The organism is Ferruginibacter sp., assembly GCF_049840995.1.
GTDB lineage: Bacteria > Bacteroidota > Bacteroidia > Chitinophagales > Chitinophagaceae > Ferruginibacter.
In genome coordinates, this window is record NZ_JASGIP010000004.1 from 114406 (window position 1) to 345091 (window position 230686).

Below are 230686 nucleotides of genomic sequence, written 5' to 3' on the forward strand. Positions count from 1 at the left end.
CATGTTTTGGGGATAAAGCAGTGCAGTTCAGGTAGTACAGCATTAAAGGTAACAACTTTAACTTAATATTATGTAATTTTCAAACGCTTTTTTTATACAACCAGCGTCCGGTAAGATTTATGCAGAAAAAAGAATATATGTCGGCCTTTTCTATGAGGCCGGGCGGAAAAATGCAGGTGTAAAAAGAGAGGATCAGAGGGAATGCAGCAGCAATTCATTAAAGTTCTGCAGCGATGATATTTTAAGGTCGGCAGCATGCCATTTCAGCTCCTTGCTGCTCTTGTAATCCGGTACCACCACGCATTTCATGCCGGCAGCCTTTACAGCTATCATACCAAAAAAAGAATCTTCAAAACCGATACATTCATTGGCCGGCGCCTTTAATGCAGCAGCACAATCAAGGTATACCTGCGGGTGCGGTTTGCCGTAGGGCATTTGTGCGGCAGAACAGATACTGCCCAGGTGATCTCTTATTCCCAGGCGGTCCACCACCACTTCAATCAGCTCCATGGGCGATGAAGATGCCAGCCCGGTCTTAAAATTCCTTTCTTTAAAAAAATTAAAAATATGTTCCAGCCCAGGCATGGGCCTTCCTTTTTGCAACACCAGTTCTATCACTTTATCAATGATCTCTTTTTCAACAGCCGGGGCATCCTGCAAGGGAATTTTAAAATAAGCAAACCAGCGCTCCACAAATTCTTTGGTACGCATACCGGTAGTGGTGGCATACTGCTCGGGCGTTAAATGAATATTATAACGATGAAAAATGATGGTGGCAGCTTCATTCCACAAAGGTTCAGAATCTATCAGCAGGCCATCCATATCGAATATTACCGTATTAAGTTTCATGCCGCAAATATATTAACTTCAATATCATGTAATTTAACGGTATAATTTTATCATTCCGCAGCAGATCAATAAATTGCAGCATTGGCATAAATTAACTTCTATGATGAAAAGCTGGTGGGCCAGGTTCAAGGAATCAAAATTTGTAAAAGGGCTGGTATACGCCATTGTGGGATTCATCTCCTATCCCGGTTTAAATATCGTTAACCGCCTCGAAATTAAAGGAATGGAAAAACTGGGCCACCTGCCCAAAAAAAACGTACTGTTTGTAAGCAATCATCAAACTTATTTTGCGGATGTGATCACTTTTTTACACATTTTCTGCGCCGTAAGCTGGCGTAAAAAACATAAACTGGGTGTTCCTTATTATTTGCTCTGGCCTTTTACAAGGGTAAAATATGTGGCTGCTGAAGAAACGATGAAAAGCAACTGGATCAGCAAATTGTTCAGCCTTGCAGGGGCTATAACGGTAAAGCGTACCTGGAGAGCCGACGGGCAGGAAGTGAGGCGTGGGCTCGACACTTCGGATACACGAAAAATTGAAAGGGCATTGCAAAGCAACTGGGTCATCACTTTTCCGCAGGGCACCACCAAACCCTTTGCGCCGGGCCGGAAAGGAACCGCCTTTATCATCAAGCAACATAAGCCTATTGTGATACCCGTGGTAATCAGCGGCTACTGGAGGGCATTCAATAAAAAGGGATTGAAATTTAAAAAGAAGGGCACATTGTTATCCGTAACTTTTAAAGATCCCCTGCAGATCGATTATGAAGACAGTACCGAAAATATCTTAGCCACCGTTATGGACGCCATTGAGCAAAGCAAACAATTTATGCTGAAGGGGCGCCATCACCTGATGAACAAAACCGACAAATAAGGCATGCGTATTTTCTTCTCCACTTTATTGCTTTTAATTTTTTGCAATGCTGTAAAAGCGCAGGTATTGGTAAGAGGAAAAGTGCTGGATGAAAGATCGGGTACGCCTGTGGGTAATGCCAGTGTGTATATCAACAATACTTCTATCGGAACAGTCACCAATGCTTCGGGCGAATTCAGTTTGAACCTGAAAAACACCTATACTGCCGAACTCATCATCTCTTCTGTAGGATACCAATTGTATACGCTGCACATCGATAAAGACTCCGTGAATTTTTATTATACCGTTCAACTGGCTTTAAAAGAAAATACACTCAAAGATGTATTGATAATGAATGATGCCACCCGGCAGCAATGGATGAAAATATTCATCGAAAATTTCCTGGGTATTACCGAAGAAGCGGATAATTGCGTGATTGAAAATGCCGGTGCGGTTTATTTTGCAATGGGCGAGAATAAGAATTCGATGTATGCCTATGCAGATACCCCGCTGGTGATCATCAATAAACAACTGGGGTATAAGATATCATTCGACCTGGTGGAATTCAGCTTTGATAAAATAAAGAACAGCACTTATTTTTTAGGCTACAGCCGTTATGAATCCATCAGCGATAAAAAAGCAGTGATAAAAAGAAGAAAGCAGAATTATTTTGGCAGCACCATGCATTTTTACCGTACACTTACTACCGGCGATGTTAAAAAAGCGGGTTATACTATTTCCGGTATCAAGAAAATACCGGCTGTAAAAGACAGTACGAAGAGTAATAAAAAAAACAGCGGTCCTGTTAACCTGGTTTATCCAATCACCGTAAAAGATATGTTGCAAAAAGATACTGTAACAGGTGCCTATTATATTACCGGGCAAAAAGTGGTGATGATAAAATACGATGAAGAGCCGCACGCCAAATTTTACCTGTCCCGCAAAATACTGGTAAGAGGGCTGGACCGTTTTGGCTTTACCGCATACATTACTTTGCTGGATGATAAAGTGGAAGTGGATGATAACGGCATCATACATTCGCCGCTTGGTATTGTGTACGATGGCTTTTGGGTATACGAAAAACTGGCCAACCAGTTGCCCTTCGATTACCAGCCGGAATAATTATGCTTTGGTAAAAAGCGCCTTCAGTTCATCCGCATCTTCTGCTTTCATTTTACCACCCAGTACCAGGCGCAGCTGCCTTCTTCTTAAAGCGCCGTCGAATAATTTTTTTTCTTCTTCCGATTCCGGGATCAAGGTATTTACCCGCCTTGGGCGGCCGGTAGGATCCAGTGAAACAAATGTATAATAAGCCTCGTTGCTTTTGTATTTGTATTGCTGAATGGCATCTTCGCCCCATACCTTCATGTGTACTTCCATACTGCTGGTGAATGCACGGGTTACCTTGGCTTCAATATGCACCACATTACCGATCTTGATAGGGCTTTCAAAAGAAATATTATCCACCGATGCAGTTACCACGGGTGCACCGCAATGCTTCATAGCTGCCAGGGCTGCTGCAATATCCATCCAGTACATCAAACGACCGCCCATCAGGTTGCCAAAATTATTGGTGTCGTTGGGTAATACCAGTTCGGTCATTATCACCAGCGATTCGCTTGCTTTCTTTTCCATTCAAAAATTTTTGCAAATATAGTGAGTGGTGAGTGGTCAGTAGTGAGTAATACCCTAAAATTTTAAAACATCTCGTTACTCACCACTCACTACTTACCACTCACCTTTTATTTGGTAGTTCGTCGCCATTTTTCGAATTTCGAATAACGAACTATAATTTATGAACGAACCTACCGGAGTAATTTCTTTTGATAATACCGAATTTGCATTTGCTTATAAGAGCGACAAACAGTTAAAAAAAGCGCATTTCCTTTTTCTTCCATGGGCAAGCCCTGGCTGGTGAACATGGGTTTAAAAGTTACACCCTATGCCATAAAATGGCATGTACCGTTTACAAAATCCATCATTCGCAATACCATCTTTCAGCAATTTGTTGGAGGCGAAACTTTAGAAGAAACCACCAAAGTGGCCGATAAGCTGGAAGAATACAAAGTGCAGGTGATACTGGATTATGGGGTGGAAGGCATTGAGGGCGAAGACAATTTTGATCATGCAAAAGAGGAGTTTAAAAAAGTGATCGCTTATGCTGCCACGCAGGCCAATATACCTTTTATGAGTATTAAGGTTACGGGCTTTGCACGCTTTTCATTATTGGAAAAAATAGACAGCGCCATGAATAGTGCAACAGGTACACTGATGAAACGTTACCTGAATGCCATAGAATCGCTGGATGCAACGGAGAAAGAAGAATGGCACCGGGTGCGCCTGCGCATGGTGCAGCTATGCGAAGAAGCTGCTGCAAAAAATGTGGGTGTACTGGTGGATGCAGAAGAGACCTGGATACAGGACCCTGTGGATGCGCTCACCATTTTAATGATGGATACTTTCAACAAAAACAAGGTGGTGGTGTTCAATACCCTGCAGCTGTACCGGCACGATAGACTGCAGTTCTTAAAAGATTCGTACGAAGCCGCTGTGGAACGCAATTTTATTTTGGGCGCCAAACTGGTACGGGGCGCTTATATGGATAAGGAACGCAACAGGGCCGCCACCATGAATTATCCTTCGCCCATACAACCCAATAAGGAAGCCAGCGACCGGGATTATAACCTGGCACTGGAATTCAGTATTGATCATATCGATCATATTTCGGTGATAGTGGCATCGCACAACGAATACAGCAACCTGTACGCCACCCAATTGCTCGATAAAAAGGGGTTGCCCCACAGCCATCCGCACATGCACTTTTCGCAGCTGTACGGTATGAGCGATAATATTACTTTTAACCTGGCAAAATCGGGCTGTTCGGTTAGTAAATATCTGCCTTTCGGGCCTATAAAAGACGTGGTGCCTTACCTGATGCGCCGTGCCCAGGAAAACAGTTCGGTAGCCGGGCAAACGGGCCGGGAACTGGCTTTAATTAAAAAAGAAATGGCCAGGAGGGGCATCTGAACCGGTTTTCATTCAAAAGGGACCCATTTTAATTAGATTTTAATTTGAATTTAATGGGTTAACTTTGCGGCGAAAACTAACTGATAAAACTTGCGTTCGACATTTACTGCGTGCTTGTGCTTTTTTGTGACGATTGTCTGTGCCCAGGCCAAAAAATTACCAGCTGTAAAAATAGACCGTCCGGTAACGATCGACGGTGACCTTAACGATGATTCGTGGAAGAATGTGCCTGCCGTGGGCGACTTTATCACTTACTCCCCTCATTTTGGTAAACCCTCCGTTCACAGAACTGCTGTTAAAATAGCCTACGATAATGATGCCGTATATGTGGGCGCTTATATGTACGACGATCCTGCCAATATACGCCGCCAGTTTACGGCTAGGGATATATCCGACCGGCAGGATGTGGATGTTTTTACCGTGGGGCTGGATACTTATCTCGATCGCCAGAATGCTTTTTTATTCAAGGTTACCGCTGCGGGTGTGCAGGCCGATGCCAAGGGTTCGCAGAACAGCAGCCCGGTATATGATGCCAGCTGGAATGCCGTGTGGGAAAGTAAAGTAAGTATCAAGAATGATGGATGGGTGGCGGAAATAAAGATCCCTTTCAGCGCCATACGGCTTTCTAAAAATCCTTTGCAGGACTGGGGCCTGAACTTTGGCCGCTTTACAAGAAAGGATAACGAGAACAGTTTGTGGAGCCCCGAAGATCCCAACAAAAGCGGCGACATCAATCAATGGGGTACCTGGGAAGGGTTGAAGAATATCAAACCGCCTTTACGTTTATCTTTTCAACCGTATATATCCGGCGGTTTCAGAAACTCGCCCACTACCAATGGCGATGTTACCGAAGTGTTGAAAAGCGGTGGTATGGATGTGAAGTATGGCATCAATGAAAGCTTTACGCTGGACATGACGCTGATACCCGATTTTGCGCAGGTGCAAAGTGATAACCTGTTGCTGAACCTTACCCCTTTTGAAGTAAAGTTTGATGATTACCGGCCTTTTTTTACCGAAGGAACAGAGTTGTTCAATAAAGCTGGTTTGTTTTACTCCCGCCGTATTGGTGCGGCACCGGGTGGCTCATCAGCAGTGCTGAAAAAATATGGCGCCGATCCTAATTACGTGATCGATAAGAACCCCGGTATCACAAGATTGTACAACGCCACTAAAATTTCGGGCCGTACCAAAGACAACCTGGGTGTGGGTATATTCAATGCTGTATCGGCGCCCATGTATGCGAGGATCACCAATGTTAATACCGGTAAAGATTCCAGTATTTTAACTGAACCGCTTACCAACTACAGCGTGGTGGTGTTTGACCAGGCTTTAAAGCACCGTTCTTTTATCAGCTTTACCAATACCAATGTGTTGCGCAAAGGCAACAGCCGCAATGCCGATGTGGGCAGCGTGGATCTTTCTTTATTCGATAAAAAGAATACGTACAATTTCGGGCTTACCGGCAGGTTCAGTACCATCTGGGGCAATAATCTTTCGAAGAATGGTTTTAATACCGCTGCCAGTTTTGGTAAAGTAAGCGGCTTGCTGCGTTACCGCGGTTTGGTGAATATTGAAAGTGATACCTACGATCCCAATGATCTTGGATTTATTGTAAATAATAACTCGGTGGATTATACCGGGAGTATCAGTTACAACCTGCTGAAGCCTTACAAGCGTTTTATCAACCGGGTGTACAGCGCAGGGTTTACCAATTCGTTTTTATACAAGCCATTCAATTGGAGCAGCCTTTCGGTAAATGCCAAAGCTTTCTTTTTATTAAAGAATTTTTGGGATATCAGTTTTAATTTCCAGAGCAGCCCGTTGTGGAACAAAGATTATTTTATTAATTCGGGTACGTATAACAGTTACTTCCTGCGCAGAACGCCGTATTATTATTTTGATATCAACGGCAGCAGCGACAGCAGAAAGAAATTGTATTTCAGCTATAATATCGGCGGCGCCGAATCGCCTTTACCCAACGATCCGTATTGGAATACCGAAGTTGGTTTGCGTTACCGCTTCAACGAAAAATTTCAGCTGAGCGGTGATATGACCATTGAGCAGGATAAAGGCAACTGGGGCTGGTCGTATATGAACAACAGCAATGGATCGCCCATTATTGCAAGGCGCAATGTAAAACGCAATACCGGTATTGTGAGCGCCCAGTATAATTTTACCAAGCGTATGAACTGGACCGTTAGAATGCGACATTACTGGTCTATCATCAACAATACCAATTTTTACAATTTAAAAACAGATGGTTATTGGGATGAGATCGCTTTTATATCCGGTAAGAATATCAACTACAATACTTTTAATATTGACATGTTCTATACCTGGGATTTTTTACTGGGCAGCCGCATTACCATTGCATGGAAGAATGCATTGGGCAATAATGTGGTGATAGATCCTTACAGCAATACTTCTTATCTTAAAAATTTCGGCAGGTCGGTCAACAATCCGCACAGCAACGAGGTTACAGTGAAAGTGGTATACTTTCTTGATTACCTGAAACTGAAAAAGAAAAGCCATGCTACCGGTTAATAAATCATCACCTGTTTTGAAATAATTGACAAACGTCCTAACTTGTTCTAAAATATATATACTATGGAACAGGAATTGTCAAAAGATCTGCTGGAATATGATGACCAGGGAAATGCAAAATTACCTACGGGACTAAACGTACTCACCATTCTTACATTTATCGGTTGTTCACTTTTGGGACTGGCTGCATTGGCTGCTCCGTTTTTGTACGATCTTGGTTTAAAGATGATGGACAAAGCGCAAAAATCCGGCAAGGAATTTTCCGCCAAAGAGCTGGAAGAAATGGCTAAGAGGAGGGAAGAGATAGAGTTTGGTATGCAACACATGGTGCCTGCCATGATCATCGGCATTGTAGGTATTGCGCTTTGCTTTTTGGGCGCTTTATGGATGCGCAAATTTAAAAAAGATGGTTACCTGCTGTATGTTATAGGAGAGCTGATGCCGATAGCCGCCACCATGGCGATCATTGGTACAAAACAATACCAGAGTGTATCGGGCATTATAGCTGGCATTGCGCTGCCGGTGCTTTTTGTGATACTGTATACCACGCAACGAAAATATCTTACACGATAACAAAAAGGCGGATCAAACGATCCGCCTTTTTTATTTTTTAGAACTGCTGGAACCCGGCCCATCCTGGAATGCCCTTACGGTGGAACCGTTCAACAGTTTAATGAAGTATAAATGTTTGTTCTCGAAATAATCAGGCGTGGTATTCGTCTTCTTCAGCATTACCGGCCTGAAATTATAATCGCAGAATACTTTGTCTGTTTTATCATTGATATGCGCCATAAAATCATTCGGATAGCGGGTAAGCAGTTTAGTGAACATATACGTTATCTCGAACCCTTTAAAAGCCATATCGCTGGGTTTTATTTTAAATTTTTTCAGGTAGGCGCTGGTTAACAGTTTGCTGTAATTGTCGGCCTTGATATTAAAATAAGGCGTTGTAAAATACACCGGGAAATCCTGGAACTCATCTTTCTTCTGGAACGCTGCAAACCCATCCCAGTTAGGCATACCGATCAACGTCATGGGATATTTTTTTTGCAGGTTGAAGCAGGCAGATGTAAGGCCGGTGGCAAATGCTTCATCCAGGCTGCCGCCCAGTATCACGGAGTGGCGGTTGCTGTCCAGTTTATTTTTAAAGATATCCGATATCACCAAACTGTCGGCATTAATGGTTTGAATGTTCAGCAGGGCTTTGCCATCCTGTTCATTCAGCGCTTTAAAATAAGCGGCTATCTTGTCTTCCTGCGTACCTTTTTTACGGCAAAGGAAAATAAGATCGGTGCCATGGTTCTGCAGCAGGTAGCTGTAAATGGCTTCGCAATGCGCTTTAAGTGTAGAGTTGATGATAACCGTGAACGGGTTGCCGGTAACACCACCATCATTGGGATAAGTGGCAGATATGAACGGTACATTCTTCGCCAATGCAAAATCGGCCAGTTGTTTATAATCTGCGTCTTTTACTGCGCCGATGATAAGATCGACACCATCCAGTGCTTTTGAACTGATCAGGGAAGGTATTGTTTTCGTGTACGCCCTGGAGTCATATATATAGGCTTCAATATTTTCGTTGCCCATCCTCATCGAATCCAGTGCAATTTCTGCACCCTGTACAAATTCTGCCGCAGGCACTATGAATTTAGGCAAAGCCTGTTTGTATTTAAAAGTGGTACCGCTGAACACAGAGTCCAGGTAAAGCGGTGCAAATATGGCTACTTTATAAGTAGGCATTTGCTTTGCCGAATCTGTTTGTGCCTGCACGTTCAATGTTACCACCAGTGCAACCGCCCATAAAAAACCAGTAATTAACCTTTTATTCATAATAGTTCGATGTGCTGCTTATTCCCATTCAATAGTTGCCGGTGGTTTACTGCTGATGTCGTAAACCACACGGTTGATACCTTTTACGGTATTGATAATTTCATTGGATATATCGGCCAGGAATTCGTATGGCAAATGCGCCCAATCCGCTGTCATACCATCTACAGATGTTACCGCCCTTAAAGCTACTGTAAATTCGTATGTTCTTTCGTCGCCCATCACCCCCACGCTTTTTACCGGCAATAAGATGGTACCGGCCTGCCAAACAGTTGTATAGAGGTTGTATTTTTTTAAACCATTTATATAAACCGCATCTGCTTCTTGCAATAACCGTACCTTTTCTTCTGTAATTTCTCCTAAAATTCTTATCGCAAGTCCCGGGCCGGGAAAAGGATGACGGTTGATCATATCTGCCGGTATACCCAGTTCGGTACCCACTTTTCTTACCTCGTCTTTAAACAGGGAGCGCAATGGTTCCACCAGTTCCAGCTTCATGGTATCGGGCAGGCCGCCTACATTGTGATGGCTTTTGATGGTTGCCGACGGGCCATGTACCGAAAGCGATTCGATCACATCCGGGTAAATGGTGCCCTGCCCCAGCAATTCCACGCCTTCAATTTTATGGGCCTCTTCATCAAATATCTCTATAAAACTTTTGCCGATGATCTTTCTTTTTTCTTCGGGCTCTACCTTACCGGCCAGTTTGGTATAGAACAGTTGTTTGGCATCCACACCTTTTACATTCAGGCCAATGGTTTTGTAGGTTTCCAGCACCTGGCCAAATTCGTCTTTGCGCAATACGCCGTTATCTACAAAAATGCCGTACAGGTTATCGCCAATGGCTTTATGTATCAATGTGGCCGCAACAGTACTGTCTACCCCGCCGCTCAATGCCATGATCACTTTACGGTTGCCGATCTGTTTTTTAAGCGCAGCCACTGTATCGGTAATAAAATGTTCAGGCGTCCAGTCGCCGGTGCAACCACATATATTGAACAGGAAATTCTTTAAGATCTTTTTACCTTCTACAGAATGATATACTTCCGGGTGGAACTGGATACCGTACAAAGGATTTTTGGTAGTGCCATTGCTTTTGAATGCTGCTACAGGAATACTTTCTGTAGTACCCAGTAATTCAAAACCTTCGGGCAATACTTTAATGGTATCGCTGTGGCTCATCCATACCTGCGATGTGGCAGGCACTTCTTTTAAAAACACATCTTCCTTTTCTTTTTTAAAGATGGCGCGGCCGTATTCCCTCTTTTCGCTCTTATCCACCCTGCCGCCAAAAAGTTTGGCGGTAAGCTGTGCGCCGTAACAAATGCCGAGTACCGGCAGCTTTTCAGTCATGGCTTTTACATCCACCATCAATGCCTTTTCTTCATTTACCGAAAAGGGCGAACCGCCCAGGATAATGCCTTTTAATCCCGGTTCGTATTCGATGGTTTTATTATAAGGAACTATTTCGCAGTATACGTTGGCTTCCCGCACTGCACGGGCTATCAGCTGGGTATATTGCGATCCAAAATCCAGTATCAGTATCTTTTCTGTCATATTGCTGCGAAGGTAAATTAAATAGTTGCATGGGCAAACCGTTTAGATTTTTATATTTGTTACAAATTATTCAGCCATGAAAAAGCTCGCCTTACTCCTTGTTATTTCCGTTGCCTTTCTATCCTGCCACTACCGTACGGTAACCGGCAGCGGCAATATCATTACTGAAAAAAGAACGGCAGGCAGCTTTAGTGGTTTAACGGCCTCCAACGACATTAATGTAGAGGTAAAAGGCGGCGCTGAAACCCTGGTGGAAGTACAGGCGGATGATAATATCATGCAATACGTGGAAACGCATGTTTCGGGTGGTACCCTGCATGTGGGGCTTAAGGAAAATGTAAACCTGAGCAATGCCAGTATTAAAGTTACCGTTACCGTGCCCGGTTTAAAAAGACTGGAAGCCAATTCTTCGGCCAGCATAAAGCTAACCGATGTGCTGAAAAACGATGGGATGATAAAAATGGACGCCTCCAGCTCGGGCGATATTGAAGGAGAAGTGGATGCCCCGTCTGTAAGCGTGGATGTGAACAGCGGCAGCAGGGTAAAACTCAGTGGCAAAACCCGCGACCTTAAAGTGGATGCCAGCAGTGGCAGTAGTGCTGATGTGCACGACCTGCTTTGCGAAAGTGCAGATGTGGATGCCAGCAGCGGCGCTTCGGCTTCGGTGCAGGCCAGTGTAAGCTTAAAGGCCGATGCCAGCAGCGGTGGCACTATCAGGTATACCGGCCAGGCCAGCGTAAAATCCAACACCAACAGCGGGGGATCGGTGGAAAGAAAGGATTGAGTTGCTTACTGCGTGAGTGGTGAGTAGTCAGTGGTCAGTAGTGAGTTGGGGGGTGAGGCATTCCGCAAAAAATCAAAAGCTGTTAATTATATTCTAAAGCCTGTTTTCTATTCCAAAACAATTATAACTTACAGGTAATACTCAGCCCTGCAATGACTGCCCGCCCTGGTTTCAAAATTTTTATTTGTTTATTTTTTGTTGCTGCCGTTCTTACTTCGTGTAAGCGTACGGGTTCGCATTCGTATAATATGACGGTGCAACGGGCTTTTTATTACTGGAAAGCCGATGAGGATGGCTTTAAAGTAAGCGAAATAAAAGCGGTGGATACTTTACAGGTAAAAAAACTGTACGTAAAATTCTTTGAAGTGGAACAGCACCGTTTATTTGGTGCCAGGCCCATTTCCAAAACGAATATTCATTTTAATTTTTATTATGGAGCGCATGATGATTCGGTGCTGTCGCGGCTGGAGATAGTACCGGTGGTATTTGTAAAAACGGAGGTACTGGTACAGGCCACCAACGAGGGGCTGGATTCGCTGGCCGACAATATTTTATTTTTAGTACAGAAGAAATTTAAAGAACATACGGTTGCCGACAGAACGTATAATGAAGTACAGATAGATTGCGACTGGACCGCTGGTACAAAGGACAAATATTTTTACTTGCTGAAAGCGCTGAGGAAGCAAACCAAAAAAACACTTTCCTGTACTTTAAGATTGTATCCTTATAAGTATCCTAACCTGATGGGGGTGCCGCCGGTTGATAAGGCGATGCTGATGTGTTATAACCTGAATAATCCTTTGGCGCATGATGATAAGAATTCTATCCTTGATCCGGATGAGTTAAAAAAATACCTTACCAAAAATGTATATCCCCTGCACCTGGATATTGCGCTGCCTGTTAACTCCTGGATGCTTTGTTTTCAAAACGACCGGTTTGCCGGCATACTGCACGATGTGGGCGATATCAGGAACTTTGCCATAAAGGAAAATCCTTTGTGGTACCGGGTGGCTACTGATACGGTGATCAATAATATTTATTTACGTTCGGGCGACCGGATAAAATATGAGGAAGTAACGCCGGATCAATTGGAGAAAACACTGGGGCTGTTAAAGGACCGCATTCGTTTTACAGGAACCACTACTGTAAGCTTTTTTCATTTAGATGAACAAATACTAAAAAAATATAACAATGAAACGCTGGATGGTTTGTATCGTGCTGCTGAATAGTTTTTGCAGCAGGGCAATTGCCTGCGGGCCTTATTATCCTTATGGCGACGCTGTCCGTTTTTCTATAATGGATCCCAAAGCATTTGCCTGCGGCGGATTTTACGGCATGAATTATACCGCCAGTATTTTTTATGATAGCGATAGTACTTACCCGAATGAAGAAGCTGCAAGGGCCATGAATGTACAGCTGTGGAGAGCGTATTGTAAAAATAAAGTGGATATCGGGAGTATTTACAGCGCTGTATATGACATCGATGAATTTGAACTGGAAAAGACCACTTCGGATAATGCAATGCTGAAATATCTTTTATCTGTGAATGATACCGCTGCCATCAACTACCTGAAATTTGCCAAGCACAGCAGTGAATTAAATACCTGGCAGGATGACCCCTGGGAAAGAAGTACGGATGCCAAAAATTATTTAAACCTTTCTTTTATTCAGCAGGCGATGAAGGCAATGGCAGCCACGCCCGATAAAATGATCCGTAAGCGCTACGCCTTTATAATTATGCGGCTGGCTTTTTACAGCGGCGATGAAAAAGTGATCAACTGGTTGTACGACCGGTATTTTGTGAGCCCTGGAAATGCAAAGGATATCATTGATTACTGGGCGCTGTATTTTAAAGCTATGACAGAAACGGACCGTGCAAAGCAGAATTATTTTTTTGCATTGGTATTTTCCAATGCACCTGATAAGCGGCTGGGCATTCTGCAGCATTATAATCTTGATATACCCATTACCAGCACGCTGGGTTATGCCAGGAACAATAAAGAAAAAGCGGCGATCTCTTTAATGGATAATCTTAAAAATGCCGGCAGGGGTTTAAAAGGATTGATGAATATATACCAGCTGCAACCCAACAGTGAGGCCTTTAGTTTTTTATTGCTTAGGGAGATCAATAAACTGGAAGACTGGATCTACACGCCTTACTACACTTATTTTGTTCCTTCGGTGGATGGGCAGCATGTTTATGGCGAACATAACTGGTATGATGATATGCCTGATCCTTCAAAATTTGCATTGCGGCATATTGATAAGGACAGGGCCTATGCAAAGGAGGTGCTGCAGTTTGTACATACCATTAACCTTAATAAAGTACAAAACCCTGTATTGGTTAAAACGGTAAAAGCATACCTGGCATTTATGACCGGCGACAAGGACCTGTGCCTGGCCACCATTAAAACCATTGCAGCTAAAGAGCCAACTGCCCAAATGATAAAAGCGCTGTGTATGGCAAGTATGCCCGGCAGCGGCACTGCTTTTACAGCTGATACCAAAAAACTTTTAATGGAGCAGGCGGCGCTTAACAATAACCGTTTTGTTTTTGCTTTTGGCCGCGAACTGGAATATAAAGGATATGCAACAGAAGCAGCCTTGTTGTTTACCCAACTGAATGTGACTGGAGATTATTGGGATGAAAGATCGGTGTACTGGCGCACCCGGAAAAACCACCAGACCAGGGCACGGGATTTTTATGATAATTATTTTGATTACCTGGATGCTGTTTATACCACTTCTCAAATGGAAGGAGTTATCAATGCAGTACAAAAGCATCGGGCAGAAGATAAAGACCATTTTGAGCAATGGTTATACGCTAAGATTGCCGGCGATATTAATGTGTTGTACGACCTGCTCGGCACAAAATATGTGCGGCTGAACAACCTGCAGCATGCCTATGTTGCTTTTAAAAATGTGAATGATACGCTCTGGAGTTCTTCAAAATATATTTACAGGGATTATATGGATGCCAATGCCTTTTACACCAATTTTTATGCTGAACATAAAACCACCAAGGCAGATACGGTACGTTATACCAAAACTACGCTGGTGGCAACACTGCTTGCTCATTTACAAAAAGCTGCTGATGCAAAAGACCCGGACAGGGACCTGCATTATTTTTTAGCCGCCAATTGTTATTTTAATATGACGGGATTTGGCAATTCCTGGATGATGCGCCGGTATGCATGGTCGAGCTATATTGGGAGGGAGCAATTGCCGGATGATGCTGAATACCACCAGGCCAACCTTGCCAAGCAGTATTATTTAAAAGCGATGGCGGTTGCCAAAACACCCCAATTTGCGGCGCTTTGCCTGCGCATGGCGGGGCGTTGCGAAAAGTACCGGCAAATAGATATAGAGGATGGGCCCAGCCCGGAGACCAATAAATATTATATACAATTGAAGAAAAAATATCCCGGCGATTTTGAAGACCTGATCAGCAACTGTTATTCGTTTGAAAAGTATTTTGCAGCCCGGTAAACAGGTTTTTTATACCAGCTCCTGCACCTGTGGATGATTACCGGTGGCTTGCTTTATTTTACGTTAATTTATTGATAATCATTATTTTGTATCTTTGCCTGCCATTTCTCTCACCAGCAGGGCGGAATAATTTTTCCACCGCCAAAAAAACTTTCCACATTCCTTTTGCTATATCAATTTTACGCATTACCTTTGCACTCCAAATTAAAAAAAGGAAATTTTAAAGTTCTTTACATATGTCACAGAGAATCAGAATCAAATTACAGTCTTACGACCACAATTTAGTTGATAAATCAGCCGAAAAGATTGTAAAAACTGTTCGCAGTACAGGTGCAGTGGTAACAGGTCCTATTCCTTTACCTACTCATAAGAAAATATTTACTGTATTGCGTGCGCCTCACGTTAACAAGAAGGCCCGTGAACAGTTCCAACTGTGTACACACAAGCGTTTATTAGACATTTACACCAGCAGCAGCCGTACGGTAGATGCTTTAAGTAAGTTAGACTTACCAAGTGGTGTTGATGTTGAGATCAAAGCATAATGGACTCCCGAAAATGTTCGGGAAGCATTGGCTAAGTTCTTAAAAAGAAAAAAAGTATGAACATCCATCTCCTTAAATAAATGGAGCGCTGGATAAAAACAAGATACAATGAAAAGTATTATTGGAAAGAAAATTGGTATGACCAGTATCTTCGATACAACAGGTAAGCAAACTGCTGTAACTATTATCGAAGCTGGTCCCTGCGTTGTAACGCAAAAGAAAACCGTGGAAACAGACGGTTATAATGCTCTCCAGATAGCATTCGGCGATAAGAAAGAAAAGCACTCCTCTAAATCAGAAACCGGGCACTTCGCCAAAGCACAGACTGCTCCTAAAAAATTCGTTCAGGAAATACGCGATAGCGAAATTGACAAAGCTGTTGGTGAAACCATCACTGTCGACATCTTTACCGAAGGTGAAAAAATTGAAGTAGTGGGTACTACAAAAGGTAAAGGTTTCCAGGGTGTGGTAAAACGCCATGGCTTTAGTGGTGTGGGTGAACAATCTCACGGTCAGCACGATCGCCAGAGAGCACCGGGTTCTATCGGTAACTCATCTGATGCCAGCCGTGTATTCAAAGGTATGCGCATGGCCGGTCGTTTGGGCCAGGACAGGGTTACAATGAAAGGATTGAAAGTTGTAAAAATATTCGCTGAGAAAAATTACATACTGGTAAGTGGTTCCGTTCCGGGCCATAACGGTTCAATCGTTTTAATTCAAAAATAAAAACTTGATTTGAAGATTTGAAAATGTGATGATTGAATCAGCAAATTTCCAAATCAACTCATCAGCAAATTAAATAAGATGCAAGTAGACGTTTTAAGTATAGAAGGAAAAAAGACCGGCAGAACGGTTGAGTTACCAGAAGAGATTTTTGGTATCGAACCTAACGACCACGTTATTTACCTGGCAGTAAAACAATACCAGGGCGCACAACGCCAGGGTACGCACAAGGTAAAGACCCGTATGGAAGTGCATGGTTCTTCTAAGAAACTGCACAAACAAAAAGGTACCGGTGGCGCTCGTAAGGGTAACCTGCGTAACCCTTTGTACAAAGGTGGTGGTACCATCTTTGGCCCAAAACCGCACAAGTATGATATTAAGCTGAACCAGAAAGTGAAGACCCTGGCTAAGATGAGCGCTTTGGCTTATAAAGCAAAAGAAAATGCTATTGTAGTGGTGGAAGATGTACAGATGGAAACACCTAAGACAAAACAATTTACCACTATGCTGAAGAACATTGGTGTTGCCGGTAAAAAGTCTTTGTTCGTGATTCCTGAAAACAACGACAACCTGTATTTAAGCCTGCGCAATGTTGCCAATGTAAATGGTTCATTGATCAGGGACGTGAACACTTACGATATTGTAAATGCCAACGTACTGGTGCTGACTGAAAATGCAGCGAAAGTATTTACAGCAGAAGAAGCATAAATAATGTGATAATTAGCTGATGTGATAATTAGCTAATTGAAAGGAAGAAAATTTAAAATTGTTTTTAATTAGCACATTAGCTAATCATCAAATTATCAAATTAAAAAGACATGAAACCGTCTGACGTTTTAATAAAGCCGATCTTATCTGAAAAGGCCAATAAGCAAACAGAAAAACAAAACCGTTATTCTTTTGTGGTGGATAAGAAAGCGAACAAACTGGAGATCAAGAAAGCTGTAGAACAGTTTTATGGTGTACAGGTGAGCGATGTGAACACGATCGTTGTTCCTTCAAAAGCAAAAGCAAAGTATACAAAAGCCGGATTTATCGTAGGCCGCAAGCCTTCTAAAAAGAAAGCGATCGTTACTGTTGCAGAAGGTGAAACAATTGACCTGTACGGCAGCGGCATTTAAGCCCCACCCTTAAATGAAAAGGCAAAACATTAATTAAAGAATGGTATTCAATTACCGCAAAAATTGAAAATAAAAACTGATTAAAAATGGCACTTAGGAAATACAAACCAACAACAGCCGGTACAAGATGGAGGATCGGTAATGCATACGAAGAGGTAACTACGAACGTACCGGAAAAATCTTTGGTTGAAAAACAAAAGAGCACAGCAGGACGTAACGCACAGGGTAGAAGGAGCATGCGCTACATGGGCAGTGGAAACAAGACCATGTACCGTGTAATTGATTTTAAGAGAGATAAGAAGAATATCCCTGCAGTGGTTAAAACCATCGAGTACGATCCAAACCGTACTGCATTCATCGCTTTGCTGAACTATGCTGATGGTGAAAAACGTTATATCATTGCGCCACAGGGTTTACAGGTAGGCCAGACCGTTATAAGCGGTGATGAGGTTGCTCCTGAACTGGGTAATGCTTTGATCTTTAAAAACATGCCTTTAGGTACTAACGTACACAATATAGAAATGCAGCCTGGCCAGGGTGGTATCCTGGTAAGAAGCGCTGGTACCTCTGCACAGCTGAGCAACAAGGAAGATAAATATGCGATCTTAAAAATGCCAAGCGGCGAATTAAGAAAAGTATTGATCAACTGCTACGCTACTGTAGGTGTTGTTAGTAACAGCGATCACAGTCTGGAAAGCATGGGTAAAGCCGGCCGTAACAGGTGGAAAGGTATCCGTCCACGTACAAGGGCGGTAGCGATGAACCCAGTAGATCACCCGATGGGTGGTGGTGAAGGTAGGGCTTCAGGTGGTCACCCACGCAGCCGTAAAGGTAAATATGCTAAAGGTGAGATCACACGTACACGTGGTAAAGGATCTGATAAGATGATCATCCAGAGAAGGAACGGTAAAAAATTAAGTAAGTAAAACAATTTGAAGATTTGTTGATGAGCCGATTTGAAAATTATGGCCTTCATCATCAAATTACCAAATCATCAAATTATCAAATTAATAAAACATGGCTCGTTCATTAAGTAAAGGTCCTTACGTAGAAGCAAAGCTGGAAGCTAAAGTTGCTGCTATGATCGACGGAAAAGCAAAGAAAGGTGTTATCAAAACCTGGAGCAGGAGAAGCACTATCACCCCGGATTTTGTTGGACAGACTTTCGCGGTGCATAATGGTAACAAATTCATTCCTGTTTATGTAACTGAATTTATGGTAGGTCATAAATTAGGTGAATTTGCACCAACAAGGAATTTCAGAGGTCACTCAAGTAAGAAAATAGCTTAATAAAAAAGTTACGAGTTACGAGTTACGGGTTTAATAAACTCGGAACCCGGAACCCGGAACCCGAAATAATAAAAAAAATGGAAGCAGTAGCAAAATTGAACAATTACCCCACATCGCCCCGCAAAATGCGTTTGCTGGCCGACCTGATCCGTGGTATGGAAGTGGAAAAAGCATTAGCAGTTTTGGAACATAATCCAAAGCATCCCGCAGTTCCTTTACGCAAACTGGTGGTATCTGCCATCAGCAACTGGAAAGCCAAGAACGAAGGTGGTGATGAGAACGGCCTGGTAGTAAAAACTATCATGGTGGATGGTGCAAGAGTTATCAAACGTATGCGTCCTGCTCCACAAGGTCGTGGTTACAGGGTTCGCAAACGCAGCAACCATGTAACAGTAATTGTAGATACTAAAGCAACTAAAAATTAATAAAAGATTTAACTAAGTAATATGGGTCAAAAAACAAATCCAATAGGTGCCAGGTTAGGAATCATTCGTGGTTGGGACAGTAACTGGTACGCTAATAAATCGGATTACTCAAAAAAACTGATTGAAGATCATAAGATCAGGAACTACCTGAACGCCCGTATCAACAAGGGTGGTATTGCTAAGATCGTTATTGAGCGTACGCTGAATAAACTGATCATCACTATCCACACTTCAAAGCCAGGTATCATTATTGGTAAAGGCGGTGGAGAAGTGGACAGGATCAAAGAAGAGTTGAAGAAATTAGTCAGCAAAGATGATGTACAGATCAACATCCTGGAGATCCGTCGTCCTGAGCTGGATGCAAATATTGTTGCTGATACTATTGCCCGTCAATTGGAAAATCGTATCAACTACAAAAGGGCGATCAAAATGTCTATTGCATCTGCTTTAAGAATGGGTGCAGAAGGTATCAAGGTAAAAGTAGGTGGCCGTTTAGGTGGTGCTGAAATTGCCCGTAGCGAAGAGATCAAACAAGGCCGTACACCATTGCATACCCTGCGTATGGATATCGATTACGCTAATGTATTTGCTTTGACTGTATATGGTAAGATCGGTGTGAAAGTATGGATCTGTAAAGGTGAAGTATTAGGCAAAAGAGATCTGAACCCTAACGTAGTTGCAGGTGGTGGTAAAGAAGGTGGTGCCGGCGAAAGACAAGGTGGATTTGAAGGAAGAGGCGACCGCAGGGGTGGTGATGACCGCAGGGGCGGTGGTGGAGACAGGAGAGGCGGTGGCAACCGTGGTGGCGGTGGAAGAAGATAAAAATGGATTTGAGATTGCAGATTTGCGATCTCAGATTTAAAAAAATAAACAATTAAAGAATTAGAGACCTGGTTGCAGTATAGAAAAATCTAAAATCTGCAATCGGAAATCAAAAATCGAAATAAGATGTTATCACCGAAAAGAACAAAATTCAGGAAGACACAAAGGGGAATGATGAAGGGCGAAACCAAGCGTGGAGCTACCTTAGCCTTTGGAACTTTTGGTTTAAAAGCACTGGACAGTGTTTGGTTAACAAACCGCCAGATCGAAAGTGCCCGTCAGGCATTGACCCGTCACATGAAGAGGGAAGGTAATGTTTGGATCAGGGTATTTCCTGACAAGGTGGTTACTGCTAAGCCAGCTGAGGTGAGGATGGGTAAAGGTAAAGGTAACCCTGAAGGATGGGCTGCTGTAGTACAACCAGGCCGTATCATTTTTGAATGCGATGGTGTACCAGAGCAGGTGGCAAAAGAAGCATTTGCTTTAGCTGCACAAAAATTACCGATCCTGACCAAATTTGTAGTGCGTCACGATTTCCAGGCATAAAAAACAATTAGCCAATTAGCAGATGTGCTGATGTGCTGATGAAAAAATAAGTAGGTAGGTGTTTAAGAAAATTAGCACATTATCGAATTAGCAAATTATCAAATTAATAATACCATGGCGAAGAAAGTTGATTTTGTAAAAAGCCTTAGCGGATTAAGCGAAGCTGATCTGAAAGCAAAGATCCAGGAAGATGAGCTGCGTTTGAAGAAGCTGACATTTGCGCATGCAATTTCTCCACTGGAGAATCCACAGAGCATCCGTTCTTTAAGAAGGGATGTTGCCAGGCTGAAAACCGCATTAAGAAAAACACAATTAGGTTTTTAATTAAACCATAAAAAGTAATACAATGGCTGAAAGAAATTTAAGAAAGACAAAATTAGGAGTGGTATCCAGTAATAAAATGGATAAGACCATTACTGTTAATGTTGAAAGGAAAGTAAAGCATCCGCTTTATGGAAAGTTTGTAAAGAAAAGTACAAAGTTCCACGCTCATGATGAAAAGAATGAGTGCAGCATTGGCGATACCGTGAAAATTATGGAAACCAGGCCGATGAGCAAAACAAAACGCTGGAGGCTGGTGGAAGTGGTTGAGAAAGTAAAATAATTTAAGCCTTTAGCTTTTAGCTTTTAGCTATTAGCCAGGCATACAAATAAGTTAATCAGCTAAAGGCTAAAAGCCAATAGCTTAAAGCTAAAATAAAATGATACAGCAAGAAAGCAGATTAAACGTAGCAGATAACAGCGGTGCAAAAGAAGTATTGTGCATCCGTGTGCTGGGAAACAGCGGTCAGGACTATGCCAAAATTGGCGATAAGATTGTAGTGACAGTTAAGGACGCTATGCCTGCCGGTGGTATTAAAAAAGGAACAGTTAGTAAAGCTGTTATCGTAAGAACAACGAATAAACTGCGTCGTAAAGATGGTTCTTATATCCGTTTTGATGACAATGCAGTGGTATTGCTGAATGCTTCTGACGAGCCAAGGGGTACACGTATCTTTGGCCCAGTGGCCCGTGAATTGCGTGATAAAGGTTACATGAAGATCATTTCATTGGCACCGGAAGTATTGTAAGAAGCGAGCCGTTAGCTATTAGCTTTTAGCTTTTAGCGAGGGCATTTAAATAGAAAAGTTAATCAGCTGAAGGCTAACAGCCAAAAGCTAAAAGCTAAATAAAAATGAGCACAAGATTTAAACCAAAGTACAACATTAAAAAAGGCGATTCGGTTATCGTTATTTCTGGTGAAGGAAAAGCACAGAAGAATGATAAGGGCGTGTATGATTACAAGCCACGCAAAGTGTTGGAAGTTATTTTAGAGAAAGGCCGTGTGTTGGTGGAAGGTGTTAACATCGTTACCAAACATACCAAACCAACTTCTCAGAATACAAAAGGTGGTATCGTAAAGAAAGAAGCGCCTATTGCTATCAGCAATGTAATGCTTTGGGATGCGAAAGCAGGTGCACCGGCTAAAGTAAAACGCACCCGCGAAAACGGAAAATTAGTTAGAATTTCTAAAAAATCAGGGGAGGTAATCAAATAATGAGCACAACAACCAACCATCCGAGATTAGCAGACAAGTACAGCAAAGAAGTTGTACCTGCTTTAATGAAAAAATTCAGTTATAAAACTGTTATGCAGGCTCCAAAGCTCACCAAGATCTGTTTGAATCGTGGTGTGAACGGCGCTGTAACTGATAAGAAACTGATCGATATTGCTGTTGACGAGTTAACCAACATTACTGGTCAGAAAGCGGTACCGACGATGTCTAAAAAGGATATCTCTAACTTTAAGCTGCGTAAGAACATGCCAATTGGTGCAAGGGTTACGCTGCGTGGAGTTAAGATGTACGAATTCCTGGACAGGCTGGTTTCTGTATCACTGCCACGTGTACGTGATTTTAAAGGTATCAATGATAAATCATTTGATGGCCGCGGTAACTATACTTTAGGTGTTACTGAACAGATCATCTTCCCGGAGATCGATATCGATAAGGTAAATAAGATCACTGGCCTGGATATCACTTTTGTAACTACTGCCCAGACAAATGAAGAAGCGTATGAACTGTTGAAAGAATTGGGTATGCCTTTTAAAAACATTAAAAAATAAAACCGATTTGAAAATTTTGAAATTTGGAAATGTGACGATAACGTTATCTCCAAATCTTCAAATCATCAAATCTCCAAATCAATAATATGGCAAAAAAATCAATTGAAGCCAGGCAGAGAAAACGTGAAGCATTGGTTGCAAAGCATGCTGAAAAAAGAGCAGCTTTAAAAGCAGCAGGCGATTATTCAGCTTTGGACCTGTTACCAAAAAATGCATCTCCTGTAAGGTTAAGGAACCGTTGCCAGTTAACCGGCAGACCAAGGGGATATATGAGGCATTTTGGTATCTCCAGGAACCAGTTCCGTGATATGGCATTGCAGGGTAAGATCCCGGGTGTAACAAAAGCAAGCTGGTAATAAATACAGTTGATAGTTAAAAGTTGATAGTTGAAAGTATACATATTAACGGACAACAATCAACAGAAACCGAACAACGATACTGGATATCGCATTGAAAAAATTTATTTAATCAATTAACTAAAATAACAATGGTTACTGATCCTATAGCAGATTATTTAACAAGGATACGCAACGCTCAAATGGCAAATCACCGTATTGTGGAGATCCCTGCAAGCAATTTGAAAAAACGTATCACTGAAATCTTATACGATAAAGGTTATATCTTAAAATACAAATTTGAAGAAGATAAGAAACAAGGCATCATCAAGATCGCTTTGAAGTACGATCCTTCTACCAAATTACCTGTGATCCAGAGCCTGGAAAGGGTGAGCCGCCCCGGTTTGCGTACGTATGCAAAACCAGCAGAATTCAAACGTGTGAAGAATGGTTTGGGTGTGGCGATCGTTTCTACTTCTAAAGGTGTAATGACCGATAAAGAAGCTAAAGCGCAGAATGTAGGCGGAGAGATCCTTTGCAACATCTACTAAGCCCTATCCCCTAAAGGGGGAAAAGGAGCAAATAAAAATTAATACTAACTTCTGATACATTAAGCCGAACCTATAGCAGGCTGACCGGTCAGAAACAAAAAATAAAAATTATGTCTCGTATAGGTAAAAAACCGGTAACTATCCCTTCAGGTGTAACGATCACAGTTAGCAACGATAATATCGTAACTGTAAAAGGTCCGAAAGGCGAATTGAAACAAGCTGTTGACAGGGATATCAAAATTGAAGTAAAAGACGGTAATGTGGATATTACCCGTCCTACTGAGCAGATCCGTCACCGTGCAATGCATGGTTTGTATCGTGCTTTGATCAACAATATGGTTACCGGCGTAACTGAAGGTTACAAAAAACAACTGGAACTGGTGGGTGTGGGTTATAAAGCTTCTAACCAGGGCAACCTGCTGGACCTTGCTTTAGGTTATTCTCACAACATCGTGTTTGAAATTCCTAAAGAATTAAAAGTGACCACTTCCCAGGAAAAAGGTCAGAACCCGATGATTCACTTTGAAAGCCTGGATAAACAATTGATCGGACAGGTTTGTGCAAAGATCAGGAGCTTACGTAAACCAGAACCATATAAAGGTAAGGGTGTGAAATTTGCAGGTGAAGTGTTGAGGAGAAAAGCTGGTAAATCTGCAGGTAAATAAAATAGTTAATTAGTTAATTAGTATAAATAGTAAAACCAATAAACTAATAAACAAGTAAACCAATTAACAAAACAGTTCCGGCAGTATCGGAGCAACTAAAATAAAAGATCATGAACTCAAAAAGTAGCGCAAGAATTAAAATCAAATACCGCATCCGTAAAAAGGTGAGTGGTATTGCTGCAAAACCAAGGTTAAGCGTTTTCAGGAGCAATACTGATATCTATGCACAATTAATTGATGATGCCAGTGGTGTAACATTAGCTGCTGCTTCTTCCAAGCAAAAAGATATCGCTGCTCAAAAAGCGCCTAAAACTGAAAAAAGCAAACTGGTTGGTGCTGCTATTGCATCTAAAGCAAAAGAACTGGGTATCAGCACTGTGATCTTTGATCGTGGTGGTTATATCTATCATGGACGTGTGAAGGCGGTTGCTGAAGGTGCAAGGGAAGGCGGACTGCAATTTTAAGATTGCAGATTGCAGATTTTAGATTTATCTGCACAAACAAAACAAATCTGAAATCGTAAATCTAAAATCGTAAATCGATATAAATGTCAAACGTAATTTTAAACAAAGTAAAAGCCGGCGACCTGGAGTTAAAAGATAAAGTGGTTGCAATCAACCGTGTTGTTAAAACAACCAAAGGCGGACGTGCTTTTAGTTTTTCTGCTTTAGTAGTGGTAGGTAACGAAGCCGGTGTTGTAGGACATGGCTTAGGTAAAGCAAAAGAAGTGCAGGAAGCTATTACAAAAGGTATTGAAGATGCAAAGAAGAACCTGATCAAAGTTCCTTTGAGCCATGGTACTATTCCACACGATCAGCTGACCAAAGAAGGCGCTGCTAAAGTGTATATCAAACCAGCTGCCCATGGTACTGGTGTGATCGCAGGAGGTAGTATGAGGGCGGTACTGGAAGCTGCAGGTATCACCGACGTGTTGGCTAAGAACCTGGGTTCTGCCAATCCACACAACGTGGTTAAAGCAACTTTTAAAGCACTGGCTACTTTGCGTGAACCTGTTGCTGTTGCAAAAACACGTAACGTTTCTTTAAAGAAAGTATTTAACGGATAAATTTTAGTCAATAGTCATTAAGTCATTTTGCTGATCTTGATGACGATGACTTAATGACCAATGACAAATGACTTTATTATGAAAAAGATAAAAGTAACACAAATTAAGAGTGTAATTGACAGACCGGAGCGCCAGAAAAGAACAATGGTAGCGTTGGGCTTAAAAAAGATGAATGCTTCTGTAGAAGTGGAAGCTACTCCACAGATATTGGGTATGGTTACTAAAGTAAGCCACCTTGTAAAAGTTGAAGAGTTAGCGTAAAAATGAATAATTGATAATGAGATAATGAATAATTATTTCATTTCAGTAACTGTCTGACGCATCCACTGAGAACATTATCAATTATTAATTATACAATTATTAATTACTAAAGCGAGGGGTGATTCCCCGTAAGTACAAAATCAAGATAAAATGAAACTACACACACTGAGGCCTGCAAAAGGCGCAACGCACAAAGAAAAAAGGATTGGCCGTGGTGAAGCAAGCGGTAAAGGTGGTACTTCTACCAAAGGTAATAAAGGTGGACAGAGCCGTGCCGGTTATAAGAGCAAAATGGCTCATGAAGGTGGCCAGATGCCTATTCAGCGCCGTATCCCTAAACGCGGTTTTAAAAACAACAACCGTGTTGAATTTAAAGTGTTCAATATCGGCCAGATCGATCATCTTTCTGAAAAATACGGTATCACAGAGTTTAACTTACAGAATTTATATATCAACGGATTGATCAGCCAGTTTGACAGCGTTAAGGTTCTAGGAAACGGGGAACTTAAAGGCAAATTCAGTTTCAAAGTAAATGCGGTGAGCGAAAAGGCAAAATCTGCTATTGAAGCTGCCGGAGGTTCTGTTGAGATAGTAAAATAATTTCACGATATTTGCAGACCCCGCCCGCGGGGTCATTTTTAATTTAGCGCAAAACATTTAAACCGTTTTAAATCTGTGAAGAAGTTCATAAAAACACTTAAAAATATCTGGAGTATTGAGGAGTTGCGTAGTAAGATCACTTTTACGTTATTGCTCATTCTCATTTATATCATCGGTACACATATCGTGTTGCCTGGTATCGATCCTAATACACTGGTTGAACTGCAGAAAGGTAACTCCAAATCATCTGGCGGCTTACTTGGCCTGCTGGATACTTTTGTAGGTGGTTCTTTTAACAGGGCTTCTATTTTTGCATTGGGTATCATGCCTTATATCTCTGCATCTATCTTTATGCAGCTGATGACCATCCTGGTACCGCAGATCGCCAAGATTCAGAAAGAAGGCGAAAGCGGCAGGAAGAAGATCAACCAGTGGACCCGTTACCTAACCGTGGGTGTTACTGCTTTCCAGGCCATCGCTTATATCAGCTTCTTAACTTCTACTTATAACCAGGCATTGATCCCTGCTTATACCGGTTACTTCTGGGCTTCTACTGTTATCATCTTAACTGTAGGTACTTTGTTTGTAATGTGGCTGGGCGAAAAGATCACTGATAAAGGTTTGGGTAACGGTACTTCTATCATCATTATGATCGGTATCCTGAACCGTTTACCACAGGCTATTGCACAGGAATGGGCAGCAAGAACTGTTAGAGGTGCAGGTGGTCTGTTGATCATGATGATCGAGATCGTGTTCCTGATCGCTGTTATCATGGGCCTGATCATGCTGATACAAGGTACAAGAAGGGTTCCTGTTAACTACGCTAAACAAATTGTTGGCAACCGCCAGTTTGGTGGTGCCAGGAACTTTTTACCACTGAAAGTAAATGCTTCCGGTGTTATGCCGATCATCTTTGCACAGGCTATCTTGTTCCTGATCGCTTTTATCACTGGTTTGGGTAAAACAGGACAGAACAACTTCCTGAACGATCATACCAATGTATGGTACATGCTGATCTACTCTGTTGCAGTAATTGCATTTACCTTCTTATACACAGCTTTGATCTTTAACCCGAAGCAAATGGCAGATGAATTAAAGCGTAACAACGGCTTTATTCCCGGCGTAAAACCTGGCCAGCCTACTGCAGATTATATTGGTACTATCATGGACAGGATCACTTTACCGGGCGCTGTATTACTGGCACTGGTGGGTATCTTACCGGGTCTTTGCCAGTTAGGTTTTAAAGATATGCAGCAGAGCTTCTCTACCTTCTTCGGTGGTACTTCATTACTGATCATGGTAGGTGTAATCTTAGATACCTTACAGCAGATAGAAACACAATTGCTGATGCGCCAGTACGATGGTTTGATGAACAGTGGAAGGATACAGGGAAGGCAGGCAGCTACAACCATGTAATTGATACATCCCCTGTTTGGGGACTTAAAAAATACGCAGGCCCCGACAACTAAATTGTCGGGGTTTTGTTCTAATTAACAACATTTGATCAAACTATAATTATCCTTAAAGACCGGGTTATGGTACATTATAAATCTAAGGCGGAAATTGAATTGATGCGGGAGAGCAGCCTGCTGGTAAGCAAAACACTGGCAGAAGTGGCTAAGATCATACGGCCGGGTATCTCGACCTTTGAGCTGGACCAGTTTGCTGATACTTTTATAAAGGATAACGGCGCTGTTCCTTCTTTTAAAGGATACCAGGATTTTCCTTATGCCTGCTGCATGTCGGTGAATGATGCAGTGGTACACGGTTTTCCTACAAAGGATGCTTTAAAGGAGGGTGATATTGTTTCGGTGGATGTAGGGGTATTTAAAAATGGATTTCATGGTGACAGCGCATATACGTTCGCGGTAGGTGAGGTGAGTGCTGAGGTAAAACAACTGCTGCGTGTAACCAAGGAATCGCTTTATAAAGGCATAGAGAAGGCTGTGCATGGCAATCGTGTAGGTGATATTGCTTATGCCATTCAGCATTATACACAAAAAGAACATGGCTATGGCGTGGTGCGGGAGCTGGTGGGGCATGGCCTTGGCCGCAAACTGCACGAAGAGCCACAGGTGCCTAATTATGGCAAACGTGGTACGGGTGAAAAATTAAAAGAAGGCATGGTGATCGCTATTGAGCCGATGATCAACATGGGTACTAAAAATATTTACCACGATAAAGACGGCTGGACCATCAGAACCGAAGATGGCAAACCCGCAGCGCACTACGAACACAATGTTGCTATTCAAAGAGGTAAGGCGGATATTCTTTCTTCTTTTGCAGAAATTGAAGCGGCGGAGAGAGCGAATGCTAATCTTTCCTCCGACTATTGAGGCGTGAGTGGTCAGTGGTGAATAGTGAGTGGGGACCGTACTTACCAAAGAATAATTGTATAGTTCAAGACCTCAATATTTATTGATCACTGACTACTCACTACTGACCACTGACTGCTCACAAGATCCTGTACTTCATTTCCACCCTTGCATCTTTCCATATATTATCGGGGCTGATATAGGTATCCTGGTATTGCATGATGACGCCGCTTTTTGCAAGGATGTCTCTTACTAATTCGCTGCAGATATAATTCTTATTCCGTTCTCTTTTACTGATATGAAATAATATACGGACCATGATGCGTACGATCTCGTAATTATCATAGGGTCTTGTCAATTCATCCAGGCCAAAGCTGATACCCCTGTTCAGGTGTTCCTTATCTAAATTAATATTTAACTGTGCGATGGCGATCTGTCCCTTGTAAGGCCGCTTTTTGCCTTTATAATCGTGCAGGTATTTGGATAAAGGAATTAACCGTATGCCCACATTGGGTTCTGCTTCCAGCACCAGCACCCTGCCCAGTTCCTCATCTTTATAAATCACGGCTACATGGCTCCAGGTGCTTTTGGTAAGCTTTTGTATCACCCCCGAAAAAGCATAACTGCCACTGCTGAAAAAGATATTACCGGTTTTTAACTGGTCCCTTATTTTATCATAAGGGATAACCGGCATTTTTTTAAGCTCCTTTTTGGTAATTGATCCTGCCATTGATGAACTGTTTGGGTTTAGTTGTAATTTTAATCGTTAAGATACAAAATAGATCAATGAATCAAAAAAGCCTGGTAGTTATCGGCGGTGGAGCAGCCGGATTTTTTTGTGCAGTAAATGCGGCAAGGATGAACCCGGCTTTGCAGGTGACCCTTGTCGAAAAAACGGGTAAGTTATTGAGCAAGGTAAAAGTAAGCGGCGGTGGCCGTTGCAATGTTACCCATGCCTGTTTCAGCATTGCGGATATGGTAAAGAAATATCCCCGTGGCGCTTCTTTTTTAAAAAAGGCATTTCATCATTTTTTTACTACGGATACCATTGAATGGTTCAGGCAAAGAGGCGTCGCATTAAAAACGGAAGCGGATGGAAGGATGTTCCCCGTTACAGATTCATCACAAACCATTATTGACAGCCTGCTGAAGGAAGCCAACAAATACCAGGTGAATATCTTAATGAATGCCGAAGTAAAAACTATTAACCATAACAACGGCAAGTTTGTACTGGAGCTGCAGGGAGAAAGAAAACTGGAAGCAAATTATATTTGCTGTGCCGGTGGCGGCTACCCGAAAACGATACAGTTTGACTGGCTTACCAAACCTGGGCATAGTATTGAAGAGCCAGTACCTTCTTTATTCACCTTCAACATGCCGGGCAACGCTATTACAGCTTTAATGGGTGTAGTTGCGGAAAATGTCTCAGTAAAGATCAACGGAACTAAACTGCAGGAGCAGGGGCCATTACTAATTACACATTGGGGTATGAGCGGGCCTGCGATATTAAAATTGTCTGCCTGGGGTGCAAGGGAATTGCAGCAAAAGAATTATGCGTTCACTATTACTGTCAACTGGTTATCATCTTTCAACGAAAATACGCTGCGGGAAAAATTACAACAATTACGTTTTGAAATTGCCACACAAAAGATCGTCAACCGCAATCCCTTTCAGTTACCTGCAAGATTGTGGGAATATTTACTGGAGCAATCGGGGGTTGTAAAAGATATCCGCTGGGCCGACCTGCCGGGGAAAGAACAGAATAAGCTGATCAAGAATTTATGTGCGCAGGAATTCGCTGTAAAGGGCAAGACCACTTTTAAAGAAGAGTTTGTAACGGCAGGCGGCATTTTGCTGAGCGAGATCGATCATAATACGATGCAGAGTAAAAAGGTGCCGGGTTTGTTCTTTGCCGGCGAAGTGATGGATGTGGATGGTATTACCGGTGGCTTTAATTTTCAGAATGCGTGGACAACAGGATGGATCGCTGCTAAAACGATCAGTACGTTAGAATAAAAATCAGACTAAATTTTAAATAGCATATATGTTTTTACAGAAACGGATCTTACTGGTAAGCTGCTTTTTATTAGGGCTTATACAATTACAGGCACAGCAAAAGCATGTTTTTTCTTTTGACAAAACGCAGTTTATGCTGGATGGAAAACCATTCCGCATCATCAGCGGCGAAATGCACCCGGCACGTATACCGAAGGAATACTGGCGCCACCGCATACAAATGGCCAAGGCCATGGGTTGTAATACCATTGCGGCTTATTTTTTCTGGAATTACCACGAAATAAAAGAAGGCGTTTTTGATTTTAAAACAGGCAACCGCAATATTGCTGAATTTATAAAGATATGCCAGGAAGAAGGCATGTGGGTAATGGCCAGGCCGGGCCCTTATGTTTGTGCAGAATGGGACTGGGGTGGATTACCTACCTATCTTTTAAAGATACCGGATATTAAAATACGGTGTATGGATGACCGTTATATGGCTGCCCTGAAGCGCTATGTAACGGCGATCAGTAAAGAATTAAAACCACTGTTGTGCAATAATGGCGGCCCCATAATTCTTACACAGGTAGAGAATGAGTACGGCAGTTATGCCAATGATAAAGTGTACCTGAAAACTTTAAAGAAACTATGGGAACAAAATGGCATTACCGGCCCTTTTTATACCGCCGACGGGCCAACCGATTTTATGCTGGATGCGGGGAATGTAGAAGGAGCGGCTATAGGACTGGATTCGGGCAGCAATGATGAGAATTTTGATGCGGCCACGAAACACAATCCCAATGTACCTGCATTCAGTTCCGAAACTTATCCCGGCTGGCTTACACACTGGAAGGAAAACTGGCAGCGACCTGATACCAATGGATTAAAAAAAGAAATTGAATACCTGTTGAAGAATAACCGATCATTCAACCTGTACGTAATTCATGGAGGTACCAATTTTGGATTTACGGCGGGGGCCAATGCATTCAGTCCAACACAATTTCAGCCGGATATTACCAGCTACGATTATGATGCGCCTATTAATGAACAGGGCAATGCCACACCTAAATATTATATGCTGCGTAATTTGATCAGCAAATATGTAAGCTATAAAATTCCTGATGTACCTGCACCTATAAAAACAATTACAATTGCACCCATACAATTATCCGCTATCAGTGCTGTGTGGAAGGAATTGCCGCAGCCCATTGCTTCGCCACAACCCAAGCCGATGGAGTATTATAACCAGAACCAGGGCTTAATATTATACCGTACCAAACTGATCGGTCATAAAAGCGGCACGCTTACCATTACCGAACCACATGATTTTGCGATGGTATTCATTGATGGAAAATTAATTGATACCATTCACAGGGATGGTGGCAGGTGGAGTATCAAGATACCCCGTTCGGACAGTAAAGATCCGCAACTGGATATTTTAGTGGAAGGCATGGGGCACATTAATTTCGCCCAATACATGATCGACCGGAAGGGTATCACAGATCGTGTAACCCTTAACGGTATGACGCTGATGGACTGGCAAACTTATTTATTACCGATGGATGAAAAAACGGTGGCTGCAATAAAACCTAAATACCCCGAAGGTTTGCAGAACGGTGTTTTTTATAAGGGAAATTTTAACTTAACGGAAACCGGTGATACGTATTTTGACATGAGTAAATACAGCAGGGGCATAGTATACGTGAATGGCCACAACCTGGGCCGTTACTGGAACGTAGGTCCACAGCAACGTTTGTATTGCCCTGCAGGCTGGTTAAAGAAAGGGGCCAATGATATTGTAGTGTTCGACCTGCTGCAGAATACAGCGGCGAGTGTAGAGGGAAAGAAAGAACTGGAATAGATAAAAGAGTGGGTAAGTTTTAAAACTTGCCCACTCTTTATAAATGCTTTAAGAAAAATAAGTACCGCCGTTGATATCAATATTGGCGCCGGTGATAAAACTGCTATCATCGCTGGCAAGGTAGCAAACCAGGTCTGCAACTTCCGTAGCTTTTCCTTCTCTCTTTAGCGGAGTGGCATTGGCTACATTAGCCCTTACTTCGGGTTTGGTAAAATTATCATGAAAGGCTGTAGCGATCATACCCGGATCCACGGCGTTTACACGAATGCCCTTGGGGCCTAATTCTTTTGCCATAGCACGGGTAAATGTTGCGACAGCGCCCTTGCCTGTTGCATAGGCGGATGCACCAAAGCCACCGCCATCGCGGCCTGCCTGTGATGAAAAATTAACGATGGCTGAACCAACCGGCATTAATGGCGCCACATGTTTCGTCATCAAGAACGCAGATTTTACATTCAGGCGCATCACGTAATCCCAAAAATCTTCTTCCATATCTGCCAGTAATTTTCTTGCCACCAGGCCGCCGGCTACATTCACTAAAATATGTATCTCGTTGCCAAAAGCTTTTTGTGCTGCGGCCACAATATTTGCTGCATCCGCATTCAGTGTAACATCACCTCTTACAGTAATGGCATTACCACCGGTTTTCTTTACCAGTTCCAGCGTTTCATTGGCCATTTCTTCGTTGCTCAGGTAATTGATCACCACGTTGGCGCCTTCACTTGCCAGCTTCAGCGATACCGCCCTGCCAATATCCCTTGCTCCACCGGTTACGATCGCTGTCTTTCCTTTTAATTTCATAACATTAGTTTTATGTGTTGTAAATATTTTATTGCAATGTTTTTAATGGCACTGCATCCATATCAGTAAAGGCCATATTCTCACCGGCCATTGCCCAGATGAAAGAATAACTTGCCGTGGCCACACCACTGTGAATGCTCCAGCTGGGTGATAATATCGCCTGCTCGTTGTTTAAAAAGATATGCCTTGTTTCATCCGCTTCGCCCATAAAATGAATGATGCGCTGCTCTTCGGGCAGATCGAAATAAAAATAAGATTCCATCCTCCTGTCGTGCAGGTGCGGTGGCATGGTATTCCAGATGCTGCCTTTTTTAAAGCTGGTTACACCTAACAGCAACTGGCAACTTTTTATACCATCATTGTGAATGTATTTATTGATGGTGCGTTCGTTGTTGTTATCTAAACTTCCCATTGCAGCAGGCATTGCTTCTGATGGTTTCATTGATCTTGTGGGATAAGACTGATGCGCAGGGCAGGAGAAGAAAATAAATTTTGCTGGGCTTGCTGCACCGTTGCTGCTGAAAACAATATCCTGTTTACCCATACCAATGTATAAGCAATCCATTTTTTCCAGTGCAAATTTTTCTCCGTCCACGGTTATGCTTCCGTAGCCTGCAATATTCAGTATACCCATTTCTCTTCTGCTGAGAAAATATTCTGCTTTCAACTGGTCATATGTTTCCAGTTTTAAAGCCTTGTTTACTGGATAAGCGGCCCCTACTACCATGCGGTCGTAATGCGTATACACACATTCCACTTTATCCGGCGATAATAAATTTTCTACTAAGAATTTTTCGCGGATATCTTTTGTTTTGTAATGGCTGAAATCTTCAGGATGAACCTGGTGATAAATTTTCATGATTATTTGATGGTATTGTTTTTACTGGTTACAAATTTGTTGGTGATGATCTTGCCGGATTTTGTGATGGAATTATTGTTGATGCTGTGCACAGCACGTACCGCATCTTCGTATTGCACCAATGTACCGGCTGTGTTGCTGGCCATAAAACGATTGTATTCAATAGTTGATAGCTGTGTGCCGTACAAACTGATCAACGGCGCTTCGCTGCTGCAATTGCCAACGACATTGTTTTTAAATAATAACAGCGGCCCCATCGTACTTTCATCATTACCGCTTCTTATCATTCCGAGTAATTGCCCTTTGTTACCGGAGAAGGTATTGTTAGTGATCTTTAATTGTTCTACTGAATAATAACCTTTCTTATCTGTTTCGTTATTAAAGTTGAACAGGGTGCCGGTATTGCTGTTAAAAGCATTGTTCTTTATAATGATACTGTCGAAAACTGTCGATTTTGCTGCGTTGAATAAAGTACCATTTAAATTGGTGAATGTGTTGCCGGTTATCACCAGGTTACTGTGATTGCTGCTGCCGGTAAGATCGGCAGTGATGAAATTGCTTCCATGAAATCCTCCCAGGTCAAATTTTGTATCTGTGATCGTGAGCCTGCTGCCGGCTTTTACCTGTAAAAGATTGAACCCTGCGCCTGATGGAGTGGAAATTTTTACTGATTTTTTTGCGGATGTAATAGTGATATTCCCTGCAACGATAATGGGCTGATCGACCTGGTAATTGCTGCCTGTTAAATGTATCCGTGTTGGGTTAGCGGCCGGGTTGCTTAGTGCTTCGGTCAATGACTTGCCATCTGCACAATTTATTTCCACCGCTTCCAGCATGATGTGCATAGTGGGTTCTTCAAACCATTTGGCACCGGAATTTTTTTTATTGTTCGCTTCAATATTTTTTATTGCTTTTTCATCTGAGAGGCCTGGCGCTGATGAAAGATGCCCGGCCAGTTTTACTTTGGCAAGCGCTGTTAACGAATCTGGTATCCTGTCGGCAACTTCTATACGGGCTTCCGGAATTTTAAAATTACCTGCATTGGAAACAGTTAATGCCATCCTGGTAAAACCAGGGGCGAGGCTTTGTGTAACAGGGTTGCCGGTAACATTTTCGCTGAAGGAGATCTTACTGATATCATCGTATTTATTATAGATCACTTTATCCCTGTCGTTATAAAAAATATTCTTTGCAAAGATCACGTGGCTGGGCACTACGGTTCTTTCTGTATCGCTTCCTTCGCACAAACTGAAAGGCGTGCAATTATAAAAACTGTTGTTCATCACTACTGCTTCCGTTACAGCCACATAGCGGAATGCCGGTGAATTGGGTACGCCGTTCATCAACGAAAGCGGGGAGCGGAAACCAACGCCACGGCATTTATAAAAAAGATTGTTCACCACCCATTGCCCACGATTGATGATACGTACACCACCGGTGCCGGGTTTGTCATTGCCTAAAAAAAGATTATTCTCCACTACATTGTAATGCCCATGGCGCAGCACCACACCACCCTGGCATTCTTTAAATACATTATTGCGCACTACGTTGCTGCATGATTTTACAGAAATGATCTCTGTTTCTCCATCGCAGTGTTCAAAATAATTATCTACCACCTGTGTATTGGAATTGAACTCGCAGTGTTGTGAAACGCCGATGCGGATCATTTCCCCTGAATTAGATGCCAGCGGCAAACGAAAACCAAAATAGTTATGATCAATAGAATGAAAATTTTCGCGGCTCCTGTCATCATCCAGGATAATTGCCATTAATACACCCATATTTTTTTTATTCTGAAAAGTGCAATGATCCACCCGGTTGTTCTTGCCATAAAACTCCACCCAGTAATTTTCATCCAGTCTTTTTGGGTTATTAAAATCATTGATCACCGTATTGGTAACGCGGCAATTATTGGCCAGTTGTTTTTTATCGATCCTGAAATCGATCACGGCATCACCAGCATATCCTTCTGTAAAATAAAGCCCCTCCACCACAATATAGCTGCCACCCAATTTCAACTGCGAGTGGCCACTGATCTGTACTTTACCGGCCTGCTCTGCTTTAAAAGTGATAGGATCATCTTTTGTGCCATTGCAATTCAGCTCAATACTCACATCTTTCCATATACCATTTTTAAGTACGATGATATCACCGGCCTTTGCTGCTGCATTGGCCTTTTTAAGTTCATCGATATTTTTTACGGTAATGGTTTCGCCCATTGTTATTACAGTAAATAACAGGCAACAACCCAGTGCAAACAAGCGTATCATATTTTTTATTTTGTTCTGCCGTTCTTTGCGGCGTTTCTTAATGAAGATTCCCTGATGTGTAATTTAGGTTTCAGCACTTCATCTACATTGCTCATGTCCTCGTTGTTGTGCATGCTTTCTATAAAAAGTTTGGCAGCAACTTTTCCCAGTTCAAATGCAGGTTGGTCCACGCTGCTTATCTGCGGACTTACCAGCTTTGTTACCGGTTCATTATTAAATCCAACCAGGCCGATATCTGTCGGCATTTTTAATCCTTTTTCTTTAATGGCCAGCATAGCGCCAATGGCCATACGATCGCTGATGGTAAAAATGGCATCAGGCCGCTTTTTCATATTCAGTAATTCTTTGGTGGCGATATAAGCGTAATCCTGGTTAAAATCACAATGGATGATAAGATCTGGATCAACTTTAATTTTATATTTTTTCAGTGCGGCTAAATAGCCATCCATTCTTTCATTACTGATACCTAAATTTTTTGGACCGGCTAAAATGGCAATGCGCCTGTAACCCTGTTCCAGCAAGTGTTCTGTAGCTTGTAATCCTCCATCTTTATTGTCCAGCCGTACACTCGGCATTTTTACATTTTCAATCAGGCGGTCAAACATCACCATCGGCATGCCTTTGTCCACTATCTTTTTAAAGTGATCGAACACTTTTGTTTCACTGCTTACAGAAATAATAAAACCATCCACCAGACTATCCATCAACCGCCGGGTGTTTACGATCTCCCTGCCGAATGATTCATTGCTTTGACAAACCATTACAGTGTAACCTGCTTCCAGCGCCACTTCATCAATGCCTTTTACCATGGTGGCCAATACATAATCAAGGTTGGGTACCAATACACCAATAGTATGCGTTTGTTTTTGCTGCAAGCTGAGTGCAAATTTGTTGGGCTGGTAATTGAGTTCTTCCGATAGTTTTTTAACGGCATTCTTTGTTTCATTGCTTACATCGGTGGCATCACGCAGCGCCCTTGAAACGGTGGAAGTGGATATCTTCAACATCCTTGCAATGTCTTTGATAGTTGCAGGTTTGTTCATACAGGCAATCTTTTTGTAAATCTAATACAAAGAAATTTACGGGATTACCGGTAGCGTTACCGGTAGCGTTCCCGTAAAAAATATTTGTGTGCTGTATAATGATTTGATCATTTCGTTAATGATTGTCTAAAGAATTTTGATAAAATATAGATATTTTAAAAATGCTCTTCCGGGAACTGCATCGCAAAATGAAACTAATATTACATCGCTAAAGCTGCTGTACGAAGATTTAAAGGAGATTAAAATTGTGTTGCTGCAATGGAATATCTCCTGTATAAAAGGAACTTTATCCTAAAAAACTGATGCGACAAATGCTACGATTGCTGAAAATAATGTGTTCAATTTGTTTACCCCTGTTTGCTGCAGCACAGCATCCCGTTACTTTTTTTACCAGGTCAGAAGCCGCCGAACTTAAGAGCGGTATCAATAAATATCCACTGCTTACAGATTCTTACCAGGAGATACGGTCGCAGGTAGATGCATGGATCGGTAAGGACGTAGATGTACCTCAACCGAAAGATCCGGCAGGTGGTTATACACACGAGCGGCATAAAGCCAATTATACATTGATGTTCAACAGCGGTATATTGTATAATATTACCGGTGATGCAAAATACGCCACCCTGGTAAAAAATATTTTACTGAAGTACGCTGTTTTAAATCCTACTTTAAAAAAGCACCCGCAGGCTACCAGCAGTTCGCCGGGCCATATCTTCTGGCAGGCATTGAACGATGCTAACTGGCTCGTGTACACGGGCATGGCTTACGACCTGGTGTATAATTCCTTTTCGGCGTCAGAAAGAAAGACCATTGAAGACGGCGCTTTTAAATCCGAAGTGGATTATTTTACCAAAGACCTGAAGAACTGGTTCAACCTGATACACAATCATGGTGTGTGGGCCTGTGCCGGTGTGGGTATTGTAGGTATTGCCACGAACAATAAAGATTATGTGGACATGGCGCTGTATGGTTCGGAAAAAAATGGCAAGAGCGGTTTTATGGCACAGATGGATGGCCTGTTCTCGCCGGATGGTTATTATACCGAAGGGCCATATTATGTGCGCTACGCCATTCTGCCTTATTATCTTTTTGCCAATGCATTACAGCATGCAAGGCCTGAATTAAAAATATTCCAGCACCGCAACAGTATCTTACAAAAAGCCCTGCTGGCAGGTTTGCAGCAAACAAATATTGACGGTACTTTCTTTCCGCTGAATGATGCGTTGAAAGAAAAGGATTTTACCAGCAACGAACTGGTTACTGCTATCGATATTGCCTGGAGTGTGTACGGCGCTGATAAAGGCTTGCTGACCGTTGCAAAAAAACAGGACAAAGTTTTATTAAGTAAAGGTGGAGCTGCCATTGCAGCCGCGATAGCAGGAACCAAAGATATACCTGCCTATTATCCTTACAAAACGGTGGAATATGTGGATGGTAATAAGGGCGACGAAGGTGGTGTAAGCTTTTTACGCAATGGAAAAGGAAAGGATCTTTCCACGCTGGTGTTTAAATATACTGCACATGGGTTATCGCATGGGCATTTTGATAAACTCAACCTGAATTTGTTTGATAAGGGCAACGAGATACTCACCGATTATGGCTCTGCACGTTTCATCAGTGTGGAACAAAAATATGGGGGTCGTTACCTACCGGAAAACACAGCTTATGCTTCGCAGACCATTGCACATAATACACTGGTGGTGGATGAAGCCAGCCAGTTCAATGCAGATGAAAAATTGGGGGAGCAATTTCATGCCGATAAATTATTCAGTGATGTAAGTAATGACAAGGTGCAGGTGGTTGCGGCTAAAGAAGACAATGCGTATAAGAATATTCATTTACAGCGCACCGAATATTTTTTACAAATACCCGGTGGCAGAAAAATAGTGCTGGATGTATTTAATGTAAATGCTGCAGGCGAACACCAGTATGATCTGCCTTTTCAATACAGCGGCAACCTGATCAGCACGAATTTTAAATACAATTATAACGGCAGCCAGCAGCAGGCATTGGGCAAGAATAATGGCTACCAGTATTTATGGAAAGAAGCAGAAGCCAGTGTTAAAGACAGCATGGCGCAGTTCACTTTTTTAAATCACCGTACTTTTTATTCTATCTCTTCTTTAATAAAGGGTGAAGCAAAAATATTCTTTACCCGTACCGGCGCCGGGGATGCAGATTTTAACCTGCGCAGGGAACCGGCTTATATCATTCGTACCAATGCGGCCAATACGGCTTTTGTGAACGTGATAGAGATACATGGAAGTTTTGATCCTAAAGCAGAGTTCTCTGCCGATTCTTATTCAGCAGTGCAAAAAATTGAGTTGTTACAGAATGACAATGACATTACTGTTGCTGCTGTAACAATCGGAGGTAAACAATTGCTGGTGGCGCAATGCAACAAGGATTTTTCTAAACAAAGTAAACATAGTTATACAACATTTAACTGGACAGGACCTTATGCCGTTTGGTATGATGGCAAAACGCTGCAATAAAAAAATTGAAAATCAAATTAATGAAAATGGAAACTACAGTAACCCAAAAAGTATTTATTGAGAACGCCGATATAGAGTGGCAGGAAATGGCAAAGGGCGTAAGAAGAAAGATCATGGCTTATGATGAAAGGCTGATGGTGGTAAAGGTGGAATTTGAAAGCGGTGGCATCGGTACGCTGCACCAGCATTACCATACACAGATCACGCATATTGAAAGCGGTGTTTTTGAAGTGGAGATCGGCGGAGAGAAAAAAATATTGAAAGCCGGCGATGCTTTTTACATTCCACCTAATGTAATGCACGGTGCTGTTTGTATTGAAGCGGGTGTACTGATAGATGTATTCAGCCCGATGAGAGAAGATTTTATAGCAGCAAAAGAAATATAATTAATAATGAAAAGCCTGTTCCATATCTGCATCATAGCATTATTGGCCTGTAGTAAAAAATCTGTACCGGTGGATGTTGCACCAGCAACATCCAGTACCAGGCTGGTGAATGTGAAAACGTCGACAGAATTAAAAACTGCTTTGGCCAATGCACAGGCAGGAGATGAGATCGTGATGGCCGATGGTACTTACAGTGGCAAGTTTGTAATTGCACCGGGCGTGCATGGTACTGCTGCAAAATCCATTATTCTAAGGGGCAGCAGGAATGCAATTCTTGATGCAGGTGATATCAATACCGGTTATGTATTATACCTGCAATCGGATTTCTGGAACTTGAAAGGTTTTACGATCACCAATGGTTTAAAAGGTTTGATGATCGATGGCGCTCATCATTGTGTAATAGATGGCATTAAGGTATTTAATATTGGCGAAGAAGGTATACACCTGCGTAAATACAGTTCGCATAACACTATTCAAAATGCGGATATCAGTAATACAGGTTTAAAGACCCCTGATTATGGCGAAGGTATCTATATCGGCTCTGCAAAAAATAACTGGGCCACTTATACCAATGGCAATCCTGATCTCTGCGATTCCAATCTCATTTATAAAAATACGATCGGTCCCAATGTAGCGGCAGAATGTATTGACGTAAAAGAAGGCACAACCGGTGGTATCATCCGCGAAAATAGTTTTAACGCTACAGGTATTACCGGCGCCAACAGTGGTGACAGCTGGATAGATGTAAAAGGTAATTATACTTTGATAGAAAGTAATCATGGCACCAACCCCGGTGGCAGCATTTTTAAAGATGGGTACCAGGTGCATTGCGCAGTGTCTGGTTGGGGCAATTACAACGAATTTAAAAATAACAACTGCGTGGTGAATGCTACAGGATATGGTTTTAATGTGCAGCTGAGCGGTAGCAACGGCACCACTACAGGTAATAAAGTGTACAGCAATAATACAGTAACGGGAGCAGCAGCCGGTGTGGCCAATATCCCGTTAAGTAATTAATCAATGGTTCAGGCTTGCATATGAAAATTAAAGGACTAAGATGGTGGATCATAGGGCTGATCGGTGTATCAACGGTCATTAATTATATTGACCGGAGTGCCATCAATATCATGTGGCCTTATATATACAAAGAGTTTGGTATTGCCGATGCTAATAATAAAGAAGCACTGGCTTATATCACCACTTTCTTCATGTTCGCTTATGCCGTTGGCCAGACTGTAACCGGTAAGATGATGGATGCGATCGGCACACGCCTGGGTATGAGTATTTCGATTGCCTGCTGGAGTGTTTCCATTGCATTGCATGCTGTTGCAAGATCATTGACATCATTCAGTATATTCCGTGCACTCTTAGGCGTTAGTGAAGCGGGTAACTGGCCGGGCGCTACCAAGAGCAACGCAGAATGGTTCCCGGCAAGGGAAAGAGCTATTGCACAAGGCATATTTGGCGCCGGCGCTTCGCTGGGAGGTGTGGTGGCGGCCCCTATCATTGCAGGCTTGTACCTGTCGTTTGGATGGCGCGGCACTTTTGTAGGTATCGGTGTGCTGGGTTTTTTATGGATCATTCCCTGGCTGTGGGTGAATAAAGCAACACCGGATAAACATGCCTGGATCACCAAAGAAGAACAGGACCATATACTGGATGCAGCAGATGAAAAAGTGGTGGCTATGGATACAAGGGTATACAGCTGGACAGAATTATTACAATTTAAAAATACATGGGGCATCATTACATCCCGGTTCTTTATCGATCCTGTGTGGTGGATGTTCCTTACGTGGTTGCCTACTTTTTTAAAGGAACAATTTCAATTTGATATTAAACAGGTAGGAGCATTTGCATGGCTGCCCTATTTGTTTGCAGCGATAGGAGGATTACTGGGAGGTTTTTATTCCTCTACATTGATCAAATACGGCATGCCTGCGGTAAAGGCAAGAAAGAGAGCGATCACTATCGGTTGTGTGCTGATGTTACTGAGTTTGTGCGCCACCGTTTTTTACCTGGATCATTTGAAGGAACAGGTAGACCTGGCGCTGGTATTGATCGGTACCACATTATTCGGTTTCCAGTTTCTCATAAATAATTTACAAACATTGCCATCTGATTATTTCAATGGTAAGAATGTAGGAACAGTCTCAGGCATGGGAGGAACAGCGGCGGTTGCAGGAACTATAATCATCACATTATTGGTTCCTGTGATCACCAAAACGGGTTACAGTTCATTTTTTATACTGGGGGCAGTGATGGTACCGGCATCGTGGTTGTGCATCAGCTTTATTGCATCTAAAAAGAAAATATAAACGATCAATTGCTTTAAAATTTTTACTCTAAACGTTGTTATATGAAAAGAATTCTATTCTTCAGCCTGTTATTGATAACCGTTGCAGGTTATAGCCAGACAACTTATTACTGGGTGGGTGGCACTGCTTCCACCAGCTTTACTTCCAATGCTAACTGGAATACGTTACAGAATGGCACCGGCACTACCCGTGCTGCTGTAGCTACGAATGATATATTGATCATTGATGGTGCTAATATCGGCGGCACAGTACCTACCACCGGTACCGTAAATGCCACGGCTACTTCTACCAGCTTTGGGCAATTGAAGATACAGAACGGTGCCGTGGTGAATATCGGCCGTTCTGCTGCGGGTAGTGCGGCGCTCACTGTAAATGGCGATGCCACTACAGGAGACGATCTTGTTGTGGGTGCAGGCTGTACACTTACTTTAGGTTCGGCCATCTATAATTATGATGTATCCGTGGTGGTGGCATCAGGCGCTACTGCGCTTATCAGTGGTACCGTTTATTTAAGCCCCTTGTCAACGTCGGTGCATACACGCAGTTATATAACAGCTGCGGCTGCCAATAGCGTGGTATTTGCTTCCGGCGCTGTATGTCATATAACGGATTCCACCGCCACATCGGGTTTCAATGCTTCGGTACAAGATGGTGTGCTATTTAAATCTGGCGCATCATTGTATTATTATACCGGCCGCAGTCCAATAGGCAGTAACTCTACCACGCAGTTCACCAATTTTGAACCGGGCAGTAATTTATATTTCATGCGCACCAATAACAGCTACCTGGATGCAACCGCTTATGCCAGCTCTTCCTGGAATAACCGTAAAGCCCTGGGTAATGTGTATATACAAAATGGCGCTACGTTTACAGCAGATGGCCCTTCGGACAGAATTGATAATTTAACAATTGATAATGGCTGTACATTCATCACACACACCAGCGGCGTTACACCTGTATTAGGTAACCTGGTAGTGAATGGTACATTGAACGGACCTGCGGGCAGTACCAATGCCATCGTGATGGGCGGCAATACAGCACAAACTATTTCCGGCACCGGCACTATCGATCTGCCTTTATTGACAGTGGCCAATTACAGCGATGTAACGCTTGCAAGAACCGTGAACGTTGTAGGCAGCGGTACCGATGTTTTGGGTAAAATTAATTTTGGTACCACCAATCAACTCACCGGGCCGGGTACTTTTACTTCTAAAGTAAATATAACCGCCGCAAGTGTAACAGGTAATACCGTAGCAGGTTCTTACAGGATAACTGTTACCAGTGGAACATTGACAGGCAATACCGGTTTAAAAGTTACGGGCAACGGCCTGGCTGCCAATACCAATGTAACCGGGTTTTCGGTAGCCAATGCAGTAGTGTTATTATCAAAACCTGCCACCGCTACTGTAACGGGTGCTACTTTTACTTTCAGCAGTGATACTGCCACGCTGGTAACAGCACATGTTAATGGAATGGATACTTTAACAGGTAGTGTAATCGTTACCGGTAGTAAAAGCTTCCAGGCGGGAACGAATTATATCATCAACGGCGCCACCAGCAAACCATTTGGTATCAGCACCGGTTCCACCAATACATTGATCGATGCAGGTTTTGTTGAGATCAATGCAGCAGTTACTGTTAACCGCGGCATGAATATTTACAATCACCTGCTGGTGAATGGAAAAGTTACTTTACGTCCATTAGATACTGTTCATATAAAACCAGGCGCTGCCATTACAGGTGCATTTGGCGCCACTAAATATATTGCGGCTGATTACAATGCCGGTACCGGTGTGCAGAGCATTATACAATACGATGCGATGGCTGCATCCACCACCTTGCCTATTGGCACTGTTAATTATTATTTACCGGTTACTTTAAATCCTGCTGCAGCATCTGATTTTGCCGTGGCTGCTTTTGAAGGCATCACTTCCAATGGTACTATTACCGGCACAGCTTTAACTGCAACACAAAAGCAACAGGTGGTGAATGCAGTATGGAATATCAACCGTATTAATGGCAGCGGCAATGCAACTGTACAACTCGGCTGGAATGCTGCTTTGGAAGGTTCTACTTTTACCACGCTGGCGAATACGGATATCGGCTTAATAAAAAATAACGGTACTTCCTGGGATGCGCCCATTGGCACCGGTGATAATACTGCCAATACTGTAACGGCGAGTGTAAGCAGCTTTGGATCATTCAGTGCGGGTGCAGTGCCACAGGTAAATCCTTTTATATTCAATGCGCTGCCTGTTAAAACTTACGGCAATGCAGATTTTAATGGCGGCGCCACCAGTTTAAACACTACACAACCAATTGTGTACAGCAGCAGTAATCCTGCAGTGGCCACCATTGTTTCGGGTAATATTCATATTACCGGGGCAGGCACAGCAGATATCACTGCATCGCAGGCGAGCGATGGTTTTTACCCGGCAGCCAGTGTTACCAGGACACTTACAGTGAATAAAGCTGCTTTGACCATCAAGGCCAATGACCTGGTAAAATTTGAAGGGCAGGTAAACCCAACACTAACGGTAACGTATACCGGATTTGTGCTGAGCGAAACAAATGCGGTACTGCTTACGCAACCAACGGTTACCACTACTGCTACCACTGCATCTGTGCCGGGCACTTATCCCATCACTGTTACAGGCGCTACTGCAGCTAATTATACCATTACACAAACCAATGGTGTATTGACTGTGCAGGCTAAACAAAACCAGACCATCACTTTTGCAGCGCCAGCCACCAAAACCTATGGCAACGCAGATTTTGCACACAACGCTAGCAGTACCAACAGCACCATACCTGTTACACTGGTAAGCAGCAATACTGCGGTGGCTACCATTGTGGGTAATAATATTCATATTGTGGGCGCTGGTACCAGCACTATCACTGCATCGCAGGCAGGTAATGTGGGTTATTTCCCTGCGGCGGACGTTGTAAGAACACTTACGGTGAATAAAGCTGCACTGGCCATTAAAGTGCGTGATACCACCCGTAATTTCGGCACGGCCAATCCTGCATTCACTATTACGTATACCGGTTTTGTACTGGGCGAAACAGCGGCTAATCTTACCACACCTGCTACTGTAAGCACAATTGCAACGATCAGTTCAGCACCGGGGTATTACAACCTTTCATTGCAGGGAGCTACTTCTTCCAACTATGCTATTACCAATACTGATGGCAAACTCACTGTTTTACCTGCTTCGGGTACAGCAACACCGTATATCAATTTATACATGAGCAATAAAACAGCGGTAACGGTACGGTTGTATTCTCCAGAACCTGCATTGGCGGATATCATCCTGTACAATATGTCTGGCCAGCCGCTGCGCAAGAAAAATGTATTCCTGCCGGTGGGCTTCAGTAACACGGATATTGATGTGACCTTATTACCTGCAGGTGTGTATGCAGTTCGTGTGATCGGTAAAGGCATTACTGTTGCCATTGATCTTGGAAAAGCAATTACTATTTTAAAATAATCAAGCCATGAAGAAATACCTGTGTTTTACTGCGGCCATTGTGTTGTGCTATACAATAGCAAAAGCGCAGCAGCCTTTCACTTATTCGGTTGATATGAAGGCCCTGGAAAAAAATAAAGGAAAGATCAATGCAAAGGATGCATCCATAATACCAGCCTATAAGCAATTGATAAAAGATGCAGACAAGGCGTTGGATTTTGGTCCTGTAAGTGTGATGGAAAAAAAGAATGATCCACCCAGTGGAGACAAACATGATTACATGAGCCTGGCGCCTTATTACTGGCCTGATCCTGCAAAGCCGAACGGTTTGCCTTATATCCGCAAAGATGGCAAGACGAATCCTGAAGTGAAGGACTATAAGGATAAAGAGTATATGCCCAAACTATGTGAAGTAGTGAACACGTTAGGACTTGCTTATTATTATTCAGGCGAAAATAAATATGCAGCGCATGCAGCAAAATTAATGCGGGTATGGTTTTTAGATAAAGCGACCCGGATGAATCCCAACCTGAATTATTCACAAGCCATGAAGGGCAGCAATGATGGCAGGGGAGCAGGTTTGATCGATTCCAGGCATTTTATAAAAGTGGTGGATGCCATTGGTTTGATACAGGGGTCATCTTCCTGGAGCAAAGAAGATAACAGCGGTATGCAACAATGGTTCAGCGATTTTTTGAACTGGATGCAAACCAGTAAGAATGGGATGGATGAAATGAATGCCAAGAATAATCATGGCGACTGGTACGATGCACAACGCTTATCACTCGCTTTATTTACAGGCAATACTGCACTGGCGGATAAGATCATTGTGAATGCAGAAGGAAGACTGGACAAACAAATGGATGAATCGGGCATGTTCCCCCTGGAAATGGAACGCACCACTTCGCTGCATTATACCGGATTTGCCATTGAAGCTTTTTTCAATATTGCGCAGATGGCGGAGACAAGGAATATTGATTTCTGGAATTATGTTTCTCCATCGGGCAAATCGCTGAAAAGAGCATTTGATGTGTATTACCCTTATATCTCTAAAGAAAAAGCATGGACAGGCCCGCAGATAAAAGATTTTGATTTTGAAGAAGGGTATCCATTGATGATCGCGGCAGCTAAAAAATTCAATTGCAAAACATGTACTGCTGCTGTAAAAAATATTGCTGCGGATAAAGCAGGCCGGTTGCGTATAAAATTATTAACGGATATTAATTTTTAAATTCTATAAACGACTGTTATGAAAAAAATGTATTGCTTGCTGATTGTGCCCCTGCTGTTGCTGGCGGGCCAGGGCATGGCGCAAAATAAAGTGATCACCGGTAAGGTGACCAATAAGGACACCGGTAAGCCAATGGAGGGAGTGAACGTTTTGGCCGATAAACAAAAGACCGGCGCCATTACCAAGGCAGATGGCACTTATTCCATTACGGTAAATAAAAAAGCAACGGTGTTGATATTCTCTTATGTTGGTTTTGCAACACAGAATGTGCTGGTGGGAGAAAGAACGGCTGTTGATGTAATATTGGTTCCTTCCATTACCACAACGGATGAAGTGGTGGTGATCGGTTATGGTACGCAGAAAAAATCGAGCGTGACCGGCGCCGTATCAAAATATAAAAATGAAAAAATGGATGAATCGCCGGTATCACGTTTGGACCAGGCGTTGCAGGGAAAGATCGCCGGTGTTCAGGTACAGAACACTTCATCAGAAGCGGGCAGTGATCCCAGGGTACAGGTGCGTGGTGTGAGCTCAATAAATGCAGGGCAATCGCCATTAGTGGTAGTGGATGGGCATCCTGTTCCTGATGGATTGGCATTTGTAAATATGTCGGATGTAGAATCGGTGGAAGTATTGAAAGATGCGGCTTCTGCTGCCATATATGGCTCAAGAGGCGGCAGCGGTGTGATACTTATTACCACCAAGAGCGGTAAATCGGAAAAAACAAAATACAATTTTAAAACTTCCTGGGGTACAAAGAACCCGTACAAAGTGTACGATATTATGACCACCACTGAATACACCAACCTGTTGTATTATGAAGCTGCATTACGCTTTGCAGACACAGGATGGAGAAATTATGCCACCACTGCACAGATCAATGCAAAGGGTAATCTTGCTTCGAGCGCAGAAAAAGCGGCTTACTTATTAGAGAACGGCTTGAATGGCGGTTATGCAACCGACTGGCAGGACGCTGCTTTGAGAACAGCGCAATTGAAAAATGTGGAACTGAATGTTTCGGGCGGTAATGCGGCTACTAAATATTATCTCTCCGGTTCTTATCAAAACGACCAGGGTATGATCAAACACAGTGAGTATGAGCGATTCAATGTTCGAAGTAAAGTGAATATCACGTTGAGTAAAAAAATGAAACTCAACCTGAATATCAACCCATCTTATTTTACAAGAGAAAGGCCTTCCACCAACTTTACGGATTTTACAAGGGTGTCATCTTACCTGCCTTTAACATTGAATGCAGCACAGATCGCTTTTGTTACACAAAACCCTGCGAACGCCGGATTAGTAGTGGGAGATTTTGCACAACCAAGGGTATTCAATGATCTGCCGTACAGCGGACTGATGCCGGATGGTACAGTTTTCACCAACCCCGCAGGTACAGCCATCTCTATCAGCAGCAGCGCCAACAACTCGCCGTATTCAATTTTACAAACAGAAAAAATAACCACTAAGGATTACAGGATAATGACATCGGCAGATCTTACTTATACGATCCTGCCGGGATTGAACTTTAAAACTTTATTGAGCGCTTACCTGGATTATACCAAGGGCCTTGATTTCTCCAAAAGTAATTCCAGTGCAGCCGGTGCACCCAGCAAAGGCATTTATACAGACAGAAATTATTTTGACCTGCTGAATGAAAATACATTCACCTACAATAAACAGATCAAAGATCATTCAATAGAAGTACTAGCAGGTTTTACTGCACAAAAAACAAGGATCGATAACCAGCAGATAACTGCCACGAATTTTATCAGTGATAATATCACTACGTTGAACACGGCTTTAAGTATATCGCAGGATCCTTCGCTTACTTATAATACAATCACCAAGGTGGGCTTATTGTCTTATCTCGGCCGTATCAATTACAGTTTTGAGAGCAAATATTTATTGTCTGCAAGTTTCAGGGCGGATGGCAGTTCTAAATTTGCACCCGGCAAAAAATGGGGCTATTTCCCTTCTGTATCTGTAGGCTGGATAGCCAGTAAAGAAAAATTCTTACAGGATGTAAGATGGATCGATAACCTGAAACTAAGAGGAAGTTATGGTGCAGTGGGTAACAATAATATTGCAGATTACTACTGGCTTGATCAGCTGTTTTTAGCTAATTACCCAACAGGCACCGGTACCGGCACCTCCACACTGGGTGTTGCGCCATCAACAACTATTCTTTCTAATCCCAATATCGGCTGGGAAAGAACTTTTTCATACAATGGCGGTATCGATCTTACCATGTTTAAAAATGCTGTTACCATTGGCCTGGATGTATATCAATCCAAAACCGATCGTTTATTATTACTGCAGGCAGCAATGGGAATAACGGGTGTTCCACAGGTGATCAATAATATCGGAAGGTTGCAGAACAATGGTATCGAGCTGGAAATTTCCACCAATAACTACCGTTCTAAAAATTTCAGGTGGTCAACATCTGCCAACATCTCTCATGTAAAAAATAAATTACTGCAATTGGGTAACGAAACACAATTACTCAATACCGGTGAAAGGCTGGATGGTTACCTGAACCAGGTAGGCGGACCATTGATACAATATTATGGTTTAAAAACAGACGGCATCTGGTTATCACAAGCGGATGTGAATGCAGCGATCGCTAAAGGACAAACCAGTTCGCTTTCAGGATATTTTACACCCGGCGCTTTGAAATTTAAAGACATCAATGGCGACAATGTAATTGACCTGAATGACAGAACGGTGATCGGTAATCCTTATCCTGATTTTACCTGGGGCATTACCAACAACTTTAATTTTTATGGACTGGACCTGAGCTTCACCTTCCAGGGTGTGCAGGGTGGACAGATGATGAATGGCGATGGATTTTATAATGAGGCAAGAAAATACAACAGGGCCTTTAATAACAACCGCTGGATAAGTCCTGCCAATCCCGGCGATGGCAAGACACCTTATTTCACCAACGGTTATACCAATGCATGGACGCAAAGTGATTACCTGATCACCAGCGCTTCTTACTGGGCATTGCGTGAAGTGATAGTTGGTTATACTGTTCCAACAAAAGGTATTAAACGCATGAAGCTGACTTCGGCACGTTTTTATGCTTCTTTACAAAACCTGTACTATCATTTCCCTAAGGGTTATGTGGGCCTGAATCCTGAAGCAAGGAGCACAGCCGGCACTTACTCGTCACCGTTACTGGATGGTTACCAGCGTGGTGCCTTCCCCATTAACCGTTCTGTATTAATAGGGCTTGACCTGAATTTCTAATTTTAAAAAGTTATTTTATGAAATATATCATCGTCTTATTATCACTTACAGTATTTGTTTCCTGTAAAAAGGTAATTGACCTGTATCCTGAGTCCAACCTCAACAGCGGCACTTATTATACCACTGCTGCTGAAGTGCAGACAGGTTTGAACGGTTGCTACAATGCTTTGCAAAAACCCATGCTGTACGAATGGCAGGTAACGGAGCTGCGCAGCGACAATACAGATATGGGCGTTCCTTCGAGTAACAATACCACCAACCGCGACCTGAGCGACCTGGATGAATTCATTCCCTCCACCGGGCATGCAGCCGTATACAGTTACTGGATCAATACTTATTTTGTGATCCGTAACTGTAATATCATTCTGCAAAACCTGGGCGTGGCTTATAATCCAGCCAATGGCTCTTTTACTTTAAGCCCTATCAATATCAACATTTCTGATTCGCTGAGAAAACAATATGCAGGCGAAGCAATGGTGTTAAGGGCCAACAGTTATTTTAACCTGGCCCGTTTATTCGGCGGTGTGTTCCTGATCCATACACCTGTTACAGCAGATGAAGCAAAAACGATTAACCGCTCCCCGGTAGATGATATTTATAAACTGATCAAAGCAGATCTTACTACCGCTTCAGGATATTTAAGCGCTTTAAAATACGCACAGGTACCGGCTGCCAGTGCAGGCAAAGTGAATGCGTGGACCGCAAAAGGATTACTTGCAAAAGTGTTCCTTACACTGGGCGATAAAGCAAGTGCTATTCCATTGTTGCAGGATGTGATCACCAACAGCGGCTACTCATTACAGTCCAGTTATGCCAATGTTTTTTCCATCAGTAACGAAATGAACAGCGAGATCATGTTTGCGGTGCGTTACAAAGCAGGTAACCTTGGCCTGGGTTCCGCCTTTGGTAACTACTTTGCGCCATTGGGCAGTGGTTCTGCAGTTATAAATGGTTCCGGCCTGGGATACAATTACCCTACCAACGATATTGACACTGCACTAACAGTGGCGGATGCACGCAAAAATGTAAGTATGGGATCTTATAGTACTTCCAAACTGCTGTATGTAAAAAAATTCCTTACACCTGTTGCTACTGCCAACGATGGAGAGAGTGACTGGCCTGTATTGCGCTATGCAGATATTATCTTAATGATGGCCGAAGCGCAGGGTTATACACCTGCCAGCATCGCGTTGATCAACCAGGTAAGGGTGCGTACCGGCCTGGGCGACTTACCGGCTTCTGTAAATTCGGTTGCCAGTTTTGAAAAAGCATTAGCGGATGAAAGAAAACTGGAATTTACTTTCGAGAACCAGCGCTGGTTCGACCTGGTGCGTTTTAATAAAACGATGACCACCATTACGGCCGAGCAAACCATGAAGGATCATTTTACAAAAGAGTTTGCCAATCATTACTCACAATACAGTCCTGTTGTTCCGTTGGCAACACTGCTTACGTACATCACCACCAATAAATTGCTGTTGCCTATTCCGCAGCACGAAATTGATACCAATTCGCAATTGACGATTGCGCAAAACCCCGGGTATTAATGAATAATTGAATAATGAATAATTAATAATTTGATGATGAAAAAACTATTTGTTGTTGTATTGATGATGATGTCGGTAAATGTATTTGCACAGGATGCAGATACTACTGCAAAACCGGTGGAATATCCTGCGGGATATGAAGCACAATTAAATGTAGTGTACACAAAAGTTAAAGACTGGGAAGGAAAGATGGACCTCTATATTGCTCCTAAGGCCGCAAAGCCTACAGCAATTGTGATCAATATACATGGTGGCGGATGGAACCATGGTACCAAGGAATCACAAACCGGCTTCAGTACTTTTTTTAAAATGGGTTATGCGGTTGCTAATATGGAGTATCGTTTAACACCACAGGCCACCGCACCTGCTGCAGTGGAAGATACCCGCTGCGCCCTCATCTATATCATCAAAAATGCCAAGGCGCTGAATATTGATGTAAATAAGATCGTGATCATGGGAGGCAGTGCCGGCGGGCATTTGGCGCTGATGGGCGGTTTGCTCGGCAATGATCATCGATTTGATGGCAATTGCCCCGGAGTGGAAAATATAAAGGTGGCAGCCATCATTGATAAATATGGTATCACCGATGTATGGGACTGGGGTTATGGAAAAAATATCACCAGCAAATCGGCCACCAACTGGCTGGGCGCTTATGCAAAAGACGAAAAATTTGCACAATCTGTTTCACCAATTTATTATGTGAATAAGAATAGCCCACCAACATTTATCGTGCATGGCGATGCTGACCCCACTGTGCCTTACCAGCAATCGGTGGCGCTGCATAAAAAGTTTTTGGATGCGGGTGTTAAAACACAGTTCATGACGGTGGAAGGTGGGCTGCATGGAAAATTTCCGAAAGAAAAGAATTCGGATGTGAATAAAGCGATCGCCAACTTTTTGAAAGAGCTGGGCCTTGGTGGCAACTGATCTTTCACCATAAGCAAAAACGCAAAAAAACAAATATCCCACTTGCAAAGGTGGGATATTTTGTTAAGGATATTGCAACACTGCATTACTGCTATAACAGTGTATAGAGTTTCACTGTGGTTTGCCCGGTTTTATTAAACGTTCCAGCAACGAAATGCCTGCGGAGCGTATGTTTCCGGCGTTCTTGTTAACAATGCCTGCTACGGAAAGTTCAACAAGATTGCCTACTACTTTTTTGAATTTATTTTGTTTTCCTCCCGGAATTATTTTTTTAGATAAATAACCAGCTGCCGCACCAATCGAAGCATCGATCAGATCATCTGTAAAATGCAGGCTGTCGTTGTGCCTGTTCAATAATCTTTTTACCAGGTTAGCAGGTTTAATGCTTTCATACATATCATTCACCTGTTCTCTCAGTTCTTCCTGCTGCAGATCGGCCTTTGTTTTTAAATGTGCAATGGCGGCGGTTAACTGGCTGCTGTTGGTAATGGGCATAAGTTTAATTGAGCATTTTTTTTATCAGCTTATCATGAAAAGGCCTTTTGATCCACTGCCTTCTGAAAATGAACAGGAATAAGATCACCAGGCAGTAAAAACCGCTCACGATAAAAAAACCATAATACATCTTTCCCATTGCATCCCCGATCCATAAAGCAATACTTACACTCAACAGTAATACCACTAAATTCAGTACTGCCACCAGTATTATCCGTGAAACCGCAGAAGCAGTGATATCAGATATTTTACTAACAGCCTGCAGTTTGGAAAGCTCGATCCTTGTTTCCAGGTAATCCTCTGTTTTTTCGAACAACGCTTTAAGGGAAGTGGGGTTATTTTCCATTACTACTGATTTTATTGGTCAATGACCTGGAGGTCATTTGTTCCTGATATCTCTATAATAAAATAATGCCAATTATTATTAATAGTGCAGAGAGGCGTTTAAGGCCTGTAGCTGTGTAAAGATTTCCACAGTGCCTTAAACACCCTGCAGGATAAGAAAAACCTGGTTTTTAAAAATTAAGTTAAAAGATGGCACTATTTATGAGTTAGAATAACAAAACCGGGACATGAAAAAATTATCTTTTGTATTTGATGTGATCGTGATCAGCGCACTTTATTCCAACATTTTTCCAGAAAGATCCATTTACCAGGCCGGTTTTTGGGGTATGGTATTGCTGATAATGACCGTAGCGGCCATTACAGCAACCATTCGTAGAAGGCGGTATAAAAAGAGCCGCCCGGATATTATTTAAAATATCTTCTCAATGTCCATGCAATGGTTTCGTGCTCCCGCAGCAAACCTGTTAAGAAATCTGCCGTGCCTTTATCCTTGAATTTATCTTCGGATTCATCAATTCCTTTACGCAGCGCTTTTATCACCGTTTCGTGATCGGTGAGTAATTCTTTTATCATATCCTGCTGCAGGGGATACTTGCCCGGTACTTCTTTAAGGCTGGCCAGTTGTATAAATTCCTTTAATGTACCAATGGTGGGAGCACCCAGTTTATTGATGCGTTCCGCGATCTCATCAATGGCTTCTTCCAGTTGCGTATACTGTGATTCAAACAGCTTGTGCAATTCCATAAAACTTTCGCCCTTTACATTCCAGTGAAATTTCCTGGTTTTGGTGTACAATACCATTGCATCTGCCAGCACTGCAGAAAGCAGGTCGGTGAGGCCTTTTAAATTTTTGTCGTTAATACCAATGTCTGGTTTCATAATGTTTTGTTTTTGGGAGTTAAAAATACAGTGGTTACGGTATATCCCCAAAGCCATAATTTTTTTGCATAGCTTTATTTACCAAACCTTTGTATTAAAAAACAATTAGCATACCATAAATTGTGGCTTGAATTTTTCTTATAAAGGAGTAAATATTCCGCTGACCTTTAGTGAACCGGGTAGGATTTTCTACAAACTAATAATCTTGAGATGATAAAAACGTTGAAGCAACTGGCATTTGACTTCCGGCTTAAAGTGGGCTATTCCACTGCTTTTATTCTATTGATCATATCCTATATTCTTACCTTATATGCCAATAAGCAATTGATCATACAAACCAACTGGGTAAGCCATACCAATAAAACTATCAATGAACTGGAAATGCTTATCTCGGGAATAAAGGATGCGGAAACAGGATTGAGGGGTTATATCAACACCAACGATACCATTTTTTTAGAGCCTTATAAGAACAGCCGGCCATTGGTGGATTCGGTATTCAATGTATTACAGCAGGATACAAAGGATAACACTACACAGCAGGATCACCTGCTCACGCTTAAATCACTCATCCGCGAACGCTATGATAAACTGCAGTTCGCTATTGATTATTATCCCCAAACACACTATGTTATCAATGATACACTGATGCAGTCTTTTTACCTGGGCCGCTCCAAGATGGACCGTATAAGAACTGCTGTAAGAGAAATGCAGCAGCTGGAAAGGAATATACTCGACTCCCGTACCAAGGGCCTTGATATAAGATACCGGGCGCTTAACATTATTATTGTAACATCGCTGATACTGGCCTTGATATTTGCCGTGGTGGGTTTTTATACTTACCGCAGGGAATTGAAAGCAAGGATAGAATCGGATAAAAGAGTGAACGATTACCAGGAAGAACTACAGCAACGTATTGTGGAACTGGATAAGGCCAACCAGGAACTGGTGTTGATGAAGCGCAGTGAAAAATTTGCTGCCACCGGCCGTATTGCCCGTACCATTGCACACGAGGTGCGCAACCCGCTTACGAATATAGACCTGGCAGTATCGCAGATAAAAACGGAAATGCCCGGCCTGGATGACAGCGACCTGATGCTTTTTAGTATGGTGGACCGAAACAGCAAACGCATCAACCAGCTTATCAGCGAACTGCTGAATGCCACCCGCTTTGCGGAACTGGTGTATGTGGAAGTTTCCATCAACGAAGTGTTGGATCAATCATTATTGCTGGCAAAAGATCGTATTGAACTAAAACATATCGGCGTTGAAAAAAATTACAGCAATGGCTTACGTAAGGTTACTGTGGACCCCGAAAAAATAAAGATCGCTTTTTTAAATCTTATCGTGAACGCCATTGAAGCAATGGAACCCGATAAAGGTATATTAAAGATCAGCACAAGAGAAGAAGGCAACTGCTGCGTGGTGGAAGTGACCGACAATGGTTCGGGTATGACGGAGGAACAATTGAATAATTTGTTTGAACCTTATTTTACCACCAAGACAAATGGTAATGGATTGGGGCTTACCAATACGCAAAACATTATCCTGAATCACCGCGGCACTATTACTGTAAAAAGCAAACCCGGTGTAGGCACTACTTTCATCATTCGCTTCGATCTTACTGCCGCAGTATAAGCATATAAAATTATTGCACCGGCATCACCGGTGCAATATAGATGGTTTACAACTGAATAATTTTATTCAGCCCTCCTGATGATCTTCAGCAATACCGCTATAATAGCAATTACCAATAAGATATGTATGACACCACCGGCATGGTATCCTAAAAAACCAATTGCCCAGGCAATAACCAAAATAACGGCGATAAGATATAATAACCCTCCCATAATAAATTTTTAATTGTTAGTGAATACTAACTAATAACTAAAAATGCTGCCAGATTTTTATGATGGCCGCCTTTAATTAAAAATAAATTTTTGTGATGCTGAAAAAGTGCTGTGTCAAACAACCAGTTCATCTACGGTCTGGTAGATGGTATCTCTTGAAAAAGGTTTTGCAATAAACACATCTGCGCCTACAGATAAGGCTTTTTTGCGATCGGCAGGCGTATCGTATGCAGTGATCATGATCACTTTGGAACCAGGATGGCTTTCTTTAAGGCGGCTGATAAAATCCACACCCATACCATCAGGCAGGTGATTATCCAGGAAAATAATTTCCGGCTGTTCTCCTTTTAAAACTTCCACTGCATCACTAATAGAATTAACATACCGGGAAGGTATGTTTTTAATACGGAGGATACTGCTCAGTAAATAGCAAATATCTATCTCGTCGTCTATTATTAGTGCCTTCAATGTGTCGTGGTATTGATTTGGGGTGGTGCTCACAAACCTACAATAATTTTAGTTTAATTATTTTTTATGCTGCAATTTATCTGCCATTTATTCAATCATTTCCAACAGCATTATTCTGATGTCGCAACAATGATTTTTTACCGCCACTTTCCCCAACCCGGGGAATTTTATCCCCATTTTACGGCATTTTGGGCTTTTTAAGCCCATTGCACGCCTTTTTTGCAAACTGGCAGGTTTTTTTCATATAATTTGTTACAGCACAAGCTATAAGTTATTTAAAATTATAAGTTTCAGTTTCGGTTTTGGAATAATAGGTTTACAATGCAGGACAGCCCGAATTTGTAAACCTGTTTTTTAAAATCTTTATAAACGACTATTAGTATCTTTATTATAAAACGAACATTGCATGAAAAAAAGAATCCTGATAATTGACGATGATACAGACATGTGTGCATTATTAAGCAGGTTCCTTAGTAAGAATGGTTACCAGGTTGATACGGCACATTCTGCCAGTAAAGGCATTGAAAAATTCATGAACGACTCTTTTGATATCGTGTTGTGCGATTACAGGCTGGGCGATAAGAGGGATGGAAAGGATATTTTGATCGAGATCAAGCAGCATAAGCCCGACGCTATTGTATTGATCATTACCGGCTACAGCGATATTAAAACTGCAGTGGATGTAATAAAAGCAGGGGCTTATGATTATATAACCAAACCACTGATACCCGATGAAGTGCTTTCGGTATTAAGCAAAGCATTGGAAAACAATGGTGTTGCTCCCTCGGTGGCGGCTGCACCTGCGGCGCCTGCCAAAGAAACTAAAAGTTCCCGCGGCGGGTCGGACATGACCTCAGAATTTTTAGAAGGACAGGATCCTGCCTCTAAGCAATTGTACCGGCAGATAGACCTGGTGGCACCCACCAACTTCAGCATTATATTATATGGAGAGAGCGGTACCGGTAAAGAAGTGATCGCTAAAACCATTCATGAAAGAAGCAACAGGAAAGGCAAACCTTTTATTGCAATGGATTGTGGTACCTTATCGAAAGAACTGGCAGGTAGTGAATTATTCGGGCACATGAAGGGATCGTTTACCGGCGCACTGGCCGATAAGGAGGGACATTTTGAACTGGCCAATGGCGGTACTTTGTTTTTAGATGAAGTAGCGAATTTATCTGCAGAGATACAGGCTTCTTTATTAAGGGTGATACAGGAAAGGAAATTCAAAAGGGTAGGAGGCAATAAAGAAATAGATGTGGATGTAAGGGTGATCGTGGCATCGAATGAAAATTTACAGGATGCATACCGCAAAGGAAAATTCAGGGAAGATCTGTACTACCGCTTCAATGAATTCTCGATCAACCTGCCGCCGCTGCGCAACAGGAAGCATGATATACCATTGTTTGCCGATTTCTTTTTAAATAAAACAAAGGCCGAGCTGAACAGGGATAATATTGAAGGCTTTGATGAGGATGTAATGGATGTGTTTGTAAAATACAACTGGCCGGGCAACCTGCGTGAGTTCAGGAACGTGATCCGTCGCTGTGCATTGCTCACCACCGGTAAAAATATTTCTGCTGCAGCATTGCCACAGGAAATAAGCAATACCGCGACGGGCGAAAATAATACAGCACATGAGCCTGCGGGCCGCACCAATAATTTTCCTGATCTAAAAGATGCTTCATCCAGGGCGGAATATGAGACCATCATGCATGTATTGCGTGAAGTGAATTTCAATAAAACAAAAGCGGCCGAAGTATTGAACATCGACCGCAAAACCCTTTACAATAAGATCAAGAGTTACGAAGACTCGCAATCATAAGCACTTAATGATGCTGTTTAACTTCTTCATCGGTTACAGGTTTTGAAAACGCTGAACCGATGTTTTTTATAAGGTTGGATATAGGCCCCTCCATCTTATTCGTCATATCATCCAGTGCTGTATCATGCAGCCAATCGCCCATGTGCAATGATGGCGGCAGGTAAGTAAGGATAGTATTCCTTTGACTGGTGAAAAATGATTTCACATCTTTGATAGTTGCGTTTGCCGGCAACACTTCTTTGGTTGCACGCACAACTTCTCTTGCTACCGCGTTGATGTTTTCTTTTGTATCGTGCGGCGAATTACCCGAGCAATCTGCAATAGTATTCACCACTTCATTACTGTGGTCTTCAAATATCTCATCTGCCCAGTTTGTAGAATTATATCCACGTAAAACCTGCTCTGCACCTTCATCAGTTTGTACATACCTGTAAAACCCTGTTAACACACCTGTTAATGTGCATTGTGCTGCTTTATCAGGAATATCATGGTGCATATTAGGATCTACCTTATGTAAAGGCGGATAACCTAAGTTCTGTTGTATTTTTTCTAAAAGATTAATTGACATGATGTTTAATTTTTAGGTTAATAAAATCATACACTGATAATAGTTACAAAACCATGCCAGTTGATAATATATAATTAACATTCACATTTTCTTTTTGGCATGTATTTAGAAACTCAGTAATTGAGAGGACATTTTTTTACCTTAAAAATTTAAACTATGATGACAACATTGAGCGGCGTTCTGGAAAAATTACGCCTTAGGAAACAAGACAATGAATTTCAGATCACCGGGGATGGTTTTGCAAGTCCTGCAGGTAAAATATATAAGCCTGAAGAATTGCAGATAGTTAAAACATATCGTTTTGAAGGTGATTCTGATCCATCGGATAATACCGTTCTTTATCTTATAGAAGCCAACGACGGGCTGATGGGATACAGCATTGATGCTTATGGTGCGTATAGCAACCATGAAGAAGAATGGTACGATGATTTTGTAAGAAGGATACCCGTACTGGAAAGAGAAGAGCAGGAAATTTTTCCGTAAAGAAATTTAAAAATAAAAAGAAGCGCATGCGCTTCTTTTTATTTTCAGTTCATGAAGATATTTTTATTTTATACTGTTGCTGCTTTCTTTTCCAGCAGGTTCTTCAGGTTATTGAGCACCTTATTCCAGTTCTGTTCAGAATGTGCTTTCATTTTTTCATCAGGAATATTTTCCTGTGTAATGGTAAGCTTTGTACCATGGATCGTTTCCGTAAGCCAATAAGTAATATCAGCATAATTTTCCGGTTTATCTTCTATACCCGACATAGAACCCCAGTAATTATATTTCAATAACCTGCCCGGGTCAATTTCCAGGATGGTACCTTTATCTTCATAGGTCTTTCCTTCCCATTCTCCTTTAAAAATAAGGGAACTGCCTTTCTTCCAGTCTGATATTGCATGGGTGCCAAAAAAATATTGTTTAATGATATCCGGGTTGGTCAATGCTTCCCATACTTCTTCCCTTGGAGCATCGATAACGGTTGTTGTTCTGCCTGTGATATTTGATTTCATAAATAATTTTTTTAAGTGAGTAAAATGCAGTTACCTGCTTTAATGCTTTTGCTGTTCCGGGTAAACCCCTGCGGTCTTTTTTTCTGTACGGGTAACAGGATGAATGATCTTTTCGCTGGATTGCCCGTGCGGGAAACCGGGAAAATCCTGGTCGATCTTATTATCAGGATGCTGTGCCACTTCTTCTTTTTTTTGCATAGGCGTGGTCTTGCCTTTCTTTTTTATGAGGTAGCGTATCGCTCTTTTGGTTGACATAATGATTGATTTTAGATTTTCCGTTCAATTACTATTAGAATAAAACAATATTCAAGCCATACCAAACGGTGTATTAATAAATAACGGAAGGAAATCATTTCTACAGGATGGGGCGTGGATGGGTACAGCATACCGCATTATGTGACTATGACTTAAGGGGAACGCCGCTTTTTTTCTGGCATAAAATTTCAACATTCCTCGTAATGGAAATAACAAGCTGGATAACGCAAGTGGAATGGCTGTTTACCCTGGCAATACCTGTAGCCTGCATTGCCTGGACGGTAACGCACGAAGAAGTGTTCCGGGAACCAAGAGAATTTTGTATCAGGCAAAGCAAAGAAGGAAAGACGATCGCAAGGCGCAAATTTTTTTACCTGTTTACCTGCGAGTATTGCTTCAGCCACTATGTAACCGTTGGTGTTTTATGCTTAACAGGATTTAAATTATTGTTTGCAGACTGGAGGGGTTATATAATTGCCGGTTTTTCCATTGTGTGGATCGCCAATGTGTACATGGCATTGTTTTCATTGTTAAGGTTCGGGATCAAAAAAGAAAAGATAGATATCAGTGCAAAAGAAGAAGAACTTAAAAATATCACTCATCAGTAAAGCAATACTTTATGGCAAAATATTCAAAAAAGGCAGCAGAGAAAGTAGAAAAAGTGATGCATGAAATGAAAGAGGGTAAACTCAGAAGCGGGCGCAGCGGTAAAAAAGTAACCAGCCGCAAACAGGCCATTGCTATCGGCCTTTCCGAAGCCAGGGCAGCAGGGGCAAAAGTACCGAAGAAAAAAACGGTGGTTAAGAAAAGTGCGGTGAAGAAGACAGTAACAAAGAAAAAGGCAGCCAAAAAGAGCAGGTAAATTATCAACAGACAATGGAAACAGCAGCAACGGTAATCAATATACCCCGGCGAAAGATAAAGGCGATCAGCAAGGATCCTGAAAAAACGGCTGCGGCTGTTCACCTGGTATATGTGCACGATACCCAACCCGGTATTAAACGTATACGGAAAGGTAAAGGCTTCAGCTATACATTGCATAATAAAACTGTTACAGACAAAGCCACCCTGCAAAGAATAAAGAGCCTGGTGATACCGCCTGCCTGGGAAAATGTGTGGATCTGCCTGCTGGAAAATGGCCATCTACAGATAACAGGGATGGATGTACGAAAAAGAAAACAATATAAATACCATCCTTTGTGGAATTCACTGCGCAATCACACCAAATTTTACCGCTTGCTGGAATTTGCGAAGGTATTGCCCGCCATCAGGCAGCAGCTGGAGAAAGATCTTGCGCTGCAGGGCCTGCCGGTGGAGAAGGTATTGGCGCTTATTACCAGCCTGATGGAAAGGACCCATATAAGGGTAGGCAATAATTTTTACGAAAAACTATACGGCTCCTTCGGGCTGACCACTTTAAAGAACCGTCATGTGGCTGTGAATGGCACCCGGCTGCAATTCATCTTTAAAGGAAAGAAAGGTATTGAACATAATATCACTTTAAAAAGTAAGCGGCTTGCCAGGCTGGTAAAACAATGCATGGATATTCCGGGGAAAGAACTTTTTCAATATTATAATGAAACGGGTGAAAGAAAGCCTGTTGATTCCGGGATGGTGAATGACTATATCAAGAAGATCAGTGGCGGTGATTTCAGCGCCAAAGATTTCCGTACATGGGCGGGAACGCTGGATGCTTTTTTAGCTTTTAAAGAACTCGGCCTTCCGGGCAATAAAAAAGAGGAGAAAAAGAAAACACTCGAAATGCTGGATACCGTGGCGCAACACCTAGGCAATTCCCGGAACGTTTGTAAAAAATATTATGTGCACCCGGCAGTACTTTCTATCTATGAAAATAAAAGCGCCGCAAAATACCTGGATGATACGGCGACCGTTCCACACGAAAAAACAACACTGACGCCTGAAGAACAAAAACTGGTGCACCTGCTTGAAGCCAGTTAAGGAGTAAAACTGTTGGGGAACATTTTCCCCAACTGGTGGCTGGTTTACAAGGAAAACAAGGAAAAACAGCGAATAATAGGCTGGTAAAAAAAGGGCATAGTTTTCCTTATAATAGCTTGCAGCATAATGTTTACGGTATAAATGTAAACCAGGCATGACCACCAAAAAAGTTTTGAAAAAGACCGGAAAGATCCTCTTATACCTCACGGCCACCGTGTTGGTACTGGTTATTGCTGCCTATATCTTCATTAATACACCTTATGGAAAGCGGTTGGTAAGAGACAAAGTAACGGCTTACCTGCAGCATAAATTACAAACCAAAGTGGTGATAGGCTCGGTGGATTACAGCCTGCCCAGATGGGTGGAACTGAAAGATGTGTATATCGAAGATCAGCACAAAGACACTTTGTTCTATGGCGGCAAACTGGCGGTAAACCTGGATATGCTCAAACTCATACGCGGCGTTACCTATATACGCAAAGTGGAGCTGGAGAATATGTATGCCAATATCTATCGCAATGAAAAAGATAGTGCTTTCAATTTCCAGTTTATTGTAGATGCTTTTTCAAGTCCTGCAAAACCCGGCGCTGTAAAAGATACCAGCGCTTTGAATATTACGCTTAAAAGGGTGCTGCTGAATAAAGTAAGGGTCAACTTCAATGACAAATACAGCGGTAATGATTTTTCGGCAAATGTTACAAAGCTGGATGTATCGCTCAATAAATTTCAACCGGATAAATTGTGGTTTGATGTAGATAAATTCAGCAGCGACAGTGTTGCCTTTACAATGATAACCACTAAAAACACTGTAAGTAAAAGCAGTGTAAGCAATGCAGCGGATACACAAAAAAATCCGCTTTTAATATACGCCGCACAGCTTGATCTGCGGAATACCTATGTGTTACTGGATGATAAGACCAATGGATTATATTATACCAATACGGTAAAACATCTTTCGCTGGACAAAGCTGTATTTGATATGGCTACAGCAAATGGCACCGCCAACAGCGTAACACTCGATAGTTCTTTCATCCGCTTTATTGCCCCGCAAAAAGATACAGTAACAAAAATTGCCGGTGAAAGTACTGCATCATCACCCTGGAAGTTTGCGGTGAATGAACTGCAATTAAAGAACGATCGTTTTCAATCAGATGATAATGCTGTTGCACCAACAGAAGGCCTGGATTTTTCGCACCTGGATATGGATAATATCCGGGTGAATGCAAAAAAAATATACTACTCAAGCGATAGTATGGTGGCAGCAATTGATCAGTTATCATTTAAAGATAAAAGCAGTTTTACCGTTGATACCACGCATGCAAAACTGCTGTACAGCAAAACGGGTATCAGCGCTACAGAATTGTATGTGAAAACACCGGAAAGTGTGGTGCAAAATACGGTACAGTTAAAGTATGATGATATCAAACAAATAACAACTGCACCACAAAACAGTTCCGTAGTTGTAAAACTGAATAACAGCGTTATTGCAGTGAATGACCTGTATCGTTTAATGCCTTCGGTGAAAAAACAATTGGCTCCTGAAAAATTCAGGGATAATGTAGTAAAACTGAATACGGAAATAACCGGCAACCTGCAGCAACTGAATATCCCCCTGCTGCAACTGAACGGGCTTTCCGGAACGGTGATAAATGCAAAAGCAACCCTGTACAATATTACAGATACCAATAACCTGGGCTATGATATCGTGATCTTTAACAGCAGCATACCAAAGGCAGACATGCTTAAATTTTTGCCCGCGGGCAATGAAGATGCGAAAGCTAAATTGCCGCCTTACCTGAACCTTTCCACACAACTGAAAGGGAATTTAAAAAATACCAATGCTTTGATCGATATCAGCAGCAATAATTTTATAGTAAAAGGCAAAGGCAACCTGCAGAACATTGACCGGCCTGCCGCTTTAAAATATGACGTTACCATTGGAGAAAGCAGGGTGGAAAAACAATTCCTGCTTTCGGTATTACCCAAAGATGCGGTACCGCAATCCATCAGCCTGCCCGAACTGGTATTGCTTACAGGTACTGCAAAAGGAGATATGAATAATGTGCGGACTGATCTGAAATTAAACGGCAGTTATGGCATAGCTGCTGTAAAAGGTACGGTGAACAATTTTAAAGATAAGCAGCGTGCGCAGTACGACCTGGTGATAAAGAGTGATCATTTTGAGCTGGGTAAATTATTGAAACAGGATACAATGATCGGTAGGGTGAGTTTATCATCGAACATAAAAGGTACCGGCTTTGATTATAAAACGATGCATACGGATATTGATGCAACAATAGCCAGCGCAGGGTTTAAAAAACACGATTACAAAAATGCCGTGATATCGGCGCAGCTGAATAACGGAACGATACAGAGTAAAGGAAGTGTAAGCGACAGCGCGGCTATGCTGCAATACGATATTACCGCCAACCTGCAGGGCGATTATCCTGCTGCCGTAAAAGGAACGGTACATATCGATACATTGCGGCTGAAGGAACTGAACCTGTATAACGACACATTGGATATTGCGGGAAAGATATTGATCGATGCACCTGCCACAAATCCCGATCAGCTGAATGCCTATGTTGCATTAGACAGTATGCAATTGAACCTGAAAGGACAACATTATTTTTTCGACAGCATTATAACAAAAGCCAATTCTTCCAATGGCAGCAATGATATTGTATTCAGATCACCGCTTGCTGATATTACTGCAAAAGGTGCATTTCAATATGATAAGGTGGGTGCATCCATGATACAGTATATCGATGCACATTATAATATTACAGGCAAACCTGCTGAGCAGATCGAGCCACAGCAAATAGCATTTGAAGGCGTGATAAAAAAACACCCGCTGATACCTGCGCTTGTACCGGGACTACTCTATGATGATATTACCTTCAAAGGAAATTATGCATCGCAGGGAGGAGACAGTGCTTTGAATATGACGGCAGATATACCTTCATTAAAATACAAGGATAATGCGGTTACCAAAGCACAATTGCTTGTGTCATCGAAAAACAGCAGCATTGCTGCTAACCTGGATTTTGCAAAATTGCTGATGGGCAGCAATACACTGTATGCAACCAGTGTACAGGCTTATGCGGCCAACGACAGCATCAGCGTGGATGTAGCCACCAAAGATGTAAAAGGTAAAGACCGTTTTGCATTTGGTACCATGGCAACATCAAGGGATGATGTGTATACCTTTTCGATGAAAAAAGATCTGCTGCTCAATTATCAAAAATGGGATGTTGCACCCAACAACAAGATCACGTATGGTGCAGGAGGTGTACTGGCAGAAAATTTTATACTCACTAACGGCGAACAAAAAATTGCCATCCTCAGCAGGAATAATGTGCTGAACAGTCCTGTGGATGTTACCATTGATAGTTTTGATATCCGTGATATCACTTCCTTGTTCAATAACGATACATTGTTCGCGGCAGGTGTGGTGAATGGTAAATTCTCTGTGAGCGAATTTGATAAAAAGATACCTGCCTTTACCGGCAATATGGAATTGAGTAAAGTTGCTGTGATGCAGCAACCGGTGGGCACTATTAAATTATTTGCTGCCAAGCAGGATGATAATACCATCAATGCTACAGTGGATCTTTCGGATAATGGCAACATGATGGCGGTTAAAGGAAATTACTATCTCAATAATGAAGCGCAGCAGTTTGATGCAGATATCAATATCACCAGATTGAGTATGGCCACTGTGCAGGCATTCTCGCAGGGCAATCTTGTACGTTCTTCCGGCAGCCTGAATGGTAAGATAGCGATCAATGGAAAATTCACCGATCCCCGCTGGAAAGGGCAACTGGGTTTTGATACTACTAAGTTCACTCTATCAAAACTCGGCACTACTTATACCATCGATCAGCAAAAGATCGAACTGGATTATCCTGCTGTTGTGCTGAACAAATTCACCATAAAAGATACCACCGGGCATGATATGGTGATAGATGGCAGCATCAAAAAAACAACTTCTATCACTGATTACGATCTTGCACTGCACATCAATGCCAATGATTTCATCCTCGTAAATACACCCCGTGCGGTGAACAGCCAGGTATTTGGTTTTGCCGCGGTGAATGCGGAGATGAATATTTCCGGCAATTCTTCTTCGCCCGGCATAGAGGGTAATGTATCGCTGGATGATAAAAGTGATGTGACCATTGTGCTACCCGAATCCAATATCAACAAAGATGCGGCACGCTCTGTAGTGCGGTTTATTGACCGGGATACTTTTGCATTGCCGGAAAAAGTAACTTTTGCTCCTGCGATAGAACAACGCTCCAGTTTTGCACAATTTCTCAATTACAATCTTAATATAGAAGTAAGTAAAAAAGCAGCGCTCACTATAGTGATCGATCCAACCACCGGTGATGAACTGAAAGTGCAGGGCGATGCACAGCTGAATGCAGGTGTTGATCCCGGCGGCAATATCATACTGGCGGGTAATTACGAACTCAACAGCGGTTACTATGTATTGAATTATCAATTCCTGAAAAGACAATTCAATCTTTTGCCGGGTAGCACTATTACTTTCAGTGGAACACCTATGGATGCGCAGGTGAATATCAGCGCAGAATATATTGTGAATACGGCTGCAAAAGACCTGTTGGGTAATGAAGTGGGAGAAGCCGATCCAAAAGTATCCAACACTTTCAATCAAAAAATCCCCTTCCGTGTTTTATTGTACCTGAAAGGAGCGATGAAAAAACCGGAGATCAGTTTTGATATTGAATTGCCGGATGAGAACAGCAATACTGCTATCAATAATGAATTACGCACCACCATTGAAAATAAATTGACGCAATTAAGAGGGGATGCTGCTGCTACCAATAAACAGGTGTTCTCTTTACTGTTGCTCAACCGGTTTGTGGGTGAGCAAAGCACCGATTTCTTTAAAGGCAATGGCAGCAATTTTAATGATGTGGCGAGGGAAAGTGTAAGTAAATTCTTATCCTCTGCACTCGACCAGATAGCTTCGGACCTTTTTAAAGGGGTGGATATTGATCTGAACCTGAACAGCTATAAGGATTATACCACCGGTGATGAACAGCAGAGAACCGACCTGAATATTGCTGTGACAAAAAGTTTTCTCGACGACAGGTTGAGCATCAGTGTGGGAAAGAACTTTGGGATTGAAGGACAGGATGCTGCAGCAAAAACGCAACAGCGCAGCAACAGCATTATTCCTGATGTAACAGTGAATTACAAACTTACCAAGGATGGCAAGTATATGATAAGGGCCTATAAGAAAAACCAGTTTGAAGTGATACTGGATGGTTACGTGGTGGAAACCGGGGTGGCCTTCATCCTTACACTGGATTATGACAAGTTTGGAGAATTGTTCCACAAAAAAAATAAATGACCGTACGTGAAGAAAAGAGTATTTGTATATTATTTGTTGCTGTTGCTGGCTACGGGCTGCGGGGTAAAACGGTATTTGCCGCAGGGTGAAAAGTTGTACAAAGGCGCCACCATAAAAGTCAATAAGGAAAAAGAAGTAACTGCATCTTCAAAATCTTTAAAAAAACAACTGAAGCAGGCCGTTCGTCCCAAAGCAAATAAATATATATTAGGCCAACCCTATAAAGTATGGTGGTGGTACGTGATCGGGGAACCAAAAAAGCCCAAGGGGTTTAAATCCTGGTTGCGCAGTAAACTGGGCGAACCGCCTGTATTGAGCAGCAGTGTACATGCTAAATCCACTGCAGAAAATATGCAGGCCTTCCTGGAAAATATCGGTTATTTCCATTCCACTGTAAGCGGGGATACCACGAGCAAGGGCTATTTTATGAAAGCGGTCTATGAAGCCAGTATCCTTCCCCAGTATAAAATAAAGGAGATCACCTGGGTCAACGATAGTTCGCAATTATTAAAGGAACTATCGGCAAGGCAGAGACGAAGTATTTTAAAACCCGGCCAGCCTTACCGGTTGAGTGATATAGAAGCTGAACGTGACCGGCTGGACCTGCGGTTGAAAACAAGGGGATATTATTATTTCAACCCTGATTACATCATGGCTTATGCCGATAGCACCATTGGTAACCACGAAGTGAATCTTTTTCTGAACATTAAATCAACCACGCCACAAAATGCACGATACCCTTATACCATCAATCGCATCATGGTGTTCCCCAATTATACTTTACTGGAACCACCGCCTGATACCAGCAGGAGGGCTACCGTAAATATTGATGGATTGCTGATAAGGGATACAGTAAAAAGGTTCAAGCCAGAACTGTTTCGGCGTACGATCACTTATCGCCCGGGCAGTATCTACAGCAGCCGGCAACAGAACACTACACTGAACAGGATGATCAACCTGGGTGTTTTTAAATTTGTAAAGAACCGGTTTGATGAAGTGAAGGATACTGGCCATAAACTCAATGTGTATTATTATCTCACACCCTCCAAGAAAAAATCGATACAGGCGGAAATTGATGGTTTTTCCAAGGAAAATAAATACCTGGGCACACAGCTGAGCCTGAACTGGAAGAACCGCAATACTTTTCGTGGTGCAGAACTGTTGACGGTAAAAGGCTATGTAGGTTTTGAACTTTCTCCCAACGATTCACTCAAGCGGAATAATAATTTCCGTTTGGGTGCAGAGGCATCTATCAACTTTCCCCGCTATGTTATTCCTTTTGTACGGTTCAACGAAAGCAATTTATTCCCACCCCGTACAAGAATGCTGCTGGGCTATGAATATTTTATAAAAGAGAGTTTTTATACCAAGAATATTTTCCGTTTTCAATACGAGTTTAACTGGAAGGAAGCCAATAATAAAGAACATACACTGGCGCCCATTGCTATTACTTATTTGAACGCTATCAATGTTACGGATAGTTTTTATAAACAGGCACAACAAAATCCTTCACTGCTTTTAACTGTATATAATGAAGCGATACTCGGTTCTTTCTATTCTTACACTTTTAATACAGCGAGCTCTTTTGCAAAAAGGCAGTTGTATTTTAATACCAGTATCGACCTCTCCGGCAATATTGCAGGATTGATAACCGGGGCTAAAAGAACAAGGGAGAAAACCATCTTTAATACACCTTTTGCACAGTATGTAAAAGTAGACGGAGACCTGCGTTACAAAAGAACCTATCGCAATAAGGCGGAATGGGCCAATCGTTTACAGGTGGGTATCGGCATACCTTATAATAATTCGGCAATACTGCCCTTCTCCAAGCAATATGTGATCGGAGGCTCTAATTCATTGCGTGGTTTTCCTGTACGTACCATCGGGCCGGGCACTTACCAGCCAACAAAAGATGATCAGCGTTTCTTCCAGATCATTGGTGGCGATTTTAAATTACTGGCCAATACGGAATACCGTTTTCCCATTGCGGGGAAATTAAGCGGGGCATTATTTGCCGATGCAGGAAATGTTTGGACAAAGGATACCACCATATTCGGCAAAGCAGGACAACTCACTAAAAATTTTTACAAGGAAATAGCAGTGGACGGCGGCCTTGGATTACGTTTTGATATCAATGTACTGGTAATACGGCTCGATCTTGGCATACCATTCCGTAAACCTTATTATCCCGAAGGACAAAGATGGGTGTTCAATAAAATCGACTTCGGAGACAGGCAATGGAGAAGAGATAACCTGATCGTAAATATTGCGATCGGTTTTCCTTTCTAGCTAAACAGGAAACTGATGAAAAAGGCATTGAAATATTTTTTACTGGTATTGATACTGGGGCTTATCGGCGGTTATATCTACTGGCAACAGAATAAAAAAAGGATCATCCGGGAAGGGATTGAAAGCGCTATCAAGAAAAAAACAGACAGCCTTTATTATATTCACTACGACAGTTCAAGGATAGATGAGATCAATGGCAATGCTTCTTTTTACAACGTATCACTGCAATCAGATTCTGCGCAGAAAGAATTATTAAAAAGCAACGACAGCCTGCCCAATGCATTATTCAATATTAAAGTTAAAGAAGTAAAAGCCTCGGGCATTGATGTGGCAGGATTACTGGAGAACCAGAATGTAGCTGCAAAAAAAATATTACTGGATAAACCGGTGGTGCACATCATCAATACCGGAAAAGATAAACCCAACCTGTATAGTCCGCAGGATACACTGGAGTTGTACCAGAAGATACTCGGCCGTTTTAAAAGCATCAAAGCGGATACGATACAGGTAACATCCGGTACCGTGGTCATAACCAATATTGCCGGTAAATTCCTCACCACCCTGGAGAATATCAATATCAACCTCAATAATTTTTTAGTGGACAGTACCCGTAATTACAGTAACATCATCAGTTATTTTGTGAAGGATATAAGAGCCACGGTTGAAAATATACAACTGCCACCTTCTGCCAATGATACCCGTATCAACATTGAAAAACTGGATTATGATGCCATTGGTAAAACATTAAAAGTGGCAGGCATCCAGCAATACAAAATCAACGATTCGCACCCCATCATCGATCTGAAGAATATTGCATTGACAGAGTTGAGCACAGATGCATTCATATTATTACAGCAATTGAGAGCCGGCAGTATCAGTTGCGATGGCGGCCTGATCACCATTTATAAAAAAGAAAAAACAGGTAAGGATAAAATAAAAAGCATGCAGCTATCATCGGAGCTGATAGATGAGATGCAGGTGGGTTTGGTACAGCTGGGCAAAACCAAACTCGTGGTGGTAAATACACTCGAACCGCAATCCGAACCCTTTGTATTGAATGATGTGGAATTTGTTGTTTCAAAAGTTGTAAAAGTAGGGCAGGGCAATATACTCAGCGACCTGGTGAGTAATGGAGAATGGATACTCCGCTCTTCTGGGTTCTCATTTTTTACTACGGATAAATTGTATAAGCTCTCCGCAGCCGATATTGCGGTGAACAATGCCAATTCCACCATTGATATCAAAAAGATCAGTCTTACACCACAGCTTACCGAAGAAGCATTTATGCAACGCCGTACCGTACAAGGCGACCGCTACGATTTTACATTCAATGATGTACGCCTGCAGCACATGGATATCGGCAAACTGATCGCGGAAAATAAGATGGAAATAGAGCATGTATCGTTACAACCTGTATTGAAGATCTACAACGACCGAACGCTGCCTTATGATACCCGCAGTAAAGTGGGCAAATATCCGCACCAGGCTTTTTTAAAATTAAAAACGCCGGTGTACATCAATCGTATCAGGATCAGCAACGGGTATATCGCTTATAAAGAAAGAGCACGCCAATCAGAATTGAAAGGCACCGTTTTTTTTAATAAACTCGATGCCACCATTGATAACCTTACTAATATTCCTGAAAAAATAAAAGCTGTACGGGATTGCAAAGTAGTGGTGGCAGCGTCATTTTTGGGATTGAGCAGGATCAATACAGAGTGGCGCCTGCCATTGAATGAAACAGACAGCAGCTTTACCGTAATAGGACAGCTAGGGTCCATGGATGCCAAAAGTCTTAACCAAATAACAGAACCGCTCGCAATGACCGCAATTAAAAGCGGTATCATCAATAACCTGCGCTTTAGTTTTACAGGTACTGATCATGCATCAAAAGGAGAAACACAGTTTTTATACAACAATCTGGCAATAGAAGTGCTGAAGAAAAATAAAAATGATGAACTGATCGGAAAAGACCTGCCAAGTTTTTTTGCCAACCTGCTTATTAAAAATAATAATCCGCAAAATGGCAATACCCGTAAAGGCACGATCGATTTTGAAAGGGATATCACCAAATCATTCTTCAATTTTTTATGGAAGAGTGTATTTGATGGCGTGAAAAGAACCGCTGCCGGAAAAAAATAACGGGTATAAAAAAGGAGAAGTAATGATATTTTATTACTTCTCCTGGTTTTTTAAGGCAGATTTAAAACGGGGAAATCAGACTTTCTCCTTTCTTTTAAAAAGATTTTTCCAGATAGCAGTACCAACCGCTTTTATTGTATCAGCGTTATTGATAACTGTTGTGGTGATCGCTCCCTGTATACCTAAACCTGCTGCCTTACCCAATAAATTGTTTTTGTTGAACGGCAATATTTTTTTTGCCAATACACCACTGCCTACACCTATAGAAATATCCACCAGGGTATTTTTTAGTTCACCCATATAAGCATCCAGCTCGTACACCAGTTCCATCTCCGCTTCAATACGTTTTTGTTTTAATTCGGTAATGGCTTGTTTTAATTCTTCTGCTGTTGTGATGTTCATATTTTCAATAATGGATTTACTATTGTGTAAGTGCAGTTAAAGTGCATGCTGCTGCCTTCTTCCTTCTTCTTTAGCAGACTGCATTTTTTCTTTTCCTTTTTCCAGTATCTCTGCAGTATCTTCTTTTATACTTTCATACTTGCTGGAAATAGCATCTGCCATACTGCTGAAACCATTCTTGATGGCGTCAGTAAGGTCAGTGCCTTTTTTTGCGATCTTCTTCCTGGTCTCTGTCCCTTTATCAGGTGCAAACAAAATCCCCAGTATGGCGCCGGCTGCTGCGCCTGCAATTATTCCTGTAACTAATTTTCCGGTTGTCATAACAAACATTTTTTAAAGTGAAAAAATTGATTTCATGGTAGATAATACCAAAATGCTGCCAGTTTTATTTTTCGCCTTTTTCGCCTGTTGGGTAAAGCGGTATTGGATAATGAGTTGTACAATGTGCGAAATGGATGTGTAGCCTTTTCCACATTTTGTCAGTCCCTGACAATTGTTGTAAAAGCCGGTATTACCTGCCAATTAAGTAACTGGCTTTTAACTTTTATCTAACAGAAACCCTTGATACGGACCATTTTTTCTTTCAGCAGGGCCAAAATGCGTGGCGCAACTTTCATTTTTTGAGGAAAATATATCTCGATATCCACTTTTCCACACTTTACAAACGCTTAAGAAAAGTTGGCACGCATTTTCTATATATACTCCCATAAATAAAACCTTGTGTTATGATACTGCTGGAACAATATATAGAACTGCAAATCTATCATCACAACGAACTGCGTAAATACAATGTAGTAGAACTGTTTAAAGACGATGAGGGCGTTATTTTCCGTGTTTTTTATAAAGATGAGTATGTTTTCACGCTGATCCCCACCATGCAGGATGCGTTGAGTTTTGAATTGTCTGATACGGACAGGGAGTCGGGCATGCCAATAGAGTGGGATCTGTATTCCAAGATCGAAGCGGCTTTATATTCTGTTTTTCTGAAAGAGCCGCTTTCTTAATAAAAGGCCTTTTATCCGCTGCATATTATCCTTTATCATTGAAAAATACATAGACATATCCTTTGAACTTTTGTCATAGTATTTTAAACAATGTAAATATGCAACAACATCAAAACGAAAACCTGCTTTTTATCAGGGAAAAGATCCAGGAGATAAAAATAGCTTTATTTAAGTCGGAGATCGATTCGGAATTAAAATTACCCAACAACGTGGTGCAGACATTAAAGGTGGATGATGAAGGCAATGCCTGGTTCTTTACAACCATAAAGAATTACAGCCCGGGACAGATAGACAAACCATTTTTTGCGCAACTGGATTATTACAAAAAAGGATCCGATTGCAGGCTGCACCTCAGTGGCGAAGGAAGTATTGTGAACGACGCCGGTTATGATCTTTGTGCAATTGAAAATCAAGCTTCCGAAGGATTTAAATACGAAGTTGTTTTGATCAGGATGAAGATCATGCACGCCGAATTTTATGACTTGCACGAAAAGAACCAGTTTGCAAAAGAAAGTACCTGGCAGCAAAAGATACGCACCGCGATCAATCACTGGTTTGTACCACAACACAGGACCTATAATTTTTACTGAAACAATATTTATTACAAGACCGGAACTAAGAACCGTCAGACGAATTGAATTGGCAAAAAGTGATATACTAATAAACCCTTCATTCACGAAGGGTTTATTTTTTTTGTTCCGTAATTATTTTAACTGACTACACTTCTTCCACCGATAAATGATTCACCTTGCTTTCTGCAATTTCGGTAAGGTATTTATCCGCTTGTTTTTCTTCATCCAGTGTGGCTTTCAGCAGGTCAACAATTTCATCCAGTTCCAGTGTATCTGCCAATTGTACCAAACTGCCGTAGGTAGCAATTTCGTAATGCTCTACTTTCTGTGCTGCCATTATCAATCCCACATCCCTGGTGGAAGAGCCCGCTCTTGTATCGTCAATAATTGTGTCAGCCTCTTTGGTAAGTCCTTCCATGGCTTCACATTTCTTTGCCTGCACTCTTTCGCCCAGTTGTTCAAATACCTGCTCCAGCCTGGTTACATGATTCTTTGTTTGTTGCAGGTGATCTTCAAAAGCATTTTGCAATTCTTCATTAGTGGCTTCTTTTTGCATTTTAGGCAGTGCTTTCAGCAGGTGCTTTTCTGCCCAGTAAATGTCCTTTAACTCATCAATGAAAAAGTTGCGCAGCTGCGAATGTGTTTCTTCACTGGTATGATCGGGGTTGTTCTTTTTTGCCGGTGTTTTTTTCTGATTTTTTTCCATGATAATAATTTTTTAAAGTTGAAAAATTAAGCAGCGGTTATTTCTTCACCCGTATGGTCTCAAATTAACCCGCCACCCGATTACATTATTCCAGCTAGCGCCCATTTACTGTGCCATTAATTTTACAGGCGGCTGCAACCTGTTACGTGGATTTTTTTGCGCTCATAGTGGGAATGCGGGGTATTTTATTACCGCGGTCCTGTTGGTTTATTTTTCTGCAACATTGATAATGAACCACGATCCGCTGTGATCCGCATTGGCACAGTATTTGTCACTTACTAAACAAATAGTTTCTTTAAAACGGCAGTAATGCCTAGCTTGGTTTGGCCAGCGCCTTGCAGGTGAACATATAAAGAAACACAGGGTTTTGATCAACATCAAAACCCTTTTCTTTTATAATAAAATGTGCAATACTTTCCTGTAGCTTAATTTCCAGTGGCACAAAATTTGTCCGGTTACTATTGGAAAGGTTTTCCTGGTTGATCAAACCAACGATGTGATGCTTGACGGGTATTCCGGTAGCACATCAGGAAAACAGGAGGGTTTTGGTAAACGCCAAAACCCTTTTACTTGTAACTCCTGCCGGCGCTGATTTCAATTTAGTAACGTAAATCAATTATCATGGGCTACAAAGAAGAACTGGAAGAAATGCATCAGCGTTCACTTTTAAAAGTGGAGCATTTCATCAACAAAAAAGCTGAGGAAGAAGATCATGAAAAATTGCACCAGTTGAAAAAGGAATGGGATGTAGCATGGGCCAAACTGATGGAAACCCTGCTGGTGCTGGAACGCATTGAAATATGATGCCGGATCATTTACAAAGCTGGCAATAAGGCCACCGGACGAATTGCCGGTGTGGCAAAATTGTACCATTGCCAATATAGAATGATATATTCTCGGAGCCTTCTGAGATAAAACATAAAAGCAGCATAATTTTTTCACCACCGGGGAATTATTTCCCCAATTGCAGTTTTCCCCACTCTGTAAAAGCTGAATAACGGCTGAAATAAACGGGGTATGATTGTTGTGCCATTACATTACCCAGGGCCAAAACCCGGTAAACCCAAAAGATCAAACTAACAGCATTTTTCAATACATTTACTTACATAGCAATTAATGGTGGATAATACCAGCAGTACTCCTCTTACGGCAAAAAAATATAAATTCCTTTCCGGAGGCGGCGAGATGGGCATGCTTACCCGTACAAAAGATTGGGCTAATACTGCATTGGGCGATCCTGCCAACTGGCCGCAAAGTTTAAAGACCACGATCGGCATTATTCTCCATTCAAAATTCCCCATGTTCATATTCTGGGGACCTGAATTGATCTGTTTTTACAATGATGCTTATCGACCCAGCCTGGGGCAGAACGGTAAGCACCCGCATATACTCGGCATGCCCGGCGCAGCTGCATGGCCGGAGATATGGGATATCATCAAGCCATTGATAGACCAGGTGCTAGGAGGTGGCGATGCTACCTGGAGCGAAGACCAGTTGATACCCATATTCAGGAACGGAAAAATAGAAGATGTATACTGGACCTTTAGTTACAGCCCTATCAATGATGATAGCGGAACAGTTGCAGGCATATTGGTAACCTGCACAGAAACTACTGATAAGATACTTACCTATAAAAAACTGGAAGAAAATAAGAACCAGTTACAGTTTGCCATAGACGCAGCTGAAATGGCTACCTGGGATATCGATCCCGCAGCCGGCACTTTTACAGGTGATGAAAGACTGAGGAACTGGCTTGGATTGATAACAGGCGATCAGTTTGACCTGGAGCATAATGGGTTTGCGGCTGTTGTTGAAAAATACAGGGAAAGATTAAGGAACGAATTGACAAGAGCATTGGATTTTTCTTCGGGAGGGATACTGGATATTGAATTTGAAATACAGAGCCCTGTTACCAATACCATCAGGTATGTACGGGCAAAGGGAAAAGCGTTCTTTAACGAACATAAAATTGCATACAGCATCAATGGGATATTACAGGATGTAACAACACAGGTAATAGCAAGGCAAAAGATTGAAGAAGTAGATAAGCGTTTCCGCAATACCGTTAGGCAGGCGCCTATTGGCATTACGATCTTACGGGGACCTGATTTTTTTGTTGAGATGGCGAATGATGCTTACCTGGAACTGGTGGACAGGAAGGAACGGGACTTTGTAAACAAACCTTTATTTGATTCATTACCGGAAGTAAAGCAAACCGTTCTGCCACTACTGAACGAGGTATTGCAAACAGGCAATCCCTTCCATGGGATAGAATATCCCATCCCTATCAATCGTTTTGGCAAACATGGTATATCCTATTTTAATTTTTTATACCATCCTTTAAGAGAAAATAACGGGGATATTTCAGGCATTATTGTAACAGTAACAGATGTAACTGAATCTGTAAAAGCGAAACATTTACTGGCCGAAAGCGAAAACCAGTTTCGCAATATGGTGATGCAATCACCCATACCAATGACCATTTTACGGGGAAAGGATTTTGTAATTGAAACGGCCAACAGGGTAATGTTTGAAACGATCTGGCGCAAGAAAGATACCGATATTATCGGCAGGCCAATACTGGAAGTATTCCCCGAGCTGCGCCAGCAGAAATACGAGGAGTTATTGAACGAAGTATTCTCCACCGGCAAAATACACCGGGAAAAAGAATCAATAGCGTATGTTCAGGGGGATGATGATCTGAAGAAATTTTACCTGGATTTCGAATATGCGCCACTGTTTGAAAAAGATAATACGGTATCGGGCATTATCATAACAGTAAATGATGTAACCGAAAAAGTTGAGGCAAGAATAATTGTTGAAGAAAGCGAGCTGCGTTTTAGAAATGTAGCCAATAGCGCACCGGTGTTTATATGGACAGCAGACACCAATAAGATGCGTAATTTCTTCAATACAGCCTGGTTGAAATTTACCGGCCGTACACTGGAACAGGAAAAGGGCAATGGCTGGTCAGAGGGTGTTCATCCCGACGATTTTGAACGCTGCATCAATTATTACATGGAATCGTTTGACAAGCGGCAGGAATTTTACTTTGAATACCGGTTAAGAAGACATGATGGTGAGTACCGCTGGGTGTCGGCCAAGGCCGTGCCGCGTTTTACTGCTACCGGTGTTTTTGAGGGATATATCGGTGCCTGCATGGACATTCATGAAAGAGTGGTGTACCAGGAAAAATTAAAAGAAGATGAAGAGCGCCTGAATATTATCATCAAGGCAAGTGAATTGGGCACATGGGAGCTGAACCTGAAAGAAAAAACACTGAACTATTCCGACAGGTACCTGGAGATACTGGGATATGCGGAGCGTGTGGATCTTACGCATGAAGAGTTGCTCAGTCATTTACATCCTGGCGATATGCACATAAGAGATAAAGCATTCAAAGATGCATTTTCAACAGGCGTATTGTATTATGAATCCAGGTTGATATGGAAAGACGGATCCATTCATTGGATAGAAGGTAAAGGCAAGGTTTTTTATAATGAGAATAATGAACCCATTCGGTTAGTGGGCACACTTAGAGATATTACCGATGAAAAAAATCACCAGCAGGAATTGATAGATAGTGAGAGAAAATTCCGTTTACTGGGCGATTCCATGCCGGAGTTTGTATGGGCGAGCGATGAAAAAGGTAACCTAAATTATTTTAATCAATCGATATATGATTATTCAGGTCTCACGCCAAAACAGGTAGAGGAAGATGGATGGCTGCAGATCGTTCACCCGGATGAAAGAGCAGAGAATATGCGGCTTTGGTTGCACTCAATAGCAACGGGTACGGATTTTATTTTTGAACACCGTTTCCGCAGGTATGATGGCGAATACCGCTGGCAGCTGAGCCGGGCCACACCACAAAAAGATGGTACCGGGAAGATACAGATGTGGGTGGGCACCAGTACAGATATACAGGAGCTGCGGGAAAAAGACCAGCAGAAAGATCTTTTCATCAGCATGGCCAGCCATGAATTAAAAACACCGGTAACATCCATCAAAGGTTTTGTGCAGATACTGCAGGCAATGTATGCAGATGGCAATGACAGTTTCCTCAAGAGTTCACTGGATACAGTGGACAAGCAGATCACCACGCTTACAAAACTGATCTCCGAATTACTGGATCTTTCGAAAATAAAATCCGGTAAACTATTACTTAACAGCGAACATTTTTCGTTGAATGAGCTGGTGCAGGATATCATGGACCAGGTAAAACATATAAATCCCGGCTACACTATCACCTTTAACTGCAAAGCGCCGGTAAATATTTATGCAGACAGGGACAGGATCGGGCAGGTGCTGATCAATTTTTTGACCAATGCCATAAAATACTCACCCGGATCGAGCGAAATAAAAATTGAAAGTGTTGTAGAAGGCGATAATGTAGTGGTATCGGTGGAAGACAGTGGTATTGGTATCAGTCTTAAAGACCAGGAAAAAATATTTGAACGTTTTTACCGGGTGGAAGGGAAAAGTGAAAAGACCTTCCCCGGTTTTGGAATAGGTTTGTTCATAGCATCAGAGATCATACACAGGCATAAAGGAAAGATCGGCGTAAAAAGCGAACCCGGCAAAGGTTCCCGTTTCTATTTTTCCATTCCCTGTTCAAAACTATTGTAAATACGCATGGAGCAACAGCACCACATATTGGTAATTGACGATAATGAAGACATCCTGTATATGCTGCAGGCAATGCTTAAAATAAAGGGATATAAAGTATCCGTAAAAAAGAACATCAAAGCGCTGGATGAAGATATAGAGAAACTGGCGCCTGATGTGATCCTGATGGATATGCTATTATCGGGTATTGATGGCCGTGAGGTATGTGTGCACCTGAAAGCACACCAGCAATTCGCCCGTATACCGGTAATTATGATCTCTGCACATCCCGAAGCAAAAGAAACCTGCCTTGCAGCAGGTGCTGATCATTTTTTGGAAAAGCCTTTTGAAATGAGTGAAATGCTGAGGGTGGTAGCAAGTGCATTGTCACAGTGATGTCATCTTTTAAAAGCATTCTTTGTGCTGCATACTGTGCCTGTTGATCGCTGCGTTTTTTTGCAGGTTTTCTAATATGCTACAGTTCAGCAGGTTTTAAAAAACCATATTAAAACAATATTAAAAGATAATAAGAAGTAGTGATTTTAGTTTGAATGCTTGTTTTCTTTTATTACTTTCAGGTAGCCCATCGAAAAAAATATCATGCAGCATCATCCCGATAAAAAAATAACCATACTCGTAGTGGACGATTCCGTTGAACTGCTGGAAGTATTCCGGATCGTTTTTGAAAAACAGGGATACAATATTATTGCTGCAACATCTGCAAAAGATGTTTTTGCATGTGTGAATAATAATGATATTGATATCTTATTGCTGGATGTTTTTTTGAATGGCGTGAACGGCAGGGATATCTGTTACCGGTTAAAGGCAGATGAACAAAGAAGTTTTCCTGTAGTGCTGATGTCGGCAACACCTGAGAACCTGCTGGACATCAGTGAATGTGGCGCTGATGCTTATATAGAAAAACCATTCGACATTAATTATATCACTGAAAAGATAAGTGCACTGGTAAGTCGTTTTCCACAGCAGCATGCATTAACTGCCTGATAACCGTTGCATTTTGCGGCACAAACTGCGGAATAAAATCCACGCCTGCACCACTCAGGCAATACAGGTATTCACAACATTATAGATCGCATCCCTGGAAAAAGGTTTACCAATAAAAAAATCTGCGCCTGCTTTTAAAGCATTCTCCCGGTCTGCATCTGTGTCGTGGGCCGTTACCATTACGATCTTACTTGATGGATGTTCTTCTTTTAACCGGCTGATGTAATTAATACCCAGCCCGTCAGGTAAATGATTATCAAGGAAAATGATCTCTGGCTCTTTGCCCTTCATGGCCTGCCCCGCATCTTTTAAACTGAAGGCGTATTCCGATGCAATATGTTGCTGCTTCAGCACATTGCTGAGCAAAAAACATATATCGGCCTCATCGTCTATAATAAAGGCATGGTGGGTGGTATTATTATCTTTCGTTTCCACGGTAACAAAATTTTCATTCAATTATAACAGAGGCAATTATGCTGCCAATAAATGATCACGGCGCTTAACAGCTGTTTTAAAAAAAGGGGCATATTTTTTGGAGTATTTGCTTACACAGGTTGATGAATCTTTTCCATAACAACCCGCACTTTGAAAACCGACAGCAAAACTGTACTTAACCCGGGTACCCCACTTATTTATTTACGGAGGATTTAAAAATAAAAATTATGAAGAAAAAAATTTTAGTGATCGACGATGACCTTGATATGTGCCAGCTGCTGACCCGCTTTTTAAAACGGAATGATTATGAAGTGGAAGGCGCCAGTTCCGGAGCAAAAGGAATTGAAAAGTTCAAACAGGAGGAATTTGATATTGTTATCTGCGATTACCGCCTGGGCGATATGGAAGGCATACAGGTGCTGGAAGAAATAAAAAAAATTGAGCCGGCTGCCATTGTATTGATCATTACAGGGTATTCTGATATCAAGACAGCAGTGGAAGTAATTAAATCAGGCGCTTACGACTATCTTACCAAACCACTGGTGCCGGATGAGATACTGAATATATTGAACAGCCTGGATAAAGATGATGCAAAAAATACGGTGAAAGAAACCACAAAGAAAAATACGAGTAAGGTGAGCGACGAATTTTTAGAAGGTGTTTCTGCACAATCAAGAGAATTGTATCACCAGGCAGGTATTGTTGCCAATACCGATTACAGCGTGATATTGTATGGCGAAAGCGGTACCGGTAAAGAAGTGATCGCAAGAACGATACACAATATGAGCAGCCGCAGGAATAAACCTTTCGTGGCGCTGGATTGTGGCACCTTATCAAAAGAGTTGGCCGGCAGTGAATTGTTTGGCCATATCAAAGGATCTTTTACCGGCGCTGTAGCTGATAAAGAAGGACATTTTGAACTGGCTAATGGGGGCACTTTATTTTTAGATGAAGTTGGTAATCTTTCTTACGATATACAGGCTGCATTGCTGCGGGTGATACAGGAAAGAAGATTTAAAAGGGTAGGAGGCACCAAAGAACTGGCATGTGATATCAGGATCATTGTTGCATCCAACGAAAATTTACAGGAAGCATATCGAAGGGGTAAATTCCGCGAAAACCTGTATCATCGCTTTAATGAATTTACCATTAATATTCCAAGGCTTAGCCAGCGCAGGGATGATATACCATTGTTTGCAGCCTTCTTTTTAAATAAAACAAAGGCAGAGCTGGATAAACCATTAACAGGTTTTGATGATGATGTGCTGGAATTGTTTGTGAATTATTCCTGGCCGGGTAACCTGCGGGAATTAAGGAATGTGATCAGGCGTGCGGCATTGTTATCAACCGGAACAAAAATATCCAGGCAAGCGCTGCCTTTTGAAATAGTTTCGGGCAATGAGAATGATGACCCGGTATTTACAGAGCAACAACGTAAAATATTCAACGACAGCAGGGCAATAAAAAAAGAACTGAACCTTAAAGACACTGCTGCAAAAGCTGAATACGAAGCTATTTTAAATGCACTGGAAATGGTGAACTTCAATAAGTCAAAGGCAGCTGAAATGCTGAATATTGACAGGAAGACCCTCTATAATAAAATAAGAAGTTACGAAGGGTATATTGCTAATTCATCGGCATCGGCAATTGAATAAAATATCATTTGTAAAAAAATCAGTGAGCAGGGCTGGGTTTTTCCGGCCCTGCTTCTTTATTACCCGGCGAAGAAAGGATGGCTTTTTTAGCAGCCAGTTTTTTACGCAATTGCTGCCGCATCCTTTTCGATTGCAGGTCGGGTTCATCACCCATTAATATGCTCCAGGGGCGCATTACTTCAATACGATCGAATATTATTTTAAGAATAGCAATGGTAGGCAAAGCAAAGAATACACCCGGTATGCCAATAAGAAAACCTCCCGTAACAGCACCCAGTATAGTAATGAGTGCGTTGATCTTTACTTTAGAACCCACGATACGGGGCATTAAAAAATTGGAATCGATAAAATGGATCACCAGCAAACCGATAGACACCCATAATACCTGGCTCATGCTTGCCGGTGTGGTGAGCGTGATAAGCGCAGTGAATACAATGCCGGTGTAAATACCGATGTACGGAATGATATTGAGTATACCGGTGAACACACCTAAGAACACCGCGTATTTGATACCAACTATGGTAAATAAAAGCGTATTGCAGGCAGAGATGATCACCATCTCGATCAATAATCCCGTCATATAATTTTTGATCACCAACTTGGTACCGGTAATAACTGCGTCCACATTTTTTTTGTGCGGCGACTGGAATACCGCAAACAAAAACCTGCGGATGGTATGCCGGTAAAATAAGATGAGGAAAGAATAGATAAGCGAGAAGATCAGGAATGCGAGTGTTTCAGTAACTGTAAAAAAAGTCTGCTTTACATACACAATACCCGAATCCTGTATATTGGAAGCGGCATTATTCACCAAACTTTTTTGTTGATCGGTACTGATGTTGAAACGCTGTTCCACCCAGCGTTGTATGGTCTCGTAATGCTCACCTAAATTCTTTTTAATGGAAGGGATATCATTTAAAAAAGCAGCTATCTGTGCCGATAATAAATAAATGATAACGGCAATTACCAGCAATGCGATCAATACAGATACGATGGCAGCCAATGCTCTCGGAAATCTTAACTGCTCCAGCAAATTGGTAAGCGGCAGTAAAAGAATAGAAAGCAATACAGAAAAATACAATGGCACCAGCACTGGTTTGCAGGCCATGATGATAAGTGCAATAAGTACCAGCAACAGCAATTTAAAACAGAGCCTTGCACTGTACGGCCATTGCCTGAAGGACGAGTTTATGTTGGGTGATGTTTGCAAGAATGAAATTTTTTGAATGAACTGTTTGATTAAGTTGCAGTGACTTTTTTAGTAGTGGTCTTTTTCCGGTAACGGTTGAACCATACTTCTCCCTTATGTCTTAGCGGTACTTCATCTCCTAATAACCTGCCCCATGCTTTGAGATTGGGCACCCTGTCGAGAATGATCTTTAACACACCAATAAAAGGAATGGAAAGGAACATACCCGGTATGCCCCACAAAGCATTACCCAGCAATACCACGATAATAGATATCAGTGCATTGATACGTACTTTGGAAGAAACGATCACCGGCATCAAAAAATGATTATCGATGAATTGTATCACGGCATAAGCAGCCACAATACCCAGTTGCGTGTTGTAGCCTTCTTTGGTAACAGTAGCCACCATCACCGGCAAAGCAATGGCAATGATACCACCCAGGTATGGCACCACGTTGAGCATAGCGCCCATAATTCCTAAAAGCAAAGCATATTGCACACCCAGCAGCCACAGCGCTAATACATTCATGGTGCCCACTATTAAAGCCTCTATCAGTAATCCCTGCATATAATGTTGTACGGCGCTTCTTGTTTCCTGCAGAATAGTACCCACATCTTTGGAATCTTTTTCTGCAAATACTTCAAAAAGAAAATTCAGTATCAGTTTTTTATAATAGAGAAAAAGCGCTGTGTATACCGGCAGCAACACGGTAAGTGCAATAGTGCCTGCAACAGAGCCGATCGTTTCGCCTATCAATGGCTTCACCGATTTTTTTGCGTCTGCGATCAGTTGGTCCTGCTTTTCATAATCAAGACCAATATGGTCATTCACCCATTGCTGGAACTGTGCAAAAAGTTTCAGGAATTTTTCTTTCAGCACCGGCAGCTGATCACCGAGGTGTATCATCTGCGAAGCAAGAAAATAAACCACCGATAGAATAGCCGTCATGGCTATGAGTAAACAAAGAACGATGGATAATACCTGCGGTACCTTTTTACTGATGAACCAGTTTTGCAAAGGATTGAGCAATATGGCCAGTAATAATGCAAATGCCAGCGGAACAAAAATGTCCCGCAAATTTGCCAGTGCATAAACAAACAGCGTCATTCCAAAAAGAATGACCGTGCTTTTAAGATAAAACGGATATTTTTTTAACATTGCCGGGCTGGTTTAAATTTTGAATAATGCCCACTGTAACTTTTACTTCATGTGTAAAGCCATCGTCTACCAGTGTAATAAAATCATCTCCAATATCGTGCCCGTTCACAACAATATGTGTATTGTTATCCTGGTTAAGCAATAACTCTATATTGTACAAAGTGCTGATGTAACGGTATTGCACTTTAAGTGTATCCCATTCTTTGGGTACACAGGGCGCAAAATAAAGCCGCTCGCCCCTGCGTTGTAAACCAATGAACGATTCGCACAACAATTGATACATCCATCCGGCAGAACCGGTATACCAGGTCCAGCCGCCTTGCCCCTTATGCAATGGTTCTGCATACACATCTGCAGCGATCACGTAAGGCTCGGTTTTATATTTATCAATGGATGCCGCATCTCTGCCATGATTCAACGGGTTCACTATTTGTAATAATTCCCAGGTGCGCCTGTTGTCGCCCATAATGGCGTATGCCATTATCAGCCATACAGCAGCATGTGTATACTGCCCGCCATTTTCTCTTACACCGGGCACATAACCTTTAATATAACCGGGGTACACAGCAGATCTATTGAATGGAGGATCGAACAACTGCAGAATGCCATCTTCTTTTTTAACCAAATATTTTTCTGCAGCATTCATGGCCATCGCCTGGTACTCGGGTGTACCGGCGCCCGATATCACCGACCAGCTTTGCGCAATAGAATCAATTTTACATTCTTCATTTTCTTTACTGCCCAATGGAGTGCCATCATCAAAATAGGCACGGCGGTACCATTCACCATCCCATGCATGGGTTTGTATATTGCTGCGCAGTGTGGTAGCAGCTTCCCTGCATTTACCTATAAAGAACTGGTCGTTCTTTAAAGTGGCAATGTCAATGAACTTCATGATGATATCATACAGGAAGAATGCCAGCCATACACTTTCGCCCTTACCATGATGCCCCACTTTATCCATACCATCATTCCAGTCGCCGGAGCCTATTAACGGTAACCCGTGTTCGCCGAAATCTAATCCGTGTTCAATAGCCCTTACACAATGCTCATACACTGTTGCCTGCTTATCCGATCTTATGGGCAGGTCGTAATACGATTCTTCTCCTGCATTCAGTAATCTTCCTTCCAGGAAATTAACAGGAATATCAAGAATGCTGTGATCACCTGTTGCCACCACGTACCGGCTGGTAACATAAGGCAACCATAAAAAATCATCCGAGCAGGTGGTACGTACACCACGCCCCATCGGTGGATGCCACCAATGCTGCACATCGCCCTCTTTGAATTGTCTTGAAGCGCACAAAATGATCTGCTCTTTTACCAATGAAGGTTGGGAATGTATAAGCGAGAGCACATCCTGTAATTGATCCCTGTAACCGAATGCACCACCGGATTGATAAAAGCCACTGCGTGCCCATATACGGGAGGCAAGGGTTTGATAATTGAGCCAGCCATTCATTAATATATTAATGGATGGATCCGGCGTGGCGACCTGTACAGCTGATAATGCTTTTTGCCAGAAATCCTGCACCCTTTGCAAAGCTTCGCCCGCTGCAGCACTGCCTTCAAAACGCCGGATGATATTCAGCGTATCATGAATATTCTTTCCTGCACCCAGGCGGAATACCACTTGTTTTTCCTGGTCTTCTGCCAGTTCAACCGCTATCTGTATAGCAGCACAGGGATCAAGCCCGGCGCCTGTTCTGCCTGAAAGCCTTGCCCTGTTCAATCCATCAGGATTGGCAACAGTACCATTGCGGCCAATGAATTCCGTACGGTCGGCGGTAATGGTTTTATTTACATCGTCTGCATCAAAAAATGCCACCCTGTTATCAAACTCTGTATTGTAAGCATTGCTGGCCAGTATGGCACCACTTCGTATATCCAGGTCCGTTACTACGTGCATTTGTGTTCTTGCTTTAAGATCACCCAGTATCCATTCCACATAGCCGGTTACCGATAATTTTCTTAAACGCTGCGAGGTATTGAGCAGTTTTATAACAATGAATTTCACCGGCGATTCGATATCAGTATAAATGGTCATGTTAGAACTGATGCCATCTTCGCTGTGTTCAAAAATGCTGTAGCCAAAACCATGACGGGTGATATAAGGAGAAGTGCCACGGCAGGGCAGTGGTGCCGGCGACCAGAATTTGCCACTCTCTTCATCCCTTAAATAAAATGCTTCACCTTTAAGATCGGTAACAGGATCGTTGCTCCACGGTGTAAGCCGGAATTCATGTGCATTATCGATCCAGGTATAAGATTGACCGCTTTCTGTAATGATGCTGCCGAAGTCAGGATTGGCCAGCACATTGCTCCAGGGAGCCGGTGTAGATTGCTCCGGTGTGGTTGTGATCACGTATTCTTTTCCATCGCCAGAAAAACCACCGGTGCCATTAAAGAATTGTAATCCTGTCGGTATATCTACAGTTGTATAAATAGATGGATAAAATTTAGAAGGACTGAAATATGGAATAGTGGTCTTTAGTTTATTGCGCCTGGTCAATTGTTCTTCCAGCGTGCCCAGCCTGTCTGATATCACCACTCTCGCTACTGTTTGAAAAAGAATGCGGTCTTCGTTCGATATCTGGTCAGAAGAACGGATGAAAATACCACCCGGCTGATCTTTTACATCAGCAGCTGTGCCAGGCACCAGCAAACTTAATATTTGATTCTGCAGCGCCTGCCGGTACCCACCATGATCTTCGTTCCATATCACCAGGTCTACCATCAGCCCCTTCATGCGCCAATAAGTATGCGCCTGGATCAGTTGTTTTACCAACTCAATATTAGCAGAGTCTTCCACCTGCAGTAATACAATGGGCAGATCACCTGAAATGGAATAACCCCATAACCCTGATTGTCCCCGCTGATTTTTTATCATAACGGTATGGTCTGTACGCAGCGAATCGTTGGCGAATATGATGGAACCCGCCAGCCTTGCATACAATTGTGCATCATGTTCTGTAGCATTGATCTGCCTTAATATCACCTGGCTATGTGTCCATGCCAGTTCCAGCACACGGTTGGTAAGGTGCTGATCCTGGTATTTATCCACCAGTATATTGCATTGATCCTTTGTTTCTGCAATACCCATTATTACATCGATGGTGGCAGAAGCATGCGGCTCTATCACAATGCAGTAACGCATAGCTACTATAGGATCGAGCACCGCACCCTGGTTGCCGGGCAGTGGTGCATCGCCGCTCATTACTTTAGGTTTATGAATGGTATGGCCACGGCCAATGAATTTGCTGCGGTCTGTTTCGTATGAAAGGCTTTTTACCTCCACATCATTTACTTTCATCAGGTGGAACATCCACGGCACCTGTTCTTCGGCAGCACGGGGCCTGCGGGTGCAGATGATGGCGTGGTGTTTTTCATCAATGGTTGTTTCTACAAAAAGATTGCTGAAAGCAGGGTGCATCTCTTCTGCAAGCGGCGGCACCAATACCACTTCAGCATAACTGGTGATCTCGATCGTGCGCCTTTTCCGGGAGCGGTTGGTGATATGTATCCTCCTCAGTTCAATATCATCTTCCGGCGATACCACGATCTCGGTATGTGTTTCCAGTGCAAGATCACTGCGCCTGAATTCGGCACGTCCCTGCAAGAATACCGCTTCGTAATTGCTGCCCTGCTGTAAAGAAGGCTGAAAGGCCGCTGACCAGTACACATCACTGTCCAGGTCACGGATATAACAGAAGGTGCCCCAGTTGTCACAAGTGGCATCCTCACGCCAACGGGTAACCGCAATATTCTTCCATTTGGTATAACCACCACCGGAATTGGTTACCATTACATGATACCTGCCATTGGATAACAATTGTACTTCCGGTATCGGTGTATGCGGTGTAGTGATCACCCTCATGGCCATATCACCACCACCACCGGCGCCGGTATCTCCGGCATGCAGGGCAGGAGAGTAGAAAGTACTTACCCTTGGTATCCTTTCCTGCAGCAACAGCAATGCGGATTTTACCTGTATATCTGCAGCAAAGCGCTGCTGCATGGGCCTGTTCAGCAACAGGTATGCAAGCGATAAGAACGACATGCCCTGGTGATGCACCATAAAGGAGCGGATGATATTAAAAGGCTGTTTCCTTTGTAGCCGGGCATTGGTATAATCAACGGCTTCATAAAAACCATACTTACCTTCAAAGCCTGCTGCTTTTAAAACCTGCAGGTTATCATAAGCATCCGTGGCATTCACCATCAGTGCCATTACAGTGGCATAAGGAGCGATCACCAGGTCTTCGCCCAGGCCACGTTTAAAACCGGTGCCGGGCACACCGAATGCCTTGTATTGATAATTTAAATTAGCATCCACCATATTATACCCCGATTCTGAAATACCCCAGGGCACCCCTCTTTTTTTACCATACTCAATCTGCTTTTGTATAATGGCACGATAGGTTTGATTGAGCAAAGTATTTTCGTAGGTTGGCATTACCAATAACGGCATCAGGTACTCGAACATAGAGCCGCTCCAGGAAAGCAACACCGGTGTGGCGCCTACTTTGGTAAGCTGCCGGCCTAATGCAAACCAGCTTTCCTGTGGCAATTTTCCCTGTGCAATGGCAACAAATGTGGCCAGCCTTGCTTCAGAAGCCAAGAGATCGTAATAACCATTGTCCTTACGGTGTTCATCCACATTGTAACCAATGGTAAGCAGGTGCTGAGCACGGTAATACAAAAAGTCGTAGTCTATCACACTCAATTCACCGCAACGTATGGCTAGTTGTTCAATCGTAATGATCATTTCTTTTGCACGCCTGCCCGATTCGGTGATCATATGCCTGAAATCATTGAGCCATGCTGTTTCTTCAACACTGTTATCTTCGGCATCAGCTTCAATGATCTTGTGCAACAAAATTTCTTCTATCCTTGATAATTGTTTCAATGTTGGTATAGAAGGCAGTGAAGGTATTAATGCACTGAATTTTCCAGGCGCTGCAGGCAATGCCAGCCAGGGGCACAACGCCATTATTTCATCACCGGCTTCTTTCAATTGTGTCAATGCTTTTTGCGCCCACCACCACGCTTCACTTTCTTCATCAATACTGGCCATTACCAACAGGTGTTCAAAAGATGACCGTATGTTATCTACGTATGCCTTGGCAACCGGCAAATTGTCAATAACCTCCGGGTATTTTTCTTTAATATCCTTTACATATTTTTTGAAAGAGATCAATGCATCGGCAGGAATGTTTTTTTCAGTCACAATACCAATGGCATCTGCCAGTCCTTCAAAAAAAACAGCATCCATGATCTTTACATCCGCCAACGAAAGCAATCCCTGCTTTAGTGTTAACAGGTGTCCCGCCATATTACCACTATCTACTGTAGAAATATATCTTGGCGCCAATGGTACCAGCGAAACAGTATCATACCAGTTGTATAAATGCCCGCGGTATTTTTCCAAACGTTGTATGGTATCAATGGTATTGGATGTACGCTCCACTAATTTGGTGGTGGTAACATAACCAAAATCATGTGCAGTGAGATTCGCCAGCAATGCCATGCCGATATTGGTAGGCGAAGTGCGGTGTGCGATCCTTTCCACCGGGTGTTCCTGGTAATTATCAGGTGGCAACCAGTTATCTTCTGCCGTTACAAAGGTTTCAAAAAAGGCCCATGTTTTTCTTGCCAGCCTGCGCAGGTAAATAGTTTGTCCTGCGGTCATTGCTTCCATTTTATATTCGCCGGGCCGACTGGCCAACCACATCAGTGCAGGTGATAATGCCCATAAACCCAAAAATGGATACGCAAATACCAGTATCACCGGTTGATACATGCTGATATAAATAAACAATGCAGAAGCAAATACCGGCGCTATCCACATCTTTCTATAAAAGTCAATTACCGTTCTTTGTTTTTGCTGGCTGTTATAAGGATTCCATTGCAATAATTTATTACCGGAAATAAGCATACGCCACAACGTTATCACAATGGCATGTACATTTAAATAAACTTCGTAAGGCAGTGTGGCGATCTCTATCAGCAATTGAATAAACCGATCTTTTGCAGTACGGTACGTAAAAATAAAATGCTGCGAAAAGATCACGTCTGCAGGTTTATTACAAAGCTCCCATACAAAACCAATTACTGCAGGCATTAAAATAAGCAGCAAAACAGACAAGGTAAAGAACCAGGGCGATGCTGCCAGCGACCAGCCAAAGATCAGTAACAATAAATAAGATAAGGGCACGAGGCTGCGCCTTACATTATCAAATATCTTCCACCGGGAGAGTAATGAAATGGGGTTGCGCCGCATCCTTCTCGTTGCGGTCCTTACCCAGGGAAACATCCAGCTCGCAATCTGCCAGTCGCCTCTTATCCAACGGTGGCGGCGTTGCATATCAGCAGTGTACTGTGTTGGATATTCTTCATACAGTTGTACATCAGTGATCAATCCCGAGCGGGCATAACAACCTTCTACCAGGTCATGGCTTAAAATGCGGTTCTCAGGAAAACTGTTGTCCAGCACCTGCTCAAATGCTGCAATATCATAAATGCCTTTGCCAATAAATGAACCTTCGCCAAAAAGATCCTGGTATACATCGGATACGGCACGGGTATAAGGATCGGTGCCCGGTTCATTGCCATGTATTTTCGCATACACGGAACTGTTATCTGCCGGTAAACTATTGGATACACGGGGTTGTAAAATAGTATATCCCTCAGTAACACGGCGTTTTTTAGCAGAGAATACTGCCCGGTTCAATGGATGTGCCAGTGTGCCCACCATCTTCCAGGCGGCATCACGGGGCAACTGTGTATCTGTATCCAGGGTGATGATGAATTTTACAGCAGTGTAAATATTTTCATCACCGATGATGGTGATAAAATCATGACCATCCCGGCCTAAAATAAGTTTGTTGAGTTCAGAAAGTTTACCGCGTTTGCGTTCGTGTCCGATCCATGCTTTTTCTTTTTTATTCAGCTTACGGGGCCGGTGAAAAAGAAAAAATGTATCGTTGCTGCTGCGGCCATATTTTTTATTCAGTTCAATGATCTTGTTCTTTACTGTTTGCAGCAGTGTTTTATCTTCCGGCAAATACTGGTGCTCTGCATCTTTAAAATCGGTGAGCAATGCAAAACATAAATTGGCATCGCGGTTGGCCAAAAAACGTACTTCTAAATTTTCGATCAGGTCTGCAATGCCCGTAGCGCTCGATAATAAAGTAGGTATCACCACCATGGTGCGGTATTCATCCGGTATGCCTTTGGAAAAATCCATCTTGGGCAATACGGCCGGTCTTGCAAATAAGGTCACCAGCCAGTTCACAATATTCAGCGCAGGCTGGCTGCAGGCAACTGCGGCTACCAGTAACAGTGAGATCAGCTTCCAGCCGGTAGTACCATCGACATGCGCTTTGGCAAAAAGACCCCAGGCAGATAAAGCAGTGATAAGAAAAATACCGCCGAGATAAAAGAACAAAGGAAAACGATTGGTTATTTTGCGGCAGGTTTCCATTTGGGATGGTTTCATCTTTGCCTGCCTTTGCATCTTCAGCAATCCTTTACCGGTAAGATAATAACCTACATGCGATCTTCTTGGATCATCCTCTTTGGCAGCGCTTTCTTTTGCTGCTTCAATTGCCATCGCTGCTACCTGTTGTTCGGTAAGTGTACTGTATTTGGCAATTTTTTCAACCGCATGACGGTATTGATCCCTGGTATGAAAATCCATTCCTGCATACACAGCATTCACGTCTTCTCTCAGTATCTGTTCAACAATGCTGGTGTTCTCAACAAATTCCCGCCAGTCGGTGCTGCCTAAAAAACGAAGACTGCTGATGCTGTTGCTGATAGAAACCTGGTCGGCTGCCTGTTTTTGATTTTCCTGTTGTATCAGTTCTTCGCTTGTTAGGCCATGTTCTGATAATTGTTGTTCTATCCAGTTGATGGGCAATGAAAGACTACTGCCTTTTTCCTGCAGCCGTCTTGCAAGCTCTGCAACAAATGAACTCACCATGGGTGGTTCCGAACGGGCCATGTCTGCAATTACCAACACCAGGTTTTTGGGATCATTCTCTGCAGAGCTGATCAATTTATCTGCCCATTCATCTGCCAGTGTTTTATTACTGATGTCTGCAGATATCTGTATAGAAAGACGGCGCAGGTTTTCTATCAGTGCCAGTCTTAACATAATAGGGAAGGCCCACAATTCACCGATCTTTAAAAAAGTGGTGGTCTGATAACTCATGATAAACCCGGTGAGATTATTGAGGTCAATATGCCCATCACTATGGGAAATAATTTCCACAGCAATATCATATACACGGGGCAATCCTGCCGATTCTCCCTTGGCCAATTGTGGTAATCCTTTACTGTATCCTTTGGGTAAATGTTTTTTGCCGATGTATATCTGCTCTTCTATCAGGTAAAAATTATCGAGCAACCACTCTGCTGCAGGTACAATTCTTTCATTCCTGTTTACAGCGGCTGTAAGCACGGCATGTACTTCCACCAGTATCTTCTCATTCTCTGATAAACGCTTTAATAATAACTCCGAAGGGCTGCCGGATATAAGCCCATGCCGCTTTGAGATGGTTTTGGCGTGTTGTTTCAACTGCTCTTCGGTATACAATTCCGACCTTAACGGCGGCCGCTCATTCAAATACCGGGTACTGGAATCTTCTCCAAAAAACGGCGCTATCACCGTTTTCTTTAAAGCCGACACTGCATGGGGCAATATTTCAAAAATCGTGTTGTCATTTTTTTTTGCATTTCTTTTCATAGTAATGAGGTTTTATGCCCTGGGCCTACATTACCTAACTATACTAATATCATGCCTTTAAAATGGCACGGTGCCATGTTTATTCATTAACAAATGTTTACGTTGCGCTGAAATTGTTACGGCTAAATGCGCTATATTTGCAATCCTGCAATAAAGGGGGGTTAGCTCAGCTGGCTAGAGCGCTTGCATGGCATGCAAGAGGTCGTCGGTTCGACTCCGATACTCTCCACAAAAATTTAAGGCTCATCTACGATGAGTCTTTTTTTAAACCATTAAGGAATTAAGAAAATTAAGAGAAAAAAATATCCCGCAGTGAATGCGGGATATTTTTTATTAGAAGGTTTTGATTGATTATTCGCCCCAGATCTCGTCTTTGCCATCGAGCCATTGTTTTACCAGGTCGGTGGTCACAGATTTTGGTCTTTCCAGCGGGAAGGCGAGGGCCCTGTCCCAGATAAGACTGGCCAATACACCTAATGAACGGGATACACCGAACAGCACAGTGTAGAATTCATATTCCACCATACCATAGTGTACCAGTAAAGCACCACTATGTGCATCTACATTCGGCCATGGATTTTTTATTTTACCTAACGATTGCAGGATAGGAGGTACTGCATCATAAATATTCCAAACGGTTTGTACCAATGGATCATCGGGCATGTGTTTTTTACCAAATTCCATTTGTGCACTAAAGCGGGGATCGGTCTTGCGCAATACGGCATGGCCATAACCCGGTACCACTTTGCCTTCGGTCAAGGTCTTCTTTACATATTCTTCTATCTGTGTTTTGGAAGGGGTATCCGTACCCAGTTCTTCCCTCATTTCATATATCCATTTGATCACTTCCTGGTTGGCGAGGCCGTGCAGCGGACCGGCAAGGCCGTTCATACCTGCAGCAAAGCTCAAATATGGATCGCTGAGTGCAGAACCCACCAGGTGGGTGGAGTGTGCAGATACATTACCACCTTCATGATCGGCATGAATGGTCATGTACAGGCGCATCAGTTCTTTAAAGGATTCATCTTCGTAACCCATCATGTGGGCAAAGTTGCCCGACCAGTCCAGCAAACCATTTGGCTGAATATGATCCCCATTTTTATATTTACGGCGGTAGATGTAAGCGGCTACTCTTGGCAGGCGTGCTATTAGGTCCATAGCATCATCAAATACAGCATCCCAGTAATCTTTCTTGTTCATGCCGGCAGCATATCTTTTTGCAAACTGGCTTTCTGTCTGCAGGGCCATAATGGCCACCACAAACTGCGTCATGGGATGTGTGCCTACGGGCAATGCTTCAATGGTATCAAAAACATGGTTGGGAACATGGCTGCGGCGTTGCCAAACACTGGTAACATGCTGCACATCTTCTTCGGTAGGCAGTTCACCCACCAGCATCAGGTAAAACAAACCTTCGGGTAATGGTTCGGAACCATTGGGGGCTTTAGGTAATTTCTGCTGCAGTTCGGGAATGGTATAACCACGAAAACGGATACCTTCCTGTGCATCCAGCAACGAGGTTTCGGTAACCAAACCTGTAATGCCACGCATACCCTGGTATATCTGGCTCAATGTAACTTCACCGATCTTTTTATTGCCGTGCTCCTTCAACAGTGTTTTGATCTCCGCACCTGTAACGTCAGCCTTTGCCTTGAATTTGTCTTTAATGATTCCCATACCGCAGTTAAAATTTATAATGTTGTATCCAATGTTTTTAATAAAAATTGAAAAGATGCCTTAAAATTACGATGTAAGGCCCTGCTAAACAAAAGTTTTAAAAGAAACTTTACAGATTAATAACAATGCAATCGATACCGGGAGATATAAAGCAGAAAATCTATTTGGGCGCTTTTTTATACAGGTAAAAAGCCAGCAGCCCGAAGATAAAGTTGGGTGTCCATGCGGCCAGAAAAGGAGTGAGATTGCCCTTGGTGGCAAATACAATGGTAAAGCGGCTGAATAAAATATACAGTACGCTGATGATAACACCCAATGCCAGGTGCAGGCCGCTGCCGCCCCTTACTTTTCGAGACGCCAGTACTGCACCAATGATGGTCAGTATCAATACCGATACCGGGATGGCATCCCTGTTATAACGCTCCACCAGCAAAGTGCTCAATCCTTCCGAGCCACGCAGGCGTTCTATCTTAATGTATTCGTTCAGTGCAGGCGTGGGCATCTGGTCTTTCAGGTATTCGTCCCTGCGCAGGTCCAGCGGTTTAAAATTATAATTCATCGTCATGCTCACAGAATGTTTTACATCTTCTGTAATGCCGTTGATGCTTCGCTCCATTACATTATCCAGCTTCCACTTGCGGGTGGCGGTATCCCAACTAAAATTGTCGGCTCTTAAATTATACAGCAGTTTGTTGTTGGCAAAGCGCTGCACAAAAAAGCCATTGCCCGTTTTTGAAATGGTATCATAAGCCCTGATGCCGATATAAGTATTGGAATCATTACGGAAGTACAGGTGTTGCTTATAGGTATTACTGCCATTGACGCTGCCAAAATTGGGATCGATATATTTTGCTTCAAAATCGCCCCACTTTTTATTGGCCCTGGGCACCACGTATTGGTAGCCGAACCATAATAATACCGAAAGGAATAAACCACCCATTATATAGGGCAATAAAAAACGTTTAAAACTTACACCGCTGCTCAGTATGGCCACTACTTCGGACCGGGACGCCATTTTAGAAGTAAAGAAGATCACCGCAATAAAAACAAACAGCGGAAAAAGCATGGCATCAATACGGGGTATAAAACCAAAATAATAATCGGTAATGATACGGGAAGCCGGCAGTTTGGATTTTACAAAATCATCGGTTTTTTCACTGATGTCCACCACCACCACAATTGCAGTCATTAAAAGTATGCAAAAGAAAAAGGTGGAAAGATATTTTGAGAGTATATAACGGTCGATCTTTTTGAACATTGAAGCAGTAAACCGGCTATCTTTTTTTAGCCATGGCAAATGTAGCCTAAAAAATATTTTGCTTTAAAAATGGGCCGGTAAGTATTTGTGAAGATTGAAATAAAAATTATAAAATATTAAATAAATAAAAATGTCAGGCAAAATAAAAGACCCGCAATCTAATTATACGGATAATACCGTAGGTACGTGGTTAAAATAATAAATAACCCTACGGACTATCAAACTAAATGTGGAAATTACTATTTTTTTTACGTAAAATTACTTGGTTGTATCGGAAAACCACATATATTTGACCATAAATCAAACGTATAATATGGGGGCTCTCGAAACCGCAGAAATCGTACTGGCAGGAGCAAAACATGTGGAAGATTGGTTGAGCAAAAATGAATATACCTCTGTAAAAAAGGAGTTTTGGCAAAAAGACTCCATTGATATTCATGCTGATAGCGCCGGTAACAACATTTTTATCCAGGTGCATACAGCCCTTCAGCCAAACGGGTTGCCGGTTTTAAAGGCTACCGACAAATTTGCCGTTAAGGAAATTGCGCACCGGATGGAACGTACACCTTACATGGCAACCCTGGTCATCGACGATCACAAGAACCTGGTTGGCGAAATTGTCTGGCACCGGCTCACCGGTCCGGATGGTATATAAATATATTAAGCGCCGGGTGCTGCAAAACAAACTGCTATCGTGCAGCCCTGGCCTGGTTTTGAACGGATGTTTACTTTACCATTGTTTACCTCTGATCTGCTTATTATGTTTTTGAGGCCCACACCACCCCGCTTTTGGGTGGTGTCGAAGCCCACACCGTTATCTTCAATTTCCAGGTACACATTTCCTTCTTTACGGCTGATGCTGATCTTTACCTGCGTAGCTTTTGCATGCTTTACAATATTATTCAGCTGCTCCTGCACAATGCGGAAAATGGTGAGTTTTAATTTTTTGTGCACCAGCATTTCCGGAAATCCCTTCCAGTTATCAATGATCTTTAAAGGATGCGCCGATCGTAAAGTGCCCGTAAGGTCGTTCAGCGCTTCCAGCAATCCTATCTCTTCCAGCGATGGGGGAATAAGGGTATTGGAAAGATGACGGATCTCCTGCATCGCTTTTTCGGTGAGCAGTTTACTTTCTTTTACTAGTTGTGGCCGAAACTGTTTTTGTTCCAGCGCACACTCCAGGTATAGTTTTACAGTAGCCAGTATCTGGTTGATATTATCATGCAGTTCCTGCCCCAGTTCCGTTCTTTCTTTTTCCTGGCCGGTAATTACCGCATCGGTTATCTGTTGTTGCCGTATCTTTCTTTCTTCGGTAAGGCTGTTTTCCAAAAGCACTTTTTCTGTAACATTACTGGTAAGTGACAACACCACTTTATTACCATTATAAGTAATGATATGCGAAGTGGTTTCTGTTATCAGCACAGCGCCGCGTTTATTTACCTGCTGCCAGCGCATGCTTCTTTTAAAAATATTGGGTTCCCTGCTTTCCAATACCAGTTCCGAAAATATATTCCTTTCCGGTTCGGGATAAATATCCAGGATGGATAACTGTAAAAATTCTTCTCTTGCATAACCGTACAATGCAATAGCCGTTTCATTCACTTCAATAATGGCAAGTGTTTCAATATCCCAGATAAGAATGCTGGAAGGATTATTGTTGAAAAGGTAGCGGTAATTTTCCACCGATGTTTTTAATAAGGATTCTGTCCGCTGTGTTTCGACTATACTGTTACGCATAGACGCTTCTGCAATTTTATTTTCCATTATCACCAGCAACAGGTTCCTGGCACGTTCCAGCGTTTTTTCCTCTTCTTTCGTAGGCGTTTTGATCTCTTTATAATAAACGGCAAAAGTACCCAGCACTTCGTCTTTCAGATCCAGTACCGGGAAAGACCAGCAGGCTTTTAATCCTTCCTGCAAAGCAAATGCTTTAAAATCGGTCCAGCGGGTATCATGTTCAATATCTGTTACGATCACTTTTTGTTTTTTAAAGGCAGCCGTTCCGCAGGAGCCGACATTATCTCCTATTTCCACCCCTTCAATGGCGGTACAATATCTTTCGGGCAACGAAGGCGAAGCCCAATTGTACAAACGGTTGTCTTTGAAGCGAAGTACCGAACAGATCATACCGGGATGTATCTTTTCTATTTCCTTTAAATAATAATGCAGCGTTACCTGCAATTCGCTGTTGGCACGGGCATTATTCTCCAGCACCTGTTTTTCTATCCGCTCCAGTTCCCTCAACCGACGGGTTTCTGTAATGTCTTTGAACAAAACCGACAATCCGGTGCCCGAAGGATAAATATTTATATCCAGCCATTTATTGATGGCTTCATAATATTCTTCAAAATGAGCGGATAATTTATCATGCAGGCCCTGGTTGTATCGTATAAAAGAAGCCATCCTTTTGGCATGCGTATAAAAATTACTGAAAGGCTGGCCCGTGATATTTTCTTTATGAATGCCGGTTATCTTTTCTGCACCATTGTTCCAGTATTGCACTACCTGCTGATCGTCCAGGGTAAAAAAGCCATCAGTGATGCTGTCCAGCACCTGCCTGATATCTTTTACCGCATTATATTGGTCATTATTGTCGTTTACAAGTATACTGTACCTTAAATGGCCCTGTGTATTGATAAAAGCCGCAATAATAACAGCAACAGTAAAAAGTTCGCCGGTCTTTTTTACGGCTGTGGCAGACAGTTTTAAAAATTCACTTTCGCCACCATGCCGCAAAGCTGTCAGCGGGGGATCGGTATGAATGATATCCTGCGCATTGAGGTGTTTAAATTCGCTGCTGTTGTAACCAAAAAGGTTGCAGGCAGTATCATTACATTCTTCAAAACGGCCATCAGGCTGTATCACAAAAAAAGCATGCAGGGAGTGGCGGATGAGGATATGATACTTTTCATCAGCTGCAAGTGCCGGATAGGACAAGCTATCCATGCTGTAATACATTTGGGGTGAATTTTTCATAATAAATCCTTAGCGGGTATTGCGTACCTTATTGATTTGCTGGTTTTTAATTTTATAAACGCAAACAGATTTAAGCGCTAAGATATTAGGGGTACCTGGTTTCCTGTAGGGTAAGAAACTGCTTAAAACTAATGGTTGTAAGTTATGCCGAGAAAACTTATTTTTGTGTAGAAATATTTCTATCTTTAGTATTATAAACCTTATCACTCTAAATCCTCCTAGCTTGAAAAAGTTCCTGATTGTGGACGATCACGTAATTGTACGCTCCGGAATAAAGTTCCTCCTGACAGAAGTTTATCAACTTGCAGAAATACATGAAGCCGCCGATGGTGACAGTGCGACAGAAAAACTGAAAGAACATCATTTCGACCTGATCATGCTGGACATTCAGATGCCTAAAACGGACTCTTTCGGGTTGATGGAATATATACATATCAAATATCCGCAGGCCAAAGTGCTGGTTTTTTCGGTAAGTGCGGAAAATACCTATGCCCGCAGGTTCATGAAGGCGGGGGCTTATGGATTTGTATCCAAGGAAGCGCCGCTGGAAGAGATCATCAAAGCCATTAACCTGGTACTGAACGACCGTAAATATATCAGCGAATCGCTGGCCTATAAAATTGCCGAAGATTCATTTGCGGGCAGGTCGGATAACCCATTCAATAAATTATCTCCACGGGAATTTGAAATAGTATCACTGTTACTGAACGGTCAAACCGTAAGCGAGATATCCCAATCGCTGAATATACAAACCTCTACCGTAGGTACACACAAAGCAAGGCTGTTTGAAAAATTAAGCATCACCAATATACTGGAGTTAAAAGAGCTTGCAGTAGCCTACAATCTTTAAGCATATAATAATATATATACCTTCTTTACTGCTCCCGCAGGCGCATCAACACCTTAGTGATTTTACAAAGAGGTATTTGATTGCATTATAATACTATACAAATTATAGAAGGCTTTCTACATTTTTTTAACATTCGGTGCTACAGGTTCTGCACCGGTAAATAGAGACTTTTACTGCTGTAAATATTACGGGTTTCATCCAATAGACCGGTAATATCAATATCCTAACAAAAGAACCGTTATGAGTAAATCTTCCACTCGTAAGATCAGTATCTATTTAAAGATAAACGAGAATAGCATTACTGACTACTTTAATCCCCACGACCCGGGGCGTCTTGACAGGCGCCAGCTCAGCCACGATTTCCAGGAATACCTCAACGCTTCTATTGCCACTGCAGGCAGGCATACCATTATTGATTATAAAGTTTTTTGCACCGAATCCGGCAGCATGCGGTTCATGGTAGATCCGCTGATGAGAACGATCCGCCGCCATTTCCAGATAAAGAAAATGCTGAAGGAAACAGAATTCAGGAAATTCAAAAGGAAGAATTACATACTGCTGATGATCAGCATTGCCGTGGTAATGTTTTGCCAGGGCGTATTACCCAATCTATTTGGCCAGGACCACCGCATACATTCCATGTTCAGCAATGCTATCGACGTATTCAGCTGGGTGGTATTGTGGAAGCCTATAGAAAGGCTGATATTTTACTGGAATCCTTACCTGAAAGAGATATTGCTATTAGATAAAATGCAAAACGGCAAAATAACCATTGTAGAAAGTGAAGAAGAACTTATTAATCATCACCTGGAGCATTCTGATGCAGCATAACCTTGCCGCACAGACGAAGAATGGTATTGAGAATTATAATTTTCTCAGTACTAAGGAAGCGTATGTATGGATGCCGGTGATACATCATGTAAGTAAAAAGGGCTTTTATACAGAGCTGCGGTATAATTATGAAGCGCTGAAGACTGCATCACTGTATTTGGGAAAAAGCTTTACCAGCGGCAGTAAAACCAAATACACGATCACGCCGATGATGGGTTTAGTAATGGGAGATTATAATGGCGGATCGCTGGCAGCGAATATCGACATTGAAAAAGAAAAAATATTTGCGTCAATGCAAACACAGTATACGGTAAATAAAGATGACAGGAATGGTAATTTCTTTTTTAACTGGACAGAACTGGCCTACCAGCCGGTAAAGTGGATGTATGCAGGACTAAGCACCCAGCAAACAAAGAATTACAACTGCAGGCTGCAATCGGATTACGGGGTATTGATCGGCTTTTTAGTAAACAAATTCACGATACCCGTGTATGTATTTAACCCGTTAAGCAGCAACAGGAATTTTATAATTGGAGTAAACACAACATGGTAAACAATAAAAAACTCAATAAAACCACAGGAGATAAAAAATTCGCCTGTTATAAAAACCACTAAATATAAACCAATCCAAAAATCCAATTTATGAAAAAACAATTTTTTACACTCCTGGCATGCTTGTTTGCCATTGGTGGTTTCGCCCAGGTAGGGGTGGGAACCACTACTCCCAATTCAACACTGGATGTGCGGGGTTCCATAGCTACCAGCTACAGGGCATTTACCGGTAACACCTCCGCTGGTGCTACTGATAACCTGCTGGTATTTACCGGTACCAGTGCTGCTACCGTTACACTGCCTACAGCAGTGGGTTGCGATGGCCGGAGCTACATGATAAAAAATGCGAGTACCACCGGGCCAACACCGGTACTCACTATTGCCACCACATCGTCGCAAACCATTGACGGCGCTGCATCGTGGACGCTTTCAACTGCGAATGAAAGCATTACCTTAGTAAGTAATGGCGCCAACTGGCATGTAACTACGCAGGGTATGCCCAGCGCAAGCAGCAATAACTGGACGCAGAATGGTAATGCCGTTGCTTCCATGAAATCACTGGGTACCACTTCAAATTATTCTTTACCTTTTATAACAAATAATACAGAATGGATGCGTTTAACCAATACCGGTAGTTTGGGTGTTGGAACAACAGCGCCTAATTCTACCTTTGATGTACGCGGATCTGTATCTACCAATTACAGGGCATTTACAGCTGCCACCACAGCTACTGCATCTGATAACTTATTAGTATTTACCGGTTCATCTGCCACCACCGTTACACTGCCAACAGCAGTGGGCTGTGATGGTAGAAGTTATGTAATTAAGAACGCCAGTGCAGGCAGTGTGCTTACTATTGCCACCACCGCATCTCAAACCATTGAAGGGGCTGCATCATGGGCATTATCAAATGCCAACGAAACAGTTACATTAATAAGCAACGGTGCCAACTGGCAGATAACAACAGCGGGTACGCCCGGTGCTGTAAGCAACAGCTGGAACCAGAATGGTAACAGTGTTGCTTCAATGAAATCATTGGGTACCACTTCAAATTATTCTTTACCTTTTGTAACTAATAATACAGAATGGATGCGCCTGACCAATACGGGTAACCTCGGTATTGCCACTACAGCACCTAACTCTACTTTTGATGTGCGTGGTTCTGTATCTACTAATTACAGGGCGTTTACAGCTGCCACTACAGCAACTGCTACAGATAATTTATTGACATTTACGGGATCTTCTCCGGCAACCCTTACGCTGCCAACTGCTGTGGGTTGTGATGGTAGAAGTTATGTTGTAAAGAATGCAAGTGCAAGCAGCGTGCTTACGATAGCGACTACTTCATCTCAAACTATTGATGGTGCCGCTTCATGGGCCTTGAGTACTTCCAATGAATCAATTACATTGACAAGTAATGGCGCCAACTGGCAGATCTCAACCGCAGGCACACCTGGCGCAGCCAATACCAACTGGGCACAGAATGGCAACGCAGTATCTGCTATTAAAACATTAGGAACCACTACGAACTATTCTTTGCCTTTTGTAACCAACAATACAGAATGGATGCGTTTGACCAATACCGGTAACCTCGGTATTGCCACTACAGCGCCTAACTCTACTTTTGATGTGCGTGGATCGGTATCTACCAATTACAGGGGATTTACAGCAGCTACCACTGCTACAGCATCTGATAACCTGCTGGTGTTTACCGGTACAACTGCAACTACCGTAACATTACCCACCGCAGTAGGTTGTGATGGCCGAAGCTACATGATAAAAAATGCGAGCACTACCGGCCCTACACCTGTACTGACCATTGCCACCACTTCATCACAAACCATCGATGGTAGTGCATCATGGACACTGACCTCGGCTTTTGAAACTGTTACTTTGATCAGTAACGGTGCTAACTGGAATATAGCAGGACAAAGTTTACCAGGCGGATCAGGTGTAAGCTGGACGCAGAATGGTAATGCGGTAGCATCGATGAAGACCATCGGTACCACCAGCAACTATTCACTGCCCTTTATTACCAACAATACCGAAAAAATGCGTTTAACCAATACCGGTAGTTTGGGTGTGGGAACATCAACTTTCAACGGTACTTATCCTGAAAAATTACTGGTGGATGCAGGTACAACCACTTCGGTGAATGCTATTGTAGGTAAAGGATCTATTGACAGCTATTTACAATTGAACATACAGAACCAGTCTGCAGGTGCTAACTCCTCATCGGATGTAGTGGCAACAGCCAACAACGGTGATGAGACCACCAACTATGTGGATATGGGTATCAATGGCGGCAGCAATACCAGCGGTGTAATGGGTGCAGCCAATGATGCTTACTTATACAATATCGGGCAGAACATGTTGCTTGGTACAGGTTCGGCTTCCAAATCACTGGTGTTCATGACCGGCGGTACTTCACAAGCCACTAACGAAAGAATGCGTATTGATGGTAACGGTAAAGTAGGTATTGGTCTCAATGCTATTCCAAAGGCTAATATTGGTATTGCAAAATTTGCAATGGAAGGTACCAACGCTTCAGCCAATGGTCCGCATTTGCAATTCACCACTTCATCTGATAACTATCCTTTAGCCCAGTTATTGAACTGGCAGCACGATAACGTTTATCAAACATTCGACTCTTACTATGATGGCGCCTGGAGAAGCAGTACTTCTACCGGTGGTAACTTTGTAGCAGGAAAAGAAGGGGGTAAATATTTATGGCAATATGCCAACGTGAACACACCCGGTTCTCCTATTACGTGGAACAATGGTTTTGTACTGACCAATACCGGTAAAGTAGGTGTGGGTACAGCAACCTTTAACGCTACTAACCCGGAAAAACTGGTGGTGGATGCAGGTACAACCACTTCTGTGAATGCGATCGTGGGTAAAGGATCGATCGACAGCTATTTACAATTGAATATACAGAACCAGTCTGCAGGAACCAGCTCATCATCGGATGTAGTGGCCACAGCCAATAACGGTGACGAGACCACGAACTATATTGACATGGGTATCAATGGTGGTAACAACACCAACAATATTATGGGTGATGCAAATGATGCTTACCTGTACAATATCGGCCAGGATCTATTGGTAGGTACAGGCTCCGCTAACAAATCCCTGATCTTTATGACAGGTGGTACCAACCAGGCAAGCAACGAAAGAATGAGGATAGATGGTAACGGAAATGTGGGAATAGGCGTAGGTACACCTTCTTATAAATTACATGTAACTGCTGCAAGTAACCCATTATACCTGGGTGGTGTACAGACAGGCGCCAGCTCTGATAGTGTAGTCACCATCAACAACGGCGTGGTGAGGAAACTGGCTGCATCTGCCTTGGCCGCATCTAACAATGCATGGTCAACAACAGGTAATGCATCAACCAATCCAACTACTAACTTCATCGGCACAACTGATGCGCAAGCATTGGTGGTAAAAGAAAATAATACACAGGTGGCAAGATTTGAAGCCAACTCAATTGCATTGGGTAACGGCGCGGCTGTAAATAATGCCACACATTCTTATGCACTGGGCAGCAACTCCAGCATATCATTTGGTAAAACACAATCTTATGCAATAGGCCATGGTGCATCAGCAACAACAGATAACGCTTTTGCAATAGGTAACAGCGCTGTGACCAACGGAAGCAACTCTATCGCATTAGGTAACAGTGCAGCTGCCAACAACACATACTCAGCAGCCCTGGGTTATGGTGCAACAACAGCTTATGGTATCACCGATGCATTGGCAATGGGTACCAATGCAACTGCAAACGCATCTAACTCTGTTGCCATTGGTAGCAATACCACTGCCGCTAATAAAACGGTAACGAATGCAGCTAATGCCATTGCAATTGGTACAACTGCCGTTTCAAACAGTGCAAGTTCAATCGCAATAGGTACCAACGCCACTACAGCTTACAGCATTACACCTGCAGTTGCCATCGGTAACGCAGCAGTGGTAAATGGTAACAGTGGTATTGCAATAGGTAATGGCGCTACAGTAGGTACAGTGGCCAATGCTACTGCAATCGGTGCAGGCGCATCAGTAACCACTACCGGTACTAACTCTACAGCTATTGGCTACAATGCTTCTGCAACACTGGCCAATGAAATAATTTTGGGCGACCGCAGCAATACTTCTTTATCAGTAGGTATTGGTACAGAAAGTTTTTCCGGTACCAACCGCGAAAAATTACTGGTGGATGCCGGTACCACTTCATCTGTAAATGCAATTGTGGGTAAAGGTTCTATCGACAGCTACCTGCAGTTGAATATCCAGAACAACTCTGCCGGTACCAGCGCTTCATCTGATGTGGTGGCAACAGCCAACAACGGTAATGAAACCAGCAACTATATCGATATGGGTATCAATGGCGGTAACTACAGTGGTGGTGTGATGGGTGCAGCTAATGACGGTTACATGTACACGATGGGCAATAACTTCCTGATCGGTACTGCCAATGCATCCAAGTCCCTGATCTTTATGACAGGTGGTACTACACAATCAACCAATGAAAGAATGCGTGTTGACGGAAGTGGTAACGTAGGTATCGGTACCAACGCACCTACTGCCAATTTACATGTGGCATCTGCTGCAACCGGCAACACTACTATCGCACAGTTCTTACAACCGGGATTGACCACTACCAATGCTACTTATCTTAAACTGGGTAAATCGCTTACCACAGGCGACCAGGCAGATATCGTATACAACTGGACAGCTGCCAACAGCAACTCCAACTACCTGGGCTTTGGCTTTTACAGTAAGCCGATCTCTATGGCAGTTACCAATGGCGGCAACGTAGGTGTGGGTACCACTACTCCTGCATCAACGCTGGAAGTGAATGGTAGCCAGGCTTTGGCCATCACTACCAAAACGGCTACTTATACTGCAACATCAAGTGATTATACCATCATCTGCAATAACACAGGTGGTGCTATCACCATCAACTTACCGGCAGCTGCAGGTTGTTCCGGAAGGGTATACGTGATTAAAAAGATCTCGGGTATGTTCCTGAACGTAACAGTTGACCCTAACGGCGCAGAAACGATCGATGGTAGTGCAACAAGGGTGTTGACATCACAATACGAAAGTGTAATGATACAATCCAATGGTACAAGCTGGTTTATCCTGTCTAACAGCTAAGCAGGATATCCAATTACTAAACAGTTAATACCATAAATTATGAGAACAATATTAATAACACTTCTTGTCTTCCTGCTGCTGCTGTTCGTGAACTGTTGTTTGATGGCGCAGGTAACTGTGCAGAATAATGGTGTGATGGGAGTGCCGGCATCGGGTGTGCTGTATATCAATGGCTCACTCGTAAATGCTTCCGGTGCTGCGCTTACCAATAACGGCAGCATGTATGTAAGGCAGGATATTACAAATAACCAGTCTGCAATGGCTGCAGGCACAGGTACATTGTACCTGAATGGCAGCAGTGCCCAGACCATTTCGGGTACGCAAACATTTAAGACCTATAACCTGGTTACCAATAATGCGGCGGGTTTTACATTGAATAATAACCTGAGTGTAACAGGCCTGCACACCTATACTAACGGAATGATCGTAACTTCTGCAACACCCAATTACCTGGTGTACGAAGCAGGATCATCTTATACCGGTGACGATGACACGAGGCACGTGGATGGCTGGGTAAAGAAATTCGGTAACACCGATTTTATTTTCCCCGTGGGCAATGATACTTACGAACGTACAATAGCATTGACCAATCTTACAGCCAGCAGTGAATTCAATGTAAAACATTTTGATCATCCCACGCCTAACCGCATCAATATATTACCACCGCTGGTGTTGGTCGATACCAACGAATACTGGAAGATCAATAAAATAAGTGGCGGTAGTGCGAAAGTGGTGATGAACTGGGATAATGCCAAGATACCGGTACCGCATGTGGTGGTTACCAACATAAGAGCAGGTTATTACAACGGCTCTTACTGGACCAATATTGGCGGTACGGGTACAGGATCAACCCTGGCAACGGGTTCGGTTACATCCAACAGTGTATCTGCATTCAATAATAATTTCACCATTGCAAGTACCAGCTGGGTGTTACCATTGGATATCATCAGCTTTACAGGGGCAAGAAATGGTAACTACAACAGGTTGAACTGGACCATTGCCAATGAAGTGAATGTACTGCACTACGAATTGCAGCGCAGCAATGACGGCACTAATTTCAGTACCATCAATGTGCAGAATGCAAAGAACAATAGCGGTACAGAACAATACAGCTACGATGATGTGGCTGCTTTGCAGAGTAAAGTATACTATCGCCTGAAATGTGTGGACATGAATGGCCAGGTAAAATATTCCGGCATAGTATTAATAGCAACTGCACAGGCCGATCACAAAGACCTTTATGTGGTAAGGAACCCGGTATCCGACAGGATAGATATTTATGCCGGCGATAAAGTAAAAGGTACTTACACTTATATCCTTACCAATACTGCCGGCCAGGTGGTACAGGCTGCCACCATCAACATCAATTACGAAGGTGTGCACACCATTATGTTGCAAAGCAAATTACCAAAAGGTATTTACATGCTGGTAATGCGCAATGCAGATAATGTTTTACAAAAGAGTATTTTGAAAGAGTAAGCGTTCTCGCAAGACCTTACTCGGATTTTTGGTTATAATGGAATATAAACAACACGGCAGTGATTTTCTAATCACTGCCCTTTTTATTGCCCGGTACCGCCGGAGTTTTATGCGGTAAAAAAACTATCTTCACTAAAAATATGTATGGAACTGAAAGAACAATTTGAAAAAGCCGCAGTTGAAAGCAAGAACCTGCCTGCAAAACCTGATAACGAAACCTTGTTACAATTGTACTCATTATACAAACAGGGCACCGAAGGTGATATCAACACAGAAGCCCCTTCCAACCCTTTTGATTTTGTAGGCAAGGCCAAGTACGAAGCCTGGTCATCGCTGAAAGGAAAAACAAAAGAAGCAGCCATGGAAGCGTATGTGACGCTGGTGGAGAAGTTGAAAGGGTAAAATAAAAATATTCTTTTAACTCTTGTGAGATTGATTCCAGCTAGCATAAAGAGCCTTTTTAAAAAGTTCAGTATATAATAAACGGTTAATTATTTTAGCTTTTTATAAATGAAATACCTTGTACTTCTTATTCCGTTAACCTTTTTAGTATTAATTCTTGTTTTTTGTTTAAATAATAAGAAGCATAATTTTAAAGCAAACTTTAATGGGGTAGTATTCTCTTCTTTAAAAGAAACAAAAGGTTTTTATAAGCTACAAGTAAGAGGAAACTCTCAGGTATTTACGATTTCTTATCGCGGCAGGTATGGTATCTTAGATGTTAAAATTGGTGACTCTATTTACAAAGAACGCAATTCAGATATAATCTATATAAAACGAAAAAACAGAGAAGGTATAGAAGAATTGATTAAAGCTTCTTATAACGTAATTAATTCTACTTCATTATAAATTCACTCGATTGGTCTGCCGCCGTCTTGGCTTCGACAAACGGCGTACGGAATTTTCCAATCGCTAAGGTTTCTTGAAATTAAAAGAAGTTATTTTTTGCAACAAAGAATATTACGGGTTAAACGCTGGTACCTGTATTTTTAAATTGAAAAGGTTTTAAAAAAGCTTTAAAAGAATACTACTACCACTTATAGCTTTTAATTAGTTTTAATTTGGGTTTAAAAGTGATTGTTTTATTTTCATTCCCTTCCAAAATCTCGTAAATCAGTAAAATGCCTTTCTCCAATTTTACTAACCATGCCCGGGATTTACCTTCTATAGTTATTGCATTAGAGCTGGCGAGTTCGTAATTGCAGCCAAAGTTTAAAGAATCTTGCGATAATATTTTTTCAATTGCAGGGTAACCTCTTTTTTGCAAAGCAAGATTCAACAACTTGATATTATCCTTTAAATAAGCGAAATCTAATTCAGTTATTTCGCCCGAAATCCGCTTGAAATCCGTTGATCTCCCGGTATTATCTTTAAAGATTATAAAGCCATTTTTATATTGTATATAGCCAACAGTGTCTGTTGCTGCTTCTTTTTTTATGTAAGCTAAAAAATGATGGGTATTTAGTTTTTGTAAATCTATTACATCATATTCAATACTGTTTTTAAAATATGCCTGCATTCCGAATGTGTTACTAAGTTTGTTTGTATCAATTGAAAATGCATAATAACCAGGTATCGATCTTTCACATTCACAAGGCAATTTCGATTCCATACATTTGATGTACTTAGTATTTAGCCAACTTTCTCCTGATGCGTTTTCATTGTTTTGACCTTTTAAGCAACAACAAATCAGGTTGAACAAAATGCAAATTGTTAGATATGGATTTATAGTTTTCATTTTTTGTTTTAGTTCTGCCTTATTTAGTTTTTTTGAGGACCAGCCAGCTATTTTCTATCTTGTAAATCTATAAAATTTCTTCTCCTGAAGACGACCTTATTTTATCCATCAAGTTAAAATTGTTCAAATTCTACTTCCTCTTGCATTATCCAACAATTCATTGTATTTTTCTACATAACCTTTTCTTTAAACCTTAAACTGATAAAATGAAACAACTGCTGATTGTTTTGGTAACTGTTTTTATTGTTACCCTTGTAGCATGCAACGCCAATTCCGATGCTGCTGCAGCGGCAAAACCCGCAGAAAAAACACCGGCCACAAAAGAAGATCTTGTTAAACGTGGCAGTTATCTTGTACAGATCAGCGGTTGTAACGATTGTCATTCTCCCAAAAAAATGGGACCACAAGGTCCTGAATTGGTTCCGGAATTAATATTGTCCGGTTATGCAGCAGGCACACCGGTTCCCAAACCAGATAAAGCAACTTTAAGCAGCGGCTTCGGTACTTTCGCACCCGATCTTACAGCCGCCGCCGGTCCCTGGGGCACCAGCTATGCTGCCAACCTTACACCTGATAGCAGCAGTGGTATCGGCAGCTGGACAGAACAGCAATTTAAAACAGCATTGACAAAAGGAAAATCCAAAGGGCAGGAAGGTGGCCGCATGTTATTGCCGCCCATGCCCTGGGTGAATTATGCAAAAATGAACGACGAAGATATACAGGCCATATTTGCATACCTGCAAAGTATCAAGTCGGTAAAAAATAATGTACCGTTGCCTGTTCCGCCAGGTAATATGTAAAACTCCCCCGCCGTCTGGCTTTCAGCCAACGGCGTTCCATTCGCCGCCGTCTTGGCTTCGACAAACGGCGTATGCTGCCTTTAAAAGTATATTCAGGCAAAATAATATGCTCCGCCGCCTGGCTTTCAGTCAACGGCGTTTAATTCGCCGCCGTCTTGGCTTCGACAAACGGCGTATGCTGCCTTTTCGCCGCCATCTGGCTTTTAGCCAACGGCTTTTCTTGTATAAAAAACATTCTTATTTGTTGCACAAAATAGCTTCTTTCAATTTTTGAGGTTGCCTGTAATAGCAAGCTTCGTACGCCGTTTGTCTAAGCCAAGACGGCGGCGAAGAGCGGCGAAGATCATTTTTTCCGCAGCTTTTTTCTCCACGAAAGAAATTTTATAAAAAATAAAACAGTAAGAGAAAAAAATAAAATAACAAGAAAACAAAATACCTGATCCTCCATGTATCTAAGGTTGATATAAAAATGACCATGCTGACCTGCATACCAAAACAGGCAAAAATAAATTACAGCCAGGAGGAAAAATATAGAGAGAATGATCCGGTACATGGATTGTAAAGCTACTGTATCAGCGCCACATTACCCTTCAGTGTAAGCACCGTGCTGTTGTCGCATAAAATATCCACGGTATAAACAAATACATCGGGGTTTTGGCGTATTCCTTTAACGGTACCATTCCAGCCGGCATTTACATCATTGGGCATAAAGCCGTTCTTTTCATATACCACTTCTCCCCAGCGGTTGAAAATACGCAGGGTCTTGATGCTGAATAAGCCGGTGCCCCTTGGATAGAATACATCATTCACGCCATCACCGTTAGGGGAGAAGGTATTAGGTATAAATACATTGGCGCCATTGCATATAACGAATACGGTTACACGATCTCTTGTTTTACAACCACCCGCATTCCTTACTTCCACAGTATATTCGGTGGTTTCTCTCGGCTGCACTGTTACACCCGGGTTATTATAACGTACAATGCTTTGCGTAGGTGTCCATATCACATTGTTTACGTCGCTGGAAATAGTAGGTACCAGGTCAACGGTCTGGCCTACATTGATGGTCTTGTCATTGCCTGCTTCCACGGTTGGGATAGGGTAAACTTTTACTGTAACCAAGTTGGTATCCCTGAAACAACCCCTGTCATCTATACCTATTACTTTATAAGTGGTGGTATTTTGCGGGCTCGCAACAGGGGTGGCAACAGTAGTGCTGCTTAATCCTGTTGAAGGACTCCATACATAAGCGTAAGCGCCACTGGCAAATAACCTGGTGGAACTTCCTTTACATAAAGTATCGCCCAGGCTGCTCAGCATTTTAAAAGGATGCTTCACATTTACAAATACGTTGTCGGTATTGCTGCAGCCCTGTGCAGTAGTGCCTTTAACAATATAAGTGGTGGCAGAATCTGGTTGGGCCAAAGGTTTGGCGCAATTGGTACAGCTTAATCCTGCAGCAGGGCTCCAGGTGTAAGATGCTGCACCCGTGGCGCTCAGCAATACGCTTTTGCCTTTACACACCAGAGTGTCTGCGCCGGCATTAACAATGGGTACCAGGTAAGCATCAATGGTTTTGGTGGCCGTATCCTTACAGCCGCTGCTGTTGGTGGCGATCAATTGTGCAGTATAAGTTCCTGCAGTATTGTATACCTGTGCAGCAGGATTTTGTAAAGCAGCAGTATTACCATTGGCAAAACTCCAGTTCCAGCTGATGGCCGAAGTATCTGGTACAAGCAATTGTCCGCTATACGTTACCGTTAGTGGCGCACAACCATTACCGGTGCTGCTGATACCTGCCTGCGGCGAAGCAACGATCTTTACAGGTACACTGCTTTTGGCAGTATCGGCACAGCCGCCCTGTGTGTTAACGATCAGTTGCGGGTAATAAAGACCCGGAGCGCTGTAATGATGGGTTGGGTTTTGTGCAGTGGAAGTAATGCCATCGCCAAAATTCCAGTTATAGCTGATGATCACATCATTGCTCACCGATGAATCAGAAAAAGCAACGGTGGCATTATCGCAATAAGTAGTATTGGTAAAACCAAAATTAGTATTCACCCCATTTACCACAATGGTATCAGGGCCAAGTATAGGCACCACGCAACCACCCGGGTCCACGAGTATCATCCTGGGAACATACACACCCGGTATAGTATAAGCATAAGAGATCACCGAATCGGTAGTGGCCGAAGTACTGCCATCATTAAAATCCCAAATAAAGGAAAGCCTGTCGTGTGTGCTGGCAGTAAAGTTCACCGTTAAAGGTTTACAGCCATTGATTGGCCCATAAGTAAAAGTTCCCTGCGGTCCACGCACCACAATTTTTTTCTGAATGGTATCGATACAACCACCCGGGCTTGTAACCGTAAGTTTGGCATAATACGTACCGGGCACAGTATAAAAATGAGAAGGATCTGCATTTTGTGTGGAAGTACCATCACCAAAATCCCAGTTGAGAGAAGTATAGTTCTGCGAAGTATTGGTGAATGAAACAAACAATGGCGGACAGGTGGCGACAGAATCGCTCAGCGTGTAGGCGGCATGGGGAGATACGATCCTGATATAATCGGGATGGATCATCGAATCGACGCAACCATACTGATCGGTGATATGCAGCTTAACAGTATACAATCCATCGGCGGCATAACTATGCACCGGCGTGGCAGCCGCACTGGTGGTGCCGTCACCAAAATCCCAGCTGTACACCAGGCCCGGCCCGGTAGAAGTGTTGGTAAAATTGATCGCTTTTGTAGGACAGGATAAAGTATCCGTGGTTGCAAAAGTTGCAACAGGTTTCGAGATGATCAATATATCCGGTTTGAATATAGAATCGATACAGCCTTTACTGTCGATCACTTTCAATGCAACACTGTACACGCCGGGGCCTGAATAAGTATGCTGGAATGGCGGAGCAGTTAAAGTATCACTGATACCATCACCGTAATTCCATATCCAGGTGCTGATAGGATGCGTGCCATCGCTTACAGAATTATCATTAAAAGGGATAGCGCTCAGCAGGCAACTACCCGAAACTCCCGGGGCAAATCCTGCAGTGGGGCCATCCACAGTTATATGAAGTGGTTTTATCAAAGTATCCTTACAACCAAAAATATCTGTCACTATCAGGCGCACCGTATACTTGCCGGCCTGGGTATACACATGCTGTGTACTCACACTGCCGCCGGTATTACCATCACCAAAATCCCATTCGTAATTAGCTACGTTGGCAGCAGTATTACCTGTAGCATTAAAAATGATATTATTATTCTTACAGATCACCGTATCGGATGCGGTAAAGTGGGCCCGCTCATCAATGATCTGTATCGTGGTTTGTTTAGTGTATTCGCAACCGGTAGTATGATTGCGTACCAGCAACGTGATAGTATAAGTGCCTGTACCGGCATAAGTATGTACCGGGCTTTGTACTGTTGAAGTGGTGCCATCTCCAAAGTCCCAGTTCCATTCATCGGCGCCGATAGATTTATCGGTAAAAGTTCTTGTAGTAGAGCGGCAAACAAAATCCACATCAAAAGCAGCAATAGGCGGGTTGATATGAACGTAATTATGGAATTTGATCGAATCGCAGCAACCGGCATTGCAAACGATCAGTGTAATCGTAAAATACCCGGTGTCTTCGTACATATGTGTCGGGTTCTGGTCGGTGGAAATATTTCCATCGCCAAAATCCCAGTGCCAGTTGGTAACAGTGCCGGTGGTGAGGTCTGTAAAGTTAACCGGTATATGGGCGCACACATCACGGGGTGTGGCAACAAAATTCGGAACTGGTTTTACAGAAGCAATGATACCGCCATTCACTTTTACCGTGTCGGTGCAGCCACCGGCTGTGGTAACAATAAGCTGTATATCGTAAACGCCTGCACTAAAAGTATGCGACGGATTGGCGGCAGTGGATGTACCGCCATCACCAAAGTCCCATTGATAACCCACTACTGGGTCGACAGAATTTACAGTAGCGGAAAATGTTTTTGTTAAAGGTGCACAGGCAGATACCGGCAGGTTATTAATGCTGGCATGCGGTGGCTGTATCTTCACAAAATCCGGTTTCACCAATGTGTCGGAACAGCCATTGGCATTTGTTGCAATTAAAGTAACCGTAAAGAATCCTTCGGTGGTATAAGTATGCACCGGATTACGCACCAGCGAAGTATTGCCATCACCAAAATTCCATTGATAGCTGACAGCGCCTGCGGTACTGGCATTAGTAAAAGTAACGGTCAGTGGCGCTTTGCACGAACTGGTATTTACACCGGTAAATGCAGCAACAGGTTTGCTGTAAACAGTGATCACTTTGTATCCTGTATCATAGCAACCGCCAAAATCTGCGATCAGCCTTATCTGGTAAGGATTGGCAACACTGTATACTTTTACAGGACTTAATTGGGTGGAAGTGGTACCATCGCCAAAATCCCACGACACTGCAACAGGTGCAGGAGTGGAAGTATTGGTGATCACCAATGGTTCATTCACACAAACACCATCAGCGGTATTGAAAGAAGCTTTGATATTGCCGATATTGATGAGGCCTGTTTTGGTAATAGTATCAGTACAACCGGCGGCATTGGTGGTAATTAACTGTACGGTGTAATTGCCTGCTGCACTGTAACTGTGTGATGGATTAGCGGCAGTGGAAGTACCACCATCGCCAAAGTTCCAGTGATAACTTAACACACCGGTACCGGTGGAAAGGTTTTGAAAATTCACATTCACCGGCGGGTTACAGGCCGGTGGATTATTATTGGAAAAATCCGCATGCACACCACTGCTGATCTTAACATACTGTGCTTTGGACAACACTTTCATACAGCCAAAACTATTGACCAGCTTCAGGGTGATATTATAATTACCCGCACCCATATAAGTATGCGAAGGATTTTGAACATTGCTCGAAGTACCATCGCCCAGGTCCCAGGTCCAGGAACTGATGGTACCACTGCCGGGTGTGCTTTGATCGGTAAAGTTTACGGGCAAAGGAAAACAACCTGTTAAAGGAGCGCCGGTAAAGGCCACTGAAGGTGCAGCATTAACGGTAATGTATTGCGATTTGATAAGTACGCTGGAATCTCCCGCAGCATCTTTTACGACGAGCTTAATATTGTATTGACCGGGATTAAAATAAGTAACAGAAGGATTTTGCAGGTAAGAGATAGTGCCATTACCAAGATCCCATTTCCATTGAACAGGTGAACCAGTAGATTGATTGGTGAAACTTACAACAAGCGGGGCACAACCTGATAAAGGTGTGGCTGTAAAATTAGCAGTTAGTTGAGCTTTGGCCGAAAAACTAAAAAGTACTAATAATACAATAATACAACTGTATTTGACTCCAGAAGCGGTAGTCATGGGATAAGTGCTTGTTTTTATATGAATACTTGGATAATGAAGCTTTCGCTACATTAATTAAACTTAAAACCTTGAAAAAAATTGTGCAAATACAGAAAAAACCGGGGCGGGCTTCTTTGTGGTTTACGGCAATCAGAATAAGGTAATTAAGCTAAAGGGTTGCTTTTCAAAGCTAAGATATGATAATTTATCCACATTTACAACCTTTGCATGTGCAAAACTTTTGGCTCGGTGGTTCCCCAGGGGGCGAGCTCCATGGTAGGCAGGGCTTTTTTGGTGAATTTCCACTCCCTTGTCAAAAAGGTAAATGCGGTAATAGTATTGGGCAAAGTGATCACCAGTTTGCTGTAATCATCGTTCGAGCTCCAGGTGCCATTGTACACATTGGTGCCGTCGGTGGCGGTCATAGGGCCATTTTGTAAAGTGCTTTTATAAAGTTTAAAAGTATACCCGCTGAACTGGCTGGTAAGGTTGGTGCCATTGTCGGTGGCGAGCGCAACATCAAAGTCCTTATTCAGGATATTGTCTTCAAAATATTGTTCCAGCAAACCCCTGTTGGCTTCTGCCAGGGCCTCTTTGCTGCAGCCGCTCAGCAATAATAAAGCGGCAATTGCCACGGCAATAATAAACCTCCACCGGTAAAAGAAGCCGGTAACGCCACCTGTTTTAAGTGTTGTAAATAGCGGAATATTTTTTTGTGACATAGTTTATAAAATGGGTACTGTTTAATGTTTCGCCGGTTGCCTTTTTGCATAACTCTTCGGAAGTATAATACCTGCCGTACGGATAAATATGCTTTGCAAGCCAGCCTAAAACACTGCTGTTGCTGCCTTCGGCGATCTCTTTTTCTACAGACGTGTTTTGCCTGCTAATCGCTGCATACAACTGTGCGGCATATAAACTGCCCAGGCTGTACGTAGCAAAATAACCAAAACTGCCATGGCTCCAGTGCACATCCTGCAGGCAGCCCCTTTTATCGTCCGGCACTTTTATGCCTAAATATTTTTCGTAATGCTCGTTCCAGTATGCCGGTATATCTTTCGTAACAATGCTGCCTTCTATCAGCATCTTTTCTATCTCGTACCTGATCATGATATGGAAATGATAGGTCAGTTCATCCGCTTCGGTCCTTATCAGTGAGGGCTGTACCTTATTGATGGCTTTGTAGAATTGCTGCACATCAATATGCCCCAGCTGCTTATTAAAAAACGTTTGCAAAAGCGAAAAATTGTGCTGCCAGAAGGGCAAAGCCCGGCCCACATTGTTCTCCCACAGGCGGCTCTGGCTTTCATGAATGCTCAGGCTGCAGTATTCTCCCAGGGGCAAACCATATTCATCGCCTGGCAAGCCTTGTTCGTATAAAGCATGGCCTCCCTCGTGTATACAGCTCCAGGTCATATTGCCCAGGTCGTTCTCATCTATCCTTGTGGTAACCCTTACATCGGCATTATTAAAATTGATGGTAAAAGGATGTTCGCTGATATCCTGCCTGCCGGCTTCCAGGTCAAACTGCATGCGCTTTAAGATCTCCATACCAAACTGCCACTGTTTGTCCTTATCATAATGCTCGTGTAAAAAACTGCTGTCGGTTTGCGGTTTGTTTTTTATATCATTCAATAAGGCCAGCAGCTGCGGCCGCAGATCAGCAAATACCTTATCTGCAATAGCAACGGATAAGCCCTTATCATAATCATTCATCAAAGCATTGTAAGGGTGCTGCTGGTAACCCAGTATATCCGCTTCCTGTTTTTTTAATTGTATCAATTCATCCAATGGAGCTTCAAAAGCTGCAAACAGGTTTTCTTTTTTGGCCTTTATCCACGCATGAAAACTTTTATTGGTGGCCTCACTCATCCTACGCACAAAATCGCTGGAAAATTTAGTGGCTTTTTTATAATCCTCTGTACTCAGCTGCACATTTCTTTTTTCTTTATCACTAAGATCATTGGTGCTCATTAATTCCGCCAGTAAAGCACCCACTTTTTCATTGGTGAATTGCTGGTGGGCAATCTCGTTCAGCGAAGCGATCTGCCTGCCCCTGGCGGCATTGCCCTTGGGCGGCAGGTAAGTTTCCTGGTCCCATTGCAAAACAGCCGAAGCATATTTTACATCGGCAATTTTTTGTAAAACAGTTTTGTATTGTTGATAGAGTGATGCAGTATCAGCCATGATTACATTTTTTGTAAATGTAAATAAACAGCACTGTAAAAAAAATTACAAAGGCTATGCCGTAAAACTGCTTTATATCCTTTTATGGATAAATATATCTTATATGGTAATAAGGTCTACTGGAAGTTGTACTGTAAATGATAGATTTTATGATTCTGTTCTGGCTGTCAAAACTATTGCTTGCATTATACATCACAACATTAACTGCAGGAAAATTGTTTGCATCTGGTATTCCATTGGTCCAGAAAACAGAATTGTAAACGATCTTATTAATAGCCTGTGTATAATAATCATACTGAAGAAATGCGTTGTTAGTGGTATTGGCACTATAAACATCGCCTAAAACTTCTCCCAGGTTAAAATCAAGATTAAAATGATTGCTGATCACAAGAAGATCGTTTCCGAAAATATCTTTCAGTAAATTAAATATTGCCGGGTCTTCGCTTAAGTTTCTGCTAACTGTAAATGAAGCAGTATCCTTATGGCGGTCAACACCCAACGGAGAGCGGTAATTGGTATCTGAGGCATTATGGTAATCTACCTCGCTGGTTAAATTCGCTTTCGCATCAAATGAAAATATCGCTTTGGTAGTATCATAAGAATAGCCGGGAGACCCTGTCGCACTTCCGTTAACGAGATAACTATAATTGATATAAGTGGTGGATAGCGCCTTAAACGAATTATCTACTTCTAAAAACGCGTTATATTTTGAAACACTGAACAATACACCTCCTATAAAGGTTGAATCCTGCGAAGGCATTGTTTTAGTACTGATCAAAGTATTGGCGCCATTGGCAGTGTAAATAATATCGTCGGTCCTGTAGGCCGCCCCATGATCATCGCTTACTACCTTTATCGCCCTGTTAGCCTGCCAAAAGATATTTTCGTGATAGATATAATCATTTCCGGGAACTGCGGAAGAATCTGTGATAACAGACAGATGATTTTGAGCATCATAATTAAAGATGGTGTATACCGTATCCGTTCCGGAAGGCAATTCGTATTGTTTGGCAATGATTTTTTTAAACCGTTCTGGTAGGCATTTTTTATGATTCTCATAGTGGAGTCGGTAGCTATGCCATTGATGTCATAGTTAACATTTACTATCTTCAGCAAAGTGGATGTATCATCAACAATAGCAGGAGGATTGGCAGGGCCAATGTTTTCTAAACTCAGTTCTTTCTGGCAGGCAGTTAAGCCAATTGCAAGGGTAAAAAATATACCACGGATCCAATTTTTTATTTTCACGAGTTGATTATTAAGGCTGAATACAAGTTTTATTCATTCCAAAGATAACATATTATTTGTTTTTGGATGTTAATTTTGAGTATTCCCAGGAGAAAATCAATAACAGTTATGGGTACACGCTATTTAAATCATAAAACCGGGCTATTATATGGAAAGGCGAAAATTTCCTGCTACGCCCCGGAAATGCCTTTTTAAATAAAATATTTCTATATTTAACTATGACAATAGCAGAAGTAGTTCAGTATCTGGAGACCATTGCTCCGCCATCCCTGCAGGAGAGTTATGATAATGCGGGGTTGATAACCGGCAACGCCCAATCCCCCTGCACAGGTATCATCATCAGCCTGGATGCCACCGAAGCAGTGGTGCAGGAAGCCATCGAAAAAAAATGTAACCTCGTCGTAGCCCATCATCCCATTGTATTCGGCGGATTGAAAAAAATAACCGGCAGGAATTATGTTGAAAGAACGATCATTACGGCCATTAAAAATGATATTGCCATTTATGCCATTCATACCAACTTGGATAATGTACTGGAAGGGGTGAACGGAAAGATTGCAGATAAACTGGGGCTCATCAATCGCCGCGTACTGGCTCCTAAAAAAGACCAGCTCAAAAAGCTCTTCACTTTTGTACCTGCTGCGCATGCCGAAAAAGTACGCAGCGCCATATTCGCCGCAGGCGGCGGGCAGATCAGCAATTACAGCGAGTGCAGTTTTAATACCAATGGCTCCGGCACTTTTAAGGCTGGTGCCGGTACCGATCCTTTTGTTGGCAACATCGGCGAAAGGCATACGGAAGAAGAAACAAGGATAGAAGTGATCTTTCCCGCCTGGCTGGAAAAGCCGGTATTGAATGCCATGACGGCTGCCCATCCTTACGAAGAAGTGGCTTACGACATAATACCGCTGGATAATACCAGCAAAAATGTGGGCAGCGGCCTGGTAGGCGACCTGCCTGCGCCGGTGGAAGAAAAAGAGTTTTTACAAAACCTGAAAACGCATTTTAACCTTTCGGTGCTGCGGCACACCGCCTTAACGGGCAAACCGGTTAAGAAAGTGGCCCTGTGCGGGGGTGCCGGCAGTTTTTTAACAGGCGCTGCAATTGCCTCTGGCGCAGGGTTTTACATCAGCGCCGACATTAAATACCACGAGTTTTTTGACGCCAATGGCAGGCTGGTGATCGCAGATATTGGGCACTACGAAAGCGAGCAGTTCACCATCGACCTGTTATTTGAGGTTTTGAGCGAAAAATTCCTTAACTTTGCCGTCCTTAAAACAAGCCTGAACACCAACCCGGTTCAGTATTTTTAGGAAATACAGGTTTTAAAAAATCTGCAATCGCAAATCTAAAATCTAAAATAAAAATATGGCTTCAGTAAAAGATTTCTCCGTTGAAGAAAAATTAAAATCCCTTGTTCTGCTGCAGAAAATTGATTGCAAGCTGGACGAAATTCAGATCCTTAAAGGTGAATTACCAATGGAAGTAAAAGACCTGGAAGATGAGATTGAAGGATTACACGCAAGACAAACACGTGTTGAAGAGGAGATCAATGGTATCCAGGAGTTCATCGAACAAAAGAAAGAAGGCATCAAAGAAGCAGAAGCGTTAATTAAAAAATACGAAAAGCAAAGTGAGAATGTAAAGAACAACCGTGAGTTTGAAGCGATCAACAAAGAGATCGAAATGCAAACCCTGGAAGTGAAATTGTGCGAAAAACACATTAAAGATGCTACAGAAGAAATTGCTGATAAAGCAAGGCAACTGGAGATCGCTAAAAAAGCAGTAAGCACCAAAGAAAATAATCTTGCTGGTAAAAAAGGCGAACTGGAAAAGATCATCAGCGAAACTGAAAAAGAAGAAACACACTACAACAAAGAAGCAGCATCTGCAAGAACACATGTAGACGAAAGGCTGATACTGAGCTACGACCGCATCCGTAAAAATTACCGCAATGGTTTGGCAGTAGTACCGGTAGAAAGAGATAGCTGCGGTGGTTGTTTCCACGCAATACCTCCTCAAAAACAAAGCGAGATAAAGCTGCGTAAAAAAGTAATGGTATGCGAAAACTGTGGTCGTATCCTGGTAGATGCAGACCTGAATGATTCAGTAGAAGTAAAGTAAACCGAATATCCTATTCGGCCCACTAACAAATAATTTTATATCCCGGCAATGCCGGGATTTTTTTTGCCACGGATTACACAGATTAACACGGATTTTTTTATAAACAAATTTTGATTGTATTTCATCCGTGAAAATCCGCGCAATCCGTGGCCAACATCTTTGCCGCAGGCAAAGAATCATCTGTTACATCCGCGTAATCTGCTGGATATTCTCTAATTTGCCTGTACAATTATGCTTTCAAAATTACACATACAGAATTACGCCATCATAGAAGATCTTACAGTAGACTTCAGCAATAACCTCAACATCATAACAGGAGAGACCGGTGCCGGTAAAAGTATTTTAATGGGCGCCCTGGGCCTTATACTGGGCGACAGGGCCGACAGCAGCGTGCTGCAGAACAAAGAAAAAAAAGCCGTGGTGGAAGGTTTCTTCAATAGTGAAAATAAAAAAGCGGTCAAACAGTTTTTAAGCAGCAACGACCTGGATGCAGAAGAAGAACTGGTGATAAGAAGAGAGATCGCTGTAAATGGCAAATCAAGGGCATTCATCAATGATACACCGGTAAATGTAAACCAGCTAAAGGCACTGAGTTCTTTATTGGTAGACCTGCACCAGCAATTTGATACACTCGAATTAGGTGATGCAGATTTTCAACGGGAAGTACTGGATGCGCTGGCAGATAATGGTAAGTTATTGCAGCAATACAGTGCCGGTTTCAGCAATTATATCAAAACAAAAAAAGAATTGCAGGAGCTGCAGCAGCAACAGGCTACTGCCAATGCCAGCTACGATTACAATAAATTTTTATTTACCGAACTGGATGAAGCGGCGCTGAAAGAAAATGAACTGGAAGAGCTGGATGCAGAATTGAAATTATTGAGCAATGCAGAAAATATAAAGCAGCAATTGGGCGCTGTTTGTTTTGAATTGAATGAAAGCGAACAACCCATCGTGCAGCAATTAAGATCGCTGAATCATAAACTGCATGCGTTGCAGCAATTTCACCCGGCAATAGAGGGACTGAATAACCGTTTATTAAGTGCACAGATAGAGTTGAAAGATATTACTTCGGAATTGGAGCAGATCAATGATAGTGTACAGTACAATGCAGCACGGATACAGGAAGTGAATGATAAAATATCGCTGGGCTATAAGCTGATGAAAAAGCACAATGTGGGTTCCACCAACGAACTGATCGCATTGCGGGAAACATTGCAAGAGAAACTGCATGATGTATTGAATATTGGAGAAACAATAGCTGCAAAAGAAAAATTAACGCAGCAGTTATTGCAGCAATGCGAACAACTGGCAAAAAGTATTTCCACCAACCGTAACAAAGCCATAAAACCATTTACCGAAAAAGTAAATGCCTTACTGAAACAGGTAGGTATGCCCAATGCACAAATAAAAATTGAATTGACCCCAACAGCACTGAATGAATCCGGCGCTGATACCATCGAATTTTTATTTGACGCCAACAAAAGCAACCGCTTTGAACCCCTGCGTAAAGTAGCCAGCGGTGGTGAATTAAGCAGGCTGATGCTGTGCATTAAATCGCTGGTGGCACAAAAACTACAGCTGCCCACATTGATATTTGATGAGATCGATACCGGCATCAGTGGCGAAGCCGCCAAGCAGGTGGGCAATATCATGAAGGAGCTGTCGCAGGGCCATCAACTCATATCCATTACACACCAACCGCAGATAGCTGCAAAAGCCAATGCGCATTATTTTGTATTCAAAGCCATTAAAGGCGATAAGATAGTGACCTCGGTTAAACTGCTGAACAACGATGAACGCATTACCGCCATTGCGCAAATGCTGAGCGGCGAAAAACCCACGGCTGCTGCATTGCAGAATGCGAGGGAAATGGTGGGTAATTAGTACCTGGAAGCTCCAGCTTCCAGCCTTTTTTAAAATCACAAACTGCAATGTTCCTGAAAAAAATATTATTGCTTGCTGTTATTGCAGCTGCAGTTTTTGCAGGCTACACTATCTACCAATTCTGGAATAAAAAGATCGATCCCCGCAGATCCTTCCGGCATTTTATCATTTATATACTGGTAAACCTTGCAAGCGTATTTGTAATTGTATTTATTACGGGCTTTATCATAATTCATTTTAAAGAGTTTTTCTTTAGCAAATAGAATCTTATTTTTACGCTTCAAAACATTTAACATGGCATACAACTTACTAAAAGGAAAACGCGGTATCATCACCGGCGCATTAGACGAAAACTCCATTGCATGGAAAGTAGCAGAAAAAGCCCATGAAGAAGGCGCCACATTTGTATTAACCAATGCACCCATTGCCATGCGCATGGGCGAGATCAATAAACTGGCGGAAAAGACCGGCAGCAAGATCATTCCGGCAGATGCAACCAATGTAGATGAACTCACTACTTTGTTTACCCAAAGCCAGGAAATACTGGGCGGTAAAATTGATTTTGTGTTACACTCGATTGGTATGAGTGTGAACATCCGTAAAAAAATTCCTTATACAGAAAGTAATTACGATTATTTTATGAAGGGTATTGATGTAAGTGCCATGAGCTTTCATAAAATGCTGGCGGTTGCAAAAAAACTGGATGCCATCAACGAATGGGGTAGTGTAGTGGCCCTTACATATATGGCGGCACAGCGTACTTATCCATTTTATACCGATATGGCCGATATCAAAGCCATGCTGGAAAGTATAGCACGCAGTTTTGGATATCATTACGGGCTGGAGAAAAAAGTACGTATCAATACTGTTTCACAATCACCTACCAAAACAACAGCAGGTACCGGTATCAAAGGCTTTGGCGATTTCTTCGATTATGCCAATGCCATTGCACCATTGGGCAACGCCACTGCCGAAGATTGTGCTAACTATTGCATCACACTCTTCAGCGATCTTACCAAAATGGTTACCATGCAGAATTTATTCCACGATGGTGGTTATTCAACAACCGGCGTAAGCAATTATGTAATGGAGAAATTAGGTGTACCTGCAAGTGAATAAAAAAAGTACAGAGTTAAAAGTACAAAGTACATAAAGTAAAAGCCTCTTGATCATCAAGAGGCTTTTTAATATTTCAGGCTGCCGGTTCCCCCTTCAGGGGGCGGAGGGGGTTAATATTCTTCTTCATTAAAAAAGAAATCTTCGTGGCTGGGATAATCAGGCCAGATGTCTTCCAGGCTTTCATATATCTCACCTTCATCTTCCAGTTCCTGCAGGTTTTCTACTACTTCAATCGGCGCACCGCTGCGGATAGAGTAATCGATCAGTTCATCTTTAGTGGCCGGCCAGGGTGCGTCTTCTAAGTGGGAGGCTAATTCTAGTGTCCAAAACATATCTTATTTCTTTATTTTTTTCGTAAATAATACGGGCTGCTATGCCCCAATTTTCCGCAAATGTATAGGTTCTGTGGAAATAACCAAAAGTGTTTTATTAACGGATGTTTTTATAGAAGATTGCGTAAACCCTGTTAAAAGTTGCATTGCGCAGGTTTTATAATTATTACTTACTTTTAAAGCATGTTAACAGCGAGGAATATCCAGAAAAAATATGGGCAATTACAGGTTTTAAAGGGGGTGGACATCCATATCAACAAAGGGGAAATTGTGAGTATTGTGGGCAGTTCGGGCGCCGGAAAAAGCACTTTATTACATATACTGGGCACATTGGATAAAGCCGACAGCGGTGATATACAGCTGAATGACCACCGGGTAGAAAACCTGGCAGGCAAAAAACTGGCTGCCTTCCGCAACCGGGAAATAGGCTTTGTTTTCCAGTTTCACCATCTTTTACCGGAATTTACTGCGCTGGAAAATGTATGTATACCGGGCTGGATAGCAGGCGGTAAAAAGAAAGAGATCATTTCCCGGGCCGAGGGGCTTTTAAGTACGCTGGGCCTTTCCGGCAGGCTGGAAAACAAGCCCCAGCAACTTTCCGGTGGCGAGCAGCAAAGGGTGGCCGTAGCCCGTGCGCTCATCAATAACCCTTCTATAGTAATGGCCGACGAACCCACCGGCAACCTGGACAGCGCCAATGCCAAAGACCTGCACCAGCTTTTTATAGACCTGCGCAAACAATTCAATCAAACTTTTTTAATTGTAACACACAATGAAGAACTGGCGCAAATGAGCGACCGCATTGTGCACATGAAAGACGGGAAGATCATTAATGGATAATTGGGTAATGAATAATGGATAATGAAGACAGGGGAATAAAATGAATACACTGCAACTCTAAAATATTATTCATTATAAATTATTTCATTATTCATTTAACCCTCGGTTTCCAGGGAATTTCTTCTGCTCCCAGCAAATGCCCTGCATATCTTGCCAGTACAAAAAGATAATCGCTTAAACGGTTCAGATATTTTATCACCAGCGGATCAACAAACAAATCGTGCTGCTGCATATTTACACAGATCCTTTCGGCACGCCTGCATACACAACGGGCAATATGCGTGGTGGAAACGGTTACATGCCCACCCGGTAGTATGAATGATTTCATTACAGGCAATGTTTCATTCATGGTATCAATCTCTTTTTCCAGCAGCGTAATATCTTCTTCTTTCAGATCGGGCATCTTCATCAAGGGCTCTTTATCGGGGTCGCAGGCCAGCGAAGAACCAATGGTGAACAAACGATCCTGTATCTCTTTTAAAATTATCCTGGAATGTGCGTCGGTCAACTGGTCATTCACCAGGCCGATATAAGAATTGAGTTCATCAACAGTACCATAACTTTCAATACGGATATGACTCTTGGCCACCTTGGTACCGCCGATCAAACTTGTTTTACCTAGATCACCTGTTTTAGTATAAATTTTAAATGCCATAATAATAGTTTATGCCTATTACAAAGCAACAAAAATTATCAATATAAGTTGAGGAAAGTTTAGGCAGGTTCTGCAGGCAAAGCGCTTACTGCAGGATGCGCATTCAGCTTATCGCTTTCAATTACACCATCCCTTAAACGGATCACACGGCGGGCAAACATCGATATATCTTCTTCATGCGTTACCAGTATCACGGTATTGCCATCAGCATGTATCTTGCCCAGTATATCCATTATTTCATAACTGGTCTTGCTGTCCAGGTTACCGGTGGGTTCATCCGCTAAAATAATGGAGGGATTATTGATCAATGCACGGGCAATAGCAACACGCTGGCACTGGCCACCACTCAGTTCGTTGGGTTTATGATGACTGCGGTCGTCCAGTTTTACTTTGGACAATGCATCGGCAGCCCTTTCCAATCTTTCTTTTTTTGCAGCGCCGCTGTATATCAACGGCAGGGCCACATTTTCCAACGCGGTAAGGCGAGGTAATAAATTAAATTGCTGAAATACAAATCCTATTTCCTGGTTGCGCACAGCAGCAAGGTCATTATCAGGCATACGACTTACATCTTTGCCATTTAAAATATACTTGCCACCGGTAGGCGAATCGAGACAACCCAAAATATTCATCAGTGTTGATTTGCCGCTACCGCTGGGGCCCATCAATGCCACATATTCATTTTTGAACACATCCAGGCTGATACCTTTCAATACCGGCAGTTCCTGCTTGCCCAGGTAATAGCTTTTGCGGATGTTCTCCAGGTGAATAATGCCCTGCATTTCATCTGCAGATTTTTTGATTGTACTCATTATACTGTAAACTATAAACTTTGTACTGATTACTTCTTGATCACTTTCGGCACTTTAAAAAACTGCTCATCATGTACCGGTGCATTCTGTAATCCTTCTGCCCGGCTGATGCTGCCCTGCACTTCATCTTCCCTTAAAATATTCACCTCCTCGCTCATGTGCAGCAATGGGGTAACACCCGTGGTGTCTACCTCGTTCAGTTTTTCAACAAACTGTATCATGCGCTGCAGGTCGTTTTTAATACCTTCTTTTTCAGTATCGTTGAACTGCAGCCGGGCCAGGTTGGCCAGTTTATCCACCATTGCATCATTTACTTCCATGAAACAAATATAGTAAATACAGTACACACTCCCGAACCACTGGTCAAGTAGAGGCTTGCAGAATATTACTTGTAACTCATTACTTATAACTTATAACTTTTGCTATCTTCGCCCCCTTATGGCAGTTAAGAAAGAAATAGTAATGAGTGGCATCCGGCCTACAGGTTTCCTGCACCTGGGCAATTATTTTGGTGCAATTCGTAATTATGTAAGAATGCAGGAAGATTTTGAATGTTACTTCATGGTGGCCGATTTGCATTCGCTTACCACGCATCCTGATACAACAGAATTAAGATCAAATGTGGAAAGGGTACTGGCAGAAAATATAGCCTGTGGATTAGACCCCGATAAAGCCGCATTCTATTGCCAGAGCCATGTGCACGAAACGGCAGAATTATATTTATACCTGAACATGCTGGCCTATATGGGTGAACTGGAAAAAACAGTGACCTTTAAAGATAAAGTACGGCAGCATCCGGAAAATGTGAATGCAGGATTGCTTACCTATCCTGTGTTGCAGGCTGCAGATATCATCCTGCACCGTGCCAAATATGTTCCTGTTGGTAAAGACCAGGAACAACACCTGGAAATGGCCCGTAATTACGTGAACCGTTTCAATCACCGCTATGGCGAAGTGTTTCCCGAACCACAGGCATTTAATTATAATGCAGAACTGGTAAAAGTGCCCAGCCTGGATGGTACCGGTAAAATGAGCAAGAGTGAGAATGGGATGTCCACACTTTTTTTATCGGATGAAGATGATGCGATCAGGAAGAAGGTAATGAAGGCAAAAACTGATAGTGGCCCAACAGAAATGAATGCTGCAAAACCGGATTATATCGAAAATATATTCAACTTGATGAAACTGGTTTGCGAAGCAGATGTGATAGCTAAATACAAAGCAGACTATAACAATTGCAGTATCCGTTATGGCGATCTTAAAAAGCAGCTGGGAGAGGATATGGTGAAATTCATCAGCCCGATAAGGGAAAAGATCAATACCATCTTACCTGATAAAGCATACCTTAAAAAAGTGATGGAGCAAGGCGCCGAAAAAGCCAATGAAAGCGCCGGCAAAACCATGCAGCTGGTAAGGGAGGCAATGGGCCTAAAATATTTCTGATACCCCAACCCCTAAAGGGGCTTTACAGGTATTTTATATTTGTGATGTTGTTAAGTTTGCATACTTTCAATGCTGAAATAAATAGAAGAAGTTTAATTTTTATAATCTTAAAAGCCCCTTTAGGGGTTGGGGGTATATGGCAAAGACAAAGAAACCAAAACATATTGCTGTGGCGGGTAACATAGGCGCCGGCAAAACAACGTTGACCGAAATGCTGAGCAAGCATTACAAGTGGATACCACAGTTTGAAGATGTAGATCATAACCCTTACCTGAATGATTTTTACGAGGACATGCCCCGCTGGAGTTTTAACCTGCAGATCTTCTTTTTGAACAGTCGCCTGAATCAATTGCTGGAGATACATCGCGGTACCGAAACGGTGATACAGGACCGGACCATTTACGAAGATGCTAACATATTTGCACCCAACCTGCACGATATGGGCCTGATGGGCAAACGTGATTTTGATAATTACTATAAATTTTTCGAGACGTTAAAGAGCATGGTGCAACCGCCCGATCTTTTAATATACTTAAAAGCATCTGTGCCTACTTTAGTAGCGCAGATACAAAAACGCGGCAGGGAATATGAAGAAAATATCCGCCTGGATTATCTTAAAAAACTGAATGAATTTTACAACACCTGGATCGATAATTACAAAGAGGGACCCTTACTGATCATTGATGCCGACAAAAATAAGTTTGCAGAAAACGAAGAGCACCTGGGCCAGATCATTAATAGTATTGATGGTACTTTGTTCGGACTTTTTTAAGTTGCAAGTAACTTGCTTCAAGGGATAAGCGTGTTGATCAAAGCGATTATTTATTGCTGTTATACTAATAATATTGAAATGATATGCTTTGCCCTTGCAGCTATCACCCTTGCTACTTTCTTTAATCTATCAGGGAGTTCTTCATTGCATAAAACACCAGCCCCACCGAGTTCTTCACGCCAAAACGTTCCATCAGCCTGTCTTTGATGGCTTCTACGGTACGGGAGCTGATATCCATTTTAGCAGCAATTTCAGCAGCAGTAAATTCCATGCACACCAGCGTAAGCACTTCTTTTTCCCTTTCGCTTAACACCACTTCGGTAGTAAGATTGGGATTGAATTTTTGCTTGGAATAATTTTTTTTGATGAGTACCTTATTCACAAAAGGATTGAGGTAAAAACCGGTACGCACCACATCCATAATAGCTTTTCTTATCTCGGCAGGCTCGGTACTTTTTAAAAGATAACCAGCAGCACCGCAATCCATCAGGTGGCCTACAAAGCGCTCATCTTCGTACATGGTGAGTATAATAACACGTATACCGGGAAAATTCTTGGTGATCAGTTTGGTAGTATCAATGCCGTCTTTAACAGGCATTTTCAGATCGCATAATATTACGTCGGGTTGCGATTCGGGTATCTTGGCAAGCAGTTCTTCTCCATTTTCGGCTTCCATTACAAATTTGATATTTGTATAAGCCCGCATTGAAAGTATTACTCCTTTACGAAATATTTTGTGATCGTCAGCTATTGCTACTTTTATTTCTTCCATAAATAAGGTGATGCGATAAAATTACGGAAAACAATCTTCAATTAAAAATATCAAAATAAAATATTGAATATAGAATGGAGTAATATCGAATCTGGTAAACCGAAAAAAAGCTGGCCCGGTTAAAAATGCAGGAAATTTAATATCCGATATCTGTCCACCCGGTATATTATATCATGGCCTCCATCGGCACTTCGATGGTAACCTTATAGTAGGTGTGGCTGGGGTCTATCTCAAAATAGATGCGCCCCTTAAGTACTTTGATACGGCTGGCAATATTTTTTAAACCAAGCCCCAGTGCGCTCTGGTTCAGTTTTTCAAAGTCGGCCTGCACAATACCGGTACCATCGTGGTGCAGCCTGAAGTACATATTGCTGCCGCTGTTGTTTTGGGTAAGATGTATAAAGCCGGCATTACTGTGTTTGAATACATTGTTCACCAACTCCTGCACAATACGGAACACCAGCAGTTCCTGTTCCACTTTAAGGCGTACCCGGTAATCGTGAAAGCGGGCGCTGGCATTGATGCTGCCGCTGCCGCTGATCTTTTGGAACAGGTCGTTCACAGCGCTTTCCAAACCAAAGTTCTTCAGCGTAGGTGGCATCAGGCTGTGGCTGATATTGCGGATCAGTAAAATAGCATCATCAATGATTTGCTTGGCGCTGTAAATGCTTTGCAACTGCTGGGCCTTTTCCTGGTTCACCAGGTTCTCGTTCAAATAAAGGCGGGCCGTGGCCAATAACGGACCGGCATCATCGTGCAGGTCGGCGGCTATACGGTTACGTTCTTCCTCCTGGAAACGGATAGAGGCGTTCAGTAATATCTGCTGCTTTTCCTCCTCCAGCTTTTTAAGCTGCGAATTATAGCGCATTACCTTACGCTGGTGAAAGATCACGAAGATGATGATACCCATGGTCAACACAAGCATACCTATCGTGCCGAAAAACATGATACTGTTTATTCCCTGCGGATTATTAGGTGCTTGTAAAAAAAACATGACTTTCTGGGTGTTGGGTTTAGAGCTCCTGGAAAAATGCTAAAGATTCTTCCGAAAGACTTTTTTTATGTTGGTTAAGACTAGCAAGGGTTGAGTTTAGGAATATAACGGAAATACTGATGAAGATATTTTTTAAAATTATAATTGAGCTGTAAATGTATTTGTAAGTCACCAGGAATCCCTCCGCTTTGATCATGGTTTTTGAGTAAACAAATAAGAAGAAATTGCCCGAAAAGTACAACAAAAGGGCTGTTGCAAGCCAAAATTCCATAATTGTGTACAAAGGCGTCTGGATGATCTCCTGCATCATTTCGAAGAAAAAATAAATAATAAAGGCGATCATTATAATACATTCAACAGCAGCGGGGTAGAAGCCAACCGAAGGCTGTTTGGAACTTAAATAATCAAAAAGGCAATAAATAAAGAAAAGCGGCTGAATGACCAGGATGATCTTTTTGGCGGTTACGTTCTTTATATTCAGGTATATAAAATAAGAGATAAAACCCAGTTCAATAACATTAAAGAAGCGGAGCAGCAATGTATAAGTATAATACCAGGTAAAATAGCGCAACAATATTGTTGCCATGGTATGGGCGAAGATGTAACTGGTGTATATAAAAAATACCTTTAATCCTTTCCCGCTCAGCTTTTTATAGTTAAGCGCAAAGAGAATTAAAGGTATGAATCCTGAGAAGTTCGATATGTAGAGCAGATAATCTTCTATGGCCGTTAGTTTTAATCAAAAGTAACTAACAACAGCTAATTATACAAGAAATATCGGGCCGTCTCAGGATAAAAAGTTTTTGATTAACAAAAACATTCAACGATGAATTCTTCTACTAATTTCCAAGGTTCCATAGTAATAAGTAATTTTTTTGTGGTTTATAATCGATTTCTTGATGTAAACTTCCTCCAAAACCACTCCGTGGGCAACTGGCTCACATAATTGTTAATATGTGGAAAAGTTGTCAAATCCTTTGTGGTAGAGGGTTTCGGTAGATATACCAAGTAAAAAGACGGTAAAATATGGGGTAAATGTACGAAATTTAAATAGTAAAATTACTATGGAAAAAATCGTAGCTTTACCAACGTTTTTTTACTATTTCAACCAGAACCCATCAAGAAACCTGGATAGTTGGATCGCTATCCTTTAAAAATGCAAAGAGGATGCCAAACGCGGAAAATGTGGATTAATTCACCCGGCTTCAGAGGTAAGCCGGGTTGAATAATAAATTTCTGGATCAGAGGTATTGGAAGTTAAAACGGGCAAAAAGAGTTGATTGACATTGGAAACACAAGCACAGACAGGTTTTTCTTCGGATTAGATTGGTAGAGCTTTTCAGCTGTAAGGATAATTGGATAAAATTTTTTCGTGTACTAATGTCAATCAACTGAAACAAAAATAGTTTTGGTAAGCTGGCCGGACAAGAGGATTACTGCCCGTTTTTTGTTTTGTAGTATTTACCGCTTATTGCGCAATAGCGCAATAAAACATCGTAAAATAACCAGGAAAGGGTATCGTAAAAATACTTGGTAGATATTACAAAAACCTAATGATAACCAACAGCATGTGGAAAAATTTTTACGGTAGGCTTTAACCGGTTTACTGCATAACTATTGCGTGAAAAGTGTAACTTTAAACGGATTTATACTAACCCCTTATATAAACTATGAGTAACGACCACCAGATCAAGATTGCTATTGCCGATGATCACAAAATTTTCAGGGACGGCATCAAAATGGCCCTTTCCGGCAAGGCGAATCTGAAAATGCTATGGGAAGCTGAAGATGGCAAGGATATGATGCATAAGATCGCTATTAAAAAACCCGAAGTACTGTTGATGGATATACGCATGCCCGAGATAGACGGCATCAACGGTATACAGCTGATACGCAAGGAATACGAAGAGATCAAGATCATTGTGCTTACCATGTACGACGATCAGCAGATGATCAGCAAAATGATGGAAATGGGCGCTAATGCTTATCTTACCAAGACCACCGATCCCGAAGAGATATACGAAGCCATACTCACCTGCATGAACGATGATTTTTACTTTAACGAACTGGTGAATAAAGCTGTGATGGGTAAACTGATGCAGAAGAAAAATGTACGCCAGCACTACGGTACCAATACTCCCGTTCATTTCAACGAAAAAGAGCTGAAGATACTCAAACTCCTGGCCGAAGATAAAACCACGGAGGAGATCTCCAAGATCATCTTCCTGAGCCCCCGTACTATCGAGACCATCCGCCAGAACATGAAAACAAAGGTGGATGCCAAGACCATCGGCGGGTTGATCATGTACGGCATGCGCAATAAACTGATAGAATAAGCTGGGTTTCTCTCAACAGGCAATCAAATTAAAATATTATTTAATATTTTGTACAGAGGTCTGTATATTGCATTTACAGCTGCAGGAATATTTGTATAAGTAGCTGATCAGGGCTTCCATCGTAAAATTCCCATCCAAAACATAGGGTAATTACACTCTTTCTTATATTTCATTATAATTTGAACTTGCACTTAGCGTTAATACATAGCAAAACTACTATTAACCTATTAAGACTAATTAATTATGATCCCGAAAAATGATAGTGAAGAGCCGATACGAGTGATAATTGCTGATGATCACGTATTGTACCGTGCCGGTGTTAAAACTGCTTTGAGCGCTAAAAAAGATATTAAAGTGATTGCAGAAGCCGACAACGGCATGCACTTGCTGAATATGCTTAAAAATGTTTCCACCGATGTGATCCTGCTGGATATCCAGATGCCTGTAATGGATGGTATCACCACACTTCCCGAAGTAAAAAAATTATATCCCAACATCAAGATCATCATGCTTACCATGATGGACGACCATAGTATGATCACTAAACTGATGGAACTGGGCGCCAACAGCTATCTTACCAAGACCAGCGACAGCGAAATTATTTACGAAGCTATTAAAACCTGCTTCGAACAGGAGTACTATTTCAATTCCTTAACCAATAAGGCCTTGCTTACCAACCTGAAACAAAGAAATTTTGTAACCCCGCAAAAATTAATGCAGCAGGAAGCACAACTGAACGATAAGGAGACCCTTATCTTAAAACTGATGTGCGAAGAAAAAAGCACCAAGGAGATAGCCGATATTGTTGACCTGAGCCCACGTACCGTGGAGGCCATTCGTGATAAGCTGAAAGTAAAGACCGGTGCTAAAAGTACTGCAGGGCTTATTATGTATGCTGTAAAGCATAAGATACTGGACGAAGAAATTTAAAATTCAATATTTGAACGAAGTCTCTAAAACTGTAATGAAGAAGTAGATCCCGTCAGCAATGACGGGATTTTACTTTTAATGAAACAATACATTTACAAGTAAGGTATATTTGTTGCATGACCTGGTTCAATTACAACGGAAAAATATTTACGGAAGGCATACCTGTAATTGGTACAGGTAACCGCAGCCTGCGCTATGGCGATGGACTGTTTGAGACCATGAAAATAAAGAAGGGTGCATTGATCCTGGGCAATGAACATTTTGCACGCTTATGGAAAGGACTGCAAGTATTACAGTTTGATATACCCAAACATTTTACCCCGCAAAAATTACAGGAAGCAATACTGCAGCTTGCTGCGAAGAACAAACAGGAACAAGCAGCACGGGTACGCCTCACCGTTTTTAGAGGTGATGGTGGTTTGTATGATGCTGCACATCATCATCCCGACTACATTATTCAGACATGGGCCCTGGCGGATGATAATGCTGCACTCAACAGCAATGGACTGGACCTGGGCATATATTATGATGCAAAAAAAAGCTGCGATATACTCAGTAATTTAAAGACGAATAATTTTTTGCCCTATGCAATGGCAGCGCTGGAAGTAAAAAAACAACAATGGAATGATGCGGTGCTGCTGAATAACCATGGCAGGGTTTGCGACAGTACGATCGCCAATATTTTTTTAATAAAAGAGGGTGTGGTGTTTACACCATCACTCGCAGAAGGTTGTATTGAAGGCGTATTGCGCAACTATATCCTGCAACAGCTCGAAGCAAACCATATCAGCTGTAGGGAAAAAGAAATTACTGTGGAAGCATTGTTGCAGGCCGATGAAGTTTTTTTAAGCAATTCTATTTACAATATGCGCTGGGTAAAAAGTATCGGTAATAAAACCTATAGCAATACGATCACTCAAAAAATTTACAGCCTGCTATCGCCAACCATTTTGTGATCTGTTTGTTGTAAACCTCAATGACAACTGTAAACATTTTCTGGTTTCGCCGCGATCTGCGCCTGCAGGACAATGCAGCATTGTATCATGCACTCAAAAGCGATCATCCTGTTGTACCGATCTTTATTTTTGATACCAATATCTTAAACAAACTGGAAGATAAGGAAGACAGGAGGGTGGAGTTCATACATGCGGCTTTGGAAGAGATACAAACAAAGCTGGTAAAAATAGGTGCATCGCTGGAAGTGTATCACGGCACCCCGCTGGAAGTTTATCAATCCTTATTGTGTAAATATAAAATTGAAACAGTTTTTGCCAACCACGATTATGAGCCCTATGCAAAGGAAAGAGAAGAAAAAATTGCGGGCTTATTAAAAAAGCAGGGCGCTTCTTTACAAACTTATAAAGACCAGGTTTTACTTGAAAAAAATGAAGTGCTGAAAGATGATGGTACTCCTTACACTGTTTTTACTCCCTACAGCCGCAAGTGGAAAGCAGTGCTCACCGAATTTCATTTGAAGCAATATCCTGTAAAAAAATATTTTTCCAATTTTTACAAACAGCCTGCTGTTGCAATACCTTCTTTAAAACAAATAGGTTTTAAAGCGGTGGATAAGCCTTTTCCTTCCAAACAACTGGATGAAGAACTGGTAAAAAAATATGGTAAGCAAAGAGATTTCCCGGCAATTGCAGGTACTTCAAAATTAGGGGTGCACCTGCGTTTTGGTACCATCAGCATACGGGAACTGGCCGCAAAAAGCAGGGAACTTTCCGAAACCTACCTGAATGAATTGATATGGCGGGAGTTTTATCATATGATACTCTGGCATTTTCCGCATGTGGGCAAGGGGCAGGCTTTTAAATCGCAATACGATACTATTGAATGGCGCAGGGACAATGGTGAATTTGAATTGTGGTGCAATGGGCAAACCGGTTACCCCATTGTGGATGCCGGTATGCGGGAGCTGAACGAAACCGGCTTTATGCATAATCGTGTACGCATGATCGTTGCCTCCTTTCTCACCAAACATTTATTGCTTGACTGGCGGCTGGGTGAAAGTTATTTTGCACAAAAATTACTCGATTTTGATCTTGCAGCCAATAACGGCGGCTGGCAATGGGCTGCGGGCAGTGGTTGTGATGCTGCGCCTTACTTTAGAGTATTCAATCCTTACCTGCAAACGCAAAAATTTGATCCACAATTAAAGTACATCAAAAAATGGGTGCCAGAGTTTCAGGAATTCGGGTATCCTAAACCGATAGTGGAGCATGAATTTGCAAGAAAGCGCTGCCTGGAAGTGTATGCCAAAGCGCTGAAAAAAGAATTCTGATCTTTTAGTTACAAAAAACAGTATCGTTTACTATTGCAGTTCCCGGGTGCAGGGAACTGTATACCGATAGCAGTTTCTGAATGGCAGAGCGGCCGGTTGTGCCAAGCTCGAGCGAAAATTTATTTACGTATAGATCGATATGTTTGCGCATCACGTCCTCACTCATTTCCTGTGAATGGCTGCGGATATAATCATTCAGTTCGGGATATTTTGAAAAAGCGTACTCAATACTTTTTTTAATGAGCCGGTCGGTTTTTTGCTGCAGCTCAGTATCAAAATTGCGGTTGATCACAATGCCACCCAGCGGAATTGGATTCTGTGTTTCTTTTTCCCAGTAATCGCCCAGGTCAATTATTTTATGCAAACCTTTTTGTGCATAGGTAAAACGGTTCTCATGAATAATGACCCCCAGGCCTTTGCCCGACAGCACAAAATCTTCTATCATATCATAACGCAAAAAAACTTTGTTGGTGGCATTAGGGAATGCGAGTGAAAACAATAAATGTGCAGTGGTATTCTCTCCCGGAATAGCGATCAGCTGCTCACTCACATCCTCTATTGTATATTCACCATTCGATATCAGTAATGGTCCTACACCATTACCCAATGCACTGCCACTGTTTAAAACTGCATATTTTTCCAGTACCAATGGCAATACGCCGTAACTCAATTTTGTAATGGCCAGTTTACCATCAATGGCCCACTGGTTCAGTGTCTGCACATCTTCCAGCACGGTTTCAAATTGTATTCCTTCTGTATCAATTTTATTATTTACCAGCGCATCAAAAATAAATGTATCGTTGGGGCAGGGTGAAAAACCAAGTGTCAGTTTCATTATCTATAAGTCCTTTAATTGTTTTATCAAACCGGTTAATTCTGTGTTCAGATTTTCAAATGCGTCTTTTATTTTCCATTTAGATTTATCTCTTTCTCCTACATAATTGCTGATAGAACGGAGTTGCAGAAAGGGCACTTGTTCTAACAGGCATACATAATGCAATGCAGCGCCTTCCATGCTTTCCACCTGTGCGTCAAAAGCATCCAGCAGTTGTACTTTCTGTAAAAAACTATCGCTTACCCTATTTACCGTAACGCCTTTTACAGATTTAAGCATCGTGTTTTTTGGTAAAGCAGTGGAGTTAATGAGCCAGCCATTGGCATAAGGAAATTCGTGGCCGTTGATAAGGCCGGTATTAAAAAATGGTGTAAATATTCTTTTTTCTTCAGCCCCCAGGTCGCCAAACGTATCCTGCTTTACCAAAACTGTTTCTCCTAACTGCAGATCGTTTGAAAAGGAGCCTGCAATACCTGCCTGTATCACCATGTCGTACTCTTTTTTATTCAGCCTGCGCTGTAAATGGTAGAGTGTGGCAGGTGCGCCCACGCCGGTAATGAGGATATCAACATTGGTATAAGCGTTGATAAACAGCTCAATCTCATTGGGTGTTGCCGATATCAGTAGGATCTGCATCCTGCAAAATTCGGATTTACACTTCATATTTCAGGATTTAGGGGTTACCTTTGCGGAAATTTTCGAAAATAGCTAATGGTTTACATCACCCGGATAGAACATTTTAACGCTGCTCACAAGCTGTTTAACCCCAGCTGGAGCCGTGAAAAGAACGAAGAGGTATTTGGCAAATGCGCTAATGAGAACTGGCATGGGCACAATTTTGAGCTGTATGTTACTTTAAAGGGCGAACCCGATCCGGAGACGGGTTTTGTGTATGATGTAAAAAAGTTAAGCGTAATTGTAAAAGAGCATGTTATAGACAAGCTGGACCATAAGAACCTGAACATGGATGTAGATTTTATGGCCGGTAAGATATGTTCTATCGAAAACCTGGTGACCGCTATCTGGGGCCAGCTGGAGCCGCACCTGCCCCAGGGCGTACAGCTGCATTGCCTTAAATTGTACGAAACTCCCCGCATCTTTGTAGAGTACTACGGAAATTAAGTTTTGTTTACTGCAAACAATTGCTAACTTTATTTGTAATTAACTTACATAGTTGATGTGTTTGAACAGCAGACTTCTGTTATAACCTTCAGCAAAAAAGGTCCTGAATCATTCCACACGATTTTTCAGTACGGTTGTTGATGAAATTTTTTCAATAAAAACCTTTGTGTGTAAAATACTTGTATGGGTAATAAAGTAGCCGTTTACCGTAAGGAACATTTTAATGCAGCGCACCGCTTGCACAATCCCGCCTGGGATGAAGCAACGAATGACCGTGTGTTTGGTAAATGCAATAACCCGCATTATCATGGCCATAATTACGAACTGGTGGTAAAGCTGATCGGTGAACCCGACCCGGCCACAGGTTATGTGTACGACCTGAAATTACTGAGCGACCTGATACAGGAAAACATACATGCCCGCTTTGATCATAAAAACCTGAATGAAGACACAGTGGAGTTTAAAGACCTGAATCCAACAGCAGAGAACATTGCGGTGGTTATTTACCGGATATTAAGAGAAAAGATAGATCCGAAGTTCGACCTTAAGATACGCCTCTATGAAACCGAAAGGAATTTTGTTGAATACCCTGTTAATTAAAAAAGCATATTAAAACTAAAGGAATGGCATACAAAAAAACAGAGCAGTATGATGAACAGGTTACTGCGGGGCTGATAAAAAATTATAAAGAAAGTATTGCGCTGTTGGGCGAAGATGCTTCGAGGGAAGGGTTACAGAAAACACCGGAACGTATGGCCAAGGCCATGCAGTTTCTTACCCATGGCTACCAGCTGGATGCAAATGCTATACTGAATTCTGCAAAATTTCATGAAGAGGTAAGCGAGATGATCATTGTGAAAGACATAGAACTGTACAGTATGTGCGAACATCACATGCTGCCATTTTACGGAAAGGCGCATGTGGCTTATATTCCCAATGGATGGATCACGGGCCTGAGCAAGATTGCAAGAGTGGTGGATGTATACAGCCGCAGGCTGCAGGTGCAGGAGCGTTTAACACACCAGATATTGAATTCTATTAAAGAAACATTGCAGCCATTGGGTGTGGCAGTGGTGATTGAAGCATCGCATTTGTGTATGATGATGCGGGGCGTGCAGAAGCAAAATTCTGTTACAACCACTTCGGCATTCTGGGGCGAATTTGAAAAGAATGAAACAAGGAGTGAATTTGTAAAACTCATCAGTGCACAGTTACACTAAGTTAACTGGTCAATTGGTTTATTAGTTTATTTGGAGCAGCATTGGTAACTTCAAATAAACTTTTTTTATGCCGGTATTTTTTCAGGCGCACGGTATACCTTTGCGCTGTTGACCAGCAAGAGTGATGAAACTATTTAACCAATAAACTAATTAACTAACAACGATGGCACATGCTTATGTATTTCCCGGGCAGGGATCGCAGTTTTCCGGGATGGGAAAAAATTTATATGACAGTAACCCGCTTGCAAAAGAAATGTTTGAGCAGGCCAACGATATATTGGGCTTCCGCATTTCGGACATCATGTTTACCGGCAGCGACGAAGACCTTAAGCAAACCAATGTAACACAGCCCGCAGTTTTTTTACATTCTGTAATAGCTTATAAAACATTAAATGATGTAAAACCTGATATGGTGGCCGGTCATTCGCTGGGTGAATTTTCGGCACTGGTAGCCAATGGTACTTTGAGTTTTGTGGATGCGTTAAAACTGGTTTCCATCAGGGCAAAAGCCATGCAGCGTGCCTGCGAGTTAAACCCCTCCACTATGGCGGCAGTGCTGGCGCTGGCGGATGAAAAAGTAGAAGAAGTTTGCGCCGCAGTGGCCGCAGAGACCGGCGAAGTGGTGGTGGCTGCCAATTACAATTGTCCCGGGCAACTGGTGATCAGCGGTTCTATAAAAGGTATTGAAATTGCCTGCGAAAGAATGAAGGCAGCCGGTGCCAAACGTGCATTGGTATTGCCTGTTGGCGGCGCTTTTCACAGCCCGTTGATGCTGCCTGCCAAAGAAGAATTAGCTGCAGCTATCAATGCCGCGGCTTTCAGTACGCCTTTGTGCCCTGTGTATCAAAATGTGGTGGCCAAAGCAGTAACCGATGCTGCTGAAATAAAGAAGAATTTAATTGAGCAGCTAACCGGTGCCGTTAGGTGGACGCAAAGTGTACAAGCCATGGTAGCTGATGGCGCTTCGCATTTTACAGAAGCCGGGCCCGGCAAGGTATTGCAGGGACTGGTGCAAAAGATCAATAAAGAAATGCAGGTGAACGGGGTGAGTTAAATACAGTACATAGTATGAAGTATACCAAAGGGGAATGCCCGGTTGACAGCTACGACAAAAATTGGATAGAGAAGGCATTGGTATGGTTTGAACAGAAGCTTGGCAGCAACTATATCCGTAGTAGAAAATATTTAATTCCTGCCCATTGCCATTTTAATTACCCGGATTTTAATACACAGGAAGCTATTGAATACTTTATTACATATATCTGTGACTTTATTGAATTTGATCGTTCGCTTGTAGATTTCACCTTAATATGGGATAAGGACGAGCTTGAAGGTTTTACAGAAGAAATCGGGAATGATATCTCTATCAGTAAAAAATATGGGATTGATATATATACAAAAGACCTGAACAATTTTGATATTACCTTCAACTCAATAGCATACCAGCTGGTCTTTATGAAATTAGTACACAAAACTGTGTTTAATTTCCCAAACAAGTACATGATGGATCTTGCAATGCTTATAGAAGGGTTCGGAATATTGAAGACCAATAATTTTATAGTAAGCAGGCAATCACATGATTTCAGGTACTCAGAATGGAGCGTGAAATCGTTTGGGGTATTCAATCACAGGATGTACGGTTATTCGCTGGCACTGCTTAATGAGTATTGCTTCGGAGAAAATAATGATGCCCTGGAAGCATTTCTGTGTCCTGATGCAAAGGCATGTTACCGGCAATCGAAAAACTACCTGGCACAGGAAAAAGAATCAAGCTCTCCTACTCAAACTATAGGAATAATAAAAGATGAGGAAGTATTCATTCGCAAGGATTTTTACGAGAATGGCAGTATACGAATAATCAGTCATGTTGTTAATGGCAAGTACGAAGGAATGATGACCTTTTTTCATCAGAATGGCTTGTTGTGGAGCCAACGCTTATACAAAAACAACAATTCCTATACGGTATTCTCCAATTTTAATAAATATGACGAACCTGTAGAAAAGGGAACCCTGTTTGAAGGCAATGGCACACTCTACATTTACAAACCCAATGGCATCTTAGATTATATAGAAGAATACAAGGATGGCTTGCTGATCAAACAAACCTTTCATAAGGATTAATTGGTGATGATCACCGTTCCTTTTCGTTGAATGGTATTGCCCTTGTAATCCACGCCTTCAGCGATCCATACATACGTAGTGCCGGGTGTTTGCAGCCCGCCTTTAATTTTTCCATCCCATCCGGTTGTATAATTCTGGGTTGCAAAAACAATATTGCCCCAGCGGTTGAATATCCTGAAGTAATGAAAATCTTTGATGCCCACCGGTATGGCTTTTAAAAGATCATTCAAACCGTCTCCATTGGGCGAAAAAGCATTCGGTACATATATTTCAGGGCCACGGTATACTTTTATCTTTATCTCATCCACAGCAGTACAGCCAATTGCATTGCTGGCGGTAACGGTATATACCACATCATGATCTAATACAGTAATGGGGTCATTGATGAAAGGATTATCCAGGCCATAAGCGGGTGACCAGGTATATTGCTGCAGGCCAATATTGTTTACATCCACTGAATGCAGTTGCATTGGCTGTCCAACAGCCAGCGTGGTATCATTTCCAACAAACAGTATTGCGGGTCTTACTACGGTGATCAGTACGGTATCTTTCTTTAACGATACACAACCATTGATATCGGTAACATGCAGGTAATAGCTGATAGAGCCCGGCAGTTTTGCTGCTACGGGTGATGCAGAACGATGATCATCTAAATAAGAAGTGGGCGACCACAAATAAGTTAAACCACCAGCTCCCTGCAACTGCGCATTCTGTCCATAACAGATCTTCTGGTCGGGACCGGCATTGGCTTTGGGTGCAGGGTTAACAAATACGATCGCAGAATCTTTTCGTGTACAGATACCCGTTGTAGCTGTTACAAAATATTTGGTGGTTACCACCGGCGATGCCTCGGGGTTCAGCAAAGTATTATCGTTGAGAGTTGCAGCCGGCGTCCATAATAAAGCATCGGCATTGGAGGTTGCTTTAAGCTGCGCCGATTTTCCTTCGCAAATAGTGAGGTCGATACCGGCATCGAGTGTTACGGAATTATTCAACGGCAATACCACAGGGCGATCGGTGCTGCAATTGTTATTGTCTTTTACAGTGATGGTATAATTACCTGTAAGCAGGTTAAAAATATTGGAGGTCTGGAAATTAATGCCATCCGAAGAAAAAAGATAAGGGTTATTGCCACCACTTACGCTTACTGTAATAGTACCGTCAGCTCCACCCAGGCAGGTTGCAGATACCACTTTAGCATCCGTGATCACCAGGTCGGGATATAATTGCGTAAGCACCACCGTCATGCTGTCGATGCAGCCATCAGCATCTTTTATTCTTACTGTATAAGTGCCCACGGGCAAATTACTGAAAGTGCTGTCGGCCTGGTAAGGATTATTGTTGATGGAATATTGCGCCGGCCTGGTCCACTCCGGACCGCCTGCTACCTTTATCTCACCCGTTGCGTCATTCTTACAATTGATCTCTTTTTTGGAAACAAAATCCAGGTCTTTGAACCGGATGAATGCAGAATCACGGCCATGACAGGTACCTTCTGTTGCTGTGCAATAATAAGTGGTTGAAGGATTAACAGGTGTGGCAAACGGATTTCGTATACTCGTATTCGTTAGTGTTGGGTTTGCATCCCACTGGTAAGTTGTATAACCTGCGGTTGCCACCAGCTGTATGGAAGCATTTTTGCAGATCACTGCTGTATCGGGTGCAATGCCCAGCGTATCGTAATCTCTTATCTGTATTATAGTACTGTCTGATGGATTACCGTTACATCCGGCCAGTGCATATATTTTCAATGTTTCAATTCCTTCGGGAAGGTTATCTATGATCGGGATGATATTCACCACAGTTTCTGTTTGATTGGGAGGTATTATAACAGTATTGGGCAGTAGCTGGTAATCAACTCCGTTAATAGCAGTACCGCTATACAAAAGGGATACAGCTAAAGGCCCGCCGATGCTTGCTTCCGGCCTTGTTACTTTAAATGAGCCGGCAGAACAACCTTCAACAAGGTAGCTATTGTTCTGTGCATCCACCTGGGTGGTATTGGTCAGGGTAACAACATTGGAAGAAAGGCTTTTTGCTTCGAGGAAAACACCGCTGTCAAATGCAAAATCACCTGCATCTGCAATGGCCAATTTAAGATGATAGGTTTGGCAGGGCTGCACCTGTGCAACAGCAGTAAGTACAGTTGTATGCCCGTTGTAAGTAAAATAAGTGTTGGTGTAATTCCTGATATAGTACTGCGGGTAAAAAACGCTGCAGGCAGCACCATCATTCACATGATTGATGGTTACCGCATCGGTGGTACCGGGTATCAATGCAATATTGGTTGGTCCGGGAAAACCGGGGCCGTTAATAAAAAATGCAAATACATCATTGAACTGGCAGACGTAATCGGGGTATTCTTCTGACCCGAATACGTAATTGAATTTCACCGTATCTCCCAATGGAACAAAATCAAATTCTAACACCGCAGCATCGTGAATATCAGTTTTAAGTACTCCGATCAGGCGTGCAAGATCTCCATCGCCGGGCATACTCAAATTATTATCGGCCAAAACTTCGATGGCCTGTTTCTTGGCATCACCATTTACACCCCAGCCCGGTACCTCATCAGTCTTGGCTCGTCCGGTTGTCAATAATATCCCGCTGTCAATACCTATTTTGGTACCTCCTACATTATTAAAGAAACCGGTAGCCCTTGGATCGGCAGTTAATGAAACATTACTGATCACCACGCCATTGCCCACCAGCTTTTGTGCCAGCGCCTGTCCGTTACTTTGCGGTGTAATGATCAATTGCCCCGCGGCAGTATGGCATGTGAATATGCTTATGACAAGGATAAGTGTTGCAGTAAGGCCCTTCATGAAAGATGCAGTTAGGTTGCCCAAGATATTAAAAAAAACTGGCAGGCACAAGAAAACCCCGCCAAAGACGGGGTTTTGCAGTATTATGTTTTAGTTATACTTCTTACAAAGTAGCCAGCACATCATTCATGCTGCGTACAGCAGCAGCGCTTTTTTCAAAAGCAGCTTTTTCTGCATCATTCAGCTTAAAATCAATGATCTTTTCCCAGCCAGTGCGGCCGATGGTAACCGGTACACCCAGGCAGATATCTTTCTGGCCGTATTCACCTTCCAGGCTCACGCAGCAGGTGAATAATTTTTTCTCGTCGCGTAAAATGCTTTCCACCAGTGCAGCTCCTGCAGCGCCGGGTGCATACCAGGCTGATGTTCCGATCAGTGCGGTTAATGTAGCACCACCCACCATGGTGTCTTTTACAATTTTTTCCTGTTGTTCAGCAGTTAAGAAATCTGTAACCGGTACACTGTTCCAGGTTGCTTTGCTTATCAAAGGTATCATGGTGGTATCACCGTGTCCGCCCACTACCACTGCATTCAGGTCCGATGGGCTGCAACCCAGATGCTGGCTCAATTGATATTTAAAGCGGCTGCTGTCCAGCGTGCCACCCATACCAATGATCCTGTTCTTGGGTAAACCGGTGGATTTCAATGCGAGGTAGGTCATGGTATCCATCGGGTTGCTGATAACGATGATGATCGCATTAGGAGAAAATTTTAAGATATTCTCACAAACACCTTTTACGATGCCTGCATTTACACCGATCAGTTCTTCACGGGTCATACCGGGTTTGCGGGGTAAACCGCTGGTAATTACCACTACGTCGCTGCCGGCAGTTTTTGAGTAATCGTTGGTGCTGCCGGTGATCTTTGTATCAAAACCTAAAAGTGTTGCGGTCTGCATCATGTCCTGGGCCTTGCCTTCTGCAATGCCTTCCTTAATATCCAGTAAAACCAATTCGTTACACAGTTCTTTACGGGCAATATTATCGGCACAGGTTGCACCCACGGCTCCGGCACCTACAACAGTTACTTTCATGTTTTATATTTTTATTTTTTGAGGAAATTATTTTCGCCGCAAAGGTAGTTGTTTAGTTAATTGGCAGGTTTGCAGGGTTGAAATTATTTTTAAGACGTTTTAACGATTTGATAAGATACTTAAGTTTGGTTTTTGCGTTTGCCGGTTAATTATCCATAAGCCATGTACAAAATACTCCTTTCCCTGTGTTTTATCATACCCCTGTGTGTATACTCTTCAGCAGCAACACCCGGTATCAGCGCCGCATACGACGCCAAAAAGAAAGCCGTTTATATCCGCTGGCAATATAAAGAGCCGGGCATCAAGACCTTTATCATCCAGCGCAGCAGCGATAATAATAACTGGACGGATATTGCCCTGCAGGCCACGCCGGGTTTTACCACAGCCAGGGAATTCCAGTATTACGACTACAAAGCCGTTACCGGGCAAAATTATTACCGGTTGAAATGTGTTACCGAAAAAGAAAAGGAAGAGTATTCGGCGGCGGTAATGGTGATCACCGGCGGGGGGGCGGGTAACTGGGTAATGTATCCCGTGCCTGTTACCGATGTGCTTACGCTACAGTACAAAGGCACCGAAAAAATTGCCGGGGTGGTAAATGTGTTTATCCAGAATGTGACCGGCAGAATCATTACCCGCTTACGGAGTGGTTCTTTGAACACTACTATACGCATACCGGTAGATAACCTGGGCAAAGGCGTATATGATGTAAGAATAGTGATTGAAGATGAAGTGGTATGGAACCAGCGTTTTGTAAAATAACTCTTACTTTAAAGCATCCAGTATCTGTTGCTTTTTTACACTGCCCTGGTTAAAATATACCAGCTGTTTTTCTTTGTTGTAAAATGCCAGCACGGGTATTGTCTTAGGTTTATAAAATCCCCCAAAGAAATATTTATGGTCTTTCCCGATGCTGATCCAGGGATATTTTTCCAGGTGATATTTATCGTAAAAAACATTGATCTTTTTCAATGTTTCTGTAGCTGTTAAAACCAGGTTGGCAGATGCGGCCACTTCGGGCATATCCAGTAAAAGCTCCAGCTGGTGCTGGCAATGTTCGCATTCAGGATTGAACAGCATCACAATAGTGCTTTTACCTTCTGTCAATACAGCTTGTGTAAAAGGAACAGAATCCTTCGATAATAAAGTGAAATCCGGCAGTACTTTACTTTTCAGGTAAGGCGGCGTGGTATCGTACTGTTGTGCAAAACTGGCGGTGCTGCAAAAGAGTATTATCAATAAACCAAGGATCGTTTTCATATTCCATTTGATTTTAAGCATTACACATTATTTCATGGATGCTGCAATTTCTTCCACCGGTGTGCTGCCGGTAAAAGAAGTAATGTATTTACCTTTTTTATCGTACACAAAAATAGAAGGGAAGGAGCGCACTTTATAAAAAGTGCCCAGGAAATAAGCCGGGTCCCTGCCCATGGTGATGGTGGGATAATCAGCTATTTTATATTCTTCGTAAAACTTTTTTATATAACCGTAATCCAGCGGCGATGCCATGATGATCTGCGCTTTTTTGAATAGGTCGATACTGGCGGTAAGATGTTTGGTCTCTTCCTGGCAATGTTCGCAATCGGGGCTGAACATCATGATGATCGTGAACTTTTTCTTTTTAAGATCGTTCTTGGTAAAAATGCTGCTATCGGCCACATTAATAAGCCTGAAAGATGGAACAATAGGAAATTTGATATAGAGCAGGGAAGTATCAGGTTCAGCCTGCGAAAAAGCTGCCTTGCTACAAAATGCCAGCACCAGTAGTACAATGTATCTTTTCAAAGCGAAATTTTTTATAAAACTATATTTTTTCATTGAGAATGAAATGTTAAGAGGGGTAAAGTGCAAAGTTTAAAGTTAAAAGTACAATAGTTGTAAACTATATGGCCGTATTTATAAATCATGGTGTATGATTAAGCAAACACAGAAAACCTTATGCAGAAAGCTGAAAACAGTATTTTTTGTCTACTTTTGCACCCACTTAAAAACAAAGTATCATGGCAACTACAGCAGATATGCGTTCCGGCCTTATCATCAAAGTAGATGGTAGTTTATATTCAGTAATTGAATTCGGACAAAATAAAACAGCCCGTGCAGCTGCAAAAGTATGGGCAAAATTAAAAGGGGTGGATAATGCACGTACCATCGAAATGACCTGGAACAGTGGTGAGACCATCTTCCCGGTAAGAGTAGAGAAAAAAGCTTACCAGTACCTGTATAAAGACGATACCGGTTACAGCTTTATGGATACCGAAACTTTTGAACAGATCACTGTAGCGGAAAATATGATCGATGCTCCTAAGTTTTTAAAAGATGGCCAGGAAGTTTCTGTATTGATCAATGGCGAAACAGAACAGCCAATGGGTGTGGAATTACCTGATAAGATCGTTTTGCTGGTTACTTATAGCGAACCGGGTATGAGGGGCGATACAGCTACCAAAACACTGAAACCTGCTACCGTTGAAACCGGTGCTACTGTAAACGTTCCATTATTTGTGAATGAAGGCGAGTTGATAAGGGTGAATACCAAAACAGGCGAATACGTAGAAAGAGTAAAGGCATAATGCCTGGTTTTATAATGAAAAATGGATAATGGCGGCCCCATTATCCATTTTTTATTTTTATGCATTTTTATGGCTTTTTTAAGGGTTTTTTGCACATTTTTAGCCCATTTTTGACGAAAAATGGCAGATTCCCCAATTTTTTATTTTAACAAAACTTGGTTTTTTGGATAATCATTTGCTACCTTAGCAGTCCCCTATAATTATCCATTAACTAATTAAAAATTACACATGGACATTAAACAGATTCAGGAGCTTGTAAAGCTCATCAACAAAACCAATATCGGTGAAATTACCATTGAAGAAGAAGGGGTAAAAATAACCGTAAAGCAAAAAAAAGATCCCGTACAACATATCGTAGCTAATGCAGGCGCCCCTGTTTACCAGGCTGCCGCCGCACCGGCAGCAGCTCCTGTAGCCGCCGCGGCTACTCCTGCTGCTCCCGTAAAAGCTGCAGAACCGAAAGCTGATAATTTAGTGACCATTAAAAGCCCGATGATCGGTACCTTCTACCGTCAAACGGGCCCCGGCAAACCTGTATTGGCAGGTGTGGGTGATGATGTTACCCCCGGCAAAGTGGTTTGTATTATTGAAGCCATGAAGCTTTTTAATGAAATTGAAAGTGAAGTAAAAGGTAAGATCGTTAAGGTGCTGGTGGAAGATGCCAGCCCGGTGGAATATGATCAGCCTTTGTTTTTGGTAGATCCAGCATAGTGAGCGGTGAGTGGTCAGCAGTGAGTGGGCTTTCTACCAGATAGCTTGTACTTATATGCTGCTTTACTCACAATTCACTACTCACAACTCACCATTATTTATTTGAAATGAACAAGATGTTTAAAAAGATATTGATTGCTAACAGGGGCGAGATCGCACTGCGTGTGATACGTACCTGCCGCGAAATGGGTATTAAAACGGTGGCGGTGTATTCTACCGCTGATAAAGATAGTTTACACGTAAAATTTGCTGATGAAGCCGTTTGTATCGGTAAACCCGCCAGCAGCGAAAGCTACCTGAACATGGCTCATATTATGGCTGCTGCTGAAATTACCAATGCAGATGCCATTCACCCGGGTTATGGTTTTTTGGCAGAGAATGCCAAGTTTGCGAAAATATGCGGCGACCATGGTATCAAGTTCATCGGGCCAACGCCGGAAATGATCAATGCAATGGGCGATAAAATAACTGCCAAGCAAACCATGATAGCTGCCGGTGTACCGGTGGTGCCGGGTGTGGAAGGATTGCTGGAAGGAGTGGAGCATGCAAAAACTGCAGCAAAAGAGGTAGGCTATCCCGTTATATTAAAAGCTACAGCCGGTGGTGGTGGTAAAGGTATGCGGGTGGTATGGAGCGAAGAAGAAATTGAAAAAGCTTTTGAGAATGCCAAAACAGAAGCAGCAGCTTCTTTTAAAAATGATGGCATTTATATGGAGAAATTTGTGGAAGAGCCCCGCCACATTGAGATACAGGTAGTGGGCGACCAGTATGGACAGGTTTGCCACTTGAGTGAAAGGGATTGCTCTATACAGAGAAGGCACCAGAAACTGGTGGAAGAATCTCCTTCACCATTCATGACGCCTGAATTAAGGGAACGCATGGGGGAGGCTGCTATTAAAGCTGCCAAATCCATTAACTACGAAGGTGTGGGCACTATCGAATTTTTGGTGGATAAACACCGCAACTTCTACTTTATGGAAATGAACACCAGGATACAGGTGGAGCATTGCGTAACAGAAGAAGTGATCAACTACGATCTTATTAAAGAACAGATCATGATCGCGGCGGGTGATAAACTGACTGGTAAAAATTATATTCCTGTAATGCACGCTATTGAATGCCGCATTAATGCCGAAGATCCATATAATGATTTCAGGCCAAGCCCCGGAAAGATCACGGTGTTGCATCAGCCCGGAGGTCATGGTGTGCGGGTAGACAGTCATGCTTATGCAGGATACGTTATTCCGCCTTATTATGATAGCATGATCGGTAAACTGATCGCTGTGGCGCAAACAAGGGAAGAAGCGATTGATACCATGAGCAGGGCATTAAGTGAATACGTGATAGAAGGAGTTAAAACTACCATTCCTTTTCATTTGCAACTGATGAAGAATCCTGATTTCAGGAGTGGTAATTTTACCACTAAATTCCTGGAAACATTTACCATGCAATAAAGGGTATAAAATAATTAGGGAAGCCACTTTTTAAAGTGGCTTTTTTATTTAAAAAAACGCCTGCGTCCCCAGCCCTGCACCAGCATACGCTGTCTTACGTTTAAGATCATAAATATTCTCCGCCGCAATTCCCTTCTTCTTTTTCTTTCCTCCATTTTATATTCCCATATCATTTGTTTTATGGCAATTTTTTGCTCAGGTGTTAGCGCCAGTTCTTTACTGCTTATAACTGGTAAACTATCTGTACTTGTTTTTTGTGCATGAAGCTGAAGCGAAAATATAATTAAGCAGGTGAAGAACAGGAGCCTCATCAGTGTATATTTCACCTATTGACCACAGGCAGGCATCATCGTTTAATGAAAGAAAAAAAATAATGAAGAAAAATGTAAATGAGTTTATTGTATGGATGCCAAACATTTTTGCAGGCTCTCTTTCCAGTTGGGTATGCTCAAGGCAAATACTTCTTTTATTCTTGCAGTATCCATTGCAGTATAGAGCGGACGTTTTGCCGGTGTGGGATATTCAGTAGTAGGGATGGAGCGTACCATACAATTGCTGCTGGTAAACTCTTTTATTGCTGCAGCAAACTGGTACCAGCTTATCAGCCCTTCGTTGCAATAATGAAACAGTGGATAAGGGATATGGAACTCGCCGTGTTTTTGAATGATCTTCAAAATAGCAAGTGCCAGATCGGCCGCATAAGTGGGGCAGCCAAACTGGTCGTTCACCACACCAATGCTTTCTTTTTCCTTCATCAGGCGCAACATGGTTTTTACAAAATTGCTGCCAAAGGCAGAGTACACCCAGGAAGTGCGTATAATAATGACGGAAGGGTTTTGCTGCAAAGCAAGCTCTTCGCCTTTTAATTTGCTTTGTCCGTACACATTCAATGGCTTTACTGCAGCAGTTTCGGTATAGGGCTTTTGTGCAGCGCCATCAAATACATAATCGGTGGAAATATGAATGAGCTGCACATTATGCTGCCTGCAAATTGAAGCTAAATTTCCAACAGCAGTGGCATTGATCAAAAATGCTTTTTCTTTTTCGGTTTCCGCTTTATCAACAGCGGTGTAGGCTGCACAGTTAACACAGTAATCAATGGTATGCGAATCGAAAAAAGTATTTACTGCAACTTCATCGTCAATTGCCAGTTCTTCTTTGGATACAAATAAAAAACTATATTGGCTAAAGGAAGCTGCCAATACCCTTAGCTCCCGGCCTAACTGGCCATTGGCCCCGGTAACTAAAATAGTTTTATTACTGCCCATTGCTGTTTTTAAAAAGTAAAGTTACTGCTGTGATCTTTTAATGCGGGATGTTTAAGATCTTTTTCTGAAATGATAGCTTTATCTGCAGGTACCTGCCAGTTAATAGCCAGTGCAGGATCATTGTACATGATACCACCTTCGCTTTCTTTGTGATAGAATGTATCGCATTTATAAAATACTTCGGCTGTTTCGCTCAATACAGAGTATCCATGTGCAAAACCTTTGGGGATGAACAATTGTTTTTTATTCGCTGCAGAAAGCTCAACAGAAAATACTTTACCATAGGATGGTGAGCCTTTGCGGATATCCACCACCACATCCAGTATGCTGCCGCTTAATACCCTTACCAGTTTGGTTTGTGCATGTGGCGCCAGCTGATAGTGCAGACCACGAATTACACCAAACGAAGAAAGCGCCTGGTTATCCTGCACAAACTGTATGTTGATACCTTCGCTGTTGAAAACACTTTGATTATAGCTTTCAAAAAAATAACCACGACTGTCTTCAAACACCCGTGGTTCAAATACCATTAAACCGGGAAAATCTGTTTTCAGGAAAGGCATATTGTATTATGGTTGTAGAATATAAATGATCAGCTGACGATACCTTCCTTGCTGTATAATTTTTTAAAATAATTGATGGTTTCTACAAGGCCGTCTTCAAATCTTTTGGTTGGCTGGTAGCCCAGTAGTTTTTTTGCCAGTGAAATATCGGCAAGCGAATCCCTGATATCTCCATTCCTGGGTTCACGGTAAGTAGGTGGAAAATTGCTGTCCAGTTGTTGCTGGCATGCTTTGTACAGGTCATTCACTGTAAACCTTTCGCCTACTGCTACATTGTAAACTTTATTAAAGGCTGCTTCATTTTCGCTCAGCATGCCTTTTACATTTACCTGCACAGCGTTTTCTACAAAAGTAAAATCCCTGGTCTGGTTGCCATCGCCATTGATATACACCGGTGTTTCGTTAATGATGCCTTTTACAAATAAGGGTATCACGGCTGCATAAGGACCATCCGGGTCCTGCCTTGATCCGAAAATATTAAAATACCGGAACCCCATCAATTTAATGCCATATACATCTGCAAAAACCTGTGCGTATAATTCGTTGGTTTTTTTGGTGGCTGCATAAGGCGATAAACAATTGCCCACTTTATCTTCTGTTTTAGGTAAAGTAAGTTCGTCGCCATAAACAGATGATGAAGATGCGTATACAAATGTTTTAACCTTGCAGTCAATAGCTGCTTTTACCATATTGGCAAAGCCGGTTACATTTACTTCGTTAAAGTACAAAGGTTCTTTAATGCTGCGGGGTACAGAGCCCAATGCAGCCTGGTGGCTTACATAATCTATTCCTTCACAGGCCTGCACGCAGGTGGCTGCATTGCGGATATCGCCTTCAATAAATTCAAATGCAGGGTATTTTTTTAAAACGTTCAGGTTGGCAGCAAAGCCATTCACCATGTTATCCAGTACCCGCACTTTTTTTGCGCCATTTTTCAGTAAATACTCTGCAATGTGGCTGCCGATAAAACCAGCGCCACCCGTTACTAAAAAGCGATCGTTACTCAGATCTTTCGTGTGAAAAATGTTACTCATAGTTAATATCGAATAATACAAATTGTTTGCAGTCTTGCAGCTGCAGGAAATTATAAACTCCAGTAATTCCTGTTGCTTATTTTTCCCCTGTAAATGCCTTTCAGGTCTGCCACCATTGCATATGGTTTGGTGATAGAACTAAAATATGCGTCATCCAGTTTTTTATAATCATTGTGCGGAACAGTTACAATTACTGCATCATAATCATTACTGATCTGCGGCGTTAATGAAAACCCGTATTCATGTTTCAGCTCATCACTTTCTGCATAAGGGTCTGCAACATCCACATTCAGCGAATAGGATTGTAATTCCTTGATCACATCCGCTACTTTACTGTTGCGTATATCGCTCACATTTTCCTTAAAGGTAGCACCCATTACCAGTACTTTGGCATTTTTTACATTGCCGCTGTTCTGGATAATATGCTGCAATATCTTTTTAGCCACATACCCGGCCATACCATCATTGATCACCCTTCCGGCCAATATCACCTGGCTATCGTAACCCAGTTCTTTTGATTTATGTGTAAGATAGTATGGATCAACGCCGATACAGTGTCCGCCCACCAGCCCCGGCTGAAATCTTAAAAAGTTCCATTTGGTGCCTGCGGCCTCCAACACTTCATAAGTGTTGATGTCCATTTTATCAAAAATGATGCTTAGCTCATTCATTAAAGCGATATTCAGGTCACGCTGTGTATTTTCGATGATCTTGGCAGCTTCGGCCACTTTTATGGAAGAGGCTTTATGTACACCGGCTTTTACCACCAGCTCGTACACTTTTGCTATCAGGTCAAGACTTTCCGCATCACAACCACTCACCACTTTTACAATGGTAGCAAGGGTATGTTCCTTATCGCCCGGATTGATCCTTTCAGGAGAATAACCCAGTTTAAAATCGGCAACATGTTTCAGTCCGCTCAGTTTTTCAATGATCGGTAAACAATCTTCTTCGGTACAGCCGGGATAAACAGTGCTTTCAAAAACAACATAATCTCCTTTTTTAACCACTTTGCCAATAGTTTCGCTGGCTCTTTGTACCGGTACCAGGTCGGGCACATTGTGTTCATCCACCGGTGTGGGTACTGCAACAATAAAAAAATTGGCCTGCCTCAATACATCCAGGTCGTTGGTAAATTCAATATCACAACCATCAAAGGCGCTGCTTTCCAGTTCCTGGCTGGGATCAATTTTATTGCGCATCATTTCCACCCTTTTTGCATTGATATCAAAGCCGATCACTTTGATCTTTTTTGCAAATTCCAGTGCAATAGGTAAACCAACATAGCCTAAGCCAATTACGGCTAATTTTTTGTTTTTGTCAAGTAGATCCTGGTACATAAGGTTTATTAAATTGGTGAATTATTTTTTTTCGAAATCCTTTGGTAATTTATATAATTCTTCTTTAGGCAGATTTTTAAAGTACTCATAAGTTATTTTTAATCCTTCGGCCCTTTGCACTTTTGGCTGCCAGCCCAGCAATTCCTTTGCCTTGCTGATGTCTGGTTTCCTTTGCTTGGGATCATCGGTAGGCAATTCCTTGTACACAATTTTTTGTGTGGTGCCGGTCAGTTTAATGATCTCTTCTGCAAATTCCTTCAGCGATATTTCATCCGGGTTACCAATATTTACCGGTTGCACATGATCGCTCATCAGCAGCCTGTAAATACCTTCTACAAGATCATCCACATAGCAGAAACTTCTTGTCTGGCTGCCATCTCCAAATACGGTCAGGTCTTCGCCACGCAATGCCTGGCCGATGAAAGCCGGTAAAGCCCTTCCGTCGTTTAGGCGCATACGTGGGCCGTAAGTATTGAATATCCTTATGATCCTCGTTTCTACATGATGAAAAGTATGATAAGCCATTGTAATGGCTTCCTGGAAACGTTTGGCTTCGTCGTAAACACCTCTTGGTCCAACAGGATTCACATTACCCCAGTATTCTTCTGTTTGTGGATGCACCAATGGATCGCCGTATACTTCGCTGGTGCTGGCCACCAGTATCCTTGCGTTTTTTGACAATGCAAGGCCGAGGCAATTATGTGTTCCCAATGATCCTACTTTTAATGTCTGGATCGGGATCTTTAAATAATCTATCGGGCTTGCGGGTGATGCAAAGTGTAAAATATAATCCAGCTTACCCGGTACATGAATGAATTTGGATACATCGTGATGATAGAATTCAAATTCCTTCAGTTTAAAAAGATGCTCAATATTTTTAAGGTCGCCGGTAATTAAATTATCCATGCCAATTACATGGTATCCTTCTTTTATAAAACGATCACAAAGATGACTGCCTAAAAAACCCGCTGCACCGGTTATTAAAACTCTTTTCATTACTGATTTTTGAAATTATTTAATTGTTACTGCCAATAGTTTTCCTGCCCACACTTACATAATAGAACCCCATTTCCTCCATGTGTTTCAGGTCAAAGAGGTTCCTTCCGTCAAAAATGGCTTTATGTTTTAACAGCTTAGTGATCCTGTCAAAATCAGGTGTTCTGAATTCGCTCCATTCTGTAGCAATTATCAATATATCTGCATCCTTTAATGCATCGTATTGCCCTTCGCAAAAAGTGATGCTGGTACCAAGAACAGTTCTCACATTGTTCATTGCTTCAGGATCGTAAGCTGCTACAGAAGCGCCTTCTTTCAATAAGGCATCTATCATATACAAAGCGGGAGCTTCCCTTATATCATCGGTGTTTGGCTTAAATGCCAATCCCCACAAAGCGATCTTTTTTCCTTTAAGATCGTTGTTGAAATAAGCTTTTATCTTAGGTAATAAATGCAGTTTTTGTTTTTCATTGATATCCATTACTGCATTCAGTATTTTAAAATCGTAATCTGCTTCGGTAGATGATTTTACAAGTGCCTGCACATCTTTAGGGAAACAACTGCCTCCATAACCAATGCCGGGGAATAAAAATCTTTTACCGATCCTTTCATCACTTCCTATCCCTTTACGAACCATATCCACATCTGCGCCCATCCGTTCGCACAACTGGGCTATTTCGTTCATAAAAGTGATCTTGGTGGCTAAAAAAGAATTGGCGGCATACTTGGTCAGCTCTGCACTTTTTTCATCCATGAAAATAATGGGGTTGCCCTGGCGTACAAAAGGTGCATACAGGTCGTTCATTACTTTTTTTGCCTTTTCGGATGTGGTGCCTATCACCACCCTGTCCGGTTTCATAAAATCATCCACGGCCACGCCTTCGCGTAAAAATTCGGGATTGCTTACAATGTCAAATGCTACCGTAGCATTTTTTGCAACAGCTGCATGTACTTTTTCAGCCGTTCCAACCGGCACGGTACTTTTATCAATGATAACTTTATATTCCTTGATGATCTTGCCCAGGTCGTCAGCAACGCCCAGTATGTATTTTAGATCAGCGCTGCCATCTTCACCAGGAGGGGTGGGTAATGCCAGGAAAATTATTTTGGCATCTTTAACAGCATCGGCAAGCGATGTGGTAAAATGTAAACGGCCTTCCTTCTGGTTGCGTAAAAATAATTTTTCCAAACCGGGCTCGTAAATGGTTATCTGCCCTGATGATAATTTATCTACTTTGTTCTTGTCGATATCCACACATATCACATTATTTCCTGTTTCTGCAAAACACGTTCCGGTAACCAAACCAACATACCCAGTTCCAACAACGGCAATTTTCATACACTAATCCTCAAACGGAGGATGACCTTTTATTAATTTAAAAAAATTATTTGTTTACAAATTCCAATACTTTGGATACAATGAACTGCTGCTGTTCTTCATCCAGTTCTGTATGAATGGGCAGGCTGATCACTCTTTCCGTTAACCAGTCGGTAATTGGTAAAATAAAGTTGCTTCCGCCAAAGGAATCAAACATTTTTTGCCTGTGTGCCGGCACGGGGTAATAGATCATGGAAGGAACACCGTTATCTGCCAGGAATTGATGCAGTGCATCCCTGTCTACGCCTTCCAGCAATAATGTGTACTGGTGAAATACGTGTTTACTTGCCGCATCTCTAAACGGTATAGTTATCTTTTTATTATCGGCAAAAGCTTTATCATAAAAATCTGCAGCGGCCCTTCTTGCAGCAATATATTCATCCAGGTGTTTCAGTTTAATATCCAGTATAGCGGCCTGTACTGCATCCAGTCTGGAATTACATCCCACCACATCATGATAATATCTTTTACTCTGGCCATGAGATGCGATCATTCTTAATTTTGCTGCCAGTTCATCATCGTTGGTGAACATGGCGCCACCATCGCCATAGGCGCCCAGGTTTTTGCTGGGATAAAATGAGGTACAACCGATATGCCCGATGTTGCCCGTTTTTTTAGTAGTGCCATCGCTGAAAGTATAATCGTTGCCAATGGCCTGGGCATTATCTTCTATCACAAAAAGACTATGGGCATCCGCAATTTTCATGATGGCTTCCATATTGGCCGCATGGCCATACAGGTGCACCGGTACAATGGCTTTGGTTTTTGAAGTAATGGCTTTTTCAATTTCAGCAGGATCGATGCAGAATGTTTTCTTATCCACTTCTACAAATACCGGCTTGATATTGAGCAGCGCAGCTACTTCCACAGTAGCGATATAGGTAAAAGAAGGGATGATCACTTCGTCGCCGGGTTTAAGGCCCAGGGCCATCATGGCCATCTGCAGGGCATCGGTGCCGTTGCCGCAGGTAATACAATGTTTGCTGCCGTGGTATTTTGCAAGGTTTTCTGCAAAGGTACTTACCACTTTGCCCCCTATAAAAACCGAGCTTTCCAGCACATTTAAAACAGCAGCATCTACTTCAGTTTTTATTTTGTGGTACTGTGTTTTAGTATCCACCATTTGTAAGGGCCTCATATTACATTTTTTAATGTGGGCAAAGATAGTACTCGGCAGGCAGTTGGCAAAAGGTAAAAGGAACAAGTTCGCGGGGCTGAATATGAACCTGTTGACTGTTTTGCAATGATCGGGCGCAGGTGCCGGACCATGCAACCTTTTTTATATAGATTTGCTGCAAAATTCGCTTTGAGTCAACTGATCTATAATCTTTTTTTGTTCCTGTACAGTACCGGTATCAGGATCGCTGCTATATGGAACCCCAAGGCCAAAAAATGGCTGACGGGCAGAAAGGATGTGTTTGCATCTATCAAACCCCCGCAGCCCGGCGCCAAAACGGTGTGGATGCACTGCGCCAGCCTGGGCGAATTTGAGCAGGGCAGGCCGCTTTTGGAAAGCCTGAAAAAACAAGATCCATCCCTCCATATCGTATTGAGTTTTTTTTCGCCCAGCGGTTACGAAGTAATGAAGGATTATAAAACGGCCGACCAGGTGCTTTACCTGCCCATGGACAATATTTTTGCGGCTAAAAAATTCATTGATGCGGTGCAGCCATCACTGGTGCTGTGGGTTAAATACGAATATTGGTATTACTACCTGCAGGAGCTGAAAAAACGCAATATCCCGGTGCTGCTGGTATCAGGGATCTTCCGGCCCAGCCAGCCCTTTTTTAGATGGTATGGCGGTATATGGAAAAAAATGCTGGAGAACTTTGACCATTTTTTTGTGCAGAATCAATCCTCCAAAGAATTACTGGAAACCATTGGTATTACACAAAATGTTACCGTAAGCGGCGATACCAGGTTCGACCGGGTACTTGAAATTGCGCAACAATCCCTTGATTCAAAGATCATCTCCGGATTTTGCGGCGATAGCATTGTACTGGTAGCAGGCAGCACCTGGGAGGATGATGAAGTGATACTGGCTGCTTATGGCGATGAGACGCATCACGAACAAAAAATGATCATTGTACCGCACGAACTGGATAAGGCACATATCGATTCGGTAAAGAAGATGTTTAAAAGATCCGTTTGCTATACCGAAGTGGAAAATAACCCGGCGCTTTTAAATGGCATTCATGATTATAATACGCTGATCGTAGATACAATTGGTATGCTGAGCAGGTTGTATAATTATGGTCATATCAATTATATCGGTGGCGGGTTTACCAACGATGGTATTCATAATATTTTAGAGGCGGCGGTGTGGGGCAAACCCGTGATAATAGGAGAGAACTACGAAAAATATTTTGAGGCTACCGACCTGGTTGATTGCGGCGCTGCTGAAAGTATTGATGACGTGGTGGAGTTAAAAGAAGTGATGGATAACTGGCTGAACGATAAAACTGCTTATGCTGAAAGCGCTGCTGCTGCAAAAGCTTATGTATACAATGGTGCAGGCGCTTCCAAAAAAATAATGGACTACATTTATGTAAACCGTCTTCTTACCAGCTGAATGAATTGCTTTACTACTTCATGATCTTCATCCCAGCCTATTTTTGTTTTTAATTCCCTTTGTATCCAGTATTCTGCTTCGGGCAAAATAGAAAAGCTGTTGATCGTCTTGATACTTCTTTCATACATGCTTTCATCGCCGCGGAACAATTCGTTGATGTATAAAAAACGATCGTTAATACCGATGGCTTTTTTCAGGTCCCGTATCGGCGATTCGGTCAAAGAATCCCCGAGATCGATTTTTGATTGTTTTAATTTATCATTCAACGAAGCGGTGTTGGCAGCAACGGTTTCGTTCAATTCTTTTTTTTGCGGCGCTTCATTCAAATGCTGGGCAAGCGTAGGTATGATATCCTGTTCTTCCTGTTCAAAAACTATTTGCGGTTTACCATGACTGCTTATTTTTTGCAGGGCTTCTGCATTGCGTTTTATCTCTTCCAGCTCTGCTTCCAGTTCCGCTTCATCCACCTGCAATACTTCTACGATCTTTTCTTCTTCAGGTTTTACCGCAGGCAAAATGGTTTGTGGAATATCAATGTTGATAGTGGTGATAGTATTGGCGGTATTATCCGAAGCAAGCTGGTTCAGTTCCACCTGCAGCATCTGCACAGTTATCAGCAATTGACCGGCCGGGGCATTGGCGGCAAATTGCTGCTGTAATTTTTTTATGAGTGTGTCCACTCTTTGCATGAATAATTATACTTTTGATGCCCTGTAAGTGAAATCACCTTTTTGGGTGGCCTAAGTTACAAACTGAATTTTAAAAATTAATATAAATGTTTATAGAACCCAATTTTAGCGGCGAGCGGAGAGGATGGATAGAAGTGATCTGTGGCAGCATGTTCAGCGGCAAAACGGAGGAACTGATCAGGCGGTTAAAGCGGGTTAAGATTGCAAACCTTAAAGCAGAGATATTCAAGCCGGCAATAGACATTCGTTATGATGCAGAAAAAATTGTAAGCCACGATACCAATGCCATACAATCCACCCCGGTAGAAAGTTCACAGACCATTTTGCTGCTGGCCCAGGATGCAGACGTGGTAGGCATTGACGAGGCCCAGTTCTTTGATGCAGAGATCGGCAATGTATGCGAAGTGCTGGCTTTAAGGGGTATTCGTGTAATTGTGGCGGGGCTGGATATGGATTACCAGGGCAATCCCTTCGGGCAAATGCCCAATCTTTTGGCCAAGGCGGATTATATTACCAAGCTGCACGCCATTTGTGTTAAGTGCGGTAATATTGCCAATATCAGTTACCGTAAATCGGCCGAAGGGCCACAGGTATTATTGGGCGAAAAAGATATTTACGAACCCCGGTGCAGGCATTGTGCACAGGAGAAAGAGTAAAAACGATGTTTAAACAGGTATATGCTTTATTAAAAAAAGATGTTTTGCTTGAACTAAGGCAAAAGCATACTTTTTATGGCATCATTCTTTATATCGCTTCCACCATATTTGTTATTTATCTCTCTTTTCCTGATAAACCGGATGGCGCTACCTGGAACAGTTTGTTCTGGATCATACAATTATTTATTTGTGTAAATGCCGTTGCCAAAAGTTTTCTGCAGGAAGGAAGAGGGCGTATGCTGTATTTCTATTCCATTGCATCACCGGTGGCCTTCATCATCAGTAAAATGTTGTACAACCTGTTGCTGATGCTTTTTATGAGCTGCCTCAGCCTGCTGTTGTTCTTTTTCTTTTTAAGTAACCCTGCCTCCAATGCACTGCAGTTTACAGCCATCGTAATTATCGGTGGCGCCAGCATCAGTTTGGTGTTTACATTAATGAGCGCCATCGCCGCCAAGGCGCAACAAAATGCAGCATTGATCGCCATCATGGGTTTCCCGGTAATACTGCCACAATTATTATTATTGATGCGGCTGAGCAAAGTAGCTTTTGCAGAAGTGTTCCGGGATGGTGCCGTGCTGCAATTAAGCGGCATGATCATTGGCCTGGACGTACTGGTGATCGTTATGGCTGTAGTGCTTTTTCCATATTTATGGAAAGATTGATGTTGCTGCAGCAATAAAAGTCATTTCTTTTTGTTTTCCCCCGATTATAAGCAAATGATCCATACAATGGTTTGATTGGATAAAAAACAGTGCTTTTGTGTTTACATTAAATCAAACCAAAAGAAAGTGCTGTTTTTTAGAACTATCCATAATTACAGTAATTGGCTGCCACGCCCGTTCACTAATATTTAACCCTGTACAATTAACATCCAAAACCCAACTCTCCTTATCTTTGCGCCACTCAATAAAAATTTACCTTCCGGGTGAGGAAAAACTGGTGGAAAATATTGTCGCTTATCCTGCTGATCTACACAATAGTAGCAGGGTTTTTAATGAAGGTGCCCGACCTGCCGATCATCCATCAATCCATCCGCAATCTTTATTTTCATGTGTGCATGTGGTTTGCCATGATGATTTTATTCATTGTGAGCTTTGTGTACAGCATTAAATACCTGGCCAATTCCAATTACCGCAATGATATTTTTGCCCGGCATTTTGCTGCTGTGGGTGCATTTATGGGCGTGTTGGGATATGCCACCGGTTCTATCTGGGCCAATTATACCTGGCTCACCGACCAGAGCCAGAGCCTGGGCAGTGTGTTGAAAGAACCCAAGCTGCTGGGCGCTGCTATTGCATTATTAATCTATGGTGCTTATTTTGTACTGAGGGGCAGTTTTACCGATATCGACAAGCGGGCTAGGGTAAGCGCCGTGTATAACATTTTCGCTTTTGTAATGTTATTTCCCAGCATCTGGATCATACCCCGCATGGTGGGCAGCCTGCACCCCGGCGCACCGGGCAGTGAGACCGGCAACCCGGCGCTGAATGCAGAAAAAGACCTGGACGCAGGTATGCGCATGATCTTTTACCCTGCAGTGATCGGCTGGGCATTGCTCGGCGTATGGATCGCTACTTTAAAGATCAGGATTCAATTAATACATGATAAAACATTATTGCATGAAGAAATTTCACTGGATGCAAAAGGTTAAACAAGCAGTATTGCTGTTAACAGCGTTGTTTTTAACCACCGGCTCCTTTGCACAAAATGGAGGCGGTACAGATGAACTGATGCGCAGTAATGGAAAGATCTATGTAGTGGTGGCAGTTTGTTTGACCATTTTAATTGGATTGTTCATCTACGTTTTTCTGCTGGACAGGAAAATAAGTAAAATAGAAAAAGAAAATTAAACCGGCCGCCAGCAGGTTTAAGATTGTACGCAGCTATATATTTCATAACAACGATTGCAAAATTTAAAACGAAATTTTTATGTCAGCACAAGACAATTACAGTTTTTTTCAAAGCGTGGAAAAGAGCTTTGACAAAGCAGCCAAATTTACCAGTTGGGATCCCGGATTACTGGAACAGATAAAACAATGTAACTCCGTTTTGCGTATGCACTTTCCCGTTAAAGTGAATGATAAGATAGAGGTGATCAAAGCATACCGTGTGCAGCATTCTCATCACAAAGCACCGTGCAAGGGTGGTATCCGGTACAGCCCCGAAGTGAACCTGGACGAAGTGATGGCACTTGCCGCACTGATGACCTTTAAATGCGCTATTGTGAACGTACCGTTTGGTGGCGCTAAAGGTGGTATCACTATCGATCCTAAGAAATACACTGCATACGATCTTGAAAAGATCACCCGTCGTTATACTGCAGAATTAGTAAAGAAAAATTTTATCGGCCCGGGCATTGATGTACCGGCACCCGATTACGGAACCGGCGAAAGGGAAATGGCCTGGATAGTGGATACTTATACCTCTTTAAAACCGGGTGAGATTGATGCGGCAGGTTGCGTTACCGGTAAGCCAGTAACACAAGGTGGTGTGCGTGGCCGTAAGGAAGCTACCGGCCTGGGTGTTTTCTTTGGTATACGGGAAGTTTGTAACATGGAAGACCAGATGAAGAAACTGGGATTAAGCCTGGGCGTAAAAGATAAAAGGGTAGTGGTGCAGGGCCTCGGTAACGTGGGTTATCACAGTGCTAAATTCTTCCGCGAAGCGGGTGCCAAAGTGGTATCGCTGGCAGAATACGAAGGCGCTATCTTTAATGCAGAAGGATTGAACGAAGAAGAAGTTTTTCAACACAGGAAAAAAACGGGTTCTATCCTGAATTTCCCCGGCGCTACTAATCTTGCAAAAAATACGGATGCACTGGAACTGGAATGCGATATTCTGATACCGGCTGCACTGGAAAATGTGATCAACGGAGAAAATGCACCGAGGGTAAAAGCAAAGATCGTGGGCGAAGCTGCCAATGGTCCCTGCACGCCCGAAGCGGATGAAGAATTTACAAGAAGAGGCATTTTATGCGTACCGGATATGTATCTGAATGCAGGTGGTGTAACCGTAAGTTATTTTGAGTGGTTGAAAAATTTAAGCCACGTACGTTACGGCCGTTTGGAAAAACGCTTTGCCGAAAACCTGAACGGGCATATACTGGGCCAGATAGAAGAACTGAGTGGTAAAACAGTGAGCCAGAAAGAAAGGGATTTCATTATGCACGGGCCGGAAGAGCAGGACCTGGTGCATAGTGGCCTGGAAGAAACCATGATCACAGCTACAAGAGAGATCATGGATGTATGGAAAAATAATCCTGCTATACCGGATATGCGTACAGCCGCTTACGTTAGTGCTATCAATAAAGTGGCCAACAGTTATAACGAACTGGGTATTTTCCCATAAAGTGTACCGAAATTTTATTTCGGTTATATCGAAATGAAATTTCGATGCACTTGAAGACCGAAATGAAATTTCGGTGAACATAAACGATTAAAATTTGCGTATGAACAACAAACTATTGTTCTTGCTGGCTGCCTGTTTTTTTAGTGCAACCACTGCAGTGGCACAGGAAAAAGAGATCGATCCTAAATTAACAGAAGTGTATGAACCGGTCCCCCCCAAGGTAAAACCGGGTAAGACCAACAGTGATGCACCTTCGGATGCCATCATTTTATTTGACGGTAAGAATCTCGATGAATGGCAATCGGTAAATGACAGTACTAAACCGGCTTTATGGACGGTGAAGAAAGGCGCTGTTACGGTTAAAAAAGGTACCGGCAATATTCAAACCAAACGTAAGTTCACGGACTATCAATTGCATATTGAATGGAAGATACCGGCCGATATTACCGGCAGCGGGCAGGCGAGGGGCAACAGTGGCGTGTTCCTGGCTTCCACGGGCCCAGGAGATGAAGGCTACGAGATACAGGTGCTGGATTGCTATGATAACACTACTTACGTTAACGGGCAAACGGGCAGTATTTATAAACAAACCATACCACTGGCCAATGTTTGTAAAAAGCCGGGCGAATGGCAGAGCTACGATATCATCTGGACAGCACCGCGTTTTAATGCAGATGGTACTGTAAAAACACCGGGCCATATCACTGCCATGCAAAATGGTGTGCTGGTGCAGAACAATACCGAAATAAAAGGCGTAACAGTATACCGTGGCAAACCTTATTATAAAAAACATGGTGCTGCTCCTATAAAACTGCAGGATCATGGCGATCCGAGCGAACCGATCAGTTACAGGAATATCTGGGTAAGAGAATTGTAAAACGAAATAGACATAAAAAAATAAGCGCTCCATGGAGCGCTTATTTTTTATGTTCAAAGACGAACTTATAATTTTTTGATCTTGATATTCCTGTACCAAACCAGGTTACCATGATCCTGCAATGCGATCTTTCCTTTTTTGTAGATACCAAAACCCGGCATGCTTTTAAATTTACTGCCGGCTACCATTTTTTTCCAGTTATCATCCCACATGGTAGTAGTTACCACGTTGGTGCCATTTAAATAAAGTTCCAGCTTACCATCCTTCGATCTTATTTCGGCCTGGTTCCATTCACCTACAGGTTTTACGGTTTCTTTGCTGCAGGAGATCAGGTCGTACAGGTCGCCGGCACGGTGCTTAATGATCTTGCCATCGGGATGCCCGTCATTGTCCAGCACCTGCATTTCAGGACCGGTATTGTAACTGTCGGGATATTTTTGTGTATCCTCGTTCACATAAAATATGATACCACTGTTACCCTTAGACGAAATTTTCCATTCCAGCTTCAGATCAAAATTATCGTACTCTTCAGCAGTGGTCAGGTCGCCGCCTTCTCCTTTTTTAGTGGTGTCGATAGTAATCGTACCATTTTGAACGATCCACCTGCCGGTGCCATCGCTTTTTCCATAGGCATGCCAGCCCTTGGTTGTCTTACCGTCAAATAAAGTTACCCAGCCGTCTTTTTCTGTATTACCGGTATTATTTTTTGCAGCCGGTAAACTCCATGCTGACAGCGCCAATGCCGCAGCAGTAAAAACAAGGATCTTATTTTTCATATAAAAAATTATCGTCTTTATAAAACTGTTTTATTTTTCGTCTTTCAGCAACAGGATATATTTGGCCATTGCAACCGCATCCTCTTTACTAAGTGCAGCATGCGCCGCCATAGGTACGGTGCCCCAGTTACCGGAACCACCATGCTGTATCTTTTCTGCCAACAGGTTCACATTGGCTTCGGTATTTTCGTACTTCTGGCCAATCAGGTTGTAAGCAGGCCCCACAGATGTTTCGGTTATTTTATGGCAGCCAAAGCAATCGGATTTTGCAACAAGGTCCAGGCCTTTTTTATAATCCGGGTTATCGGCAGTAGAGCCGCCCGCAGGTTTGCTGCCCGAGTCGCCGCTGTTGCTGCACGAAAAACAAAATGCTGCCAATGATACTACTAAAAATGTCTTTTTCATTTCTGATGCTTATTTTTTGGGTTATTACAATCCTAAAATTGTTTTATTGAAATCGGTGTTATTGCCTGTTTCTGCAAAATCATCAAAGGCTTTTTCTGTTACCCTGATGATATGATCTTTTATAAACGGAGCGCCTTCCCTGGCACCATCTTCCGGGTGTTTGATGCAGCATTCCCATTCCAGCACCGCCCATCCCGTATAATCGTACTGCGTTAATTTGCTAAAGATAGTTTTAAAATCAACTTGTCCATCACCCAGCGAGCGAAAACGCCCTGCACGGTCTACCCAGCCTTGAAAACCGCCATACACACCCTGCTTACCGGTGGGGTTAAACTCCGCATCTTTTACATGAAACATTTTAATGCGCTCATGATAAAAATCGATGTATTGTTTATAATCCAGCTGCTGCAACACAAAATGCGAAGGATCGTATAATAAGCAGGCTCTTTTATGGTTATTTACTTTTTCTAAAAACATTTCGTAGGAGATGCCATCATGCAGGTCTTCGCCGGGATGAATTTCGTAGCAAAGATCTATCCCGCAGTTATCGAATTCATTCAATATCGGCAACCATCTTTTTCCCAGTTCAGTAAAACCATCGTTCACCAAACCTGCAGGGCGCTGCGGCCATGGATACACAGTATGCCACAATAATGCACCGCTGAAAGTGGCATGTGCATTCAAACCTAAATTCTGCGATGCTTTAGCAGCATACAGTAATTGTTGCACTGCCCATTGCTGTCTTGCTTTGGGATTGTTCTTTACTGCATCCGGTGCAAAGCCATCAAACAAGGCGTCATAAGCAGGATTCACTGCCACCAATTGTCCCTGTAAATGCGTGCTCAATTCAGATATCTGCAAACCGCAATCGTTGATCTTTCCTTTCAGTTCATCTGCATAGGTTTTGCTTTCGGCACATTTTTGCAGATCGATGAGCCTGCTTTCCCAGGTGGGTATCTGCACGGCTACAAAACCCAGGTCTTTTGCCCATTTACAAATAGATATCAAATCGTTGAACGGCGCTTTATCACCCATGAACTGGGCTAAAAAAATACCGGGACCTTTAATTGTCTGCATAGTTGAACTATCAAAGTATTTTAATAAAATAGAAAATTATTCTTTGCTTCACCACATAGGCACATAGAAAACATAGGTAAAAATGTATACGCTATGTTTTCTATGTGCCTATGTGGTAAAATTATTTCCTCCATTGTTATAGATCTATACGGTGAACACTCTCCATTTTTCTTCACCTGCTGCTGATGATGCCACTACATTGTCTACAAATGCCATCCCTCTTACACCTTCTTCCACACCCGGAAAATCCAGCCACTCTGCTTTCGGTGTTTCGCCATTAATTTTTGCCAATAATGTCAATGCAAAGTTGCGGTATAAATTTCCAAAGGCTTCCAGATATCCTTCAGGATGGCCTGCTGGTGTGCGGGTATTATGCGCTGCAAAAGAACTGTTGTAGCCGCCACCTGTCCTGTAGATCTCAGCAGGTTTATCCAGCCATTTTACAATTAATGAATTCGCATCTTCCTGTTTCCATTCCAACCCGCCTTTTTCTCCGTACACTCTTATTTTAACATTGTTCTCTTCGCCGGCAGCAATTTGCGTGGCCATTAAAACACCGGTAGCGCCGTTATTGAATTTTAATAACGCAGCACCATCATCATCCAGCAAACGGCCGGGTACTACAATGTTCAGGTTGGAACAAATGGCCGTTACCTGCAAACCACTGATATATTCAGCTAGGTTAAAAGCATGCGTACCAATATCGCCCATGCTGCCCGCTTTGCCGCTGCGTGCAGGATCGGTGCGCCAGGAAGCCTGTATCTGCCCCGTGCTTTCTAAAAAAGTGGTGAGCCAGCCCTGTGGGTATTCTACGTATATCTTTCTTATTTTTCCGAGTGTACCATTCTGCACCAGTTGCCGCGCCTGCTTTACCATAGGATAGCCGGTATAGGTATGGCATAATAACAATGACAAACCGGTAGCTTCCACTTTTGCTTTTAACTGTTTGGCTTCATCCAGCGAAAAGGTAATGGGTTTTTCCAGTACTACATTAAAGCCTTTATCCAAAGCCAGCATCGCCGGTTCAAAATGAACGGAGTTGGGTGTAACAATGCTTACAAAATCGATCCTTTTATCTGCAGGCATGGCTGCTTCTTTTTCCAGCATCGTTTTATAATCGGTATAGATCCTGTCTTCATTTAAAAAAAGCGAGCGACCCGATTCCAGCGCCACATCGGGCCGGGAGCTGAATGAGCCAGCCACCAGTTCCATCAGGCCATCCATATTCAAAGCTATGCGGTGCACCGCACCAATAAAAGCATCTTTGCCACCGCCGATCATGGCCATTCTTAATTTACGTTGCATGATATTATTTTAATCCGGAATGATAAGATTTTGATTTAAAAAATGGTTTCAGAGGATGGATGTTAAAAATAGAAAAATTTATTAAAGTGCAGGCAAGATATTTTATGCAACAAGCGCAAACGGTTGCGGGAATATTTTTTTGCAGCATTTGCGTTTTTGATGATTATTAAAATTATATTTACCAAGTAAACCTCGATTTACATCTATAAAAAACGATATGCAAACTATAAACCGCAACAAACTCTTCGTGGCAAGTTGTTTGGCCTTATTGGTAACTTCTCTTTCATTTGGTATACGTGCAGGATTACTGGGAACATGGGGCACACAATTCAACCTGGATAAAGCAGAGATCGCTTCCATTACTGCCACCGCATTCTGGGGCTTTCCCCTTGCCGTGATCATTGGTGGTATGATCGTAGATGTGATCGGTATGAAGAAGCTGCTGGTAATGGCATTTGTATTTCATCTTGCAGGCATACTGCTGACCATATTTGCAGGAAGTTTCGGAAGCCCTTACTGGGCATTATTTCTTTCCACGCTGTTGATAGGCATTGCTAACGGTACCGTAGAAGCGGCCTGTAATCCGCTAGTAACTTCTTTGTACACGGATAATAAAACTACTAAACTGAATCATTTTCATTTATGGTTTCCGGGAGGAATTGTAATAGGAACATTAGTGGTTTATTTTTTGGGCGAAAAGATCGCAGGCACAGAGAATTTAAGCAACTGGAAAATGCTGGTGGCATTGATGCTGATACCAACTTTCTTGTATGGCTTCCTTTTTATGAAAGAAAAATTCCCGGTAACAGAACGGGTGGCCAGTGGTGTGTCAACAGGCGATATGTATAAATCGCTTATTAATCCGCTTTTTATCTTCATGATCATTTGCATGTTTGGTACGGCTATCACAGAATTATTTACGGGACAGTGGATCGGTGTTTTGCTGGGTAATGTAAGCAAGGATGCTTTACTTATCCTTGCTGTATCAACCGGCATCATGGTAGTGGGTCGTGCATTTGCGGGTCCTGTTGTACACAGCCTTGCACCACAGGGTGTATTGGTAATGTCGGCTATTTTAGCAGCATTGGGATTATATATACTGGGTCATTCAGGCGGCAATATGATCTTTATAGGAGCGCTGGTATTTGGTATGGGCGTATGTTATTTCTGGCCCACAATGCTGGGCTTTGTTTCGGAAAACCTGCCCAAAACAGGCGCTGTAGGTTTAAACCTGATGGGTGGTGCAGGTATGTTCGCAGTTTCTGTATACACCATTTTTATGGGAGGTGTGTATGATGATAAAATAGCTGCTCACCTGCCTGCAGGTGCCGACCTGAAATTATATAACAGTCCCGAGGCAACTGAAAGTATGAAAACGGCATTGGCCGAAGCGAATAAAACGGCAGGACCTGAGATCATTAATACTACCTTGATACTTCCTATTGTTTTAACGGTTGCATTTATCGGATTGTATTTTTATATGCGCAACAAAAAGAAAGTAGCGCTCGCTTAACTAAAATTATTTTTAATGAACAACAATACTAATTCCAGGCGGAAATTATTGAAGCAGATCGCTGTGGGTTCGGTTGCTGTGGCTGCCGCACCTTTAAATGCACTGGCTTCCGTTCAAGAAGAAAAACCTGATATGTATAAACTCAAAGGCAATATCAATCACTCTGTTTGCAGGTGGACCTATAATTTTTTACCACTCGAAGAATTGTGCAGCGTGGCTACCAAGATCGGTTTAAAAGCCATTGATCTTGTAGGGCCCAAGGAATGGAATGTATTAAAAGCGCACGGGCTGGATTCTTCTATGTGCAATGGTGCAGAGATCAGTTTAACAGAAGGATGGAACAAACTGGAAAATCATCCTGTACTCATTAAAAATTATACCGAGCACATCAACCTGGTGGCGGATGCCGGTTATAAAAATTTGATCTGCTTCAGCGGCAGCCGTAAAGGTATGGATGATGAAACAGGCTTGAAGAATTGTGCAGCCGGTTTAAAACAGATCATTGGCCTGGCAGAAAAAAGAGGCGTGATCGTACAGATGGAATTGCTGAACAGTAAGATCGATCACAAAGATTATATGTGCGATAAAAGTGTATGGGGTGTTGAATTGTGCAAACGTGTAGGCTCCGAAAATTTTAAACTCTTGTACGATATCTACCACATGCAGATAGATGAAGGCGATGTGATCAGGACCATCAAAAATAATTACCAGTATTTTGGTCATTATCACACTGCGGGTGTGCCCGGCCGTCATGAAATAGATGAAACACAGGAACTGTATTATCCTGCTATCGCCAAGGCGATACTGGATACCGGCTTTAAAGATTATATCGCACAGGAATTCATTCCGACAGGTAAAGAAAAAGAAGATAAGATAAAGGCATTGAAAGCAGCAGTAAAATTATGTGACGTATAAAATGCAGGTTTTAAAATCATCATCGAAAATCTAAAATCACAAATAGTTTATGGCAGACAATACTTATGACGCAATTGTGGTGGGGTCCGGTATCAGTGGCGGATGGGCGGCCAAAGAGCTTACCGAAAAAGGACTGAAAGTGCTGATGCTGGAAAGGGGCAATCATATAGAACATGTAAAGGACTATGTGAATGCCACCAAAGAAGTATGGGAATTCCCTCACAGGGATAACCGTACGCAGCAAATGATAGCAGACTATCCCAAGCTGAAAAGAGATTATCCTTTAGGTGAACAGACACTCGGCATGTGGGCCAGCGATAAAGATGCACCTTATACCGAAACCAAACGTTTTGATTGGTTCCGTGCCTATCATACAGGCGGGCGCTCCCTGCACTGGGGCCGCCAGAGTTACCGCTGGAACAAATGGGATTTTGAAGCCAATGCTAAAGAAGGAATTGGTGTTGACTGGCCGGTGCGTTATGATGAACTGGCACCCTGGTACAGCTACGTAGAAAAATTTGCGGGTATCCAGGGCAGTAAAGAAGGCCTGGATGTATTGCCAGACGGTGAATTTTTGCCTGCGATGGAAATGAACGTGGTGGAAAAAGATGTATCCGGCAAACTTAAAGATTATTACAAAGGCAAACGCCACATGTTCATCGGGCGCAGTGCCAATATTACGGAAGCAAGGCCGGAACAGGGCAGGACCAATTGCCAGTACCGCGACCGTTGCTGGAGAGGTTGCCCATTTGGTGCTTACTTCAGCACACAATCAGCTACATTACCTGCTGCGAGAAAAACCAATATGCTTACGCTGGAGAATAATAAGATCGTTACCAAACTGATCTATGATAAGAATACCAAAAAAGCTACCGGTGTAGAAGCGCTGGATGCAGAAACCAACAAGACCTATACTTACAATGCAAAAATAATCTTCCTCTGTGCATCGGCATTTAACAGCACCTGGGTATTGATGAATACAGCTACGGATATATGGCCGGATGGTTTGGGCAGCAGCAGTGGCGAGCTGGGGCATAATGTAATGGATCATCATTTTCGTGTAGGCGCCAACGCTAGCGTGGAAGGATACGAAGACAAATATATTTACGGCCGCAGGCCATCGGGCATTTATATACCGAGGTTCAGGAATATTTATGATGATAAGAGAGATTATGTACGTGGCTTTGGCTACCAGGGTAGTGCCAGCAGGGGCAGGGGCCTTGATGTGGCTGAGTTTACAATTGGCTCTGAATTGAAAGATGCGCTTTGCGAACCCGGTAATTGGCACATGGGCATTACCGCTTTTGGTGAAATGTTACCGGATCACAGCAATAAGATAACACTGGATAAAACAAAGAAAGATAAATGGGGATTGCCAGTGTTGAACTTTGATGTGGAAATAAAAGAGAATGAAAAAAAGATGCGGGTGGATATGATGAATGATGCGGCAGAAATGCTGGCTGCAGTTGGTTTAAAAGATGTGAAGACTTACGACAGCGGTTATGCGGTAGGCATGGGCATTCACGAAATGGGTACAGCCCGTATGGGCCGTGATCCAAAAACATCGGTACTGAATGGCAATAACCAGGTTTGGGATGCGCTGAATGTTTTTGTGACCGACGGGGCCTGCATGACCAGCGCCAGCTGTGTAAATCCATCGCTCACCTATATGGCATTAACAGCAAGGGCGGCAGATTTTGCAGTAAAGGAATTAAAGAAAGGAAATCTTTGAGTTGAGAGTTGAAAGTTCAAAGTTGAGAACGGGTTGCCAGGCACAAAAGTATTTTATAGCAGGTAAAATTATTCATTATTAATTATTCAATTATTAATTGATCTATGGCCGACAATACTTATGACGCAATAGTAGTTGGTTCCGGCATCAGCGGGGGCTGGGCTGCCAAGGAATTGTGCGAAAAAGGATTGACCGTTCTGTTATTAGAACGGGGAGGGCCACACGAACATATAAAAGATTACAAGAACGCTACAAAGAATATCTGGGAATTTCCACACCGCGGTGCTACTACCGAAGAACAAAGAAAAGATTACCCGGTGATACATCGTGGCTGGGCCGCAGCAGAGCAGGTAATGGACGCCTGGGCAAACGAAAAAGATTGTCCTTACACAGAAGTAAAACCATTTACCTGGTGGAGGAGTTATCGATTTGGCGGCCGTTCTATTTTATGGGGCCGGCAGAGTTATCGCTGGAGCCCGATGGATTTTGAAGCGAATGCCAAAGAAGGTGTTGCAATTCCCTGGCCAGTGAATTATGACGAGATCGCACCCTGGTACGATCATGTAGAAAAATTTGCGGGCATCAGCGGATCAAAAGAAGGATTGGTGAATTTACCGGACGGACAATTCCTGCCACCCATCGATCTGAACATTGTAGAAAAAGATGTGGCTGCAAGGATCAAAGAAAAATTTAAAGGAGAAAGGCATCTGATCATCGGGCGTGTAGCGAACATAACGGTACCGCATAACGAAAGACCGGGCTGCCAGTTCCGGGATCGTTGTTGGGAAGGCTGTCCTTTCGGTGGCTATTTCAGTACACAGTCATCCACTTATCCTGCTGCATTGAAAACAGGTAAGCTTACAGTACGTCCATACTCATTGGTAAGCCAGGTATTGTACGATAAGGATAAAAAGAAAGCCACCGGTGTGGAAGTGATGGATACAGAAAGTAACAAGACATACACCTTCAATTCTAAGATCGTTTTCCTCTGTGCCTCTGCATTGAATTCGGCCTGGATATTGATGCGTTCTGCAACCGATGTATGGGCCGGTGGGTTAGGGAGCAGCAGTGATCAGTTGGGGCATAATATCATGGACCATCATTATAACCTGGGCGCCACAGGGTCAATTGAAGGCTACGAAGACAAATATTATTATGGCCGCAGGCCCACTGGTTTTTATATTCCACGCTTTGTAAATATGGGCAACGATAAAAGGGGATACCTGCGTGGTTTTGGTTACCAGGGATCAGCCAGCAGGAGTAACTGGAGAAGAGAAATTGCAGAGATGAATATTGGCGCTGATTTTAAAGATGCGTTGACCGAACCGGGACCCTGGCAGATCGGTGCCACCGGCTTTGGTGAAATATTGCCTGATCATAATAACAAGATAACACTGGACAAAACTAAAAAAGATAAATGGGGCTTACCGGTATTATCGATGGATGCAGAGCTGAAAGAAAATGAAATGAAAATGCGCAAGGATATTGTGGACGAACTGAAGAATATGCTGGATGCGGCAGGTGCAAAAAATATCCGCTCGTGGGACAGTGGCCATGCGATGGGCCATGGTATACACGAAATGGGAACGGCACGTATGGGCAATGATCCCAAAACATCGGTGCTGAATAAATGGAACCAGGTATGGGATGCGCCGAACGTGTTTGTAACGGATGGCGCTTTTATGGTATCATCGGCCTGCCAGAATCCATCGCTTACCTACATGGCATTTACTGCAAGGGCAGCTGCACATGCAGTAGAAGAATTAAAAAAACAAAACCTATAATATTCATAAAATAAAATACTATGGAACGCAGGGAACTTTTAAAAATGATCGCAGTATTAACCGGCGGAGCTGTAATTGGCGGCGATATGTTTTTAGCAGGTTGTACATCCAAAGAAGCGGATGCTTCCACTTTTTCGGCCGACAATTTGGCCTTGATGAACGAGATAGGCGAAACCATTTTGCCTGCAACCGCTACACCGGGCGCTAAAGCAGCAGATGTGGCTTCGTTCATGAAGATGATGGTAACGGATTGTTATAACCCGGCGCAGCAAAAAGTTTTTAACGAAGGCATAAAAGGTTTTAATGATGCCTGCAAAAAAGCCAACGGTAAATCTTTTATGGATTGCAGTGCCGACCAGCGCAAAGCGTTTTTAGTGTCGCTTGAAAAAGAAGCGAAGGAATTCAATAAACAAAGGGATTTAAGAGAAAAAGAAGCAAGGGAAAAAGCCAAAAAAGAAATGGACCCTGATTATGTAGGCGGACCTTCTCACTATTATACCATGCTGAAGCAATTAACGCTTACCGGTTTCTTTACATCAGAAATCGGCTGCAAACAGGCATTACGCTTAAACCCGATACCGGGCAAGTATGATGGCGCATTCCCTTATAAAAAAGGAGATAAGGCCTGGGCGATTTAAGAATAAAATAAAGACCTTGTATAAAAAAGATGCCGTCCCGGGAAAGGACGGCACTTTTAGTTTCATTTTTGCACACCCGCAAAGGAAAACGGACGCTTATATGATACTTTTAGAAACTGGTACGTTGCCCGGCTTCAAAAATATTTTATGCTGATTTACTGTTAAGTGTATTTTGTACCGATCTGCCAAAGAATTTTTTATAATAAGTATACACATAACAACCTGCGCAAATGCCCAGGAAGGATTCGAGCAATGCAAATACTACCAGGATGCCCGCCAATGCCATTGCGGCTGTGCCATAGTCCAAAAGTGAGGTGATGGTTATAGCTGCTGAAAAGAAGAAACCGATCTTTGCGGCAAACCTTTTCGGCGCCTGGTCAATTGGTTTGGAACGGACCTTGAACAACTCCACTTCTTTTTGGCTGATGATACCCAGCAAACTGTATTTGCCAAAATTGAACCCACGCAAAAAGAAATCAATAGTTAAAAAAGCCGCAATGCCCCAATGCGGAAATACAATAAAAATGATACCCAGTATCAAAACATGCAGGGCGATCAGTCTTACTTTATTTTCATTCACCGTTACAAAATCAACGGGGCATTCCAGTTCTGTTGCCATGAGGTACGATTTAATTTTCTGTCAATAATTTATCGATGGTTTCGTAAAATTCTTTTTTGTAAGCTATATAATGCTCACCGGTGGCCGGGCCATTAAAACCGGTATCCAGTTTTCTTATTTTCCCTTTTTTATCCAGGATGATAGAAGAAGGAAAGAATTTGATCGGGGTTACTTCCGGCAATGTTTTTTCGGTGCGTAAAGTATCCACCACGGTAACACCGGTATTTAAAACTGTGTATTGTACATTGAACCTGTTTTGAAATTTCTGCAAACTTTTTACAGAGCGATCCCAATCAGTACTGTATTCATACGCCAATGCAATGATCTCCACACCACGTTGCCTGTTCTTATTATAGTAATCACTTAAAAAAGCAGTTTCGTCCATACAGTTGGGGCACCAGCTGCCCATCAGTTGTATCACCACCACTTTGTTGTTGAACTTTTCATCGTTGATGGAAACAGGGTTGCCCTGCAGGTCTTTAAAAGTAAAATGCAGCCTTTCCTCACCGGGTTTTACAAACATGGCCACATTGTCTTCTGTAACAGTGGCTTTTGCATTTTTTACAGCCTGCCAGTTTTCTTTATACAATGCGCCGGAATAAAAAGTGCCCCCTGAGATCTTTTTATTGTCATCAATCTTTGCCGTGATCAAAAAAGCATGACCGCCATCAAAGCAGGAAAGAAAAAGAGAATCTTTAGTAACAACACCTTCCAGGTAACGGTAATCGCCGGTGGGATTTAAAAAAGTACCGGTAAGTTTATTACCTGTTTGTTTTAATTCCGCTACCGATAATTCATTGGGTTTATTGCTGTCGAAATTAACCGCCCACCTGCCCGAAATATTTTTATCGGGCTGCGTTGTTGCAGTAAATCTTTTATTGTGCTGTACTGCAGTAAAGGGAATGGATTGAGTTCTTACAGCGCCGCCTTTCAGCCACACACCGGTCAATTGATTGTCTGCATATCGTAATTTGAATTGCGATTCAAATACCGGCATCTGCACCAGCACCGAATCACCATTCTTTGTAATATTATCCACCCGGATATTTTCTGCCGCATTGTGAATATACCAAACGGGTTTACCTTTTTCTGATCTCCACTCAAAAGTAAATGCGATGGCATTGCCATCATTGCGCTGCAGTTTTGCACTCCACCAGCCTTGCTGCGCTGCTGCACGGGAGCTTAAAATAACCAGTAAAAAAAATACGAATGATCTGTTTATATACACTTTCAATAATTTAATCTATTTGCAAATATACTGTTACTCTACCAAAACTATAGACTTGTATTGTTAATTTACAGGAACGGTAAAAGCGGAATAAAATTTCGTTTTTAGTAAGTGAAATTGTTAAAAGTCTGCAATTTTTGTAGACTATTTGACAGTTGCATGGCATAAAGCCCTGTAACTTGCAGTTAGTTTAACAGAAAAGCTATGGCATCGATACTGGACCTCGTGGGCAATACACCACTGGTGGAATTAAAACATTTAAATACCAATAAAAATGTGACGATATATGGTAAGCTGGAAGGCAATAATCCTGGCGGCAGTGTAAAGGACCGTGCAGCTTATGGTATGATAAAAGGCGCCATAGACCGCGGCGAGATAAAAGAAGGCATTAAACTGATAGAAGCTACCAGTGGGAATACAGGCATAGCCTTGGCCATGATAGCAGGTTTGTTTAAAGTGCCGATCGAACTGGTGATGCCCGAAGACGCAACAAGGGAAAGGGTGCTGACGATGGAAGCTTTTGGTGCTAAAGTGATATTGACGCCGAAAGAAAGATCGATGGAAGGCGCTATTGATTATGTGAATGAACAACTGGCAAAAGGGGGCTATCATAATCTGAACCAGTTTGGCAACCTGGATAATCCGGGGATGCATTACAAAACCACGGGGCCGGAAATATGGCGGGATACGGATAAAAAGATTACCCATTTTGTTTCGGCAATGGGCACTACGGGCACCATCATGGGCGTATCAAAATATTTAAAGGAACAAAATAATAATATACAGATCGTGGGGTGCCAGCCAACAGACGGGTCAAAAATTCCCGGTATACGCAAATGGCCCGAAGCATACCTGCCCACTATTTTCAACCGGAAAAATATTGACCGGGTGATTGAAATTGCAGAAAAAGATGCAAGGGTAATGGCAAAAAAACTGGCACGTGAAGAAGCCATATTCAGTGGCATGAGCAGCGGTGGTGCGGCGCATGCAGCCATTGAGTTGGCGAAAGAATTAAAAGAAGGCGTGATCGTTTTTATTGTGTGCGATAGGGGAGACCGATATTTGAGCAGTGACCTGTTTGATTAAATTGGTGTTATCTGTAGCGTAATTGCGTACACGAAATTATCAATGATGCGAATCGCCGTATTTATCCAGCGCTTCCTTCCAGTCCATCTTTTTTACTTTCAATAGGCCGTTCTCTGCTTTTTCTGCTTCGTACATGTCGATATTATCCACTTCCGTTGATTGTTGTTTAAGATTACCAACAATAACATCAAAAGTATGTGCATAATCGGTGTTGGTAACAAACCAGTGCACATTGCCTTTTTGATCGGAAATGGAAGAAAAACTTCCGGCCTTACCGGTTTCTTCCAGCGTTTGTTGTATGAACATGTAATCACCTTCATCCCTGATGCGGTCGTATTGTTTTAATAGCACTTCTCCATTCAATACCCGGTGGCACGAAACCATGTTGCTGTGCCCATGCGGAATAATGGCACGGCCTTTTTTCATACCAAAGATGCGACCGGTGAAAGCATAGTTTTCCGAAATGCCTTTTACTTTGGGCAATACCGGGTCTTTTACATTCACGCCTTTATCGGGATATTCAAAATTCTTCATGGCGTTATCGTAGTCGATCAGTTTCACCAGGTCTTCCAGCGGCAGGCGGTTGTGAAACGCTGTTATTTTTTCCTGCCACTGCACCGGTGTGATGCGGTCTGTTTTAAGGTCTTTACACATGGTATGCAATTCTTTCAGCCATTGGGTGGAGATCTCTTTTAATGGCGCAGCAAATAAATGGTTGGTGAATAACAGGTCTAAAAACGCAATACTGGTAAGGGTCATTAAAGTACCCTTGGTAAACTCACGTCGGTTCACGGTAAATATTTTTTAAGTAATAAGATCGGGAGAAACAGTTATGGCAATAACTGCACATAAATATACAAACAGGTTTTGTTTTTTGGAAATGGTGGAACGTTAATTATTTGTTGAGATGCTATTTTTTTTCTGCCTCAATAAAGACCAATAAAAATATGGCGTTGAACAAAATTCCGCAAATTGAAGAATAAACTCTGCCAATGTTACCCAATAGCATTCCTTAAGCTAGCTCAAAATTGCCTTTGTACTTTCCCCCAAACAACCTATTTTCAATCTTCAACCAAAGCGTATGAGAAGAATTGTTTTTATTGCGGTCGTTCTTTTAACAGCATTGCAAACCAATGCACAGGACCTGAGCTATTACTTACCAACTGATGTTACTTATGATCCTGCTATTCCCAAACCAAAAGATATTATTTTTCACGAAGTAGGCGAATGGCATGTTACACACGACCGGCTGGTGAATTATATGAAAGCCGTTGCAGCAGCGGCACCCGGGAGGATAAAGCTGGAAACAATGGGCTTTACTTACGAACAAAGGCCGCAATTATTACTCATCATTACGTCTCCAAAAAATCAGCAACGGCTGGAAGAGATCCGGCAGCAGCATTTATTGCTGAGCGACCCTGCAAGATCAGCTTCAGTAAATATTGATAATATGCCGATCGTGGTGTGGATCGGTCATTCGATACATGGCAACGAACCCAGCGGCGCCAATGCTGCTTTGCTGAGTGCTTATTACCTGGCAGCCGCACAGGGCAAACAGATCGATGAGCTTTTGGATAATGTAGTGATATTATTCGATCCATCATTTAATCCCGATGGGCTGCAGCGATTCAGCACATGGGCCAACCAGCATAAAAGTAAGAACCTGGTTACTGATCCCAATAGTCGTGAGTTCAATGAAGTATGGCCGGGTGGCCGATTCAATCATTACTGGTTCGATCTGAACCGCGACTGGCTGCCTTCGGTGCATGTGGAAAGTCAACACCGTTTAGAATGGTTCCACAAATGGAAACCGAATATTTTAACCGATCATCATGAACAGGGAAGTAATGCCACTTTCTTTTTTCAACCGGGTGTGCCTGCAAGGGTAAACCCATTAACGCCAGAAAAGAACCAGGAGCTTACCAATAAGCTGGCGAAGTTTCATGCAAAGGCATTGGATAAGATCGGGTCTTTATATTTTACGAAAGAAAACTATGATGATTTTTATTACGGAAAAGGGTCCACCTATCCTGATATCAATGGTGCCATCGGCATCTTGTTTGAACAGGCCAGCAGCCGCGGTCACGCACAGGAAACTGCCAATGGTATTTTAAGATTTCCATTCACCATAAAGAACCAGTTTGTAACAGCACTCTCCACACTGGAAGGCGCTAAAGAACTGCGCAAAGAATTTTTAACATGGCAGCGTGATTTTTACAGTAATACTTTAAAAGAAGCAGCTGCTGCGCCGGTGCAAGGATATGTTTTTGGCGATGCCAATGATAAGAATAAAACAGCGCTTTTTGTATCGATGTTGTTGCGCCAGCAGGTAGCAGTATACAAACCAAAAAATGATATTACAGTTAATGGAAAAATCTTTAAGGCAGATGATGCGTTTGTGGTGCCTATGCAGCAAACACAAAACAAAGTATTGCGTACCATTTTTGAAAAAACACTGAATTATAAAGACAGCATATTTTACGATATCACAGCATGGACCTTGCCACTGGCATTTGGCCTGCCCTATAGCGAATTGAGTGCAGTACAATTCAATAATAATTTGCTGGGACAAAAAGTGACCGGTGATGATGCCATCAACAGCAATGTATACGGTGGTAAAAGTAATTACGGTTACCTGCTGCAATGGAGCGATCTGCTGGCGCCTGCTGCATTGTACGAACTGCAGCAGAATGATATACTTACTAAAGTTGCTACGGAGCAATTCGAGATACCGGTATCAACAGGTAATAAAAATTTCAATCCCGGAACAATTCTGATCACGGTGAACAATCAATCTATTGATGCAGATAAATTATTTGCATTGATAAGCGATGTAGCAAAAAAATACCATCTTTCTTTTTATGCACTGCAAACCGGTAATGCTGTCAGCGGTATAGATATGGGCAGCAGGAAAGTAGCTGCATTGATCAAACCTTCCATTGCCATGATAACAGGGCCGGGTGTGAATGCCACCGATGCCGGTGAAGTATGGCATTTACTGGATCAGCGTATGAATATACCTGCAACACACCTGGAACCTTCGATCTTTAATCGTGCCGATCTTTCACGTTACAATACATTGATAATGGTGGGAGGTAATTATAATGAATTGAATAAAGAGAAACTGAAAGCATGGGTAAGTAACGGCGGTAATTTGATCTTTTTGGAAGAAGCAGTGCAATGGGCTGCACAGAACGGCATTAATTCGGTCACCTTAAAAAAATTGAAGAGCCCTGTGGACAGTGCGAAGAGAACTCCTTACGGTGACCAGGAAGAAATTGATGGTGCACAACAAATGAGCGGCGCTATCTTTGCAGCAGATGCAGATCTTACACATCCACTAGCATTTGGCTATAATGATAAGACGGTAAGCTTTTTTAAAGCCAACCGGGTGTATATGGAAAGAAGCAAGAATCCTTATGCCACGCCATTTTATTATAAGGAAAATCCTTTGCAAAGTGGCTGGCTGAGTAAAGAGAACAGTGATGCTATTAAAAATTCTGCTGCGGTAATTGTAAATGTGGTGGGTAGCGGAAGAATTATTAATATTGATAACAATCCTAATTTCCGGGCCTTCTGGCTAGGCGGCAGCAAGCTGATGATGAATGCGATTCTTTTTTGGAAAAATAATTGATGCGGCTACTGCAAGAACGGAATAGATATGTTTCAACCTCAACTCAGATAAAAGAGTCCTCCATTTGTGGGGGCTTTTTTTTTGTTACGGGTTTGCGGGATGCGGGGTATGAGTTACGGGTTGCGGGTTAGTTGATCGTTTGCGAGTATTAGAAATGCTTTTTTCGCTAACGATCAACTAACCCGTAACAAAACTAACCCGTAACAAAAACAACCCCTAACTTATCTCAACCCAAATACTGTTCCCACCAACAAACTTATGAAACCGGTGATATTGGCTATTTGACGGTATTGAAAAATATCGAGCCATTTTGTGCGTTGCTCTGCCCAGTTGGATGGATAGTTGTTAACTGACCAGCTGTTGATCATATCATTGATGGGCATATTGCCTTTTATCGTAAGTGTAGTATCGATCACCAACGCAATAAAAGCAATTGCAACTGTGATAAATAATAAACCAGAAGGATGCTTGATTGCTGCGATGAGCAACAATAAATTACTTAATAACGCAGCATAGATCACGTATTTGAAATTATTCCGCATAGCAGCATCCACCAGTTTCCTGAATTCAATATAGGCATTGGCACTCAGATCGAGTTGTGCAGATTTTAAAGAGAGTAAATACATGAAAGACTGGCTGGTGATAATACTGTACACAATTAAAGTGAACAGTAAAATGATTTTAGTGGTCATTGTAAATTTGATTTGATATAATGATCATTTATTTTTTACGGATCAGTAGAATACCTGTTGCCACCAACCATACCAGCCATAATGTGCTGCCAATGAATCCTGCCATATTCCAAACAGGGAAGCCGGGCATCACCGTAGCAAATAATTCAGCTTGCGCCAGCAGGTAAATAAAGGCGCTTACAAAGCCCAGTATATTGATCCATTTCGGCATCAGTTTAAGCCTGCTAAAAACAACCGACATTAAGATGGTCCAAATAATCGTGAACAACTGACCCAGGTGTTCGCCCAATATTACACCGCCAAACTGGTGTATGGTTTTAAAAGCTGTAACAACTGCGGATTTTGTTGCTTCATCTGTAGCATGCACATAGTTATTTGCTAAAACTTGTACCACGAATGTCCATCTTAACAGGCCGATCATCTGCACCAGCAAACCAATTACTCCGATGGTAGTAGCGGTACGTACCAATGCTGATCGCTGTTCCAGCTTTTGCCCCAGCCGGATATAAGCGGGTATCAATGGCAGGCCCACTAATGCAAAAGCAAACCATGTCCATATCAGCCTGCTGCCGCCTTCGTAAAATTTAGTGAGTATTACGCCCGTTTCCTGGCGCAGTATCACAGGGTATTCAAATATCATGGTAAGGATAGTGTAAGGGATCAATACGCCAACGGCGCCTGCAATTAAAAACCAACCGGTTGTTTTGCTGTTTTTTAAAAAAGAATTTTCCATTGTATAAGTGTTTGTTTTGATTGATGATGCAAAGCTATCGGATGTATTTGCCCTGGTGCAGGACATTTGTCCAATAATGCATCGCTCATAATTTTAAAAGGAGAAAGAATAGCTGATGCCTGGTGTGGGATTTACTTTGATGCCCTTGTCTTTGGTTGTTACAGCAATGGCGCCGATGCGCAGGTTCAAACCTTTCCATAGCATCCAGCGGAAGCCGGCTTCAGCAGCAACGGCATTTTTATTTTTGTAATCGCGGTTGATACCACGCATATAGGAAGCGCCGGCATAAAAAGAGGAGGGGATCTCTTTATTGTCAACCGGTGCAAACCAATACGTAACACCGGTTTTTAGAAAATTAGTATACTCACCCGCTTTAAATGCAGTGGTGTAATAACCTGCGTGAACCGATACCTGGTGGTAACGGTATTCCAAACCAATGGAAGGATTGCGGAAAGCGTTCACACTTAATTCGTTTTTGGAAAATTTATTTTGAGCTTCAGTAGAGGCAGCCGCCATTAATACAAGCGCTGTAAAAAAATGTTGTTTCATATTGTTGTTTGTTTAGAACACAAAGATGAAACAGCGAAAAGTCGTGGTGCTGGACAAATGTCCATAAATAAAAAGCTCAGTAATTATTGCGTATGCGGCTGAGGTGGCGGGGTGTAACGCCCAGTATGGAAGCAAGGTATTGCAATGGTATCTGCTGCAGCAATGCAGGTTCTTCTTTCATCAACACCGCATAACGCTCTTCTGCAGTAAGCGTAATAAGATTACTGCGGGTCTCATCCATGCCCACGGCCAGGTTTTCCAGTGCAGCGATATAGAAAGAGCGGAATCCTTCATTCTGTTGCTTTAATACCAGCAGGTCATCATAATGTATCATCCACAATTCTGCATCTGCAAGTGCCTTTATATTTTCTTTGCTGGGTTGCTGTTTGTAAAAACTGATGATGGATAATAAAAAAGAGTTGGCGCCGGCAATATAAGTAGTGATCTCCTTACCCTCTTTACTATAATAATACTGGAACAGACCTTTGGTTACAAAAGCCAGGTATTTACTGGTCTTGCCTTCCTGCACAAAATGATCGCCCTTGCCGATCTTTTTAAATATAAAAGCGGCAGTGATAGCTGTCACTTCATGGGCAGGAATGCCTTTGCCGGAAAAATAGGAAAGCAGTTGATCCAAAATAAAGCGGGTTAAATTATGCCAATGAAGATAATTATTATTTTGAAAAGATACCGGGAATAAAAAGGGCCGCATAAAGCGGCCCATATTTATACAATTTATTTTCTTACCCCTTCGCCGGGCTGAATTTTCTTTTATCATTTCTCTTCTGCCCGTTGAATTTATTGCCACGGGGCTTAAAATGTTGCCTTTGCTGCTGTTTGGGCGCTGCAGGTGTTGGTTGTGCATCAGCAGCTAACGGATAGGGGTGTTCGCTGTTTACCGGGATGGTCTTGCCGATCACTTTCTGGATATCCTTCAGTTCTGCTTTTTCATCTGCATCGCAAAATGAAAAGGCAATGCCGGTATTGCCAGCCCTGCCGGTACGGCCAATGCGGTGCACATAAGTTTCCGGTACTTCGGGCAATTCAAAATTGATCACATGCCCCAGGTCGTCAATATCAATACCCCTTGCTGCAATATCAGTAGCAACCAATACCCTTACATTACCATTCTTGAAATTGTTGAGTGCATTCTGTCTTGCATTCTGCGATTTGTTGCCATGTATAGCTGCCGCAGTAATGTTCTCTTTCTGTAAGATCTTTACTACTTTATCGGCGCCGTGCTTGGTACGGGTAAACACCAGCACGTTTGCAATGCTGCTGTCTTTCAATAAGTGCAGCAATAATTTATTCTTATCCTGCTTGGCTACATAATACAAACTTTGTTCAATAGCATCCACTGTAGAAGAAACCGGGGTCACTTCCACTTTAGCAGGATTGGTCAATAATACATTGGCCAGCTTTTGTATTTCGGGCGGCATGGTGGCCGAAAAGAATAAGGTTTGTCTTTTTTCCGGCAGGCGCACAATTACTTTTTTTACATCATTGATAAAGCCCATGTCGAGCATGCGGTCGGCTTCATCCAGCACAAAGATCTGCAGGTGACGCAGGTTGATAAAACCCTGGCTCATCAGGTCCAGTAACCTGCCCGGTGTGGCGATCAAAACATCCACGCCTTTTTTTAAAGCAATGGTTTGATGCAATTGCGACACACCACCAAATATCACCGTATGCGAAATGCCGGTATGCCTGCCATAAGCAGCAAAACTATCATTGATCTGTATCGCTAACTCTCTTGTTGGCGTAAGTATCAACACTTTTATACCCGGCACATGTTGTTTTTGCTGGTAGAGTAATTGTAAGATCGGGATGGCAAAAGCCGCTGTTTTACCGGTGCCGGTTTGTGCACAACCTAAAAGATCCTGTTGCTGTAATACCAGCGGAATAGCCTGTTGCTGTATAGGTGTGGGATTGCTGTAACCCTCCTGGGATAAAGCTTTCAATATGGGTTCAATTAAACCCAGTTCTTTAAAGTCCATTAATAATGGTTTATATGTATGGCTGAAAGGACGTTGTATTTTCGAGATCAGCAAGATTATTTTGTACCACCGGCTTACAACCTGCCGTATTTGCTGTGTGGAGAAATGCAAAGATAGTGTATTCTGAATTAATCAACTTTTCAGCGCATTTTATACAATGGCCACCTGTACATATCAATGTTGTTACTTTGAATTATAAAAACAGAAAGCGTTAATTTGCTGACTCAAAAATTGTAAGCAGCGTGAAGGATACCATACAACATTGGGCCGTTGATATTGCAGCCGATTGTAATTATGACCTGGTAATCGAAAATTTACTGAATGGCACTTTATTAAAAGATATCACCACATTGCCTGCGGGTGAAGGTGCATTGTACTCTCATATCACCATCAATAAAATAATTGAAGAAGAATTACTGCACGATCATTTTGAAATAACCACGGCAGCCAACAGCAGTTTAAAAAGTATGAGCAGTGGCGAACAGAAAAAAGCATTGCTGCATTACCTCGTACAAAAAGATCCACCTTTTATTGTAGTGGATAATGTACTGGATAATTTAGACAGCGCCGCACAACAACATATTGTTGCAACACTGCAGCAGGCAGCAACGCATACTTTGATAGTGCAGGTGATTGCAAGGCAAAAAGATATACTGCCATTTATCAATGATGTATTGTTGGTAAACCATAATAAAATAACGGCACAGCAAAAGTTGGATGTTTATTTAAAGGAAAAGAACAGTGCTGTAAAAAAATATTTTCCCGGGAACATTCCGCCGGCATTGCATGGTTATGATTTACCTGCAGGTCCATTACTGCAATTAAATGATGTATCCGTGAGTTATGATGGCCGTGCCATTCTTGATAAAATTAACTGGACAGTACAGCCAGGCGAGTTCTGGCAGCTGGCCGGACCTAATGGTAGTGGCAAGAGCACGATCCTCAGTTTGATCACCGGTGATAACCCAAAAGGTTATGGACAAGACCTGGTATTGTTTGGTATAAAAAAAGGCAGTGGCGAAACGGTGTGGGATATCAAGCAAAATATCGGGTATGTAAATTCCACGCTGGCGCAGTTCTTTCCCCGCCTGGATTCGGTGGAAAAAATGGTGCTCTCCGGTTTTTTCGATTCAATTGGATTATATGTTGTGCCCAACGAAACACAGGTTAAAACAGCGCAGGCCTGGCTGAGGACCATCGGTTTGTTTGAAGAAAAAGATCAGCCCTTTTGTTTTTTACCATTGGGAAGGCAGCGCATGGTACTTACCGCCAGGGCCATGGTAAAGCATCCGCCCCTGCTGATATTGGATGAACCTACCGCCAGCCTGGACGACAATAATATCCTGCTGTTCACAGCCCTCATCAATAAAATAGCTGCCGAAACCACTACGGCCATATTATATGTATCACACCGCCCCGAAGCAGGGCTGGATCCGCAATATATATTTAATTTGACCCCCGGAGCCAACGGGTCAACAGGTAAAATGAAAAACCGCAATTAAAAATTGCGGACACAAAAATCCCGCAGGTTTTACGCTGCGGGACGTGGATAAGGCAAGTGGTTAATGGATTATAAAGCGCACCTGCTTCAGCCACGGAACGTATATCGAAAAATTAGTAGCGTTTCTAAAAAAATGGGGGCTGGATGAAAATCCTGCCCCGTTTAAAATCCAATATCCTATGAAAAACCGAAACAAAAATAGTAATACTCCACTAACATTATAGAGAAAGTAGTTAAAAACTATCCACAAGTAGATGAATGCTAATTTTGAGTAGATAAAGGCCCGAAAGGTAAAAAAGGGTTAATTTTGTACCCTAGTTATGCCTGACCCCCTGACATATATACTGGCAGATGACGACGAACTTTACCGGGAATATACCTTACAGCAATTGAACAGTATTCCTGGCCTGCAATGTTTATGCACTTGCGAGAACGCGTTGATTACCAGGGAGCAATTACAGCACTTTCAACCCGATCTGCTGGTGCTGGATGTGGAAATGCCCGGCCTTACCGGCATACAGCTGGCCAAAAGCCTGAAGCAGTTGCCCTTTACCATTTTCATTACTTCGCACACCAGTTATGCAGCCGATGCTTTTGAGCTGGATGCAGTGGATTACCTGGTAAAACCGGTAAAACCAGAACGCATGTTGCGGGCCATTGATAAAGTAAAAGTGCTGGCCAATATCAAAGCCACCACACCGGCCGCCGAAGCCTTTCAGACAAAAGACGAGGAATCTTTTTTCATCAAAGACAAGAATGTTTTTTTAAAGATCGCTTATGCGGACCTGTTATATGCAGAATCGCTGGGCGATTTTGTACATCTTTTTTTACAGAATGGCGAAAAGAAAATTGCCCTGGTAAGCCTGAAGAATTTAGAACAGCAGTTACCGCATCATTTGTTTGTACGCATCAGCCGCACACATCTTATCAATATCCAAAAAGTAACCGCACTGGATAATGAAGCGGTGCATATTGGTAAGATACAATTGCTGATAGGAAAGACCTATGCCGAAAATGCAATGAATGTAATAGTGGGCAAACAGGCAATAAAACGTTTTATCTAAAGCTCCTTGTAAGGCTTTTTTGTTTGAGCAGTAAAAGCTACCGGTTTACATAAGCAACTTCAAACTAACGATCAGGGAACTGAATCTGAGTTTACAGTAGTGCAAAAGTTACATCAGGGAACAAGCTGGAAAAGGGGATGTAATCCTTTTCCGTCCCGCCTTGGGCTGGATTTTTTTGTTTCTTTTTTGGAGAAGCAAAAAAGAAAGCAGAAAGCTGCAGGAATTATAATGCAGATTGCAACTGGAATGTTTTTAAAGAAGAAAGAAGTTAAACCTTAATATAATGAAGAACTGCTTGCTGGCATTAGCCTTATTGATGGCCTGTAACTGTTTTGGCCAGGCCAATAAAGAAGTGGACAGTCTTTTAAAAGTACTGGATACCGAAAAACAAGATAGCAATATACAGCGCATACTCAGCCGTATCGGCAGCTATTATATTGATAACAATCCTACCAAAGCCATAGAATATTTTGAACGGGCATCAGAACTGAATAAAAAACTGGGCTTTACATTGCGTCTTGCAAATAATTATTATGACCTGGGTTTTTGCTATTTACTAAAGGCAAACTTTGATAAATCACTGGAGTTTTACCAGCAAAGCGCTAAACTGTACGAACAGATCAACGACCGGCACCGGCTTACCAATGCTTATATGTCGATGGGCAATGTGTTTTTCCAGAATAAAGATTTTCCAAAAACAAGAGAATATTACGACAGGGCAGAATCAATTGTAAAGCAGACAAAAGACAGTGTACAATTGAGTTCGCTGTATGCAGAGCGGGGCATGATCAACGACCAGTTAGGACAATACGATTCTGCATTGGTATACCTGCAAAAAGCTTTGGATGTGGCCAAGCTGATAAAAGATGATGGCATGGTGACCAGCACGCTCAGCAATATGGGACTGAGTTATAAACATAAAAAAGAAACCACGCTTGCATTGCAGTATTTTGATACAGTACTGAAAAAATTCACTTCCAACCCTGATGAATCTTTTGATAACCTGGCGATCGCTTATAATAATATCGCTGCCACGCAGGCACAAGCGGGCAATTATCCGCAAGCCATTGAAGCATTCAATAAAAGTATTGATTATTCCAAAAGGCAAACATTGCTTTCGGTAGAGATGGAGAATTACCGCAACATGGCAGATATGTATGCCGATATGAAAGATTATAAGAACGAAGTGCTGTACCTGAAAAAATACCACCAGTTGAAAGACAGCATTTTTACCAATGATAATAAGAACCAGCTTACACAACTGGAAACCGATTACCAGCTGGAGAAAAAAAATATCAGCCTGGTAAAACAGGAAACAGAAACATCCCGGCAAAAAGCGCAGCGCAATATTTTTTTGGTGATTGCCATTGGTGCTGCATTGCTGTTGGGGGCATTGGCATTCTTTTACAGGCGCATCCGCCAGAATAATATTTTACTGCAGGAAAAAAATGTGCAGATCAATAAACAAAAAGATGAACTGCAAACGCTCAACCAGGTAAAGGACCGCTTATTTTCTGTCATCAGTCACGACCTCCGTAATCCATTGGTAACACTGAATGGTTATCTTTCGTTGGCCGATAATACTTCGTTGCCTCCAGAAAAAAAAGAAGCCTATAAAAAACAAACATTGCAGGCCATCAGCCAAACCAGTAATATGCTGGACAATCTGTTGGTATGGGCCAATATGCAGATAAAGAATACCCGCCCTGCCATTACACATATCAATGTGGAAGATTGTATTGATGATGCCATTGGTGCAGCAAAAGCGCAGGCCACGCAAAAAAATATCCATATCAATAAAGATATCAGCGCCGCCACTGCCACGGCCGATCATAACATTATAGAAATAGCCTTGCGCAATATCATTACCAATGCGGTTAAATACAGTAATGCCGACAGCAATATCACGGTAAGCAGTTTCAGCGATAAGGAACATACTTACATTACGGTAAAAGATGAAGGCGTAGGCATGAGTCAAAGTAAAGTAGCCGAATTGCTGAACAGTGATGTGGAAAGCACTGCCGGTACACAGGGCGAAAAGGGTAGTGGGCTGGGGCTTTTTTTGGTAAAAGAATTACTGCAAAAAATAAACGCAGTTCTGTCAATTGAGAGTGAAGAAGGCAAAGGCAGCAAATTTATTATTGCATTGGCAATATGATCACCCCGTTTTTTTACAAAAGCTATACAACCATTTTTGTAGTACTGCTGCAGTATAAAATACTACGTGATTTTTTATTAACATTCCTGAAATATTTTTAAAAAATATTTATAAATAATATTATCTTCATCGTGACTTACTAACCGCCTTTTGTTTTCGCTGGATTTTTTCGCTGTTTAAGACCGTCCCTCTGCATACTGGTTTTTTTTCTAAAAACATTTTACCCGTTTACACCCCGTGCCGGAAATTACCTGCATGCTGTTTCTTTACCGGAACAGGTGATGTTATTGTTATGCTTTAAACTACTGTTACTTATGGGACACGAAAAATTTAAAAGAAAAGATTTTTTTAAGAAGCTTGGCGGCTTCAGAAAAGAGGTTACTGAAACGGAAACTGTAACCGAAGAACCACCGGGAGGGCCAGATCCATTATTTGATAAGTACGCACGGAAAGAACTGGGCAACCGCATGTATTCGGAGCGGATGGAAGTTCCGGACATTGACAACCAGCTTACCAGTCGTGTAGGCAATGTTACCAGCGGCCTTACACCTTACGGTGGCGCATGGACGATTTGGGAGGCAGCACATTTGTTACGCAGAACCAGTTTTGGTGTAAAGAAAGCCGACCTGGAAGCATTGGTGGGCATGACCACTTCGGCAGCGGTAGACAGCCTGCTGAACTTCAGCGCCCCGTCTTTACCCACACCAACTCCTGTAAATTATTACCAGGCTACATTGGCCGACAGCGGCGGTATTGCATTGGGCGCCAGCTGGACCTCCAATAATCTTACTTATGTAAACAGTAATGATGGCACCAATAATTATTACCGGCAATTAAGCCTTACCAGCTGGACCTGGGGTGTGTTCCTGAACGACACCACAAGCATCCGCGAAAAGATGGCGCATTTCTGGTATCATTTTATACCGGTGAATTTTGATGACCTTCGCAACCAGCAGAATAATTCTGCCACCATGTGCAGTGATTATATGAGCTTATTACGGACCAATGCACTGGGTAATTTTAAAACGCTGATAAAAGCCATTGCCAAAACACCGGCCATGCTGGTGTACCTGAGTAATCAATACAGCACTGCTTCGGCACCCAACGAAAATTTTGCACGGGAACTGATGGAATTATTCACCATGGGAAAAGTGCCTACGCAGAATTATACAGAGCCGGATATCATTGCTGCATCAAAAGTTTTTTCGGGATGGAGAACACCGAGTTTTGTAGCGGCCTATCCTTTTGCACCAGGTTTTAATTCCAGTTATCATAATCAAACTAACAAAGTTTTTTCTTCCAACTTTGGTACCACTACTATCACCAATCAAACAGGTACCAATGGCGCCAACGAGTTCGACCTGTTCTTTGACATGATGTTCAATTACCAGCAAACCACCATTGCAAAATATGTTTGCCGCAGGCTGTACCGTTATTTTGTTTATTACGATATTGATGCCAACGTGGAAGCCAATGTGATCGTGCCGCTTTCCACCATCTTAATTAATAATAACTGGGACATGCTGCCCGTGGTAAGTACTTTGTTTAAAAGCGAACATTTTTATGATGCGGCCAACAAAGGCGTCATGATAAAATGCCCGGTTGATTTTATGGCAGGTACATTGCGTACCCTGAACATTAATACCACGCCTGCTGCAGGTACATCGCAGATAGCCAACCAGTATGGTGTGTGGAATTATTTTCAGAACTACGGTAACACCTACCTGGAACAGGCGCTGGGACTGGTTCCCAACGTTTCCGGCTGGAAAGCCTATTACCAGGGACCAGCCTTTTATCAAAACTGGATCAACTCCAATTCCATACAACGCCGCTCCAGTTTATTAACAGCATTTGTAAATGGCTTTACTACGTCTACGCTTAGCATTAAGTTCGACCCCATCGCATTTGTGCAGCAGTTTCCTTCGGCCACTATACAGGATCCTGACCTGCTCATTAATGCCATTACACCTTACCTGTTTCCTATTGATCTGCCTGCAACGTATAAGAACGATACCAAGGTGCAGACACTACTGGCAGGGCAGGTAACCAATAGTTACTGGACCACGGCCTGGAATAACTATGTTGCTTCGCCCACCACAGCCAATACCAATATTGTAAAGAACAGGCTGAATTCGTTGTTAACCACTTTTATTCAACTGGCCGAATTTCAATTAATGTAAGCCTTTAAAATAATTATTATGGACCGCAGAAAATTTTTAGGAAACACAGCGCTCTTTACTGTTCCGATGATGATAAAAGGCATTCCTGTTTTTGCAGGTGACGGCGCCCTGCACCCTTTTTTGCAGGCACTCACCACTTCCAACATGAACTGCAACAGGATACTGGTGGTGATACAGATGAACGGTGGCAATGATGGGTTGAATATGGTGATACCGCTGGACCGTTATACCGAGTTGGGCAATGCAAGGCCCAACCTGCTGATACCAACCGGCAATGGTGCATCATCGCCACTGCCACTTACCGGCACTACTACCACTGCTCTCCATCCTGCAATGACAGGACTGCGTGACCTTTTTAACCAGGGAAAAGTGAACCTGGTACAAGGCGTATCTTATCCCAATCCTAATTACAGCCATTTCCAGGCGCAGGATATATGGTTCACTGCCACCAGTACATTGCCTTCGCCCGATACAGGCTGGCTGGGGCGCCAGCTGGATACAACTTATCCCGGCTTCCCCACCGGTTATCCCAATGGCGGCAATCCAGATCCATTGGCGATACAGATCGGTGGCGCTTTGCCTTTATCATTGCAGGGACCCAATATCAACATGGGGTACAATGCACCCAATCCCGCAGCATTGATCAATGTTGCAACAGCAACTCCGGCATCTGCACCGGTGAGCGATTATGGCACCGAACTTACTTTTATCCGCATGATGAAAGACCAGAGTAATGCTTATGCTAACAGGATATCTACAGCTTACGCAGCACAAACCACACTGTCTACAATGTACGCAAGCTCCGGCAATACCTTATCAGATCAGCTTAAAATTGTGGCAAGGCTTATTGGTGGCGGCCTTACCACACCGGTATATATTGTTAACCATCCTGATTCTTTTGATACGCATGTGGACCAGGTAGTGGCCGGCGATCCATCAACAGGATATCATGCAAATGTGCTGTCAAAATTATCAGTGGCCATCAGCGCTTTCCAGGATGATATTACTTTAATGAACCGTGCACACAAAGTGATCGGTATGACCTTTAGTGAATTTGGCCGCCGTGTAATTTCCAATACCAGTGTGGGTACCGATCATGGATCCGGCGCACCGGTGATATTCTTCGGCGCAGCCATACAGGGAGGCGTTACAGGTACTTCGCCTGTATTACCCACCAATCCCACCAGCAGCACGCAGGTACCGCTGCAATATGATTTCCGGCAGCTATACAGCACCGTTATGCAGAAATGGTTGTGCATGACCAGTGCTGAATCGCAAACGGTACTAAATGGTAACTATTCCATGATAACCTTGTTCAATGAAGTGGTATTGCCCATTGATGGTATTGAGCTGAATGCAGTATGGGAAGATGATATGGCGAGATTGGATTACGAGGTTTTTGAGAATGAACGCTACGATCATTTCTTTATTGAAAGATCTGTTAACGGTGTGGATTTTCAACAGGTGAACACGGTGAAGAATACAAGTACTGCCAACCAGCAGAAGTATGTGTATAAAGACAGCCGCATCAGCGCCCCCGAAGTGTTTTACCGCATTACCGGTGTTACCAAGCAGGGCATGCCGGTGTATTCAAAAATTGTGAAACTTAAAAACAGTATCACACAGCTGGTAAGGATCTATCCTAATCCTGTTACCAATCACACCATTCATGTGGAATTCCTGAATAAAGTAAATGACAATGTGGAGATCACTATTTACGGCGCCCGGGGAGAGAAATTGTATTACAACCAGCTGAACCCAAGGGGCAACCGCATCATCAGTTTTAAAGTGCCTGATTATTTTGACGTAAAGACCTTGTATATCCTCAATATTTCCTTTGACGGTAATGTAGTGAACGAAAAATTATTATTTGAGTAAACGGGGGTTTTCTTAAATATAAATATCCCCGCCCTGTTTCGCTTAAGCGTTACCGGTAGCGGGGATATTTTTTTCGTGTTCTTATTTTTTATTCATCAATTCTTTTACAGCTGCTTCTATCTGCTGGTCGCGGCCGTTGGACATGATATCCGGTTCGTTGCGTACCCTGATATCAGGTTCAGTCTGGTTGTTCTCGCAGAACTTACCATCTGGAGAACGCCATCCGCCCATCGGTATACCATATACCAGGCTCGGATCGATCTGTGTTTCCCACCATACAAAAGTACCGGTACCGGGCACCGGCATTCCCAGTAGTTTACCCACGCCTTTTAATTTATATGCCACGGGAAAAAGGTGTGCATCCGAATAATTGCTTTCGCCCATTAAAACGATAGAAGGTTTTACCCATTTATCAAATGGTTCGCTGCCCACGTATTGTCCATGCGGTATCACATCAAAATATTTTTTACCGCTCAGGAAATCTGACAACTGTTCGTGGATATTACCGCCGCCGTTAAAACGGGTATCGATGATGATGGCATCTTTGCCGATATTCAATCCCAGCGCTTCTGCAAATACGGTTCTCATACTGGCATCATCCATGGCACGCACATGGATATAACCGATCTTTCCACCGGATAATTTTTCTGTTTCTTCACGGCGGTTCTTCACCCAGCGCTTGTACAGCAATTCATTTTCCTCCCCACCATAGATCGGTTTCACTGTTTCTTCCCATCTTTTATTAGCTGCAGGATCATATACCGATAATAAAGTGATCTTTCCTGCCTTCCTGTTCAGCAACTGGTAAAAATCAATAGAATCGTTGATAGCCCTGCCATCAATAGCTTCAATGATATTGCCTGCTTTAATGGCCGATGCTGCTTTATCAACAGGACCACCTTCTATCACTTCTGCTATCTTAACACCATTGCCGGTATAGCTGTAATCGTAAAACAATCCCAGTGTTGCTGTTTGGTCGGAGTTAGGCATGCCCGCCCTGTAATAACAACCGGTATGCGATGCGTTCATTTCTCCCAGCATTTCGCTCAGCATTTCTGCAAAATCGTAGTTGTTGTTGATGTAGGGCAAAAATCTTTTGTACGCCGTATAATAAAAATCCCAGTCAACACCCTGCAGGTCTTCCACGTAGAATTTTTCTTTTAACTGGCGCCAGCTGTAATCGAAGATGTAACTTTTTTCTTCTGCCTGTTTCAACACCATTTCAGTATTTACATTGGCCGCATCGGGCTTGGCACTCTCTGCATCAATCTTCATCACCTTACCATCTGCCAGTAAAAAAATGAATTTACCATCGGCAGAAAGTTCCATGCTGGCGCTGTTGGCGCCCAGGCGGAAGAAAGGTTTGGTTTCTTTGGTACGCAATTCTGTTACCCAGATATCATTGCCCTTATCAAAACTGGTAAGGTAAAATAATTTTTCGCCGTCTTTGGAAAGTATCCAGTCGGCTGCAGGCGATGTATGTAAGGTGAGCCTTGTTTTTCTTTCTGTAAGATCATCCCAATCGATCGTGATCAGTTTTTTTACAGAATCTTTAGCTGCAGTTTTACTATCTGCTTTTGCATCTGGTTTCTTATGTTTTGCATCCTTGGTTTTATCATCAGCGTCTTTCTTCTCCTTATCTTTTTTCTCTTCCTGTTCTTTCAGCAATGCAAATTCTTCCTTGCTCAGTTTGCTGCGGTCGTACAGGTCTTTCGAAAAATACATGGCATACACATCGCCACTCAGCAGGTTACCGCCCTGATCACGTGCACCATCCCTGTCAGTACCCCATATCATCATCTTGCCATCCATGGTCCATTTGGGTCCAAAATCATCGTACCCGTTTTTGGTAAGATTCTGCAGTGCGCCTTTACCATCTGCAGCGATCAGCCCAACTTCGGGTCCAAAGATGCGTTCCTTGGGTCCATACTGTACCAGGAACCATTTACTGTCTGGCGACCATTGATAATACTGGTCTCCATCTGCGTAAGAATAATTATTATCACCAGCCAGTACCAAACGGGATTGTTTGGTGGCCAGGTTCATCACTTTCAGCGTGGCACGGTTTTCCAGGTAAGCCACTTCCTTGCCATCGGGCGAGTAGGAGGGCTGGTATTCTTCTGCAGAAGTGGCTACCACAGGCTCTTCTTTAAAAACGGTAGCAGTATAAAAATAAGGCTCTTCCTTACGGGAAATGGTGGACGTGTATACGTTCCAGTTATTATCTTTTTCTGCAGCGTATAACAACGAGCGGCCATCGGGGCTGAAGCTCACGCTTCTTTCCTGCCAGGGCGTATTGGTAATGCGCTTGGTGGTGCTGCCATCAATACTGCTTACAAAAACTTCTCCTCTGAAAACAAAGGCGAACTCCTTACCGTTGGGTGATAGTTTGGCTTCTGTAAAGCCTCCGTTCACCGGCACCACTTTATCGATTGCGTTGCGGCCATCAGCAGCAATACGTACATTCAGTTTTACAGGTTCGGCGCCAGCTTTCTGCGTGTACACTTCACCGTTAAAACTAAAGCAAAGTGTATTGCCACGGGAACTGGTTAAAAAACGTACCGGGTGCTTGCTGAAATGTGTGAGTGCGGTGCTTTTGGAAGGATCGCCCAGGCTGCTTTTATATACATTGAAGCTGCCGCTTTGTTCACTTAAATAATAAAAGTCATTGTTGTTGGCATCAAATACCGGGTTGCGGTCTTCGCCTGCAAAACTGGAAAGCTGTGTGTATTTTTTTGTTTTAAAATCGTACACCCATATATCTCTTGTTACAGCAGAAGTATGGTGTTTGCGCCAGTCGCTTTCGTATCCTTTAATATCATGAAAAATGAGTTTATCACCGCTGCTGTTCACCGTGGCATCGAGCGCAGGCGTAGCGAGCACCTGCATTACACGGCCGCCTGTTACAGGCACGCTGTACAGTTCGCTCATCATGCCAATGGGGAATTGGGTGTTACTTGCAGGATCCTGCCGGTAAGCAGAAAAATACACTGCTTTATCATCAGCCGAAAAACAACTGGGTACTTCCCTGGAGGAATGAAAGCTCAGGCGTTTAGCATCGCCACCGGTAGAGGGCATTACAAACACATCAAAATTGCCATAACGGTCGGATGCAAATGCAATGCTCTTACCATCGTGGCTCCATACCGGCGCAAACTCGTAGGTTTCGCTGATGGTGAGCGGGATGGCATTACCGCCTGATGCCGGCACGGTATAAATATCGCCTTTATAACAGAACAGGATCGTTTGCCCGTCGGGCGAAATAGAAGGATACCTTAACCATAAAGGATTATCCTGTGCCTTTAACTGTAAGCCGGCCGTAATTGCCAGCAATGCACATAATAGTATTCTCATAAAAACAGGTTTGGGGTAAATATAATTTTCTAAGTTAAGCATTACGCTGTCAAATTACAAAACACAATATATAAGTGGTAAAAAGGATTGCTGCAGTACAGCCATGTTATGCAGATGTTATTGATAGCAGGCTTTTAAAAAACAATTTTTTATTTTTTATCAATGCGCTAACTTACTTTAAAAATAAAGCATGAAAAGAATATTCCTGTTAACGGTGCTTGGTATACTGTTTTCTTTTGCGGCCTGTTTTAAAGCTGCAGCAGAAGGTTCAGTACCGGATACGGTAAGTACAGGAATTTATGTGAACAGCATTCATGATATCGATTTTAAACAAAAAGAATACACGGTGAACTGTTGGGTATGGTTCAAGTACAAGAATAAAGACTTTGATTTTTTACAGAACCTGGAGATACCGCAGGCCAAATCATTCTCCAAATCATTTTCCACCATCGACAGCAGCGGCGATAAAGTATACGTGCTGATGAAACTGCAATGCGTGATGAAAGATTCCTGGAAGATCGGCAACTTTCCTTTTGACCGGCAGAACCTGCGGCTTTCTTTTGAGAACTCGCAATTCGATTCCCGCTCATTAATATTTAAACCTGATACACTGGGCAAAAATTATGATCCGCGTTTTACTTTAAGCGGCTGGAAGATCGATAGCTTTAATGTGAATGTAGGCACCAAAGTATATGAGACCGCTTTTGGCGACGACAGTTTTTCAAAACCCCGCAGCGAATACAGCGCTTACCGTGTTAAGATCGGCATTGTAAGGGATGCAGGCGGTTTGTTCTGGAAAATGTTTTTGGGTATGTACGTTGCATTCCTGATTGCCTATGTTTGTTTTTATATTCATGCCGATGGTATCGATTCCAGGTTTGGACTAAGCGTAGGTTCTTTATTTGCGGTGATCGGTAATAAATATATCATCGATTCTGCCCTGCCCGAATCCACTTCTTTTACATTAGTGGATACATTGCACGGGCTTACACTCTTCTTCATTTTTTCGGTGATCTCCTGCACGGCTTACACTTTAAGACTGATAAAAGCCGATAAGGTAAAGCAGGCCAAACGCTTTGATATGGTGGCCGCACAGGTGCTTTTGCTGCTGTACATCCTGGCGAATATCTACTTTATTTCGCAGGCTAACAACCCTTAGTTTCCGCGGTTTGACTCTTTTGTGTTTCAGCGTTTTAACCTGTTTTTAATCTGCCCCCGCAGTGCCGCAAAAAAATGCGCTAACATTCGTTTTTTGTTAACAAACTTTAGCAATCATTGGCCGTCTATAGCACAGGATTTGTATTATTTCATTTGGACTAAAAACATTTAACATGAAAACTCTAAAATTTGTGCTTTTGTTCGTTGCGGTGATCGGCCTGTCACCGCTTGCTGAAACAAAGGCGCAATCGGTTGCTGTAAACTTTTCTTTATTCCAGCAGGAACTGAGCCCTTATGGCCGCTGGATGACCAATCCCCGTTTTGGTGAAGTGTGGGTCTACAATGATCCCGGCTTCCGCCCTTATTATACTGATGGACACTGGGAATATACCAATTACGGTTGGGCCTGGGTATCTGATTTCGATTGGGGCTGGGCGCCCTTTCACTATGGCCGCTGGGAATATGATCCCGGCTATGGATGGATGTGGATACCGGGTTACGACTGGGCATCTGCATGGGTAAGCTGGAGCTCGTACGATGATTATTATGGATGGGCGCCGCTGGGTTATGGCGTTAACATCAATGTGTCTTTCGGATCGATCCCTTACGACCGCTGGACCTTTATACCGAGAAGGAATATCTGCGACCGCGATATCAACCGCTATTATATTGCTCCCGACAGGAACCGTGGTTTCAGGAATGCCGTAGTGATCAATAATTATTATGGAGGTAATAACGATCGCGGAAGGTTTATGCGTGGACCGGAAAGATCAGATGTGGAACGCTTTACCAATAACCGTATCACCGAAAGAAGGATCGATGACAGGGACAGGCAGGGCAGATGGGTAGACTATAACCGTAATAATGGCCGTGGCAATAATAACAGGGATAACAATAATCCCGGCAGAAGAGATGAAGCCAACAACAATGGTGGCAGAAGGGATAATCAATCGGGTGGTATGCAGAATGGTCCCGGCGGTAACAGGAATTTCCCGAGGAGAGATGATGGCAATAACAACAATGGTGGTGTGAACACACCGCAACAACCCAATGCCAGCAACACTCCTAATAATGGCAATCCACGTTGGAACAATAACAACAATCCCCGCAGGAGGGACGATGGTAACAATGGTGGTGCTACTACTCCTCAACAACCCAATGTAAACAACAATCCACGTTGGGGTGGTGGCGATAATAATTTCCCCCGCAGGAGGGATGATGCTAATAATCAGCCGAACAATTTCCCCAGGCAGCAACAGCCGCAGGTAGAACGGCCACAGCGTCAGCCACAACCTGCAATGGAACCAAGGCAACAACCGCAACCCCGCCAGATGCAGCAAAGAAATGATAATGGTGGCGGAAGAAGCTGGCAGGGATCAGGCAATGGTAATGGTGGTGGACAGCGCCAGTGGGGTGGAGGCAACGGCGGCGGCAATAATGGCAACGGCGGTGGACATGGCAGAAGAGGTTAATACAGTTTTAAAAGAAATAGCTTAATGATTAAAACGTTCCGGGCAACCGGGACGTTTTTTGTTTGGAAGAACGAGGGTTTGTTTAATTGTGTATTGTATGGCGGCGGATGGCGAATGTGGAATATCGAATGTAGAACAATGTGTTTTTAGGACTAACTATATAAGTATAATGAATTTTGTATTTTCTCTGAAGTTTAAAGAATTGATTCAAGCTATTTTGTCATAAATATAACGTCGAAGTGTAAACGATAATTATTAATAGCTTTTCTTTTAAAGAGCCATATAATTATTTTTATTATTCCTTCAAATGCCCCAGATCATATTCCGGGTGCTTACCTCTTATCTCCGCAAAAAATGCGATCACTTTTTTCATATCAGCTGCTTCGTCGTTGGTGGTGAATAAGGGCTCGCCAAGTACCAGTTGTTTATTTTTAAAATCAAGACCAACGGGCAGAATGGGAACGCCTGCCTGCTGGGCGATATGATAAAAACCGGTGCGTAATTTGTCTACTCTTTTGCGGGTGCCTTCGGGGGCCATGGCCAGCAAAAAGTTTTCGTTGTTGGCAAAATACGCTACTACCTGCTCTACCATGCCCTGTTTGCTGAAACGATCCACAGGTGTGCCGCCCAGCCAGCGGAAAATAAAACCAAAGGGACCATCAAATAATTCTTTCTTGCCTAAAAATTTTGCATGATGGATCTTTAAATGATGCCTTGCTGCAAAACCAATTATCACGTCGCTGCTGCTGGTATGCGGCGCTACGATCAATACCATTTTTTTATACTGGTAAGGAAATTCCCCCACCACCTTCCAGCCGGAAAACTTCCAGTATAGTTTCCATATCCAACCAATCATACTGGTAAGTTAGTGCTTTTATGACGTTTTATGCTATTGACTTTGAAAGAATGAGACCTTCCCGTTTTTTGGTAACTACGCATTAACGATCAGGGAACTGAACTTGAGTTTACAGTAGCACAAAAGCTCAATCAGGGAACCCTCCGGCAAAGGGGATGTAATCCTTTGCCGGGCTCTTTTTTTGTTTCTTTTTTGGAGAAGCAAAAAAGAAAGTAATCTTCGATATTAAGGAAACTGAAAAACGAGAAAAGAATTTCAAGCCACCAGCTATAGCATTTGTTTTATAAATAGTATACTATCAAGATATGTTCTTACAGAACGATTTATAACACATTTATGTTTTAACTTTCCGCCATGAAAAAATTGATCCTTGTTCTGATAACCATCATCACCAGTTATTACAGTAATGCACAAACCAGCCCGGTGGATTATATCAATCCTTTAATGGGCTCCGACTCCAAACCAGACCTGAGCAATGGTAATACTTACCCCGCTATTGCAGTACCCTGGGGCATGAATATGTGGACACCGCAAACAGGCAAAATGGGTGACGGATGGCAATACCAATATGCAGCTGATAAGATCCGCGGCTTTAAACAAACGCATCAGCCTTCGCCCTGGATGAATGATTACGGGCAATTTGCAATAATGCCGGTGACCGGCACCCTGCGCTTTAACCAGGATGACCGAGCCAGCTGGTTCACGCATAAAGCAGAAACAGCCACGCCTTATTATTACAGTGTGTACCTGGCCGATCATGATGTTACTGCGGAGATCGCTCCTACAGAAAGGGCTGCCAGCTTTCGTTTTACATTTCCAAAAACCGATAGCGCTTATGTAGTGGTGGATGCTTTTAACAGGGGATCTTATATCAAGATCATTCCTGCAGAAAGAAAGATCATTGGCTACAGCAGCAAGTACAGTCGTGGTAAGATGCCCACTTTTAAAAATTACTTTGTGTTGTATTTTGATAAACCTTTTACTGTTGCACATGCGTGGCGGGGCAACCAGCTTTCAAAAGATACACTGGAGCTGCAGGCCGATCATACCGGTGCCATTGTTGGATTTAAGACAGAAAAAGGAGAGCGTGTAGGCGTAAGGGTAGCCTCTTCCTTTATCAGCATCGAACAGGCAGAACTGAACCTGAAAGAGATCGGTAATGATGATTTTGAGACCGTGAAGGCAAAAGCAAAAAAAATATGGAACCAGACATTGGGCAGGATCCAACCTGAAGGCGGCACCATCGATCAGCTGCGTACTTTCTATTCCTGTCTCTACAGAACATTGTTCTTTCCCAATAAACTATACGAAAAAGACGCGTCTGGAGCCATCGTGCATTACAGTCCTTATAACGGAAAAATAATGCCCGGATATTTATTTGGCGGTACCGGTTTTTGGGATACGTTCCGTGCATTGTATCCTTTTTTAAACCTCGTATATCCTTCTGTAAATAAAGAAATGCAGGAAGGCCTGATCAATGATTATAAAGAAGGGGGCTGGTTACCGGAATGGAGCAGCCCGGGTTATGCCGATATCATGATCGGGAATAATTCAGCCTCTGTAGTGTCGGATGCTTATATGAAAGGATTGCGGGGATATGATATCAATACTTTGTACGAAGCATTATTGCATGGCGCCAATAACGAAGGACCGGTTAGCGCTGTAGGCCGCAAAGGGGTGAGTTATTATAAAAGCCTGGGTTATGTACCTTATGATGTGAAGATAGATGAAAATGCCGCCCGCACACTGGAATATGCGTATGATGATTTCAGCATTTTTCAGCTGGCGAAAAAGCTGAACCGGCCTGTGGAAGAAATAAAATTATTTGCAAAGCATTCGCAGAATTATAAAAATCTTTTTGATCCGCAAACCAAATTAATGCGGGGCAAGAATGCGGATGGTACTTTTCAATCACCTTTCAATCCTTTTAAATGGGGCGATGCTTTTACCGAAGGCAATAGCTGGCATTACAGCTGGAGTGTGTTTCATGATATACAGGGTTTGATCGACCTGATGGGTGGTAAAAAAACCTTTGTGCAGATGCTGGACAGTGTTTTCAGCCTGCCGCCTGTTTTTGATGATAGTTATTATGGCGGTGTGATACACGAGATACGTGAAATGCAGATCGCCAACATGGGCCAGTATGCACATGGCAACCAGCCTATACAACACATGATATACCTGTACAATTATGCAGGCGAACCCTGGAAGGCGCAGTATTGGGTGCGGGAAGCGATGAACCGCCTGTACAGGGCCACACCGGATGGTTATTGCGGCGATGAAGATAACGGGCAAACATCGGCCTGGTATGTTTTCAGCGCATTGGGTTTTTATCCGGTATGCCCGGCAACAGACCAGTATGTATTAGGAGCGCCTTTGTTTAAAAAGATCACACTCAGTTTAGAGAATGGTAAAAAATTCATCATCAATGCACCGGCCAACAGTGATGATAATAAATATATACAAAGCGCACAACTTAACGGTTCCGTATACACTAAAAACTGGTTGAGTCATTTTGATATTTTAAAAGGCGGCAGCTTTAATATTACCATGGGCAATAAACCGGCCACCGGCAGGGGCAACGATAATGCAGCAGTCCCTTATTCGTTCAGTACGGATAAAGAAAATGAAAAGTATTTAAAGTAATGGATAAATAAAAGCCCCGCAACAATTGCGGGGCTTTTTGTAAGGTTTACAGGCTTGCCCGGTAAATGCTCATATCACTGGGCAGTACGCCATATTGTTTTTTAAAGGCTTTTGAAAAACTGTTGATTCTGTTATAGCCCAATGTATAGGCGATCTCCGAAATGGATTTGCTTTTGGCTGCGATCATAGTCTTACCCAGCTCCAGTTTCTTTTCCAGGTAATAATGATAAATGCTTTTGCCGTACACCATTTTAAAATGCCTTTGCAATGTGGCCGGGCTCATATTAAATTCAGCCGCCAGCACCTGCAGGTTGGGTAATGGTTTATCCAGGTATTCTTTAATGCGGTCTTCTACTTTTTTTATTTCGTTGTGATGCAGGCAATGGGTGAAGTTGACATCATTGCTGCTGCGGCATACCACCCGGTTCAAAAAACTATTGATAAGAATAAGCGATTTGGTCTTTACATGTATCAAAGGAAAATGATCCTGTTTCATTTCGGTTACCAGCTCTTTGGCAAAAAGATACTGGCCTTCATCCATATTCTCTGCAATAAACGTGGGCTTGTTCTGTTGCACCAGTAAATTAACGGTAGTGATTATTTTTTCGCTGGCTTCGCTGTAATTCTCTTCCAGCCAGTTTTTGGAGAACATCAGTACCAGCCTGCTTACCTGCTGTCCTTTTTTTATTAATACGGTGCGGTCAAAATCGGTGGTATATAAAATAGCCGACCGGTCCATGCTTACCTGGTCAATAAACTCGGCATCATCTCCACTGTTGGTCAGTTCCATGTCGAGCAATAGTTTGAACATGGCTTCATTCCTGTCGGAATCTGTTACCCAGCGGAATTTAAGATCGTGATTTAAAGTAAAATAATAGTACCGTACAAAAAAGCCTTCTTCTATGATCAGCTCTTTTACAAAGCCATTGCCTATGGCAGCCGGTAGTTGTATGCCATTATTGATAACGGGCACCTGCAACTTACCCGCAAGCTCCTGCAGGTAATTGGTCCGGGGGTCGGTAGAATAAACGTGGTCGAAAGCTTTCACTTAGGATTATAATAGATTATGCTACAAAGAAGATAAAAAATATTTATTTGAACAAGCTTTAACTGGTCAAAGTTTTTCTACTTTTTATGTAGGCTAATTGTATCCAACCAAATATAGTGGGTAGTTTTTTTTCTACTTCTCTTGTAGTTGTTGAACCTTTTTGCAGCTTTAGGGCAGTATTATTTGTTTTTAGGGGACATGCTTTTGCGTTAGTGAAAATATTTTGCACTTGCTTTTTTATCCACTGTCTCTTTTGTAAACCGAACTATTTTTTACCTCAAACCGAACCTCATGAACAGATGTCTACTCATTGCATTGCTATCTACAGTGGTATTTAACAGTGCTACGGCTCAAAAAGCAAGAACAACCAAAACTCTTCCCGCTGCCGCAACCGAAAACTGGCAGGCGAGTGCACAGCAATACCTTGCTGCTGCAGAGTATCATTTTAAAAAAATGGATAATTGCTATGCAACGGTGAACCGCCGGCAGAAATTAAGTTTTGTAACGGATGGTTTACACTGCACCGCCAGCCCTTTACAGGCTAAAGCAGCAGATAAAGGATGGCAGTCGAAGTTAACATTAACAGCTATCAACGCAGCCGGTACCGAAACTGCAGCGCCAAAAGCTACCAGCGGCTTCGCCGGTAACGATCATTTATTATTTCATTATGATGATTTCAGCGTGGAATACCTGAATGATGAGCAGGGGATGAGGCAGAATTTTATCATTAACAAGAGTGAAGATAAAAGCGGCGCCTTAAAAGTAATATTAAAAGTAGATGGTGACCTGGTACCAGCTGTAACAAAAAATAATACACTGGAGCTGAAAGATGCAGTAACCGGGAAAACTGTTTTAAAATATGATGATCTTAAAGTGTGGGATGCCCGTAACACGCCATTGAATTCTTCGATGGAGCTTTCAGCAGATAACAGGCTGCAGATAGTGGTGGATGATGCCGCTGCTGTATATCCTGTAACGGTGGATCCCCTGACACATCTTTCTGAATGGGAAACTTCTGCTTCCGGATTATTACCCGGTATTCTGACCAATCTCCAGCTACAGGTAGACGCCATGTACGGTTATTCGGTTGCCGGATTGGGAGATGTAAACGGAGATGGTTTTGATGATGTGGCAATTGGCGCACCCGGGGCGATAGATATTGTAGCCGGCCCAACAACCGTTGTTGGCGCCGGTGCAGTATTTGTTTATTTTGGTTCTGCTGCGGGCCTGCCATCTTCTCCCAGCAGGGTACTGCGTGCAACCACGCCCGTTACCAATGCATTGTTCGGCTTCAGCATTGCCGGTGGTAATGTTACAGGCAACACCGTAACCGGTCTTATCAAGAATGATATTATTGTAGGTGCACCGGGTGATACTTACTCCACCTCAGTTTCCGGTGTGCCTTCCACAGCTACTGTTACTGCAGGTAAAGTGTATGTGTTTGATGGCCTGGCGCTTACTTCAGGACCTGCAAGCCCGCTGGCATCGGTATATTTAAATGGCTCCGCATTTTTCAGTAATGGTGTAATTGGAGTACTGTTATCGAATGTAAATATCAATGCACTTTTTGGTTTTTCTGTGGCGGCCGCTGATGATATGGATGGTGATGGTTTGGGAGAAGTGGTAGTGGGTGCACCGGGTTATGCAGGTGTGCAGCTGCTGGATGTGGTGAGCGGTGCCGCGTTTGTATATAAATCGGGCAATATTGTTTCCAACACGCCTACACAACTGGCTACGCCTACTTTACTGGGCTTTCCGGGCTTGACCAATATCAATGGTTTGTTATTCGGGTTCAGTGTGGATGGCGCCGGTGATTATAATAAAGATTCCAAACCGGATGTTGTAGTGGGTGCACCGGGCGGACTTAACCTGGGAGGTCCCGGCTTTTTGGGTGGTACTGCTTATGTATACAATGGTAATGGTGCCGGTGTAAATAGTGCTATTGGTACACAGTTGACCACTTCAGGACCTTTGCTGGGTTCGGTGGCCAATTTGTTTGGCTATTGTGTAAAAGGTGTAAAAGATGCGAATGGTAACCGTACCGGTAGTATACTGGTAGGCGCTCCTGTTGGTAATGTACTAAGCAATGTAGTGGGTGGATTACGATTAAAGACGGGCAGTGTAAATTTATTCCAGGCCAAGCTGAGCCCTGCAGGTACAGAAACACCTAACCAGTCTTTCTCATCACCCCGTTCAGCGAGTTTATTATCCATTTTAAGTTTGCAGAACCTGGATGTGAATGCCATGTTTGGTGCATCTATTGATAATATGCTGGATGTGAATTGCGATGGCTTTGCTGATATCATTGTGGGCGAACCTTTATCTTCTGCAGTGGGCCTGATCGGTGCCAATGCATTGGGCGGCGCCACTTATGTGTTTTTGGGCAATGCAGGTAATACCTATACCACCACGCCACACTGGACACTGGAAAACGAGATCGATTATACTTTTGGTTTGAATGCAGCCAGCCTTATCGGCTTTAGTGTAGCAGGCGGCGGACATGTGGCCGGCGTAAATAAAAGTGTAAAAGCCATTGTAGGTGCCACCGGTAAATTACTCGACTTCAGCACCGGCATTTTTAATATCGGTAATACGTTCGGTACGATTTTCGGTTATGTAGCAGGTGGTAACGGCCTTGGCAGGGGAGAGCAATATACTTTCACTAACTGTTCTTTACTGGCCACCAGCATCATCAACTTTACGGCGGCGCCACAAAATTGTGATGCAGAGTTGAAATGGAGTTTCGGCAATGAAGATGACCTGGCTTATACCGAAGTACAGCAAAGCAACGACGGTGTTAATTTTACCACTGCCACTAAAGTAATGCCACAGCACGGTGATTATAAACTGAAGCTTGCCCAGGTGAGCAAACAATCCTACTACCGCTTAAGAATATACGAAAAGAACGGCACTACAAAATACAGCAACATTGAAATGGTAAAAACAACCTGTAATGCGCAGGATCAACTGTCGGTATTGCCCAGCGTATTTACCAGCCAGGCCAGCGCAATATATACCACTATTACTGCAAAAGGTACCGGTATATTGATGATACAGGATGTGTATGGCAGAACGGTGTCTAAAACCACGGTAAATGTAACAGCGGGCAGCAACAGGCTGGCGCTTAATACCAATAATTTACCTGCAGGTGTGTACTACGTTTCAGTACATGGTGATGACTGGAAGAGTGAGACCATCAAAGTGATCAAACAAAAATAAAACCAATAAAACAGGATCTGTTAATTAGCACGGCCCGGGTATATACCCGGGTCTTTTATCAATTGTTTTAATAAATCAAACCTTTACCAGCAATATGAAAAAGCAACATTTTAAAATGCCGAAGCTGCTTCAATATCTGCCCCTTCAAAGGCTTTTTCAAATTCCTTTTTTACTGCGGCAGCATCCTTATGCTGTTTGTCCAGCGCCTGCTGCAGGCCATATAATGCCCGGAAGTTGTGTGGGTTCTCGGCCAGGTCTTCTTTAAATATTTTTTCTGCTTTGGCTGCATCACCTGCTTTCAGCAGTGCATTGCCGAGGTATACCCTTGCAGGTAACAGCCAGTCGCGGGGCTCGTTGTATATCAGTGCATCTTCGCTGGTTACGGCTGCTGTTAAAAACTGGATGGCCTTGGCATGATTGTTCCGTTGTTCTGCAATTACACCTGCCAGTATATTGGCGGCCACTTTAGCTGCATCGGCCGGCGCATTGAAGGGTTGCATCACTACCAGCATGTCGGGCTCTTTCATTTTTGCCTGTACTATGTTCAGCTCTTCTGTTGCTTTTATCAATTCATTTTTACCTGCAAATGCCATCCCTCTTGCCCAGTGCCATAATACGGTGGAATATATATGCTGTGCGGGCGGAGCCAGTTCGCTCAACACGGCATCCCATTTGCCAAAGCGCACATCATTGAACAGGGGTGTCATATACAGGTATTGTATATAATTGCCCAGTGGTTGCGGCAATGATAGAAAACTAGTATCAAAACTCTGCCTGCATTCCAATGCCGACTTGTTGCTGTAAGCATAATTGGCCCGCATCATGGCGCAGGCGCTTTGCATGTGCAGGTTGTGTATCAGGTAGAGGGGCAGGTTATTCTGTACGGCCGGGTAAAGACCATAATACGTATTATATCCACTCACCGACATTTCATTTACTTTAATGCCTTCTTTATAATTACCGCTGCGGATATAGATATGGGAAGGCATGTGTATCATGTGTGCCACGGCCGGCATCAGTTTACCTAACCTATCGGCGCTGGGCAATGCACGCTCGGGATTTTTAGAGGCTTCAACTGTGTGTATGTAATAATGATTGGCGCCGGGATGTTCGGGATGTGTTTTTAATATGCCTTCCAGTACCGCGATGATCTCCGGCGTCCACGGTTCTGCGTTACCGTTATGTTTCCAGTAATCCCAGGGATGTTGTAGCATTAGCGCATCGGCATATAAAGCGCCTGCATCTGCATCCTGTTTAAACAAACCATACGCTTTTTTCATACCATCACTGTAGCGCTGGTTGAGTATGCTGCGGCTGATGGTACTGTCGGTGCTGTAACGCACTGCCATGGCGTCTATCAATGCTTTTTCCTTTGCATTGCAGTTCTCTTTGAGTGATACGGCTGTTTGTGCGGCTGCATACGCATCGGGTGTGGCAGCATATTCAAAATCGTTGATGTTGGGGCCATAAGCAAGCGCCTGCGCCCAGTATATCATAGCGTTCTTATCATCAAACTGCTGCGCTTTTTTAAAGGATGCCATCGACTCGATGATATGAAAAGCATAGTACATGTTGATGCCCTGGTTAAAATAAAAACGGGCACTGTCATTCTTACTGTTGATCGTCCATTGGTAATTGCCCCAGCCGGGTAATACGCCAATGCCTGCAGCAAGACTATCTACATTCAGCAGCGACCAGTCGGGCGAACATTGCAATACATGTTTATTTTGATAAGCGGCTGCTTTGGAAATATGTGGTATCGGTGCGTTTTTTTTAATGGCATAACGAAAGCCGGCAGCAGCGAGTAAAACAAAGAGTGTGCTGAAGAGGAATATTTTATTTCTCATAAAAAAAGTTTGGCGATAAGGAATAAGAGCCTGTACAGTTGAAGGACCAATTGCTTATTGACTTAAAGATAAAAATATTTTCGGGGAATCGTTAAATACCTGCGGCAAACAAAAAAGGAAGAGATGATGATCCCTTCCTTCAATTATTTTGTAACCTGTTTATGCACTTTGTTGCAGCATTTTCTGCAATTGCGAGCGGGAGCGGTTGAGCTGCGATTTGCAGGTGCCTTCGCTGCAACCGAGTATATCGGCAATTTCGCGGTGGCTGTAACCTTCAATTACATACATGGTAAAAACATTGCGGTAGCCGGATGGCAGCATGGTGAGGGTTTTTACAATATCCTTTTCGCCCAGTTTATCCAGCACCGTATCCTGCCGGTCTTCCATGAACTGGTTGAGCTCTGACAGGTTATAATGTGCTTTTTTAGAAGCGCCCCTGAAATAACTTACAGCCGTACGGTACATGATCCTTTTGATCCATCCTTCAAAACAGCCGTCGCCACGGAATTTATCCAGGTTACCGAATACTTTTATAAAACCTTCCTGCATGATGTCTTCAGCTTCGCAATTGCTTTTGGCATAGCGTAAACAAAGGGTGAGCATTTCCGGCGCATATTGCCGGTACAATAATAACTGCATTCTCTCATTTCCAAATGCCGACTCCCGTATCATTATCTCGAGCGGTATTGGATCGTTATGTACTGGTATCATTCTTTGAGTTTGATTTACAGCATTTCTTTTTCAAATTGCTTGCCAGAAATTAAATACCTGCTTTTACCCCGATATTATTAAACAATATCAAAATTGTATCAGTGTATGGGGAACTTATTGCACAAATAATAATGGCTGTAGCACCCTGTTATACGAAATTTTTGTTGGCATAGTTTTATGAGTGATGTTATTAAAATTTATTATTATGACAACTATGACCACCGCTTTGACAGAGGTTTTAAATGACCTTATCAAGATCAATAACGACCGTATCACAGGCTATAAAAAAGCAGCAGAAGAAAGCAAAGCTATCGATGCCGACCTGGTTACAATTTTTAACAGAATGGCCGATGAAAGCCGTGCCTATGTAGTGGCATTGACCGAAAGGGTGAATGCACTGGGCGGGCAGAGTGAAAGTGGCCATACAGCCATGGGCAGATTGTACCAGGCATGGATGGACATAAAAGCCACCTTCACCGGTAAAGACCGTAAAGCAATACTTGCCTCTTGCGAATATGGGGAAGATGCTGCACAGAAAGCTTACAAAGATGCACTGGCTACCGAAGTGGACCTGGATACAGAGACCCGGCAACTGATCGCCGAACAAAAAGCTTCTTTAAAGAAGAGCCATGACCTGATAAAAAAATACAGGGACGTTAATTAACAACGCAGGAATAATAACCTGTACTGTTGAAGAAGGAGGCAGCAACTGCTTCCTTTTTTATTGCTGTGATACATGCTACTATAAATGAAAGAAATATGTAAAATTTTGTAGTAATTGTGTAACGCCACAACTATTACTGTGTTGTTCTTTTGTAAACGGGATACAAGGTTCAGAACAGGTAGTGCTGATACGATTTCTTCACTGCCTGTTCTTTTTAAAAACGATGTTGTTGCTCCTTGTTCTTCCGCCCCCAACGCATGAATCCTTCTTTACAGGCACTGAACGATTTTGTAAATGATTTTAATTTACGCCGTCCCAATGGTATCATTGCTTTTACCGCCAAAATACAATTCAATACCGGTCAAACAGCAGAAAGCGAAGTGCAGGTAATTACCAGCGATAATGTAGGCGCCATTTATTTTTTAAATATACCGGATTATGAACTGCCGGATATGTTCAGTGTAAAGAAGAATGTATTTGAATACGTGCCGCAACAGTGCTTAAAAATAGAATCGGGTGACCATCGTATAACTGTTATGCCTGTACTATAATTTTCGATATCACCCTACTTTCACCAGTTGCCTTTTTTCTTTCAGCTGTTTAAAATGTGTAGGTGTAAGGCCGGTCACTTTTTTAAACTGGGCCGAAAGATGTGCCACGCTGCTGTATTGCAGCTCATCGGCTATTTGGGTAAGGGTAAGATCGCTTAATACCAGCAACTCCTTTACCTTATCTATTTTAAGTGAGATGAGGTATTGCTCAATAGTGGTAGCCTGCATTTCTGAAAAAAAATTGGCCAGGTAGCTGTAATCGTAATGGAGTTGTTTGGAAAGATAGGTGGAGAAGTTGGTGCGTTGCTTTTCGCTGTAGTGGTGGGTGTAATCGTACATCACTTTTTTTATCTTTTCCAACAGAATGCCTCTTTTATCTTCGATCACTTCCAGTCCGGCTTTTTTGATGGCATCATTCAGTTCTTCTTTTTGTGCAGGTGATATCTGTTCTTTGATCTCTGCTTCTCCCAGGTCGATATTGACAGGGCTCAGGCCGAGTTTCTCTATTTCTTCTTTTACCAATACCCTGCAGCAATCGCAGGCCATATTTTTAATGTACAGTTTCATGGAATGAGGTTGTTAATTTGGGTAATTAAAAATAATACAAAGCCTGTTATCTTAAAAGAAAACAGGCCAAAGATATTTATTGAAGGTAGGGTTATTTTATAATCTTCATTTACAGGTTTCCGGGTCTTTTTTACAGAATTCCACTAATTGCGCTGCTGTTGCATTAGCAGCATCTGCCTGTTTGTTCAGCTCCCTTAATTTGTCCAGTAACTGGCCACGGGCTTCCAGCAATTGTATATAATACGGATGCTGTGTATTGCCCTGTTGCAGTACGGTATTGTATCCTTTGGATCGCATCATTTGGTGTACTTTACTGAATATGGCTTTTGTTTTACTGTACAGTTGCGGTAATTCTTTTTGATAAAGCTGTAATTCTTTTTCGGCCAGTGTGCGGCCGGTGTATTTTTTAAACAGGGTATCGATGCTGTAATTAACCGTGCGGAGATAATTGTCCAGCATGGAAAAATAATCTGTGATGGCTTCTTTTACAGCTTTTTCCAATACCGGGTCTTTTTGCACTTTTGCATCGGTGTGGCGGTATTGCTTTGATTCTTTCTCAAGCCGGTCTGTATACCAGGACAGGATATAACTTTTACGATCGGAGTGATCGGCCAGTATATTCAGCTGTACCATTATTTCGGCTTCGTATTGTTTGGTAGCGGGCTTACTGTTTTTGGGTGTATATAATTTCCAGGCTTCTTCGGCGGAGGTTAACACACCCGGCAACCTGTCGAAATAGGAGGTAAAAGCGGTATCCACGCTGTTGCTTTGCTGAGCCTGCAGGCAATTGCATACTAATACAGCGGGTAAAAGGAGGAAAAATGATAAACGCATGTTCAATTAATTTTAGAACAATAAAACTAACTGTACCGGGGGCGCTATAAAACCTGTTGCTGTATCAATTGCTTTTTTACGGGTATGAACTGCAAAAAAAATCCGCAACACCTACTATGATGTTGCGGAATGGAAATATATTTTATTATAAACCGCTGATAAGATCGGTGGCCATTTTTACATAGTCATCGTTCTTGGCAGTAGTGGCCAGTTCTTTACAGGTGGTGGCAGCTGCTTTTGCGGCGGTTTTATCACCCTGTTTTTTATGTATGCGTGCTTTTAACAGGTACATATAAAACGCATCTTTGTTGGTTTCAATGGCTTTGTTTACCCATGTCAATGCCTGGTTCAGGTCTTTGCCATTATCGTAATAATAAGATGCTGCATTGAAGTAAGGCTTATTATCCTTGTTCATGATATCATTGATCTGCGCCATTACTTTTGTATCGGTGCCTACCGTTACAGGAAATTGCACATAGGTATTCTCCCACATCAGTTCGATATTACAGCTGCTGCCGGTGATGGAAGCAAAGTTGATGGTGAAATTCTCGATGCTGTAAGGAGTAGTCATAACGTCGGCCTGTACACGAACGATATCATTTTCTGGTTTGTACAGCGAAGGCTGGTTCACATTCACGTCTTTTGTAATGATGATGGTCCATTTTTTGGCATCGGGAATGGTCAATAAACCATATTTGCCTGCTTTTATTTCCTTGCCGCCAATGGTCACATCATCACTGAAGGTAAGCGTGGTGGCGCCGTTGGCACCGGTACGCCATACTTTGCCAAAAGGTACCAGGTCGCCCATAATCTTACGATCTCTTTTTGCAGGACGGCTGTAACTGAGTTCGATAGCACCCACACCAAAATTCTGTTTTACAGTTTGCGTGGGAGAGGGTTGTGGTGTAGTTAATGTTTGCGCTTTTGCCAGGTTTAATGTTGCAACAGCGGTTAATAACAGTAATAGTTTTTTCATATCTGTATTTTTAGTGCAGCAAATGTAGGGAATAAAAAAATAGTAAGCTAAGTGCCGGATATATTGCAGGCCTATTACCAGTTTGTGGTATAAAATGCGATAACTGTTCACGCATAAAAGCACGAAAAAATTACCGCAAATCCTTATCTGGCTGAATTACTTGCTTTTATCAGAACTCCACCCTGTTCATAACTTTTTCTAAATAAATGCTTGCATTTAGTTGGAGGGAACAATAATTTTATGATCCCGGAATTAAGGCTAACTGCCCCTTTCCAGTCTCTGTTTCATCAGCGGCTATATGAATGCAGCATCGGAATTTTATTAGTATGGTTTTCTTTTCTCTTTTCTCTTCTGTGATTGATCCTGTTTTTTTTATTGCTTAAGACTTATTGGTAATTGATCTTTTATTTTTTAAATAAAACGTCAAACTGTACCGGCGTGAATGGTACGGAACATTTATCATCCTTAAAACAAAAAAATCTATGGATAGATCAAAAAGCACACCCCCACTGGAATGAACATTGTATCACCTTCAAATTTAGTAAGTATGAAATATCAACAGAATAACGGGCATGCTGATGCACTGGCTGAACCAAATGCCGCAGGAGCAACCGCCATCCCCGTTATTAAAAGACCCAAAAAAACAATTCCTGAAAAGGAAGATAAAAAAGACAATTTTACTGATGACCGTTTGAATACGGACCAGGAAGAAATGCAAATGACAGAAGAAGAAATGGAAATGGGCCTGGATGATGCCGGCGGCGCATTGCCCATCATTCCACTGCCTATTGCAAAAAATAAAGTGTATGGACGCTACCGCGGGCAAACGGGTAATTTTGAAATGGAACTGCGCATTGATATTGACGGCGCCAATGCGCTGCAGAAAGTAAGCGGCGACTATTATAGTATTTCGGGACAAACCAAATCTTACTTCGGTTCTTTTATTGCCGATACTATTGCCACCACTATAGTGAACGGCGTTATCACTATTACCGGCAATACGGCCACCACCTGGAGCACGGCTTACACCAAGCTCAAGATCGTGATCAAGCAAACGCTGATCTTTCAACCGCTGGCGCCTGCTTCGCTACAATGGTTCCATGCCACCACCAATGCACCGGGTGCGATGTACGTGTGCAATAATTTCAGTCGTGCATTCCGCACCGTTAGGCTGGAGCAGGACCGCACTTCGGGCGTGGTGCCTTTTGTTTCGTACAATACCGGTTCGCTGCCTTCGGGCGGGCCTGCAAGGGTACTGAGCATCAATACCGCTTATGGAGAAGCCGGTGTGGAAATGAATACAGCCGGCATCAGCAATGTAGTACCTATGGCACTGGCTGGTCCCGATGCCAAATGGACCAATGCTGAATTGCACAATGCGATGGTGAATCATTTCAGCCTTTACCAGAACAATCCTGCATGGGATGTGTGGCTGCTGCATGCGTATGAACATATCAATGGCCCCGGGTTGTATGGCATCATGTTCGACCAGACAGGTTTACAACGACAGGGCGCTGCAGTTTTTTACAGGGGCATTGGTGGCGCATCAGCCGATCAGCAACGATTACAATTATATACCTGCACACATGAACTGGGCCACTGCTTTAATTTGTTGCATTCCTGGCAGAAGAGCCTGGCTACACCACCCAAACCCAATATACCGAGTTCGCTTTCGTGGATGAATTATCCATGGGGCTATCCCGGTGGTGCGGTTCCTTTCTGGAATAGTTTCCCTTTCCGTTTTGATACTTCAGAACTGGTGCATGTGCGTCATGGTTTCCGGAACAATGTGATCATGGGTGGTAATCCTTTTACGGTAGGTTCTTCATTGCAGGATATTGGTTCTTTGTTTGAAGACAATATTGAAAATAACACCAATCTTGAATTGCAACTGGAAGCGAAGAAATCGTATATGCTGGGTGAACCCGTGGTGCTGGAAACAAAATTAAAGACCACGAGTATGAAGAACAATCCTGTTAACAGCAGCCTGCATGTAAACTATGGCTTTATTACCGTAGGTATTAAAAAACCCGGTGGCGAAACCATCGTATATGAACCGCTTGCAGAAATGTGCGTGGAACCGGAACATACTGTGCTGAATAGTAAAGTACCCGGCGTGTATGAAAGTTCGTATATCGGTTTCGGTAAGCAGGGCTTTATTTTTGACCAGGCGGGTACCTACCAATTGCGTGCAGTGTATCATCATGAAGATGGTTCGAGAGTGGTTTCAGAAACTTTGACCTTGCGGGTAAAATATCCTTCCGGTAAAAATGATGATGATGTGGCCGACCTGTTGCTGACCGATGAAGTAGGTTACCTGTTTGCTTTTATGGGATCTGATGCACCTTACCTGCAAAAAGGCAATGATGCACTGAGTTTGATGGCAGAAAAATATAAAGATCATCCATTGGCCGTGTATGCACAATTTGTAAAGGGCGTGAATGCACAACGCACTTTTAAAACTATTACTGCCGATAAAACACTGGAGGTAAGGAAACCTGATTTCAGTATGGGTGAAGCGTTGCTGACAGATGTGATCGATAAATCCAAAGTTGGCAAGGGACTGGATAATATCAGCCTGAACCAGAGTATGCAGATACTGGCTAAAGCATACCAGCGCGAAGGCAATATAAAGGCTGCAGAGAATACGGTGAAGAACCTGGTGGCTCATTTTAATAAACAACCTATCAAGCAGGAAGTAAAAGAAATGATCGCCAAGGATGCAGCTAAAGTACTGGCGCCTGAAAAGGAAGATAAAAAGCGTGATACAGGATTTGATAATCCGTAGATTTGATAAGGCGAATGAAATAAGGGCAGTATGGTACTGCCCTTATTTTTAACCGGAGACGGTTATTTTTCTTCGGCTTTGGTAAGCACAAAGGGTTCGGCCCCCCAAAGCTCTTCGGGTTGTGTTTCTTTTATTACTCCGCTGAATATTATTTTTTTACCTGCTTTTTGTAATGCTGCGGGCAGGTTGCAGGGCAGCAATGCCCTTGTATTGCCCTTGTATTGTATGGCAAAATTTGCATGATCCAGTAAAAAAATTTCGCCTTGTTGTTGAGTGATAGTGTGTACCGTTTTTCGATCGGTATGGCAGTCGGTCTCTTTTAATTCGCCTGCACGGGAGCTGTATTTTTTGGTAGTGTTGCTCATGGCAACCTGTTGCGTGAATTGCTTAAGAAAGTTACTATTTGTTTTTGGGTTTTGAAAGGAAAAAGGGGAGTATTTATTAACAGGGGAAGGGGCCCGCAGATGGCGGGGAATACGCAGAGGAGAGGTTCATGCAAAGAAGGGAAGGAGGCAAAGGGTGGAAAGAGGAAATGGCACGCAGAGGGGCAGAGGGCGCAGAGGAGAGGTTGACAAAAAGAAGGGAAGGAGGCAGAGGACGCAAAGAGGATTGGATAGTTTTTACAACGAGATCAGGGCTTTTTTTTCTTGTCCATTTCTTTCAGCAGCGGTAAGAATTTTTCATCAATATGCTGTTTAAACCACTCATCAATGATGTCTTTTCTAAAGCGCCATTCCTTTCCTATTTTGGCGCCAGGTATCTTACCGGTTTGTGCCCAGGTATAAATGGTTTGCGGCTGCATTTTTAAATACTTTGCCACTTCTTCCAATGTCATTATTTCTTCCATGATATTTTTAAAAAACAACCGGTATTAAATTACCCTGCAAATGTATGGATCAATGTGCTTTAAATAATCCACCGATCGCTCCCAGTAAAGTGGTATAGATATTTGAATGGGTGCTTTCCCTGAATATCTCAAATGGCATATCCTTAGTGCCGATGAACGGGCGTAAGTTCCAGGATAACTGTATACCGACAAAAGCTAAAATAAACAGCCATATCTTAAAAATGTTCAACCCTATTTTTGGGTAGATATTCTTTTTCTCGCAGGCAATTTTTAATGTTTCCACCACCACACGCATGCTCCACACGCCGGCAAAAGTAAAAACCGCGAAATGCAGCAGCTGTAAAAAGCTATAGGGGCTGAGCGATAACTGGAAGAATAATGCAATAGGTGCAAAAGCAACCAGGATGGTGGTAAGCATTACAAAGCCGGCGAAGTAAAATGATCACCAGTTGTTTCAGTTTCATCTTTGAGCCCAGCAATAATTGTACAATATAAAACGAAGGAAAGCAAATGGATACAGTGATAAATATCAGTGCCACCAGTTTAATGCCAGAGGATATCGCCTGTGCCACACCGTTATAACTTCCCATGATGGTGCCGTAGATAAAAGCAGCAATGAAGATGAGTATTAACTGCCCTGTAATGATGCTGCGGGGATATTTGTCTTCACTAACATTTTCAAAATACCGGTCACGGTTTTGAAAGATCTCAAAAGCGAGTAATAAAGATTGCATGGTAATAGGTTTAAGGTTAAATGATCTTGAATACCAAAATACAGTTTTTCTTTTAAAATACTACTGTTTTTTACTGTTTATTATTGTTTGCTAGTGTTCTGTAGCAAAAAATTATTGTAAAGCACTGAAAATGAACACCAAAAATGAGCTGATTACAGGAAGATCGGTAAAACGGGAAAAGGTAATTATTAAAGGAATTAAAACATGCCTGGTAGCAAGCTGCACCCTTTCTGATAGCATTGGTTTATTGTATAATTTTATTGCAAAACTTTGCTATGAAACAAAATAACGTGTTGTATATTTTATGCCGTGCGAGGGTGGCGGCGATCAATAAAAAAGATGGGGCGGTCATCTGGGAAGTGAAGCTGGGTGCTCATATCGGCATTACGGGGCAATCGATCGGGCAACTGTACATTGATGGAGATAAATTATTTATCGGCATTAAGGGGATGCTGCTTTGTCTTTCTGCTAAAGACGGCGCTTTATTGTGGAAGAATGAATTGAAGGGCTGGGGCTATGGCTTTGTAAGCATGGCTAATGTAAATGCAGACGGAGCTGCTGCGCAGGTTGCTTTAGATGCAGCTGCCAACAGCGCTGCGGCTGCAGGGTAATATTGTTATGATATTGCCGCCTGTTTGATATCGACGATCTCTAAAATGTTTTTGCTGTAACCCGTGGTGCTGACTTTTATCATGGCACGCCCCAGTTCCTGCATGGTGATCACTTTTGATGGTGCTATTGCTTTGATGATCTTTACAATGAATTTATAAATGGATTTCCAGTTCTTTTGTCCATCGAAGGGTAACATACCACCGGGTCGGAAATTATATTCGGCTTTAAAGGGCAATTTCGCAAGATCATTCTCTGTTTTACCTTTTACCCGTGCCCACATCACCCGTCCTTTTTCTGTACTGTCGGTATGGCTGCCCGATACATACGTAAATACCATCTCTTTATTCAGTTTTAATAAGGATCGTGCAAATGCGAGGGTGGTATCATAAGTGATGTAGCGGTATTTTTCTTCCTTCATGCCTACGGAGCTGATACCGGCGCAGAAGAAACAGGCATCATAACCTTTTATTTGATCTGCATAGCTTTCCAGCTTAAAAAAATCATGCACCAGCAGCTCTTTTAATTTGGGATGCTGCATTTCGTAGTGCCTGCGGGATACCAATAATACTTCCTGCACTTTTTCATTTTGTAAACATTCAAACAGTACACCTTCGCCCACCATTCCTGTGGCGCCGGTGACGATCACTTTTATTCCAGCCATGGGATTGTTTTTTGTAAAGTTCGGGAGAAAAGGGGAATGGGAGTTTGTTGGGGAGGTGTTTTTGAGGAAAGTGGCAAGGGGAGAAGCTGCAAGGGTGTCGTGTTTTTATTGATGTCAGTAAAAAATCAATGGCATTTTGTGATTGCAAAATGCTATTGAATAGAAGATATAGATACGGTTTGTTTTTTTTCCGTGGTTGGTGTCCCTACCAACCACAAGGAGAGGCGTAATGATAGCTGCAGTATAATTTGCTTAAACTGTATGCCGCGGTTATAAACCGACAGAATTAATAGACACAGGTGATCTCGCCTAAGGCGAGATCACCTGCGCCAGTGGTTGGTGAGACGCCAACCACGGAGGACAGCCATTATTTACATTTTTCACATTCAAAAGGAGGGCGTTCCTTATCCGGAATAATGCACACAATAAAATGGATCAATGCTTTCAGCCCTGCATTATTATAATTAGGTAAAGAAATATTCCGGATGGTCGAATTTTCCTGTATTTCGATTTCCCAAACGGTACCCCATTCCATTTGTCTTTTTTCGTATAAACCTGCTGAATCGAGACGGTTTACGCTGATGATACTGTCTACACTTTGTTTTTGCCTGTAGTTAAAAGCGTAACTGTATTTTGTTGAGTCAGTTCTTTTGATCCGGTCATTTTTGCCAGGTGTTTTATTGATCGTTCGCAGTGTGAATTGATCCCTCGTAATTTCGATGGAATAACTGTTGGTACTGGTAGGGGTGCAGCTATAACGGAATACGACATTCTCCTTTTCCTGTGCAACCAGTGTGCAGGAAAAGATGCAACCGATGATGAATAAAAATAAGGAACGGGATTTCATGCACTTAATTTTTTATTGAAAGGATAGCAACTGTTGCTGAAGGTATGAATTAATAGGAAAATGTGAGTGGTGAGTTGTGAATGGAGTGTGATACGGGTGTAGTAAGGAGGAGATGGTACTAGTATGGCTTGAGGTAAGCAGGGGCTTGAGGTGGACCTGGACCGGATGCTGACCGGCTTGTCATTGAAGTTGTGTTCTGCAAGAATCCCGTGAGGGTCCTGTAAGAGTCCTGTGAATGTCCTGTAAATGTCCCGTGAGTGTCCTGTAAATGTATTGTAGATTTCCTGTGGAGGAGAGGGTGGGTGAGGAGGGGTGTTGTTTTTGTGAGGTAGTGTGAAGATAAGGAAAAGGGCTGAAAGTTGGTGAACCACGAAGACAGAAAGGCATGAAGTTGCACAAAGATGTTTTATTGGAGTAGGAATAGAAGATAAACTGCTGGTGCAAATTGCAGAGAATTTAAAAGTGCCGATGGAGGCTATAAAAATTTTTGATAGAGAGGCGGCGATAAATAATATTGGTAAAATTGTAACTACCCGTGACAATGCTTCTGTTTTTAGTTACTATCCTACATTTAATCCGAAGGATAAGATTGTGGAATTGTATAAAGTGAAGGGGAGAAGGTGGAGTTACTGGAGGGGATGTTGGGGAGGAAATAAAATAGGGGTAAAAAAATTGCTATCGATATTAACAACTACAATGAATTGAGATAGCATTTATTTTAAGAAATTACCAGAATGGTGTCTCCATCAGCCGCCGTTGCAACAGGTACCAGAATTTTTGCACTATACCTTTCAAAAAAAATCTTTCGTAGGCGGTCATCGGCAGTTCTAAAATAAACAGGTATCTTAAGATCACCGACCTTTTCTTTTACAATTTTAAATAAATATGGCATTTCATTATTTGAAGAAGATAGATCGCCAATCCAAATAGCCTTAGCGGTTTTAAAATCGTTAGTCATATCGATACCTTTAATTATAAACGGATCAAAATTGCCATTACCTGGCAAAATTGAATCAGTATTAAGTGGTTGAATCTTTACTGTTGAAACAATTTTTTCTCCATTGATTGGCCAGGAAATGGTTTTTCGACGTACAAAAATTACAAAAGATTCAGGGTTTATACTAATCCATTCTTTTAGCTTTTCTTTGCTATAAGGCCTTTTTTTCATTCTTTTTTTAAAAACTTTATTTAAATAGTCAGCATTTCTTTTTATCCATTTATCATCAGCTACTTCTTTAGCTGAAAGTTCTCGACTTGTATATTTATCGTCTAATTTTCTTTTCATACTACCAGCGATAGGAATCTTATCTATTACAATATCAGCTACCTCAAAAATTGTTTCTAATAATGGCATATTTAGTTTTTTAAGGTTTAAAGTATTGATATCCTTTTCGCAGGAGCAATTAGTGTCCAATCAATAATGATGTTTGCAGAGAAAAATAAACATATAGTATGTTGTAATAGACTTCACGTTAATTATTGCAACACCTGGACAGATTGACTTGGATGCATACCAGTAAAGCTTTATCTATTATCTTTGCATTATAAAAAATAGTGAGCTGTTAGTTTTGATGCGACACTTTTCTTTAGTTTATGTATCTATTTCTTTGCTACTAAACAAAATAAATAAAGGTTACCTAAATTTGAAGTGATGCTTTTTTTGTTACCTGATTTTTCAAAAAACTCGAAGTGTTTTGTAATTAATAGATTTTGAATGTGTAATTCATTTGCTATTAAATCAATGTCGAAGAATTGCAAAAACCTAAATGGATTTGAACTAAAAAATGATCCTTTTTCTGTGTTATCCAAGTGATAATTTTTAGAAGTACAAATCTGATCATATTTTTTGCAGTTTATGCTTTTTACACTTAATAATATTTTCCCGCCTTTTTTTAATGAATCATAGTAGAATTTATAAGTCTTAATCCTTTCTTCCTTTGTCATGCAATGCAAAACTCTGTGTGAAATGATGAGATCAAACTGTTTCTTAAAATTTGCTTCGTATAACATTCCTGTAAAAGCTACGGGATTGATGTTTGAGAATTCAGACTTAAACGTAGCTAAAGTTTTCTTTATTGCAGTGGATGAAATATCATTTAAATATATGTGATTTGTAAATTTTGCAATAAAAAATGAAACTCTACCTTGTCCACAGCCATGGTCTAGTACACAAGAAGATGCACTCAAGTTAAGATTGATAATTTCTTCTTTTACTAATGGACTAAGTTCTTCGTGAAAATACTCTGCATCTCTATGTTTAGTTTCCCAATAGTTTGAAAAATTCTTAAGCATAGGAAAATGGTTGATATTTTAAGCTAACTTTTCTTTAATTGATTTTAGAACAGCAGTGTCGCTTGTTACAACACTTGTCATATCTGGAGCTTTGGGCCATTCCTTATCTTCCCATTTAAGCCCTGCAAATTCTTTTATTTTAGAATATCTAGGAATAATATGAAAATGAACCTCATTGTCTTTCATCATAAGAAGTAGGTAGTTGATTTTTTCAAATTCAAAGGCTTTTAAAAGCCTTGATTCAATTTCTCGAATTGCTATACCAAAGGATAATAATTCAGCATCAGTAAGCTTAGACATAGAATCAATTGGCCTTTTGCAGATAAGTACACTGGAACCTAATGAAACTTGTTTGGGCCTTACTAAAACAGTCCAATGTTCATTAGAGTAAAACTCATTTTGTTCGCCTCCGAAATTTTCAAATGTTGCATTTTTCATACTTAATTAATATTTGGTTATAAATTTTATTGACTACGAAATTTAAAGGTATTTCTGTCGTATTAATATATTGCTTGTCGATTGTCAACTCGTCATATGTCTGTTTAAAAGCCGTTCTATAATCGTCGATGTATAAATCAATGTCAGAAAATTTTCTATTCTTTTCTTTCGATTTCTGACGTAATTTGAGTTTGCTTATTTCGATATCTAGTAAGATTAACAAATCTGGTTCAAAGCCTTCTAATATGGATAAAAGAAGAGCTTTTACTAGTGTGGGTGAAATTTTTCTTACTCCTACAATAAGTGATAAAATTGAGATATAAAATCTATCAATTAATATTACTGAATTGGTATTTTCTTCAAGCAATTTTTGTAAGTAAAATAATTTTCTTTTAAGTCTAAACGAGTATAACAATAGTTCTTCTATTCCGTCCAAACTGTTTTCCTTTAAGGTAGTTATTTTTTTTACTTCAGTTACATGTTTATCTGTATCTAAATAATCATTTAAATTAAAGCATGGGATATTTTTCTTGGTTAATTTATCCTTTATGCTTTTACAGCATGAAGTTTTACCGGAATTGGTAGGCCCTTCTAATACAATTACAATATTGTTTCTATTTGCCAAGATTTTTTATTATGTGCTTTATTAATTTAGTAAAAAATAATTCTGATTTTTTATTTTTTATCTTTATTTGTGTTTTGGATATTTCATTAGTATCGGTATTAATGAAAATAATTGCAGAATCGGCTTCAATAGAGAACTCTGTAATATTGGGAACATTGAATTCCTTTGATATTTTGTTATATACTTTAATAGAATCTGCTTGGTTTTCTGAATTTTTGGGCATTAGTTTTCTTTTGTTTATTCTTGAAATGATTTTAGTTTTATTTGGGCAATCAATATAGATTGCAACAAGTAAATCAACACGTCGTCTTAATGAATCATATAGCCACTTTCTTCGAAATTTTTTGTGAAAGGATGCATCGATAATTACATTTTTGTTTTTGAGCAAAACTGTGGACATTTTTATTGTTTTCTTATACCCAAAATTTCGCAAGGTTTCACTTAGACTTTCTTTATAAGTATATTTTTCTACTAAAGATTTTTTTATTGAACCTTCTGATAAATATTCAAATTTGAGCTTTTTGGCAACTCTTTTGGCCAATGTAGTTTTGCCTACAGCCGTCTTCCCAATTGTGAAAATCAGTACTCTCATTTTAAAAACTCTTCTAGGATTATTTCTTTTTCATTGACTTGTTTTATTGGTATGTTCTGTATCCTATCTGAACTTATATTTTTGAAGATTTTTAAACCAAGATTACTTCCCATATCGGTACTAAAATAAGGGCCATTTACGACACCCTCAATTAGTCCTTCTTCAAATGTTGACTTTAAGGGCAAGGTAAAATAGACTTTTTCATCTGAGATTAAAGATGGAACAATCATAGGGAAATCAGAACAAGTTAAAATAAGGTTACTATCAAAACCTGCATAAAAGGCGCATGCTTTTTTAATGTTATCGAAGATATTTAATTCTGTAACTTTCCTTCTTGTAATCAATTTGGAATAATCCAGGAATTTTGAGTACGGGTTCAAGAATATCAACTCTAATTTGAAAGCTTTATTTTTTGCAATCCTTTTTGGGAGTTCATTCAAGATTTCAATATTGTCAACAAAAAATCTATTCGATAATCCGGTTAATACTAGTTTATTGCTTGTAGATTTGAGCTTATCTAAAACAAAATTGGTTGATAAAAAGCCAGAGTTATAAAATATAGGATCTGGGTATTTAAGAGTTTGTGGGATTGACTTGTCCCAATTAATTAAAGAAATGGTAACATTTTCTTCAAAACCTTTTACTTTTCTGCTATAAGGAGGTGATATGTCAAAATGGGCAGTTGCTCTTGATAAAAGATCAATTACATTCATATCACATAGTATTTGTCCCCCTTCTGCAAGAGAGCACAATCTTGACGCTAAATCAACAATGGGACCATGGGGATCTGAAATATTATTATCTGTTGAGTTAATGATGCTAAAATCTACGACATTTCCCAGGGAAATTCCAATTTTGGTAAATATTTTCTCATCGTCATTAAGCAAACTATTGAAATTTTTGAATGCTTGGTTTATCTGAATGGCTGCCTGAATTGGGAAAATGATATCTTCGGGGTCATCAATCTTAAACGTAGCTAAAACTCCATCCCCTAGAGATTTTACAATTGTGCCATGATTTTTTCTTATATGCTTATCCAATTCGCTGTTGTGTCTGAAAACTTTAATTAAAGAAGTTAAAAGCTCTCTTTTTGATTTATAAGCAGTAGAATTTACTAGATCACAAAACATCACAATCGTTTGATTGTTTTTAGCTAAAGTTTCACGATGTAGCTTTTCTATCTCGGTTTTGATTTTATCTAATTTTTTTTCTGTTTCGGTCATTATTTCTCATTTAAAAAATACTTCAAAGAATATAGACTCTTTTCTTGGTTGACTAAAAAACCTTTTCCTCCTAGTTTAACAAACGGGGTGATATCGATTTCATAGCGATCACCTACTGATATTGTTGTGGTAATGTCAATAATTTTATTGTTTATTAAATGATTAACAACTTCTAAATTTGGTTTTACTGTACCAAGATATTGAGGTGTTATTATAGGGTCAAAATACTTTCTAATTTGTAAATGCTGAAGTATCTTAAAAGACAACTCTGAACACATATTAGTATAAAGTATTAAATTATACTTCGATGATAATTCTTTGATAAATGAATTCAAGCCTTGATTAAAATTAATTATATCAGTAAATTCTGCTTTCGATTGATAGCTCGCCCAATTATTTAATGAAATACCTAATTGTAACAAAGAAAATGATAATGCAGGCTTATATCCATTCAACAACTGTAATTCCTTTTTTTTTGAATTAATTAAAATATCGGAACTCTCAAGCGTTATGTCAAAAAAATCACTTACACATTCAATTGCTAATTGAGCAGTTCTCTCTTTAAATTTCTCAGATGTAAATAAAGTGCCCTCTAAGTCTAAAATAATATGCTTATAAATCATTCTGGTTAATTATAATCTTATAGGCGATTGCTCATCAAAAAAATATAAATCACAAAAGATTTTTTATAAAGATTAGCCATTCGTTTAATAGTTGCAGTATAGAAACTAATAGAATTCAGCCAATCTCTAGTTTGAATATTTTAATAGTCGATTATTCCTTATAAAGGTTCGTACTAAATAAAATATAAATTGTAAAATATTAGGGTTGTAGATTTATTAGGTATTGACAAGATACTATTGCTATGATATGCTTAATACAGTGTTTTCCACATATTTTTATACGTACTTACCGCAAATTGGCACCCCTTGTTTATATCCCAAAAACCCTTACCTTTGCGGCGCTAAAAGCTTCGGCATAGATGAAATGGGTTGGCGCTGAACTATTTAGCATTGTATGAGAGCATAATATTACATATCGAACCCTCCGCCAGCAATAAGCGGATCTACAGGGAAAAGTGTGCCGGATAAACGGCTGATTTTCAAAGCAAATTTTCAATAATCAATGTTCAATGCTCAATGTTCAAGTGGGAACGGCAGCGAACAAATCATAAATCACAATTCTAAAATCATTAAATTAAAATAAGATGGCAGATTTACGTTATCAACGCAATTTTGGTATTGCCGCTCACATCGATGCCGGTAAAACCACTACCACCGAACGTATATTATATTATACCGGTGTAAACCATAAAATAGGGGAAGTGCACGAAGGTGCGGCTACCATGGACTGGATGGCGCAGGAACAGGAAAGGGGTATCACCATTACTTCTGCTGCTACCACCTGCTTCTGGAATTTCCCAACTGTTCAGGGTAACAAAACTCCTGAAACAAAACAATTTAAATTCAACATCATCGATACTCCGGGTCACGTGGACTTTACCGTTGAGGTAGAACGTTCCCTGCGTGTACTGGATGGTTTGCTGGCGTTGTTCTGCGCTGTATCCGGTGTGGAACCTCAGTCTGAAACTGTTTGGCGCCAGGCTAACCGTTACAAAGTTCCCCGTATCGGTTTCGTTAATAAAATGGACCGTAGCGGTGCCGACTTTTTAAACGTGGTTAAACAGGTAAAAGAAATGCTGGGCGCTAAAGCCGTGCCTTTGCAGTTACCGATCGGTGCTGAAGATAACTTTAAAGGTGTGGTGGATCTGATCACCATGAAAGGTATTATCTGGGACGACGCTACACAGGGTATGACTTACAAAGAAGTGCCTATTCCTGAAGATATGAAAGCGGATGTGGATGAATGGAGGCAGCATTTGGTAGAAGCCGTTGCTGAATACGATGATAAACTGTTGGAGAAATTCTTTGATGATCCTAACAGCATCACCGAACAGGAAATGCACGAAGCGATCCGCAAAGCGGTGATCGATATTTCTATCATCCCGATGATGTGTGGTTCTTCATTTAAGAATAAAGGTGTGCAGACCGCATTGGATGCTATCTGCCGTTACCTGCCTGGTCCGCTGGATATCGAATCTATCAAAGGTACCGATCCGGACAGTGGTGAAGAACTGGTTCGTCATGCTGATGCTAAAGAACCATTCAGTGCTTTGGCATTTAAGATCATGACCGATCCTTTCGTTGGTCGCCTGGCTTTCTTCCGTGCTTATAGCGGTCGTTTGGATGCTGGTTCTTATGTATTGAATACCAGGACCGGTAAAAAAGAACGTATCAGCCGTATCATGCAGATGCACGCTAACAAACAAAACCCGATCGACTTTATCGAAGCCGGTGATATTGGTGCAGGTGTTGGTTTTAAAGATATCAAAACCGGTGACACTTTGTGTAATGAAGATAACCCGATCGTACTGGAAGCGATGACCTTCCCTGAACCGGTGATCTCTATTGCAGTAGAACCAAAAACACAGGCCGACGTTGATAAAATGGGTATGGCTATTGCTAAACTGGTAGAAGAAGATCCTACCTTACGTGTAAGAACAGACGAAGAAACCGGCCAGACCATTTTGAGTGGTATGGGTGAGTTACACTTAGAGATCATTGTGGACAGAATGAAACGTGAGTTTAAAGTGGAGATCAACCAGGGTGCACCGCAGGTGGCTTATAAAGAAGCATTCCATAATACTATCGAACACCGTGAAACGTTGAAAAAACAAACGGGTGGTCGTGGTAAATTTGCGGATATCATTTTCGAGATCGGCCCTGCTGATGAAGAATTCCTGAAAGAAGATAAAGGCCGCTTCCAGTTTGTGAACAGCCTGTTTGGTGGATCTATTCCTAAGGAATTTGTTCCTGCCATCCAGAAAGGTTTTGAAAGTGCGATGACCACCGGTGTACTGGCTGGTTATCCAATGGAAAGCATGAAGGTGAACGTAAAAGATGGTAGCTTCCACCAGGTGGATTCTGATGCTATGAGCTTTGAGCTTTGTGCTAAACAGGGTTACCGTGAAGCAGGCCGCAAGGCTAAACCTGTATTACTGGAACCGATCATGAAAGTGGAAGTTCTTACTCCAGACCAATACATGGGTGATGTTACAGGTGACCTGAACCGTCGTCGTGGTATGCTGGAAGGCATGGATAGCAAACATGGTGTACAGGTTATTAAAGCCAAAGTACCTTTGAGCGAAATGTTTGGTTATGTTACGCAGCTGCGTTCATTATCTTCAGGTCGTGCTACTTCTACCATGGAGTTCAGCCATTACAATCCTGCACCGAATAATATTGCAGAAGAAGTAATAGCTAAGTCGAAAGGTAAGGTGAAGATTGACGATTAATTTACCCCCTCCGCCCCCTAAAGGGGGAACTTGAAGCGGAGATGGATTTTATAGATTTAAAGGCCCCATTCTGAAAGGAGTGGGGCTTTTTTATTTGCCCGCAGATTACGGGGAAGGCGCGGAAAGAGATGGCACGCAGAGGGGCAGAGGGCGCAGAGAAATAAATTTCGGGTATTGATTAATGTTAGGTTTGTGGTAACAGCCAGAATGTGAAATGATGAGCAAGGACTGGAGAGGAGGTTACGGGGCGAGGATCTCGTCACGGGCTTCGCGGAGGAAGGTGAATTCGGTGTTGTCGATAAAGTACTCCTGGTACTGGCAGGCCTTGGTGATGATGGAAGTGGCAAGGGGATTATCCTGCAGGCGGTATTTGGCAAAGCGGGCATAACTTACCATGGATTCGATGAAGTTGATGCTGCTGGTCTTTTGCTCGTTCTCCATACGGCTGATGGCACTTTGGTAATAGTCGTGCGCATTCTGTAATTCGTCGATGCGCTCGCAGGTCCTGGCTGCTGCAGTTTCTACATAAAAAAGCGCTTCTGCGTTGCCGTTATATATCTTGTGGAATATTTCAATGCCCGTTTTTAAAAG

Annotated in this window: 204 protein-coding genes and 1 tRNA gene (1 of these 205 cut by a window edge); 118 read left to right on the forward strand and 87 right to left on the reverse strand. The window is 42.3% G+C overall.

Going from position 1 to position 230686, the window contains the following annotated elements; translation table 11 throughout:
• Positions 1-192 precede the first annotated feature (192 nt).
• On the reverse strand, positions 193-849 hold the full coding sequence (gene hxpB, locus QM738_RS11235; protein ID WP_462276811.1) for a hexitol phosphatase HxpB: 657 nt from the start codon (positions 847-849) through the stop codon (positions 193-195).
• Between the two features lie 100 nt (positions 850-949).
• Between hxpB and QM738_RS11240 the strand changes: the two genes are divergently transcribed.
• Positions 950-1723, forward strand: a complete 774-nt coding sequence (locus QM738_RS11240; RefSeq protein WP_462276812.1) for a lysophospholipid acyltransferase family protein — start codon at positions 950-952, stop codon at positions 1721-1723.
• 3 nt (positions 1724-1726) lie between these two features.
• Positions 1727-2824 carry a carboxypeptidase-like regulatory domain-containing protein gene (locus QM738_RS11245; protein ID WP_462276813.1) on the forward strand — a complete coding sequence of 366 codons (1098 nt, stop codon included), beginning with the start codon at positions 1727-1729 and terminating at the stop codon, positions 2822-2824.
• On the opposite strand, the gene QM738_RS11250 is transcribed toward QM738_RS11245, so the two are convergent.
• Positions 2825-3337 (reverse strand): acyl-CoA thioesterase, encoded by a 513-nt coding sequence (locus QM738_RS11250; RefSeq protein WP_462276814.1) that lies wholly within the window; start codon positions 3335-3337, stop codon positions 2825-2827.
• Positions 3338-3598: 261 nt separating this feature from the next.
• Between QM738_RS11250 and QM738_RS11255 the strand changes: the two genes are divergently transcribed.
• From QM738_RS11255 to QM738_RS11265, 3 genes are all read left to right on the forward strand, one after another.
• Positions 3599-4729 carry a proline dehydrogenase family protein gene (locus QM738_RS11255; RefSeq protein ID WP_462276815.1) on the forward strand — a complete coding sequence of 377 codons (1131 nt, stop codon included), beginning with the start codon at positions 3599-3601 and terminating at the stop codon, positions 4727-4729.
• A gap of 126 nt (positions 4730-4855) precedes the next feature.
• Complete coding sequence (locus QM738_RS11260; protein WP_462276816.1) at positions 4856-7273, forward strand: DUF5916 domain-containing protein; 2418 nt, start codon at positions 4856-4858, stop codon at positions 7271-7273.
• 63 nt (positions 7274-7336) lie between these two features.
• Entirely contained in the window at positions 7337-7846 is a 510-nt protein-coding gene (locus QM738_RS11265; RefSeq protein WP_462276817.1) for a hypothetical protein, read from the forward strand.
• A 30-nt stretch (positions 7847-7876) separates the two neighbouring features.
• On the opposite strand, the gene QM738_RS11270 is transcribed toward QM738_RS11265, so the two are convergent.
• Both QM738_RS11270 and guaA read right to left on the reverse strand, forming a co-directional pair.
• Complete coding sequence (locus QM738_RS11270) at positions 7877-9103, reverse strand: ABC transporter substrate-binding protein (protein ID WP_462276818.1); 1227 nt, start codon at positions 9101-9103, stop codon at positions 7877-7879.
• Between the two features lie 18 nt (positions 9104-9121).
• Positions 9122-10657, reverse strand: a complete 1536-nt coding sequence (guaA, locus tag QM738_RS11275; RefSeq protein WP_462276819.1) for a glutamine-hydrolyzing GMP synthase — start codon at positions 10655-10657, stop codon at positions 9122-9124.
• 76 nt (positions 10658-10733) lie between these two features.
• On the opposite strand from guaA, the gene QM738_RS11280 reads away from it, so the two are divergent.
• The 26 genes from QM738_RS11280 (at position 10734) to map (ending at position 28316) form a co-directional block, all read left to right on the forward strand.
• A complete protein-coding gene (locus QM738_RS11280) occupies positions 10734-11441 on the forward strand; it encodes a head GIN domain-containing protein (protein WP_462276820.1) in 708 nt (235 codons plus the stop codon).
• 248 nt (positions 11442-11689) lie between these two features.
• Positions 11690-12670 (forward strand): hypothetical protein, encoded by a 981-nt coding sequence (locus tag QM738_RS11285; protein WP_462276821.1) that lies wholly within the window; start codon positions 11690-11692, stop codon positions 12668-12670.
• Positions 12633-14930 carry a hypothetical protein gene (locus QM738_RS11290; protein WP_462276822.1) on the forward strand — a complete coding sequence of 766 codons (2298 nt, stop codon included), beginning with the start codon at positions 12633-12635 and terminating at the stop codon, positions 14928-14930. Before QM738_RS11285 ends, QM738_RS11290 begins: the two co-directional genes overlap by 38 nt.
• Positions 14931-15166: 236 nt before the next feature.
• Positions 15167-15472 carry a 30S ribosomal protein S10 gene (gene rpsJ / locus QM738_RS11295; protein WP_290339494.1) on the forward strand — a complete coding sequence of 102 codons (306 nt, stop codon included), beginning with the start codon at positions 15167-15169 and terminating at the stop codon, positions 15470-15472.
• Positions 15473-15580: 108 nt separating this feature from the next.
• A complete protein-coding gene (gene rplC / locus QM738_RS11300; RefSeq protein WP_462276823.1) occupies positions 15581-16198 on the forward strand; it encodes a 50S ribosomal protein L3 in 618 nt (205 codons plus the stop codon).
• A 78-nt stretch (positions 16199-16276) separates the two neighbouring features.
• Positions 16277-16903, forward strand: coding sequence for a 50S ribosomal protein L4 (gene rplD / locus QM738_RS11305; protein ID WP_462276824.1), 627 nt, complete (start codon positions 16277-16279; stop codon positions 16901-16903).
• A 110-nt stretch (positions 16904-17013) separates the two neighbouring features.
• Positions 17014-17316 (forward strand): 50S ribosomal protein L23, encoded by a 303-nt coding sequence (rplW, locus tag QM738_RS11310; RefSeq protein WP_462276825.1) that lies wholly within the window; start codon positions 17014-17016, stop codon positions 17314-17316.
• 86 nt (positions 17317-17402) lie between these two features.
• On the forward strand, positions 17403-18242 hold the full coding sequence (gene rplB, locus QM738_RS11315; protein ID WP_462276826.1) for a 50S ribosomal protein L2: 840 nt from the start codon (positions 17403-17405) through the stop codon (positions 18240-18242).
• A gap of 91 nt (positions 18243-18333) precedes the next feature.
• Positions 18334-18606: a 30S ribosomal protein S19 gene (rpsS, locus tag QM738_RS11320; protein ID WP_462276827.1), complete on the forward strand. Its 273-nt coding sequence runs from the start codon at positions 18334-18336 to the stop codon at positions 18604-18606.
• Between the two features lie 77 nt (positions 18607-18683).
• Entirely contained in the window at positions 18684-19031 is a 348-nt protein-coding gene (gene rplV / locus QM738_RS11325) for a 50S ribosomal protein L22 (protein WP_462276828.1), read from the forward strand.
• 21 nt (positions 19032-19052) lie between these two features.
• Positions 19053-19853: a 30S ribosomal protein S3 gene (gene rpsC, locus QM738_RS11330; RefSeq protein ID WP_462276829.1), complete on the forward strand. Its 801-nt coding sequence runs from the start codon at positions 19053-19055 to the stop codon at positions 19851-19853.
• Positions 19854-19979: 126 nt separating this feature from the next.
• The gene (rplP, locus tag QM738_RS11335; protein ID WP_462276830.1) at positions 19980-20399 is read left to right on the forward strand and encodes a 50S ribosomal protein L16; all 420 of its coding nucleotides are present in this window, start codon (positions 19980-19982) and stop codon (positions 20397-20399) included.
• A 114-nt stretch (positions 20400-20513) separates the two neighbouring features.
• A complete protein-coding gene (rpmC, locus tag QM738_RS11340; protein ID WP_462276831.1) occupies positions 20514-20723 on the forward strand; it encodes a 50S ribosomal protein L29 in 210 nt (69 codons plus the stop codon).
• Positions 20724-20745: 22 nt separating this feature from the next.
• On the forward strand, positions 20746-21003 hold the full coding sequence (gene rpsQ / locus QM738_RS11345; RefSeq protein WP_462276832.1) for a 30S ribosomal protein S17: 258 nt from the start codon (positions 20746-20748) through the stop codon (positions 21001-21003).
• Between the two features lie 97 nt (positions 21004-21100).
• Positions 21101-21469, forward strand: a complete 369-nt coding sequence (gene rplN / locus QM738_RS11350) for a 50S ribosomal protein L14 (RefSeq protein WP_430987487.1) — start codon at positions 21101-21103, stop codon at positions 21467-21469.
• 104 nt (positions 21470-21573) lie between these two features.
• The gene (gene rplX / locus QM738_RS11355) at positions 21574-21936 is read left to right on the forward strand and encodes a 50S ribosomal protein L24 (RefSeq protein WP_462276833.1); all 363 of its coding nucleotides are present in this window, start codon (positions 21574-21576) and stop codon (positions 21934-21936) included.
• A complete protein-coding gene (gene rplE / locus QM738_RS11360; RefSeq protein ID WP_462276834.1) occupies positions 21936-22502 on the forward strand; it encodes a 50S ribosomal protein L5 in 567 nt (188 codons plus the stop codon). The genes rplX and rplE overlap by 1 nt, the downstream gene beginning before the upstream one ends.
• A gap of 86 nt (positions 22503-22588) precedes the next feature.
• Positions 22589-22858 (forward strand): 30S ribosomal protein S14, encoded by a 270-nt coding sequence (gene rpsN / locus QM738_RS11365; protein ID WP_462276835.1) that lies wholly within the window; start codon positions 22589-22591, stop codon positions 22856-22858.
• A 131-nt stretch (positions 22859-22989) separates the two neighbouring features.
• On the forward strand, positions 22990-23388 hold the full coding sequence (gene rpsH, locus QM738_RS11370; protein ID WP_462276836.1) for a 30S ribosomal protein S8: 399 nt from the start codon (positions 22990-22992) through the stop codon (positions 23386-23388).
• 110 nt (positions 23389-23498) lie between these two features.
• Positions 23499-24053 carry a 50S ribosomal protein L6 gene (gene rplF / locus QM738_RS11375; protein WP_462276837.1) on the forward strand — a complete coding sequence of 185 codons (555 nt, stop codon included), beginning with the start codon at positions 23499-23501 and terminating at the stop codon, positions 24051-24053.
• A gap of 110 nt (positions 24054-24163) precedes the next feature.
• Positions 24164-24517, forward strand: a complete 354-nt coding sequence (gene rplR / locus QM738_RS11380; protein WP_462276838.1) for a 50S ribosomal protein L18 — start codon at positions 24164-24166, stop codon at positions 24515-24517.
• Between the two features lie 83 nt (positions 24518-24600).
• The gene (gene rpsE / locus QM738_RS11385; RefSeq protein ID WP_462276839.1) at positions 24601-25119 is read left to right on the forward strand and encodes a 30S ribosomal protein S5; all 519 of its coding nucleotides are present in this window, start codon (positions 24601-24603) and stop codon (positions 25117-25119) included.
• Between the two features lie 60 nt (positions 25120-25179).
• Positions 25180-25380: a 50S ribosomal protein L30 gene (rpmD, locus tag QM738_RS11390; RefSeq protein WP_462276840.1), complete on the forward strand. Its 201-nt coding sequence runs from the start codon at positions 25180-25182 to the stop codon at positions 25378-25380.
• Positions 25381-25530: 150 nt separating this feature from the next.
• The gene (gene rplO, locus QM738_RS11395; protein ID WP_462276841.1) at positions 25531-25980 is read left to right on the forward strand and encodes a 50S ribosomal protein L15; all 450 of its coding nucleotides are present in this window, start codon (positions 25531-25533) and stop codon (positions 25978-25980) included.
• A gap of 75 nt (positions 25981-26055) precedes the next feature.
• Positions 26056-27396: a preprotein translocase subunit SecY gene (gene secY, locus QM738_RS11400; RefSeq protein WP_462276842.1), complete on the forward strand. Its 1341-nt coding sequence runs from the start codon at positions 26056-26058 to the stop codon at positions 27394-27396.
• A gap of 119 nt (positions 27397-27515) precedes the next feature.
• The gene (gene map, locus QM738_RS11405; RefSeq protein ID WP_462276843.1) at positions 27516-28316 is read left to right on the forward strand and encodes a type I methionyl aminopeptidase; all 801 of its coding nucleotides are present in this window, start codon (positions 27516-27518) and stop codon (positions 28314-28316) included.
• A 118-nt stretch (positions 28317-28434) separates the two neighbouring features.
• Here the strand turns inward: map and QM738_RS11410 are convergent, their stop codons facing one another.
• On the reverse strand, positions 28435-29025 hold the full coding sequence (locus tag QM738_RS11410) for a YiiX/YebB-like N1pC/P60 family cysteine hydrolase (protein ID WP_462276844.1): 591 nt from the start codon (positions 29023-29025) through the stop codon (positions 28435-28437).
• Between the two features lie 56 nt (positions 29026-29081).
• Here QM738_RS11410 and QM738_RS11415 point away from each other — a divergent pair, with 56 nt between their 5' ends.
• Together QM738_RS11415 and QM738_RS11420 are read left to right on the forward strand one after the other, a co-directional pair.
• Positions 29082-30311 carry a BaiN/RdsA family NAD(P)/FAD-dependent oxidoreductase gene (locus QM738_RS11415; RefSeq protein WP_462276845.1) on the forward strand — a complete coding sequence of 410 codons (1230 nt, stop codon included), beginning with the start codon at positions 29082-29084 and terminating at the stop codon, positions 30309-30311.
• 28 nt (positions 30312-30339) lie between these two features.
• Complete coding sequence (locus QM738_RS11420) at positions 30340-32151, forward strand: glycoside hydrolase family 35 protein (RefSeq protein WP_462276846.1); 1812 nt, start codon at positions 30340-30342, stop codon at positions 32149-32151.
• A gap of 48 nt (positions 32152-32199) precedes the next feature.
• Here the strand turns inward: QM738_RS11420 and QM738_RS11425 are convergent, their stop codons facing one another.
• The 4 genes from QM738_RS11425 to QM738_RS11440 are packed head-to-tail and all read right to left on the reverse strand — an operon-like array spanning position 32200 to position 37124.
• Positions 32200-32952 carry an SDR family NAD(P)-dependent oxidoreductase gene (locus tag QM738_RS11425; RefSeq protein ID WP_462276847.1) on the reverse strand — a complete coding sequence of 251 codons (753 nt, stop codon included), beginning with the start codon at positions 32950-32952 and terminating at the stop codon, positions 32200-32202.
• Positions 32953-32980: 28 nt separating this feature from the next.
• Positions 32981-33811, reverse strand: a complete 831-nt coding sequence (gene kduI, locus QM738_RS11430; protein ID WP_462276848.1) for a 5-dehydro-4-deoxy-D-glucuronate isomerase — start codon at positions 33809-33811, stop codon at positions 32981-32983.
• Positions 33812-33813: 2 nt separating this feature from the next.
• Positions 33814-36081, reverse strand: a complete 2268-nt coding sequence (locus tag QM738_RS11435) for a polysaccharide lyase 6 family protein (protein ID WP_462276849.1) — start codon at positions 36079-36081, stop codon at positions 33814-33816.
• 5 nt (positions 36082-36086) lie between these two features.
• Entirely contained in the window at positions 36087-37124 is a 1038-nt protein-coding gene (locus tag QM738_RS11440) for a LacI family DNA-binding transcriptional regulator (RefSeq protein ID WP_462276850.1), read from the reverse strand.
• 332 nt (positions 37125-37456) lie between these two features.
• Between QM738_RS11440 and QM738_RS11445 the strand changes: the two genes are divergently transcribed.
• The 9 genes from QM738_RS11445 to QM738_RS11485 are packed head-to-tail and all read left to right on the forward strand — an operon-like array spanning position 37457 to position 52750.
• Positions 37457-39619, forward strand: a complete 2163-nt coding sequence (locus QM738_RS11445) for a heparinase II/III domain-containing protein (RefSeq protein WP_462276851.1) — start codon at positions 37457-37459, stop codon at positions 39617-39619.
• Between the two features lie 26 nt (positions 39620-39645).
• Positions 39646-40005 (forward strand): cupin domain-containing protein, encoded by a 360-nt coding sequence (locus tag QM738_RS11450; RefSeq protein WP_462276852.1) that lies wholly within the window; start codon positions 39646-39648, stop codon positions 40003-40005.
• 6 nt (positions 40006-40011) lie between these two features.
• On the forward strand, positions 40012-41022 hold the full coding sequence (locus QM738_RS11455; RefSeq protein ID WP_462276853.1) for a right-handed parallel beta-helix repeat-containing protein: 1011 nt from the start codon (positions 40012-40014) through the stop codon (positions 41020-41022).
• 20 nt (positions 41023-41042) lie between these two features.
• Complete coding sequence (locus QM738_RS11460) at positions 41043-42320, forward strand: MFS transporter (RefSeq protein WP_462276854.1); 1278 nt, start codon at positions 41043-41045, stop codon at positions 42318-42320.
• 41 nt (positions 42321-42361) lie between these two features.
• A complete protein-coding gene (locus tag QM738_RS11465) occupies positions 42362-45811 on the forward strand; it encodes a beta strand repeat-containing protein (protein ID WP_462276855.1) in 3450 nt (1149 codons plus the stop codon).
• A 7-nt stretch (positions 45812-45818) separates the two neighbouring features.
• On the forward strand, positions 45819-47021 hold the full coding sequence (locus tag QM738_RS11470) for an alginate lyase family protein (RefSeq protein ID WP_462276856.1): 1203 nt from the start codon (positions 45819-45821) through the stop codon (positions 47019-47021).
• An 18-nt stretch (positions 47022-47039) separates the two neighbouring features.
• A complete protein-coding gene (locus QM738_RS11475) occupies positions 47040-50276 on the forward strand; it encodes a SusC/RagA family TonB-linked outer membrane protein (protein ID WP_462276857.1) in 3237 nt (1078 codons plus the stop codon).
• Between the two features lie 17 nt (positions 50277-50293).
• Positions 50294-51823 (forward strand): RagB/SusD family nutrient uptake outer membrane protein, encoded by a 1530-nt coding sequence (locus tag QM738_RS11480; protein ID WP_462276858.1) that lies wholly within the window; start codon positions 50294-50296, stop codon positions 51821-51823.
• 36 nt (positions 51824-51859) lie between these two features.
• Positions 51860-52750 (forward strand): alpha/beta hydrolase fold domain-containing protein, encoded by an 891-nt coding sequence (locus QM738_RS11485; RefSeq protein ID WP_462276859.1) that lies wholly within the window; start codon positions 51860-51862, stop codon positions 52748-52750.
• Between the two features lie 111 nt (positions 52751-52861).
• Here QM738_RS11485 and QM738_RS11490 read toward each other — a convergent pair whose 3' ends face one another.
• Entirely contained in the window at positions 52862-53245 is a 384-nt protein-coding gene (locus tag QM738_RS11490) for a hypothetical protein (RefSeq protein WP_462276860.1), read from the reverse strand.
• A gap of 4 nt (positions 53246-53249) precedes the next feature.
• Entirely contained in the window at positions 53250-53591 is a 342-nt protein-coding gene (locus QM738_RS11495) for a phage holin family protein (protein WP_462276861.1), read from the reverse strand.
• Between the two features lie 226 nt (positions 53592-53817).
• On the opposite strand from QM738_RS11495, the gene QM738_RS11500 reads away from it, so the two are divergent.
• On the forward strand, positions 53818-54003 hold the full coding sequence (locus QM738_RS11500) for a hypothetical protein (protein WP_462276862.1): 186 nt from the start codon (positions 53818-53820) through the stop codon (positions 54001-54003).
• On the opposite strand, the gene QM738_RS11505 is transcribed toward QM738_RS11500, so the two are convergent.
• Complete coding sequence (locus tag QM738_RS11505; protein ID WP_462276863.1) at positions 53996-54469, reverse strand: Dps family protein; 474 nt, start codon at positions 54467-54469, stop codon at positions 53996-53998. The genes QM738_RS11500 and QM738_RS11505 overlap by 8 nt on opposite strands.
• 210 nt (positions 54470-54679) lie before the next feature.
• On the opposite strand from QM738_RS11505, the gene QM738_RS11510 reads away from it, so the two are divergent.
• Complete coding sequence (locus tag QM738_RS11510; RefSeq protein WP_462276864.1) at positions 54680-56104, forward strand: CHASE3 domain-containing protein; 1425 nt, start codon at positions 54680-54682, stop codon at positions 56102-56104.
• Between the two features lie 62 nt (positions 56105-56166).
• Here QM738_RS11510 and QM738_RS11515 read toward each other — a convergent pair whose 3' ends face one another.
• Both QM738_RS11515 and QM738_RS11520 read right to left on the reverse strand, forming a co-directional pair.
• Complete coding sequence (locus QM738_RS11515) at positions 56167-56316, reverse strand: lmo0937 family membrane protein (protein ID WP_462276865.1); 150 nt, start codon at positions 56314-56316, stop codon at positions 56167-56169.
• Between the two features lie 114 nt (positions 56317-56430).
• Positions 56431-56817: a response regulator gene (locus QM738_RS11520; RefSeq protein WP_462276866.1), complete on the reverse strand. Its 387-nt coding sequence runs from the start codon at positions 56815-56817 to the stop codon at positions 56431-56433.
• A 373-nt stretch (positions 56818-57190) separates the two neighbouring features.
• Between QM738_RS11520 and QM738_RS11525 the strand changes: the two genes are divergently transcribed.
• A complete protein-coding gene (locus tag QM738_RS11525) occupies positions 57191-58609 on the forward strand; it encodes a sigma-54-dependent transcriptional regulator (RefSeq protein ID WP_462276867.1) in 1419 nt (472 codons plus the stop codon).
• Positions 58610-58613: 4 nt separating this feature from the next.
• Here the strand turns inward: QM738_RS11525 and QM738_RS11530 are convergent, their stop codons facing one another.
• Positions 58614-59177: a hypothetical protein gene (locus QM738_RS11530; protein ID WP_462276868.1), complete on the reverse strand. Its 564-nt coding sequence runs from the start codon at positions 59175-59177 to the stop codon at positions 58614-58616.
• A 156-nt stretch (positions 59178-59333) separates the two neighbouring features.
• On the opposite strand from QM738_RS11530, the gene QM738_RS11535 reads away from it, so the two are divergent.
• A complete protein-coding gene (locus QM738_RS11535) occupies positions 59334-59660 on the forward strand; it encodes a hypothetical protein (RefSeq protein WP_462276869.1) in 327 nt (108 codons plus the stop codon).
• A 68-nt stretch (positions 59661-59728) separates the two neighbouring features.
• Here the strand turns inward: QM738_RS11535 and QM738_RS11540 are convergent, their stop codons facing one another.
• Positions 59729-60172, reverse strand: coding sequence for an SRPBCC domain-containing protein (locus QM738_RS11540; RefSeq protein WP_462276870.1), 444 nt, complete (start codon positions 60170-60172; stop codon positions 59729-59731).
• Positions 60173-60211: 39 nt separating this feature from the next.
• A complete protein-coding gene (locus tag QM738_RS11545; RefSeq protein WP_462276871.1) occupies positions 60212-60427 on the reverse strand; it encodes a hypothetical protein in 216 nt (71 codons plus the stop codon).
• A gap of 203 nt (positions 60428-60630) precedes the next feature.
• On the opposite strand from QM738_RS11545, the gene QM738_RS11550 reads away from it, so the two are divergent.
• The 6 genes from QM738_RS11550 (at position 60631) to QM738_RS11575 (ending at position 72200) form a co-directional block, all read left to right on the forward strand.
• On the forward strand, positions 60631-61035 hold the full coding sequence (locus tag QM738_RS11550) for a hypothetical protein (RefSeq protein WP_462276872.1): 405 nt from the start codon (positions 60631-60633) through the stop codon (positions 61033-61035).
• An 11-nt stretch (positions 61036-61046) separates the two neighbouring features.
• Entirely contained in the window at positions 61047-61289 is a 243-nt protein-coding gene (locus tag QM738_RS11555) for a DUF6496 domain-containing protein (protein ID WP_462276873.1), read from the forward strand.
• Positions 61290-61303: 14 nt separating this feature from the next.
• On the forward strand, positions 61304-62386 hold the full coding sequence (locus tag QM738_RS11560; RefSeq protein WP_462276874.1) for a DNA topoisomerase IB: 1083 nt from the start codon (positions 61304-61306) through the stop codon (positions 62384-62386).
• Between the two features lie 154 nt (positions 62387-62540).
• On the forward strand, positions 62541-67769 hold the full coding sequence (locus tag QM738_RS11565) for a translocation/assembly module TamB domain-containing protein (protein ID WP_462276875.1): 5229 nt from the start codon (positions 62541-62543) through the stop codon (positions 67767-67769).
• A gap of 6 nt (positions 67770-67775) precedes the next feature.
• Entirely contained in the window at positions 67776-70058 is a 2283-nt protein-coding gene (gene tamL, locus QM738_RS11570) for a translocation and assembly module lipoprotein TamL (protein ID WP_462276876.1), read from the forward strand.
• A 15-nt stretch (positions 70059-70073) separates the two neighbouring features.
• Entirely contained in the window at positions 70074-72200 is a 2127-nt protein-coding gene (locus QM738_RS11575) for a hypothetical protein (RefSeq protein ID WP_462276877.1), read from the forward strand.
• 75 nt (positions 72201-72275) lie between these two features.
• Here QM738_RS11575 and QM738_RS11580 read toward each other — a convergent pair whose 3' ends face one another.
• Together QM738_RS11580 and QM738_RS11585 are read right to left on the reverse strand one after the other, a co-directional pair.
• Entirely contained in the window at positions 72276-72602 is a 327-nt protein-coding gene (locus tag QM738_RS11580; RefSeq protein WP_462276878.1) for a hypothetical protein, read from the reverse strand.
• A gap of 36 nt (positions 72603-72638) precedes the next feature.
• On the reverse strand, positions 72639-72923 hold the full coding sequence (locus QM738_RS11585) for a YtxH domain-containing protein (protein ID WP_462276879.1): 285 nt from the start codon (positions 72921-72923) through the stop codon (positions 72639-72641).
• Positions 72924-73327: 404 nt separating this feature from the next.
• Here QM738_RS11585 and QM738_RS11590 point away from each other — a divergent pair, with 404 nt between their 5' ends.
• Together QM738_RS11590 and QM738_RS11595 are read left to right on the forward strand one after the other, a co-directional pair.
• Entirely contained in the window at positions 73328-73606 is a 279-nt protein-coding gene (locus QM738_RS11590; RefSeq protein ID WP_462276880.1) for a hypothetical protein, read from the forward strand.
• Between the two features lie 98 nt (positions 73607-73704).
• Positions 73705-74196: a hypothetical protein gene (locus QM738_RS11595; protein WP_462276881.1), complete on the forward strand. Its 492-nt coding sequence runs from the start codon at positions 73705-73707 to the stop codon at positions 74194-74196.
• Between the two features lie 127 nt (positions 74197-74323).
• Here QM738_RS11595 and QM738_RS11600 read toward each other — a convergent pair whose 3' ends face one another.
• Positions 74324-74884: a YciE/YciF ferroxidase family protein gene (locus QM738_RS11600; RefSeq protein WP_462276882.1), complete on the reverse strand. Its 561-nt coding sequence runs from the start codon at positions 74882-74884 to the stop codon at positions 74324-74326.
• Positions 74885-75505: 621 nt separating this feature from the next.
• On the opposite strand from QM738_RS11600, the gene QM738_RS11605 reads away from it, so the two are divergent.
• The 4 genes from QM738_RS11605 to QM738_RS11620 all read left to right on the forward strand — a co-directional run bounded on the left by QM738_RS11605 (position 75506) and on the right by QM738_RS11620 (position 80497).
• Complete coding sequence (locus tag QM738_RS11605; RefSeq protein WP_462276883.1) at positions 75506-75688, forward strand: hypothetical protein; 183 nt, start codon at positions 75506-75508, stop codon at positions 75686-75688.
• 312 nt (positions 75689-76000) lie between these two features.
• A complete protein-coding gene (locus tag QM738_RS11610; RefSeq protein ID WP_462276884.1) occupies positions 76001-79513 on the forward strand; it encodes a PAS domain S-box protein in 3513 nt (1170 codons plus the stop codon).
• A gap of 6 nt (positions 79514-79519) precedes the next feature.
• Entirely contained in the window at positions 79520-79888 is a 369-nt protein-coding gene (locus QM738_RS11615) for a response regulator (protein WP_462276885.1), read from the forward strand.
• Positions 79889-80092: 204 nt separating this feature from the next.
• Positions 80093-80497 carry a response regulator transcription factor gene (locus QM738_RS11620; protein ID WP_462276886.1) on the forward strand — a complete coding sequence of 135 codons (405 nt, stop codon included), beginning with the start codon at positions 80093-80095 and terminating at the stop codon, positions 80495-80497.
• A 54-nt stretch (positions 80498-80551) separates the two neighbouring features.
• Here the strand turns inward: QM738_RS11620 and QM738_RS11625 are convergent, their stop codons facing one another.
• Positions 80552-80932, reverse strand: a complete 381-nt coding sequence (locus QM738_RS11625) for a response regulator (protein ID WP_462276887.1) — start codon at positions 80930-80932, stop codon at positions 80552-80554.
• Between the two features lie 227 nt (positions 80933-81159).
• Between QM738_RS11625 and QM738_RS11630 the strand changes: the two genes are divergently transcribed.
• The gene (locus QM738_RS11630; protein ID WP_462276888.1) at positions 81160-82587 is read left to right on the forward strand and encodes a sigma-54-dependent transcriptional regulator; all 1428 of its coding nucleotides are present in this window, start codon (positions 81160-81162) and stop codon (positions 82585-82587) included.
• Between the two features lie 19 nt (positions 82588-82606).
• On the opposite strand, the gene QM738_RS11635 is transcribed toward QM738_RS11630, so the two are convergent.
• Genes QM738_RS11635 through QM738_RS11645 form a run of 3 tightly spaced genes read right to left on the reverse strand, consistent with a single transcriptional unit; the run spans position 82607 to position 93688 of the window.
• The gene (locus QM738_RS11635; protein WP_462276889.1) at positions 82607-83797 is read right to left on the reverse strand and encodes an AI-2E family transporter; all 1191 of its coding nucleotides are present in this window, start codon (positions 83795-83797) and stop codon (positions 82607-82609) included.
• A gap of 29 nt (positions 83798-83826) precedes the next feature.
• On the reverse strand, positions 83827-84936 hold the full coding sequence (locus tag QM738_RS11640; RefSeq protein WP_462276890.1) for an AI-2E family transporter: 1110 nt from the start codon (positions 84934-84936) through the stop codon (positions 83827-83829).
• Positions 84908-93688 carry a GH36-type glycosyl hydrolase domain-containing protein gene (locus QM738_RS11645; protein ID WP_462276891.1) on the reverse strand — a complete coding sequence of 2927 codons (8781 nt, stop codon included), beginning with the start codon at positions 93686-93688 and terminating at the stop codon, positions 84908-84910. Before QM738_RS11645 ends, QM738_RS11640 begins: the two co-directional genes overlap by 29 nt.
• Before the next feature lie 155 nt (positions 93689-93843).
• On the opposite strand from QM738_RS11645, the gene QM738_RS11650 reads away from it, so the two are divergent.
• A tRNA-Ala gene (locus QM738_RS11650) sits at positions 93844-93917 on the forward strand.
• A 122-nt stretch (positions 93918-94039) separates the two neighbouring features.
• Here the strand turns inward: QM738_RS11650 and QM738_RS11655 are convergent.
• Together QM738_RS11655 and QM738_RS11660 are read right to left on the reverse strand one after the other, a co-directional pair.
• Complete coding sequence (locus QM738_RS11655) at positions 94040-95365, reverse strand: citrate (Si)-synthase, eukaryotic (RefSeq protein ID WP_462276892.1); 1326 nt, start codon at positions 95363-95365, stop codon at positions 94040-94042.
• 160 nt (positions 95366-95525) lie between these two features.
• Complete coding sequence (locus QM738_RS11660; RefSeq protein WP_462276893.1) at positions 95526-96623, reverse strand: LptF/LptG family permease; 1098 nt, start codon at positions 96621-96623, stop codon at positions 95526-95528.
• 313 nt (positions 96624-96936) lie between these two features.
• Between QM738_RS11660 and QM738_RS11665 the strand changes: the two genes are divergently transcribed.
• On the forward strand, positions 96937-97278 hold the full coding sequence (locus QM738_RS11665) for a hypothetical protein (RefSeq protein ID WP_462276894.1): 342 nt from the start codon (positions 96937-96939) through the stop codon (positions 97276-97278).
• A 5-nt stretch (positions 97279-97283) separates the two neighbouring features.
• Here the strand turns inward: QM738_RS11665 and QM738_RS11670 are convergent, their stop codons facing one another.
• A complete protein-coding gene (locus QM738_RS11670) occupies positions 97284-99599 on the reverse strand; it encodes a sensor histidine kinase (RefSeq protein WP_462276895.1) in 2316 nt (771 codons plus the stop codon).
• Positions 99600-99822: 223 nt separating this feature from the next.
• Here QM738_RS11670 and QM738_RS11675 point away from each other — a divergent pair, with 223 nt between their 5' ends.
• The 7 genes from QM738_RS11675 to QM738_RS11705 all read left to right on the forward strand — a co-directional run bounded on the left by QM738_RS11675 (position 99823) and on the right by QM738_RS11705 (position 109326).
• Positions 99823-100449 carry a response regulator gene (locus QM738_RS11675; protein WP_462276896.1) on the forward strand — a complete coding sequence of 209 codons (627 nt, stop codon included), beginning with the start codon at positions 99823-99825 and terminating at the stop codon, positions 100447-100449.
• Between the two features lie 240 nt (positions 100450-100689).
• Entirely contained in the window at positions 100690-101280 is a 591-nt protein-coding gene (locus QM738_RS11680; RefSeq protein ID WP_462276897.1) for a hypothetical protein, read from the forward strand.
• On the forward strand, positions 101231-101833 hold the full coding sequence (locus QM738_RS11685) for a hypothetical protein (RefSeq protein WP_462276898.1): 603 nt from the start codon (positions 101231-101233) through the stop codon (positions 101831-101833). The genes QM738_RS11680 and QM738_RS11685 overlap by 50 nt, the downstream gene beginning before the upstream one ends.
• An 89-nt stretch (positions 101834-101922) precedes the next feature.
• Positions 101923-106998 carry a beta strand repeat-containing protein gene (locus QM738_RS11690; protein WP_462276899.1) on the forward strand — a complete coding sequence of 1692 codons (5076 nt, stop codon included), beginning with the start codon at positions 101923-101925 and terminating at the stop codon, positions 106996-106998.
• A gap of 39 nt (positions 106999-107037) precedes the next feature.
• Complete coding sequence (locus tag QM738_RS11695; protein WP_462276900.1) at positions 107038-108477, forward strand: hypothetical protein; 1440 nt, start codon at positions 107038-107040, stop codon at positions 108475-108477.
• Between the two features lie 144 nt (positions 108478-108621).
• Positions 108622-108879: an acyl-CoA-binding protein gene (locus tag QM738_RS11700; RefSeq protein ID WP_462276901.1), complete on the forward strand. Its 258-nt coding sequence runs from the start codon at positions 108622-108624 to the stop codon at positions 108877-108879.
• 108 nt (positions 108880-108987) lie between these two features.
• Complete coding sequence (locus tag QM738_RS11705; protein WP_462276902.1) at positions 108988-109326, forward strand: hypothetical protein; 339 nt, start codon at positions 108988-108990, stop codon at positions 109324-109326.
• A 181-nt stretch (positions 109327-109507) separates the two neighbouring features.
• Here QM738_RS11705 and QM738_RS11710 read toward each other — a convergent pair whose 3' ends face one another.
• Positions 109508-110215, reverse strand: a complete 708-nt coding sequence (locus QM738_RS11710) for a hypothetical protein (RefSeq protein ID WP_462276903.1) — start codon at positions 110213-110215, stop codon at positions 109508-109510.
• 206 nt (positions 110216-110421) lie between these two features.
• On the opposite strand from QM738_RS11710, the gene QM738_RS11715 reads away from it, so the two are divergent.
• The gene (locus QM738_RS11715) at positions 110422-111015 is read left to right on the forward strand and encodes a c-type cytochrome (RefSeq protein WP_462276904.1); all 594 of its coding nucleotides are present in this window, start codon (positions 110422-110424) and stop codon (positions 111013-111015) included.
• 564 nt (positions 111016-111579) lie between these two features.
• On the opposite strand, the gene QM738_RS11720 is transcribed toward QM738_RS11715, so the two are convergent.
• From QM738_RS11720 to QM738_RS11735, 4 genes are all read right to left on the reverse strand, one after another.
• On the reverse strand, positions 111580-116379 hold the full coding sequence (locus tag QM738_RS11720) for a PKD domain-containing protein (protein WP_462276905.1): 4800 nt from the start codon (positions 116377-116379) through the stop codon (positions 111580-111582).
• A gap of 197 nt (positions 116380-116576) precedes the next feature.
• Entirely contained in the window at positions 116577-117083 is a 507-nt protein-coding gene (locus QM738_RS11725; protein ID WP_462276906.1) for a hypothetical protein, read from the reverse strand.
• Positions 117046-118548, reverse strand: a complete 1503-nt coding sequence (locus tag QM738_RS11730; protein WP_462276907.1) for a carboxypeptidase M32 — start codon at positions 118546-118548, stop codon at positions 117046-117048. Before QM738_RS11730 ends, QM738_RS11725 begins: the two co-directional genes overlap by 38 nt.
• Positions 118549-118630: 82 nt before the next feature.
• Complete coding sequence (locus tag QM738_RS11735; protein ID WP_462276908.1) at positions 118631-119545, reverse strand: hypothetical protein; 915 nt, start codon at positions 119543-119545, stop codon at positions 118631-118633.
• Positions 119546-120014: 469 nt separating this feature from the next.
• Between QM738_RS11735 and QM738_RS11740 the strand changes: the two genes are divergently transcribed.
• The 5 genes from QM738_RS11740 to QM738_RS11760 all read left to right on the forward strand — a co-directional run bounded on the left by QM738_RS11740 (position 120015) and on the right by QM738_RS11760 (position 124926).
• Positions 120015-121109, forward strand: a complete 1095-nt coding sequence (locus tag QM738_RS11740; protein ID WP_462276909.1) for a Nif3-like dinuclear metal center hexameric protein — start codon at positions 120015-120017, stop codon at positions 121107-121109.
• Between the two features lie 55 nt (positions 121110-121164).
• Entirely contained in the window at positions 121165-121920 is a 756-nt protein-coding gene (locus QM738_RS11745; protein WP_462276910.1) for a zinc ribbon domain-containing protein, read from the forward strand.
• A gap of 231 nt (positions 121921-122151) precedes the next feature.
• Positions 122152-123807, forward strand: a complete 1656-nt coding sequence (gene recN, locus QM738_RS11750; protein ID WP_462276911.1) for a DNA repair protein RecN — start codon at positions 122152-122154, stop codon at positions 123805-123807.
• 47 nt (positions 123808-123854) lie between these two features.
• Positions 123855-124070 carry a hypothetical protein gene (locus tag QM738_RS11755; protein WP_462276912.1) on the forward strand — a complete coding sequence of 72 codons (216 nt, stop codon included), beginning with the start codon at positions 123855-123857 and terminating at the stop codon, positions 124068-124070.
• 31 nt (positions 124071-124101) lie between these two features.
• Complete coding sequence (locus tag QM738_RS11760; protein WP_462276913.1) at positions 124102-124926, forward strand: enoyl-ACP reductase FabI; 825 nt, start codon at positions 124102-124104, stop codon at positions 124924-124926.
• Positions 124927-125036: 110 nt separating this feature from the next.
• Here QM738_RS11760 and QM738_RS11765 read toward each other — a convergent pair whose 3' ends face one another.
• A complete protein-coding gene (locus tag QM738_RS11765) occupies positions 125037-125258 on the reverse strand; it encodes a DUF2795 domain-containing protein (protein WP_430987439.1) in 222 nt (73 codons plus the stop codon).
• A 183-nt stretch (positions 125259-125441) separates the two neighbouring features.
• Here QM738_RS11765 and QM738_RS11770 point away from each other — a divergent pair, with 183 nt between their 5' ends.
• Positions 125442-126098, forward strand: a complete 657-nt coding sequence (locus tag QM738_RS11770; RefSeq protein WP_462276914.1) for an ABC transporter ATP-binding protein — start codon at positions 125442-125444, stop codon at positions 126096-126098.
• A 91-nt stretch (positions 126099-126189) separates the two neighbouring features.
• Here the strand turns inward: QM738_RS11770 and QM738_RS11775 are convergent, their stop codons facing one another.
• From QM738_RS11775 to gatC, 3 genes are read right to left on the reverse strand one after another with little or no spacing between them, the layout of a single operon-like run.
• Positions 126190-126753: a cob(I)yrinic acid a,c-diamide adenosyltransferase gene (locus QM738_RS11775; protein WP_462276915.1), complete on the reverse strand. Its 564-nt coding sequence runs from the start codon at positions 126751-126753 to the stop codon at positions 126190-126192.
• 59 nt (positions 126754-126812) lie between these two features.
• Positions 126813-127565 carry an ABC transporter ATP-binding protein gene (locus tag QM738_RS11780; protein WP_462276916.1) on the reverse strand — a complete coding sequence of 251 codons (753 nt, stop codon included), beginning with the start codon at positions 127563-127565 and terminating at the stop codon, positions 126813-126815.
• 29 nt (positions 127566-127594) lie between these two features.
• The gene (gatC, locus tag QM738_RS11785; RefSeq protein ID WP_462276917.1) at positions 127595-127885 is read right to left on the reverse strand and encodes an Asp-tRNA(Asn)/Glu-tRNA(Gln) amidotransferase subunit GatC; all 291 of its coding nucleotides are present in this window, start codon (positions 127883-127885) and stop codon (positions 127595-127597) included.
• Positions 127886-128003: 118 nt separating this feature from the next.
• Between gatC and trpS the strand changes: the two genes are divergently transcribed.
• Complete coding sequence (gene trpS / locus QM738_RS11790) at positions 128004-129008, forward strand: tryptophan--tRNA ligase (protein ID WP_462276918.1); 1005 nt, start codon at positions 128004-128006, stop codon at positions 129006-129008.
• A gap of 169 nt (positions 129009-129177) precedes the next feature.
• Positions 129178-129780, forward strand: coding sequence for a deoxynucleoside kinase (locus tag QM738_RS11795; RefSeq protein ID WP_462276919.1), 603 nt, complete (start codon positions 129178-129180; stop codon positions 129778-129780).
• Between the two features lie 121 nt (positions 129781-129901).
• Here the strand turns inward: QM738_RS11795 and QM738_RS11800 are convergent, their stop codons facing one another.
• From QM738_RS11800 to QM738_RS11810, 3 genes are all read right to left on the reverse strand, one after another.
• Entirely contained in the window at positions 129902-130552 is a 651-nt protein-coding gene (locus QM738_RS11800; protein ID WP_462276920.1) for a response regulator, read from the reverse strand.
• 166 nt (positions 130553-130718) lie between these two features.
• Positions 130719-131546 carry a sensor histidine kinase gene (locus QM738_RS11805; protein ID WP_462276921.1) on the reverse strand — a complete coding sequence of 276 codons (828 nt, stop codon included), beginning with the start codon at positions 131544-131546 and terminating at the stop codon, positions 130719-130721.
• Between the two features lie 19 nt (positions 131547-131565).
• A complete protein-coding gene (locus tag QM738_RS11810) occupies positions 131566-132132 on the reverse strand; it encodes a hypothetical protein (RefSeq protein WP_462276922.1) in 567 nt (188 codons plus the stop codon).
• 1084 nt (positions 132133-133216) lie between these two features.
• Between QM738_RS11810 and QM738_RS11815 the strand changes: the two genes are divergently transcribed.
• The 4 genes from QM738_RS11815 to QM738_RS11830 all read left to right on the forward strand — a co-directional run bounded on the left by QM738_RS11815 (position 133217) and on the right by QM738_RS11830 (position 137099).
• Positions 133217-133882, forward strand: a complete 666-nt coding sequence (locus QM738_RS11815; protein WP_462276923.1) for a response regulator — start codon at positions 133217-133219, stop codon at positions 133880-133882.
• Positions 133883-134125: 243 nt separating this feature from the next.
• The gene (locus tag QM738_RS11820) at positions 134126-134812 is read left to right on the forward strand and encodes a response regulator transcription factor (RefSeq protein WP_462276924.1); all 687 of its coding nucleotides are present in this window, start codon (positions 134126-134128) and stop codon (positions 134810-134812) included.
• A gap of 116 nt (positions 134813-134928) precedes the next feature.
• Positions 134929-135768 (forward strand): aminotransferase class IV, encoded by an 840-nt coding sequence (locus QM738_RS11825; RefSeq protein ID WP_462276925.1) that lies wholly within the window; start codon positions 134929-134931, stop codon positions 135766-135768.
• 20 nt (positions 135769-135788) lie between these two features.
• Entirely contained in the window at positions 135789-137099 is a 1311-nt protein-coding gene (locus QM738_RS11830; RefSeq protein ID WP_462276926.1) for a cryptochrome/photolyase family protein, read from the forward strand.
• Between the two features lie 4 nt (positions 137100-137103).
• Here QM738_RS11830 and QM738_RS11835 read toward each other — a convergent pair whose 3' ends face one another.
• Complete coding sequence (locus tag QM738_RS11835) at positions 137104-137934, reverse strand: 1,4-dihydroxy-6-naphthoate synthase (RefSeq protein ID WP_462276927.1); 831 nt, start codon at positions 137932-137934, stop codon at positions 137104-137106.
• A 3-nt stretch (positions 137935-137937) separates the two neighbouring features.
• Positions 137938-138597 carry a futalosine hydrolase gene (gene mqnB, locus QM738_RS11840; RefSeq protein ID WP_462276928.1) on the reverse strand — a complete coding sequence of 220 codons (660 nt, stop codon included), beginning with the start codon at positions 138595-138597 and terminating at the stop codon, positions 137938-137940.
• Between the two features lie 48 nt (positions 138598-138645).
• Here mqnB and QM738_RS11845 point away from each other — a divergent pair, with 48 nt between their 5' ends.
• The 5 genes from QM738_RS11845 (at position 138646) to QM738_RS11865 (ending at position 142397) form a co-directional block, all read left to right on the forward strand.
• Complete coding sequence (locus QM738_RS11845) at positions 138646-139056, forward strand: 6-pyruvoyl trahydropterin synthase family protein (RefSeq protein WP_462276929.1); 411 nt, start codon at positions 138646-138648, stop codon at positions 139054-139056.
• Between the two features lie 183 nt (positions 139057-139239).
• Entirely contained in the window at positions 139240-139656 is a 417-nt protein-coding gene (locus QM738_RS11850; RefSeq protein WP_462276930.1) for a 6-pyruvoyl trahydropterin synthase family protein, read from the forward strand.
• 23 nt (positions 139657-139679) lie between these two features.
• Positions 139680-140276 carry a GTP cyclohydrolase I FolE gene (gene folE, locus QM738_RS11855; protein WP_462276931.1) on the forward strand — a complete coding sequence of 199 codons (597 nt, stop codon included), beginning with the start codon at positions 139680-139682 and terminating at the stop codon, positions 140274-140276.
• A 163-nt stretch (positions 140277-140439) separates the two neighbouring features.
• On the forward strand, positions 140440-141330 hold the full coding sequence (gene fabD, locus QM738_RS11860) for an ACP S-malonyltransferase (RefSeq protein ID WP_462276932.1): 891 nt from the start codon (positions 140440-140442) through the stop codon (positions 141328-141330).
• Positions 141331-141344: 14 nt separating this feature from the next.
• A complete protein-coding gene (locus QM738_RS11865; protein WP_462276933.1) occupies positions 141345-142397 on the forward strand; it encodes a toxin-antitoxin system YwqK family antitoxin in 1053 nt (350 codons plus the stop codon).
• On the opposite strand, the gene QM738_RS11870 is transcribed toward QM738_RS11865, so the two are convergent.
• Together QM738_RS11870 and mdh are read right to left on the reverse strand one after the other, a co-directional pair.
• A complete protein-coding gene (locus QM738_RS11870; protein WP_462276934.1) occupies positions 142394-145222 on the reverse strand; it encodes a choice-of-anchor L domain-containing protein in 2829 nt (942 codons plus the stop codon). The two genes, QM738_RS11865 and QM738_RS11870, sit on opposite strands and share 4 nt — an antisense overlap.
• 103 nt (positions 145223-145325) lie before the next feature.
• Positions 145326-146255, reverse strand: coding sequence for a malate dehydrogenase (gene mdh, locus QM738_RS11875; RefSeq protein ID WP_462276935.1), 930 nt, complete (start codon positions 146253-146255; stop codon positions 145326-145328).
• Positions 146256-146417: 162 nt separating this feature from the next.
• Between mdh and QM738_RS11880 the strand changes: the two genes are divergently transcribed.
• Positions 146418-147017, forward strand: coding sequence for a T9SS type A sorting domain-containing protein (locus tag QM738_RS11880; RefSeq protein WP_462276936.1), 600 nt, complete (start codon positions 146418-146420; stop codon positions 147015-147017).
• Between the two features lie 3 nt (positions 147018-147020).
• Here the strand turns inward: QM738_RS11880 and QM738_RS11885 are convergent, their stop codons facing one another.
• Both QM738_RS11885 and QM738_RS11890 read right to left on the reverse strand, forming a co-directional pair.
• Positions 147021-147515: a TlpA family protein disulfide reductase gene (locus tag QM738_RS11885; protein ID WP_462276937.1), complete on the reverse strand. Its 495-nt coding sequence runs from the start codon at positions 147513-147515 to the stop codon at positions 147021-147023.
• 27 nt (positions 147516-147542) lie between these two features.
• The gene (locus QM738_RS11890; RefSeq protein ID WP_462276938.1) at positions 147543-148043 is read right to left on the reverse strand and encodes a TlpA family protein disulfide reductase; all 501 of its coding nucleotides are present in this window, start codon (positions 148041-148043) and stop codon (positions 147543-147545) included.
• A gap of 215 nt (positions 148044-148258) precedes the next feature.
• Here QM738_RS11890 and efp point away from each other — a divergent pair, with 215 nt between their 5' ends.
• The 3 genes from efp to accC all read left to right on the forward strand — a co-directional run bounded on the left by efp (position 148259) and on the right by accC (position 150990).
• Positions 148259-148825 carry an elongation factor P gene (gene efp / locus QM738_RS11895; RefSeq protein WP_462276939.1) on the forward strand — a complete coding sequence of 189 codons (567 nt, stop codon included), beginning with the start codon at positions 148259-148261 and terminating at the stop codon, positions 148823-148825.
• Positions 148826-149053: 228 nt separating this feature from the next.
• Positions 149054-149536 carry an acetyl-CoA carboxylase biotin carboxyl carrier protein gene (gene accB / locus QM738_RS11900; RefSeq protein WP_462276940.1) on the forward strand — a complete coding sequence of 161 codons (483 nt, stop codon included), beginning with the start codon at positions 149054-149056 and terminating at the stop codon, positions 149534-149536.
• A gap of 107 nt (positions 149537-149643) precedes the next feature.
• A complete protein-coding gene (gene accC / locus QM738_RS11905) occupies positions 149644-150990 on the forward strand; it encodes an acetyl-CoA carboxylase biotin carboxylase subunit (protein WP_462276941.1) in 1347 nt (448 codons plus the stop codon).
• Between the two features lie 395 nt (positions 150991-151385).
• On the opposite strand, the gene rfbD is transcribed toward accC, so the two are convergent.
• The 7 genes from rfbD to QM738_RS11940 are packed head-to-tail and all read right to left on the reverse strand — an operon-like array spanning position 151386 to position 158707.
• Positions 151386-152258: a dTDP-4-dehydrorhamnose reductase gene (gene rfbD, locus QM738_RS11910; protein WP_462276942.1), complete on the reverse strand. Its 873-nt coding sequence runs from the start codon at positions 152256-152258 to the stop codon at positions 151386-151388.
• A gap of 8 nt (positions 152259-152266) precedes the next feature.
• Positions 152267-152821: a dTDP-4-dehydrorhamnose 3,5-epimerase gene (rfbC, locus tag QM738_RS11915; RefSeq protein WP_462276943.1), complete on the reverse strand. Its 555-nt coding sequence runs from the start codon at positions 152819-152821 to the stop codon at positions 152267-152269.
• 29 nt (positions 152822-152850) lie between these two features.
• A complete protein-coding gene (locus QM738_RS11920) occupies positions 152851-153855 on the reverse strand; it encodes an SDR family oxidoreductase (RefSeq protein WP_462276944.1) in 1005 nt (334 codons plus the stop codon).
• A 50-nt stretch (positions 153856-153905) separates the two neighbouring features.
• A complete protein-coding gene (locus QM738_RS11925; RefSeq protein WP_462276945.1) occupies positions 153906-155195 on the reverse strand; it encodes a nucleotide sugar dehydrogenase in 1290 nt (429 codons plus the stop codon).
• A 21-nt stretch (positions 155196-155216) separates the two neighbouring features.
• Positions 155217-156191, reverse strand: a complete 975-nt coding sequence (locus tag QM738_RS11930) for a UDP-glucuronic acid decarboxylase family protein (protein WP_462276946.1) — start codon at positions 156189-156191, stop codon at positions 155217-155219.
• A gap of 19 nt (positions 156192-156210) precedes the next feature.
• Positions 156211-157530 (reverse strand): UDP-glucose dehydrogenase family protein, encoded by a 1320-nt coding sequence (locus QM738_RS11935; RefSeq protein WP_462276947.1) that lies wholly within the window; start codon positions 157528-157530, stop codon positions 156211-156213.
• A 46-nt stretch (positions 157531-157576) separates the two neighbouring features.
• On the reverse strand, positions 157577-158707 hold the full coding sequence (locus tag QM738_RS11940) for a DegT/DnrJ/EryC1/StrS family aminotransferase (RefSeq protein ID WP_462276948.1): 1131 nt from the start codon (positions 158705-158707) through the stop codon (positions 157577-157579).
• 168 nt (positions 158708-158875) lie between these two features.
• Here QM738_RS11940 and QM738_RS11945 point away from each other — a divergent pair, with 168 nt between their 5' ends.
• Positions 158876-160141, forward strand: a complete 1266-nt coding sequence (locus QM738_RS11945; protein ID WP_462276949.1) for a 3-deoxy-D-manno-octulosonic acid transferase — start codon at positions 158876-158878, stop codon at positions 160139-160141.
• On the opposite strand, the gene QM738_RS11950 is transcribed toward QM738_RS11945, so the two are convergent.
• Entirely contained in the window at positions 160114-160830 is a 717-nt protein-coding gene (locus QM738_RS11950; protein WP_462276950.1) for a hypothetical protein, read from the reverse strand. The two genes, QM738_RS11945 and QM738_RS11950, sit on opposite strands and share 28 nt — an antisense overlap.
• 86 nt (positions 160831-160916) lie before the next feature.
• On the opposite strand from QM738_RS11950, the gene QM738_RS11955 reads away from it, so the two are divergent.
• From QM738_RS11955 to QM738_RS11980, 6 genes are all read left to right on the forward strand, one after another.
• On the forward strand, positions 160917-161486 hold the full coding sequence (locus QM738_RS11955; protein WP_462276951.1) for a thymidine kinase: 570 nt from the start codon (positions 160917-160919) through the stop codon (positions 161484-161486).
• 5 nt (positions 161487-161491) lie between these two features.
• Positions 161492-162151, forward strand: coding sequence for a heme exporter protein CcmB (locus tag QM738_RS11960; protein ID WP_462276952.1), 660 nt, complete (start codon positions 161492-161494; stop codon positions 162149-162151).
• Positions 162152-162414: 263 nt separating this feature from the next.
• Entirely contained in the window at positions 162415-163140 is a 726-nt protein-coding gene (gene ccsA, locus QM738_RS11965; RefSeq protein WP_462276953.1) for a cytochrome c biogenesis protein CcsA, read from the forward strand.
• Entirely contained in the window at positions 163109-163339 is a 231-nt protein-coding gene (locus tag QM738_RS11970) for a CcmD family protein (RefSeq protein WP_462276954.1), read from the forward strand. Before ccsA ends, QM738_RS11970 begins: the two co-directional genes overlap by 32 nt.
• Before the next feature lie 79 nt (positions 163340-163418).
• Positions 163419-164837: a Glu/Leu/Phe/Val family dehydrogenase gene (locus QM738_RS11975; RefSeq protein ID WP_462276955.1), complete on the forward strand. Its 1419-nt coding sequence runs from the start codon at positions 163419-163421 to the stop codon at positions 164835-164837.
• 100 nt (positions 164838-164937) lie between these two features.
• Positions 164938-165714 carry a 3-keto-disaccharide hydrolase gene (locus QM738_RS11980; protein WP_462276956.1) on the forward strand — a complete coding sequence of 259 codons (777 nt, stop codon included), beginning with the start codon at positions 164938-164940 and terminating at the stop codon, positions 165712-165714.
• 65 nt (positions 165715-165779) lie between these two features.
• Here QM738_RS11980 and QM738_RS11985 read toward each other — a convergent pair whose 3' ends face one another.
• The 4 genes from QM738_RS11985 to QM738_RS12000 form a co-directional block, all read right to left on the reverse strand.
• On the reverse strand, positions 165780-166490 hold the full coding sequence (locus QM738_RS11985; RefSeq protein WP_462276957.1) for a 3-keto-disaccharide hydrolase: 711 nt from the start codon (positions 166488-166490) through the stop codon (positions 165780-165782).
• 30 nt (positions 166491-166520) lie between these two features.
• Positions 166521-166895, reverse strand: coding sequence for a c-type cytochrome (locus QM738_RS11990; RefSeq protein ID WP_462276958.1), 375 nt, complete (start codon positions 166893-166895; stop codon positions 166521-166523).
• 24 nt (positions 166896-166919) lie between these two features.
• A complete protein-coding gene (locus tag QM738_RS11995; protein ID WP_462276959.1) occupies positions 166920-167972 on the reverse strand; it encodes a sugar phosphate isomerase/epimerase family protein in 1053 nt (350 codons plus the stop codon).
• A gap of 144 nt (positions 167973-168116) precedes the next feature.
• Entirely contained in the window at positions 168117-169277 is a 1161-nt protein-coding gene (locus QM738_RS12000; protein WP_462276960.1) for a Gfo/Idh/MocA family protein, read from the reverse strand.
• Positions 169278-169494: 217 nt separating this feature from the next.
• Between QM738_RS12000 and QM738_RS12005 the strand changes: the two genes are divergently transcribed.
• From QM738_RS12005 to QM738_RS12025, 5 genes are all read left to right on the forward strand, one after another.
• Entirely contained in the window at positions 169495-170790 is a 1296-nt protein-coding gene (locus QM738_RS12005) for an MFS transporter (RefSeq protein ID WP_462276961.1), read from the forward strand.
• A gap of 15 nt (positions 170791-170805) precedes the next feature.
• Positions 170806-171705: a hydroxypyruvate isomerase family protein gene (locus tag QM738_RS12010; protein WP_462276962.1), complete on the forward strand. Its 900-nt coding sequence runs from the start codon at positions 170806-170808 to the stop codon at positions 171703-171705.
• A 49-nt stretch (positions 171706-171754) separates the two neighbouring features.
• Positions 171755-173437 (forward strand): GMC oxidoreductase, encoded by a 1683-nt coding sequence (locus QM738_RS12015; protein WP_462276963.1) that lies wholly within the window; start codon positions 171755-171757, stop codon positions 173435-173437.
• 104 nt (positions 173438-173541) lie between these two features.
• Entirely contained in the window at positions 173542-175221 is a 1680-nt protein-coding gene (locus QM738_RS12020) for a GMC oxidoreductase (protein WP_462276964.1), read from the forward strand.
• A 20-nt stretch (positions 175222-175241) separates the two neighbouring features.
• A complete protein-coding gene (locus QM738_RS12025; RefSeq protein ID WP_462276965.1) occupies positions 175242-175859 on the forward strand; it encodes a gluconate 2-dehydrogenase subunit 3 family protein in 618 nt (205 codons plus the stop codon).
• A 145-nt stretch (positions 175860-176004) separates the two neighbouring features.
• Here QM738_RS12025 and QM738_RS12030 read toward each other — a convergent pair whose 3' ends face one another.
• Positions 176005-176478, reverse strand: a complete 474-nt coding sequence (locus tag QM738_RS12030) for a DUF4395 domain-containing protein (RefSeq protein ID WP_462276966.1) — start codon at positions 176476-176478, stop codon at positions 176005-176007.
• A 10-nt stretch (positions 176479-176488) separates the two neighbouring features.
• Positions 176489-177706, reverse strand: a complete 1218-nt coding sequence (locus QM738_RS12035) for a peroxiredoxin family protein (RefSeq protein ID WP_462276967.1) — start codon at positions 177704-177706, stop codon at positions 176489-176491.
• Between the two features lie 204 nt (positions 177707-177910).
• Here QM738_RS12035 and cysM point away from each other — a divergent pair, with 204 nt between their 5' ends.
• Positions 177911-178792, forward strand: a complete 882-nt coding sequence (gene cysM / locus QM738_RS12040) for a cysteine synthase CysM (RefSeq protein ID WP_462276968.1) — start codon at positions 177911-177913, stop codon at positions 178790-178792.
• 39 nt (positions 178793-178831) lie between these two features.
• Here cysM and QM738_RS12045 read toward each other — a convergent pair whose 3' ends face one another.
• Positions 178832-179584 carry a hypothetical protein gene (locus QM738_RS12045; protein ID WP_462276969.1) on the reverse strand — a complete coding sequence of 251 codons (753 nt, stop codon included), beginning with the start codon at positions 179582-179584 and terminating at the stop codon, positions 178832-178834.
• 289 nt (positions 179585-179873) lie between these two features.
• Between QM738_RS12045 and QM738_RS12050 the strand changes: the two genes are divergently transcribed.
• Entirely contained in the window at positions 179874-182426 is a 2553-nt protein-coding gene (locus tag QM738_RS12050; RefSeq protein WP_462276970.1) for a M14 family zinc carboxypeptidase, read from the forward strand.
• A gap of 221 nt (positions 182427-182647) precedes the next feature.
• On the opposite strand, the gene QM738_RS12055 is transcribed toward QM738_RS12050, so the two are convergent.
• From QM738_RS12055 to QM738_RS12075, 5 genes are all read right to left on the reverse strand, one after another.
• Positions 182648-183118, reverse strand: a complete 471-nt coding sequence (locus QM738_RS12055) for a hypothetical protein (protein WP_462276971.1) — start codon at positions 183116-183118, stop codon at positions 182648-182650.
• A gap of 28 nt (positions 183119-183146) precedes the next feature.
• Positions 183147-183851, reverse strand: a complete 705-nt coding sequence (locus QM738_RS12060; protein ID WP_462276972.1) for a DUF4386 domain-containing protein — start codon at positions 183849-183851, stop codon at positions 183147-183149.
• A 93-nt stretch (positions 183852-183944) separates the two neighbouring features.
• Entirely contained in the window at positions 183945-184400 is a 456-nt protein-coding gene (locus QM738_RS12065; RefSeq protein ID WP_462276973.1) for a hypothetical protein, read from the reverse strand.
• Between the two features lie 76 nt (positions 184401-184476).
• Positions 184477-185037, reverse strand: coding sequence for a Crp/Fnr family transcriptional regulator (locus QM738_RS12070; protein WP_462276974.1), 561 nt, complete (start codon positions 185035-185037; stop codon positions 184477-184479).
• Between the two features lie 106 nt (positions 185038-185143).
• Complete coding sequence (locus QM738_RS12075; protein WP_462276975.1) at positions 185144-186397, reverse strand: DEAD/DEAH box helicase; 1254 nt, start codon at positions 186395-186397, stop codon at positions 185144-185146.
• Positions 186398-186639: 242 nt separating this feature from the next.
• Between QM738_RS12075 and QM738_RS12080 the strand changes: the two genes are divergently transcribed.
• The 5 genes from QM738_RS12080 (at position 186640) to QM738_RS12100 (ending at position 195178) form a co-directional block, all read left to right on the forward strand.
• A complete protein-coding gene (locus tag QM738_RS12080; protein WP_462276976.1) occupies positions 186640-187899 on the forward strand; it encodes an ATP-binding cassette domain-containing protein in 1260 nt (419 codons plus the stop codon).
• A gap of 319 nt (positions 187900-188218) precedes the next feature.
• Positions 188219-188962 (forward strand): LytR/AlgR family response regulator transcription factor, encoded by a 744-nt coding sequence (locus QM738_RS12085; protein WP_462276977.1) that lies wholly within the window; start codon positions 188219-188221, stop codon positions 188960-188962.
• A gap of 283 nt (positions 188963-189245) precedes the next feature.
• Positions 189246-191120 (forward strand): tetratricopeptide repeat-containing sensor histidine kinase, encoded by a 1875-nt coding sequence (locus QM738_RS12090; protein WP_462276978.1) that lies wholly within the window; start codon positions 189246-189248, stop codon positions 191118-191120.
• Positions 191121-191434: 314 nt separating this feature from the next.
• Complete coding sequence (locus tag QM738_RS12095; RefSeq protein ID WP_462276979.1) at positions 191435-193300, forward strand: DUF1800 domain-containing protein; 1866 nt, start codon at positions 191435-191437, stop codon at positions 193298-193300.
• A gap of 18 nt (positions 193301-193318) precedes the next feature.
• Positions 193319-195178: a DUF1501 domain-containing protein gene (locus QM738_RS12100; protein ID WP_462276980.1), complete on the forward strand. Its 1860-nt coding sequence runs from the start codon at positions 193319-193321 to the stop codon at positions 195176-195178.
• 81 nt (positions 195179-195259) lie between these two features.
• On the opposite strand, the gene QM738_RS12105 is transcribed toward QM738_RS12100, so the two are convergent.
• Positions 195260-198532, reverse strand: a complete 3273-nt coding sequence (locus tag QM738_RS12105) for a S41 family peptidase (RefSeq protein WP_462276981.1) — start codon at positions 198530-198532, stop codon at positions 195260-195262.
• Between the two features lie 190 nt (positions 198533-198722).
• On the opposite strand from QM738_RS12105, the gene QM738_RS12110 reads away from it, so the two are divergent.
• Together QM738_RS12110 and QM738_RS12115 are read left to right on the forward strand one after the other, a co-directional pair.
• Positions 198723-199691, forward strand: a complete 969-nt coding sequence (locus QM738_RS12110) for a ligand-gated ion channel (RefSeq protein ID WP_462276982.1) — start codon at positions 198723-198725, stop codon at positions 199689-199691.
• Positions 199692-199863: 172 nt separating this feature from the next.
• Positions 199864-201162 carry a DUF6600 domain-containing protein gene (locus tag QM738_RS12115; protein ID WP_462276983.1) on the forward strand — a complete coding sequence of 433 codons (1299 nt, stop codon included), beginning with the start codon at positions 199864-199866 and terminating at the stop codon, positions 201160-201162.
• Positions 201163-201457: 295 nt separating this feature from the next.
• On the opposite strand, the gene QM738_RS12120 is transcribed toward QM738_RS12115, so the two are convergent.
• The gene (locus QM738_RS12120; RefSeq protein ID WP_462276984.1) at positions 201458-202018 is read right to left on the reverse strand and encodes a 1-acyl-sn-glycerol-3-phosphate acyltransferase; all 561 of its coding nucleotides are present in this window, start codon (positions 202016-202018) and stop codon (positions 201458-201460) included.
• A 354-nt stretch (positions 202019-202372) separates the two neighbouring features.
• On the opposite strand from QM738_RS12120, the gene QM738_RS12125 reads away from it, so the two are divergent.
• The gene (locus QM738_RS12125) at positions 202373-204664 is read left to right on the forward strand and encodes a GH92 family glycosyl hydrolase (protein ID WP_462276985.1); all 2292 of its coding nucleotides are present in this window, start codon (positions 202373-202375) and stop codon (positions 204662-204664) included.
• 46 nt (positions 204665-204710) lie between these two features.
• Here the strand turns inward: QM738_RS12125 and QM738_RS12130 are convergent, their stop codons facing one another.
• Complete coding sequence (locus QM738_RS12130; protein WP_462276986.1) at positions 204711-205712, reverse strand: helix-turn-helix domain-containing protein; 1002 nt, start codon at positions 205710-205712, stop codon at positions 204711-204713.
• 291 nt (positions 205713-206003) lie between these two features.
• On the opposite strand from QM738_RS12130, the gene QM738_RS12135 reads away from it, so the two are divergent.
• Positions 206004-208931 carry a hypothetical protein gene (locus tag QM738_RS12135; protein WP_462276987.1) on the forward strand — a complete coding sequence of 976 codons (2928 nt, stop codon included), beginning with the start codon at positions 206004-206006 and terminating at the stop codon, positions 208929-208931.
• Between the two features lie 110 nt (positions 208932-209041).
• Here the strand turns inward: QM738_RS12135 and QM738_RS12140 are convergent, their stop codons facing one another.
• Both QM738_RS12140 and QM738_RS12145 read right to left on the reverse strand, forming a co-directional pair.
• A complete protein-coding gene (locus QM738_RS12140) occupies positions 209042-210778 on the reverse strand; it encodes a tetratricopeptide repeat protein (RefSeq protein ID WP_462276988.1) in 1737 nt (578 codons plus the stop codon).
• Positions 210779-210937: 159 nt separating this feature from the next.
• Positions 210938-211489: an RNA polymerase sigma factor gene (locus QM738_RS12145; protein WP_462276989.1), complete on the reverse strand. Its 552-nt coding sequence runs from the start codon at positions 211487-211489 to the stop codon at positions 210938-210940.
• Between the two features lie 205 nt (positions 211490-211694).
• Here QM738_RS12145 and QM738_RS12150 point away from each other — a divergent pair, with 205 nt between their 5' ends.
• Positions 211695-212153, forward strand: coding sequence for a ferritin-like domain-containing protein (locus QM738_RS12150; protein ID WP_462276990.1), 459 nt, complete (start codon positions 211695-211697; stop codon positions 212151-212153).
• A 236-nt stretch (positions 212154-212389) separates the two neighbouring features.
• Positions 212390-212704: a hypothetical protein gene (locus tag QM738_RS12155; protein WP_462276991.1), complete on the forward strand. Its 315-nt coding sequence runs from the start codon at positions 212390-212392 to the stop codon at positions 212702-212704.
• Between the two features lie 9 nt (positions 212705-212713).
• Here the strand turns inward: QM738_RS12155 and QM738_RS12160 are convergent, their stop codons facing one another.
• The 3 genes from QM738_RS12160 to QM738_RS12170 all read right to left on the reverse strand — a co-directional run bounded on the left by QM738_RS12160 (position 212714) and on the right by QM738_RS12170 (position 215081).
• On the reverse strand, positions 212714-213271 hold the full coding sequence (locus QM738_RS12160) for an AraC family transcriptional regulator (RefSeq protein ID WP_462276992.1): 558 nt from the start codon (positions 213269-213271) through the stop codon (positions 212714-212716).
• A 105-nt stretch (positions 213272-213376) separates the two neighbouring features.
• A complete protein-coding gene (locus QM738_RS12165) occupies positions 213377-214105 on the reverse strand; it encodes a hypothetical protein (RefSeq protein ID WP_462276993.1) in 729 nt (242 codons plus the stop codon).
• Between the two features lie 145 nt (positions 214106-214250).
• Positions 214251-215081: a DUF2911 domain-containing protein gene (locus QM738_RS12170; RefSeq protein ID WP_462276994.1), complete on the reverse strand. Its 831-nt coding sequence runs from the start codon at positions 215079-215081 to the stop codon at positions 214251-214253.
• A 547-nt stretch (positions 215082-215628) separates the two neighbouring features.
• Here QM738_RS12170 and QM738_RS12175 point away from each other — a divergent pair.
• The gene (locus tag QM738_RS12175) at positions 215629-217869 is read left to right on the forward strand and encodes a hypothetical protein (protein WP_462276995.1); all 2241 of its coding nucleotides are present in this window, start codon (positions 215629-215631) and stop codon (positions 217867-217869) included.
• Positions 217870-217931: 62 nt separating this feature from the next.
• Here the strand turns inward: QM738_RS12175 and QM738_RS12180 are convergent, their stop codons facing one another.
• The 4 genes from QM738_RS12180 to QM738_RS12195 all read right to left on the reverse strand — a co-directional run bounded on the left by QM738_RS12180 (position 217932) and on the right by QM738_RS12195 (position 219450).
• Positions 217932-218234 carry a hypothetical protein gene (locus QM738_RS12180; protein WP_462276996.1) on the reverse strand — a complete coding sequence of 101 codons (303 nt, stop codon included), beginning with the start codon at positions 218232-218234 and terminating at the stop codon, positions 217932-217934.
• Positions 218235-218500: 266 nt separating this feature from the next.
• Complete coding sequence (locus QM738_RS12185; protein WP_462276997.1) at positions 218501-218716, reverse strand: helix-turn-helix domain-containing protein; 216 nt, start codon at positions 218714-218716, stop codon at positions 218501-218503.
• 49 nt (positions 218717-218765) lie between these two features.
• Positions 218766-219134 (reverse strand): hypothetical protein, encoded by a 369-nt coding sequence (locus QM738_RS12190; RefSeq protein WP_462276998.1) that lies wholly within the window; start codon positions 219132-219134, stop codon positions 218766-218768.
• Complete coding sequence (locus QM738_RS12195; RefSeq protein ID WP_462276999.1) at positions 219064-219450, reverse strand: hypothetical protein; 387 nt, start codon at positions 219448-219450, stop codon at positions 219064-219066. Before QM738_RS12195 ends, QM738_RS12190 begins: the two co-directional genes overlap by 71 nt.
• 275 nt (positions 219451-219725) lie before the next feature.
• Here QM738_RS12195 and QM738_RS12200 point away from each other — a divergent pair, with 275 nt between their 5' ends.
• Positions 219726-220061 carry an outer membrane protein assembly factor BamB family protein gene (locus QM738_RS12200; protein ID WP_462277000.1) on the forward strand — a complete coding sequence of 112 codons (336 nt, stop codon included), beginning with the start codon at positions 219726-219728 and terminating at the stop codon, positions 220059-220061.
• Positions 220062-220066: 5 nt separating this feature from the next.
• Here QM738_RS12200 and QM738_RS12205 read toward each other — a convergent pair whose 3' ends face one another.
• From QM738_RS12205 to QM738_RS12245, 9 genes are all read right to left on the reverse strand, one after another.
• Positions 220067-220723, reverse strand: coding sequence for an NAD-dependent epimerase/dehydratase family protein (locus QM738_RS12205; protein ID WP_462277001.1), 657 nt, complete (start codon positions 220721-220723; stop codon positions 220067-220069).
• A 367-nt stretch (positions 220724-221090) separates the two neighbouring features.
• Positions 221091-221570, reverse strand: coding sequence for a hypothetical protein (locus tag QM738_RS12210; RefSeq protein ID WP_462277002.1), 480 nt, complete (start codon positions 221568-221570; stop codon positions 221091-221093).
• Between the two features lie 718 nt (positions 221571-222288).
• The gene (locus tag QM738_RS12215; RefSeq protein WP_462277003.1) at positions 222289-222924 is read right to left on the reverse strand and encodes a hypothetical protein; all 636 of its coding nucleotides are present in this window, start codon (positions 222922-222924) and stop codon (positions 222289-222291) included.
• 245 nt (positions 222925-223169) lie between these two features.
• Complete coding sequence (locus QM738_RS12220) at positions 223170-223862, reverse strand: class I SAM-dependent methyltransferase (RefSeq protein WP_462277004.1); 693 nt, start codon at positions 223860-223862, stop codon at positions 223170-223172.
• Positions 223863-223880: 18 nt separating this feature from the next.
• Positions 223881-224300: an HIT family protein gene (locus QM738_RS12225; protein ID WP_462277005.1), complete on the reverse strand. Its 420-nt coding sequence runs from the start codon at positions 224298-224300 to the stop codon at positions 223881-223883.
• Positions 224281-224925, reverse strand: a complete 645-nt coding sequence (locus QM738_RS12230) for a nucleoside/nucleotide kinase family protein (RefSeq protein ID WP_462277006.1) — start codon at positions 224923-224925, stop codon at positions 224281-224283. The genes QM738_RS12225 and QM738_RS12230 overlap by 20 nt, the downstream gene beginning before the upstream one ends.
• Positions 224915-225517 carry a P-loop nucleotide/nucleoside kinase family protein gene (locus tag QM738_RS12235; protein ID WP_462277007.1) on the reverse strand — a complete coding sequence of 201 codons (603 nt, stop codon included), beginning with the start codon at positions 225515-225517 and terminating at the stop codon, positions 224915-224917. The genes QM738_RS12230 and QM738_RS12235 overlap by 11 nt, the downstream gene beginning before the upstream one ends.
• Positions 225514-226740, reverse strand: a complete 1227-nt coding sequence (locus tag QM738_RS12240) for an adenylate/guanylate cyclase domain-containing protein (protein WP_462277008.1) — start codon at positions 226738-226740, stop codon at positions 225514-225516. The genes QM738_RS12235 and QM738_RS12240 overlap by 4 nt, the downstream gene beginning before the upstream one ends.
• Positions 226740-227363 (reverse strand): HAD family hydrolase, encoded by a 624-nt coding sequence (locus tag QM738_RS12245; RefSeq protein WP_462277009.1) that lies wholly within the window; start codon positions 227361-227363, stop codon positions 226740-226742. The genes QM738_RS12240 and QM738_RS12245 overlap by 1 nt, the downstream gene beginning before the upstream one ends.
• A gap of 584 nt (positions 227364-227947) precedes the next feature.
• On the opposite strand from QM738_RS12245, the gene fusA reads away from it, so the two are divergent.
• A complete protein-coding gene (fusA, locus tag QM738_RS12250) occupies positions 227948-230095 on the forward strand; it encodes an elongation factor G (protein ID WP_462277010.1) in 2148 nt (715 codons plus the stop codon).
• Positions 230096-230335: 240 nt separating this feature from the next.
• Here the strand turns inward: fusA and QM738_RS12255 are convergent, their stop codons facing one another.
• Positions 230336-230686, reverse strand: the 3' end of a protein-coding gene (locus QM738_RS12255; RefSeq protein WP_462277011.1) for an NB-ARC domain-containing protein. 1869 nt of this gene lie beyond the right edge of the window; only the last 351 of its 2220 coding nucleotides appear in the window; its start codon lies beyond the right edge, outside the window; the stop codon is at positions 230336-230338.

Excerpts from the sequence above, each read along its gene's own strand:
- hxpB (WP_462276811.1), bottom strand. The coding sequence starts at position 849 with ATGAAACTTAATACGGTAATATTCGATATGGATGGCCTGCTGATAGAT.
- QM738_RS11240 (WP_462276812.1), top strand. The coding sequence starts at position 950 with ATGATGAAAAGCTGGTGGGCCAGGTTCAAGGAATCAAAATTTGTAAAA.
- QM738_RS11245 (WP_462276813.1), top strand. The coding sequence starts at position 1,727 with ATGCGTATTTTCTTCTCCACTTTATTGCTTTTAATTTTTTGCAATGCT.
- QM738_RS11250 (WP_462276814.1), bottom strand. The coding sequence starts at position 3,337 with ATGGAAAAGAAAGCAAGCGAATCGCTGGTGATAATGACCGAACTGGTA.
- QM738_RS11255 (WP_462276815.1), top strand. The coding sequence starts at position 3,599 with ATGGGCAAGCCCTGGCTGGTGAACATGGGTTTAAAAGTTACACCCTAT.
- QM738_RS11265 (WP_462276817.1), top strand. The coding sequence starts at position 7,337 with ATGGAACAGGAATTGTCAAAAGATCTGCTGGAATATGATGACCAGGGA.
- QM738_RS11270 (WP_462276818.1), bottom strand. The coding sequence starts at position 9,103 with ATGAATAAAAGGTTAATTACTGGTTTTTTATGGGCGGTTGCACTGGTG.
- guaA (WP_462276819.1), bottom strand. The coding sequence starts at position 10,657 with ATGACAGAAAAGATACTGATACTGGATTTTGGATCGCAATATACCCAG.
- QM738_RS11280 (WP_462276820.1), top strand. The coding sequence starts at position 10,734 with ATGAAAAAGCTCGCCTTACTCCTTGTTATTTCCGTTGCCTTTCTATCC.
- QM738_RS11285 (WP_462276821.1), top strand. The coding sequence starts at position 11,690 with ATGACGGTGCAACGGGCTTTTTATTACTGGAAAGCCGATGAGGATGGC.
- QM738_RS11290 (WP_462276822.1), top strand. The coding sequence starts at position 12,633 with ATGAAACGCTGGATGGTTTGTATCGTGCTGCTGAATAGTTTTTGCAGC.
- rpsJ (WP_290339494.1), top strand. The coding sequence starts at position 15,167 with ATGTCACAGAGAATCAGAATCAAATTACAGTCTTACGACCACAATTTA.
- rplC (WP_462276823.1), top strand. The coding sequence starts at position 15,581 with ATGAAAAGTATTATTGGAAAGAAAATTGGTATGACCAGTATCTTCGAT.
- rplD (WP_462276824.1), top strand. The coding sequence starts at position 16,277 with ATGCAAGTAGACGTTTTAAGTATAGAAGGAAAAAAGACCGGCAGAACG.
- rplW (WP_462276825.1), top strand. The coding sequence starts at position 17,014 with ATGAAACCGTCTGACGTTTTAATAAAGCCGATCTTATCTGAAAAGGCC.
- rplB (WP_462276826.1), top strand. The coding sequence starts at position 17,403 with ATGGCACTTAGGAAATACAAACCAACAACAGCCGGTACAAGATGGAGG.
- rpsS (WP_462276827.1), top strand. The coding sequence starts at position 18,334 with ATGGCTCGTTCATTAAGTAAAGGTCCTTACGTAGAAGCAAAGCTGGAA.
- rplV (WP_462276828.1), top strand. The coding sequence starts at position 18,684 with ATGGAAGCAGTAGCAAAATTGAACAATTACCCCACATCGCCCCGCAAA.
- rpsC (WP_462276829.1), top strand. The coding sequence starts at position 19,053 with ATGGGTCAAAAAACAAATCCAATAGGTGCCAGGTTAGGAATCATTCGT.
- rplP (WP_462276830.1), top strand. The coding sequence starts at position 19,980 with ATGTTATCACCGAAAAGAACAAAATTCAGGAAGACACAAAGGGGAATG.
- rpmC (WP_462276831.1), top strand. The coding sequence starts at position 20,514 with ATGGCGAAGAAAGTTGATTTTGTAAAAAGCCTTAGCGGATTAAGCGAA.
- rpsQ (WP_462276832.1), top strand. The coding sequence starts at position 20,746 with ATGGCTGAAAGAAATTTAAGAAAGACAAAATTAGGAGTGGTATCCAGT.
- rplN (WP_430987487.1), top strand. The coding sequence starts at position 21,101 with ATGATACAGCAAGAAAGCAGATTAAACGTAGCAGATAACAGCGGTGCA.
- rplX (WP_462276833.1), top strand. The coding sequence starts at position 21,574 with ATGAGCACAAGATTTAAACCAAAGTACAACATTAAAAAAGGCGATTCG.
- rplE (WP_462276834.1), top strand. The coding sequence starts at position 21,936 with ATGAGCACAACAACCAACCATCCGAGATTAGCAGACAAGTACAGCAAA.
- rpsN (WP_462276835.1), top strand. The coding sequence starts at position 22,589 with ATGGCAAAAAAATCAATTGAAGCCAGGCAGAGAAAACGTGAAGCATTG.
- rpsH (WP_462276836.1), top strand. The coding sequence starts at position 22,990 with ATGGTTACTGATCCTATAGCAGATTATTTAACAAGGATACGCAACGCT.
- rplF (WP_462276837.1), top strand. The coding sequence starts at position 23,499 with ATGTCTCGTATAGGTAAAAAACCGGTAACTATCCCTTCAGGTGTAACG.
- rplR (WP_462276838.1), top strand. The coding sequence starts at position 24,164 with ATGAACTCAAAAAGTAGCGCAAGAATTAAAATCAAATACCGCATCCGT.
- rpsE (WP_462276839.1), top strand. The coding sequence starts at position 24,601 with ATGTCAAACGTAATTTTAAACAAAGTAAAAGCCGGCGACCTGGAGTTA.
- rpmD (WP_462276840.1), top strand. The coding sequence starts at position 25,180 with ATGACAAATGACTTTATTATGAAAAAGATAAAAGTAACACAAATTAAG.
- rplO (WP_462276841.1), top strand. The coding sequence starts at position 25,531 with ATGAAACTACACACACTGAGGCCTGCAAAAGGCGCAACGCACAAAGAA.
- map (WP_462276843.1), top strand. The coding sequence starts at position 27,516 with ATGGTACATTATAAATCTAAGGCGGAAATTGAATTGATGCGGGAGAGC.
- QM738_RS11410 (WP_462276844.1), bottom strand. The coding sequence starts at position 29,025 with ATGGCAGGATCAATTACCAAAAAGGAGCTTAAAAAAATGCCGGTTATC.
- QM738_RS11415 (WP_462276845.1), top strand. The coding sequence starts at position 29,082 with ATGAATCAAAAAAGCCTGGTAGTTATCGGCGGTGGAGCAGCCGGATTT.
- QM738_RS11420 (WP_462276846.1), top strand. The coding sequence starts at position 30,340 with ATGTTTTTACAGAAACGGATCTTACTGGTAAGCTGCTTTTTATTAGGG.
- QM738_RS11425 (WP_462276847.1), bottom strand. The coding sequence starts at position 32,952 with ATGAAATTAAAAGGAAAGACAGCGATCGTAACCGGTGGAGCAAGGGAT.
- kduI (WP_462276848.1), bottom strand. The coding sequence starts at position 33,811 with ATGAAAATTTATCACCAGGTTCATCCTGAAGATTTCAGCCATTACAAA.
- QM738_RS11435 (WP_462276849.1), bottom strand. The coding sequence starts at position 36,081 with ATGATACGCTTGTTTGCACTGGGTTGTTGCCTGTTATTTACTGTAATA.
- QM738_RS11440 (WP_462276850.1), bottom strand. The coding sequence starts at position 37,124 with ATGAACAAACCTGCAACTATCAAAGACATTGCAAGGATGTTGAAGATA.
- QM738_RS11445 (WP_462276851.1), top strand. The coding sequence starts at position 37,457 with ATGTGTTCAATTTGTTTACCCCTGTTTGCTGCAGCACAGCATCCCGTT.
- QM738_RS11450 (WP_462276852.1), top strand. The coding sequence starts at position 39,646 with ATGGAAACTACAGTAACCCAAAAAGTATTTATTGAGAACGCCGATATA.
- QM738_RS11455 (WP_462276853.1), top strand. The coding sequence starts at position 40,012 with ATGAAAAGCCTGTTCCATATCTGCATCATAGCATTATTGGCCTGTAGT.
- QM738_RS11460 (WP_462276854.1), top strand. The coding sequence starts at position 41,043 with ATGAAAATTAAAGGACTAAGATGGTGGATCATAGGGCTGATCGGTGTA.
- QM738_RS11465 (WP_462276855.1), top strand. The coding sequence starts at position 42,362 with ATGAAAAGAATTCTATTCTTCAGCCTGTTATTGATAACCGTTGCAGGT.
- QM738_RS11470 (WP_462276856.1), top strand. The coding sequence starts at position 45,819 with ATGAAGAAATACCTGTGTTTTACTGCGGCCATTGTGTTGTGCTATACA.
- QM738_RS11475 (WP_462276857.1), top strand. The coding sequence starts at position 47,040 with ATGAAAAAAATGTATTGCTTGCTGATTGTGCCCCTGCTGTTGCTGGCG.
- QM738_RS11480 (WP_462276858.1), top strand. The coding sequence starts at position 50,294 with ATGAAATATATCATCGTCTTATTATCACTTACAGTATTTGTTTCCTGT.
- QM738_RS11485 (WP_462276859.1), top strand. The coding sequence starts at position 51,860 with ATGAAAAAACTATTTGTTGTTGTATTGATGATGATGTCGGTAAATGTA.
- QM738_RS11490 (WP_462276860.1), bottom strand. The coding sequence starts at position 53,245 with ATGCCCATTACCAACAGCAGCCAGTTAACCGCCGCCATTGCACATTTA.
- QM738_RS11495 (WP_462276861.1), bottom strand. The coding sequence starts at position 53,591 with ATGGAAAATAACCCCACTTCCCTTAAAGCGTTGTTCGAAAAAACAGAG.
- QM738_RS11500 (WP_462276862.1), top strand. The coding sequence starts at position 53,818 with ATGAAAAAATTATCTTTTGTATTTGATGTGATCGTGATCAGCGCACTT.
- QM738_RS11505 (WP_462276863.1), bottom strand. The coding sequence starts at position 54,469 with ATGAAACCAGACATTGGTATTAACGACAAAAATTTAAAAGGCCTCACC.
- QM738_RS11510 (WP_462276864.1), top strand. The coding sequence starts at position 54,680 with ATGATAAAAACGTTGAAGCAACTGGCATTTGACTTCCGGCTTAAAGTG.
- QM738_RS11515 (WP_462276865.1), bottom strand. The coding sequence starts at position 56,316 with ATGGGAGGGTTATTATATCTTATCGCCGTTATTTTGGTTATTGCCTGG.
- QM738_RS11525 (WP_462276867.1), top strand. The coding sequence starts at position 57,191 with ATGAAAAAAAGAATCCTGATAATTGACGATGATACAGACATGTGTGCA.
- QM738_RS11530 (WP_462276868.1), bottom strand. The coding sequence starts at position 59,177 with ATGTCAATTAATCTTTTAGAAAAAATACAACAGAACTTAGGTTATCCG.
- QM738_RS11535 (WP_462276869.1), top strand. The coding sequence starts at position 59,334 with ATGATGACAACATTGAGCGGCGTTCTGGAAAAATTACGCCTTAGGAAA.
- QM738_RS11540 (WP_462276870.1), bottom strand. The coding sequence starts at position 60,172 with ATGAAATCAAATATCACAGGCAGAACAACAACCGTTATCGATGCTCCA.
- QM738_RS11545 (WP_462276871.1), bottom strand. The coding sequence starts at position 60,427 with ATGTCAACCAAAAGAGCGATACGCTACCTCATAAAAAAGAAAGGCAAG.
- QM738_RS11550 (WP_462276872.1), top strand. The coding sequence starts at position 60,631 with ATGGAAATAACAAGCTGGATAACGCAAGTGGAATGGCTGTTTACCCTG.
- QM738_RS11555 (WP_462276873.1), top strand. The coding sequence starts at position 61,047 with ATGGCAAAATATTCAAAAAAGGCAGCAGAGAAAGTAGAAAAAGTGATG.
- QM738_RS11560 (WP_462276874.1), top strand. The coding sequence starts at position 61,304 with ATGGAAACAGCAGCAACGGTAATCAATATACCCCGGCGAAAGATAAAG.
- QM738_RS11565 (WP_462276875.1), top strand. The coding sequence starts at position 62,541 with ATGACCACCAAAAAAGTTTTGAAAAAGACCGGAAAGATCCTCTTATAC.
- QM738_RS11575 (WP_462276877.1), top strand. The coding sequence starts at position 70,074 with ATGAAAAAGGCATTGAAATATTTTTTACTGGTATTGATACTGGGGCTT.
- QM738_RS11580 (WP_462276878.1), bottom strand. The coding sequence starts at position 72,602 with ATGAACATCACAACAGCAGAAGAATTAAAACAAGCCATTACCGAATTA.
- QM738_RS11585 (WP_462276879.1), bottom strand. The coding sequence starts at position 72,923 with ATGACAACCGGAAAATTAGTTACAGGAATAATTGCAGGCGCAGCAGCC.
- QM738_RS11590 (WP_462276880.1), top strand. The coding sequence starts at position 73,328 with ATGATACTGCTGGAACAATATATAGAACTGCAAATCTATCATCACAAC.
- QM738_RS11595 (WP_462276881.1), top strand. The coding sequence starts at position 73,705 with ATGCAACAACATCAAAACGAAAACCTGCTTTTTATCAGGGAAAAGATC.
- QM738_RS11600 (WP_462276882.1), bottom strand. The coding sequence starts at position 74,884 with ATGGAAAAAAATCAGAAAAAAACACCGGCAAAAAAGAACAACCCCGAT.
- QM738_RS11605 (WP_462276883.1), top strand. The coding sequence starts at position 75,506 with ATGGGCTACAAAGAAGAACTGGAAGAAATGCATCAGCGTTCACTTTTA.
- QM738_RS11610 (WP_462276884.1), top strand. The coding sequence starts at position 76,001 with ATGGTGGATAATACCAGCAGTACTCCTCTTACGGCAAAAAAATATAAA.
- QM738_RS11615 (WP_462276885.1), top strand. The coding sequence starts at position 79,520 with ATGGAGCAACAGCACCACATATTGGTAATTGACGATAATGAAGACATC.
- QM738_RS11620 (WP_462276886.1), top strand. The coding sequence starts at position 80,093 with ATGCAGCATCATCCCGATAAAAAAATAACCATACTCGTAGTGGACGAT.
- QM738_RS11630 (WP_462276888.1), top strand. The coding sequence starts at position 81,160 with ATGAAGAAAAAAATTTTAGTGATCGACGATGACCTTGATATGTGCCAG.
- QM738_RS11640 (WP_462276890.1), bottom strand. The coding sequence starts at position 84,936 with ATGTTAAAAAAATATCCGTTTTATCTTAAAAGCACGGTCATTCTTTTT.
- QM738_RS11645 (WP_462276891.1), bottom strand. The coding sequence starts at position 93,688 with ATGAAAAGAAATGCAAAAAAAAATGACAACACGATTTTTGAAATATTG.
- QM738_RS11655 (WP_462276892.1), bottom strand. The coding sequence starts at position 95,365 with ATGGGAATCATTAAAGACAAATTCAAGGCAAAGGCTGACGTTACAGGT.
- QM738_RS11660 (WP_462276893.1), bottom strand. The coding sequence starts at position 96,623 with ATGTTCAAAAAGATCGACCGTTATATACTCTCAAAATATCTTTCCACC.
- QM738_RS11665 (WP_462276894.1), top strand. The coding sequence starts at position 96,937 with ATGGGGGCTCTCGAAACCGCAGAAATCGTACTGGCAGGAGCAAAACAT.
- QM738_RS11670 (WP_462276895.1), bottom strand. The coding sequence starts at position 99,599 with ATGAAAAATTCACCCCAAATGTATTACAGCATGGATAGCTTGTCCTAT.
- QM738_RS11680 (WP_462276897.1), top strand. The coding sequence starts at position 100,690 with ATGAGTAAATCTTCCACTCGTAAGATCAGTATCTATTTAAAGATAAAC.
- QM738_RS11690 (WP_462276899.1), top strand. The coding sequence starts at position 101,923 with ATGAAAAAACAATTTTTTACACTCCTGGCATGCTTGTTTGCCATTGGT.
- QM738_RS11695 (WP_462276900.1), top strand. The coding sequence starts at position 107,038 with ATGAGAACAATATTAATAACACTTCTTGTCTTCCTGCTGCTGCTGTTC.
- QM738_RS11700 (WP_462276901.1), top strand. The coding sequence starts at position 108,622 with ATGGAACTGAAAGAACAATTTGAAAAAGCCGCAGTTGAAAGCAAGAAC.
- QM738_RS11705 (WP_462276902.1), top strand. The coding sequence starts at position 108,988 with ATGAAATACCTTGTACTTCTTATTCCGTTAACCTTTTTAGTATTAATT.
- QM738_RS11710 (WP_462276903.1), bottom strand. The coding sequence starts at position 110,215 with ATGAAAACTATAAATCCATATCTAACAATTTGCATTTTGTTCAACCTG.
- QM738_RS11715 (WP_462276904.1), top strand. The coding sequence starts at position 110,422 with ATGAAACAACTGCTGATTGTTTTGGTAACTGTTTTTATTGTTACCCTT.
- QM738_RS11720 (WP_462276905.1), bottom strand. The coding sequence starts at position 116,379 with ATGACTACCGCTTCTGGAGTCAAATACAGTTGTATTATTGTATTATTA.
- QM738_RS11725 (WP_462276906.1), bottom strand. The coding sequence starts at position 117,083 with ATGTCACAAAAAAATATTCCGCTATTTACAACACTTAAAACAGGTGGC.
- QM738_RS11730 (WP_462276907.1), bottom strand. The coding sequence starts at position 118,548 with ATGGCTGATACTGCATCACTCTATCAACAATACAAAACTGTTTTACAA.
- QM738_RS11740 (WP_462276909.1), top strand. The coding sequence starts at position 120,015 with ATGACAATAGCAGAAGTAGTTCAGTATCTGGAGACCATTGCTCCGCCA.
- QM738_RS11745 (WP_462276910.1), top strand. The coding sequence starts at position 121,165 with ATGGCTTCAGTAAAAGATTTCTCCGTTGAAGAAAAATTAAAATCCCTT.
- recN (WP_462276911.1), top strand. The coding sequence starts at position 122,152 with ATGCTTTCAAAATTACACATACAGAATTACGCCATCATAGAAGATCTT.
- QM738_RS11755 (WP_462276912.1), top strand. The coding sequence starts at position 123,855 with ATGTTCCTGAAAAAAATATTATTGCTTGCTGTTATTGCAGCTGCAGTT.
- QM738_RS11760 (WP_462276913.1), top strand. The coding sequence starts at position 124,102 with ATGGCATACAACTTACTAAAAGGAAAACGCGGTATCATCACCGGCGCA.
- QM738_RS11765 (WP_430987439.1), bottom strand. The coding sequence starts at position 125,258 with ATGTTTTGGACACTAGAATTAGCCTCCCACTTAGAAGACGCACCCTGG.
- QM738_RS11770 (WP_462276914.1), top strand. The coding sequence starts at position 125,442 with ATGTTAACAGCGAGGAATATCCAGAAAAAATATGGGCAATTACAGGTT.
- QM738_RS11775 (WP_462276915.1), bottom strand. The coding sequence starts at position 126,753 with ATGGCATTTAAAATTTATACTAAAACAGGTGATCTAGGTAAAACAAGT.
- QM738_RS11780 (WP_462276916.1), bottom strand. The coding sequence starts at position 127,565 with ATGAGTACAATCAAAAAATCTGCAGATGAAATGCAGGGCATTATTCAC.
- gatC (WP_462276917.1), bottom strand. The coding sequence starts at position 127,885 with ATGGAAGTAAATGATGCAATGGTGGATAAACTGGCCAACCTGGCCCGG.
- trpS (WP_462276918.1), top strand. The coding sequence starts at position 128,004 with ATGGCAGTTAAGAAAGAAATAGTAATGAGTGGCATCCGGCCTACAGGT.
- QM738_RS11800 (WP_462276920.1), bottom strand. The coding sequence starts at position 130,552 with ATGGAAGAAATAAAAGTAGCAATAGCTGACGATCACAAAATATTTCGT.
- QM738_RS11805 (WP_462276921.1), bottom strand. The coding sequence starts at position 131,546 with ATGTTTTTTTTACAAGCACCTAATAATCCGCAGGGAATAAACAGTATC.
- QM738_RS11810 (WP_462276922.1), bottom strand. The coding sequence starts at position 132,132 with ATGGCAACAATATTGTTGCGCTATTTTACCTGGTATTATACTTATACA.
- QM738_RS11815 (WP_462276923.1), top strand. The coding sequence starts at position 133,217 with ATGAGTAACGACCACCAGATCAAGATTGCTATTGCCGATGATCACAAA.
- QM738_RS11820 (WP_462276924.1), top strand. The coding sequence starts at position 134,126 with ATGATCCCGAAAAATGATAGTGAAGAGCCGATACGAGTGATAATTGCT.
- QM738_RS11825 (WP_462276925.1), top strand. The coding sequence starts at position 134,929 with ATGACCTGGTTCAATTACAACGGAAAAATATTTACGGAAGGCATACCT.
- QM738_RS11830 (WP_462276926.1), top strand. The coding sequence starts at position 135,789 with ATGACAACTGTAAACATTTTCTGGTTTCGCCGCGATCTGCGCCTGCAG.
- QM738_RS11835 (WP_462276927.1), bottom strand. The coding sequence starts at position 137,934 with ATGAAACTGACACTTGGTTTTTCACCCTGCCCCAACGATACATTTATT.
- mqnB (WP_462276928.1), bottom strand. The coding sequence starts at position 138,597 with ATGAAGTGTAAATCCGAATTTTGCAGGATGCAGATCCTACTGATATCG.
- QM738_RS11845 (WP_462276929.1), top strand. The coding sequence starts at position 138,646 with ATGGTTTACATCACCCGGATAGAACATTTTAACGCTGCTCACAAGCTG.
- QM738_RS11850 (WP_462276930.1), top strand. The coding sequence starts at position 139,240 with ATGGGTAATAAAGTAGCCGTTTACCGTAAGGAACATTTTAATGCAGCG.
- folE (WP_462276931.1), top strand. The coding sequence starts at position 139,680 with ATGGCATACAAAAAAACAGAGCAGTATGATGAACAGGTTACTGCGGGG.
- fabD (WP_462276932.1), top strand. The coding sequence starts at position 140,440 with ATGGCACATGCTTATGTATTTCCCGGGCAGGGATCGCAGTTTTCCGGG.
- QM738_RS11865 (WP_462276933.1), top strand. The coding sequence starts at position 141,345 with ATGAAGTATACCAAAGGGGAATGCCCGGTTGACAGCTACGACAAAAAT.
- QM738_RS11870 (WP_462276934.1), bottom strand. The coding sequence starts at position 145,222 with ATGAAGGGCCTTACTGCAACACTTATCCTTGTCATAAGCATATTCACA.
- mdh (WP_462276935.1), bottom strand. The coding sequence starts at position 146,255 with ATGAAAGTAACTGTTGTAGGTGCCGGAGCCGTGGGTGCAACCTGTGCC.
- QM738_RS11880 (WP_462276936.1), top strand. The coding sequence starts at position 146,418 with ATGTACAAAATACTCCTTTCCCTGTGTTTTATCATACCCCTGTGTGTA.
- QM738_RS11885 (WP_462276937.1), bottom strand. The coding sequence starts at position 147,515 with ATGAAAACGATCCTTGGTTTATTGATAATACTCTTTTGCAGCACCGCC.
- efp (WP_462276939.1), top strand. The coding sequence starts at position 148,259 with ATGGCAACTACAGCAGATATGCGTTCCGGCCTTATCATCAAAGTAGAT.
- accB (WP_462276940.1), top strand. The coding sequence starts at position 149,054 with ATGGACATTAAACAGATTCAGGAGCTTGTAAAGCTCATCAACAAAACC.
- accC (WP_462276941.1), top strand. The coding sequence starts at position 149,644 with ATGAACAAGATGTTTAAAAAGATATTGATTGCTAACAGGGGCGAGATC.
- rfbD (WP_462276942.1), bottom strand. The coding sequence starts at position 152,258 with ATGGGCAGTAATAAAACTATTTTAGTTACCGGGGCCAATGGCCAGTTA.
- rfbC (WP_462276943.1), bottom strand. The coding sequence starts at position 152,821 with ATGCCTTTCCTGAAAACAGATTTTCCCGGTTTAATGGTATTTGAACCA.
- QM738_RS11920 (WP_462276944.1), bottom strand. The coding sequence starts at position 153,855 with ATGAGTAACATTTTTCACACGAAAGATCTGAGTAACGATCGCTTTTTA.
- QM738_RS11925 (WP_462276945.1), bottom strand. The coding sequence starts at position 155,195 with ATGTACCAGGATCTACTTGACAAAAACAAAAAATTAGCCGTAATTGGC.
- QM738_RS11930 (WP_462276946.1), bottom strand. The coding sequence starts at position 156,191 with ATGAAAAGAGTTTTAATAACCGGTGCAGCGGGTTTTTTAGGCAGTCAT.
- QM738_RS11935 (WP_462276947.1), bottom strand. The coding sequence starts at position 157,530 with ATGAAAATTGCCGTTGTTGGAACTGGGTATGTTGGTTTGGTTACCGGA.
- QM738_RS11940 (WP_462276948.1), bottom strand. The coding sequence starts at position 158,707 with ATGAGGCCCTTACAAATGGTGGATACTAAAACACAGTACCACAAAATA.
- QM738_RS11950 (WP_462276950.1), bottom strand. The coding sequence starts at position 160,830 with ATGCAAAGAGTGGACACACTCATAAAAAAATTACAGCAGCAATTTGCC.
- QM738_RS11955 (WP_462276951.1), top strand. The coding sequence starts at position 160,917 with ATGTTTATAGAACCCAATTTTAGCGGCGAGCGGAGAGGATGGATAGAA.
- QM738_RS11960 (WP_462276952.1), top strand. The coding sequence starts at position 161,492 with ATGTTTAAACAGGTATATGCTTTATTAAAAAAAGATGTTTTGCTTGAA.
- QM738_RS11970 (WP_462276954.1), top strand. The coding sequence starts at position 163,109 with ATGAAGAAATTTCACTGGATGCAAAAGGTTAAACAAGCAGTATTGCTG.
- QM738_RS11975 (WP_462276955.1), top strand. The coding sequence starts at position 163,419 with ATGTCAGCACAAGACAATTACAGTTTTTTTCAAAGCGTGGAAAAGAGC.
- QM738_RS11980 (WP_462276956.1), top strand. The coding sequence starts at position 164,938 with ATGAACAACAAACTATTGTTCTTGCTGGCTGCCTGTTTTTTTAGTGCA.
- QM738_RS11985 (WP_462276957.1), bottom strand. The coding sequence starts at position 166,490 with ATGAAAAATAAGATCCTTGTTTTTACTGCTGCGGCATTGGCGCTGTCA.
- QM738_RS11990 (WP_462276958.1), bottom strand. The coding sequence starts at position 166,895 with ATGAAAAAGACATTTTTAGTAGTATCATTGGCAGCATTTTGTTTTTCG.
- QM738_RS11995 (WP_462276959.1), bottom strand. The coding sequence starts at position 167,972 with ATGCAGACAATTAAAGGTCCCGGTATTTTTTTAGCCCAGTTCATGGGT.
- QM738_RS12000 (WP_462276960.1), bottom strand. The coding sequence starts at position 169,277 with ATGCAACGTAAATTAAGAATGGCCATGATCGGCGGTGGCAAAGATGCT.
- QM738_RS12005 (WP_462276961.1), top strand. The coding sequence starts at position 169,495 with ATGCAAACTATAAACCGCAACAAACTCTTCGTGGCAAGTTGTTTGGCC.
- QM738_RS12010 (WP_462276962.1), top strand. The coding sequence starts at position 170,806 with ATGAACAACAATACTAATTCCAGGCGGAAATTATTGAAGCAGATCGCT.
- QM738_RS12015 (WP_462276963.1), top strand. The coding sequence starts at position 171,755 with ATGGCAGACAATACTTATGACGCAATTGTGGTGGGGTCCGGTATCAGT.
- QM738_RS12020 (WP_462276964.1), top strand. The coding sequence starts at position 173,542 with ATGGCCGACAATACTTATGACGCAATAGTAGTTGGTTCCGGCATCAGC.
- QM738_RS12025 (WP_462276965.1), top strand. The coding sequence starts at position 175,242 with ATGGAACGCAGGGAACTTTTAAAAATGATCGCAGTATTAACCGGCGGA.
- QM738_RS12030 (WP_462276966.1), bottom strand. The coding sequence starts at position 176,478 with ATGGCAACAGAACTGGAATGCCCCGTTGATTTTGTAACGGTGAATGAA.
- cysM (WP_462276968.1), top strand. The coding sequence starts at position 177,911 with ATGGCATCGATACTGGACCTCGTGGGCAATACACCACTGGTGGAATTA.
- QM738_RS12050 (WP_462276970.1), top strand. The coding sequence starts at position 179,874 with ATGAGAAGAATTGTTTTTATTGCGGTCGTTCTTTTAACAGCATTGCAA.
- QM738_RS12055 (WP_462276971.1), bottom strand. The coding sequence starts at position 183,118 with ATGACCACTAAAATCATTTTACTGTTCACTTTAATTGTGTACAGTATT.
- QM738_RS12060 (WP_462276972.1), bottom strand. The coding sequence starts at position 183,851 with ATGGAAAATTCTTTTTTAAAAAACAGCAAAACAACCGGTTGGTTTTTA.
- QM738_RS12065 (WP_462276973.1), bottom strand. The coding sequence starts at position 184,400 with ATGAAACAACATTTTTTTACAGCGCTTGTATTAATGGCGGCTGCCTCT.
- QM738_RS12075 (WP_462276975.1), bottom strand. The coding sequence starts at position 186,397 with ATGGACTTTAAAGAACTGGGTTTAATTGAACCCATATTGAAAGCTTTA.
- QM738_RS12085 (WP_462276977.1), top strand. The coding sequence starts at position 188,219 with ATGCCTGACCCCCTGACATATATACTGGCAGATGACGACGAACTTTAC.
- QM738_RS12090 (WP_462276978.1), top strand. The coding sequence starts at position 189,246 with ATGAAGAACTGCTTGCTGGCATTAGCCTTATTGATGGCCTGTAACTGT.
- QM738_RS12095 (WP_462276979.1), top strand. The coding sequence starts at position 191,435 with ATGGGACACGAAAAATTTAAAAGAAAAGATTTTTTTAAGAAGCTTGGC.
- QM738_RS12100 (WP_462276980.1), top strand. The coding sequence starts at position 193,319 with ATGGACCGCAGAAAATTTTTAGGAAACACAGCGCTCTTTACTGTTCCG.
- QM738_RS12105 (WP_462276981.1), bottom strand. The coding sequence starts at position 198,532 with ATGAGAATACTATTATGTGCATTGCTGGCAATTACGGCCGGCTTACAG.
- QM738_RS12110 (WP_462276982.1), top strand. The coding sequence starts at position 198,723 with ATGAAAAGAATATTCCTGTTAACGGTGCTTGGTATACTGTTTTCTTTT.
- QM738_RS12115 (WP_462276983.1), top strand. The coding sequence starts at position 199,864 with ATGAAAACTCTAAAATTTGTGCTTTTGTTCGTTGCGGTGATCGGCCTG.
- QM738_RS12120 (WP_462276984.1), bottom strand. The coding sequence starts at position 202,018 with ATGATTGGTTGGATATGGAAACTATACTGGAAGTTTTCCGGCTGGAAG.
- QM738_RS12125 (WP_462276985.1), top strand. The coding sequence starts at position 202,373 with ATGAAAAAATTGATCCTTGTTCTGATAACCATCATCACCAGTTATTAC.
- QM738_RS12135 (WP_462276987.1), top strand. The coding sequence starts at position 206,004 with ATGAACAGATGTCTACTCATTGCATTGCTATCTACAGTGGTATTTAAC.
- QM738_RS12140 (WP_462276988.1), bottom strand. The coding sequence starts at position 210,778 with ATGAGAAATAAAATATTCCTCTTCAGCACACTCTTTGTTTTACTCGCT.
- QM738_RS12145 (WP_462276989.1), bottom strand. The coding sequence starts at position 211,489 with ATGATACCAGTACATAACGATCCAATACCGCTCGAGATAATGATACGG.
- QM738_RS12150 (WP_462276990.1), top strand. The coding sequence starts at position 211,695 with ATGACAACTATGACCACCGCTTTGACAGAGGTTTTAAATGACCTTATC.
- QM738_RS12160 (WP_462276992.1), bottom strand. The coding sequence starts at position 213,271 with ATGAAACTGTACATTAAAAATATGGCCTGCGATTGCTGCAGGGTATTG.
- QM738_RS12165 (WP_462276993.1), bottom strand. The coding sequence starts at position 214,105 with ATGCGTTTATCATTTTTCCTCCTTTTACCCGCTGTATTAGTATGCAAT.
- QM738_RS12170 (WP_462276994.1), bottom strand. The coding sequence starts at position 215,081 with ATGAAAAAACTATTACTGTTATTAACCGCTGTTGCAACATTAAACCTG.
- QM738_RS12175 (WP_462276995.1), top strand. The coding sequence starts at position 215,629 with ATGAAATATCAACAGAATAACGGGCATGCTGATGCACTGGCTGAACCA.
- QM738_RS12180 (WP_462276996.1), bottom strand. The coding sequence starts at position 218,234 with ATGAGCAACACTACCAAAAAATACAGCTCCCGTGCAGGCGAATTAAAA.
- QM738_RS12185 (WP_462276997.1), bottom strand. The coding sequence starts at position 218,716 with ATGGAAGAAATAATGACATTGGAAGAAGTGGCAAAGTATTTAAAAATG.
- QM738_RS12190 (WP_462276998.1), bottom strand. The coding sequence starts at position 219,134 with ATGCTTACCACCATCCTGGTTGCTTTTGCACCTATTGCATTATTCTTC.
- QM738_RS12195 (WP_462276999.1), bottom strand. The coding sequence starts at position 219,450 with ATGCAATCTTTATTACTCGCTTTTGAGATCTTTCAAAACCGTGACCGG.
- QM738_RS12200 (WP_462277000.1), top strand. The coding sequence starts at position 219,726 with ATGAAACAAAATAACGTGTTGTATATTTTATGCCGTGCGAGGGTGGCG.
- QM738_RS12205 (WP_462277001.1), bottom strand. The coding sequence starts at position 220,723 with ATGGCTGGAATAAAAGTGATCGTCACCGGCGCCACAGGAATGGTGGGC.
- QM738_RS12210 (WP_462277002.1), bottom strand. The coding sequence starts at position 221,570 with ATGAAATCCCGTTCCTTATTTTTATTCATCATCGGTTGCATCTTTTCC.
- QM738_RS12215 (WP_462277003.1), bottom strand. The coding sequence starts at position 222,924 with ATGCCATTATTAGAAACAATTTTTGAGGTAGCTGATATTGTAATAGAT.
- QM738_RS12220 (WP_462277004.1), bottom strand. The coding sequence starts at position 223,862 with ATGCTTAAGAATTTTTCAAACTATTGGGAAACTAAACATAGAGATGCA.
- QM738_RS12225 (WP_462277005.1), bottom strand. The coding sequence starts at position 224,300 with ATGAAAAATGCAACATTTGAAAATTTCGGAGGCGAACAAAATGAGTTT.
- QM738_RS12235 (WP_462277007.1), bottom strand. The coding sequence starts at position 225,517 with ATGAGAGTACTGATTTTCACAATTGGGAAGACGGCTGTAGGCAAAACT.
- QM738_RS12240 (WP_462277008.1), bottom strand. The coding sequence starts at position 226,740 with ATGACCGAAACAGAAAAAAAATTAGATAAAATCAAAACCGAGATAGAA.
- QM738_RS12245 (WP_462277009.1), bottom strand. The coding sequence starts at position 227,363 with ATGATTTATAAGCATATTATTTTAGACTTAGAGGGCACTTTATTTACA.
- fusA (WP_462277010.1), top strand. The coding sequence starts at position 227,948 with ATGGCAGATTTACGTTATCAACGCAATTTTGGTATTGCCGCTCACATC.